General features: G+C 60.0%; 215 protein-coding genes, 1 tRNA gene and 1 riboswitch (2 of these 217 running past the window's edge). Of the genes, 97 read left to right on the forward strand and 119 right to left on the reverse strand.

Annotation, left to right across the window (positions count from 1 at the left end; all coding sequences use genetic code 11):
- The 10 genes from D3791_RS04110 to D3791_RS04155 form a co-directional block, all read right to left on the reverse strand.
- Positions 1–20: the 5' end (the start) of an NHL domain-containing thioredoxin family protein gene (locus D3791_RS04110; RefSeq protein ID WP_425483141.1), read on the reverse strand. It extends 1885 nt beyond the left edge of the window; the window shows 20 of its 1905 coding nt (coding positions 1–20); it begins with the start codon at positions 18–20; its stop codon lies off the left edge, out of view.
- Positions 21–145: 125 nt separating this feature from the next.
- Positions 146–889: a hypothetical protein gene (locus D3791_RS04115; RefSeq protein ID WP_172511352.1), complete on the reverse strand. Its 744-nt coding sequence runs from the start codon at positions 887–889 to the stop codon at positions 146–148.
- Entirely contained in the window at positions 882–2936 is a 2055-nt protein-coding gene (locus tag D3791_RS04120) for a bifunctional copper resistance protein CopD/cytochrome c oxidase assembly protein (protein WP_172511353.1), read from the reverse strand. Before D3791_RS04120 ends, D3791_RS04115 begins: the two co-directional genes overlap by 8 nt.
- Positions 2937–3034: 98 nt before the next feature.
- The gene (locus tag D3791_RS04125) at positions 3035–4240 is read right to left on the reverse strand and encodes a Dyp-type peroxidase (RefSeq protein ID WP_172511354.1); all 1206 of its coding nucleotides are present in this window, start codon (positions 4238–4240) and stop codon (positions 3035–3037) included.
- Positions 4182–4709 carry a copper chaperone PCu(A)C gene (locus D3791_RS04130; protein WP_172511355.1) on the reverse strand — a complete coding sequence of 176 codons (528 nt, stop codon included), beginning with the start codon at positions 4707–4709 and terminating at the stop codon, positions 4182–4184. The genes D3791_RS04125 and D3791_RS04130 overlap by 59 nt, the downstream gene beginning before the upstream one ends.
- Positions 4710–4797: 88 nt before the next feature.
- Positions 4798–5406: a copper resistance CopC family protein gene (locus tag D3791_RS04135; RefSeq protein WP_172511356.1), complete on the reverse strand. Its 609-nt coding sequence runs from the start codon at positions 5404–5406 to the stop codon at positions 4798–4800.
- Between the two features lie 46 nt (positions 5407–5452).
- Positions 5453–6061 (reverse strand): hypothetical protein, encoded by a 609-nt coding sequence (locus D3791_RS04140; RefSeq protein ID WP_152485455.1) that lies wholly within the window; start codon positions 6059–6061, stop codon positions 5453–5455.
- A gap of 153 nt (positions 6062–6214) precedes the next feature.
- A complete protein-coding gene (locus D3791_RS04145; protein ID WP_013349906.1) occupies positions 6215–6499 on the reverse strand; it encodes an HU family DNA-binding protein in 285 nt (94 codons plus the stop codon).
- A gap of 272 nt (positions 6500–6771) precedes the next feature.
- Positions 6772–7056 (reverse strand): HU family DNA-binding protein, encoded by a 285-nt coding sequence (locus tag D3791_RS04150; RefSeq protein WP_061954273.1) that lies wholly within the window; start codon positions 7054–7056, stop codon positions 6772–6774.
- Positions 7057–7230: 174 nt separating this feature from the next.
- Complete coding sequence (locus D3791_RS04155) at positions 7231–8199, reverse strand: SDR family NAD(P)-dependent oxidoreductase (RefSeq protein WP_172511357.1); 969 nt, start codon at positions 8197–8199, stop codon at positions 7231–7233.
- Positions 8200–8353: 154 nt separating this feature from the next.
- Between D3791_RS04155 and D3791_RS04160 the strand changes: the two genes are divergently transcribed.
- Positions 8354–8941, forward strand: a complete 588-nt coding sequence (locus D3791_RS04160; RefSeq protein ID WP_172511358.1) for a DnaJ family domain-containing protein — start codon at positions 8354–8356, stop codon at positions 8939–8941.
- 69 nt (positions 8942–9010) lie between these two features.
- On the opposite strand, the gene rpsN is transcribed toward D3791_RS04160, so the two are convergent.
- The 8 genes from rpsN to D3791_RS04200 all read right to left on the reverse strand — a co-directional run bounded on the left by rpsN (position 9011) and on the right by D3791_RS04200 (position 14791).
- Positions 9011–9316, reverse strand: coding sequence for a 30S ribosomal protein S14 (gene rpsN, locus D3791_RS04165; protein WP_022874358.1), 306 nt, complete (start codon positions 9314–9316; stop codon positions 9011–9013).
- A gap of 3 nt (positions 9317–9319) precedes the next feature.
- The gene (gene rpmG / locus D3791_RS04170) at positions 9320–9490 is read right to left on the reverse strand and encodes a 50S ribosomal protein L33 (RefSeq protein WP_022874359.1); all 171 of its coding nucleotides are present in this window, start codon (positions 9488–9490) and stop codon (positions 9320–9322) included.
- Between the two features lies 1 nt (position 9491).
- Positions 9492–9728: a 50S ribosomal protein L28 gene (gene rpmB / locus D3791_RS04175; RefSeq protein WP_022874360.1), complete on the reverse strand. Its 237-nt coding sequence runs from the start codon at positions 9726–9728 to the stop codon at positions 9492–9494.
- Positions 9729–10056: 328 nt separating this feature from the next.
- The gene (locus D3791_RS04180; RefSeq protein WP_022874361.1) at positions 10057–10557 is read right to left on the reverse strand and encodes a MarR family winged helix-turn-helix transcriptional regulator; all 501 of its coding nucleotides are present in this window, start codon (positions 10555–10557) and stop codon (positions 10057–10059) included.
- A gap of 139 nt (positions 10558–10696) precedes the next feature.
- Complete coding sequence (locus tag D3791_RS04185; protein ID WP_022874362.1) at positions 10697–11491, reverse strand: ABC transporter permease; 795 nt, start codon at positions 11489–11491, stop codon at positions 10697–10699.
- Between the two features lies 1 nt (position 11492).
- Positions 11493–12395, reverse strand: coding sequence for an ABC transporter permease (locus D3791_RS04190; protein ID WP_022874363.1), 903 nt, complete (start codon positions 12393–12395; stop codon positions 11493–11495).
- Entirely contained in the window at positions 12392–13525 is a 1134-nt protein-coding gene (locus tag D3791_RS04195; protein WP_061954261.1) for an ABC transporter ATP-binding protein, read from the reverse strand. The genes D3791_RS04190 and D3791_RS04195 overlap by 4 nt, the downstream gene beginning before the upstream one ends.
- Positions 13526–13564: 39 nt before the next feature.
- Entirely contained in the window at positions 13565–14791 is a 1227-nt protein-coding gene (locus D3791_RS04200; RefSeq protein WP_172511359.1) for an ABC transporter substrate-binding protein, read from the reverse strand.
- A 214-nt stretch (positions 14792–15005) separates the two neighbouring features.
- Here D3791_RS04200 and D3791_RS04205 point away from each other — a divergent pair, with 214 nt between their 5' ends.
- The 3 genes from D3791_RS04205 (at position 15006) to D3791_RS04215 (ending at position 18074) form a co-directional block, all read left to right on the forward strand.
- Positions 15006–15473 (forward strand): Lrp/AsnC family transcriptional regulator, encoded by a 468-nt coding sequence (locus D3791_RS04205; protein ID WP_061954257.1) that lies wholly within the window; start codon positions 15006–15008, stop codon positions 15471–15473.
- On the forward strand, positions 15470–16849 hold the full coding sequence (locus D3791_RS04210) for an aspartate aminotransferase family protein (RefSeq protein WP_172511360.1): 1380 nt from the start codon (positions 15470–15472) through the stop codon (positions 16847–16849). The genes D3791_RS04205 and D3791_RS04210 overlap by 4 nt, the downstream gene beginning before the upstream one ends.
- A 166-nt stretch (positions 16850–17015) precedes the next feature.
- Positions 17016–18074 (forward strand): ImmA/IrrE family metallo-endopeptidase, encoded by a 1059-nt coding sequence (locus D3791_RS04215; protein WP_172511361.1) that lies wholly within the window; start codon positions 17016–17018, stop codon positions 18072–18074.
- Between the two features lie 9 nt (positions 18075–18083).
- Here the strand turns inward: D3791_RS04215 and D3791_RS04220 are convergent, their stop codons facing one another.
- Both D3791_RS04220 and D3791_RS04225 read right to left on the reverse strand, forming a co-directional pair.
- The gene (locus D3791_RS04220) at positions 18084–19763 is read right to left on the reverse strand and encodes an HNH endonuclease signature motif containing protein (RefSeq protein WP_172511362.1); all 1680 of its coding nucleotides are present in this window, start codon (positions 19761–19763) and stop codon (positions 18084–18086) included.
- Positions 19764–19825: 62 nt separating this feature from the next.
- Complete coding sequence (locus D3791_RS04225) at positions 19826–21352, reverse strand: PucR family transcriptional regulator (RefSeq protein ID WP_172511363.1); 1527 nt, start codon at positions 21350–21352, stop codon at positions 19826–19828.
- Between the two features lie 117 nt (positions 21353–21469).
- On the opposite strand from D3791_RS04225, the gene D3791_RS04230 reads away from it, so the two are divergent.
- From D3791_RS04230 to D3791_RS04255, 6 genes are all read left to right on the forward strand, one after another.
- On the forward strand, positions 21470–22972 hold the full coding sequence (locus D3791_RS04230) for a CoA-acylating methylmalonate-semialdehyde dehydrogenase (RefSeq protein WP_172511364.1): 1503 nt from the start codon (positions 21470–21472) through the stop codon (positions 22970–22972).
- Positions 22973–22979: 7 nt separating this feature from the next.
- Positions 22980–24347, forward strand: a complete 1368-nt coding sequence (locus D3791_RS04235; RefSeq protein ID WP_172511365.1) for an aspartate aminotransferase family protein — start codon at positions 22980–22982, stop codon at positions 24345–24347.
- 60 nt (positions 24348–24407) lie between these two features.
- Positions 24408–25769 carry an FAD-binding oxidoreductase gene (locus tag D3791_RS04240; RefSeq protein ID WP_343034524.1) on the forward strand — a complete coding sequence of 454 codons (1362 nt, stop codon included), beginning with the start codon at positions 24408–24410 and terminating at the stop codon, positions 25767–25769.
- A 37-nt stretch (positions 25770–25806) separates the two neighbouring features.
- The gene (locus D3791_RS04245; RefSeq protein WP_172511366.1) at positions 25807–26274 is read left to right on the forward strand and encodes a hypothetical protein; all 468 of its coding nucleotides are present in this window, start codon (positions 25807–25809) and stop codon (positions 26272–26274) included.
- A 64-nt stretch (positions 26275–26338) separates the two neighbouring features.
- Positions 26339–26815 carry an HtaA domain-containing protein gene (locus D3791_RS04250; RefSeq protein WP_022874375.1) on the forward strand — a complete coding sequence of 159 codons (477 nt, stop codon included), beginning with the start codon at positions 26339–26341 and terminating at the stop codon, positions 26813–26815.
- Between the two features lie 65 nt (positions 26816–26880).
- Positions 26881–27045, forward strand: coding sequence for a hypothetical protein (locus tag D3791_RS04255; RefSeq protein ID WP_022874376.1), 165 nt, complete (start codon positions 26881–26883; stop codon positions 27043–27045).
- A 92-nt stretch (positions 27046–27137) separates the two neighbouring features.
- Here the strand turns inward: D3791_RS04255 and D3791_RS04260 are convergent, their stop codons facing one another.
- Positions 27138–27950 (reverse strand): shikimate 5-dehydrogenase, encoded by an 813-nt coding sequence (locus tag D3791_RS04260; RefSeq protein ID WP_172511367.1) that lies wholly within the window; start codon positions 27948–27950, stop codon positions 27138–27140.
- Between the two features lie 140 nt (positions 27951–28090).
- Between D3791_RS04260 and arr the strand changes: the two genes are divergently transcribed.
- Complete coding sequence (gene arr / locus D3791_RS04265; RefSeq protein WP_172511368.1) at positions 28091–28501, forward strand: NAD(+)--rifampin ADP-ribosyltransferase; 411 nt, start codon at positions 28091–28093, stop codon at positions 28499–28501.
- Between the two features lie 69 nt (positions 28502–28570).
- Here arr and D3791_RS04270 read toward each other — a convergent pair whose 3' ends face one another.
- The 4 genes from D3791_RS04270 to D3791_RS04285 form a co-directional block, all read right to left on the reverse strand.
- Positions 28571–29983, reverse strand: coding sequence for an aldehyde dehydrogenase family protein (locus D3791_RS04270; protein ID WP_172511369.1), 1413 nt, complete (start codon positions 29981–29983; stop codon positions 28571–28573).
- Positions 29984–30007: 24 nt separating this feature from the next.
- A complete protein-coding gene (locus tag D3791_RS04275; RefSeq protein WP_172511370.1) occupies positions 30008–31438 on the reverse strand; it encodes an APC family permease in 1431 nt (476 codons plus the stop codon).
- Between the two features lie 114 nt (positions 31439–31552).
- Positions 31553–32476 (reverse strand): AraC-like ligand-binding domain-containing protein, encoded by a 924-nt coding sequence (locus tag D3791_RS04280; RefSeq protein WP_172511371.1) that lies wholly within the window; start codon positions 32474–32476, stop codon positions 31553–31555.
- Positions 32477–32587: 111 nt separating this feature from the next.
- Positions 32588–33175 (reverse strand): TetR/AcrR family transcriptional regulator, encoded by a 588-nt coding sequence (locus tag D3791_RS04285; RefSeq protein WP_061954226.1) that lies wholly within the window; start codon positions 33173–33175, stop codon positions 32588–32590.
- Positions 33176–33298: 123 nt separating this feature from the next.
- On the opposite strand from D3791_RS04285, the gene D3791_RS04290 reads away from it, so the two are divergent.
- From D3791_RS04290 to D3791_RS04310, 5 genes are all read left to right on the forward strand, one after another.
- Positions 33299–35221, forward strand: coding sequence for a primary-amine oxidase (locus D3791_RS04290; protein WP_172511372.1), 1923 nt, complete (start codon positions 33299–33301; stop codon positions 35219–35221).
- Positions 35222–35417: 196 nt separating this feature from the next.
- Positions 35418–35618: a hypothetical protein gene (locus D3791_RS04295; protein WP_157379051.1), complete on the forward strand. Its 201-nt coding sequence runs from the start codon at positions 35418–35420 to the stop codon at positions 35616–35618.
- Positions 35619–35832: 214 nt separating this feature from the next.
- Positions 35833–37278, forward strand: a complete 1446-nt coding sequence (locus D3791_RS04300; RefSeq protein WP_172511373.1) for an NAD(P)/FAD-dependent oxidoreductase — start codon at positions 35833–35835, stop codon at positions 37276–37278.
- A complete protein-coding gene (locus D3791_RS04305; protein ID WP_172511374.1) occupies positions 37278–37646 on the forward strand; it encodes a cupin domain-containing protein in 369 nt (122 codons plus the stop codon). The genes D3791_RS04300 and D3791_RS04305 overlap by 1 nt, the downstream gene beginning before the upstream one ends.
- Before the next feature lie 20 nt (positions 37647–37666).
- Positions 37667–39160: a gamma-aminobutyraldehyde dehydrogenase gene (locus D3791_RS04310; RefSeq protein ID WP_172511375.1), complete on the forward strand. Its 1494-nt coding sequence runs from the start codon at positions 37667–37669 to the stop codon at positions 39158–39160.
- Positions 39161–39165: 5 nt separating this feature from the next.
- Here D3791_RS04310 and D3791_RS04315 read toward each other — a convergent pair whose 3' ends face one another.
- The 3 genes from D3791_RS04315 to D3791_RS04325 all read right to left on the reverse strand — a co-directional run bounded on the left by D3791_RS04315 (position 39166) and on the right by D3791_RS04325 (position 42632).
- Positions 39166–40284 carry a CDP-glycerol glycerophosphotransferase family protein gene (locus D3791_RS04315; protein ID WP_061954216.1) on the reverse strand — a complete coding sequence of 373 codons (1119 nt, stop codon included), beginning with the start codon at positions 40282–40284 and terminating at the stop codon, positions 39166–39168.
- A gap of 20 nt (positions 40285–40304) precedes the next feature.
- The gene (locus tag D3791_RS04320; RefSeq protein ID WP_172511376.1) at positions 40305–41309 is read right to left on the reverse strand and encodes a metal ABC transporter solute-binding protein, Zn/Mn family; all 1005 of its coding nucleotides are present in this window, start codon (positions 41307–41309) and stop codon (positions 40305–40307) included.
- Between the two features lie 69 nt (positions 41310–41378).
- Positions 41379–42632 (reverse strand): YibE/F family protein, encoded by a 1254-nt coding sequence (locus tag D3791_RS04325; RefSeq protein WP_022874391.1) that lies wholly within the window; start codon positions 42630–42632, stop codon positions 41379–41381.
- 135 nt (positions 42633–42767) lie between these two features.
- Between D3791_RS04325 and D3791_RS04330 the strand changes: the two genes are divergently transcribed.
- A complete protein-coding gene (locus D3791_RS04330; RefSeq protein WP_172511377.1) occupies positions 42768–43940 on the forward strand; it encodes a CPBP family intramembrane glutamic endopeptidase in 1173 nt (390 codons plus the stop codon).
- A 77-nt stretch (positions 43941–44017) separates the two neighbouring features.
- Here the strand turns inward: D3791_RS04330 and D3791_RS04335 are convergent, their stop codons facing one another.
- The 10 genes from D3791_RS04335 to D3791_RS04380 form a co-directional block, all read right to left on the reverse strand.
- Entirely contained in the window at positions 44018–45148 is a 1131-nt protein-coding gene (locus tag D3791_RS04335) for a baeRF2 domain-containing protein (protein ID WP_246242316.1), read from the reverse strand.
- A 140-nt stretch (positions 45149–45288) separates the two neighbouring features.
- The gene (locus tag D3791_RS04340; protein WP_172511378.1) at positions 45289–46398 is read right to left on the reverse strand and encodes an NADH:flavin oxidoreductase/NADH oxidase; all 1110 of its coding nucleotides are present in this window, start codon (positions 46396–46398) and stop codon (positions 45289–45291) included.
- A 59-nt stretch (positions 46399–46457) separates the two neighbouring features.
- Positions 46458–47816 carry a magnesium transporter gene (mgtE, locus tag D3791_RS04345; protein WP_172511379.1) on the reverse strand — a complete coding sequence of 453 codons (1359 nt, stop codon included), beginning with the start codon at positions 47814–47816 and terminating at the stop codon, positions 46458–46460.
- Between the two features lie 415 nt (positions 47817–48231).
- A complete protein-coding gene (locus D3791_RS04350) occupies positions 48232–49641 on the reverse strand; it encodes an L-serine ammonia-lyase (RefSeq protein WP_172511380.1) in 1410 nt (469 codons plus the stop codon).
- A 188-nt stretch (positions 49642–49829) separates the two neighbouring features.
- Entirely contained in the window at positions 49830–51152 is a 1323-nt protein-coding gene (gene glyA / locus D3791_RS04355) for a serine hydroxymethyltransferase (RefSeq protein ID WP_172511381.1), read from the reverse strand.
- Positions 51152–51532: a glycine cleavage system protein GcvH gene (gene gcvH, locus D3791_RS04360; protein WP_022876782.1), complete on the reverse strand. Its 381-nt coding sequence runs from the start codon at positions 51530–51532 to the stop codon at positions 51152–51154. Before gcvH ends, glyA begins: the two co-directional genes overlap by 1 nt.
- A 60-nt stretch (positions 51533–51592) precedes the next feature.
- A complete protein-coding gene (gcvT, locus tag D3791_RS04365; protein ID WP_061954202.1) occupies positions 51593–52720 on the reverse strand; it encodes a glycine cleavage system aminomethyltransferase GcvT in 1128 nt (375 codons plus the stop codon).
- Between the two features lie 12 nt (positions 52721–52732).
- Positions 52733–55579 carry an aminomethyl-transferring glycine dehydrogenase gene (gene gcvP, locus D3791_RS04370; RefSeq protein WP_172511382.1) on the reverse strand — a complete coding sequence of 949 codons (2847 nt, stop codon included), beginning with the start codon at positions 55577–55579 and terminating at the stop codon, positions 52733–52735.
- Positions 55580–55744: 165 nt separating this feature from the next.
- Positions 55745–55842: riboswitch (glycine riboswitch) on the reverse strand.
- A gap of 101 nt (positions 55843–55943) precedes the next feature.
- A complete protein-coding gene (locus tag D3791_RS04375; RefSeq protein WP_343034525.1) occupies positions 55944–56732 on the reverse strand; it encodes an SGNH/GDSL hydrolase family protein in 789 nt (262 codons plus the stop codon).
- Between the two features lie 49 nt (positions 56733–56781).
- Positions 56782–57942 (reverse strand): serine hydrolase domain-containing protein, encoded by a 1161-nt coding sequence (locus D3791_RS04380; protein WP_172511383.1) that lies wholly within the window; start codon positions 57940–57942, stop codon positions 56782–56784.
- Between the two features lie 263 nt (positions 57943–58205).
- Here D3791_RS04380 and D3791_RS04385 point away from each other — a divergent pair, with 263 nt between their 5' ends.
- The gene (locus D3791_RS04385; RefSeq protein WP_022876777.1) at positions 58206–59657 is read left to right on the forward strand and encodes an APC family permease; all 1452 of its coding nucleotides are present in this window, start codon (positions 58206–58208) and stop codon (positions 59655–59657) included.
- 79 nt (positions 59658–59736) lie between these two features.
- Here D3791_RS04385 and D3791_RS04390 read toward each other — a convergent pair whose 3' ends face one another.
- Positions 59737–60642, reverse strand: a complete 906-nt coding sequence (locus D3791_RS04390; protein WP_172511384.1) for an RNase H family protein — start codon at positions 60640–60642, stop codon at positions 59737–59739.
- A gap of 81 nt (positions 60643–60723) precedes the next feature.
- On the opposite strand from D3791_RS04390, the gene D3791_RS04395 reads away from it, so the two are divergent.
- A complete protein-coding gene (locus D3791_RS04395) occupies positions 60724–61065 on the forward strand; it encodes a hypothetical protein (protein ID WP_172511385.1) in 342 nt (113 codons plus the stop codon).
- Here D3791_RS04395 and D3791_RS04400 read toward each other — a convergent pair.
- Positions 61062–62171: a glutathione S-transferase C-terminal domain-containing protein gene (locus D3791_RS04400; RefSeq protein ID WP_172511386.1), complete on the reverse strand. Its 1110-nt coding sequence runs from the start codon at positions 62169–62171 to the stop codon at positions 61062–61064. The genes D3791_RS04395 and D3791_RS04400 overlap by 4 nt on opposite strands.
- A gap of 206 nt (positions 62172–62377) precedes the next feature.
- On the opposite strand from D3791_RS04400, the gene D3791_RS04405 reads away from it, so the two are divergent.
- Positions 62378–62863, forward strand: a complete 486-nt coding sequence (locus tag D3791_RS04405; RefSeq protein ID WP_022876773.1) for a MarR family winged helix-turn-helix transcriptional regulator — start codon at positions 62378–62380, stop codon at positions 62861–62863.
- Here D3791_RS04405 and D3791_RS04410 read toward each other — a convergent pair.
- Positions 62860–64704 (reverse strand): ABC transporter ATP-binding protein, encoded by a 1845-nt coding sequence (locus tag D3791_RS04410; protein ID WP_172511387.1) that lies wholly within the window; start codon positions 64702–64704, stop codon positions 62860–62862. The two genes, D3791_RS04405 and D3791_RS04410, sit on opposite strands and share 4 nt — an antisense overlap.
- Before the next feature lie 196 nt (positions 64705–64900).
- Here D3791_RS04410 and D3791_RS04415 point away from each other — a divergent pair, with 196 nt between their 5' ends.
- Entirely contained in the window at positions 64901–65266 is a 366-nt protein-coding gene (locus tag D3791_RS04415) for a MarR family winged helix-turn-helix transcriptional regulator (protein WP_246242329.1), read from the forward strand.
- A 107-nt stretch (positions 65267–65373) separates the two neighbouring features.
- On the opposite strand, the gene D3791_RS04420 is transcribed toward D3791_RS04415, so the two are convergent.
- The 3 genes from D3791_RS04420 to D3791_RS04430 are packed head-to-tail and all read right to left on the reverse strand — an operon-like array spanning position 65374 to position 69416.
- The gene (locus D3791_RS04420) at positions 65374–67278 is read right to left on the reverse strand and encodes an SIP domain-containing protein (protein WP_172511388.1); all 1905 of its coding nucleotides are present in this window, start codon (positions 67276–67278) and stop codon (positions 65374–65376) included.
- A 3-nt stretch (positions 67279–67281) separates the two neighbouring features.
- On the reverse strand, positions 67282–68340 hold the full coding sequence (locus D3791_RS04425; protein WP_246242330.1) for a FecCD family ABC transporter permease: 1059 nt from the start codon (positions 68338–68340) through the stop codon (positions 67282–67284).
- 26 nt (positions 68341–68366) lie between these two features.
- Positions 68367–69416, reverse strand: a complete 1050-nt coding sequence (locus D3791_RS04430) for a FecCD family ABC transporter permease (RefSeq protein ID WP_022876768.1) — start codon at positions 69414–69416, stop codon at positions 68367–68369.
- A 20-nt stretch (positions 69417–69436) separates the two neighbouring features.
- Between D3791_RS04430 and D3791_RS04435 the strand changes: the two genes are divergently transcribed.
- Positions 69437–70231 carry an MBL fold metallo-hydrolase gene (locus D3791_RS04435; protein ID WP_172511390.1) on the forward strand — a complete coding sequence of 265 codons (795 nt, stop codon included), beginning with the start codon at positions 69437–69439 and terminating at the stop codon, positions 70229–70231.
- A gap of 3 nt (positions 70232–70234) precedes the next feature.
- Here D3791_RS04435 and D3791_RS04440 read toward each other — a convergent pair whose 3' ends face one another.
- The 3 genes from D3791_RS04440 to D3791_RS04450 all read right to left on the reverse strand — a co-directional run bounded on the left by D3791_RS04440 (position 70235) and on the right by D3791_RS04450 (position 73548).
- The gene (locus D3791_RS04440) at positions 70235–71293 is read right to left on the reverse strand and encodes an ABC transporter substrate-binding protein (RefSeq protein ID WP_022876766.1); all 1059 of its coding nucleotides are present in this window, start codon (positions 71291–71293) and stop codon (positions 70235–70237) included.
- 192 nt (positions 71294–71485) lie between these two features.
- Positions 71486–72811: an FtsX-like permease family protein gene (locus tag D3791_RS04445; RefSeq protein WP_022876765.1), complete on the reverse strand. Its 1326-nt coding sequence runs from the start codon at positions 72809–72811 to the stop codon at positions 71486–71488.
- The gene (locus D3791_RS04450) at positions 72808–73548 is read right to left on the reverse strand and encodes an ABC transporter ATP-binding protein (protein ID WP_022876764.1); all 741 of its coding nucleotides are present in this window, start codon (positions 73546–73548) and stop codon (positions 72808–72810) included. Before D3791_RS04450 ends, D3791_RS04445 begins: the two co-directional genes overlap by 4 nt.
- A 129-nt stretch (positions 73549–73677) precedes the next feature.
- On the opposite strand from D3791_RS04450, the gene D3791_RS04455 reads away from it, so the two are divergent.
- Positions 73678–73938 (forward strand): glutaredoxin family protein, encoded by a 261-nt coding sequence (locus D3791_RS04455; RefSeq protein WP_022876763.1) that lies wholly within the window; start codon positions 73678–73680, stop codon positions 73936–73938.
- Positions 73939–74002: 64 nt separating this feature from the next.
- A complete protein-coding gene (locus D3791_RS04460) occupies positions 74003–74647 on the forward strand; it encodes a YqaJ viral recombinase family protein (RefSeq protein ID WP_246242333.1) in 645 nt (214 codons plus the stop codon).
- Between the two features lie 89 nt (positions 74648–74736).
- Here D3791_RS04460 and D3791_RS04465 read toward each other — a convergent pair whose 3' ends face one another.
- Positions 74737–75831, reverse strand: a complete 1095-nt coding sequence (locus D3791_RS04465; protein ID WP_172511391.1) for a mechanosensitive ion channel family protein — start codon at positions 75829–75831, stop codon at positions 74737–74739.
- Between the two features lie 228 nt (positions 75832–76059).
- Here D3791_RS04465 and D3791_RS04470 point away from each other — a divergent pair, with 228 nt between their 5' ends.
- Both D3791_RS04470 and D3791_RS04475 read left to right on the forward strand, forming a co-directional pair.
- A complete protein-coding gene (locus D3791_RS04470) occupies positions 76060–77058 on the forward strand; it encodes a PhzF family phenazine biosynthesis protein (protein WP_022876760.1) in 999 nt (332 codons plus the stop codon).
- Positions 77059–77119: 61 nt separating this feature from the next.
- Positions 77120–78565 carry a DHA2 family efflux MFS transporter permease subunit gene (locus D3791_RS04475; RefSeq protein WP_022876759.1) on the forward strand — a complete coding sequence of 482 codons (1446 nt, stop codon included), beginning with the start codon at positions 77120–77122 and terminating at the stop codon, positions 78563–78565.
- Positions 78566–78651: 86 nt separating this feature from the next.
- On the opposite strand, the gene D3791_RS04480 is transcribed toward D3791_RS04475, so the two are convergent.
- Complete coding sequence (locus tag D3791_RS04480) at positions 78652–78834, reverse strand: YtxH domain-containing protein (RefSeq protein WP_022876758.1); 183 nt, start codon at positions 78832–78834, stop codon at positions 78652–78654.
- A 105-nt stretch (positions 78835–78939) separates the two neighbouring features.
- Positions 78940–79371, reverse strand: coding sequence for a membrane protein (locus D3791_RS04485; RefSeq protein ID WP_022876757.1), 432 nt, complete (start codon positions 79369–79371; stop codon positions 78940–78942).
- A gap of 158 nt (positions 79372–79529) precedes the next feature.
- Here D3791_RS04485 and D3791_RS04490 point away from each other — a divergent pair, with 158 nt between their 5' ends.
- Complete coding sequence (locus D3791_RS04490; RefSeq protein WP_022876756.1) at positions 79530–80219, forward strand: TetR family transcriptional regulator; 690 nt, start codon at positions 79530–79532, stop codon at positions 80217–80219.
- A gap of 98 nt (positions 80220–80317) precedes the next feature.
- Positions 80318–81550, forward strand: coding sequence for an acyl-CoA dehydrogenase family protein (locus D3791_RS04495; protein ID WP_172511392.1), 1233 nt, complete (start codon positions 80318–80320; stop codon positions 81548–81550).
- Between the two features lie 65 nt (positions 81551–81615).
- Here D3791_RS04495 and hrpB read toward each other — a convergent pair whose 3' ends face one another.
- A complete protein-coding gene (gene hrpB / locus D3791_RS04500; RefSeq protein WP_172511393.1) occupies positions 81616–84186 on the reverse strand; it encodes an ATP-dependent helicase HrpB in 2571 nt (856 codons plus the stop codon).
- Positions 84183–85082: an alpha/beta fold hydrolase gene (locus tag D3791_RS04505; RefSeq protein WP_246242336.1), complete on the reverse strand. Its 900-nt coding sequence runs from the start codon at positions 85080–85082 to the stop codon at positions 84183–84185. Before D3791_RS04505 ends, hrpB begins: the two co-directional genes overlap by 4 nt.
- 41 nt (positions 85083–85123) lie before the next feature.
- Here D3791_RS04505 and D3791_RS04510 point away from each other — a divergent pair, with 41 nt between their 5' ends.
- The 4 genes from D3791_RS04510 to D3791_RS04525 all read left to right on the forward strand — a co-directional run bounded on the left by D3791_RS04510 (position 85124) and on the right by D3791_RS04525 (position 90245).
- Positions 85124–85264: a hypothetical protein gene (locus D3791_RS04510; RefSeq protein WP_172510946.1), complete on the forward strand. Its 141-nt coding sequence runs from the start codon at positions 85124–85126 to the stop codon at positions 85262–85264.
- A 596-nt stretch (positions 85265–85860) separates the two neighbouring features.
- A complete protein-coding gene (locus D3791_RS04515; RefSeq protein WP_172511394.1) occupies positions 85861–87000 on the forward strand; it encodes an acyltransferase family protein in 1140 nt (379 codons plus the stop codon).
- A 544-nt stretch (positions 87001–87544) separates the two neighbouring features.
- Positions 87545–88591 (forward strand): L-glyceraldehyde 3-phosphate reductase, encoded by a 1047-nt coding sequence (gene mgrA / locus D3791_RS04520; RefSeq protein WP_172512898.1) that lies wholly within the window; start codon positions 87545–87547, stop codon positions 88589–88591.
- A gap of 271 nt (positions 88592–88862) precedes the next feature.
- Positions 88863–90245 carry an NAD-dependent succinate-semialdehyde dehydrogenase gene (locus D3791_RS04525; protein ID WP_172511395.1) on the forward strand — a complete coding sequence of 461 codons (1383 nt, stop codon included), beginning with the start codon at positions 88863–88865 and terminating at the stop codon, positions 90243–90245.
- Positions 90246–90526: 281 nt separating this feature from the next.
- On the opposite strand, the gene D3791_RS04530 is transcribed toward D3791_RS04525, so the two are convergent.
- The 3 genes from D3791_RS04530 to D3791_RS04540 all read right to left on the reverse strand — a co-directional run bounded on the left by D3791_RS04530 (position 90527) and on the right by D3791_RS04540 (position 94248).
- A complete protein-coding gene (locus D3791_RS04530; protein WP_172511396.1) occupies positions 90527–91663 on the reverse strand; it encodes a nucleotidyltransferase family protein in 1137 nt (378 codons plus the stop codon).
- Between the two features lie 84 nt (positions 91664–91747).
- A complete protein-coding gene (locus D3791_RS04535) occupies positions 91748–92998 on the reverse strand; it encodes a hypothetical protein (protein ID WP_172511397.1) in 1251 nt (416 codons plus the stop codon).
- Positions 92995–94248: a polysaccharide pyruvyl transferase family protein gene (locus D3791_RS04540; RefSeq protein WP_172511398.1), complete on the reverse strand. Its 1254-nt coding sequence runs from the start codon at positions 94246–94248 to the stop codon at positions 92995–92997. The genes D3791_RS04535 and D3791_RS04540 overlap by 4 nt, the downstream gene beginning before the upstream one ends.
- A 340-nt stretch (positions 94249–94588) precedes the next feature.
- Here D3791_RS04540 and D3791_RS04545 point away from each other — a divergent pair, with 340 nt between their 5' ends.
- The 4 genes from D3791_RS04545 to D3791_RS04560 are packed head-to-tail and all read left to right on the forward strand — an operon-like array spanning position 94589 to position 99156.
- Complete coding sequence (locus D3791_RS04545) at positions 94589–95620, forward strand: glycosyltransferase (RefSeq protein WP_172511399.1); 1032 nt, start codon at positions 94589–94591, stop codon at positions 95618–95620.
- Between the two features lie 14 nt (positions 95621–95634).
- Positions 95635–96654, forward strand: a complete 1020-nt coding sequence (locus tag D3791_RS04550) for a glycosyltransferase family 4 protein (RefSeq protein ID WP_172512899.1) — start codon at positions 95635–95637, stop codon at positions 96652–96654.
- Complete coding sequence (locus D3791_RS04555) at positions 96651–97715, forward strand: polysaccharide pyruvyl transferase family protein (protein WP_172511400.1); 1065 nt, start codon at positions 96651–96653, stop codon at positions 97713–97715. The genes D3791_RS04550 and D3791_RS04555 overlap by 4 nt, the downstream gene beginning before the upstream one ends.
- Positions 97716–97770: 55 nt before the next feature.
- Complete coding sequence (locus tag D3791_RS04560) at positions 97771–99156, forward strand: O-antigen ligase family protein (RefSeq protein WP_172511401.1); 1386 nt, start codon at positions 97771–97773, stop codon at positions 99154–99156.
- Here D3791_RS04560 and lepB read toward each other — a convergent pair.
- The 9 genes from lepB to D3791_RS04605 all read right to left on the reverse strand — a co-directional run bounded on the left by lepB (position 99153) and on the right by D3791_RS04605 (position 110290).
- Positions 99153–99926, reverse strand: coding sequence for a signal peptidase I (gene lepB / locus D3791_RS04565; protein ID WP_172511402.1), 774 nt, complete (start codon positions 99924–99926; stop codon positions 99153–99155). The two genes, D3791_RS04560 and lepB, sit on opposite strands and share 4 nt — an antisense overlap.
- Positions 99910–101067, reverse strand: coding sequence for a PqqD family peptide modification chaperone (locus D3791_RS04570; RefSeq protein ID WP_172511403.1), 1158 nt, complete (start codon positions 101065–101067; stop codon positions 99910–99912). Before D3791_RS04570 ends, lepB begins: the two co-directional genes overlap by 17 nt.
- The gene (locus D3791_RS04575; RefSeq protein ID WP_172511404.1) at positions 101068–101634 is read right to left on the reverse strand and encodes an arsenate reductase/protein-tyrosine-phosphatase family protein; all 567 of its coding nucleotides are present in this window, start codon (positions 101632–101634) and stop codon (positions 101068–101070) included.
- Positions 101635–101661: 27 nt separating this feature from the next.
- A complete protein-coding gene (locus tag D3791_RS04580; protein WP_172511405.1) occupies positions 101662–103164 on the reverse strand; it encodes a tyrosine-protein kinase domain-containing protein in 1503 nt (500 codons plus the stop codon).
- 546 nt (positions 103165–103710) lie between these two features.
- Positions 103711–104259: a hypothetical protein gene (locus D3791_RS04585; protein ID WP_172511406.1), complete on the reverse strand. Its 549-nt coding sequence runs from the start codon at positions 104257–104259 to the stop codon at positions 103711–103713.
- 471 nt (positions 104260–104730) lie between these two features.
- Complete coding sequence (locus D3791_RS04590) at positions 104731–106200, reverse strand: sugar transferase (protein WP_172511407.1); 1470 nt, start codon at positions 106198–106200, stop codon at positions 104731–104733.
- Between the two features lie 226 nt (positions 106201–106426).
- Positions 106427–107038, reverse strand: a complete 612-nt coding sequence (locus tag D3791_RS04595; RefSeq protein ID WP_022876733.1) for an SH3 domain-containing protein — start codon at positions 107036–107038, stop codon at positions 106427–106429.
- A gap of 200 nt (positions 107039–107238) precedes the next feature.
- Positions 107239–107739, reverse strand: a complete 501-nt coding sequence (locus tag D3791_RS04600) for a ferritin (protein WP_022876732.1) — start codon at positions 107737–107739, stop codon at positions 107239–107241.
- Positions 107740–107884: 145 nt separating this feature from the next.
- On the reverse strand, positions 107885–110290 hold the full coding sequence (locus D3791_RS04605; RefSeq protein ID WP_172511408.1) for a Tex family protein: 2406 nt from the start codon (positions 110288–110290) through the stop codon (positions 107885–107887).
- Positions 110291–110383: 93 nt separating this feature from the next.
- Here D3791_RS04605 and D3791_RS04610 point away from each other — a divergent pair, with 93 nt between their 5' ends.
- The gene (locus tag D3791_RS04610; RefSeq protein ID WP_172511409.1) at positions 110384–110740 is read left to right on the forward strand and encodes a hypothetical protein; all 357 of its coding nucleotides are present in this window, start codon (positions 110384–110386) and stop codon (positions 110738–110740) included.
- Between the two features lie 40 nt (positions 110741–110780).
- Positions 110781–111182: an RNA-binding S4 domain-containing protein gene (locus D3791_RS04615; RefSeq protein WP_172511410.1), complete on the forward strand. Its 402-nt coding sequence runs from the start codon at positions 110781–110783 to the stop codon at positions 111180–111182.
- A 12-nt stretch (positions 111183–111194) separates the two neighbouring features.
- On the opposite strand, the gene D3791_RS04620 is transcribed toward D3791_RS04615, so the two are convergent.
- Entirely contained in the window at positions 111195–113144 is a 1950-nt protein-coding gene (locus tag D3791_RS04620) for a S9 family peptidase (RefSeq protein WP_172511411.1), read from the reverse strand.
- A 71-nt stretch (positions 113145–113215) separates the two neighbouring features.
- Here D3791_RS04620 and D3791_RS04625 point away from each other — a divergent pair, with 71 nt between their 5' ends.
- Positions 113216–113758, forward strand: coding sequence for a DUF1697 domain-containing protein (locus D3791_RS04625; protein ID WP_172511412.1), 543 nt, complete (start codon positions 113216–113218; stop codon positions 113756–113758).
- Positions 113759–113820: 62 nt separating this feature from the next.
- Positions 113821–114477, forward strand: coding sequence for a trimeric intracellular cation channel family protein (locus tag D3791_RS04630; protein WP_022876726.1), 657 nt, complete (start codon positions 113821–113823; stop codon positions 114475–114477).
- Positions 114478–114482: 5 nt separating this feature from the next.
- Here D3791_RS04630 and D3791_RS04635 read toward each other — a convergent pair whose 3' ends face one another.
- Positions 114483–115739 (reverse strand): MFS transporter, encoded by a 1257-nt coding sequence (locus tag D3791_RS04635; protein ID WP_022876725.1) that lies wholly within the window; start codon positions 115737–115739, stop codon positions 114483–114485.
- A 13-nt stretch (positions 115740–115752) separates the two neighbouring features.
- The gene (locus D3791_RS04640; protein ID WP_022876724.1) at positions 115753–116310 is read right to left on the reverse strand and encodes a TetR/AcrR family transcriptional regulator; all 558 of its coding nucleotides are present in this window, start codon (positions 116308–116310) and stop codon (positions 115753–115755) included.
- A gap of 129 nt (positions 116311–116439) precedes the next feature.
- On the opposite strand from D3791_RS04640, the gene D3791_RS04645 reads away from it, so the two are divergent.
- The 3 genes from D3791_RS04645 to D3791_RS04655 all read left to right on the forward strand — a co-directional run bounded on the left by D3791_RS04645 (position 116440) and on the right by D3791_RS04655 (position 119570).
- Positions 116440–117957 (forward strand): MFS transporter, encoded by a 1518-nt coding sequence (locus D3791_RS04645; RefSeq protein ID WP_022876723.1) that lies wholly within the window; start codon positions 116440–116442, stop codon positions 117955–117957.
- Between the two features lie 293 nt (positions 117958–118250).
- The gene (locus D3791_RS04650) at positions 118251–118454 is read left to right on the forward strand and encodes a cold-shock protein (RefSeq protein WP_028268826.1); all 204 of its coding nucleotides are present in this window, start codon (positions 118251–118253) and stop codon (positions 118452–118454) included.
- Positions 118455–118577: 123 nt separating this feature from the next.
- On the forward strand, positions 118578–119570 hold the full coding sequence (locus tag D3791_RS04655) for an LLM class flavin-dependent oxidoreductase (RefSeq protein ID WP_172511413.1): 993 nt from the start codon (positions 118578–118580) through the stop codon (positions 119568–119570).
- A gap of 54 nt (positions 119571–119624) precedes the next feature.
- Here the strand turns inward: D3791_RS04655 and D3791_RS04660 are convergent, their stop codons facing one another.
- Entirely contained in the window at positions 119625–121007 is a 1383-nt protein-coding gene (locus D3791_RS04660; protein ID WP_246242340.1) for an MFS transporter, read from the reverse strand.
- Between the two features lie 100 nt (positions 121008–121107).
- Between D3791_RS04660 and D3791_RS04665 the strand changes: the two genes are divergently transcribed.
- From D3791_RS04665 to D3791_RS04680, 4 genes are all read left to right on the forward strand, one after another.
- On the forward strand, positions 121108–121581 hold the full coding sequence (locus D3791_RS04665; protein ID WP_022876720.1) for an Lrp/AsnC family transcriptional regulator: 474 nt from the start codon (positions 121108–121110) through the stop codon (positions 121579–121581).
- 137 nt (positions 121582–121718) lie between these two features.
- A complete protein-coding gene (locus tag D3791_RS04670) occupies positions 121719–121979 on the forward strand; it encodes a hypothetical protein (RefSeq protein WP_022876719.1) in 261 nt (86 codons plus the stop codon).
- Positions 121980–122025: 46 nt separating this feature from the next.
- Positions 122026–122931: a LysR family transcriptional regulator gene (locus D3791_RS04675; RefSeq protein ID WP_172511414.1), complete on the forward strand. Its 906-nt coding sequence runs from the start codon at positions 122026–122028 to the stop codon at positions 122929–122931.
- 57 nt (positions 122932–122988) lie between these two features.
- The gene (locus D3791_RS04680; protein ID WP_172511415.1) at positions 122989–124053 is read left to right on the forward strand and encodes an enoyl-CoA hydratase/isomerase family protein; all 1065 of its coding nucleotides are present in this window, start codon (positions 122989–122991) and stop codon (positions 124051–124053) included.
- Here D3791_RS04680 and D3791_RS04685 read toward each other — a convergent pair.
- From D3791_RS04685 to D3791_RS04695, 3 genes are read right to left on the reverse strand one after another with little or no spacing between them, the layout of a single operon-like run.
- Positions 124050–125816, reverse strand: a complete 1767-nt coding sequence (locus tag D3791_RS04685; protein WP_172511416.1) for an FMN-binding glutamate synthase family protein — start codon at positions 125814–125816, stop codon at positions 124050–124052. The two genes, D3791_RS04680 and D3791_RS04685, sit on opposite strands and share 4 nt — an antisense overlap.
- Before the next feature lie 40 nt (positions 125817–125856).
- Positions 125857–127617 (reverse strand): amino acid ABC transporter ATP-binding/permease protein, encoded by a 1761-nt coding sequence (locus tag D3791_RS04690; RefSeq protein ID WP_172511417.1) that lies wholly within the window; start codon positions 127615–127617, stop codon positions 125857–125859.
- Positions 127614–129356: an ABC transporter ATP-binding protein/permease gene (locus D3791_RS04695; RefSeq protein ID WP_172511418.1), complete on the reverse strand. Its 1743-nt coding sequence runs from the start codon at positions 129354–129356 to the stop codon at positions 127614–127616. The genes D3791_RS04690 and D3791_RS04695 overlap by 4 nt, the downstream gene beginning before the upstream one ends.
- A gap of 89 nt (positions 129357–129445) precedes the next feature.
- Between D3791_RS04695 and D3791_RS04700 the strand changes: the two genes are divergently transcribed.
- Both D3791_RS04700 and D3791_RS04705 read left to right on the forward strand, forming a co-directional pair.
- Positions 129446–130432 (forward strand): acyl-CoA thioesterase, encoded by a 987-nt coding sequence (locus tag D3791_RS04700; RefSeq protein WP_061954093.1) that lies wholly within the window; start codon positions 129446–129448, stop codon positions 130430–130432.
- Complete coding sequence (locus D3791_RS04705; protein WP_172511419.1) at positions 130429–131040, forward strand: phosphoribosylanthranilate isomerase; 612 nt, start codon at positions 130429–130431, stop codon at positions 131038–131040. The genes D3791_RS04700 and D3791_RS04705 overlap by 4 nt, the downstream gene beginning before the upstream one ends.
- Positions 131041–131043: 3 nt before the next feature.
- On the opposite strand, the gene D3791_RS04710 is transcribed toward D3791_RS04705, so the two are convergent.
- A complete protein-coding gene (locus D3791_RS04710) occupies positions 131044–131595 on the reverse strand; it encodes an acyl-CoA thioesterase (protein ID WP_172511420.1) in 552 nt (183 codons plus the stop codon).
- Between the two features lie 147 nt (positions 131596–131742).
- On the opposite strand from D3791_RS04710, the gene D3791_RS04715 reads away from it, so the two are divergent.
- The 5 genes from D3791_RS04715 to D3791_RS04735 all read left to right on the forward strand — a co-directional run bounded on the left by D3791_RS04715 (position 131743) and on the right by D3791_RS04735 (position 136562).
- Entirely contained in the window at positions 131743–133113 is a 1371-nt protein-coding gene (locus tag D3791_RS04715; protein WP_172511421.1) for a sensor histidine kinase, read from the forward strand.
- Positions 133110–133775, forward strand: coding sequence for a response regulator (locus D3791_RS04720; protein ID WP_172511422.1), 666 nt, complete (start codon positions 133110–133112; stop codon positions 133773–133775). Before D3791_RS04715 ends, D3791_RS04720 begins: the two co-directional genes overlap by 4 nt.
- 79 nt (positions 133776–133854) lie before the next feature.
- On the forward strand, positions 133855–134736 hold the full coding sequence (locus D3791_RS04725; RefSeq protein ID WP_172511423.1) for an ABC transporter ATP-binding protein: 882 nt from the start codon (positions 133855–133857) through the stop codon (positions 134734–134736).
- Positions 134733–135905 carry an ABC transporter permease gene (locus D3791_RS04730; protein ID WP_172511424.1) on the forward strand — a complete coding sequence of 391 codons (1173 nt, stop codon included), beginning with the start codon at positions 134733–134735 and terminating at the stop codon, positions 135903–135905. The genes D3791_RS04725 and D3791_RS04730 overlap by 4 nt, the downstream gene beginning before the upstream one ends.
- A 57-nt stretch (positions 135906–135962) precedes the next feature.
- Positions 135963–136562, forward strand: a complete 600-nt coding sequence (locus tag D3791_RS04735; protein ID WP_172511425.1) for a hypothetical protein — start codon at positions 135963–135965, stop codon at positions 136560–136562.
- A 66-nt stretch (positions 136563–136628) separates the two neighbouring features.
- Here D3791_RS04735 and D3791_RS04740 read toward each other — a convergent pair whose 3' ends face one another.
- A complete protein-coding gene (locus D3791_RS04740) occupies positions 136629–140147 on the reverse strand; it encodes a proline dehydrogenase family protein (protein ID WP_172511426.1) in 3519 nt (1172 codons plus the stop codon).
- Between the two features lie 226 nt (positions 140148–140373).
- Between D3791_RS04740 and D3791_RS04745 the strand changes: the two genes are divergently transcribed.
- From D3791_RS04745 to D3791_RS04765, 5 genes are all read left to right on the forward strand, one after another.
- Positions 140374–141336 carry a LysR substrate-binding domain-containing protein gene (locus D3791_RS04745; RefSeq protein ID WP_172511427.1) on the forward strand — a complete coding sequence of 321 codons (963 nt, stop codon included), beginning with the start codon at positions 140374–140376 and terminating at the stop codon, positions 141334–141336.
- A 134-nt stretch (positions 141337–141470) separates the two neighbouring features.
- Complete coding sequence (putP, locus tag D3791_RS04750) at positions 141471–142976, forward strand: sodium/proline symporter PutP (RefSeq protein WP_172511428.1); 1506 nt, start codon at positions 141471–141473, stop codon at positions 142974–142976.
- A gap of 334 nt (positions 142977–143310) precedes the next feature.
- Positions 143311–144714, forward strand: coding sequence for an NAD-dependent epimerase/dehydratase family protein (locus D3791_RS04755; RefSeq protein ID WP_172512901.1), 1404 nt, complete (start codon positions 143311–143313; stop codon positions 144712–144714).
- Positions 144715–144930: 216 nt separating this feature from the next.
- Complete coding sequence (locus tag D3791_RS04760) at positions 144931–146556, forward strand: biotin carboxylase (RefSeq protein WP_172511429.1); 1626 nt, start codon at positions 144931–144933, stop codon at positions 146554–146556.
- Positions 146546–147775: a serine hydrolase domain-containing protein gene (locus D3791_RS04765; RefSeq protein ID WP_022876700.1), complete on the forward strand. Its 1230-nt coding sequence runs from the start codon at positions 146546–146548 to the stop codon at positions 147773–147775. Before D3791_RS04760 ends, D3791_RS04765 begins: the two co-directional genes overlap by 11 nt.
- Positions 147776–147848: 73 nt before the next feature.
- Here D3791_RS04765 and D3791_RS04770 read toward each other — a convergent pair whose 3' ends face one another.
- On the reverse strand, positions 147849–150575 hold the full coding sequence (locus D3791_RS04770; protein WP_172511430.1) for an aminotransferase class I/II-fold pyridoxal phosphate-dependent enzyme: 2727 nt from the start codon (positions 150573–150575) through the stop codon (positions 147849–147851).
- A 320-nt stretch (positions 150576–150895) separates the two neighbouring features.
- Here D3791_RS04770 and D3791_RS04775 point away from each other — a divergent pair, with 320 nt between their 5' ends.
- Positions 150896–151357, forward strand: a complete 462-nt coding sequence (locus tag D3791_RS04775) for a hypothetical protein (RefSeq protein ID WP_172511431.1) — start codon at positions 150896–150898, stop codon at positions 151355–151357.
- 56 nt (positions 151358–151413) lie between these two features.
- Here the strand turns inward: D3791_RS04775 and D3791_RS04780 are convergent, their stop codons facing one another.
- Positions 151414–152379: an Lrp/AsnC family transcriptional regulator gene (locus tag D3791_RS04780; RefSeq protein ID WP_172511432.1), complete on the reverse strand. Its 966-nt coding sequence runs from the start codon at positions 152377–152379 to the stop codon at positions 151414–151416.
- 242 nt (positions 152380–152621) lie between these two features.
- Between D3791_RS04780 and D3791_RS04785 the strand changes: the two genes are divergently transcribed.
- Genes D3791_RS04785 through D3791_RS04795 form a run of 3 tightly spaced genes read left to right on the forward strand, consistent with a single transcriptional unit; the run spans position 152622 to position 155319 of the window.
- A complete protein-coding gene (locus tag D3791_RS04785) occupies positions 152622–153368 on the forward strand; it encodes a DUF5058 family protein (protein WP_022876029.1) in 747 nt (248 codons plus the stop codon).
- A gap of 9 nt (positions 153369–153377) precedes the next feature.
- Positions 153378–154097: a hypothetical protein gene (locus tag D3791_RS04790; protein ID WP_172511433.1), complete on the forward strand. Its 720-nt coding sequence runs from the start codon at positions 153378–153380 to the stop codon at positions 154095–154097.
- Positions 154098–154110: 13 nt separating this feature from the next.
- Positions 154111–155319 carry an amidohydrolase gene (locus D3791_RS04795; RefSeq protein ID WP_172511434.1) on the forward strand — a complete coding sequence of 403 codons (1209 nt, stop codon included), beginning with the start codon at positions 154111–154113 and terminating at the stop codon, positions 155317–155319.
- Here the strand turns inward: D3791_RS04795 and D3791_RS04800 are convergent.
- The 5 genes from D3791_RS04800 to mmsB form a co-directional block, all read right to left on the reverse strand.
- Positions 155316–156131 carry an HAD family hydrolase gene (locus tag D3791_RS04800; RefSeq protein WP_022876032.1) on the reverse strand — a complete coding sequence of 272 codons (816 nt, stop codon included), beginning with the start codon at positions 156129–156131 and terminating at the stop codon, positions 155316–155318. The two genes, D3791_RS04795 and D3791_RS04800, sit on opposite strands and share 4 nt — an antisense overlap.
- 7 nt (positions 156132–156138) lie before the next feature.
- Positions 156139–156948: a polyphosphate--glucose phosphotransferase gene (ppgK, locus tag D3791_RS04805; protein ID WP_022876033.1), complete on the reverse strand. Its 810-nt coding sequence runs from the start codon at positions 156946–156948 to the stop codon at positions 156139–156141.
- 68 nt (positions 156949–157016) lie between these two features.
- Positions 157017–158081 (reverse strand): ROK family transcriptional regulator, encoded by a 1065-nt coding sequence (locus D3791_RS04810; protein ID WP_172511435.1) that lies wholly within the window; start codon positions 158079–158081, stop codon positions 157017–157019.
- Positions 158082–158097: 16 nt separating this feature from the next.
- Entirely contained in the window at positions 158098–159192 is a 1095-nt protein-coding gene (locus D3791_RS04815) for an alcohol dehydrogenase catalytic domain-containing protein (RefSeq protein ID WP_172511436.1), read from the reverse strand.
- A 1-nt stretch (position 159193) separates the two neighbouring features.
- Complete coding sequence (gene mmsB, locus D3791_RS04820; RefSeq protein WP_022876036.1) at positions 159194–160117, reverse strand: 3-hydroxyisobutyrate dehydrogenase; 924 nt, start codon at positions 160115–160117, stop codon at positions 159194–159196.
- 138 nt (positions 160118–160255) lie between these two features.
- Here mmsB and D3791_RS04825 point away from each other — a divergent pair, with 138 nt between their 5' ends.
- On the forward strand, positions 160256–161179 hold the full coding sequence (locus tag D3791_RS04825) for a LysR family transcriptional regulator (RefSeq protein WP_172511437.1): 924 nt from the start codon (positions 160256–160258) through the stop codon (positions 161177–161179).
- Here D3791_RS04825 and D3791_RS04830 read toward each other — a convergent pair.
- Positions 161145–161693: a P-loop NTPase family protein gene (locus D3791_RS04830; protein ID WP_172511438.1), complete on the reverse strand. Its 549-nt coding sequence runs from the start codon at positions 161691–161693 to the stop codon at positions 161145–161147. The genes D3791_RS04825 and D3791_RS04830 overlap by 35 nt on opposite strands.
- 186 nt (positions 161694–161879) lie before the next feature.
- On the opposite strand from D3791_RS04830, the gene D3791_RS04835 reads away from it, so the two are divergent.
- Entirely contained in the window at positions 161880–162140 is a 261-nt protein-coding gene (locus tag D3791_RS04835) for a hypothetical protein (RefSeq protein ID WP_022876039.1), read from the forward strand.
- Positions 162141–162194: 54 nt separating this feature from the next.
- Here D3791_RS04835 and D3791_RS04840 read toward each other — a convergent pair whose 3' ends face one another.
- A complete protein-coding gene (locus D3791_RS04840) occupies positions 162195–163574 on the reverse strand; it encodes an MFS transporter (protein WP_172511439.1) in 1380 nt (459 codons plus the stop codon).
- A 170-nt stretch (positions 163575–163744) separates the two neighbouring features.
- Between D3791_RS04840 and D3791_RS04845 the strand changes: the two genes are divergently transcribed.
- Positions 163745–164068 (forward strand): CHY zinc finger protein, encoded by a 324-nt coding sequence (locus D3791_RS04845; protein WP_022876041.1) that lies wholly within the window; start codon positions 163745–163747, stop codon positions 164066–164068.
- Here the strand turns inward: D3791_RS04845 and D3791_RS04850 are convergent.
- Both D3791_RS04850 and D3791_RS04855 read right to left on the reverse strand, forming a co-directional pair.
- Positions 164065–164493 (reverse strand): universal stress protein, encoded by a 429-nt coding sequence (locus D3791_RS04850; protein ID WP_172511440.1) that lies wholly within the window; start codon positions 164491–164493, stop codon positions 164065–164067. The genes D3791_RS04845 and D3791_RS04850 overlap by 4 nt on opposite strands.
- 30 nt (positions 164494–164523) lie before the next feature.
- Entirely contained in the window at positions 164524–165735 is a 1212-nt protein-coding gene (locus D3791_RS04855; protein WP_172511441.1) for an NAD(P)/FAD-dependent oxidoreductase, read from the reverse strand.
- Positions 165736–165930: 195 nt separating this feature from the next.
- Here D3791_RS04855 and D3791_RS04860 point away from each other — a divergent pair, with 195 nt between their 5' ends.
- Positions 165931–166926, forward strand: a complete 996-nt coding sequence (locus tag D3791_RS04860; protein ID WP_172511442.1) for an NADP-dependent oxidoreductase — start codon at positions 165931–165933, stop codon at positions 166924–166926.
- Positions 166919–167755 (forward strand): alpha/beta fold hydrolase, encoded by an 837-nt coding sequence (locus D3791_RS04865; RefSeq protein WP_172511443.1) that lies wholly within the window; start codon positions 166919–166921, stop codon positions 167753–167755. Before D3791_RS04860 ends, D3791_RS04865 begins: the two co-directional genes overlap by 8 nt.
- Here the strand turns inward: D3791_RS04865 and D3791_RS04870 are convergent, their stop codons facing one another.
- Complete coding sequence (locus D3791_RS04870; RefSeq protein WP_172511444.1) at positions 167756–168358, reverse strand: TetR/AcrR family transcriptional regulator; 603 nt, start codon at positions 168356–168358, stop codon at positions 167756–167758.
- Between the two features lie 123 nt (positions 168359–168481).
- Between D3791_RS04870 and D3791_RS04875 the strand changes: the two genes are divergently transcribed.
- The 3 genes from D3791_RS04875 (at position 168482) to D3791_RS04885 (ending at position 170725) form a co-directional block, all read left to right on the forward strand.
- Positions 168482–169195: an SDR family oxidoreductase gene (locus D3791_RS04875; protein ID WP_172511445.1), complete on the forward strand. Its 714-nt coding sequence runs from the start codon at positions 168482–168484 to the stop codon at positions 169193–169195.
- Between the two features lie 95 nt (positions 169196–169290).
- Positions 169291–170472, forward strand: a complete 1182-nt coding sequence (locus D3791_RS04880) for a S8 family serine peptidase (protein ID WP_172511446.1) — start codon at positions 169291–169293, stop codon at positions 170470–170472.
- Positions 170432–170725 carry a hypothetical protein gene (locus D3791_RS04885; RefSeq protein WP_172511447.1) on the forward strand — a complete coding sequence of 98 codons (294 nt, stop codon included), beginning with the start codon at positions 170432–170434 and terminating at the stop codon, positions 170723–170725. Before D3791_RS04880 ends, D3791_RS04885 begins: the two co-directional genes overlap by 41 nt.
- Here D3791_RS04885 and D3791_RS04890 read toward each other — a convergent pair.
- The 4 genes from D3791_RS04890 to D3791_RS04905 are packed head-to-tail and all read right to left on the reverse strand — an operon-like array spanning position 170722 to position 175738.
- Positions 170722–171324 carry a sarcosine oxidase subunit gamma gene (locus D3791_RS04890; protein WP_172511448.1) on the reverse strand — a complete coding sequence of 201 codons (603 nt, stop codon included), beginning with the start codon at positions 171322–171324 and terminating at the stop codon, positions 170722–170724. The genes D3791_RS04885 and D3791_RS04890 overlap by 4 nt on opposite strands.
- Entirely contained in the window at positions 171317–174214 is a 2898-nt protein-coding gene (locus D3791_RS04895; protein WP_172511449.1) for a sarcosine oxidase subunit alpha family protein, read from the reverse strand. The genes D3791_RS04890 and D3791_RS04895 overlap by 8 nt, the downstream gene beginning before the upstream one ends.
- Positions 174211–174510, reverse strand: a complete 300-nt coding sequence (locus D3791_RS04900; RefSeq protein ID WP_022876052.1) for a sarcosine oxidase subunit delta — start codon at positions 174508–174510, stop codon at positions 174211–174213. Before D3791_RS04900 ends, D3791_RS04895 begins: the two co-directional genes overlap by 4 nt.
- 10 nt (positions 174511–174520) lie before the next feature.
- Positions 174521–175738: a sarcosine oxidase subunit beta family protein gene (locus tag D3791_RS04905; protein ID WP_172511450.1), complete on the reverse strand. Its 1218-nt coding sequence runs from the start codon at positions 175736–175738 to the stop codon at positions 174521–174523.
- A 206-nt stretch (positions 175739–175944) separates the two neighbouring features.
- Between D3791_RS04905 and D3791_RS04910 the strand changes: the two genes are divergently transcribed.
- The 4 genes from D3791_RS04910 to D3791_RS04920 all read left to right on the forward strand — a co-directional run bounded on the left by D3791_RS04910 (position 175945) and on the right by D3791_RS04920 (position 179106).
- Entirely contained in the window at positions 175945–176523 is a 579-nt protein-coding gene (locus D3791_RS04910; RefSeq protein WP_081638157.1) for a GntR family transcriptional regulator, read from the forward strand.
- Between the two features lie 153 nt (positions 176524–176676).
- The gene (locus D3791_RS04915; RefSeq protein ID WP_172511451.1) at positions 176677–178164 is read left to right on the forward strand and encodes a DUF222 domain-containing protein; all 1488 of its coding nucleotides are present in this window, start codon (positions 176677–176679) and stop codon (positions 178162–178164) included.
- A 343-nt stretch (positions 178165–178507) separates the two neighbouring features.
- Positions 178508–178708, forward strand: coding sequence for a TetR/AcrR family transcriptional regulator (locus D3791_RS16890; RefSeq protein WP_216847361.1), 201 nt, complete (start codon positions 178508–178510; stop codon positions 178706–178708).
- Positions 178669–179106 carry an acyl-CoA-like ligand-binding transcription factor gene (locus D3791_RS04920; protein WP_246242343.1) on the forward strand — a complete coding sequence of 146 codons (438 nt, stop codon included), beginning with the start codon at positions 178669–178671 and terminating at the stop codon, positions 179104–179106. Before D3791_RS16890 ends, D3791_RS04920 begins: the two co-directional genes overlap by 40 nt.
- 132 nt (positions 179107–179238) lie before the next feature.
- Here D3791_RS04920 and D3791_RS04925 read toward each other — a convergent pair.
- Positions 179239–179314 (reverse strand) — tRNA-Ala (locus D3791_RS04925).
- A gap of 191 nt (positions 179315–179505) precedes the next feature.
- Here D3791_RS04925 and D3791_RS04930 point away from each other — a divergent pair.
- Positions 179506–179931 carry a VOC family protein gene (locus tag D3791_RS04930; RefSeq protein WP_172511452.1) on the forward strand — a complete coding sequence of 142 codons (426 nt, stop codon included), beginning with the start codon at positions 179506–179508 and terminating at the stop codon, positions 179929–179931.
- A gap of 3 nt (positions 179932–179934) precedes the next feature.
- Here the strand turns inward: D3791_RS04930 and D3791_RS04935 are convergent, their stop codons facing one another.
- Positions 179935–181161 carry an MFS transporter gene (locus tag D3791_RS04935; protein ID WP_022876057.1) on the reverse strand — a complete coding sequence of 409 codons (1227 nt, stop codon included), beginning with the start codon at positions 181159–181161 and terminating at the stop codon, positions 179935–179937.
- Between the two features lie 143 nt (positions 181162–181304).
- Here D3791_RS04935 and D3791_RS04940 point away from each other — a divergent pair, with 143 nt between their 5' ends.
- Entirely contained in the window at positions 181305–182246 is a 942-nt protein-coding gene (locus D3791_RS04940; protein WP_172511453.1) for an endonuclease/exonuclease/phosphatase family protein, read from the forward strand.
- Between the two features lie 2 nt (positions 182247–182248).
- On the opposite strand, the gene D3791_RS04945 is transcribed toward D3791_RS04940, so the two are convergent.
- Positions 182249–182917 carry an alpha-ketoglutarate-dependent dioxygenase AlkB family protein gene (locus tag D3791_RS04945; RefSeq protein WP_172511454.1) on the reverse strand — a complete coding sequence of 223 codons (669 nt, stop codon included), beginning with the start codon at positions 182915–182917 and terminating at the stop codon, positions 182249–182251.
- 296 nt (positions 182918–183213) lie between these two features.
- Here D3791_RS04945 and cobA point away from each other — a divergent pair, with 296 nt between their 5' ends.
- Genes cobA through D3791_RS04965 form a run of 4 tightly spaced genes read left to right on the forward strand, consistent with a single transcriptional unit; the run spans position 183214 to position 187053 of the window.
- On the forward strand, positions 183214–184224 hold the full coding sequence (gene cobA, locus D3791_RS04950) for a uroporphyrinogen-III C-methyltransferase (RefSeq protein WP_172511455.1): 1011 nt from the start codon (positions 183214–183216) through the stop codon (positions 184222–184224).
- Complete coding sequence (locus tag D3791_RS04955) at positions 184224–185324, forward strand: uroporphyrinogen-III synthase (protein WP_172511456.1); 1101 nt, start codon at positions 184224–184226, stop codon at positions 185322–185324. Before cobA ends, D3791_RS04955 begins: the two co-directional genes overlap by 1 nt.
- A gap of 37 nt (positions 185325–185361) precedes the next feature.
- The gene (locus tag D3791_RS04960) at positions 185362–186270 is read left to right on the forward strand and encodes a carbohydrate kinase family protein (RefSeq protein WP_172511457.1); all 909 of its coding nucleotides are present in this window, start codon (positions 185362–185364) and stop codon (positions 186268–186270) included.
- Positions 186271–186279: 9 nt separating this feature from the next.
- On the forward strand, positions 186280–187053 hold the full coding sequence (locus D3791_RS04965; RefSeq protein ID WP_172511458.1) for an IclR family transcriptional regulator: 774 nt from the start codon (positions 186280–186282) through the stop codon (positions 187051–187053).
- Positions 187054–187078: 25 nt separating this feature from the next.
- On the opposite strand, the gene D3791_RS04970 is transcribed toward D3791_RS04965, so the two are convergent.
- Entirely contained in the window at positions 187079–188107 is a 1029-nt protein-coding gene (locus D3791_RS04970; protein WP_172511459.1) for a S66 family peptidase, read from the reverse strand.
- Between the two features lie 42 nt (positions 188108–188149).
- Positions 188150–188791, reverse strand: coding sequence for a GNAT family N-acetyltransferase (locus tag D3791_RS04975; RefSeq protein ID WP_172511460.1), 642 nt, complete (start codon positions 188789–188791; stop codon positions 188150–188152).
- 289 nt (positions 188792–189080) lie between these two features.
- Between D3791_RS04975 and hutU the strand changes: the two genes are divergently transcribed.
- Positions 189081–190751: a urocanate hydratase gene (hutU, locus tag D3791_RS04980; RefSeq protein ID WP_172511461.1), complete on the forward strand. Its 1671-nt coding sequence runs from the start codon at positions 189081–189083 to the stop codon at positions 190749–190751.
- A 227-nt stretch (positions 190752–190978) separates the two neighbouring features.
- Positions 190979–191215, forward strand: coding sequence for a hypothetical protein (locus tag D3791_RS04985; protein ID WP_172511462.1), 237 nt, complete (start codon positions 190979–190981; stop codon positions 191213–191215).
- A gap of 174 nt (positions 191216–191389) precedes the next feature.
- Here the strand turns inward: D3791_RS04985 and D3791_RS04990 are convergent, their stop codons facing one another.
- Together D3791_RS04990 and D3791_RS04995 are read right to left on the reverse strand one after the other, a co-directional pair.
- Entirely contained in the window at positions 191390–191899 is a 510-nt protein-coding gene (locus D3791_RS04990; RefSeq protein WP_172511463.1) for a Dps family protein, read from the reverse strand.
- 190 nt (positions 191900–192089) lie between these two features.
- Positions 192090–192317: a hypothetical protein gene (locus tag D3791_RS04995; protein WP_172511464.1), complete on the reverse strand. Its 228-nt coding sequence runs from the start codon at positions 192315–192317 to the stop codon at positions 192090–192092.
- Positions 192318–192643: 326 nt separating this feature from the next.
- On the opposite strand from D3791_RS04995, the gene D3791_RS05000 reads away from it, so the two are divergent.
- The 3 genes from D3791_RS05000 (at position 192644) to panD (ending at position 195408) form a co-directional block, all read left to right on the forward strand.
- The gene (locus D3791_RS05000) at positions 192644–193213 is read left to right on the forward strand and encodes a DUF3060 domain-containing protein (RefSeq protein WP_172511465.1); all 570 of its coding nucleotides are present in this window, start codon (positions 192644–192646) and stop codon (positions 193211–193213) included.
- Positions 193214–193338: 125 nt separating this feature from the next.
- Positions 193339–194880 carry a histidine ammonia-lyase gene (gene hutH / locus D3791_RS05005; protein WP_172511466.1) on the forward strand — a complete coding sequence of 514 codons (1542 nt, stop codon included), beginning with the start codon at positions 193339–193341 and terminating at the stop codon, positions 194878–194880.
- A 105-nt stretch (positions 194881–194985) separates the two neighbouring features.
- Entirely contained in the window at positions 194986–195408 is a 423-nt protein-coding gene (panD, locus tag D3791_RS05010) for an aspartate 1-decarboxylase (RefSeq protein ID WP_172511467.1), read from the forward strand.
- 94 nt (positions 195409–195502) lie between these two features.
- Here panD and D3791_RS05015 read toward each other — a convergent pair whose 3' ends face one another.
- Complete coding sequence (locus tag D3791_RS05015) at positions 195503–195901, reverse strand: hypothetical protein (protein WP_172511468.1); 399 nt, start codon at positions 195899–195901, stop codon at positions 195503–195505.
- A 161-nt stretch (positions 195902–196062) separates the two neighbouring features.
- Here D3791_RS05015 and D3791_RS05020 point away from each other — a divergent pair, with 161 nt between their 5' ends.
- A complete protein-coding gene (locus D3791_RS05020; RefSeq protein WP_172511469.1) occupies positions 196063–196542 on the forward strand; it encodes a DUF6328 family protein in 480 nt (159 codons plus the stop codon).
- Positions 196543–196548: 6 nt separating this feature from the next.
- On the opposite strand, the gene D3791_RS05025 is transcribed toward D3791_RS05020, so the two are convergent.
- The 4 genes from D3791_RS05025 to D3791_RS05040 all read right to left on the reverse strand — a co-directional run bounded on the left by D3791_RS05025 (position 196549) and on the right by D3791_RS05040 (position 201601).
- The gene (locus D3791_RS05025; protein ID WP_172511470.1) at positions 196549–197361 is read right to left on the reverse strand and encodes an oxygenase MpaB family protein; all 813 of its coding nucleotides are present in this window, start codon (positions 197359–197361) and stop codon (positions 196549–196551) included.
- A 110-nt stretch (positions 197362–197471) separates the two neighbouring features.
- Entirely contained in the window at positions 197472–200087 is a 2616-nt protein-coding gene (locus D3791_RS16820) for a GH32 C-terminal domain-containing protein (protein ID WP_425483145.1), read from the reverse strand.
- Between the two features lie 189 nt (positions 200088–200276).
- A complete protein-coding gene (locus D3791_RS05035) occupies positions 200277–200573 on the reverse strand; it encodes a putative quinol monooxygenase (RefSeq protein WP_172511471.1) in 297 nt (98 codons plus the stop codon).
- A gap of 29 nt (positions 200574–200602) precedes the next feature.
- Entirely contained in the window at positions 200603–201601 is a 999-nt protein-coding gene (locus D3791_RS05040; protein WP_172512903.1) for a LacI family DNA-binding transcriptional regulator, read from the reverse strand.
- A 156-nt stretch (positions 201602–201757) separates the two neighbouring features.
- Here D3791_RS05040 and D3791_RS05045 point away from each other — a divergent pair, with 156 nt between their 5' ends.
- From D3791_RS05045 to D3791_RS05060, 4 genes are all read left to right on the forward strand, one after another.
- Entirely contained in the window at positions 201758–202864 is a 1107-nt protein-coding gene (locus D3791_RS05045) for a substrate-binding domain-containing protein (RefSeq protein WP_172511472.1), read from the forward strand.
- Positions 202865–202903: 39 nt separating this feature from the next.
- The gene (locus tag D3791_RS05050; RefSeq protein ID WP_061953973.1) at positions 202904–203950 is read left to right on the forward strand and encodes an ABC transporter permease; all 1047 of its coding nucleotides are present in this window, start codon (positions 202904–202906) and stop codon (positions 203948–203950) included.
- Entirely contained in the window at positions 203947–204741 is a 795-nt protein-coding gene (locus D3791_RS05055) for an ATP-binding cassette domain-containing protein (RefSeq protein ID WP_061953971.1), read from the forward strand. Before D3791_RS05050 ends, D3791_RS05055 begins: the two co-directional genes overlap by 4 nt.
- Positions 204742–204845: 104 nt before the next feature.
- Positions 204846–205784 (forward strand): carbohydrate kinase family protein, encoded by a 939-nt coding sequence (locus D3791_RS05060; protein WP_172511473.1) that lies wholly within the window; start codon positions 204846–204848, stop codon positions 205782–205784.
- 10 nt (positions 205785–205794) lie between these two features.
- Here D3791_RS05060 and rbsD read toward each other — a convergent pair whose 3' ends face one another.
- From rbsD to D3791_RS05090, 6 genes are all read right to left on the reverse strand, one after another.
- On the reverse strand, positions 205795–206178 hold the full coding sequence (rbsD, locus tag D3791_RS05065) for a D-ribose pyranase (protein ID WP_172511474.1): 384 nt from the start codon (positions 206176–206178) through the stop codon (positions 205795–205797).
- Positions 206179–206213: 35 nt separating this feature from the next.
- On the reverse strand, positions 206214–207116 hold the full coding sequence (locus tag D3791_RS05070) for a ribokinase (RefSeq protein WP_172511475.1): 903 nt from the start codon (positions 207114–207116) through the stop codon (positions 206214–206216).
- Positions 207117–207191: 75 nt separating this feature from the next.
- Positions 207192–208130: a substrate-binding domain-containing protein gene (locus tag D3791_RS05075; RefSeq protein ID WP_172511476.1), complete on the reverse strand. Its 939-nt coding sequence runs from the start codon at positions 208128–208130 to the stop codon at positions 207192–207194.
- Between the two features lie 40 nt (positions 208131–208170).
- Positions 208171–209139, reverse strand: coding sequence for an ABC transporter permease (locus D3791_RS05080; protein WP_022876078.1), 969 nt, complete (start codon positions 209137–209139; stop codon positions 208171–208173).
- Positions 209140–210654 carry a sugar ABC transporter ATP-binding protein gene (locus D3791_RS05085; RefSeq protein ID WP_172511477.1) on the reverse strand — a complete coding sequence of 505 codons (1515 nt, stop codon included), beginning with the start codon at positions 210652–210654 and terminating at the stop codon, positions 209140–209142.
- A gap of 18 nt (positions 210655–210672) precedes the next feature.
- Positions 210673–211707 (reverse strand): LacI family DNA-binding transcriptional regulator, encoded by a 1035-nt coding sequence (locus D3791_RS05090; RefSeq protein WP_172511478.1) that lies wholly within the window; start codon positions 211705–211707, stop codon positions 210673–210675.
- 264 nt (positions 211708–211971) lie between these two features.
- Between D3791_RS05090 and D3791_RS05095 the strand changes: the two genes are divergently transcribed.
- Entirely contained in the window at positions 211972–212649 is a 678-nt protein-coding gene (locus tag D3791_RS05095) for a metal-dependent transcriptional regulator (RefSeq protein WP_172511479.1), read from the forward strand.
- Positions 212650–212866: 217 nt separating this feature from the next.
- Positions 212867–213817, forward strand: a complete 951-nt coding sequence (locus D3791_RS05100) for an HNH endonuclease family protein (protein WP_172511480.1) — start codon at positions 212867–212869, stop codon at positions 213815–213817.
- A 55-nt stretch (positions 213818–213872) separates the two neighbouring features.
- On the opposite strand, the gene D3791_RS05105 is transcribed toward D3791_RS05100, so the two are convergent.
- The 6 genes from D3791_RS05105 to D3791_RS05130 form a co-directional block, all read right to left on the reverse strand.
- On the reverse strand, positions 213873–214748 hold the full coding sequence (locus D3791_RS05105; protein WP_172511481.1) for a metal ABC transporter permease: 876 nt from the start codon (positions 214746–214748) through the stop codon (positions 213873–213875).
- Positions 214745–215500, reverse strand: coding sequence for a metal ABC transporter ATP-binding protein (locus D3791_RS05110; protein ID WP_061953955.1), 756 nt, complete (start codon positions 215498–215500; stop codon positions 214745–214747). The genes D3791_RS05105 and D3791_RS05110 overlap by 4 nt, the downstream gene beginning before the upstream one ends.
- Complete coding sequence (locus D3791_RS05115) at positions 215497–216450, reverse strand: metal ABC transporter substrate-binding protein (protein ID WP_246242347.1); 954 nt, start codon at positions 216448–216450, stop codon at positions 215497–215499. Before D3791_RS05115 ends, D3791_RS05110 begins: the two co-directional genes overlap by 4 nt.
- 123 nt (positions 216451–216573) lie before the next feature.
- Positions 216574–217530 carry a formimidoylglutamase gene (gene hutG / locus D3791_RS05120; RefSeq protein ID WP_172511482.1) on the reverse strand — a complete coding sequence of 319 codons (957 nt, stop codon included), beginning with the start codon at positions 217528–217530 and terminating at the stop codon, positions 216574–216576.
- 87 nt (positions 217531–217617) lie between these two features.
- On the reverse strand, positions 217618–218271 hold the full coding sequence (locus tag D3791_RS05125; protein ID WP_172511483.1) for a peptidyl-tRNA hydrolase: 654 nt from the start codon (positions 218269–218271) through the stop codon (positions 217618–217620).
- 69 nt (positions 218272–218340) lie between these two features.
- Positions 218341–219159: a hypothetical protein gene (locus D3791_RS05130; RefSeq protein WP_172511484.1), complete on the reverse strand. Its 819-nt coding sequence runs from the start codon at positions 219157–219159 to the stop codon at positions 218341–218343.
- A 572-nt stretch (positions 219160–219731) separates the two neighbouring features.
- Here D3791_RS05130 and D3791_RS05135 point away from each other — a divergent pair.
- Complete coding sequence (locus D3791_RS05135) at positions 219732–220520, forward strand: MerR family transcriptional regulator (protein WP_172511485.1); 789 nt, start codon at positions 219732–219734, stop codon at positions 220518–220520.
- Here D3791_RS05135 and D3791_RS05140 read toward each other — a convergent pair.
- Positions 220517–220723 (reverse strand): helix-turn-helix transcriptional regulator, encoded by a 207-nt coding sequence (locus tag D3791_RS05140; RefSeq protein ID WP_022876090.1) that lies wholly within the window; start codon positions 220721–220723, stop codon positions 220517–220519. The genes D3791_RS05135 and D3791_RS05140 overlap by 4 nt on opposite strands.
- 227 nt (positions 220724–220950) lie before the next feature.
- Here D3791_RS05140 and D3791_RS05145 point away from each other — a divergent pair, with 227 nt between their 5' ends.
- Positions 220951–221439: an Lrp/AsnC family transcriptional regulator gene (locus tag D3791_RS05145; protein ID WP_022876091.1), complete on the forward strand. Its 489-nt coding sequence runs from the start codon at positions 220951–220953 to the stop codon at positions 221437–221439.
- Between the two features lie 14 nt (positions 221440–221453).
- On the opposite strand, the gene D3791_RS05150 is transcribed toward D3791_RS05145, so the two are convergent.
- From D3791_RS05150 to D3791_RS05170, 5 genes are all read right to left on the reverse strand, one after another.
- Positions 221454–222563, reverse strand: coding sequence for an MFS transporter (locus D3791_RS05150; protein WP_172511486.1), 1110 nt, complete (start codon positions 222561–222563; stop codon positions 221454–221456).
- Positions 222564–222655: 92 nt separating this feature from the next.
- Complete coding sequence (locus D3791_RS05155; RefSeq protein WP_061953941.1) at positions 222656–223060, reverse strand: arsenate-mycothiol transferase ArsC; 405 nt, start codon at positions 223058–223060, stop codon at positions 222656–222658.
- A 63-nt stretch (positions 223061–223123) separates the two neighbouring features.
- Complete coding sequence (locus D3791_RS05160) at positions 223124–224647, reverse strand: APC family permease (protein ID WP_172511487.1); 1524 nt, start codon at positions 224645–224647, stop codon at positions 223124–223126.
- A 118-nt stretch (positions 224648–224765) separates the two neighbouring features.
- Positions 224766–225638 carry a universal stress protein gene (locus tag D3791_RS05165; protein WP_172511488.1) on the reverse strand — a complete coding sequence of 291 codons (873 nt, stop codon included), beginning with the start codon at positions 225636–225638 and terminating at the stop codon, positions 224766–224768.
- Between the two features lie 3 nt (positions 225639–225641).
- On the reverse strand, positions 225642–227069 hold the full coding sequence (locus D3791_RS05170) for a flavin monoamine oxidase family protein (RefSeq protein WP_172511489.1): 1428 nt from the start codon (positions 227067–227069) through the stop codon (positions 225642–225644).
- A gap of 105 nt (positions 227070–227174) precedes the next feature.
- Between D3791_RS05170 and D3791_RS05175 the strand changes: the two genes are divergently transcribed.
- Together D3791_RS05175 and D3791_RS05180 are read left to right on the forward strand one after the other, a co-directional pair.
- Entirely contained in the window at positions 227175–227828 is a 654-nt protein-coding gene (locus D3791_RS05175) for a TetR/AcrR family transcriptional regulator (protein WP_022876097.1), read from the forward strand.
- Positions 227825–228032, forward strand: partial view of a LapA family protein gene (locus D3791_RS05180; RefSeq protein WP_028268720.1) — the 5' portion only. It continues 14 nt past the right edge of the window; the window shows 208 of its 222 coding nt (coding positions 1–208); its start codon is at positions 227825–227827; the stop codon falls past the right edge of the window. Before D3791_RS05175 ends, D3791_RS05180 begins: the two co-directional genes overlap by 4 nt.

The raw sequence follows: 228032 nt of genomic DNA on the forward strand, positions 1-228032 counted from the left end.
ACGGATTCGGTTGCGCTCATGGTCATCCTTTCGCAAGTGCCGTGGCACGGCAGGTAGAACTTCATTATCGGCCACGGCCCGGTGCAGTACTAAACGGTGTTAAGGAACATTGAGGTGCAACAGGCCCCAGCCTGCTTCTATTCCGCTAGGGCAGCTGGGCGATGGCGGCGTCCATCACGCTGCCAGCCACCTTGTTGAACTTCGCATCCGACAGCGGGTTGGTGGAGAGGAAGGAGACCATCACCGCATACTCCTTGGTCGTCTTGATCAGCACCAGCGAATTCTGGGCGTACTGCCCATCGCGGCTGTAGTACAGTGCCGAATCCAGCGAGTCGACCTTGGGGTCTGAGAACTTCAGGGTCTCGGTGTAGTCCATCCCGTTGAGCTTGGCGGACTTGCACTGGTCCAGGATGGTGCGCACATTCTTGTTGTGCGATGCCACCGTGGCCGACCCGTCCTTGCCGAGCTTGGCCACTTCCACCGATCCGGTGATGGACTGGTTCTCGTTGGTGAAGTCGGTGCGGGCCGCTTCGGTGCCCAGCTGCACCGGCGACCAGTTCAGGTCGTTGATCGGTGCCGAGCACTGGGCCGGCAGGACCACGATGTCCTTGAGCGTATCGGTGGGCGGGGTGGACAGCGCTTCGAGGTCCTTGCCCTGGATCTTGGCGCTGCTCGGGAAGCCCAGCTGGCTGGCCAGCACCGCGCCGGCGGTGGTGGCCACTTCGGCGGTGGTCAGATCCTGCGGCGATGCGCTGGGGCTCGGGCTGGCGGTGCCCTCGGCGGCGATCTTGTGGGTCTGGTCATCAGGCATTTGGGCCTCGGTGGACGAGCAGGCGCTCAGGGCCAGCGCGGCGCACAGGGCCAGGGAAACGGTGAGTCGTTTAGGCATTCGGGTTCCTCTTATCGGCCTGGTTGTAGCGGGCGAACATCGCGTTGTAGGCTTCCAGCTCGGCGTCGTTGTCGCGATCGGCCTGCCGGTCATAGCGTTTGGTGTCCTTCTTGTCCTGCTTGAGCCAGGAGACGACCACCAGGATGGCAAGCACCAACGTGGGCACCTCGCCGATCGCCCACATCGCCCCGGCTCCGACCACCTGGTCTTCCAGGGCTGTGCCGCCCCAAGTGCGGCCCATATTGCCGAAGTAGTCCGGGGCCAGCAGGGTTTCGGTGCTCATCAGCGCCACGCCGAAGAAGGCGTGGAAGGCGACGGTGGCCAGCAGCACCACCAGTCGCATCGGGTAGGGGTAGCGCTTCGGGATCGGATCGGCATCCACCAGCGAGAGCGCAAAGAGGTAGCCGGTGAGCAGGAAGTGCAGGTTCATCAGCTCGTGGCCCGCGTGGTAGAGCATGGCCGGTTCCAGGATCGGGGTGAAGTAGAAGACCACGATCGACCCGGCGAAGTTCACGGCCGCGAAAATCGGGTGCGTGATGACCTTGGAGTAGCGCGAATGCACCAGGAAGAGGATCCATTCGCGCGGGCCGCGGGTGTCGTCGGTGCGCGCCGGCAGCACCTGCAGCAGCAGGGTGATCGGGGTGCCGAGCACCAGGAAGATCGGCACGATCATGGTCAGCGACATGTGGTCGACCATGTGGGTGGAGAACTGGATCTTGCCGTACACCGCCACGCCGCCGCTGGTCACGTAGAACAGCGCGAACAGGCCGATCAGCCAGCTGACCAGGCGCACCACGCTGGGCTTGTCCCCGCGCCGGGCCAGGGTGATGAAGGCCCAGAGGTAGGCGGCCAGCCCGAACAGGCACACGGCCACCCAGATCCAGTCCATCCGCCAGGTGGTGAACCAGCTGGCGGTATCCGGGGCCGGCGGCAGGTCGTAGCCGGTCAGCAGCCGCGCCGGGGTGGTTTGCGCCGGGGCCTCATCGGAGGTGGGAGGTGCGGTGCGCGCCAGCACGGCGGCCACCGACATCACCGAGGCCATCAGGACTACTTCGCCCAGCACGATCTGCCAGGCCGAACGCAGGGCGCTGTATTGCCCGGCCAACAGCTTCGGGATCACGAAGCGGCGGTGGGCCAGGCCCAGCAGGCCCAGCACCAGGGTGATCGCGAGCTTCACGATCACCAGGGTGCCGTACGGGGTCAGCCACTGCTCCCAGCTGGTGATGCGGATGACCGCCGAGGCCAGGCCGGAGCCGATGATCAGGAATACCACGAACATCGCCAGCGCCGAATAGCGCTGCAGCACCACTCCGGCCAGCACCTGGCCGCGCTGGCGGCCGGGAGCTTGTCCGGTCAGCGTCGGGGCCAGCAGCGCCAGAACGATGATCCCGCCGAACCACAGGACCACGGCCAGCAGGTGCAGGCCGATGGAGTTCACCGCGGCGAAGTGGTCATCTCCCCCGGCGGCGTGGCCGATGAAGGCCAGCGGCAGGATGCCGAACAGGGAGAAGAAGGCGGTGGCGCCCACCCCGGTCTTGGAGCGGACCGCCAGGGCCAGCGAGCTGACCACCGCGGCGATCACCACCATCCAGGCCCACGCCCGGCCGGTGGTGATGGAAAGGATGTAGTCGAGGATGGCCGCAGAGTACTGCGCGTCCAAGTTGATCGGCAGCCCGGCCAGATCCCAGAAGGTCAGCACCATCACGGACGCCGCCGACAGGGTCCACAGCACCGCCGAACCGGCAGCGATATTCATCGCGCGGGTGAAGGCCGGGTGGTCCCCGCCGGAGGCATCGCGGGTGACCTTGATGCTGCGCGGCAGGATCGCGGCGGCGAAGATCAGCGAGGCAATGGCCACTGACATGGACGAATGGTGGATCGCTCGGGCGATCGGCAGGCTCCAGCGCACAAAGGAGCCCGGGTCGGCCAATTCGGCCGGGCGGGCAATGCCGGTGAACATCACCGCGGCCAGGAAAACCACCGCGGAAGCGAGCAGCCCGGGCAGGATGAAGCGGGTGACTGAAACCGTGCGCTGTGCTGTATCCATATCCTTCTCATCATCTCATTTTTGCCCCGCCCCGTCAGGCCGGAAGGGGCCGTCCGCACCCCGCTACGGCGCATCTCACACCGTGGCGGGGCGCGGGCTTAGGGCAAGCCGATCAGCTGCTCGCCTAAATACATGCCCTCCTCGATCCCCGGGAGGATCGCATAGAGAGCCGAACCCACGGCGGTGAGCCAGGTATTGAGCGCATCCGCGGCGGCCAGCCGATGCTGCACCGGAATGAAGCTGGCCTGCGGATCGGCCTGGTAGCTGGCGAATAGCAGGCCGCTGCGTCCCGCATCCACGAAGTTGTAGCCCCGCCGATGGATGCTTTGCGCCGCATGGGCAGGCTTGGCCAGCGCAACGTGCGCATTGGCCGCGATGCTCGGCAGCCCCAGCCCGTTAACAGCAGCCAGATCCACCGGATCGTCCACGCTCTGGCCGGACAGCGGCGAGCCATCTGCTTGCCGCCGGCCCAGGGCGAAGTCCCGGCCGGAAACATCCACCTCGTCCCATCGGTCCAGGTCCATGTCGAAGCGGCGCAGCGCCAGCGTGGTGCCGTTGCCGACCCAGCTGTCGTCGAAGACCGCCTGCTCGCGCGCCTGGTCCTTGGGATTGTTGATCCCGTCCAGTTGCCCGAAAAGATTCCGGAAGGCCTCTTGGCCGGGCTTGGCGCGGATGAATCCGGACTGCACGAAGCGCCGTCTGGTCAGCGTTCGCAGGTTCTTGGATACCGCCCGCACCGCGTGCTGCAGCACCGTCGGATCCTGCGAACAGAACTGGATCAGCAGGTCCGTCTGCCCGTACCGCTCGTCGAGCTGGTCCCCGGCGAAGGCCGGCATCGTGCCGATTTTTCCCTGCCCGATCACCTCGAGCAGGCTTTGGCCCACGCCCACGGTGATCGTCAGTTCGCTGGGGATCTGCGCCATTTCCGCTTCGGTGTCGGCCAGCACTCCGCGCCCGCTCGTCAAGCGCGAGGCGTCGTCGGTGATCATCTGCAGCAGCGAGCGCAGTTGGTCCTTGCGCGAGCCCTCGCGCCAGCTCAGATCCCATCCGGCGAACACCGCATGCTCCTGCTGCGCGTCGATGATTCCGGATTGGTAGCGTCCGTAGAACGGGCGATACCCCGGGGTGCTGACTGCCTGCGGCTCCTGGGCGCCGGCCGCGCGCAGACTGCCGGTGCCGAAGCCGGTGAGCAGCCCGCCTGCTGCTGCGGCAGCGGTGCTGCCCAGCAGCAGGCGGCGCGGAACATTAATGTCCGGCATGCTCATCGTAGTTTTCCTTGGCGCCATCGAAGTTGCGGATCGCAAAATCCACTTCGGTGCTCGACCCATCGGAGAATTCAAGGTCCAGCGTGGTGCTCTGGGCGGCCACCAGCGGCTTTTTCAGATCCATGAACATCAGGTGGTTTCCGCCAGGGGCCAGCACGACATCGGCGCCGGGCGCGATCACCAGATCGCCCTCCAGCTGCTTCATGCTCATGTCCTGCCCGCTGCCGGTCATCTCGTGCAGCTGGATCTCATCCCCGGCCGCGTTGCTGACCTTATGCAGTTCCAAGGGGGTTTCGGAGTTGTTGTGCAGGGTTCCGAATGCCGCGCTCATCCCTGATTCTGCGGCTTTGGCCCAGGTATCGGTGGCGGTCAGCGCCTGGGCCTGCGTTTGATGCTGCGCGCCCTGCGCTGGCTTGGCACTGGGGGTGGCTTCCGGAGCGCCTTGCGCGCATCCGGTCAGCAGCAGTCCCACGCTGAGCACCAGAGCGGTAGTTGTTGAAGTTTTCATTCTCTCAAGCTTTCGTGGTGTGGGCACAAGATGTGCGGGCACGCCAAAGGCCACGGTGGCCCTTGGCGCACCGGAATAAAAGTGGCTGCTACTTGTTGTTGCGCATGAACTTGGCCAGTACGCCAATCACGCCGCCGAGAATGACCACACCGATCACGACCCACATCACCGGGCTCATCGAGCTGCCGGCATCCTGCATCGGGGTATCGCTCGACTGGGCCGACTCGCTAGGCTGGGCCGACTCGCTAGGCTGGGCCGACTCGCTTGGCGCGCTGATCATCGATGGGGTTGGCTTCGCATCGTTCTTGATGGTGAAGCCCAGGTTGTTCTCGACCGGGTGCCCGTCCTCGGAGACCACGCGGAAAGCCAGGTCGTACTCGCCGTTGCCCAGTTCCTCGGCAGGGGTGACGGTCACGGTCGTGCCCTTGGTTTCGGCCTTGGCATCGACCTCTTTGCCGTCCTGCTTGAGCACTACCTTCGTGGATTCCACGCCGGACATGGTCTGCAGCTCGCCGGAGAAGGTCAGGACCAATTCCTTGGGCGCGGTCTTCAGGCTTGCGCCGTCCTGGGGGGTGGAGCTGACCAATTCGTCATGGGCGCTGGCGGCGGTGATCGAGGTGAACAGGGCCAGGATCGACAGCGCGATCACTGCGGCCATGCGGGTGAGGTTCATTGCGGGCAGGGTCAGGTTCTTCATTATTGTCCTTCCAATCCCCCGTTCATGGGGGTGTTTCGTTATTGTCTTAGGCGGCAAGAACGAAGAAAGGCGGGCCTCGGCGCTCTGGCAGTCTTCCCAATTGCGCCAGCTTGAGTTGAAAACGCAACGGGAAATAGGCCGGGAGGACCGGGGCCTCGGGAACCTGGATACGGATCAGCGCGAGGATGCGCCGGGCCGAGGACAGGGTGAGATAGGAGCCCAAGAGGTTCAGCAGTCGTTCGCCCTGGTTCAACACGAGGATGCTGACCACGGCGGCCAGTACGTGCGCATAGAGCATCGACTCGGTGTGCACGTCGGCGTAGTGGGTGCTGATGTTGTGGGCGAGCTCGATGCTGCGCCCGGTGTGCTGCACGTGCTCCATGCCCGATACGCCGGAACCGTCGTGGCTCATCACCGACAGGCTCAGGTGGAACAGGCCTTGGCTGGCGATCACCACCAGGCTGGTGGCCCACACGGAGAACTTCTTCCCAACCAGCAGCAGGGCGATCACCGCGGAAATACAGGTGATCAGGCCCATGGCGACCAGCGACATTTTTGTCGGCGCGCTATGCGCGTGAGCCGCGAAAGCTGTCCAGGTGCACACGCTCGCCGCCAACCAGCCGCGCAGGACGCGGGTTGCGGGATTCTGTGGCACGGGGTTCAGCCTACTCTTCTGGTGGGTCATCAAGCACGCCTGATTCTACGCGAAGTAGAAGATCGGCTCAAACCTGCTGTTAAGCAGCAAGGCCCGACCCTGTCCCCGGAAGATTCCGGAGATGGGTCGGGCCTTGCTCAAGCCTAGAGAAGCTTACTTCTTGGCAACAGCAGCCTTCAGCTTCGAACCAGCAGTCAGCTTGACCGAGTGGCCAGCAGGAATCTGGATTGCTTCACCGGTCTGTGGGTTGCGGCCGGTGCGAGCTGCACGATCGGTGCGCTCTACAGCCAACCAACCTGGGATCGACACCTTCTCACCCTTGGAAATCTGGTCGACGAAAACCTCGAACACAGCATCCAGAACACCGTTAACGGCAACCTGGGAGTTTTCGGTCTTCGCTGCAACAGCAGCAACAAGTTCGCTACGGTTCATAGCCAATGTATGGTCCTCCTGGACTAGTGATCCAAAACCCGATTTCGGGCCTCGAACGCCGCACGGTCGCACGGACTTATCAGTGAGAACATATCAAACCTTGAGCCGCGAAATGCCCGAAAACAGGCGAAATACCGGGATTTTTTCATCTTCTTACAGATTTCTGGGTCTAACGGCATCATTTTTGGGTTCAACACCCAGATCTGATGCGCCCTTGGATGCAACAAGACCCATCTTCCATTCGAGGGAAGATGGGTCTTGTCCAAGCCTAGAGAAGCTTACTTCTTGGCAACAGCTGCCTTCAGCTTCGAACCAGCGGTCAGCTTGACCGAGTGGCCAGCAGGAATCTGGATTGCTTCGCCGGTCTGTGGGTTGCGGCCGGTGCGAGCTGCACGATCGGTGCGCTCTACAGCCAACCAGCCTGGGATGGTGACCTTTTCGCCCTTGGAAATCTGGTCGACGAATACTTCGAATACGGCATCCAGAACACCGTTGACGGCAACCTGGGAGTTTTCGGTCTTCGCTGCAACGGCTGCAACAAGTTCGCTACGGTTCATAGCCAATGTATGGTCCTCCTGGACTAGTGATCCAAAGCCCATGTCCGGGCCTCGAATGCCGCGCGGTCGCACGGACTTATCAGTGATGAACTTACCAGTTATGGGCGACAAAAAGGGCATCGTCCCGCGGATTCCGCCGAATTCCTCTAAAGATTTGAGGTGTGAAAGCTCACCAGGACGCTACAGCGCGAAAGGATCGACCCCCTCATTCGCCTTCACGAACAGCTCCCACACTTTGCTCTGCAGGGCCTTGCCGCGAGTCGCTTTCACCGGTCTGGCCAGTGTAATTGGGCCTTTGCTCAGGTAGCGCGGGCCAAGGTAGCTTCCCCGTGGCGCGCTCTCCAGCTCCGGGGCCAGGGCAGCCTCAACCAAGGCCACCGCTCCTTCGTGTTTGCCTTGCGCGAAACTTGCCTGCAATTGCCCGATCAGCCGCTTGCTGTAGTCCGGTTCGTTGATCTGCGGCACCTGCGGCGTCAGCCCGGAGAGCGCATAGCCGGGGTGGATCGTCAGGGATCGAGCCGGCAATTCCAGCTGCCGCAGCCGGTGGTCCAAGGCCAGGGTGAACGCCTGGACGGCGGCTTTGGACTGCACGTAGGCCCGGTAGGGATGGTAGTCCTCGGCCAGGTCGAGGTTCTCGTGGTCCGTGGCCAGCAACCGCGTGGACAGGGAGCCGAGGCCGATGAAGCGCATTGGACTGGCAAAGCGTTCGGCCAGTTCCCCGACAAGCCGCGCATGGCCAATGAAATTGGTGCTCATGACTTGTTCGCAGCCCAAGAGGCCGGGCTGGCGCGTTTGCGGGGTGCGGATCATTCCGGCGTTGGCGATCAGCGCGTGCAGCGGCTGGCTGCGAAGCTCTGCGGCCAACCCGACGGCCGAGGAGGTGCTCGACGAATCGAATTGCATGAAGGCCAGGTTCGCTTCGGGCACGCGGGCGCTGATCTGTGCCATGGCCTGCTCGGCTCGTGACTGGTTGCGGCAGGCCAGGATGACTTTGGCCCCGGCCTGGGCCAGGGCGAGGCTGGCGAAGAAGCCGAGCCCGGAGTTGGCGCCGGTGACCACCACGGTCTTCCCGTCCCCCGCTCCGGCCCATCGTTCACGATTCGCGTAGATGTCCTTGGCAGGTTCCCGGTACGTGGATGCTGGCTTCATGGCATCCACGCTACTACAGGGCTTGTGGCACCTGGCCCCAGTGACATGGCCTGTCCGGCAAGGGAACAGCTGGGGATTTTCTGGGAGCGCACGAAGTGCCAGCACGTGCGTACGTGTATTGCCCGGCTACCGTGCCCGGTGGGATCATGGGTGCATGAAGGACAAGAAGGATGCCGCGCTGAACGCCGCGCGGTATCAGATGGGGCAGGCCGGCGACGAGCCGCTGCCGGTGGATGAATATGCGCAGGCCACGGGCATGGCTCCGGTGGCCAAGCAGAAGACGCCGCTGCAGCTTCATGCCGAGGACGAAGCGTGGGAAGTGGCCAATTCGGTGCTCGATGAGGCCTTTGCCCGCGGGGACTTCGATCATCTGGCCTTGGCGGGGCAGAAGATCGACCACATCACCGGCAATGACGATCCGGACTGGTGGCTCAAATCGATGATGCGCCGCGAGCAGATCACCGGTCTTGGTCCCCCGGCCCTGACTTTGCGGGTGGAGGACGAGCAGATGGAGCAGACCCTGGATCACCTGCCCACCGAACGGGCTGTGCGCGAGCATGTCGAGGATTTTAATCAGCGGATAATCGAGGCCCGGCGCCAGCTGCTCGGCGGCCCTCCGGTGATCACGGCCCTTCGTGACGCCACCGCTGAGGTGTTGGCCTGGCAGCAGCGCCGCGCCAGCGTGACCGATCCCGGCCCTGCCGTCCCGGCCAAGCGCCGTTGGTGGCAGCGCAAGAACTAGCGTTTAACGGCGAAAGCCGCCTCCCCGGAAGGGAAGGCGGCTTTCGCTAAGCCAAATGACTTGCAGGTCTTACCAGGAAGACTTGGTGATGCCCGGAAGCTCACCACGGTGTGCCATGTCGCGGAAGCGAACACGGGAGATACCGAACTTCTGGAAGGTACCGCGTGGGCGACCGTCGATCGAGTCGCGGTTGCGAACGCGTACTGGCGAAGCGTTGCGTGGCAGCTTCTGCAGGCCTACGCGGGCTGCTTCACGAGCCTCGTCAGTTGCATTTGGGTCAACAAGGGTCTTCTTCAGCTCGAGGCGCTTCTCAGCGTAACGCTCGACAATGACCTTGCGCTGTTCGTTCTTTGCGATCTTGGACTTCTTGGCCATGTCTTAGCGCTCCTCTCGGAATTCAACGTGCTTGCGGACTACTGGATCGTACTTCTTCAGAACCATGCGGTCTGGGTCGTTACGACGGTTCTTACGGGTTACGTAAGTGAAACCGGTGCCAGCAGTGGACTTCAGCTTGATGATCGGACGTACGTCCTTATCCTTCTTTGCCATCTTAGAGCTTCACACCCTTCGCAATCAGGTCTGCAACAACAGCGTCGATTCCACGAGCATCGATGAGCTTGATGCCCTTGACCGAGAGGGTCAGGGTCACCTTGCGGCGCAGCGAAGGCACGTAGTAGGTCTTCTTCTGGATGTTCGGATCGAAACGACGCTTGTTGCGACGGTGCGAGTGGGAGATGCTATGTCCGAAGGCCGGAGTAGTACCGGTTACCTGGCAAACAGCTGCCATGATCACTCCTCAGTTAGTTAGTAGTAAAATTCGGCGGTACTCGCGCACAGTGCCCATACCTAAATATCGACACCGCTTGATGCGTTATGAGTCCCGCCAACCAGTGAAACACCGTTAATACTGCACACTAGGAAGGTAACCAGGCTGGGTGAGAACCAACCGAAGAGCCTTAAAGTATGTAAGTCGGTGAACTTCGCAACCGGTCGAGCAATTTCCCCGTACTCAGTTGGCCACGATATTCGGTATTACGGGCAACGCGTCGTTGTTCCGCCGTTAGACGGCATAACAACACACGCGATTAACGCCTGATTAGCTTATCGAGAAATCCTCAGTGTTCCAAATCGGTCGCGCCCGGCTTTAAGATCCAATGATCTTGATCCAGCGAGGCAGTCACCTTGCGCATAATCGCGCTCAGATTCTTAACGTCCTTGTCATCAAGGGGATCGAACAGAAGTGCCCGAACCGAAGCCACATGATGAGGGGCCATCGCGGCCACTGCATCCCAGCCATCGTCGGTTAATGAGGCGATTTTCACACGGGCATCTTCATCGGATTGCTCGCGCACGATCCACCCGCGGCTTTCCAGCTTCTTCACCACGTGCGACAGGCGCGAAAGCGAAGCACTGGTATGGGAAGCCAAGGAGGTCATCGACAGCTTCCGGTCCTCGGCCTCGGAGAGCATAGCCAGCATGTGGTAGTCGAACAGCGTGATGCCTTCCAGGCCCTGCAGATCGGAATCCAAGGTCGCCGGAAGCAGCGTCATGACGGTTTGCAATCCCAGCCAGGCGTCGCGTTCGGACTGCGTAAGCCACACGGGCTGATCGCTCATGAAGTTTCCAATCGTTCAAGGCCTGCTAAAACAGGACATCAAGGTACCAGTTTCGTTGACACTACATTGTAAAGCTAGGTATTCGCCGAAAGCCCACAAGAGAACGGGCCCGCACAAAAATGTGCGGGCCCGTTGGCGACTACGCGTTTTCCAGTTGTTTCTTCTTGCGGTAGCTGATCACCTGTCCGATGATCACCACCAGCAGGGCCAGGATGAACATGGCCGAGCCGATCACGTTGGCCTGCGGCGGGATGCCGCGGGTGGCCGAAACGTAGATGAACTTCGGGAAGGTCTGGAAGGACCCGGAGTTGAAGTTGGTGATGATGAAGTCGTCAAAGCTCATCGCGAAGGACAGCAGGGCCGCCGCCACGATGCCCGGCAGCAGTAGCGGGAAGGTGATCTTCCAGAAGGCCGCCTGCGGCGAGGCATAGAGATCGGCGGCGGCTTCCTCCAACCGCGAATCCAGCGAGGAGACCCTGGCCCGCACGGTCACGATCACAAAGGACATGCAGAAGACCACATGGGCGATCACGATGGTGGTGTAGCCCAGTTCCCAACCAAGGTTCAGGAACTGTGCCAGCAGGGAGGCGCCGAGCACCACTTCCGGGGTCGCCAACGGCAGGATGATCAGCACATCGGTGAGTTTGCGGAAGCGGAACTTGTAGCGCACCAGCCCGATCGCGATCCCGGTGCCCAGGGCGGTGGCGATGATCGTCGCGACGCTGCCGATCTGCAGGGAATGGACCAGCGATTCGCACACCGCCGGAGCGCCGCAGGGGTTGAGCCAGTTATCAAGGGTGAATCCCTGCCATTGCAGGTTGGCTCGGCCGCCGTCATTAAAGGAGAAGACGAAGATGTAGGCGATCGGCACCAGCAGGTAGATGAAGGCCGCACCGCCGACGACGGGGATCAGCCAGCGTCCAATATTCTTCACGCTACATCAGCTCCTCGGTGCCAAAACGGCGGATATAGATGGTGACCAGGATCAGGATCGAGATCATAAGGATGAAGCTCAACGCCGAAGCGCCGGGGTAATCGATGACCTTGAAGAACCGCGAGTCGATCACCTGCCCGATCATCGTGGTATCCCGGTTGTTGCCCAGCAGCGCCGAGTTCACGTAGTCGCCGGCGGCCGGGATGAAGGTCAGCAGGGTGCCGGCAAAAATGCCCGGGGCGCTCATCGGCAGCGTCACCTTGGCAAAGGAGGTCATCGGGCTGGCGTAGAGGTCCCCCGAGGCTTCCAGCAGCCGGGTGTCCAGCCGCCCCAGGTTCGCGTAGATCGGCAGCACCATGAAGGGCAGGAAGTTATAGGTCAGGCCGGCGACCACCGCGAAAGGCGTGGCAGTCAAGTGCCCGTCGGCCGGCAGGATCGCGATGAACTTCAGCGCCTGGGCGACAAAGCCCTCATCGGCCAGGATCTGCTTCCATGCCTGGGTGCGCAGGATGAAGCTGGAGAAGAACGGTGCGATCAGCAGCACCAGCAAGATGCCCTGCAGCAGCGTGCGCTCACGCAGCCGCACCGCCACCAGGTAGGCCATCGGGAAGCCGATCAGCAGCGCGAGCACGGTGGCGATCAGTGCGAACCAGAAGGAACGCAGCAGCTCGGGCCAGTAGGCAGAAAGCACCGTGGCGTAGTTGCCCAGTTCGAAGCCGGGCACGAATTCGCCGATCTCCGCTCCGGGCGGCTTGACGTACAAGCTCATCGCCAGCAGGATGACCACGGGCAGCGCGAAGAACAGCGCGAGCACCAGCAGGCCCGGTGAAATCAGGTAGATGCCGGTGCGGTTCTTGCGTTTCTCCGCGCGCACCTCGTCCTTGCTGCGCAGATCGACGCTCATGATTCGACTCCCGCGTTCACGCTTTCATCCCCGGCCAGCCCGAAGGAGTGCTCGGCATCCCAGGCCAGGTACACGGTATCCCCCTCCTGCGCAGGCTGCTGCCCGCGGTTCTGCGAGAAGGTGCCGATCAGCCCGATCTGCTCCACCTCAACTAGGTATTCGGTGGTGGTGCCGGTGAAGGACACGTCGATGACCTTGCCCGTCAGCTGGTTCTCCCCGGCCGCGGCGACCCGGTCGATGGTGATCTTCTCGGGGCGGACCCCGACCACCACCTCCCCGGATTTCTGCACCGCGCGCTCGGCCGGAAGCAGGATCGTACGCCCGGAGACATCCACGCTGAGCAGGCCGCCGGATTCGCCGGTGACCGTGCCGCGCATCAGGTTCGATTTGCCCAGGAAGTTGGCCACAAAAGCGGTGCGCGGCAGTTCATACAGTTCGCGCGGCGGGCCCATTTGCTCGATCCGCCCGCCATTCATGACCGCGACCACGTCGGCCATGGTCATCGCCTCTTCCTGGTCGTGGGTGACGTGGATGAAGGTCAGGCCCACCTCGGTCTGGATCTTCTTCAGTTCCAGCTGCATCTGCCGGCGCAGCTTCATGTCCAGTGCGCCCAGCGGCTCATCAAGCAGGAGCACCTGCGGGCGGTTGACCAGCGCGCGGGCCAGGGCCACGCGCTGCTGCTGGCCGCCGGAGAGCTGGGCTGGCTTGCGGTTGGCCAGATGCGCGAGCTCCACCAGTTCCAGCCCGGCCTTGGCCTTGGCCATCGCCTGCTTGTCTTTTTTGCGCTTGAGCCCGAAGGCCACGTTCTCCAGCACCGACATGTGCGGGAACAGCGCGTAGGACTGGAAGACCGTGTTGACCGGGCGGCGGTGGCTCGGCAGCGCGGTCACATCCTGTCCGCCGATCGAAATGCTGCCTTCGCTGGGCGCTTCCAGGCCCGCGATCATGCGCAAGGTGGTGGACTTGCCGCAGCCGGACGGGCCGAGCAGCGCAAAGAATGTTCCGGAGGGAACCAGCAGATCCAGATCCTCGACCGCGGTGAAGCTGGCGAACCGCTTCGAAATGCCCGACAGATAGAGATCAGCACCTGCGGTCACGGTATCCTCAGTTCGTTCTGCCAATGTAGTCATACCCCTATCACTTCCTGAAAATTCGCTCTGGCCTCTGGCCTAGGCGCCGATCGCATCTTGGAACTGCGAGCTGAGCGTGGCTTCCTCATCCGCATCCAGCGAGCGGAAGACGTGCGCGTTGGCCAGATCGTCGTCGGTCGGGAAGATCAGCGGGTTCTCCACCAGCTCCGGGTCGATCTTCTCCATTTCCTCCTTGGCGCCGACCACCGGGCAGATGTAGTTCACGTAGGCGGCGACCTCGGCGGCCACGGCCGGATCGTAGTAGAAATCCATCAGCTTCTCGGCGTTGGTCTTGCGCGGGGAGGCTACCGGAACCATCAGGTTGTCGCTCCACAGGGTGCCGCCGGCCTCGGGGATCACGAATTCCCACTGGTCGTCGTTTTCGAAGTTCATCTGCACCAGGTCGCCTGACCACACGATGCCGGCGATCGCGTCTCCGGAAATGAAGTCCTGCTTGTACGAGTTGCCCTTGACCTGGCGGATCTGGCCGTTGTCAATGTTCTGGCGCAGCACGTCCGCGGCCGCGCCGAATTCCGACTCGCCCCACTTCCCTGCCAGGTCCACGCCGTTTTGCAGCATGAGCAGGCCCATGGTGTCGCGCATTTCGTCGAGCACGGTCACGCGGCCCTTCAACGCCGGATCCCAGAGATCCTCCACGCTCTTCAGGCCCTTCGGGAAGGCCTTCTTGTTCCAGGCGATGCCCGCGTAGCCGGTCTGCCAGGTCAGCGAGTGCTTGCGTCCTGGATCGAAGTCGACATTCTGCAGGCTTGGCAGCAGGTTGGCCGAGTTCGGGATGTTATCCAGGTTCAGCTCCTGGGTGTAGCCCTGGCGGATCAAGCGCCCGGCCATCCAGTCGGTGAGGGTAATGATGTCCTGGCCAATGTCCTGGCCGGACTTCAACTGGCCCTGCACCTTGCCGTAGTAGGAGTCGTTGCCGTCGATGTCTTCTGCGTAGTTGACCTTGATGCCGCTCTGCTTGGTGAATGCATCCAGGGTCGGGTAGGTCTTCTTCTTGTCGTCGTAGTCCAGGTACAGGGTCCAGTTAGCCCAGTTCAGGGTGGGATCGGACTCGGAAACGTCGGTCACCGATACCTCGGACTTGGTGCCGCTGGAGCCGCCGGTGCCGCAGGCTGCCAGCAGTCCGGTCAATCCCAGGGCTCCGGCGGTGGACAGCACAGATCGGCGGGAGAAGCTTCGTTGGCCCATGGCTTGGACCAGGGCGCGAATTTGTGGATCTTGCGGTAGTCGTCGTTGCGAGTGCGACATGGCATCCGTCCTTACATCTGCGAAATGTGAGCTGGCACATACGGAAAGTGATGTCGTTCATCCTGTCAGCTATACAAAAGCCAAACAAGATCTAAACAAAAGATTCCTCAGATATTTAACGAATCGGAAACGAGAAACTTACAAAAATACCCCTTTCACAACTGAATCAGTGGCTGTAGGGTCAGTTCAAAGCCCAAAGACCTAGGAGGTCGATATGACGTTACCCTCGCACTCAGCACAGGCCATCGACGAAATTTCCAAGGAGATCATCGAGCAGCTGCAGGAAGACGGGCGCCGTTCCTATGCCGCCATCGGCAAAGCAGTAGGACTGAGTGAAGCAGCCGTACGCCAACGTGTGCAAAAGCTGGTCGAGAGTCGCGTTATGCAAATCGTCGCAGTCACCAACCCATTGGAGCTGGGGTTCACCCGCCAGGCAATGATCAGCATCGTCGCCAACGAAGACATCAGCGGCACCGCCGATCGCATCGCCGAACTGCCCGAAGTGGATTACTGCCTGGTCACCACCGGTTCAGCCGACATCCTCGCGGAGGTCATCTGCTCAAGCGATGAAGACCTGCTGCGCGTGATCGGGGCGATCCGCGGGATCGACGGAGTGCTCAGCACCAATACCTTCACCTACCTTTCACTGAAAAAACAGGAATACAACTGGGGAACACGATGAACACACCACGTGGTACCGATCGCCAGCAGGCCGCTCGCGATCACCTTTGGATGCACATGGCCCGGCACTCCGGGATCTCTCAAGGCGCGCAGGTTCCGATCATTTCGCGCGGCGAAGGGCACAAGATCTACGACGACGCCGGTCGCGAGTACTTCGACGGGCTGGCCGGCCTGTTTGTGGTCAACGCCGGGCACGGGCGCGCCGAACTGGCCGAGGCCATGGCGAAGCAGGCCGAGAAGCTGGCATTCATGCCACTCTGGTCCTACGCCCACGAACCAGCTATCGACCTGGCCGAGCGCCTGGCCAGCTACGCGCCGGGCGATTTGAACCGGGTCTTCTTCACCACCGGCGGCGGTGAAGCGGTGGAGTCGGCCTTCAAGCTGGCGAAGCAGCACTTCAAGATGAAGGGCAAGCCGGGCAAGACCAAGGTCATCTCCCGCGCGCTGGCCTACCACGGCACCCCGCAGGGCGCCCTGGCCATCACCTCGCTGCCTGATATGAAGACCCCGTTCGAGCCGCTGGTGCCAGGCACCTTCCGCGTGCCGAACACCAACTTCTACCGGGCGCCGGAAATGTTCGCGGAGAACGAGAAGGACTTCGGGCTCTGGGCCGCCGAACGCATCCGCGAGGCCATCGAATTCGAAGGCCCCGATACCGTGGCCGCCGTCTTCCTGGAGCCGGTGCAGAACTCCGGCGGCTGCTTCCCGCCTCCCCCGGGCTACTTCGATCGGGTGCGGGAAATCTGCGACGAATACGACGTGCTGCTGGTCTCTGACGAGACCATCTGCGCCTTCGGCCGCATCGGCTCGATGTTCGCCTGCAACGACTTCGGCTACGTGCCCGATATCATCACCTCCGCCAAGGCGCTGACCAGCGGCTATGTCCCGCTGGGCGTAATGGTCGTCTCCGACAAGCTGTTCGAGCCCTTCACCAAGGGCGATAACACCTTCTACCACGGCTACACTTTCGGCGGCCACCCGGTCGCCGCCGCGGTGGCGATGGCGAACCTCGATATCTTCGAACGCGAGGGCCTGAACGATAACGTGAAAAACAACGCCGATGCCTTCAAGGCGACGCTGGGCAAGCTGAGGGACCTGGACATCGTTGGCGATGTGCGTGGGGCCGGCTACTTCTACGGGATCGAACTGGTCAAGGACAAGGCCACCAAACAGACTTTCAACGACGAAGAATCCGAGCGGCTGCTGCGCGGCTACCTCTCCCCTGCCCTGTGGGAGGCCGGATTGTATTGCCGTGCGGATGATCGCGGAGACCCGGTCATCCAGCTGGCGCCGCCGATCACCATCGGGCAACCCGAGTTCGACCAGATCGAGTCGATCCTGCGAACGGTGCTGAAAGAGGCAGCCAACAAGATCTAGTGCTTATGGCCCGCGGGTGCAACCTGCGGGCCATAAATCTGCAAGTCAGCGTCATATGAAGCACCCTATCTTCACGCTTTGTCGCTCAATTGGTGCTTTGTGTCATAGGCCACTAGTCTGTGGTCTAGGACGATGTAGATCGCCTTTGGAAGATGGCAGGAAGCTCATGACTTTGGAACCGACCAGGATCAGGCTCGCGCGGGAACGCGCGGCTTTGAGCCGGTCTGCCCTGGCCGCGTCACTGGGCATCTGCGAGCGGGAACTGGCCCAGGCGCCGGAGCGGCTGGACAATGATCTGGCCGACGCGCTCGGCTGCACCCCGCGCTTCTTCCACCTGCCTGCCGCCAATGGCATCGATACCGAACGCATCTTCTTCCGCAGTCCCCGGCGAACCAGCACCGCGCAGAAGCGGGCCGCTGCCGCCGTCGGCCGCACCGGCGTGGAGCTCTACCGCCTGATCACCCAGAACTTCGCTTTGCCAGCCACCGGGGTGCCGGATCTGTCCGGCTATTCGCCGGTGGATGCGGCCGTGCAATTACGCCTGGATTGGGGCCTGGGCTGCGGGGCGCTGCCCGATGTGCTGCACCTGCTCGAGTCCCACGGGGTCCGGGTGCTCAGCCTGCCGCCGGAACTCGATGCGGTGAAGACCTTCAGCTTCTGGGAAGACTCCCAGGCCTATATCTTCCTGGCCTCCGGGTCCGCGAAGGCCCGCCGTTTTGCCCTCGCCCACGAACTCGGGCACCTGCTGCTGCATTCGTCGCTGGGCGCAGGCAGCGAACAGGTAGCGGCCGCGGAATTGGAAGCCGATCAATTTGCCGCGCAGCTGCTGCTGCCGGCCTTGTCTTTGCAGATGCGGATTTCCGATTCCCTGCAGATCCCGCAGCTGCTCACGCTCGAAGAGCATTTCGGTGTGCCGGCCGCGGTGATCCTGGCCCATAGCCGGGCCAGCGGGTTGCTGGGCGAAAAGACCTACTGCTGGCTCTCCCAGGAGATCGCGCTCGAAGCCCCGGCTCCGGTGCAGCCGGTGACCTCCCGCGTCTTCTCACTGGTCTTCCCTTCGCTGCAGCTGGAGCATCGGGCCAGCACCTCGGTGATCGCCCGCGAGCTGGGGTTGCGCGAGGAGCACATCCATGAGCTGACGTTCGGGCAGGCCTTTGTCGTACTGGCCGGGCAGAACGAGCAGGAGCCCGGCGAAATCCATCGCGGGCACCTGCGCGCCTTGTAGCCGATGCCCTCAGGGCTCGACGATTTCGACATCAAGCCGCCCCGCACGCCATTGCGCGGTCATCCGCTGCGCCAGATCCTCGGCGGCCAAGGCCTCTTCGGGCGTCATGAAATAGGTGTTGATCCGCAATTGCTGATCCGGGTCCAGATCCGGCGGTAGCAAGACCATGGGTCGGCATCCCGGGATCTTCACCGCATGGAAAAGCCCGCAGTGGCGTTCAACGTGATGGACCGGGCAGCACAGGGACGCCGAATGGATGTCGGTGCATCCGCCCTTCTCCCACGCGTCAAGATGGTCCAGTTCGCAGCGTTCCACGGGCATGGCGCAGCCCGGGTAGGCGCACCCGCGGTAGGCGGCGCGGATCGCCCGGCCCTGCGCCTTGGTGAATAGGCGCTGGGTTCGGCCCAGGTCAAGTGGCAGGGATCGGCCGTTGAGGATGACCGGATAGATTCCGGCGTTGCACATGGCGGCGCGCAGTTCGCCCGGCGAGAAGCCCAGGCCCGAGGAGCTGGCGGCATAGCGCGGCGCGCCGCTGAGCATTTTCTCGTAGTCCAGAATGATGCTCACTTGGGCGGTGGCCAGGCCAGCGCGGTTGGAATCCGCTCCGTTATTCGCGCGGTGGTCTTTGAGCAGCAGTGCCATCAGGCCGATCAGCCGGCGCCGTTCGGGTTTCAGGTCTTCCCATGCTGGTGCTGGTTCGGCGGCAGTACCGGCGGCATCGGGTTCAGTGTCGGGTTCCGTGTCGGGCTCTGCGCCAGGATCAGGCGGGTCGGTGCCGTCCTCGCGGGCCCAGTCGGGCTTGGTGGCTTCATCGTCCCAGCCCTCGCCCGGATCGCCGGTGAATTCAGCCTCGGCTTCCTGCAGCCCCTGGCGATCCCCGGCCTGCGTGGCCGGGTTGCCGGTGCTGGCAAAGTGGGCCTCGATCGCCGCGGCTTGGGAAGGAAGAACGCGCAGGATGTATTCGATCAGCCCGCGGCGCGTGCCCCGGCGGAACAGGCCAACCTCGTCCAGCAGCGCTTTGAGCGGGCGTTTGCCGGCTTTGACTTGGGCGACCATGCTGGCGATGTGCTTGCGCGCGGATTTCGGTTCGCTGTGGATCAGCTTGCGGGCGTCGGATTGCAGTTGCTGCTTTTGTTCGGCACCGCCCGCGCCCTCCGGCAGGTCCTTGCGGGTGGAATGCAGCTTCAGCGCGGTGGCGGCGATAAGGCGCGGATCGAAGGCGGAATCGGCGAAGTCCTGAGCCAGATCTTCGAGCCAGGGCTCGGTAGGGTGGCCGGACTCGTCCACCCCGCCGATCAGGCAGTCGGCCTGGATGAGCCGGTCGTGGGCGGTGTTGCGCGGGATATCCAGCCAGTCCTGCATGAAGGAACGGGCGGAGCGGAAGGCGGTGCGCCCTGCGGTGGTCTGGCCTTCGGCGGCGGCGAGATTGTCCATGGTGGGATCGGCGGCAGCCTGGGCGACAGCGTGCAGGGAGGGCTGGTCGAGCTTGTGGGCGCCGGTGCGGCGCAGGGCATGGGCGGCCTCGATCTGCGCGCGGGAATGCCCGGCACCCAGCGATTCGAGCAGCAGGCCGAAGCAGACGGCGTGGCCGGCGGAGAGCTCCGGGTCGCGGAGCGCAGCAGTAGCCGCGGCGAGAAGTTCGCTCGCGGCGGCCAGATCGGCCAAGGCTTGGGCGGTTGCTGTGCTCATGGACCCAGCGTGCACGGTGGTGCGCAGGGTGGCGGGGCGCCGGGATCGAACTGTGGATAACACTAGCCGTGCATGCGGTACCAGAGCAGCGCAACCTGCAGGCTGGCGCGGGATTCGGCGGAGTCCAGCACCACTCCCAGCTTGGCTTCGAGCTTGGCCAGCCGGGCGTACAGGGTGGGGCGCGAAAGGTAGCCGGCCTTGGCCAGCGCGGACTTGTTGCCGCTGTGTGCGAGGTAGAGTTCGAGCAGGTCAAGGGATGCTTCATCGACGGGGTTGAGCAGCGAGGCGAGCTCCGCGTGGGCGAAGGCGCGCATCCGGGCGTCGCTGCCCATCGCCGAGAGCACCCCGCGCAGGCGCAGGTCGGCAAAGCGGTAATAGGGCCGGGCGCGGGTGGGCAGATTCGGGACGATCTCCGCGACCTGCGCGGCCTGTTCCAGCCCGGTGATCGCGGCACCCAGGGGCCCTTCGGGGCCCACGCCGATGGCAACCGGCGCGGTGAGCTGTTCGGCCAGGCGCCGGGTGAAGCCCTGCAAGGTGGCGTCCACCAGTTCGCGGGCGCGCACCGGCAGCAGCAGCGAGAGGTAGCCGGGTTTGAGCAGGCCGGCGAGGATGCCCAGGTGCAACGAGTCGGCGAGCTGATCGAGCTCCTCCAGAAGCGCGCGGTCGGCCAGCTGGGTTTCGGTGGCGCTGGCGGCGGCGGAGGTGGAGATGACCACCGGGACATAGTAGGGCGCCGGGGCCAGGCCCAGGGCCTGGGTGCGGATGGCGAGCTCTTTTTCGCTGTAGCTGTGCCCGGCGGCCAGTTCGTGCAGGGTGGCGGTGCGGGTCTGGTAGAGCAGTTCGCGTTCGTCGCGCCCGGAGAGCCGGGCGATGGTCAGCGCCTGGCCTGCGCGTTCGAGGATCAGCGCGGCCCGGTCATCGTCCGCCAACTCGGCCGGGACGATCAGCCGGCCCCAACGCCGGCGGGCGGCTCCCACCGGGGTCTGCAGCCAGTTCTCCGCCCCGGTGGCACGTCCGGTGTGCTCCAAATAGCCGACAAATTTGGAGCGGTTGATCCAGTTTTCCAGGTGCGCGTCGGCGTGGGCGAGCACGCGGTGGCGGACATCTTCGAGCACCACCGGGGCGGACAATAATCCGGCGGTCCGCGCGACGATATGGGCTTCGTCGGCTTCGGTCAGCGAGAGCTCGGTGTAGATTTCGTGCACGGTGCGCGAGAATTGCACGGCTTCAAGCTGCTGGGCCACCAGCAGCTGGTGGATGACCTCGGTGATCGCCACAAAGCGGGTGCGCCGGCGCAGCACGATCACCGGCAGGCCCAGGTCTTGGACCTCGGGCACGCTGCCGGTGGTGTCCTCGATGATCACCCCGGAGGCGCCGGCGGTGCGCAGGGCGGTGATGAACCCGGGGACATCGTGCACATTGCGCAGGGTGGTCAGCACCAGTTCCCGGCCCAGCAGCAGCTCGGTGTTCTCGCTGGATTCGGTCACGTGCACCCAGCGCAGTTCGGCCTCAAGCCCTTCGGCGCAGAGCACCTGCGGGTCGCCGGCCTGCACCACGGGCAGCTGGAGCACCTCATTTACCGTCAGCATTTTTACACTCCGTCATCGATCTTGCTTAAATCATGACATAGTGCCGGTGTTCCAGGTCACCGCAATGGCCCATGATGAAGGAAAGCCCGATGAAGGACCGTGAAAGGAACACCCGCGATGAGCACCACGCTGACCGACACCCTGCAGCACTGGATCAACAACGCCGCCTACTCGGCTGATGAGCGCACCGGCAAGATCTACAACCCCGCCACCGGTGAAGTCGCCCGCACCGTGCAGCTGGCCTCCAAGGCCACCACCGAGCTGGCCATCGCCGCCGCCGCCGAAGCCTTCCCGAAGTGGCGCGACACCTCGCTGGCCCGCCGCACCGCCATCATGTTCAACTTCCGCCAGCTGCTGGCCGAACGCAAGGGCGAGTTGGCAGCCATCATCACCGCGGAGCACGGCAAGGTGCTCGACGATGCGCTGGGCGAAGTCGCCCGCGGCCTGGAAGTCGTGGAACTGTGCTGCAACGCCCCCTACCTGCTCAAAGGCGAATACTCGCAGAACGCCTCCACCGGCGTAGACGTGCAGTCGCTGCGCCAGCCGGTCGGCGTCTCCGCGATCATCTCGCCGTTCAACTTCCCAGCCATGGTGCCACTGTGGTTCTTCCCGGTGGCCATCGCCTCCGGCAACGCGGTGGTGCTCAAGCCATCGGAGAAGGACCCGACCGCAGCGATCTGGCTCGCCCAGCTCTTCGCCGAAGCCGGGCTGCCAGAAGGCGTGCTGAATGTGGTGCACGGCGACAAGGAATCGGTGGACACCCTGCTGACCGATCCGCGCGTCAGCTCGGTCTCCTTCGTGGGATCCACCCCGATCGCCCAATACGTGTACTCCACCGGCACCGCCCACGGCAAGCGCGTCCAGGCCTTCGGCGGAGCGAAGAACCACATGCTGGTGCTCCCGGATGCCGACCTGGATCTGGCTGCCGACATGGCCGTGAACGCCGGGTTCGGCGCGGCCGGCGAGCGCTGCATGGCGATCTCCGTGGTGGTCGCGCTGGAATCGATCGCCGATGAGCTGGTGGCCAAGATCGCCGAGCGCGCCAAGACGCTGCGCGTGGGCGATGGCACCCGCGGCTGCGATATGGGCCCGCTGATCACCGGCGAGCACAAGGCCAAGGTCGCCGGCTACATTGATGCCGGCATCGCCGCCGGAGCCGATCTGGTGGTTGATGGCCGCACCGGCACCGTGGACGCCGAGGGCGAAGGCTTCTTCCTGCATCCGACCCTCTTCGACAAGGTCGGCACCGACATGTCCATCTACACCGATGAGATCTTCGGCCCGGTGCTTTCGGTGGTCCGCGTCAAATCCTTCAACGAGGGCATCGAGATGATCAACGCGTCGCCGTACGGCAATGGCACCGCGATCTTCACCAACGACGGCGGCGCTGCCCGCCGCTTCGAGGACGAGATCCAGGTGGGCATGGTCGGCGTCAACGTGCCGATCCCGGTGCCAGTGGGCTACCACTCCTTCGGCGGCTGGAAGGCCTCGCTGTTCGGCGACCAGCACGCCTACGGCCCGGAGGGCTTCAAGTTCTTCACCCGCAACAAGGTGGTCACCAAGCGCTGGCTGGATCCCAGCCACGGTGGCATCAATCTCGGCTTCCCGCAGAACGACTAGGAGCATCATGAGCGAGCAGTTGACCGAAGAAATCACCGGCGAGCAGATCGCCGCCGGCAAGCGCGCCTACGAGCTGGATCGGGAACATGTGTTCCATTCCTGGCAGGCGCAGGGGCCCTTCACCCCGATGACCATCCTGAAGACCGAGGGATCCTATGTGTGGGACGGCGAGGGCAACAAGCTCATTGACCTCTCCAGCCAGCTGGTGAACACCAATATCGGCCACCAGCATCCCAAGGTCATCGCCGCCATCCAGGAGCAGGCCGGCAAGATCGCCACGATCGCCCCGCAGCATGTGAACGAGGCACGCTCCGAGGCGGCGCGGCTGGTCGCCAAGCACACCCCGGGCGAGTTGAACAAGATCTTCTTCACCAATGGCGGCGCGGATGCGGTGGAGCATGCGGTGCGCATGGCCCGGGTGCACACCGGCAAGCACAAGGTGCTATCGGCCTACCGTTCCTACCATGGCGGCACCCACCTGGCGGTGAATATCACCGGTGATCCGCGGCGCTTCGCTTCGGATCATGCCAGCGACGGGGTCGTGCATTTCTTCCCCGCCTACCCGTACCGCTCCTACTTCAACTCCACCACGCCAGAAGAGGAGACCCAGCGGGCGCTGAAGCACCTGGAAGATACGATCCTGCTGGAAGGCCCCGGCACCATCGCCGCGATCATCTTGGAATCCATTCCGGGTACCGCCGGGATCTACCTGCCGCCTCCCGGATACCTCCAGGGTGTTCGCGAGCTGACCAAGAAGCACGGCATCGTATACATCGCCGACGAGGTGATGGCCGGTTTCGGGCGCAGCGGTGAATGGTTCGCGGTGAACCACTTTGATGTGGTGCCGGATCTGATGACCTTTGCCAAGGGCGTGAACTCCGGTTATGTGCCACTGGGCGGCGTGGCCATCAGCCCGGAGATCTTCGAGACCTTCCGCGAGAACGCATACCCTGGCGGGCTGACCTACTCGGGCCATCCGCTGGCCTGTGCCGCTACGGTCGCCACCATCACCGCGATGGAGGATGAGGGCATGGTGGAGAATGCCAAGCGCCTCGGCGAGGAAATCATCGGCCCGCGTCTGGCACAGTTCGCCGCTGACCATCCATCGGTGGGCGAGGTGCGCGGCACCGGGGTGTTCTGGGCGATCGAGCTGGTGAAGAACCGGGAAACCCGTGAGCCGCTGGCCGCCTATGGTGGCAGCAGCCCTCAGATGAACCAGGTGATCGGCGCGGCGAAGAAGGCTGGCCTGCTGCCGTTCGCCAACTTCAACCGGCTGCACGTGGTTCCGGCGATGAATATCGAGGACGAGGTGCTCATCGAAGCGTTGGATCGCCTCGAGCAGGCGCTGATCGTGGCAGATAGCTTCGTCGAATAACAACCATGCTGGCAGGGTGGCGCAAGCCATCCTGCCAGTTTTCTTTTTTGCGGGAGGACAATGATGACTTCACCAACCAGCGAACAGCTGCTGGCCGCCCACCCACGGGCTTCAACAGATCCGGATGATCGGGCCCGGGCCAGCGTGGATCGTTCGGGGTTCATCCCGCAAAGCTTTGCCGACGGCGTGGTTTTCGCGCAGGACATCGATGATGTAGTGCTCACGATGAAGCTGGCTTCCGAACATGGAGTGAAAATCGTCCCGCGCGGGGCCGGTACCGGGCTGGCCGCAGGTTCCTGCGCGCAGGCTGGCGAGGTGGTGCTGGATTTGTCGGCAATGAACCAGATCCTCTCGCTGGACCCGGTGCAAGGCATCGCGGTGGTCCAGCCCGGAGTCATCAATGCGGCCGTCAACCATGCTGCCGGCGAGCACGGGCTGTTCTACGCGCCGGATCCGGCCAGCACCGCCATCTGTTCCATCGGCGGCAATATCGCCACCAATGCCGGTGGCATGTGGTGCGCCAAGTACGGGGTGACCCGCGAATCGGTGCTCAGCCTGCTGGTGGTCCTGCCTGATGGTCAATTGCTGCGCACCGGGCGGCGCACCATCAAGGGCGTGGCCGGATACGACATGAATGCGCTGATGATCGGTTCCGAGGGGACCTTGGGCATCGTCGTCGAGGCCACGCTCAGGTTGCGGCCCAAGCCAAAACACACCGCAACCCTTGTCTCCTATTTTCCGGATGAGGCCGCCGCGGCATCGGCTGCTTCGGCTGTGATCGCGGCCGGGCTGACCCCTTCGGTGCTGGAGCTGATGGATGGCAAAACCCTGAGCGCCGTGGATTCGGCGCTGGGCACCGACCACCACAGCCGAGGCGGGGCACTGCTGCTGGCTCAAACCGATGGCTACGGCGCCCACTTGGAGATGCAGGCTTTACAGGATGCCATAGAACCGCTGGCCGCACACAGCGAACTGGCCCAAGATCCGCAGCATGCCGAGGCCCTGGTCGAAGCACGACGCCAGGCGATCCCGAGCATGGAAAAGCTCGGCACTGTCTCCATCTGCGATATCGGTGTGCCACGCAATCGGCTGGCCGAAGCCATAGCGGGATTGCAACGGATCGAAGCTGAACGCGGTGTTTCGATTTTTATCATCGCGCACGCCGCCGATGGGAACCTGCACCCCATCATCGTCGTGCCCGAGGGGCAGTCCATTACTACCGGCAGCCCCAAGGCCGCCTTGGCCGATATGTTCTATCTGGCCAAGGAGCTTGGCGGAACGTTGACCGGAGAACACGGTATCGGCCTGCTCAAGCAGGATTGGTTGCCGGAGGAAGTTGGCGAAACCTCTTTGCAACTGCAGCGTCGGCTCCGTGCGGTGTTTGACCCACAGGGCATCTTGAACCCCGGAAAAGCGATCTAGCCTATCCATGCAGTACTGGCTTGGGTAGGGTAAGTACATGGATGGGTTTCTGAAAGTGGATTTTGGTACTCCCCTCATGTTGCTGGGCGTCGCAGTCATCTTTTTCCTGCTCTGCATCCCCATGCTCATCCATGGGCTGATCCGCCGGCGGAAGTTTTCGACCCTGAGGGATGGCGAACAAACATATTCCTTGCGCTCGTCCATCCGAACCGAGCTGATCATGTCTGCCCTGGCTGCGGTGTTGCTGGTGGTCTGTCTGGTTGCCGGGTCCGGCGGCTACGGCCGGGCCATGGATAATCTGCAGGCCAATATCGAACGCGAGTTCTCCCCTACCGAGTTGGACATCCACTTCTGGACTGGCTCCTCGGCGGTGGCGAACATTTCGCTGCCCGATGGCTCAAGCTATGAACCGGCCACCATTTCGCTGGAGGATGGCTATCGGCCGGTGATCAATGAAGCGTCGCGTAATGATCAGCTTCCAGTGAACCCGGACACCAGTAGTTAGCTCAGTTATGAAATACTGATCAACAGAGTATTTACTGCCGTTAGCTTGTGGGAGGACAACAATAATGATGGGAAATGGTGCGCCAGTTGGCGATCCGTTCCAGCCGCATCTGGAATGGGGTCTGAAGGCCTCGTTCGTGGGTTATATTTCTTCCCTCGCTGATGGACGCATTGAAGCGAGCAATGGTGTTTGGCAGGCGGGCAACTCGCTGGTCTTCCCGGCATCCCCGGCTGCTGATGTTCCCGATAACGAGGTCTGGTTCAATGGCCAGGTTTCATTCTCCGGGCACGGCGGCATGATGAAGCTCGACCTGATCGAACCGCGCGTGGAAAACCACGATGAGACCATCACGCTGACCATTGGTACCGCCACTGGCCGTGTTGCCATCGCCGAGCTAACCGAAACTGCCGTCTCGCGGGCCTTCGGCTTGGTCAAGACCCGCTTCTCGGCGGTGCTCACCGAATCCGGTTCGCAGTTGTTCAACGGACAGTACCCGGCAGGCCAGCAGCTCGAAGACCTTGAAGTAGTTCTTCGCGGCTAGCCAGCTCCCGCTGTTGCAGCCGGCAGCATGGAAGCTTGCACGTATATGAGAGGAATGATTCGCGCATGAACCCGCTGATACCTAACGCGTTCGAAATCATCGTTTTCTATATCATTCCGGTGCTCTTTGTCGTGGGTCTGACCTTCACGATCATCTTCATTGCCCACGCGCGGAAGTCGACTTCCTTTGAGCTCGAATCAGATGAAGAGCACGAGGCGAACGACGAGTAGCCGTTCGAAACTTAAGTAAGTGATGCCAGCACCAAATTAATGGTGCTGGCATCACTTGTTTGATGACGGAGAAGAATCACGCCGATACGCTGCTATTGGCGCGAGAACTCCGAAGCGCGCGCCACTTGCTCATCGCTCAACGAGTGCCCGGTGTACTTCTCGAACTGGGCTGCGGCCTGCAAAGCGATGACTTCAGCACCGGTGATCACCGGCTTGCCTGCCTTCTGGGCGGCAATGACCAGCGGGGTCTGGCTTGGGAAAGCGACAACGTCGAAAACGGCTTCGGCAGCAGCGATGTGCGCGTCAGAGAATGACTGCACCTCAGCCTGCGCTCCATCCATGCCCAGAGGAGTGACGTTCACCAGGATCTGGTGGCCAGGGGCTGGATCGGAGACAACAAACTCGTAGCCATACTTCTGGGCCAGTTCTTTGCCGGCCTTCTCATTGCGGGCGAGCACGGTCAGGTTTTCAAATCCTGCATCACGGAATGCAGCGACTACGGCCTTGGCCATGCCCCCGGATCCGCGAACCAGGACGCTGTGCTCCACGTTCAATTCGTGGCGCTTGATCAACGTGGCAATGGCTTCGAAATCGGTATTGGAGGCCACGAGGTGCCCATCGGTGTTCACGATAGTGTTGACCGAGTCGATAGCGGCGGCCGAAGGTTCGATCTCATCAACCAGCTTCATCACGTCTTCCTTGAAGGGCATGGAGACCGAGCATCCGCGAATGCCCAAGGCACGAACACCGGCAATTGCTCCGGCCAGGTCCTCGGTGGAGAAGGCCTTGTAGATGAAGTTCAGCCCGAGTTCTTCATATAGGTAGTTGTGGAAGCGGGTCCCGATATTTGATGGGCGCCCCGACAGCGAGATGCACAGGGACATGTCTTTATTCAAGATGGGCACGAGTATTTCTCCAAAGCTTGTTCGCAGTTCACCACCCAATATACGTGTCCGTGTTCTCGAAATTGTTCACATGCTCGCTCGATGACATCGTGACGAGCACCCCTTTTGCTGTCTTGGCCCTTTCGATAAGCTCAGGTTCCATGAGCAAGGATTTGGAAGCAGGACCCTTCTATCACGGCACCAAAGCGGCGTTGGGCCCCGGCGATTTGTTATCCGCAGGATTTTCCTCGAACTATCGCCCCGAAGTCATCATGAACCATATCTATTTCACGGCCTTGCCAGACGGTGCGGGATTAGCCGCTGAAATTGCGGCGCTGGATGGCACGCCTCATGTTTATGAAGTGGAGCCGACGGGCGATTTCGAAGATGATCCCAATGTCACTGACAAGAAGTTCCCGGGCAATCCCACCCGGTCGTACCGCAGCGCCAGTCCGCTCAGGGTTGTCCGTGAAGTACATGATTGGAAGCGGCTTTCGGCCCAGGAGCTGCAAGGCTGGAGAGACCGCATCGCGGCCATCACCGCTAGCCCGAAAGGCGAACTCATCAATTAGGCCAAATGGGAATCGGCGGTGTCCAAGGCCCCGGACAGGGGCCGTGGACACCGCCGATTTCGTGGGCTCTTAGCCCTTGATGATCTGCGGCTGGGCCAAGGACTTCAGCCCGTCAATGCCGAATTCCAGGCCGTAGCCCGATTGCTTGGCACCGCCGAATGGAATGCGCGGATCGATGGTGCCGTGGGAGTTGATCCACACGGTCCCGGACTCGATCTGCGCGGCGACTTCCAAGGCCTTGGCCCGGTCGCTGCTCCAGACCGAAGCACCGAGGCCTACCTCCAGGGAGTTGGCGTGTTCGATGGCTTCCGCGCTGTTCTTGACCTTGATGATCGGCAACGCCGGCCCGAATTGCTCCTCGGTCACCAAACGATTATCCGCAGCGATGTCAGCGATGAGCGTGGTGGGATAGAAGTATCCCTTCGCCTGCTCATCAGGATTCGCACCGAGTAGTACCGTAGCGCCGGAGTCAACAGCGTCTGCGACCAGTTCGGCAACGATGTCGTACTGGGCCTTGTTCTGCAGCGGGCCCAAGACATTGTTTTCGTCCAGGCCGTTGCCCATCGGCATGGCCTTGGCTACCGCGGTGAGTTCGGTGCACACCTCGTCGTAGATCGCCTCGGGGACGTAGAGACGCTTCAACGCAGCGCAGGTCTGGCCGGTGTTGATGAACGCGCCCCAGAACAGGTCCTGGGCAATTGCTTTCGGGTCGGCGTCCTCCAGCACAATGCCTGCGTCGTTGCCACCCAGTTCCATGGTCAGCCGTTTGACCGTATCGGCTGAAGATCGGATGATCGCCTTGCCTGTCCGGGTGGAACCGGTGAACATGATCTTGGCGATGTCCGGATGGCTGGAAAGCTTCTCGCCGACCTCGCGTCCTCCGGCGACAACATGCAGGACATCGGCGGGCAGCACCTCATTGAGGATGTGCACCAAGGCCAGGACCGAAAGCGGAGTGTATTCGCTGGGCTTCATCACAACGCTGTTGCCCATGCGCAGGGATGGGGCCAGCTGCCAGATGGAAATCATCATTGGCCAGTTCCACGGCCCGATCGCGCCGACAACGCCCAGGGCACGATAGTGCTTGGCCGCATAGGTTTCGCCGTCGTCCACGATGACTTCGGGTTCCACTTCGTAGGCGGTGGCAGCCCGCAGCCAGGCGGCTGCACCTCCCACTTCGAATCGGGCGTTGGGCCCGTTCAGCGGTTTGCCCTGTTCACGCGAGAGCAGTTCGGCCAGGGCCTCGGCGTTGGCTTCGATATTGTCGGCTGCGGCGTTGAGCAGGCGCTTGCGTTCTTCGTGGCCGAGTTTGTCCCAGCCTGGTTGTGCTGCCTTGGCCGAAGCCACGGCCGCATCGAGGTCCCCGGCGGTTTGCTCGGCGACGCGGCCCACAAGTTCTCCGGTGGCTGGGTCGTGGATTTCGGTTCCGCCGGTTGCGGGTTGGATGGCGTCTAGCATTTCTTGGGCGTTGGCGAATGCCATGGTGCAACTCCTTTGTGCAGCGATTTATGAAACGGACAATTCTGATGCTGGTTGGGTTCCTCGCCGGCTGAGACGGACCACGACCGCGGCCAAAGATCCGAGCAATCCGGGGACGATCACGATGCCCTGAAGGACGAAGCCCAGAACGCCTGGGTCCTCTACGCCGAGCAAGATATCGAAGTTGATGATGATCTGGGCGAATACGTAGAACAATGCAATGCCCGAGACTAATGGCGCGATCACTCTGGTGATCAGCGAGTCATTCGTTGAATGCCGAGCGAAATATCCAATGACGGCGAAGGATGTCAGGGCCATGAGCAGGACCAGTCCGAAAGCAGCGGAGTTGGTCATCCACGTGAACATGGTGAACACGATGTACATGGGCTCTTGCCCGCGCGATGCCACGGCAAAGGCCACAATCACGACCAGTCCGAGCAGGGACTGGGCCGTTGATCCGGCGATGGGCGCGTGAGTTCTCCGGGAAGTGACGGCCAGGAATTTCGGCAGCGCGCCGCCGCGTCCCATGGAGTAGAAGTACCGGGCGATGACGTTGTGGAATGCCAGCAATGCCGCGAAGAGGCTGGTGATGAACAGGATGTTCGACAGGTCCACGAACCAGGTGGGAGCGTGGGCCGCGAAGAATACGAAGAGCAGATCAGGGCCGTTCTCGGCTGATGCTGCGATGACGTTGTCCGCTCCTTCCCCGACGGCGACGGCGAACGCGGAGAAGGCGTAGAAGCAGGCGATGATGATGATCGCGATCATGGTGGCGCGTCGGGCGGTACGCTGCGGGTCCTTGACCTCTTCGTTGTAGATGGTCCCGGATTCGAAGCCCATGAACGCCGCGATGGTGAATGCCACGACAGCGCCCATGCCCGGAGCCAGGGCATCGGAGAGGTTGAAAGCGGCTTCGGGTTGCGGGGTCTGAGGGGCCAGGGCAAAGGCCATGATGTTATAGACGATGACCACCAGGAATTCGGCGGCAACGATAATCCCGAGAACCTTCACGGAGAAATCCACGCGGTTCATGCCGAGGAATCCGACGGCCGCCCACGCGACCAGGGCCGTGACCCACCAGGGGATTGCCGTATCGAAGGTGGCGTTGATAAAGGATGAAGCAGCGAATCCGAACATCCCATAGATGCCGATTTGCATGAGGTTATAGCTCACCAAAGCCACCATCGCCGCGCCGACTCCCACAATGCGACCGAGCCCTTCGGCCACATATGCGTAGAAGGCTCCGGCGTTGGGAATGTGCCGGCTCATGGCGGTGTAGCCGATGCTGAAGATGAGGAGCACCGCGCCGATGAGCAGGAAGGATAGCGGTACCGAGCTCATGCCGGTCACCGCATAGTTGGTGGTGACGCCGCCGGCAACAGCGGTCAAGGGTGCGCTGGCGGCAATGATCATTACCACCAAAGCTGGCACGGTGAGCGTGCGTTGTTCCAGTGCCATTCGTTCCCCCAGAGAAATAGATGGTGCTCTCTTCAGGATCTACGCTGCGGGCGGATTCGCATTGTCATTGGGTGCAGGCTCGTTGTCCCCCTGCGCACAGCTGTGCGCCAGATCTCACTGCTCGGCGCGGTACTTGCCTGGAGTACAGCCGAATTCCTTGGAAAACATGCGGCTGAAGCCCGCCGCGTCGGAGATGCCGACTCGCGCACCAATGGCCTGGACCGAGAGTGACGAGAGCAACGGGTCGCGCAGCAATCGCGAGGCCTCGGTCAGGCGGCGATGCCGGATCAATGCCGCGACACTATGGGGCTGGTGCTCGAACAGGGCGTGGAGGCTGCGCACAGAAATGAAATGCGCCGCGGCTATTTGCGCTGGCCCCAAGTCGGCATCGCCGAGGTGGGCGTCGATATAGCTGGTGATCTTTTCGCGTTGCCGGGCTTTTGTGTCGCCGGCGCTTTCTGTTCCCAGGACTCCGCCGAGCGCGGTGGCCAGCAGGTCCACGGTGTTGCGCGCCAAGGGGTATCCCCCGTATTCGTCCCATTGCGCGAGATTGGCGCCAAGGTGTTCCATGAGCGGAGCCACGGTGCCGGAGAGCGGATGATTGCCCTTGAGAGCCAAGGCAGTGACTTGACCGACTTGCTGGGTTGAAAGCTTGAATTGTTGATGCGGAATGAGCGCAACGACGACGGTTGCCGGCTTGTCGAAGGCCAATGTGTAGGGGCGCTGGGTGTCGTAGATAGCCAGGTCCCCAGGCGATAGCACAGTTTCGCGTCCGTCCTGTATCAGCAATCCATAGCCGTCGAGCTGGTAGGAGACCTTGTAGAACTCACCGTCTCCGCTGTTGGTCAGGTCCATGGTTCGTTGCACGGCATGGGGTCGTGCGTGGATGCGCATCAGCCCGATGTCGCCCAGCATGTTGACCCCGAGGGACGCGGCGAAGTGGCCGCCGGTGACTTGTTCGCTGCGCAGCTGAACGAAGGCGTCAGAGATGAGTCTTGACCAAGCGGTAAATGAGTCGACGTGCTGGATTTGATACATGCGTTCCCTCCCCCATGATGCTTCTAAAGTGCGAGGCATCACACCTGAGGGTACGCTCGGCTGGGCGGATTGTCACTATTTTTCTGCAAGCCGAGAATAACCTTGGATCTGCTACCGCTTCAGGGCTGCGAGCAAATCCAGCTGGTATTTCAACTGCTGTTCTAGCCTCAGTGCCGTGTTGACCTCTGCATCCAGGACGCTGCTGGCTTGGGCGCCCATGAGGAAGTTGATCATGGAGTCCCGCGCCATTTGAGTGCGGGCATCGCTGCCGTCAAGGATCTGCTGCAACCATCCATCGAGCATGGTGCGCCATTGATCCATCGTCGACGCGTTGACGTCCGCGAGCTTGGAATCGCCCAGTGCGAGGTGCCAGAAGTGAACGGCGATGCGAGCTTCGTTGCGCCGGAGCTCATCAAGCGGGAGGACCTCACGGGCGAAGGCTTCGATCGCTTCCAGGCCTTGGAGGCCATTGGCCTTCTTGTAGATTCGCTGGTTCGTCGCATCGGCAACAAAATTGAATGTCGCGGCCAAGAGCGCATCACGCGTCGGGAAATAGGGCTTCAATGCCCCATTGGCGTAGCCCGCGGCGGCTGCCAAGTCACGCAGATTCAGCTTTTCAATGCCCTCCCTGGCAATGAATCGCCAGGTGACCTCTACGATCTCTCGGCGGCGCTGGTCATGATCAACGATTTTCGGCATGTCTCAAGAGTATCGATTTTTATCTATTTCGCTTCAAAGGGTTGCGCCATGGTGCACCGCTCCGTATTCTCTACACTCATAGAATAATAATTGATGTGGATCACACCATAAGGAGCCTGACTCATGACCAGCACGGCGACCACTGATTTCACCCTGCTCACCGAAGCTGAAATCGCTTTGGCCAAAGAGCTCCTGGTGGAGAATGAACTCTTCGGCGAGAACACCCGCATGGCCTACCTGGGCCTCGAAGACCCGCAACTTTCACGTCCAGGACGCTTTGTTCGCGTCATGCTCTTGGACAAGCTCACCAACTCTCCGCGAGATATCGTGTTGGACCTCAGCAATCGAAGCGTGGTGTCGGCACTGGACATCACCCCATCCAAAGTCGGCCAAATGCCGGTGCTGCTAGAGGAATTCGAGATGGTTGAGTCCATCCTGGCCGCCGATCCCCAGTGGAAAGTAGCCCTGGCCAAGCGCGGCCTCGCCCCGGAGCAGGTCCGTGTGGCCCCGCTGTCCGCTGGCGTCTACGAGGATGAATACCCGGAAGAGTCGGGACGGCGCATATTGCGCGGCTTGGCCTTCCGGCAGGACTTCGCCGAGGACTCCGCCTGGGCCCACCCGGTGGATGGGCTCGTGGTCTATATCGATACCATCGCCCAGAAAGTCGATCGCCTCCTTGATCTGCAGGTCGTTCCAGTTCCCGAAAACCACGGCAACTACACGGACCCGGAGCTCACCGGGCCGGTGCGCACCACGCAGAAGCCGATTGAAATCACCCAGCCTGAAGGAGCCAGCTTCACCGTCGATGCAGGCAACCATGTCCAGTGGGAGAAGTGGTCGCTGGATATCGGCTTTGATATGCGCGAAGGCCTGGTGCTCTACAACATCGCGTTTAATGACAAGGGCGTTGACCGCCGCATCCTGGACCGGGCATCCATCGCCGAAATGGTGGTCCCCTACGGCGACCCGTCACCGGTGCGCAGCTGGCAGAACTACTTCGACACCGGCGAATACCTGATCGGCCGACTCGCGAACTCGCTTGAACTCGGTTGCGACTGCCTGGGCGAAATCCACTACATCTCCCCCGTCGTCACCGACGCGGACGGCAATGCGCAAACCATCACCAACGGCATCTGCATGCACGAGGAAGACGCGTCCATCCTCTCCAAGCACGCCGATGACTGGTCCGGGGTCAAGTACACCCGGCGCAACCGCCGCCTGGTGATCAGCTTCTTCACCACCGTGGGCAACTACGATTACGGCTTCTACTGGTACCTTTACCTCGATGGCACCATCGAATTCGAAGCGAAGGCCACCGGCATCGTCTTCACCTCGGCCATGCTCGACGATCGCTTCGCTTCCGAAATGGCGCCGGGCTTGGGCGCTCCATTCCATCAGCACATCTTCGGGGCGCGGCTGGACTTCGCTCTGGATTCCGGGCCTAGCCGAGTCATCGAGGAAGAGGCCGTGCGCCTGCCGATCAGCAAGGACAACCCGCGCGGCAACGCCTTCACCCGCAGCCACACAGTCCTGGCCACCGAGCAGCAAGCGGTGCGTGATAACAACCTTTCCGCCGGTCGCACTTGGGTGGTCACCAACCCCGAATCCAAGAACTACCTCGGCAAGCCGGTGGGCTACAAGCTCATGTCCCAGGGACTTCCGACCTTGTTGGCCGCGGAAGGCTCCTCGATCCACCGCCGCGCCGAGTTCGCTTCCAAGGCACTCTGGGTCACGCAGCGCGATGCATCGCACCGCTACCCCACCGGCGACTTCGTGAACCAGAATCCTGGCGCCGATGGCATCGGTTCATGGATCGAAGACGACAAGAATATCGACGGCGAGCAGATCAGCCTCTGGCACACCTTTGCGCTGACCCACTTCCCGCGCACCGAAGACTGGCCGATGATGCCGGTGGATACCGTGGGCTTCACCCTTCGCCCCGAAGGATTCTTCGACCGTTCCCCGGTACTCGATGTCCCGGCACCGGCCCGGCATGGCTGCTGCTCAACCAAGGCATCTGATGGTTGCTGCGGCAATAACGCCTAGTGCTTCCCGGCGGCTGATCCCTGCACATCGCGTGCTCGGCTTGGCCGCCCTAGGATTGGCTTTCGTACACGCCCTCAGCTTGGTGGCCACGGCACATCCTTTGGGTTGGACGCTCGTTTTGCTTCTCATGGCCCTCTGGTGCGCCAAATGCGCTTGGGGCGTTTGGCACGGAGCCCCGGCGCAAAAGCTGCTGATCATGAGTGCCGTGATGGGCATGCTCCATGTCGTAATGGCTTTGGGCATGCCTTGGCTGGGCGAACATCACCACACCGCCGGCGGGCATTCAGCAGCGCACGGACTTCCCATGCTGCTCATGGCGTGTGCTGAATTCGCCTTGATGTTCTGGGCGGCGATTCTTTGTCATATTCAAAGCAAGAGATCATCCCTTTTCTCTTAGCTATTGACAGGGGAAAACCCTCAAGATTAGATAAGTAATGAATTACATTCAATTTTCGGGTCTCTTGCTGAGAAGAGGGATAAGCCTTGATCGCCGCCTGGCTCTCAACTGGCATCCTGTGTGCCCAGCTCACCGCAAAACCCCAAGGACCCATGGTTGTTCCGTTGGCTCGATAGCACTCTGACCACTTGGCTATCGACACAGGAAAACATCCATGAGCACCCAGCAGCAAATCACCTTTGACCGCCACGAAGCAGAAGTCCCTTCGGCTCTGATCGCGGAATCATTGAAGAACGCAAAGCACACCAGCTACTGGCTGGACAATGAAGATCGCCCGCAACCCCATGCCTCGCTGCACGGTTCGATCACCGCAGAACTACTGATCGTCGGCGGCGGATATACCGGTTTGTGGACAGCCTTGCAGGCCAAGGAACGCGACCCGCAACGACACGTTGTCCTCATCGAAGGCCAGCGCATCGGCTGGGCCGCGTCCGGTCGCAATGGCGGATTCTGCGAAGCATCCCTCGTCCACGGCGAGGCCAACGGGGATAACCACCTCCCCAAGGAAAATGCCTTGCTCGCCGAACTCGGCGCGCAGAACCTCGATGAATTCGAAGCCGCCGTCCTTAAGTACTCGATGGACGTCGACTTCATCCGCGAAGGCGCCCTGAGCGTCGCGACCGAAGCCCACCAAGTGGCCTGGGCTGCCGAAGAGGCCGAAGCCTCCGGGGTGGATTACCTCGATGATCATCAAGTCAAGACGGTCATCAACTCACCGGATTTCCTCGCCGGGGCCTTGGACAACAAGTCCACCGCATTGGTGCATCCCGCCAAATTGGCGTGGGAGCTTGCGCGGGTTTGCCGGGAGCTGGGCGTGGAATTCTACGAGCACACCCAGGCAGTGGAAATCTCCGATGCTGCCGGCAAGGTCAAGATCCTCACCGCCGACGGGCAGATCCTCGCGGACCGGGTCGCCTTGGCAACCAACGTGTTCCCATCCCTGCTCAAGCGCCACCGAGCGCGCATCGTCCCGGTCTACGACTACGCTCTGATGACCGAGCCCTTGACCGAGGAGCAACGCGCAGCCATCGGCTGGGACCGGATGGTCGGGCTGGCCGATATGAATAATCGCTTCCATTATTCGCGACCCACCATCGACGCCGACGGGAATTTCCGGATCCTCTACGGCGGGTACGATGCCGTGTACCATTTCGGCCGAAAAGTCCGTTCAAGCTACGACAGCAACCAAGCCACCTTCGACAAGCTGGCCGCGCACTTCTTCGGCAGCTTCCCGCAGCTAGCTGACGTGAAGTTTTCGCATGCCTGGGGCGGGGCCATCGATACCTGTTCCCGGTTCTTCTCCTTCTTCGACCTCACCCATGGCGGCAAGGTCGCCTACTGCGCCGGGTTCACCGGGCTGGGTGTCGGGGCCAGCAGATTCGGCGCGAAGGTCATGCTGGACCTGCTCTCTGGAGAGAAGACCGAGCTGACGGAACTGGAATTGGTACGCACCAAGCCCATCCCCTTCCCACCCGAGCCCGCAGCATGGCTGGGCGTCAAGATCATGACAGATCATCTGGTCAAGGCCGATCATAACGAAGGCCAACGCTCAGCCTTCTTGAAACTCATGGACAAGATCGGGATGGGGTTCGATTCCTGATGACCGGCTTCTCCTCCCAGCCCACCAGCGACGAGCTGCTGGAACTTCCGATCACCCATCATCCGATAAACACCGCGCAACGCATCGAAGGCCAGGTTCCGGCAACCACCGGCTTCCAACAGCTCAGCAACCTCGGCGAAGCTGAAATCGGCATTTGGGAAATGTCGCCCGGTGCCATGCAGGACATCGAAGCCGACGAATACTTTGCCGTGCTCCGGGGCCGCGGGCAGCTGCAGATCCTGGCCGAGGACGGCACCGTGGCCCAGGACTTCACGCTGGCTGCTGGCACGTCCCTGCGGCTGACCGCGGGAATGCGCACCCGCTGGACGGTGGCCGAAACCTTGCGCAAGATCTACTTCACCCTCTGAATTCCCGCAGGAGAATCATCATGGACTTCTACAACCCATCGCTCGGGCACCAATTCATCAATGGCCAGCAGGTGCTGGGCCAGGGGCCGAAAATACCAAGGGTCTCCCCTGCCACCGGTGAACCGCTGCTCGATGTCGATACTGCCAGCACGGAACAGGTGGATCAAGCGATGAAGGCCGCAGCCGCCGCCTTCACAAGCTGGTCCGCGTTGACCCCTGGCGAGCGTTCGGACCATCTGTTGGCTTTCGCCCGAGAACTGCAGTTGCACGCCGATGAGCTTGCCGAAGTGGAAACCGCGCAAACCGGCAAGAGCATCCGCATGTCCACGGAATTTGATATTCCCGGAACGATCGACAATGTGAACTTCTTCGCTGGCGCCGCCCGGAACCTGCAGGGACTGGCCGCCGGTGATTATGCAGGGAACACCACCTCCATGATCCGCCGCGAAGCCATCGGCGTGATCGGCTCCATCAGCCCCTGGAATTATCCGCTGCAAATGGCCGCGTGGAAGGTTCTTCCTGCTATCGCCGCGGGCAATACCATCGTGCTCAAGCCCAGCGAGCTCACCCCTGGCACTTCGATGCTCTTTGCCAAGGCGGCCTCTGATGCGGGCCTGCCCGATGGGGTCATCAATGTGGTTTCAGGCGATGGGCCGGTGGTCGGAACCACCTTGGTGCGCCATCCGCTGGTGAAGATGACTTCGTTCACCGGGTCGACCCCGGTAGGCCTAAAGATCATGTCGATGGCCGCCGAGCGTGGCAATCGTGTTCATCTGGAGCTGGGCGGCAAGGCGCCATTTGTCGTCTTCAACGATGCGGACATCGAGGCCGCGGCCCATGGCGCGGTGGCCGGGTCCACGATCAATTCGGGCCAGGACTGCACAGCCGCGACGCGTGCCTACGTGCATTTTTCTGTTTTCGAGAAGTTCACCAACCGTGTGGCGCAGCTGATGGATGCCATGGTTGTCGGTGATCCAGCCGATCCGCAGACCGATATGGGTTCGCTGATCAGCAAGGCGCACCTGGAGAAGGTATCTGCGATGGTGGATCGGGCCCGTCAGGACGGGGCCCGAGTGCTCGCTGGCGGACGCCGCGAGCAGCGGGCCGGCTTCTACTATCGGCCGACGCTGATTGTGGGGGCAGCCCAGGATTCCGAGATCGTGCAGAACGAGGTTTTCGGTCCGGTCTTGGTGGCATTGCCGTTTGAAACGGATGATCAGGCCATTGAGCTGGCCAATGACACGCCTTATGGGCTGGCGGCGAGCGCCTGGACCAAGAACGTCGACCGGGCGATGAGGGCCAGCGCCCAGATCCAGGCCGGTTGCGTGTGGATCAATGAGCACATCCTCATCGTTTCCGATATGCCCCATGGCGGTTACAAGGCCTCAGGCATGGGCAAGGATATGAGCCAGTATTCCTTCGATGAATACACGAACGTGAAGCACGTGATGATCTCCCATGATCCGCAGCCTCATCGACAGTGGCAGGACACTGTTTTCAAACAGCGACCGTAAATCGCCTAGAGGCCTGAAAGCAGCTGGTTCAGCTTCTTCGTAGCCATCCCGGGTTCGGTGGTGGCGAAGAAGTACAGGGCCAGCTGTTTTTGCTGTCCGGCGACGCCGCTGGCTGCCAGCTTCGCGGCGCGCTCTGCCAACCCGTTGGCGTTGCCCAAGTGCTGTTCCTGGGGCAGCCCGTCACGCAGCTTGCTCGGTCGCTCGGCAGCGAGCAGCAGCGGGATATTCAATGCGACAGCGTCGTAGGCCATGGCTGAGGTGTCGCAAATGGCGACGTCTGCCCAGACCAGGGATTGCGAAGCATCCTTGACCGGGTCAATGGTCGATTCGAATCGTGCCTGCAAGGAAGCGACGGCTTTTTTCGCTTCGGCCGAGATGTCGCCGGTCTTGGGATGGGGACGGAAGCGCACCTCGAAACGGTCATCATTAACCAGTTGCGCGAGGATCCGCTCGCCCAGCCTGATGACCGAGGAATAGGCCATGGCTTCGGAGTCGCCTTCCCAGGTCGGGGCGTAGAGGACCCGGATCTTTTCCGATGGTCCTTCCAATTCCAGGGAATCGAGCTGGGGGCGACCGATCTGCACCAGATGGGAGGCATCGAATCGCGAAATGTTTTCCATGATGCGCTCTACCGCTGCCGGCCCGGCGACGCAGGCGTAGTCATAGGCTTTGAGCTGGTTTGAAACCATCGAGGCTTTTTCGCTCTCGCCATGGTTCAGGTGGATGTGCGCTGGGCCGTTGAAGCGCAGCATGGTGAAGTTGCGCTGGGCATTGTTCACGTAGCTGATTGATTTGGTGTTCCACTCGCGGAGCTTGGATTCGATGTGTTCCATGGAACGAGTGAACAATACCGGCAGGGTGCTGGCGCCCAGTGCTTGCCGTGCGCTGAGTGAATCCATCAGCACCAGGCCGATACGCAGGCCCTGCTGGGCCAGACGTTCAAAGGTCCCCAGCCAGACACCTAATTGGTAGAACTGGCCGGGGCCTTCGGCAAAGAAGAGAACATGGTCGGCTTGTTGTATTTCCCGTTGGCTCTGGACGATTTCGGCTCGCACCGATCGCTCTGCGATTAATGAGCGTGCTTTACCTGTCGCCTGAGTCAGTTGGGAAGGAATCAATGCCATATACGTAGTCTACGTACCTCTTAGCCGTTGATCGCGGAAGCCAAGTTCGAAATGTTGGAATTCATCCAATCCAAGTAGCTGGAATCGTCCTGAATGGTTTCCGAGAAGTCGACGACAGGCACCTTGCCGGATTCTGCGTTCTTCTTCAGGGCTTTGGTTTCATTTCCCTCGGTCTGGACGTTGTAGGCCAGGATGTCGCTCTTGCCATTGACCAGTAGGTCCTGGGCCTTCTTCAGCGTCATCGGGGCAATGCCTTCGCCCTCTTCGATAGCCTCGCTCAATCCCTCGGGAGTGGTGTTCTCCATGCCGGCGTCATCAAGCAGATGGAACGGGACAGGCTCGGTCATCACGAACTTCTTGCCCGCCAGCTTGGCATCGCTGAGCTGGGTCTGGAGCTGCTTGATCCCTGCGTTGAATTCATCGGCGTTTTTTGTGTACTGCTGGGCGTTGGCCGCATCAGCCTTGCCGAAGGTATCCGCTAGTTCATCAGCGAGCGCGGACATCGAGTCAAGGTCGTACCAGATGTGCTCGTTGTAGCCGGCATGATCATGGCCTTCATGCGATTCTTCGTCAGCGTGCTCGGCGTGCTCTTCAGCACTTTCGCCTTCATGTGCTTCTTCTTCCTCATGCTCTTTGGCAATCGGCGAAGTATCCACAGCGTGGATCAGCTGGACATTCGAGGCCTGGTCACTGGGCAGGGACTGGACCAGCGAGTCCATGAATTGGTCGTATCCCCCGCCGTTGGCGAGAACTACATTCGCTTCTGACACGGTGAGCTTGTCGCGCGTGGTTGGCTCGTAGGAGTGCGGGTCTTGGGCGGCCGAGGTGATGATCTCGCTGACGCTGACATTGTCGCCGCCAACGGCACGGGCAACTTGGCCGTAGACGTTGGTCGTTGCTACAACTTTGACGGCAGAGGTGTCGCCTTCACTTGCTTCGCTGCCGGTACTCGCACAACCGGCGAGGATCATGCCCGCCGCTGGTACGGCAACGGCCATGGCAAGCAAAGAGCGATACTTCTTCATTCTGGTTCTCCATCCAAACAAGATTGCTATTGAGAACAATTCTACATTACTTTTGAGAACCGTTCGCACCTAGGCGTCTGCGTTGGCGGCAAACAGGGATCGTTTGCCGTGCGCTCCACCGGTACCGGTTGCCTTGACCACCATCACTGCAATAGCCGTGGTCACGGGAATAGCCAGTACCAATCCAATAGAACCAATCAGGATCCGAATAACTTCCTCAGCCATCTCCCCGGAGCTCAACGTCACGCCGAATCCCTGGTTGCTCATGGCCGCAATCGCCAAGATCGGCAAGGCCGCACCGGCGTAGGCGAAGGCAATGGTGTACACCGTGGAGGCGATATGGTCGCGGCCAATGCGCATCCCGCGGAAGAACAATTCCTTGGCCGATGCCTTGGGCGAAGTTTCAGCCAACTCCCACACCGTGGCGGACTGCGTAATGGTCACGTCATTGAGGACGCCCATGCCGCCAACCAGTACACCGCAGATCAGCAGGCCAGGCAGGGAAATCTGCGGAGCCACGGTGGCTAGCGTCATCGACGATTCGTCATTGGCCCCGGTGAGCGCCGCGGCATCTGTCAGCCACAGGGCCAGGGCCGCGGTGACCCCCAGACCGAACAGCGTGCCCAGCAAAGCAGTGGATGTCTTGGCATTGAGCCCATGGGCAAAATACAAGGCCACGAACATGATGGCCGTGGCGCCGGTCAGGCCGACCACCACCGGATTCCCGCCTTCAATGAGCGCGGGAACCATGAAGAAGATCATGAAAGCGATGCCGCCAACCAGACCGATCACCGCGCGGGCGCCACGCCAGCCAGCCACCAGCACCACGACCACGCCATAGGCAATGGCCAGAAGGGTCATCGGCAATGTGCGCACGAAGTCAACAAAAACATAGGGGCTTCCGCTGGTGGTATCAACCTTTGAAAGATCCAGATAGCGCAAGGTATCACCCGGGCGGACATCTCGCGATTGCAGCATTTCTGGCGGGATCTCCATCTGGATTTCTGCTCCGCCTGAGGCCGGCATGACATAGGTGACCGTGCATTCCAGCGTTTTGCCGCCGACGTCCGCCAATCCTTCGGAGGAAGGGCAGGTTTCCACGCCGCTGCGAGTGACCGTGCCGGTGGCCATCGTGGCGCCGCCGGCAGTATCCATCGAGCCGTCGAGGGCGAATTTGTCGTAGGTTCCCTTAGGCCACAAGGCAATGACCATAACCAGAGCCAGCACGCCGATCGGTGCGAGCAGGGCCCACAGTATTATCGAAGCGCGATGCCGGCGCTTGGGATCTTGCAATATCGGTTCGTCATGGTGATGGTGGCCCACTGGGTCTTGCTCCAAATCAATAAAGGCGAATCGTCTGCATCAAGTCTAAGAGCACTTCGGAGGCAACCTTGGGATGATCGATAAATCCTCCGCAAGGTTCATGTCGCTGGGGACGATCAGCGAGAGAATTGAGCTATGAGCTTGCCACACTATTTGCCTCCCCCTGCGCCCAGAGCCGATCAGGAGCAGTCTTTTGCTTTCCATCGGCTCATGCGCCGAAACCACAACTACCGGTGGTGGCGCCCGCTGGCCTTCGCCGGAACCGGGCTGGGATTTTTTGTCGCATCGTTCATCGTCGTCATGCTGATGATCTTTGTCGTGGCCATGCTCAATCCGGCTACGTGGGCGGCCGATGCCAGTGGTTCGCCCGACTCGGTATTGACCGAGGCAGAGCTCGACATGGCCTCGCCTATCGACTTCTCCATAACCATGGCGTCATTGATCATCATGATCCCGGCGGTCTATCTGGCATATCTATTGCTTGGCTCCAAGCCAGTCGGCCAGTTGGTTTCCGTGGCCGGAAGACTGCGTTGGCGCTGGTTCGGATTGGCCATTGGCGCTAGCGCATTGCTCTTCGCCGCGTACTTCGCCCTGAGCTTCGCGCTGTCGGCAGCTGGCATTGGTGAGCCAACGGACGCGGCACCTATCAAACCGCCCGCGGATCCATTGTTCTTCGCGCTGCTGGTTATCCTGCTGACGCCTTTTCAATGCGCAGCCGAGGAACTGGTCTTCCGCGGGGCGTTGATGCAGATCATCGGCAGCTGGCTGAAGCATCCGCTCTTTGCGATCCTTCTGCCGGTGCCGTTATTCACCTTCGGCCACCTTTATGACGTGTACGGGTTGCTGGATGTGACAGCGTTCGCCATTGCCGCCGGCTATCTTGCCTGGCGCACCGGCGGGTTGGAAGCTCCGATGGCGATGCACATCATCAACAACACCTTCCTGTTCCTGCTCGGCGCCATGGGCCAGATTGATTTGAACGCTACCGAGTCCGGACCGATGTCTCTGGTCTTCTCGGTCGTCTTCACGGCGCTTTTGACGTTTGTCTTGGTGAAACTGGCCGACAAGAATAATGTTGCCCGTACCGCCGGTCCGACTCCTGCAGCGGCGCAGCCGCCTCTGTTGCAGCCGTGGCCGATGGCGCATCCGGTCTATCACCAGAACCAGGCTCATTGGGCTCCGCCAATGGATCCGTCCGCGCCACCAGCTTCAGCGCCGTACTCGCAGGATTTCCCGCCAGCCAACGGGCACCCTCCAGCGCCTCCAGTCGACTCAACACCGAACGCCGGAGACAACCACGACCGATAACGGTGACTTGATACAAGACAAGGGGTTCTTGCCACGATCTTTTCGTGGCAAGAACCCCTTGTCTCGTTAATTTCTTTTTAGGATTTCGCCCAGCGCAACAGGGCCGCAATGCCCGCGCCGTCCGGAATCATTGAATCAGGGACATACCGGATCGTCGCATCAGTGAGGGCTGTGGCCCGCAGGAGCACTTCCGGTGCCGGCCATTCGCCGGCCACGAGCTCCGCATGGTCATCGCCTTCTTGGTGAGCGATCCACGGTTCTGCGCTCAAGGCACGCAGCGTGTGCTCGTCCTGGTATTGGCCCACGAGAACCGTTTCGGCCTGCGCCGATTGCAACGCGGTGACCACCTCGTCGAGACCCACCGCCAACAGCGATCGTCCGTTGCCTGACTGCGCTGCGACTTTTGCTTCCAAGTCGGCCAGCGCTTTGGATTTCACATCTTCGACCATCTTGCTGATCTGGGCGTCAATCTGCTTTGAATCTGCACCGCCTGTCCTGGTGTGCGAGTCGATGACTTCCACATAATCACGCAAGGCCACTGGCACCTGGGCGATGACAGCCTCGCGAGCCTTGATATCCCCGGAGATCACGATCAGGCGAACGTAATTCTCAGCGGACATCTTCTTGATCAGCTCGGCGACTTCATCAGCGTTCCTGCGCACCATTTCATCGGCGGCCGCCTGTGCCTTGGGCTGGTCATATTCGCCGGGAACCTTGCGGGCGTGGTGGATTTCCTCTGGCAGTCCAACAATCCCTTGACTGGCGATGCGTTCACGCGACGTCGTGTTGTACAGGTGCACTTCGCCGCCGTCCTTGCCTACCTCGGCGACCAGATAGGAGAAGGAGCCACCGCGTGCTCGGGCCAACGCCGTGAAATTCGGGAAGGGACCAACATCCACCGATGGGCTCTGGACCTTGAGGCCTGGAATGATTTCGTTCAGGACAACTTCGCCATCGTGGACGGCGACAAAGCGTGCAACCGGTGCCCTGAGTCCCTCAGCAGGTTCCAACGCACCAGTCAAAGCTTGGACATCGGCAGCCTGGGCTTGCTGGGATTTAAGCAATTTGGCGACGTCGTCGGGAAGCCGGTCAGCTGCTTCTTGGGCTCCCGTCGTGCCCAGTGAAGCATCCACGAGAGCGGTGCTCCATGAACCATTCCTTCGGTAGAGCGAAGCGTCGATTCCATTAGAATCCGCGCGTAGTGCCATGCTGACTCCCTTCCGCACGCGACCCTTGGCCGCGTTGCGACTAGATCCGTGGGACTAACCTAACATCACTATTCAGCGGCTGGAAGAGTTAACCAGAAACTAACTCGTGATTTGGAAGAAATCAGCATGGCCGCAACAATTTACCAGCGGCCGCGCCAGTACTGCGGAGGGTGTGATTTCTCGGCTCCAAGCAGCTGCGCGGCGTGATTCGGCCACTGCGGATTGCCCAGGGCGGCCCGTCCGATGCTCACGCCATCGGCCTGGCCCGAGACCACGATATGTTCTGCCTGGATGGCATCGGTGATGACTCCCACCGCGGTGACAAACGCGTCTTCAGGCAGTGACTGCTTGACTGCCTGCGCCAGCGACACCTGGTAGCCGGGTCCGGTTGGGCCATGGAATGCGCCGATGCCCGCGCTGGAAAGATCAAAGGCACGGACACCAAGCTCATACAATTCTTGGGCCAGCTTGACCGTATCGGCAATGCCCCAGCCTTCCTCGACCCAGTCCTCGCCGGAGAAGCGGATTCCCAGCGGCTTGTGGGCCGGCCAAACAGCCGAGATAGCCTGGACGATCTCGCGCAGGTACCGCGTGCGGTTCTCGAAGCTTCCACCATATTCGTCGGTGCGCTTATTGGTCAGCGGAGAGAGGAACTGGTGGATCAAGTAGCCGTGGGCCGCATGGATCTGGATCAGATCAAAACCTGCAGCATCGGCACGCTGTGCGGCAGCGGCCCAATCCTGGACCGAAGCAGCAATTTGCGCGGTGCTCATTTCCGTTGCCGGCTTCAAATCGAAAAGATCGCTCGGCGTGGAAGTGAAGGTCTCCCAACCTCCGTCTTCCTCGCTGATGCTGCCGAGCTTGCCGGCCTCTTCCAGCTCCGTGAGCCATCCGTAGGTGGACGCTTTCGCCCCAGCGTGGGCCAGCTGGACACCAGCCGCTGCCCCGTGGGAGCGGATGTATTCTGTGATGGGCTTCCATGCCTCGACTTGCTCGTCGTTCCACAATCCAGCGTCGCGGTCAGAGATGCGGCCTTCGGCAGCTACCGCAGTCGCCTCGGCGATGACCAGCGAGAAACCTCCGTGGGCCATGGACCCCAAATGGGCTAGGTGCCAAGTGGTTGGAACGCCATTGCGATCATTGATGGCGTACTGGCACATGGGCGGCAACACGACCCGATTTCGAAGCTGAAGTCCCTCTCCGCTCTTGGTTGGGATGGTTACTGGGCTGAATAACTTGCTTTGTGGCATACCTAGTACGACGTTGAGGCCGCCAATATTATTCCGCCCGGTAACATCATCCGTTCAGCTCACCGGCCGAGAACGAGCACTGCCACCGACAGGTAGACAATCAATCCCGCGGCATCGACAAAGGTGGAAATGAAGGGATTGGAAAACACTGCCGGATCGGCTTTGAAGAACTTCCCGATGATCGGCATGGCTCCCCCGACGGCGGCGGCGATGCTGCACAGTGCCACGAGCGTCATCCCGATGATCATTCCGACTTCCAGTTCAAAGACCACGCTCGCAATAAGGAAGCCGATTGCTCCGAGGCACAGCCCGAGCATCGCTCCGATACGCACTTCCCTGAACATGACGCGCCCCAGATCGCTCACCCGGACATCGCCCATGGCCAGGGCGCGAGTGACGGTAGTGGCTGCCTGATTGCCGGTATTCCCGCCAATGCCGACAATCAGCGGGATGAACAGGCTCAAAACCACCATAGACTCCAAGGTCTGCTCGAATGTGGCCAGCACCTGCACGGTCAGGGTGGCCCCTACGGCAAGGACCAACAGCCAGACAACACGTGCTCGCACCAGTTTGCGCAGCGGGGTTCCGAGGTAAGGGCGGTACAACGGCTCGGAGCCAGCGCTGCGCGCAGTGCGTAATTCCTCAGCGTCCTCCAGCAGATCTATGGCTTCGCCCAGTGGCAGTACTCCAATCAATCGTCCTTCGTTATCGAGCACTGGCATGAGATCCAGGTGGCGCTCAAGAGCCCGGCGCGCCGCCTCTGTATCTGGTTCCGATGCTTGGGCGGTGGGAATTTCAAAAGCTATGTTCGAGATGAGCAGATCCTGTGGCTGTCCGAGGAGGTCGGCTAGCCGTACTGCCCCGATGAATCGGCGGGTGCGGTCAACCACCATGATGAGGTGGCAGTGTTCGGTTGCGTTCAGCTGCGGGGTGATGCAGTTCAGCACCTGCCCGACGGTCAGTTCGGGATGCGTGCTGATGAACTGGGTGGTCATCCCCCGTCCCGCGCTTGAGTCGCGATAGCCCAGCAGCACCCCGGTTGCCTGGCGCTGCTGCTTATCCAGCCCGGCAAGCAGCCGGGTGGCGACGGTCGCTGGAAGCTCGTCGAGCAGGGACACCCGGTCTGCGGGTTCCAGGGCCGCGAAGGCTTCGACCACGGTTGCCTGCTGGAGCGTCTTGATGAGTTCCGCCTGTACCGGGGCATCGAGGTTCTGGAAGAGCTCCAGAGAGCGGTCCTTATCCAGCATGCGATAGAGGATCGCGGCGTCGGCGATTTTCAGGGCTTCAAACTGCTCGATGAGCTGCCCTAGTTCCAGGCCCCGCAGGGTGGTTGCAAGACGCTGGAAATCCTCGGTTGCGAGGCAGTTGCGGATTTCCTGAGAAGTAGTTGAAAAGTCTACGTATTCGAAGGTGAACATGATTATCGTCCAAACGGTTCGTTGCGCGCAAATTCAAGGGCTCGCAAGCAACTACTCACCGCTCTTCACCCAATCATGTGGGTGATAAATCAGTCAGTATTTGCGTGCATGAAAATGCGCATTCCAATAGCGGGAAGGCTACGAACTCGCCGAACGCCCAGCTGTCCTGGAGCAGGAGAAATCAGCTGGCGCGTGAAAAAAGGATCTGGTGAGCTCGTAGATAGATAGATCGACTAGAACTGCCGTCCATGTAGCTCACCTCCTAGGATTCCGAAACATGGATTCATGCTTCGTACAGTGCCATTTCTATCAGGTACCCGATCCGGATAGCCAACAACAAGGGCGCATCTCACATTAAATAGCTTCGGGAGGCCGGATCATCCGACCTCCCGAAGCCCCAGGCTTTAGCCAGCGGTTAGCATTCGACCACGTTGACGGCCAATCCGCCCATCGCGGTCTCTTTGTACTTATCGCTCATGTCCTTGCCGGTTTCACGCATCGTGATGATCACTTCATCCAAGGTGACGTGATGTTCACCGTCACCCATCAGTGCCATCTTGGCCGCGTTGACAGCCTTGGACGCAGCGATCGCATTGCGCTCGATACAAGGAATCTGTACCAGGCCGCCAATGGGATCACAGGTCAAACCGAGGTTGTGCTCCATGGCGATTTCAGCGGCATTCTCCACCTGAGCCGAGGTTCCGCCCAGGACTTCAGCCAATCCGGCTGCGGCCATCGACGAGGCTGAACCCACCTCTCCCTGGCAGCCGACCTCAGCACCGGAAATCGAAGCCTGCTCCTTGTAGAGCACGCCGACGGCGCCGGCAGTCAGCAGGAAGTTCACGACAGCATCGTTCTTCTCTTCTTCATTCCAGTACTTGGCGCCCGGGGCATAGTGGGTGGCGTAGAACAAGACCGCTGGGATGATGCCGGCGGCGCCGTTGGTCGGCGCGGTCACGACGCGGCCGCCGGAAGCATTTTCCTCGTTCACTGCCAAGGCGACCAGGTTGATCCATTCCTGCCAGTACACAGGATCGCGGTCCTTGTCTTCCTTGCGCAGACGCTCATGCCATTCCGGCGCACGGCGGCGGACCTTGAGGCCACCGGGCAAAACGCCGGTACGTTCCAAAGCGGAGTCCTTGCAGTCTTCCATCACGTGGTAGATGTGGATCAGGCCTGAGCGGATCTCTTCGCGGCTGCGGTAGGCCAGCTCGTTAGCCATCATGATTTCGGCAATTGACTTGCCGGTAGACTTAGCATGTTCCAGCAGCTGGGCTGCGGTGGTAAACGGATAAGGCTGCTGTTGCAGCTTCTCTTCCAGGTTCTTCTCGATGCGCTCTTCGGCACCTTCACGCACGATGAAGCCACCGCCAACGGAGAAGAACGTCTCATTGACCAGTTCATTGCCCTGGGCATCCACGGCAACGAACTTCACGCCGTTGGTGTGGCGCGGCAGCACCGTCAGCGGGTGCTGGATCATGTCGTTCACCGAGTAGTCCAGGTCTTTGCGCTGGCCTAGCTGGGCTGCCAGCTGCAGGACCCCGGTGCTTTCCATCTGTGCCAGTCGCTCGTCGACCTGGGAGGGCAGAACTGTTTCGGGTTCAAATCCCTCTAGCCCCAGCATGATGGCGGTGAAAGTTCCGTGCCCGCGACCGGTCGCGGCCAGTGAGCCGTAGACATCGACCCGGATATTATCCAGGGCATCCATCTTCTCTTCACGGATTACTTGGGCAACGAATGCGTGAGCCGCACGCATTGGCCCCACGGTGTGGCTGGACGAAGGTCCAATGCCAACCGAGAAAAGATCGAATACGCTTACCGCCATGGCGGGTCACATCCTTAGAACGTCGGCAATCCGGGAGCTAACTGCCGGAAAGATGGTGTGGTATGCAAAGGGGTCATCCTCGCATCAGGGCATCCGCACAGCGTGGGGTGGAGTTGCGCGGATGAAAGACTGCGGGCCCGAAAAGCGAATATTTCCGCCGTCCGGGCCCTCATCTTCACAAGATGGTGCTACTCGGAAACCTTGGCCAGGTCCGGGTACAGCGGATGGGCCTCAGCCAGCTTCAGGACCCGGTCCTTCAGCTCTGGCAAGACCGAGGTATTGCCATCAGCGCCAGCGATCAGGGTCTGGGCGATGATCTCGGCAACTTCAGCGAAAGCTGCCTCCGAGAAGCCACGGGTTGCCAGCGCCGGGGTACCGATGCGCAGACCCGAGGTGGTCATTGGCGGGCGTGGATCGAATGGCACCGCGTTGCGGTTAACCGTGATCTCCACCTGTGCCAGCAGATCTTCGGCCTGCTGGCCGTCGAGCTCCGAGTTGCGAAGGTCAACCAGGACCAGGTGCACATCGGTGCCACCGGTCAGCACGCTGATGCCCTTGGCTGCCACGTCGTCCTGGGTCAGGCGCTCGGCAAGGATCTTGGCACCAGCCAAGGTGCGCTGCTGGCGCTCCTTGAACTCCTCCGACGCAGCGATCTTGAAGGCTACAGCCTTGCCGGCGATCACGTGCTCCAGCGGGCCGCCCTGCTGGCCTGGGAAGACTGCGGAGTTCAGCTTCTTGGCGATTTCAGCGTCGTTGGACAGGATGATGCCGCCACGAGGACCGGCGAGGGTCTTGTGGGTGGTCGAGGTGACCACGTGGGCGTAAGGCACAGGAGACGGGTGCAGACCAGCTGCCACCAGGCCAGCAAAGTGAGCCATATCCACGAACAAGTAGGCGCCGACCTTGTCAGCGATTTCGCGGAAGCGCTGGAAGTCCAGCTGGCGCGGGTACGCCGACCAGCCGGCCACGATCATCTTCGGCTGGTGCTCGATGGCAAGGCGCTCCACCTCATCCATGTCCACCACGTTGGTCTCTTCGTTCACACCATAAGGAACGATGTTGAACAGGCGGCCGGAGAAATTGATCTTCATGCCGTGGGTCAGGTGTCCACCGTGAGCCAGGTTCAGGCCCAGTACGGTGTCGCCTGGGCGGACCAGCGCGTGGTACACCGAGGCGTTGGCCTGCGCGCCGGAGTGCGGCTGGACGTTGGCGAAGTTCGCGCCGAACAGTTCCTTGATGCGCTCGATAGCCAGGGTCTCGATGACGTCGACTTCTTCGCAGCCACCGTAGTAGCGGCGGCCCGGGTAGCCTTCGGCGTACTTGTTGGTCAGCACCGAACCCTGGGCCTGCATGACGGCCTGGGCGGTGTGGTTCTCCGAGGCGATCATTTCCAGGCCGCGCTGCTGGCGAGCCAGCTCAGCATCGATGCGCTGCGCCACCTCCGGATCGAGGGCTGCCAGCGACTGGGTCAGGGATGCTGGTGCTAGGGATTCAAAAGTCTGGTTGCTCATTACTGGACGTCTCCACCGTTCGCGCTTGCGTAGTCTGCTGCCGAAAGCAGCGGGCCTTCTTCGGTCACTTCTACGGTGAACAGCCAGCCGGCACCGTAGGGGTCTTCGTTCAGGATTGCCGGGTTGTCAACGGCTTCGTCGTTGATGGCAACCACGGTGCCGGTCACTGGCGAGTACAGGTCGGAAACCGACTTGGTGGATTCCACCTCGCCGCAGGTTTCGCCGGCGCTGACGGAATCGCCAACCTCTGGCAGGTCCACGTAGACCACGTCGCCCAGGGCGTCTGCAGCGATCTGGGTGATGCCGACCTTGGCTGGGGACGATGCGTCGATCCACTCATGTTCTGCCGAGTAGCGTAATGACGAAAGAACTTTACTCACGGTATTTCCTCTCCCAAGGGAATAAGCGGGCGTATGGCTTGGCCCTACTGATGTTTAACGTTACTTGGCTCGCGTGTAGAACGGCAGTTCGACGACGACAAATGGCAAAGTCTTACCGCGCAGATCAACCTCTAGCTCGGTGCCGACTTCACTGTATTCTGCATCCACATACCCCAGTGCTACCGGGTAGCCGAGGGTCGGAGATGGCTGTCCTGAGGTGATTTCACCAACAGTGGCCCCGTCCTTGACGATGGCGTAGCCACCGCGTCCGGCGCGCTTGCCCAGGCCCTTCAGACCAACCAGCTTGCGTGCAGGGGTCTGCTCTCTCAGGGCTTCCAAGGCCTTTCGACCCACGAAGTGTTCTTCCTTCTTGAAGGAGACCACAGGGCCAAATCCCGCATCAAATGGGGTGCGTTCGAGGCTCAGCTCGTTGCCGTACAACGGCATGCCGGCCTCCAGGCGAAGCGAGTCGCGGGCGGCCAGGCCGCACGGAACCAACTCGTGATCCGCACCGATGTTGATGATCTTGCTCCACAGTTCGGCGGCATCTTCGTTATCGATGATCAATTCGAAGCCGTCTTCACCGGTGTATCCTGTGCGCGCCAAAAGTACGTCGATACCGCCGAGCACCAGATTAACCGCCGCATAATATTTCACTTCTGTGACGCTCTGGGCACTCTGCTCATCGGCGGCGAGCTTGCCGACGATGGCTTCGGCGTTCGGTCCTTGGACCGCGATCAGGCTCTGGCGTCCCGAGGCGTTATCCACCTCGACGTCGAATCCGGCGGCCCGCTCTTCCAAGGCGGCGGCCACGACATCGGCGTTGCCGGCGTTGGGGACGACCAGGTACTTTTCTTCTTCCAGGCGGTACACGATCAAGTCATCGATGATCTTGCCTTCATCGTTGAGGATCAGCGAGTACTTGGCCTTGCCCACCTTCATGATGGTGAAGTTGCCAGCCAGCGCGGTGTTCAACGCGGTGCCGGCCTGTGGACCGGAAAGGTACACCTCGCCCATGTGGGACAGGTCGAACAGGCCCGCGGTGGAGCGCACCGCCTTGTGCTCTGCCAGTTCCGAACCGTACTTCAGCGGCATGTCCCAGCCGCCGAAGTCGGTGAAGTTCGCGCCGAGTTCCGCATGCTGGGCATGCAGTGCGGTGTGCTTGAGTTCTTGGGTGGTCTCAGTCATCTCAAGGTCTTCCTAGTCTTCGAAGGCTTCAGGAGCAGGGCAGGAGCAGATCAGGTTGCGGTCGCCACCGGCGCCGTCGATGCGGCCCACGGACGGGAAGTACTTGTCGGACTTCAGGCGGGCTACCGGGAAGGCAGCCTGCTCCACCGAGTACTTGCGATCCCAGTTGCTGTTGACCACGGCCGATACGGTGTGCGGTGCGTTGCGCAGCGGGGACTGCTCGATGCTGTAGATGCCCGAGAGCACTTCTTCCATTTCCTGGCGGATGGTGATCATCGCTTCGATGAAGCGCTCGATCTCGCCCAGGTCTTCGGACTCGGTTGGCTCGATCATCAGGGTGCCGGCTACCGGGAAGGACAGGGTTGGTGCGTGGAAGCCGAAGTCGATCAGGCGCTTGGCCACGTCTTCGGCGGTGACGCCGGTCTTGGCGGTCAGTTCGCGCAAGTCCAGGATGCACTCGTGGGCAACCAGGCCCTTGTTGCCGGTGAACAGTACTGGGAAGTGCTCGTTCAGGCGCTTGGCGATATAGTTCGCGTTCAAGATCGCGTGCTTGGTGGCTTCGGTCAAGCCTTCGCCACCCATCATGGCGATGTAGGCCCAGGAGATCGGCAGGACGCCGGCCGAGCCGAAGGCGGTGGCCACTACCGGCACACCGTCACGCTCGGTGTAGGTGCCCGAGGCATCGCCTGGCAGGAATGGCAGCAGGTGCTCGCCTACGCCGATCGGGCCCACGCCTGGGCCGCCACCGCCGTGGGGGATGCAGAAGGTCTTGTGCAGGTTCAGGTGCGATACGTCGCCGCCGAACTTTCCTGGCTGGGCCAGGCCGACCATGGCGTTCATGTTTGCGCCGTCGATGTACACCTGGCCACCTGCTGCGTGGATCTTGTCGCAGACCTCGCGCACGTCGGCGTCGTAGACGCCGTGGGTGGATGGGTAGGTGATCATGATGGCGGCCAGCACGTCCTTGTTGGCCTCGATCTTGGCATCCAGGTCATTGGCGTCGATGGTGCCGTCGGCTGCGGTCTTCACAACCACGACCTTCATGCCGGCCAGCACTGCCGAGGCGGCGTTGGTGCCGTGGGCGGAGGCCGGGATCAGGCAGACGTTGCGCTGGCCTTCGCCGCGCGATGCATGGTAATCCGAGATGGCCAGCAGGCCTGCGTACTCGCCCTGCGAGCCAGCGTTTGGCTGGATGGACACGCCAGCGTAGCCGGTGATCGCGGTCAGGCGACCTTCCAAGTCGGTGATCAGCTCGCGCCAGCCCTCGGTCTGCGCTGCAGGAGCGTAAGGGTGGATGGAAGCGAATTCCGGCCAGGTGATGGATTCCATCTCGGCGGCGGAGTTCAGTTTCATGGTGCACGAACCCAGCGGGATCATGGTGCGGTCCAGGGCCAGGTCGCGGTCCGAGAGGCGGCGCAGGTAGCGCATCATCTGGGTCTCGGAGGAGATGGTGTTGAAGATCGGGTGGGTCAGGTAGTCGCTGGTGCGCTGCTGCGATGCCGGGATCTCGAAGCCTTCCGGAGCGGAGAGCTCAACGCCGAAAACGGCCAGCAGCGACTTGACGATGTCCGAGGTGGTGGTTTCGTCGGTGGAGACGCCCACCTGGGTGTCGCTGACCTTGCGCAGGTTGATGCCTGCTTCGACGGCCTTGGCGATGATCTCTTCGGCGTTCTTCACGTTCACCACGACGGTGTCGAAGAAGGTGTCCGAGGCCAGTGTGAAGCCGCCGGATACCAGCGAGCTGGCGATCACGCGGGCGTGGTTGTTGGCGCGGGTGGCGATCTGCTTCAGGCCTGCCGGTCCGTGGTAGACCGCGTACATCGAGGCGCAGATGGCCAGCAGGGCCTGCGCGGTGCAGATGTTGGAGGTGGCCTTCTCGCGGCGGATGTGCTGCTCGCGGGTCTGCAGGGCCAGGCGGTAGGCAGGCACGCCGGAGTCATCCACCGAAACGCCGACCAGGCGGCCTGGCATGGAGCGGGTCAGGCCATCGGCTACTGCCATGTAGGCTGCGTGCGGGCCGCCGAAGAACAGCGGAACGCCGAAGCGCTGGGTGTTGCCCACGGCGATGTCGGCACCCTGCTCGCCCGGAGGGGTGATCATGGTCAGTGCCAGCAGGTCAGCGATCACGGTGACCATGGCGCCAGCTTCCTTGGCGGCAGCGATGATGCCCTCATGCTCGGCGATGGAGCCGTTGCTGCCTGGCTGCTGCAGCACGATGCCGGAGATGTCGCCTTCTGGCAGGCCGGCGGAGAGGTCAGCGACCTCGACCTCGAAGCCCAGCGCGTCGGCGCGGCCCTGCACGACCTTGATGGTCTGCGGGAAGATGTTGGAGTCCAGGACGGTCTTGCCCTTGGCCTTCTTCTTGTTGGCGCGGCGCATCATCAGCACGGCCTCGGCGGCGGCGGAGGATTCATCCAGCAGCGAGGCGTTGGCGATCGGCAGGCCGGTGAGGTCCATGACCATGGTCTGGAAGTTCAGCAGGGCTTCGAGGCGGCCCTGGGAGATTTCCGGCTGGTACGGGGTGTAGGCGGTGTACCAGGCTGGGTTTTCCACGATATTGCGGCGGATCACCGCTGGGGTGATGGTGTCGTAGAAGCCCTGGCCGATCATCTGGGTCTTCATGACGTTCTTGGAGGCAAGGTCACGCAGGTGGGCCAGCGCTTGGGTTTCGCTCAGGGCCGCTGGGATATCCAGCATGGAGTCTTGGCGGATGTCTGCCGGAACGGCGGTGTCGATCAGGTCTTCGAGGCTGGCGTAGCCCAGAGTCTGAAGCATGGTGTCTACGTCGGAAGGACGCGGGCCGATATGGCGGGCAACGAATTCGCTATTCGTAGAAGCCGAAGTCTGCGTGATGGTCATGGTGCTGGAGTCTCCACGGGGATCTGTCTTGGCGCATGCCAAAGGAAGGACGCTTTGCCTCCCCATCCCTGTTGCACTACCTGAGAGTTTTACACCTCCGGCCAACTAAGCCGGGCGCTTGCACCTTCGGTGAGCCGGGTCTGGCCGGCTTCTTTCCAGAGTTGCCTCGTGATGGCGGTACGGGGGCCTGAGAGTTTCCTGGGGAGGAATTGCTCCTACGGCGCTCGTCCATGGTGTGAACGGGACTCTCCCGCCATCCGTCTATGGCGTGCGCTGCCGGCCGGAGACCTGCAGCACACCACCATGTTACCTGCCACGCGCTATACGTCAAAGACGTTGCGGCAGAAAAACCGTCACAAAACTTCTAGTTAACGCTGGCTGACAGCTGCACGTACTTCGGATACTTTGCTGACAAGGAATCTCCCGAGGAGGTTCCGGTCAATCGGCGCTTGATCCACGGCACCAGATGCTCGGTGGCCCAGCCCAATTCTTCCTTCAGCTTTTCTCCGCGCGAGTTCACGGCCAAGTCAGGCAGAACCGGCGCCAGGATCTTGTCGGCCCAGTTGCCCTCGGTGACCTGGTGCTCGCCCAGGACGTTGAGCACCTTGGAGGCCATCAGCGCATGGCCCAGCTCGTTCATGTGCAGACGGTCAGCCGCCCAGTAGCGCAGGTCGGAGAATTCGCGCCAGCGCCAGTAGTCGGCGACGATCGCCCCGTGCTTGTCGGCGATCTCGCGCACCTTCTCGTTATAGATCGCGGTGCGCGGACGGGTCTTGGAGAACAACGGGGACTCGACGGTATCAAAACCAGTGAACAGCATGACGGTGCTGCCGGCCTCGGCGAAGCGGCGGACCATGCCTTCATAGCCGCGCATCAGGGCATCGAGGTCCGCGGTGGGGCGCAGGATGTCATTGCCGCCGGCGTAGATGCTTACCAGGTCCGGGGCCAGAAAAAGCCCCTGGTCCAGCTGCTGGTTGATGACCTGGCCGATTTTTTTGCCGCGCACCGCGAGGTTGGCGTACTCCCAGTCCCCTTCGGCGCTGAGCACCTCGGCTACGCGGTCGGCCCAGCCCCGCACCTGGTTGGGGCGGGCTGCGTCGACATCGCCGACGCCCTCGGTGAATGAATCACCCAATGCCAGAAATTTCTTCACTTCAATCCCACTTCGTATTTCTGCTCTTCTTGCGTTGCCCTGGCGGGGGCTAGTTTGATTTCGCCTTGGCGTTCTTCGCCAGGATGAGCTGGCGCGCCAATTGGCTCAGCTGCACCCCGGTGGAGGTGTCCTTGGGCCCTTCATTGCGTGAAGGGATGTAGCCGAAGCCCAGCTGGTAGGCGGGGTCGGCGAAGGCCAGCGAGGAGTTCGCCCCGTCATGCCCGTAGGCGAAGATGGAGCCGTAGTTGTTGCGGGCGGTGGCTTTCATGAACCCCAGGGCGAAGGCCTGCAGCAATCCGCTGGTGCGGTCGTGGCCGTAGACCAGTTCGGTGGAAACCTGCGCCCAGGTGTCCGCATTGAGGAACCCGTTGGCGGCGCCCAGGGAAGGCACCGCGCCGAAGGATGCGGCGTAGATGGCGGCCAAGCCTTGGGCGTTGGCGACCCCGCCCATGGAGGCCGGGCCCAATTCGCGCACCTGCGCGGCATTGGCCAGTTCATGCCAGTTGTAGACCGGGCCGTCGGCCAGCGCGAATCCGGAGGCGGAGTTCACGGCCAGGCCGGCCGGGGAGAACGGGTCGAAGAATTCGCTCGGGGCATCTACTGCGGGCAAGACGTCGCGGTAGCGGGATTCCAGCGAGGGATCCTGTCCGATATAAACGTCGACACCCAGCGGCTTGCGGATGCGTTCTTCGAAGACTTCCTTCAGTTCCTTGCCGGTGACGCGGCGGACCAGTTCCTCCATGAGCACGCCCATGGTGATGGCGTGGTAGCCCACGATGTTCTGCCCCAGCGGCCAGATGCTTGGCATGGAGGCCAGGACCTTGGCGTATTCGGCGGAATCCAGCAGGATCTGGCTGGGCACTCCCCCGGGGACGCCGAGCACGCCGGCCTGGTGGCTGAGCACTTCGCCAACGCTCAGCGCGCTCTTGCCGCTGGCGCCGAATTCGGGCCAGTAGGTGGTCATGGGTGCACTCGGGTCGATGAGCCCGTCTTGGACAAGCAGTGCGACAACCAGGGCGCTCAGGCCCTTGGTGCAGGAGAAGACGCAGGTGAGCGCGTCGCCTGAGAGGTGCTCGCCCACGCTGTGGCTGAGGACCAGTTCCCCGCGGTGATAGATCGCCAGCTGCGCCGAATAGTTTTCCTCTTCGGCAGCCCGGGCTTCGAGCGCCTGGGCCAATGGTGCGAAATCTTCGCTGATCACCGAGTCCATCTACATCCTTAAACTGCTTGTCGCTTTTCAACCAACCCTAGTCGTAATTCACCCGATTCTCGATCGGCGCGCCTCGACATCCCTTCCAGCATATCCGTACGTCAAGTCACAGGTTTAGGGCACTTTGACCGCTTATCCTCTAATTCACGCCGTTCGACTCGTGGTACTGTGAGCCAACCCAGAGGGCGGTTTGCCGACCCAAGGTGCAACAACTAAATTTGTCATGCTTGCCACCAATATTTGAAGGAGATGATCTCGATCGCATGACTGTGGATAGTGACACGCCAGTACCCCAGAGCCAGGATGCAGAACTCAAGCGGGTGATCGGCCCTAAGCTGCTGCTATTCCTCATCATGGGCGATATCATCGGCGCAGGCATTTTTGCTATTACCGGCAAGGTGGCAGGACAGGTCGGCGGCGCAGCATGGCTGCCCTTCCTGGTTGCCTTCGCCATCGCGACCCTCACTGCTTTCAGCTACCTGGAACTGGTGACCAAATACCCTCACGCCGCCGGAGCCGCACTGTATGTGCACAAGGCTTTCGGTATCCATTTTGTCACCTTCATCGTGGCCTTCACCGTGGCGTGCTCTGGCATTACCAGTGCTGCCACGTCGGCGACCCTGGTGGGGCAAAACCTGTTAATCGGCTTCGGCCAGTTCATTGACGGCGTGCCGACCACCCCTCAGGCAGGGATGTGGGCAGCCATTATCATCATCGTGATCCTTGCCCTGATCAACCTGCGTGGCGTGGGCGAGAGCGTGAAGTTCAACCTGGTGCTGACCATCGTTTCGCTGGCCATCATGGCAGTGATCATCGGCATCGGATTCTCAGTCATTGCCTCCGGCCAGGGCGATATCAGCCGCCTGGTGGTCTTCGAAACCCCATCGGATCGCAGCCTGTTCGCCGCGGTGACCATGGGTACGGCCATCGCCTTCTTCGCAATGGTCGGCTTCGAGGATTCGGTGAACCTGGTGGAAGAGACCAAGAACCCGAACAAGATCTTCCCTAAGATCATGCTCATCGGCTTGGGCTTGTGCGCTGTGATCTACATGCTGGTGGCCATCACCGTGATCATGGTGATCCCTACCGGCGACCTGCTGAACCCGAAGAACCCGGATGCCGGCATCCTGCTGGACGTGGTGCGCATCGGCGCTCCGAACATCCCGATCGATACCATCTTCCCGTTCGTGACCGTCTTCGCGGTGGTTAATACCGCGCTGATGAACATGCTCATGGCCAGCCGTCTGCTCTACGGCATGGCTCGCCAGGGCGTGCTGCCGCAGTTCCTGGGCAAGGTCCACTCCACTCGCCGCTCCCCTTGGGTAGCGATCCTGTTCAGCACCGCTTTGGCGATTGCCTTGGTGGCTTACGTGAACCTGGATAGCGAGAACGGCATTGTTGGTTCGCTCGGTGGCACCACCGCGCTGTTGTTGCTCTGCGTCTTCGCGGTAGTCAACGTTTCACTGCTGGTTTTGCGCCGCGACAAGGCGCCAGCCGACGCCTTCCGCGCACCTACCATCATCCCGATTCTGGGTGTGGTCTTCTGCCTGTTCCTGGCCGGTCCGTGGGCACGTTCCCGCGCCGACTGGGTGCAGTATGAGATTGCCGGCCTGCTGCTGGTGATTGGCGTGGTCCTGTGGGCGGTGACCTGGCTGGTCAACCGCATCAATTACAAGAAGGGCAACATCGAAACGCGCCCTGGCTACTACACATAAGCAGTAGTTGATAAAGCTGTGGTCCACCGGGATTTCCCGGTGGACCACAGCTTTTTAAGCGTGATTCGAGCGCTGGCCGCTAGGCCTGCTGTTGGAAGGTTTCCTGGCGGAAGCGCAGCTTCCAGCCGTTGGCACCTAATTGCCACCACGAGGAAACCACGAGCACCTGGGCGTCGGCCGGCTTCATCCGGTAGGCCAGCAGAACCATTTCGTCGCTGATCTGGCGGGTGGCCAAGACCTGCATGTCCCCGGTGCTGGGCAGGGCGGATCCCGCATCCAGAAGGGCTGAAATGCTGGCGACATCAAGCAGGCCGCCGTGCCGGGTCACTTCTTGATAGCTCGGGTGCAAAAAGTCCTTGAGCTCGGTGAAGTTGGTGCGGATCTGCGGGTCGAGGAACCCTAGTTCCAGTTCGTAGACGGTGGCCGCGAAGTCAGCTCCCGCAGCTGGCACTGCTGGTGCGGCCTGCTCTGCTTCGGAGGCCGGGGCCTTGGCGGGGGTGGCAGCAGCTGGGCCGGCACCGCCGGTATAGCCAGGGCCGGCATCCGGGGCGGTTCCCTCCTGATGGGCGATGGCCGCGGCGCGTGCGTGGTCATCGGCTGCTTCGTTCAGTTCGTGGCCCGCATGCCCCTTGACCCATTCAAAGGTGTACTTCCGGCCCTGGATCGCGGCGTCGAGTTCCTTGAGGATGTCCTGGTTAAGCACCTGCTTGCCGTCGGCTTTTTTCCAGCCGCGCTTCTTCCAGCCGGGCATCCATTTGCTGATGCAGTTGATGGCGTACTGCGAATCGCAGAGGATCTTCAGTTCTTCATCCGGCAGGTGCGCGGTGGAACGGAAGAGCTCGAGGACGGCTTGGAGTTCGCCCATGTTGTTGGTTCCGTGGTCCCAGCCGCCTGCGGCCCAGTTCTCTTCATCCACGTACCAGGCCCAACCGGCCGGTCCTGGGTTGCCGAGGGCGGATCCATCTGCAGCAGCAATGATCGTCATGATTTAATCCTGCCATGTTCCAGGCCCGCGACAGGTTCTTGGATCGGGCCATGTCGCCACCGGATCTATGGCATTCTTCGCATGAGTTGCCGAATCACACTGGCTACCATGGGTGGCGTGAAGAAATTCTTGCCATTAGCAGCAGCCCTGGCCCTGGTGCTCACCGCCTGTTCCGGCCCGTCCACCGATGAGCTGCGGGAGAAAGATCCCGAAGGCTACGCCGCGTGCATCCATCTGGGCGGCGGGCTGGACGCTCCGCAAGGGGTGGGCGAGACCAATCTCCAGAAGGCCGCGGCTCATGCCGCGCAATCGGCCACCGCGCAGTTGCGGGCAGCCGTTGACATTCGAAAGCCGGAAACCCCTGGGATCACAGACCTTGATGGATTCAAGGAGGCTTGTGAAGCCCAGGGGTTCGACTACTAGGCCGGGTACATCGGGTTATGCCCGGACTGTACGCGCTCTTCGGGACGCACTTCATCCGGCGCGGTGCCATCAAGCCATGGACCGGTCTCGGCTAGCTGCTCGCGTTCCGGGGCTTCGAGCCAGTTGTCCAGGGCCGGGCCTTGCGGGATGATCTGCGTTGGATTGATATCTTCATGGACCACGTAGTAGTGGGCCTTGATCTGCTCGAAGTCGATAGTGTCGCCGAAGCCTGGCATCTGGAACAGATCCCGTGCGTAGCCCCAGAGGTTGGGCATCTCGATGAGCTTGTTGCGGTTGGCCTTGAAGTGCCCGTGGTACACCGGATCAAAGCGAACCAGGGTGGTGAAGAGGCGCACATCCGCTTCGGTGATGTGATCACCCATGAGGAAGCGGCGGGTGGACAGGCGTTCTTCGAGGAAGTCCAAGGTCTCGAAGAGCCGGTTGTAGGCGTCGTTATAGGCGTTTTGGTCACCGGCGAAGCCAGCGCGATAGACCCCGTTATTGACCTCGGTGAAGATGCGCTTGATCAGCGGTAGCATTTCTTCGAGCTGGTCGCTCGGGGTGAGGTTGGGTGCGCCCTCGCGGTGGAATTGCTTCCACTGGGTTGAAAGATCCCAGGTGATCTGCGGGTAGTCGTTGGTCACCACTGCGCCGGACGGGATATCCACGATGGCCGGGACGGTGATTCCGCGCGGGTAGTCGGCAAAGCGCTTGAAGTAGTTCTCCTGGATGCGCTCGGTGCCAAGCACCGGGTCTTTGCCTTCTGGATCCAGATCGAAGGTCCAGCTGCGAGCATCATGGGTGGGGCCGGGCAGGCCGATGGACAGCGCGTCTTCCAGGCCCAACAGGCGGCGAACGATCAGCGTGCGGTTGGCCCATGGGCAGGCACGCGCAGCGACCAGCCGGTAGCGTCCGGCTTCAACTGGCCAGAGCTGGGCTCCGTCGGAAACTCCGGCATCCGGGTGGCCGATCTTGCTGTTGTTGTTCTCGCTGCTGTAGCTGGCCGGGTTGGTATCCGCCACGATCCGGTCCTGGATGTAGTTGGTATCCCGGGTGAATTCTCCGCCGGTGACATAGGCACCCTTGGTCGAATAATCCTCGCTCATCTTTTCCCTCCATGATCCGTCTTGCTGAATACGCTCACGTGCTCCCCTACCGACCCTATGACAAGTGCCGGCGGTTGAACATGGCCACCAGATCAATGATCTGATTGACACGTCACCATATATTGCAAAATTCAACTCTACACGAGATGATTGATGCGTCAACAAAATTTGTTGATCCGCAGGAATCCAAAAGGTGATAAAAGAACATGAAGAGCGATGAGACCCGCTGGCTGACCGAGAGCGAGCAGGACCTCTGGCGCACGATCCGCGAATTCCTTTGGCTGTTCCCCAGCGCAATGGACCGCCAGCTGGTGCGCGATTCCCAGATGCAATCCGGGGAATACTCTGTTCTGGCAGTGCTTTCCGAAGCATCCGATCCAAGTCTACGGCCTGCCGACGTCGCCCAGGTGCTGCGCTGGGATCGTTCGCGCCTCTCCCACCTGTTGCGCCGCATGGAAGGCAAGGGCCTGATCAGCCGCTGCTCCGATGAAACCGACGGGCGCGGACATCAAATCGCGCTGACCGATCTCGGAAGGGAAACCATCGAAAACGCGGCGCCAAGCCACGTGACCTTCGTGCGCGAAACCCTCTTTGATTCCTTGAATGCCACCGAGCGCCGCGCCTTGGAAACCGCGCTGCCCAAGATCCTTGAATCCATCGAGCAGCAGGGCTTCAAGGACACCAGCTGCTAGCTGGCCTGTGAGGCCAGCTCGCTGTTCTGCACCAACCGGGCGAAGCGCCCGCCCAAGGACACTAGTTCATCGAAGGTGCCGGCCTCGGCGATCTTCCCGTCCTCCAGCACGACAATATGATCTGCTCGCATCACCGTGCTTAAGCGGTGGGCAATGAGCAGGGTCGTGCGGCCAACCGCGAGCTCATCCAAGGCTTGCTGAACCAGCGCCTCGGTCACGGTATCCAGTGCGCTGGTGGCTTCATCCAGCACGAGGACCTTCGGCTCGCGCAGCATCGTTCGCGCAATAGCCAGGCGCTGCTGCTCGCCGCCCGAGAAGCGGTGGCCTCGCTGCCCGACCTCGGTGTCGATCCCCAAAGGCAAGCCGCGAATCAGATCAGCAATTTGCGCCGCTTCCAAAGCTTTCCATAATTGCTCTTCGGTCGCTTCCGGCGCCGCCCACAACAGGTTGGCGCGCACTGTGTCGTGCAGCAGATAGCTTTCCTGGGCCACCACCGAGACCACCGAGGCAATGCCCTGCGGGTCATATTCCTTGAGGTCCACGCCGTCGAGCAGCACTTCTCCGGATGTCGGATCCAGCAATCGCGGCAACAGCGACCCGAGGGTCGACTTGCCCGAACCGGTGGCGCCGACCACCGCGGTCATGGTGCCGGCTTTCAGGGTCAAATCCAGCTGATCCAGAGTAGCCTTTCGGGCCTCCGGGTAGCGGAAGCTGACATCCCGCAGCTGGACTTCTCCAGTGGTGCGGGCTGGATCGATTTGCTTGGGGTCAGCTGCTACCGGAAGTTCCTGGTCCGTATCAAGGTATTCGAAGACCCGGCTGAACAGCGCCATGGCCGAAACCCACTGCACCGAGAGCTGCATCAGCCCCATCACCGGGCGGAAGATTCCGGCCTGCAGGCCGGTGAAGGCCACCAGGGTGCCGATGCTCATGCCATCTCCGGTCACTGGCAGCCCGGCAGCCAGATACAGCGCTGCCGGAATGGCCGCGAAAATGATGCTCATGGTGGCCATGCGCCAGCGGCCTGCCAGCGCGCTTTTCATTTCAAGGTCAATGAGCTTGTGGCTGGAATCCGCGAAGGCTTCGGCATCGGCAGGGCCGGTGCCCATGATCTTGGAGAGGCGAACCCCGGAGATGCTCAGGCGCTCTTCGATCAGGGATGTCAGATTCGACATTTCGCGTTGGCGCTTGCCGGTGACCGCGCGGCGCAGCTTCGCGGTTTGCCTGGCCAGGAGGATCGCTGGCGGGAAGACGATGAGGGAGATCAGGCTGAGCTTCCAGGAGATGGCCACCATGGCCACCGCCGTGGCCACCACGGTGGTCAGATTCGAGGCGATGCTGGTTGCCGAGTTGGTGATCACCGACTGCATCTGGCCTACGTCATTGATCAGCCGCGACTGCACATCCCCCGAGCGCGAGTTCGTGAAGTATCCCAGCGACTGTTTTTGCAGGTGGGTGAAGAGCCCGGTGCGCAATCGATGCATGACCCGCTGCCCCATCAGGGTGGCCCGCCAGGTCTGCAGGACTTCCAGCACGGCGGTAGCCAGCGCGATCAGCACCAGTCCCCCGGCGCCGAAGACCAGTAGGCGGATATCGGATTGCGGGATCGCCACGTCAATGAGTTCCCGGACAATGAAGGGCTGCGCCAGTCCGATGATGGATGAGGCGATGATCAGCAGCACCACGGCGATCACGGAACCCAGGTGCGGGCGGAACAGGGATGCTACGCGTTTGAGGGACACCGGGTGTTCGGCCAGCCATTGCTTATCCTGGACGGCGTTTTTCATTCGCCCCGAACCGGCTCCACCACCTGGATGTCCGGGCATTGAATTTGCACTCATAGACCCTCCTTCGTCATTCTCTTCACCAAAAGAATAACAGAGGTAACCTCACTATGTGGTTCCATCTTGAAATTGTTCCGAAGAACACACTATCCTTAACACCATGCAGAACGATGAGTCCAAGCCTGACTTGGCAGATCTTTTCCTCCGCGCATCGCGCGTCATTCGAGGCCGCTGGAGGGAAAGCCTGATCCCGATGGGGATCACCCCACACCAGTCGAGAGTGCTGAGCCTGCTCGGCCACGCCGAAGCCGAAGGCCTGCGCAATTCCCAGCTCGCCGAGCGCCTGCACATCGCTGCCCGCTCCACCACCGAAGTTGTCGACCAGCTGGAGGCCAAGCAGCTGGTGGTTCGCACCCCGGATCCGGCGGACCGCCGCGCAACGCTGATCGCGCTGAGCCCCAGCGGCCGGGCGCAGCTAGGAAAAATGTCCCAACTGCGCCGCGACAGCATGGCGGGATACTTCGAAAAGCTCTCAGCCCCTGACCGCGACGAACTCGCGCGGCTGCTTGAAATCCTCGACCGGGAGAACCCCCGCTCACCGCGCCACGGGTGCAAGTAGCCAAGGGTCATCGGCGCACGTCCACAAGCAATAGTCGACGGCCGGGCCAACCAATTAGTGATTGACCCGGCCGTCGCCTTCGTTCTGCGCCGAGGCACAATGGGTATTTAGTTCTCGGTCTTTCCGTGGCGCCAGTAGCCCATGAATGCTACCTGCTTGCGGTCGATGCCCGCCTCTCGAACGAGGTAGCGGCGCATTTCCTTGACCGTGCCCGCTTCGCCAGCGACCCAGGCATAGAACGGCGCCTTGTTGGCCTGCCCGGTCTCCCACAGGATCTGCGCGTCAACGTCGATATCTTCCGGCTCGGCATTGGTATGCACCACGCCGGCGGCCGGAATGGCCACTACCTGGCTCAGCGCGTTGCGCAACAGCTCGCCGTGCGGATGGCTGCCACGGGTCAGCCACTGCACCGATACCCCCGAACGGGTCGAGGCGCCGAGGATGTCGGTGGTTTCCGGGACCTCGATCAGCGCGTGCCCGGTGACATGCGAGGGCAGGGATTCGAGAATCGCGCAGATGGCCGGGGCCGCGGTTTCATCCCCGGCCAGCACGATGCGGCTTGCCTCGCCTGGACGGAATTCGATGCCTCCATAGCTGGCATCGTTCAGGAATTTGTTCGGGCCCAGCAGCAACAGCTGGTCTCCGACCTGCGCGCGGTCGCCGAATTCGGTAGCCGGCCCGCCCTGCAGCTTCCCATCCACCACATGGCCATGCATCACGAAGTCGATATCCAGTTCCGCGGTGAGCCCGCTGTTATCGCGGTGCCCGGCCTCGCGGAAGGCGCGCACCGTGTAGGTGCGCATGTAGCCGCGGGTATCCGGATCGATGGACAGCCAGCGCTTGTACCAGCCTTCTTGCTCCGCGGGGCTGGTCATCGCCTGCGGTCGCATCGAGGCGATTTCCTCGGTCAGGGCACTGCCGCCAGCTGGCGGCAGCAACAGCTTGATGCGCATATCCAGCGGATGGCTATTGGTTCCGAAGTAGTCCAAGTCGTTGCCGCTGACGGTCAGGCGGCGGAAGGACGGCGAGAGTTCCTGGCGCTTGACCACGGTGGTATCAAAGGCCAGCGTTGGCACATGCTCGTAGGCCGGGCGGGCAGCTTCGGCTGTATCGGGCGCAGCTTCGATGCCTTCTTCCGATGTGCTTGCGGCGGCCGCGGAAGGCTCCAGTGCCCGCGGCGCGCTGCGGAAGATCCCCTTGGAGGCCAGCACTTCTTCGGTGCGCAGCACACGGTGCCGGCCGATGGGCAGCACCAGCGGGGTGCCGCCGACCGGGTCGGGGATCACTCGGCTTGGCATGCCGAAGACATCCTTGACCGTCTTCTCGGTAACCACTTCATTCGGGTGCCCCGCCGCGTAGATCTTGCCGTGGCGCAGGGCCACCAGGTAGTCGGCGTAGCGGGCTGCGAGGTTCAAATCGTGCAGCACGATCACCACGGTGATGCCTCGGCTGCGGTTCAATTCGCTGACCACGTCCAGCACTTCGAGCTGGTGGGCGACATCCAGGAAGGTGGTGGGCTCATCGAGCAATAACAGGTCGGTTTCCTGGGCCAGTGCCATGGCGATCCAGACGCGCTGGCGCTGTCCGCCGGAGAGCTCATCAACCGCGCGGTCGGCCAGCTCGATGGTGCCGGTCAGTTCCATGGCGCGATTCACCGCGGCCTCATCCTCAGCAGAGAACCGCTTGAACAGGCCCTGGTGCGGGTAGCGGCCGCGGCTGATCAGCTCGCGGGCGGTAATCCCGTCCGGCGCGGTAGGCGACTGCGGCAGCAGGCCCAGGGTCTTGGCGACTTCCTTGGCCGGCTTGGAATGGATGTCGGCGCCGTCGAGCAGCACTTGGCCGCCGGCGGGCTTGAGCAGCCGGGACAAGGCGCGCAGCAGCGTGGATTTGCCGCAGCCGTTGGCACCCACCACGATGCTCACCTGTCCGGTGGGAATATCCAGGGACAGCTCGTCGACGATGGTGACCTTGTCGTAGGCCAAGGTCAGATCGCTAGCCTGCAAAGTGGCCATGGGTTACGCCCCGTTTCCAGTTGAGTTGGCGCGCACCAGAATCCAGATCAGGAAGGGTGCGCCGAATGCGCCGGTGATGACACCTACCGGCAGTGCGGTTTCTGCGAACAAGTTCGCGGCAAAGAAGTTGGCAACGATGACCAAGGTGGCCCCGGTCAGTCCCGCCAGCGGAATGTTGATCGGCCCGCGGCTCAGCGCAGCGCTGATCGGCCCGGCCAGGAACGCCACGAAGGCCAGCGGGCCGGTAATGGCAATGGGCAATGCACCCATGGCGACAGCGACGAATACCAGCAGCACCCGGGCCCAGGGCACGTTGACGCCCAGGGCGGCCGCGGAGTCCTCCCCCAGCTCCAGCATTTTCAGCTGGCGCAAAACGAAGGGCAGCAGCAACGCCCCGAGAGCACCGAGGGTGATCAAAAGAATCAAGGCGCTGTTCCAGTTGCTGGAGGACAGCGAACCGGTCAGCCAGTGCATCACATCGCTGGCGGTATTCACCTCGGCCTGGGTCAAAAGGTACTGGATCAAGGCCTGGAGCATGGCGCCGATGGCCAGGCCGGCCAGGATCAGCCGAGGACCTGTGCGCTTGCCGGAGGCCGAGAGCCAATAGATCAGCGCCGCGACCACCAGGCCGCCGGCCAAGGCGAAGGCGTTGAGCTTCCAGTCGGTGTAGCCCAGGGTGATCATGGCCAGCACCGCGGCAGCCGAAGCGCCATAGCCTACGCCGATCACATCGGGGCTGGCCAGCGGGTTGCCCAGCCAGCGCTGGAAGAGGGCCCCGGAGATGCCCAGCCCCGCCCCTGCCAGGGCGCCCACGGCCACCCGAGGCAGCCTGTCGGACATGATGATGAAGCTGGTGCCGGGGACCTTCTGCCCGCCCAGCACCTGCAGCACTTCGACTGCCGGCAGCCGATCCCGGCCCCAGAACAGGTAGGCGGCAATGGTCAGGACCATGGCCAGGGACATCCAAACCACGGTGCGCGCCACCCGGTTTTTCCGCACGGCGGCTTTGCCCTGTGCAGGCTGTGGCGCCGCTTTCGCTTCGGGTTCGCTTGGCTGGCTCATTGCTGCTCGTGTCATTTCGCTCGTGCTCACAGGCTCACCGACTTCATGCCGCTGCGCATCATCAGGATAAACAGTGGTCCGCCGATCATCGCGCACATCACGCCCACCTGGATTTCGCTCGGCGGCGCGATCACTCGTCCCACGGTATCAGCGACCAGCAGCAGCACGGGCCCGGCCAGCAGGCTGCCGGGCATCAGCCAGCGGTAGTCGGATCCGACCAGCAGGCGCACCGCATGCGGGATCATCAGGCCGACAAAGGCGATGGGTCCTGCCACCGCGGTGGCGGTGCCGGCCAGGATAACCACGCCGATGGATCCAAGCAGCCGGGCACGGCCCAGGTTGAAGCCCAGGGCGGTGGCGGTGTCATCGCCCATGGACACGGCATTGGATACCCGCGCGGTGGACAGCAGGATCAGGGCGCCGAGGGCCACCATCGGGATGGCGCCGAGGAAGGTATCGATCGGGGTGCTGGAGAGCGAGCCGATCTGCCATTTGCGGAAGCGGTCCAAGGTGGAATCCGAAACCATCAGGACCGCGTTGGTGATCGCCCCGACGCCCACCGCCATGGCCGCGCCGCCCAGCGCCAGCTTGATCGGCGTGGCTCCTTCGCGGCCCACGTTGGCCACCAGATAGACCAGGGTCATCACCACGGCCGCGCCGATAAAGGCGGCGGCCATGATCCCGGTCAGCGAGCTGACACCGAAGAAGGCGATCGCCAGCACCACGCTCATGGCCGAGCCGGCGTTCAAGCCCAGGATGCCGGTATCGGCCAGCGGGTTGCGGGTCAGGCCCTGCAGCCCGGCACCGGCCAGGCCAAGGGCTGCGCCGACCACGATGGCGCCCACGGTGCGGGCGAAGCGCGAAGACACCACGCCCTGGTCCCCGTTATCCGCATCAAAATGCCACAGGGCGTCCGCCACGGTGGACAGCGAGACCGAGCGCGCTCCGAAGAGCAGCGACGCGGCCACGGCCAGGACCAAGAGCACCGCGAGGACCAGGAAGGCTCCGAGCTTGCGCGGCAGTCGGGGGCCCGTGCCCGCCGGGGCTTGGCGCGTCGTACTTTCAGTCGCGGTCATTGGTTCCTACACTCATTGCTATGGCACATCTTTCCTGGCCCACCGTCATCGCTCCCGGCATCGCGGTCCTCACCGCCGATAACCCCTCGGAAATGACGCTGGATGGGACTAATTCCTATTTGCTCTTCGACCCGGCATCTTCGACGCTGCAGCCGGGCACCGAAGTGGTGCTCATCGACCCAGGACCCGAGCTTCAGTCGCATCTGCAGGCGCTGTCCCAGTTCGAGATCCAGCTGGTGCTGATCACCCACCGACATGCGGACCACACCGGCGGCATCGACCGCCTGCGCCAGCTGGCCGCCGCCCCGGTGCGGGCCCAGCTCGCCGAGCACTGCCGGGATGCCGATCCTCTGGCCGACGGCGAGATCATCTCGGCCGCCGGGGTACAGATCCAGGTGCATGACACCCCGGGCCACACCTCGGATTCGGTGTGCTTCACCGTGGATGGATCGCATCTGTTCACCGGAGACACCGTGCTGGGCCGCGGCACCACCATTCTGGAACATCCGGACGGGACGCTGGCCGACTACCTCGCCTCGCTGAACCGGCTGCTGGGCCTGCCGGATATGCCCTTGCATCCGGCGCACGGGCAGCAGCATGAAACCTCGCATCAGCTGCTGCGCGCCTATCTGGAGCATCGGAAATCCCGGCTGGATCAAGTGCGTGCCGCCCTGCAGAAACTCGGCAAGGCCGGGGCGGACGCGACCCCAGCCCAATTGCTGGAGTTCGTCTACCCCGACCTGGATCCGCGCCTGGTTAGCGCGGCGAGCCGATCGTTGGAAGCGCAGCTGCACTATCTAGCGTCGAATCGCTAGCGGCTACTTGGCCGCTGCTGCGTTTTCAGCAGCCTTCACGATTTTCGGAACCACGGTGTCCAAGGACCATTCCAGGGACAGCGGCGAAGCTGCCGAGATGGCCAGGGTGGCTTCATCGGTGCCTGGCAGGGCCAGCGCGTCGTTCTTCACGGCAGGGATCTGGCCGTAGAGCGGCTGGGACTTCACGATGTCCTTGGTGGTGTTTCCGGCGACGGCCGAGGAGAAGACGATGTCAGAATCCCACTCGTTGACCTTTTCCGGGGAAACGGTGAAGAAGAAGGTGTCCTTGGCGGCGTTCTTCTGCACGTAGTCGGCCTGCTTCATGCCCAGTGAGGAAAGGAAACGCGGGCGGGTGTCGCCTTCGGAGTAGACATAGGCGGTATCCGGTGCCGAAAGGTCAGCGGCGATGAAGCTGGTGTCCTTGAGCACTGGGTTCTCTTCGCCAACCTTGGCCAAATCGCCCTCGACCTTTTCGATCAGCGCGTCGGCTTCATCTTCCTTGCCCAGCATCTGTCCGGCGGCTTCGGTGACATCCTGCCAGCTGGTCAGGTAGTTCGGCTCGATCGGGCCGACAACCGGGGCGATTTCCTGCAGCTTCTCGTACTGTTCCTTCTTCAGGCCCGAGTATGGGGCGAAGATGACATCCGGCTTGGTCTTGGCAATCGCGGTGTAGTCCGGGTCATCACCGGTGGCGAACTGCACTGGCGCCTTTTCGGAACCGATGGAAGCGTCCAGCTTGGCCAGCGCTTCGTCCTTCCACGCAGTCGAGTTGTTCTCGTTCTGGCCGTAGGCGTCAATGTCCATGCCGACCGGCACGGTATCAAGGGCCAGCAGGGTGTCGGCGTTGACCCACGAGATGGTGGCGACGCGCTCTGGGGCCTTGTCGATGGTGGTTTCACCATAGATGTTCTTGATGGTGACCGGGGTGAAGTCCTCTGCGGACTTGGCCGATGCATCCGCCGAGGAATCTGCGGAGTTGCTGGCTGAACCGCAGGCGGTCAGGCTCAGCGCGAGGATTGCGGTGGACGCGGCGAAGATCCCGGCGCGACGTGAAATTTTCATGGGTCGGTGATTCCAGACTATGCGAGGTTCTGTAAACATGTCGGCGTAGATAGGTTAGGTTTACCTATCCGGGCCGTATGCCACAATACGCGGTGGGCCCATCAATACGCAACACGAAACGTATCTAATCACCGACCCAGAAGTGAAGCTAACCACACATGGGCCGCTTCCAGTCGTTGTTGACCACGGATTTTATTCTCTAGTCGCTAGCAGCCTTCCCGGATTAGCCACCGTAATTGATGCGCGAACCAGCACTAGTCCAAGTAACACGGCGACAATAACGGTGATCACGGTCAACGGGCTGAAGATCACGGCCATGCCCGCCAGTGGCAGGACCAGCACGGTGGAGGCGATGGCAAATGCGATGGATGCCGCCAGCGCAGGAATCATCAACGACTTGATTCGCGCCGTGTTCATGGTCCCCCACTCCATGCCCAGACGATGCAGGCCGGAATAGAGTTCAGCGCGGTCCAAGGTGCCAGCGCTCTGCGTAATCGCCGAGGATGCGGCCACGCAGATGAAGGTGATTGCCAGGGTCACCAGAACGCCGGTCAGGATATCGCCAGGCAGATAGTCGTACCAGTTGTTGCTGGATTCCTGAGCCGGAGCGCCCTTCATCATTGCCGCCCCGCTGCCGCCAACCACAGCCACGAAGGAAGCCATTGCGACACCGGAGACCTGTCGCCAGGATTCTGCAGGATTTTCCAGGATCATCCGGGCGGCCAGCAGCTGTTGCGGAGTCTCGGCTTTTTTGAGCTTGTTCTGCCCCACCTTGGACACCAGGTACGGTCCCACCAGGTTCAGCACCAGCAGGCCGAAGCCGAAGCCGATGATAATCACCGCCAGAATCGTCGCGAGGTCTTGGGCCACCATTCCGAGATTGGAGAAGACCAGGCACAACAGCAGAATGCCGCCCACTGTGATCACCGCGCGCAGCCAGCTAGGCACGGGAACACTGCGGCGCGTAGCCACTGCCAAGGGAGTGATCATGAGCTTGCGCAGGCCGGCTGCCGCGCTGAGCGCAGAGAGCACGACGACTGCGACTACTGCAATCGCCAGGGCCCAGACCGGCAGGTAGATGGCCATTCCAATAGGGGCACCCTGGAATGGGATCAGTGATGCCACCGGAGCGCACGCCAAGTAGAGAACCACGCCGGCGAGCGCGCCAGCCAAGGCCGTCCCGGCCGCCTGCGTGATGGCCACCAGGCTGATCTGTGAACCGGTGGCACCCAGCAGGCGCAGCGAGGACAGCGCCCGGTCATTGGCTCGGGCCGAGAGCCGGGCGGCGGCAGATCCGAGGACCACCAGTGGCACAACCAGCAGCACCACGGCCAATCCGGCAAGGGGCAGATAGGCGGCCTGCGCTTCTGCCTCGAAGCTGGTGAATGAGTAGGCGCCGCCCAAGACAATCAGCAGGATCGCGCTGACCAAGGCGTAAGCGCTGACGGTCAGGATCTGCGGGGCCAGTCGGGATTTGGCTGGCCGCCCGAGCAGCCAGGCTAGATGCAGGATGTTCATCGCACATCCCCGCCCATTGCGCTGGTGCCACGGCGGCTATCGCTGATCAACTGGCCGTCATGCAGCTTCACCACGCGGTCGCACTTGGCTGCCACCGAAGGATCATGGGTCACCATAACCAGGGACTTGCCCTGGCCGACGGTGCAATCCAGCAGGGTATCAAGCACCTCGGTGCCGGTGGCGGAATCCAAGGCGCCGGTGGGCTCATCGGCAAATACCACCATGGCGCCGGTAACCTGCGCGCGGGCGATTGCTACTCGCTGCATCTGCCCGCCGGAGAGCTGGCCGATGCGCCGCTGCTCCATGCCCGCCAGTCCCAGTGCGGCCAGTGCTTGGCCAGCCTGGGTGATGGCAGCTGAGCGCGGGGTGCCGTTGATCATCAGCGCCATGGCCACGTTTTCTTCTGCGGTGAGCTCTGGAATCAGCAGGCCCGATTGGAAGACGAACCCGAAACTCTGGCGTCGCAGCTTGGTCCGCGCCTTGTCGGCGAGCTGCTGGATGTCTACCGGCTGCGTTCCGGGCAGGCTGAGCATCAGGCTTCCCGAGTCTGGGAGCTCGATGCCGGCCAACGCATGGAGCAGGGTTGATTTGCCGGAACCGGACGGGCCCATGATCGCCAGGGATTCGCCGAGGGAGATTTCGAGGTTGACGCCGTTCAAGGCGGTGGTGGAGCCGAAGCTCCGGTAGAGGTTCTGGGCATGGAGGACGGGTGGATGACCAAAGGAATTTTCAAGCATGTTTCAATGTTTTCAATATTGTCCCCCGCGCACATCGGCGCGCAGGGCGAAGTCGTTCCTTGTCAGGGTCATCCCACGGTAGGAGCGCCACCGTCTCGAACCAGTACTCCAGGAGTTCTTGAACAGCCCATGAAATTGGAACTGTATACGCAGCCCTTCTGCGCTCCTTGCATCCGCACCCGGCAAACCGTGGCGCGCGCACAGAAGCTCCTGCCTGATCTGCAGGTGGAGGAAATCAATGTGGTTGAGCAGGTTGAGCGCGGCGAGGAACTGGGCATCACCAGCACCCCGCTGATCAGGCTGCTGCAAGGTGAAACCGAAAAATTCCGGGCCAGCGATACGCCCACACTGCCCCAGCTTTTGACGGCCATTGCCCGCGCCAGCGACTAGTCTCACGTGAATTCAGAACCCAAGATGCACGGCTCTGCCGCGTTTATGGGGAAGAATAGATCAAGTGATAACTGTGCCAGGTGTTGAACATGAGTGTTTCCAGCGTGTCTTAGCTGACTCATCCAATCGCATCGAATGGCTCAGGGCACGAGCGCAGGGCATCACTGCCACCGACGTCGCCAAGCTCTCCACCGAGAAGTCCATCAAGAACGCCGCCTGGGACAAGCTCTACGGCAATGGATTCTCCGGCAATCCCTACACCGACCACGGCCGCAAACGCGAACCGGTCATCGCTGCATGGGTCCAGGAAAACTTCAATATCTTCCCTTCCTCCCAGCTCTTCCACGCGCAGCATTCCAGGCTTCACCTGGCTACCCCGGACGGCCTGGGCTTTGACGCATCAGGGGCACCGGTCTTGGCGGAAATAAAAACCACCAACAAGCCCTTCAAGAAGATTCCCAAGAATTACCTGCGACAGATCCTCTGGCAGCAACATGTCATTGGCGCTGAACGCACGTTGTTCGTTTGGGAAGAACACCAGGATTTTGTACCGGTCCGCGCCGTCCCCGAATACCTGTGGGTAGAGCGGGATGATGATTTGATCCAGGACCTGATCGACAAGGCTGAAGCCTTGATCACCGCCCTGCGCGAGGCGACCGCCAGGCAAGAGCGCTATAACGATTATGGCCCAGCCGCCTTGCGCCTCTAAATGCTTCGATGACGACAAAGATCCTCGGGAACCATCAACGTCAATGATGGTTCCCGAGGATCTTTTGCGTTGCCGGCACCGCCCTCAGGTTAGGCCGGGGTGGTGGGTACGATCCGCGGATCAGGCAGGCATTCGGGATAGCTTTCGAGCAACTCCCCCAACAGCTTTTCGCGGATCATGTTCCGCAAGCTCCACAGGTCCCCGGCGTTGCGGGCCGAGAGGTAGATGGCCACCGTTTGCAGTCCGTTCTGCGCATCGGTAACGAGCAGCTCGTTGTCGCGTCCATCCCACAGGTCTGAGGATTCCAGCAGCTCGGTGGTGCGCTGGCGCAGGTAATCAATCGGGGCGTTGAGCTTAAGCTGCAGGGCCACGTTGCCGGAGATCTCCGTACTGCGCCGTGACCAGTTCTCGAATGGGGTGGTAGTGAAGTAGGTGGAAGGCAGTATCATCCGGCGGCCGTCAAGGAGCAGAACCACCACATAGGACAAGGTGATTTCCTCGACGGTGCCGCGTTCGCCTTCAACTACGACGATGTCATCCACGCGAATGGAATCGGTGAAGGCGACCTGCAGTCCAGCGAAGACATTGGCCAGCGTGGATTGGACGGCCAAACCGACAACCACCGAAGCCAAACCAGCTGAGGCCAGCAGTCCGGCACCCAGTGCCCTGACTTGCTCGATGGTCAGCAGGACGGCTGCCACGGCCAGGATGCACAGCACCGCGATAAGCACCCGGCGCATCAGGCCAACCTGGGTTTGCACCTTGGCCAGTCGTCTTCCGGGGCCGAATTTCGCTTCGAAGCGGGACATCATGCCGGCTTCGATCACGCGTACCAGCTTGATGATGAACCAGGTCAAGAACATCACCAGGATGATGAGGATGACGAATTGCCATGGATTGTACCAGTCGCGATTGTTATAGAAGAACGCGAAAGCGGACTTGGCGACGATGGAGGTGATCATTCCGAAGAACGGAAGTCGGGTAGCCTTCACATCTGCTTCGTCCACGCCGATTCGGCGCAGGGTGCGGCGGGCGATAGCACTGAATACAAAAGCGAAGATCGCGGCGACGATTGCGCCGGCCAGAAGCACGGCCCAGAATTGCAGCGAAGCAGGAAGGAAGCTGGAAACGCTGATGACTTCCTCGACCGTCTCGTCTAGAGGTTCAACGGGGTTTGGTGACATACTTAAAGGATGTCATATGGCACTAGATAAATGCTGTGCAGGACCTTGTCCCAAGCCGGATAACGACGTGGATCCAAGCGGTCTTGATCACAGTGGGATAGCTACGTTGAAAGCAGGAAGGACTGCGTCGATGCCTGCCGCAGGCCGGAAGACCCGCGAATGACGTTTTGTGTGTCCTTGTACGTAACACCCGATCAACCTGATGATTAATGTGCCACCATGCTAAGTATGAGCCGAACATTTGCTTATCAGCAGGTTGATGTTTTTGCGCCCACTGCATTTAACGGCAATGGGCTCGGAGTCGTATTCAACGCTGACAGCCTGTCTGATGATCAGATGCAGCACTTCGCCCAGTGGCTGAATGTGGCTGAGACGGTATTCTTCGTCGAGCCCACCCACGAAGAGGCCGACTACGCCATCCGCATTTTCACCCCCAGCACGGAATTGTCCTTTGCCGGACACCCGACGCTGGGCGCTGCGCACGCGTGGCTGGAATCCGGTGGCGTGCCTGGCCCGGCTGGCCATTTGATCCAGCAGTGCGAAGCCGGACTCATTCCTGTTCGAGTGGAACGCGAAAGCACCGACAGCCATTCGCGGCGGCTAGCCTTCTTGGCTCCCCCGTTGACCCGCACCGGCCCCTTGGAGCCGGACGTCCTCCAGTGGGCGATTAGCGGACTTGGCATTCACGAAGACGACGTCGTTGATCACCAGTGGCTGGTCAACGGCCCGCATCCTGCTGGCCTGGTCCTGCGCGACGCTGACGTGGTGCTGGGAATCGAACCGGACTATGAGGCGCTTCAAGGCCTTGAAGTGGGCGTCATCGGACCCTACACGGCATCGAGCGTAGCCCACGGCGTCTGGCAGCCGCACGGTTCGGTGTTGCCCAGGGTTTCAGGCACGCGCGAGGAACTGCGTCCGCTGGATTCCTCCGATCTGGAACGCTCCGAGGAACGCTTTGGCTCTGTGGTGATGCAGCCGCCTGCCGACTTCGAGGTGCGCGCCTTTGTTGCGGGCGAAGCCGTCTCCGAGGACCCCGCCACCGGTTCGCTGAATGCCGCCTTTGGCATCTGGCTGACCCAATCCGGCTACGCTCCTCAACGCTATACCGTGCGCCAGGGAACCCGTGTCGGCCGAAGCGCCATCTTGCATATCGAAGCCACCGAAAAGGGCGTGTGGGTCAGCGGCGACGTGGAAACCCGCATTTCCGGCGATGTGAGTTTCGACTAATTCGCCGTTCATAGGCTTCCTATCCATTCCACTGGAGCCGAACAGGCACTAACCTTGACCAGTGCCTGAAACTGCAAATCCCACCACTGACTTTGATAAGAAAGCCGCATGGCGTGCCCTTTGGGCGCTGGTCATCGGATTCTTCATGATCCTTCTGGACACCACCATCGTGTCCACCGCGATGCCTTCCATCATGGCGTCGCTTGATGCCGATATCTCCGGCATCTTGTGGGTCAATAGCGCCTACCTGCTCACCTTCGCCGTGCCATTGCTGGTCACCGGTCGACTGGGTGACCGCTTCGGCCCACGCAATATCTACCTCATCGGAATGGTGATCTTCTCCCTGGCCTCGTTATGGTGCGGCCTGTCGGATTCGCTGGGATCCCTGATTGCCGCCCGCGCCGTCCAGGGCCTGGGCGCATCGATGATCTCGCCCCAGGCAATGACCATGATCACCCGCCTCTTCCCCTACCAGCATCGTGGCGCGGCCATGGGCCTGTGGGGCGCGGTCGCTGGTATAGCGTCGCTGATCGGCCCAATTGCCGGCGGCCTGCTGGTGGACTCCGTGGGCTGGGAATGGATCTTCTTCATCAACTTGCCCATCGCCGTGCTCAGCCTCGTGATGGTCTTCAAGTTTGTTCCGCGCTTGGAACCCCAGGCGCACTCCTTCGACTGGATTGGCGTGGCCCTGTCGGCAGTTGCCATGTTCTGCCTCGTCTTCGGCATCCAGGAAGGCGATTCGACGAATTGGGAGCCGTTCATTGGACCTTTCGGTTCCTGGCACCTGATTATCAGCGGCATCCTGTTGCTGGCCGTTTTCGTTTGGTGGCAGAGCAAGACGAAGTCGGAACCGCTCGTTCCGCTGCGTCTGTTCACGGTGCGCAATTTCTCGCTGGCCAATGTGGCCATCACCTTCATGGGATTGACTATCTCCACCATCAGCTTGCCTATGGTGTTCTTCTTGCAGAATGTGCGTGGCCTGACTCCGACTGAGTCAGCCTTGATGATTTCCCCGATGGCAGTCGTCGGTATTTTCATCGCCCCGCGTTTGGGCAAGATGGTCAACAAGCTCAGCCCTCGCGTCTTGGCAGTGCCCGGCTTCATTCTCTTTGGCGGAGCCACCGTTGTCTATGCCTTCATGATGCATGCGGACATCGCCTTGTGGACCTTGCTGATTCCATCGGCCGTTCAGGGCATCGGCTCGGCCATGATCTGGCCTTCGCTGTCTTTGGCAGCCACCCGGGACCTGACTCCACGCGATGCGGGTGCCGGATCCGGCATCTACAACACCACCCGCCAGATCGGTTCCGTGCTCGGTTCAGCGCTCATCGCAGTCATGATGGATTCACGCATCCAGGCGCAAATCGAAAAGGCTGGTTCCAAGGACCCTGCTTCGATGATGGAAGCGACGTCGGTTGGCCTTGGCCAGGCACTGCTTCTGCCTGGCTTCGTTGCTGTTGCCGCGGTGATCGTGGTGGCGTTCTTGAGCCCCGGCAAAAAGGCCTAGCAGCACAATCTCCGGGCGCCAGATACGCCAGAACCCTGGCTGGTCAATTCAGTTGAACTGTCCAGCCAGGGTTCTTTTTTTGCTATTTAGGCCGGGTTGGTGGGGCCATCGTTGTTGTCGTTGTTCTTGAACTCATCGACCTTCTCGCCGATTTTCTCCTGAGCATCAGCGGCGAAATCCTTGATGTTCTCAGTAGCGTCGCCAGCGAACTCCTTGGCGCTCTCCACTGCTTCGCCCAGCTTCTTCTTTGCGTCATCCAAGAAACCCATTTGGTTCTCCTCTTCGCTTATTGCCCGTATTCGACCGCTGAAAATCGCAGTCTTCAAGATGAACTTACTTGCGTCTGTGTGCCGAGCTAGGCCATGGCGCAAAGATTACTTGTCTTTTTTGATCTTCTTTGCTGCCTTGCGGCCAAAAATCAGTGCCACGGCGATGCCGGCCAGCCATGCATCCTTGGCCAATGCAGTTCCATCAGCCGTTGGGCGGACGCCGTCGGACTCGGTCATGCCCGGAGTGCGCAGGTACGAGGAAAGCAGTACGCCCGAGAAGGCGCCCAATCCGATACCTGCCAAGCGTGATGGAACCAAAGGCAGAAGCAGAGCGCTGCCCAAGGAGATTTCCGAGATGGACAGGACCTTGCCGAAGACTGCTGGCTCCAGGTCGCCCAGCTGCGGCACACCATTGGATGCCATCTGCTGCAGGCCAGCCGCGCTGGCCTCATCAATGCGCAGCTTGTTAATTCCGCTGTTGAGAATGAATGCGCCACTGACTAATCGGAGTGCGGCGTTTGCGATCGAGATTCCCATGGGCCCTCACTTCTCTTTCCAATAGTAAAAACGCGTTCTGGAAAAGAACGCTCTGCTGTTCAGCGTAGTCATGGCTGTGGTAGTTCACAATCATTTCGACGGCGCGCTTAGCACTTGCCAAGTTTTCGAAGGTGAGAATCGTGCTAAATTCGTGAATCATGATCGCTTCTTCCGCTGTACCTCCGGCCGCACTTGATCTGCTCATTTCCCAGGGCTTTGATGCCACCAGTGTTGACGAGCTGGCAGCTGCCGCAGGGATCTCGCGTTCCACGTTCTTCCGCCGTTTTGGCTCCAAGGAGAACATGGTTTTTGCCGACCAGGAAATGATCATCACCCACGTGCAGACCACGCTGGCAGCTTCTTCCGTTGACGCGATCTCCACCTTGATTGACGCTGCCCATGTCGTATTTGACCAGTACACGGTCAACCCGGAAGGCGCGCAGCTGCGCCACAAGCTGCTTTCCTCTGTTCCGTCATTGCGTGAACGCGAGCTGGTCTCGACCCACCGGTACGAACGCGCTTTTTATGATTTCCTGGCCCGCCGGAACCTCGCCAACACCGCGTCGGAGAAGTCCTTGTGCCTGGGTGTCAGCGCAGGGCTCGTAGCTATCCACAATGACCACCTGAGAACGTGGATCAAGGACCCCAACAGCACCGATCGCAGCAAGCTGGCACATGATGTCCGCTTGTTCCTTGAGCGCTTTGCCGATCTGCTGGGCGCTGATGGTACTGGCACGGAAGCCACTTCCCCTGCACCCACGGTAGTTGTTTCGGTCTTGAACTCGGGCGCTGATGAGCAAGCAATCTTGCAGGCTGTTTCAGCGGCTTTGAAGGACCGCGGCAAGTAGGCAACCACACGGAATGGAACCTAGTTTCTTGACATGACACTGCGTTCCATTAGGCTAGAGATGAAAGTTTTCACTCTAGCCAATTTGGAGCGCCTGAGATGACCGAGCAGTCTACCGGTTTGGAATTTCCCAACGGTGTTGTTGAACCGGAATACGACCTATGGGCAGAAGACGTCAACATTGACCCCACAGGAATCTTTGCCGATATAGATGCTGCGGATCTTGCCTGGCGCACCAAAGCCCGCAAGTTCGTCGTGGAGGAAGTCAAAAAGGACATCCACGAATACTGGGACAAGGCCGACTACCCGCTTCATTTGATCAAGAAGCTCGGCGACGCCGACCTGCTGCGCGACGGCATGAACCTGGATTCCTACGAAAAAATGACTCCGCTGGCTGCCGGCCTGGTGAATATGGAAATGGCGCGTGGAGACGGATCCGTCGCCACCATCGTTGGCGTGCAGGGCGGCTTGGCTTTGCGCTCGGTCCTCTTCTGCGGCAACGAGGAACAGATCCAGAAGTACGCCATGCCGATGCTCGCTGGAGAACTGCCTGGCGCATTTGCGTTGACCGAGCCAACCCACGGCTCCGACTCGGTGTCATTGGAAACCCGTGCGACGAAAGTCGAGGGCGGGTACCGGATCAGCGGCGAAAAGAAATGGATCGGCAACGGCTCCATCGGCGGCGTCTCGATCGTCTGGGCACGTGATGATGAAGGCAAGGTCCGCGGCTTCGTGGTGCATCAGGATGCCGAAGGCTATAGCGCCACCACCATCCAGAACAAGTTGTCGTTGCGCGCCATCTGGCAGGCACATATCCGCATGGAGAACGTATTCGTTCCTGACGAGGACGTACTGCCTCAGGCCACCAGCTTCAAGGACACCTCCCGAGTCCTGTTCGCCACGCGACTCGGTGTCGCTTGGTCCGCGGTCGGACATGCCACTGCTTGCTACGAGTCGGCAGTGAACTACGCCAAGCAGCGCGTGCAGTTCGGCCGCCCGCTGGCCGCCAGCCAGATTGTCCAAGAACGCCTGGCACGGATGCAGTCCGAGCTGGCCACCATCCAGGTGCTCGTGATGCAGGCTACCAAGCGCGAGACCACCGGAGAACTCACTGGGCCGCAGGCATCGATGGCCAAGTACACCGCTACCCGCACGGCCCGCGCCATTGCTTCCAATGCCCGCGATCTGCTGGGCGGCAACGGCATTCTCACCAGCAACCGCGTAGCCCGCCACTTCGCTGATGTGGAAGCGATCCACACCTACGAAGGAACCGAAACGGTCCAGGCTTTGATCATGGGACGCGACATCACCGGATTCTCCGCCTTCGCCTAAGGAACAACAGGCACAGCATGAAGGACGTGGTCCTGGCTTTTGGCCAGGACCACGTCCTTCATTTATCAAGACTGCTGGTTGAGGCGGTTTTTCGTTTTCGCCGTGGCCACGTGTTCCCACGGATTTTCCGGCCAAGGATGCTTCGGATAGCGCCCACGCATTTCAGAGCGGACCTGGGCATATGGGCCGTTGAAGAAGGACACCAGATCATCGGTCACCGCCAGTGGACGTCCGCCGGGCGACAAGAGGTGGAATTGCACAGGCAGTTTTTCTCGCACCAGACGTGGTGATTGATCCAAGCCGAAACACTCCTGGAGCTTGACGGCTACTACCGCCGGGCCTGCTTCGCCGACCGGCGGATAGGAGATCAGGATCCTGGAACCGGACGGGACCTCCAGACGTTGCGGAACCAGCGAATCGAAATCGTGGGCGTGCTCCCATGGCAACAACGTGCGCAATGCTGAATACAGATCAGTCTTGGCTGCATTCTTGCCCTGGGCGACTTGGCGCAAAACAGGTTGCAGCCACTCTTCCGCCCTTTCTATCAAGGCCTGCTCATCAACTGCACTGAACGGCTCCCCCAACAAGCGATGGGCCACAGCCATGCGACGGCGCAGCGCATCAAAGTTTTCCTGCTCCCCGAAGAATGCCAGCCCCTGCTCCTTCACCGATACCTGGACAGCCTTCATGCCCAGTTCTTCGGTTGCCTTGATGGGTCGGGAGGACAACTCAATTGCGCCGAAGCGTTCAACTTTCCGGGCGCTGATTTTTCCGTCGATGAACTCGGCTGTTTCTTCGCTCTCGTGCAGCTGCGGGAGTAGATCAAGCACGGTGGGCAAGTCGATGCCGATGGCCCGGCGGATTGTCGCCTTGCTACCAGTCCTGGCCACTTCGACAACAGCCAGGTATTCCTCGTGGGCCAGCTGGCTCCCGCGCGGAAGCACCGCTCGTGTTCCCGAAGCCAGGAGATATTCATCGTGTCCGACCTTGCGGGCCACCCATTGCGGATAGGCCAACGCGCTGATGCCGGACAACGCGTCGGTTGGCAAGGCCTTCGGCGACGAGGCCTCCTTCCGGCCTTGCGCCTGGCTGGCGACCATCCGTTCCAGACGCGCTGCCTCCTGTTTCCAGGCACGATTGCCCGGGTGGGATCCCTTGCGTATCCCGGCAAAGAGTTCCTGCATGTCGGCGCTGTTAATGCGCTCGGAGCTGGCCAGCAATGCCACAGCTTCCGCGGCCGGCCGCGCACCAAAGAGCGGCGCGCCTTCCAGCAACGCGCGTGCGGCTCGCGGGTCGGTGGGAATCTTGACCATTTGCTCGCCCAGGGACGTAATACGCCCCGAGCCGTCAACGGCACCCAGGCTTTTGAGCACTAGCTCGTCGCTGGCCATCGTGGATGCTGGCGGAACCTCCCAAAGATCCAGCCCTTCTCCCCGGGGTGTTCCCCACGCCGCCAAAGCGAGTCCTGCCGACACCAGATCGCCGGTGCGGATTTCCGGAGTGGCATAGGCAGGCGTCGCGGCGAAGGCCTTGGGATCCAAGGTGCGCACCACTTGTCCCGGGCCAAGTCGTCCGGCACGGCCGGCTCGCTGGGTTGCCGTGGCACGACTGGCCACTACCGTGACCAACCCGGACATTCCACGCGAGGTGTCGCGGCGGGGTTCGCGCGCGTAGCCGGCATCGATGACCAGGTGGACGCGAGGTACCGTCAACGAGGATTCCGCGATGGATGTCGAGACGATGATTCGAGGCGGACTGCCGGCAGCTGGTTCATTCAGGATCGCATCCTGCTCGGCTGACGAGATCTGGGAATGCAATGCCAGAGAAGTCAGCCCGCTGGCGTTGATCTGTGCGCAGACTCGTTCAACTTCACGCACGCCCGGGACAAACACCAAGGTATCGACGGGACCTTGGCTTATCGCATTGGCCCTTGTCGAATGCTGCACGCTAACGGCGGCGACATGTCGCAGGTAGTCGTCCTTGATCCCGAATTCAGTGACTCTCGTTGATGAGTAGCTCTCAAAAATTTCTTCGACATCGTACTGGGCACTGTGGGCGCTGATGATTCTGACGGGTTTTTCGGATGAGAGAAAATCTGCAAGCTCTTTTGCATGCAACGTCGCGCTCATCAAGACTAGACAGAGATCATCTCGGAGTTCGCTGACTTGTTTGATCATTGCCAGCAATAAATCGGTGTCAATGGAACGTTCATGGACTTCATCAATGATCACCGCACTGATACCGCCCAAATCTGGGTCTGCCAGCAATCGACGCAACATCAGACCGGCAGTAACAAATTCCACTTCAGTTCTCGCGGAAACTGCGCGTTCTCCGCGAACGGAAAAGCCGACTTTCTCACCCAGCGTGGAACCATCCAGCTGGGCAAGTCTTCGGGCTGCTGCGCGCGCTGCCACGCGACGTGGTTGGGTAACAATAATTTTCCCTGTCAGACCAGCTTCTCGCAGTGCATTGGCCACCGTCGGTGGAACGATGGTGGTTTTACCGGATCCTGGCGGGGCTTGAATCACCAGTGGATTGCTGGGGTCCGCCACCAATGATTGGTAAAGGTCATCTCGGCTGGGACCGAAGGCTAGTCCGAAAGAGATCTGTTCCAGATCAAATGTGCCGCTGTTCATGCCTGACGCCCAGCCCAGAATGAGCGTATGGCATTGACGATTGGTTCAATGGGATACAGCGTTCCACCGTGAGTGCGTCCTGGCAGAGCGACCATCCGAGCGTCAGGTAATGTGCGCACCATGATTTTGTTTTGATCAAAGCGTGGCTGATCCCGGGTACCAATAAGCAACAGGGTTGGAATCTTGATTCTGGCTAAGTCAGCAAGATCAATATTCTGCAGGGTCTCGGCAGCTTCGTAATACGCGGCAAGTGCCAGCGGATCATTTGATTTGAAAGCCAACCGGGTTGCTGGATCCAGTTTGCCCCCAGTCTCCTGACCGGTGACGAAGCCTTCAATGTCGCCTCGGCGCAATACTTCCAGATAGCCCGGGAAGAAGAGCTTGCCGATTTCCCCAGGAGTAATTTCGTAAGTGCCGCCGAGCATGATCAACGAAATGACCTGCTCTGGATGAGTCATGGCTAGGTGCAATCCGGTACGGGCTCCAAAAGAGTACCCAACGATGTGCACTCGTTCCAGGCCTAGGTGTTGCAGGACCGCTTGGATGTCACTAACGACTTTATCCATGGTGTACTCGGCGACATCATGGGATTTCGCTGATTTGCCGTGTCCGCGCAAGTCCATGCGGATGGTCCGATGATCCTCGCCCAATGCTTTGGTGTAACCCAGCCCTCGCCAGATGGAACGAGATAAAGCTGAACCGTGCAGGAAAAGAATTGGTTCTCCCTCGGCTCCGTCATCGTCGAAAAAGATGTCGGAACCATCGACAGGATTATTGATCATCGGCATGTATTCGATTAAATCCCTTATCCAAGGGGAAGGCGAAATCAGAGTTCTCCCGAATCTATCGACATTCCCATCTAATAGGTGAAGACTGAAGATACACGACAGGGTCACGGCAATTGCTCGTGGCTTGGATTAGATTCAGAAGGGGGAAGATGATGAACACGCAACCAGCCAATGGGCAGCCTGCAGATCCCGATGAAGAGAAGAAACTACATGACGAGCACGACGAGGAGCTAGTCGAAGAATGGGAAGATGAGTCTTTCCCTGCTTCTGATCCGCCATCAAATTATTAGGCATCACGTTCCAAGGTGAGAACACACGTGACTCTCAGCTTGTTTCAAGACTCCGCTCCTAGTGTGGTTAATACCTTCTCAAGGTGCGAGTGATCTAGAAGAACCGATTCGTACAGGCGTTACCTCCTTGGCCTGACGGATCGGTTCTTCATTTAATTCTCTGGCTCTCGCGAGCCACCCTTGGCCTTTGCACCTCTGGAAATCGGTAACACCACTTCGACTAAATTTCGGATAGGCCGTCGCTACGGCATCGTCACCTGTCGTATCAATCAAACCGGTAGCAAACCCAACCAAAGCCTACGCAGACCGAAGTACAACGTCAGGACGTATGTTTCCGGAAATTATGTGATGCTATAAAACGGTTCCTAGATCGATAGATCTTTGGGTAGCTAAAGCGCTCCATTGCTTCGCGTTCGCCACTTGACCACGGTTCGTTGTCTGCCCAAGCACGGAACCACCAACTTCATCGCTTGTATTGCTTCCGCCTTGTTGGCTCTGTACTCGCATCAATCATTCTTGACGTCACGATAGAAACCAGATGTGTTTCAAAAATCTTGGGCGACCTATACTCATTGCATATGAGCACCGGTATCGACATGAGCAAGCCACCCCGCTACTTACTTGTTGACACGATGCGTGGGTTGGCCATCCTTGGCATGATCTGGGCGCACGTCCACGGACTTTCGCCAACGATGATGCCCGAAGCTGTCACGGGAGCAATCTCCCAAATGAGTGGCGCAGCCACACCACTGTTCATGCTCGTCGCAGGAACGACCATCGCGATCCTGACGCACGGACAAATGGATAGCAAGCGACGCCGTCGTTTCAGGCTCGAATATTTCCTTCGTGGGATCGGACTGGTGCTTATCGGTTTGGCGTTGCTCCCCTGGAGCGGACGGGTAGACATTGTTTTGCCCTATCTAGGCATCACATTCCTCCTGGCAGTTCCCTTCCTTCTTGCCAGCTCCAAAATTCTCAGCATCTGCGCGACAGTGATTTTCATACTCTCACCGATTCTTGCAAAGACCGTCACGCAGGCGCTCATCACCTTACCGCAACTGCTATATCCACAAGCTAGCCACAACCCTCTGGCGTTTTTGGCCCAGTGGATCTTCACCGGTCATGCGTACCACGCCACTTGGCTATTGCCATTCATGTTGCTAGGCATCGTAGCGGGGCGCCTCCTGCTCGCGCAGAGACTCCCCGCAAAAACGATAACTTTGCTGGGATTCGGGCTCACCGTAGGAGTTTTTCTACTCTTCGTGCATCCACAGCAGGACGCCGGCACATACATTCGCGGTGGCTTCACAGAAATGTCGTTCGACATAACCCGTGCTATGACGGTATACGGGCTCATGAGCTGGTTGACATCCGTGAAGAATACAAAGTTCTCCTGCTGGTTCCAAAAGATTGGCATGCCGATCTCATTGGCGGGTCGCATCCCGTTGACTCTGTATGTACTCCATGTTCTGTTGTTATTTACGATCATGAGCGATGGTTGGACGCTCGCCGGATCACAGTGGCTGTGGCCTGCAATAGTCTTCGTTGGTTGTCTGGGTTTTGCAGTGCTATGGGGGCTCACGATTGGGGTGGGTCCAGTAGAGCGGCTTCTTGGGGTATTTTCTTTGCGGCACAACCTGCGCTGGGCATTGACATCACAGCCAGCGAAACCTCAAGAGTTCGGATTCAGACGGATTAAGGCACGCCAGCCCGCGCGGACCTTCAATCGTCGTTAACAACCTTTCTACACTGATCCCAAATCGCTTACAGCTCCGCTTGATTGGAACAACAAGGCAGGATTCCCTTCTAGTGGTCTCCGAAGGAGCGCGGAAATATCTCACAGGCCAGGAGCGAATTCGTTACCGCTGCTGACACCTTTGGCCTTCTCACGGATCGGCCCTGTGAATCGGCATCTATTCCTTTAACATTCGCAGTGGCTTCTTCAAAAAAATCATTAATAAGGTTGTATCGCTTTTTCGTCACGATCTACGATGCCTGCGAATGAGGAATTTGGGTCGCAGGTGATCATCATCAGGCATGCTTCCTATTTCAGCAGAGTCAAGTTTATTCAGTATTGGTACGCGCTCGTTTCAAAACACAAACAAGAACAACGACCTGTCGAGCTAAAGATATAACCCTGCGGCATTACGCATTTAGCAGATTTGGTCGACGGACATGTTGGGCAGTTCACCTTTTGGCATACTCTGAAGTGGAGTCTCATTGACCTCTGCCCAGTCAGCACAGACGCTGCAAGAAAGGTGCCTCGTGGAATACGAACGAATGCCAGCCACCAAAGAACTACACCGCCCTTATACCGCTGCGACCGATCGCTATGAACACTATGGCTACCGCCGCGTCGGAGATTCAGGCCTGCGCCTACCCCCACTGTCGTTGGGACTATGGTGGAACTTCGGAGACAACCGACCTTTCGACAGTCAACGCGAAATTCTTCGACATGCCTTTGACCACGGCATCAACCACTTCGACTTGGCCAATAACTATGGCCCACCGGCTGGTTCTGCCGAAGAGAACTTCGGGCGCATGATGCGCAAGGATTTCAAGCCTTACCGCAACGAGCTGCTCATCTCTTCCAAGGCGGGCTACGACATGTGGCCGGGCCCGTACGGCACCTTCGGTTCCCGAAAGTATCTGTTGGCCTCTTGTGAAGCGTCACTCAAGAAGATGGGCCTGCACTATGTAGATATCTTCTACTCCCACCGTTTTGACCCTAAGACCCCTTTGGAAGAAACCATTGGAGCCTTGGACACCCTGGTGCGCCAGGGCAAGGCCACCTACGTTGGCATCTCTTCCTACTCGGCAGAACGTACCGCGCAGGCCAAGGCGATCGCTGATGACCTGGGCACGCCGCTGGTCATTCACCAGCCTTCGTACAACATCCTCAATCCTTGGGTTGAGCACGGCTTGCTGCAGACCTTGGAGAAAGAGCGCATGGGCACCATTGCGTTCACTCCATTGGCTCAGGGCTTGCTGACCGACAAGTACCTGTCGACCACGAACGTTGAACGCCAAGGCGGCCGGCGTTCGCTGGAGAGCCAGTTGACCGAGGAAAACTTGACCAAGGTACGCCGGCTGAACGAAGTGGCCCAGGAGCGCGGCCAATCGTTGGCCCAGATGGCACTGGCATGGTTGCTTCGTGATGGCGCTGCAACCTCGGTGTTGATCGGTGCCTCATCCACCAAGCAGCTGGATGAAAACTTGGGCGCCCTAGGCAACCTGGAATTCAGCGAAGCCGAACTGTCCGCGATTGCCGAAATCGCCCAGGGTGATGCGGGCATCGACTGGTGGCGTGCCTCGGCAATCAGCTGATGATGCCTTGAATCCAGCTGGCTGAAGCTGTTGCACCTGCCGTGGTCTTCCCGCGTTTCAACGGGAAGACCACGGCATTGCTTTTGCTTGAAACCACAGCTTGTTTTCCGCGGGCGAATATTGCTTCTTCATACTGGCTCAAAGTCGTTTCTGAGGATAAGCTCGGAGAAGACGCACAATGAAGTGAATTACATTCATTTATTGATTCAAGTTCGATAGCGTCAAGATACAGGCTTACGCTGACCAATCTGTACAAACGACAGGAGCATTGATGAGCGCCCCAACCTATAAGGTCTTGAACCCGGCTACCGGCGATGTTGTCGAGGAATTCGACGCTGCAACCGACGAACAAGTTGAGCAGGCTCTGGCAGCCGCTCAGTCCGCCTACGAGTCATGGCAGGACGTCGACATCAACGAACGCGCAAAGATTGTCTCCAAGGTTGGAGCTCTCTTCGCCGAGCGCGCTGATGAACTTGGCAAGATCATGACCACCGAAATGGGTAAGCCACTGTCTGAAGCAGTGGGCGAGGCGCAGTTCTGCCAGGAGATCTTTGAATACTTCGCAACCGAGGGCCCAACCCTCGCTGCGGATCAGGAGATCAAGTCGTTCTCCGGCGGCAAGGCTGTTGTGCAGAAACGCCCAGTTGGCCCATTGCTGGGCATCATGCCTTGGAACTTCCCGCTGTACCAGGTAGCTCGCTTCGCAGCTCCCAACCTGATGCTGGGCAACACCATCATCCTGAAGCATGCGGAATCCTGCCCTCGTTCGGCATTGGCCATTCAGGAAATCATGGATGAAGCTGGCGTGCCAGCAGGCGTTTACAACAACGTGTTCGCCACCCACGACCAGATCTCCACCATCATTGCCGATTCCCGGATCCAGGGTGTCTCCTTGACCGGTTCCGAGCGTGCCGGCGCCATCATCGGCGAGCAGGCTGGCCGCAACTTGAAGAAGGCTGTGCTGGAACTGGGCGGTTCGGATCCGTTCGTTGTCCTGGATTCTGATGACGTCCCAGGCATCGTAGATACCGCATGGGGCTACCGCATCGACAACACCGGCCAGGCCTGCAACTCGAATAAGCGCATGATCGTCATGGAAGACATCTACGACGAGTTCGTTGCAGAACTGACCAAGCGTGCCGAGGGCTTGAAGCCAGGCGATCCAATGGAAGAGGCAGAAGGCACCTTCGCTCCCCTGTCCTCGCGCAAGGCAGCTGAGAGCCTGCACGAGCAGGTTCAGGATGCTGTCTCCAAGGGCGCAACCCTGCACGCCGGTGGCGTACTGCACGACGGCCCATCGGCCTACTACTCCCCTGCGGTTCTTACTGGCATCACCAAGGACATGCGCGCTTACTACGAAGAGCTCTTCGGCCCAGTTGCCGTGGTCTACAAGGTAAGCAGCGACGAGGAAGCAACCGAGCTGGCCAACGACACCATCTACGGTCTGGGTGGCTCCGTCCACTCCACCGACGTGGAGCGCGCTTCCAAGGTCGCCCAGAAGCTGCAGTCCGGCATGACCAACGTCAACGTGGCCAGCGCCGAAGGTGCTGAAATGCCATTTGGCGGCGTCAAGCGCTCAGGCTTCGGCCGCGAGCTTGGCCCGCTGGGCATGGACGAATTCGTCAACAAGCGCCTGTTCTACGTGGGCGAATAATCCAATTAGAAATGGGAGGTAGCTGAGCGATGCTCAGTTACCTCCCATTTTGTTTGCCCGCATCGAGTTACGACTTACCCCGAGCGGAACAGACAGTCTCTAACTATCCGATATTTGTCTCTCGGTTACTGGTCATCAATGCGTGGATTGCGCTTTGCCCGATTTGTTGTGTGAAATCTGCCAGCCGCAGGGACCAAAGATTCCTGCTAAACAATTGTGCGTGCAACGAATAGTTTCCCGATCGCTAAGTATCGTTTTAACATCAGGCCCGCTAACGTTTCTCAGCGTCTTCTATTCAGACACCGGCTGAGCGCAATCTTGGCCTTAGTCCATTGTGGCGAAACCCTATAAATGATTCGCTTGAAGCCACTGACGCCGTTAGCACCGCTAGACCCCACAGGCGCCGGTGCCCTTACAACATCCTTCAGGAATCCAAACCACTCTCTGGGCTTCAACGATTTCAAGATCATGAAATATGCCCGCACCCAGCTGGATTCTGATCTCCATTTCCAGTCTTCGGGCAGCCTATTGGTGCGATCTACGGGCTCGTCAGGAAACGCATCTGTAAGCGCGTCAAAAAGCACATCGGTGCAAGCGAATTCCTTTGAAAACCGGACCGTTTCTGAACCTCCGATGCCAAGGGCTACTGCGGCATCGGAATAGTCCATGGTTTTCTTCTTGTGACGGGATTCGGGCCTGAGACCATGAAGAGCGTAAAGCACTGCCGCCGCAGGCTTGGAAAGTACAAGGGCCTCCGCACCCGCGTAATGGACGGCGTCCCTCCACCCGATTACAGCGTCAAATGCATCTGTTGGGGACTTGGTGCTGCCCGGGAAGTATCTATGAACGTCGATCTGACAGCCCCAGGTTGAAGCATTGAGCGTCACAGAGTGATTGAATTTCGAATGAAGCCATCGCTCAGAATCGGCACTCCAACCCCATGGCTCCATGACGGTCAAGAATTCCTGAATTCTGTTCGGGTCAATCCACACGTCGACATCGGCTGAATGCTTACGATCACGCAGACCATAGTCATATTGAATCGGTCCCTTAACAAAGACGTACTCAATTGAATTCTGGACGCACAACTTAGCTATCAACGCATAAACCAGCTCATGCTCTATCGATGTCATGACCGGCTTGGAAATTCGCAATGCGGTTTCAGTCTGCCCAGCACTGGCAATACCCATGTCCACAAATTCAGAGATCATTTGTGATTCGTCCGCGTTCAAGTCCTCCTCGAACACCGGTGAATCGACACCTTTGCGCCACAACTTTGACGCAGCTTCATTCAACATCAACGGAGGAGCTGGTGAAGCTGGAAGGACCACAAGCGAATCTTGCGCACCGTTGCCGTATTTTGCATCATCAGAAGTTTCGACCACGCCAAAACCGATCGATTTCCAGAGTTTCAACATTGCACCCCCTCTTCATTGAGCGTTGGGATTCGAAATTCGTGGCAATCTGAGCCAGTCGAATGACTCATTGCAGAATGCTCCTTCTCACTTACACCCACGAATGCTTGCCAAGGCGACAGATGACAATATTAGGCACACGCAGAATTCCGCAAGCGAAAAAGCCATGATTACCGAGTGGGACTCAAATGCACGCATGAGTCCCAACGAGAGGGCCAGAAGCAATACCAGTCCAGCCACAGCAACTTTTGCGACCAGGCCCACCTTATTCAGGAAGACCAAGGCGCCGTTTCCAATGACATTACCCGTAAAGAGCGCCGCACAAATAAGTGACAGCGCCGCAAATTCCAGAGTTGAGAAGTGCACCTGATTCGCAGAAACCACGTACGAGACAATCGGAGCGAAAACCAATACAAGCACGAAAATAACAGGGAATGCGACCCATGCAACTTTGACGCCTCTGCCAACTTTCTTAGCGACAGACTGATCGCCCAACGGAATTCCGGTTTGGACAAACTGCATCAGCGGCGTCAGCCCCGTATTCACCCAACGGATGATCTTGTCAGCAAGAGCGACTACAGCGGCTCCTTCAGGCGCGATAATCGGTGCGATCATGACAGGAGCTGACATCCGCAGCGTCAGGAAGAAGCCGACGACAAAACCTGAGGCGTTGTTTGCGATAAGACGTAGCGATTTCTTGAGGTTGAACTTTTCCAGTTCAACCCCAAGCTTGCGCTGACGATTTTTCATATCCTTGTTAGTCCATACGACAGCCATCAGGTTTCCCACAATGAGCATGGCTGGGAAGAACCAACCGATATGTGTGATCGTCACCATTACAGAGCCGACGACTGTACTCACGGCGCGAGGTACCGAATTGTAAATTATCAAGGGCCGAGGCTCTCTTGATCCGATATAAACCCACGCGCCGCTTAGCCCAAATACTGCTCCCGAGACAGCTGACAGTAGCGCTAGGAGTTGGCTCTCCAACGGCCAAACCATGACGAAAACAACTAGTAGGAACAGAACTGGGATCAACAGGAGCAGCCGAGGCGCAAGGGAAGCGAAATAGTATTGAATACGCTCTTGCGGATTCATCTTTGCGATTGCAGTCAGGCCAGTGGAGTTCCAGCTCCAAGCAACTACGGAACGTGCCACATCTCCAACTGCTTGCCCAACAGCGATACTTACCCAAGGCCCGGAGCCAATGCCGGCCAAGACCAACGGCACGGAAATTACCGACGCCAAGGAGACGAGCAACGGTGCAAAACCAAATCCGCCCAGTTTGCCGGCTATAGCGAGCAAACGGCTTTTCGCGCTACCTGGACGTTGGCTCACAGTAGCTCAAAGTTCTTCATAGAACGCTCACGGATAGCAGGTAACCGCAGCTTGATCAACTCGCTCGTCTCGACGCGTTCTTGCCACAAGCCCGACAAGACACGAGCGACGTTCGAACCAAAACCTTCGGACACCGGAACGACCAAACGTTCCAATTCAAAAAGCTTGAACAGCCCCTCCACCTTGCCTGCCGTAGCCAAGGCAATCACGGGCGTGGCAGTGCTCAGGGACAGAATAGAAAAATGCATGCGTCCGGTTACAACAGCAGCTGCTTTTGACGCGATCCATCGTACTTGTAGGGGCGACAGTAACTCGTCAACGAGCAGGTCATCCTCGTTGGCGAATTTCCCATACATCGTTCGGCAGACGGCCAGATCGTCGTCAGTCTCTCGAATTACATGGGGAACGAACAAAACGCGAGCGCCGAGTGTGTGGATCTGTTCAACGATCGCTTTGATTTCAGGGGTCTGATCCATGTAGTTGGAAATGAGGCCACTCACGTTGAGAGCAACTATCGGTTTATCAGACAGCGCTTGATCTTCAATCCAGTTCTTGACTGTTGTTGGCGCAATTGTTTCGCGCTCTAGCGAAAACGCCATGTCCGCTACAGGTATCGCTTTGACTGCACCTGACTTGCGAATTCGTTGCCAAGAAATCTCGTCGCGCAAGTAGGCCGGAACTGTTTTGTTCGCTTTGGACATCGACTTGGCAACGACTTCCGGTACCTGCTCGCGCCAGCTAAATCCGAGCACGCCGCACCGTAATCCAACTCTCGATGCAACCCGGCACAAGCTCCATGCGGCGAGACTGGCAGATACATTGCCTCCGTCAATTGTGTCTGCGCCATGTACGAAAAAGCTCTTAGCCCCGTTGATTTCACGCGCGAAACGAATGGAGCTAGACAAGCGCATTGGAGGCAAAGAACGGTAAAAAGCCCTGCCAGAGACGAAAGTTACCCGCGGGCCATACGTTTCACGAATTTCCGACATTAGCGAGGATTCGAATCCATCTTTAGGAACCTTCATCATTACTTTTACTGGTCCGCTTGACCTGTCTAAGAATGACAAAAGCATGGCGCTATCGCCAATATTGCCGTCTCCGGCTGGGCTCATAACGACGGTGAACCCATCTTCACTAGCCTTGGGCTTCGCGATCGTCGCACCAACCAGATCCGTCAGATGCAACACCTCCGCGTACAGGCCACTTCGCCATATCCTTCGAACGACGTTCTTGGCGAATTCTTTGGCCAACAATTTCTACCTCAACATTCGGCGAGTGTCGGGGCAAGCCACCCCGGTGTTCATGCGACGGTATCAATCTTATATGGATATCGGTAAGGCTCATCATTTCTTTTTGACCTGAAATACCGAATAATCGAGGAATCTCAGCACTTCCACGTTTCAGTCGTGTCAAAAGACGCTTGTAAACGAGTCTCCTTCACGTATTACCGGTACATGACAGGCATGGCCGAAGGATCCAGCGTTTCAGCATTACTATTAAGTGAATGTTGTTAAGCAGGCACCAATTGCTAGTTTTCAAACGCTCCATGCGATGCGGCCACGCTTGGTTACTTTGAATTGAAGGGCTGACTTGAGAATTCTGCACGTTACGGAATGCTATGCCGGGGGCGTTAGTAGGGCAATTAATAGTATTGCTGAGAACTTTGATGCGGACCATCATCTTTTGTATTCAGGTGACGACGCGCCCAGTAACTTATTTTCATCTACTGACACCTTGCCGACGTCAATTGTTTCGCGAATTATTGCTTTCAAGAGAGCCGTTAATTTAATTCGCCCCGACATTGTCCATGCTCATTCAAGCTGGGCAGGCCTCTACACGCGGTTGCTGCCTACTCAAACGCCCGTCATCTATGAACCGCATTGCTTCGTATTCGATGACCCTCGAAGGCCGCGATTACTGAAATCCGTGTATCGGGGCATGGAATCGTTGTTGTCGATCAATACTAAAATCACTGTGGCTCTAACAGCCCATGAAGCCAAACTTGCCAAGTCTCTCAGGCCGAACCAAAAGGTAATGCAACTGTCAAATGTTCCGACCATTAGCGCGTCGGATCTAGCTGCGGTCCTCCCGTCAGTTGAGAAGCCTGGTAGCCAAAAACCGTTCACCATATCCATGGTTGGGCGGGTAGCGCCTCAAAAAGATCCGGACTTTTTTGCCCAGGTTGCGGAGATCGCTTCCGCGGCGGGCCAGGATTGGAACTTCACGTGGATCGGCGGGGCCGACAACGCCGATGATGAAAATGACTTAAAACACCGGGGAATTAATGTGACTGGGTGGCTCGACAAAGCGTCGCTGATTTCTGCGCTCGAAACGAGTGACGTCTATTTCCATTCGGCTTCCTACGAGGGTTTCCCTCTAAGCGTGCTCGATGCAGCAGCGATGGATCTGCCCATCATCGTTCGAGAACTAGCCTGCTTCGAGGGATTCGACCTCCACAAGATCGGAACACCCGAAGCCGCTTATGAGTCGCTTAAGTCAGTTGAACAATCAGCCGACTTCCAATCAAAGCTCCGGAACTTGGCCCGAAACCTGACCGAAGAAATGTCGGTTAAGAACCAACAGCGTGAACTCCAGTCCATCTATGGTGAGGCACTCTCATGAACCTGTCTGTCAAAATGCCAGCAAGAATCCTAGATCGTCACGTAGGTGGCAACACGACGTATGCACGAACACTAGCTGAAGGACTTCAGGCTCAAGGCGTAACTATCAATCGTATACCTCAAGGTGCGCACCCAGCTTTGACTCTGGTCAACGAATCACTGGCGGGACTACGTGGGCGATCTGACGACCGCGAAGTTTTGCACTACGTCGCGGATACAGGCCCTCTTTTCAAGACGCGCACTCCTTCTGTCGTCACAGTTCACGGCGTGGCCAGCAGATGGATCGATTCTGCAAGGAACATGACCCAAGAATTTATTTGGCGAACCCGCGTAGGCCGTGCCATTGCCAGCTGCGACGAGATAATCACGGTCTCTAATTCAAGTGCTACAGATATTCATGAAATTTTCGGAGTGGACAAATCTCGAATCCACGTTATCCATCACGGCATTGATATAGGTGATTTCCGATCGCAACGCGAACTCAGCGCTGAAGTCTCCGCCAAAATCCCTAGCGATTACGTGCTCTATCTGGGCAACGTCGAGCCTAGAAAGAATTTGATGGCGTTGATCGATGCTTTTCAGCATCCTTCGGTTAAGGCGCTGGGCCTCCCTTTGGTCATTGCAGGCAAGCCCGCCTGGAACTTTGAAGATTCCATGAAGAAAATTGAAGCGGCCACCAATGTGATTCACTTGGGCTTCGTTTCTGATGACGACAAGATCGCGCTTATGCAACAGTGCACGGTGTTCGCGTTCCCGAGTCTTTATGAAGGATTTGGTTTTCCAGTGCTCGAAGCAATGGCCGCCGGCGCTGTCACGATCACGACTTCAGAGGGCTCGCTCGCCGAAGTCGCTGGCCCTGCTTTGCGCTTTGAAAGCCCGAACACGGACTCGCTTCGTGAAGGAATCATACGTGCCGTGACGGATGAGTCACTCAGAAACTCAGGAACCCGTGACTATCAGCCTTGGGTTGAACAGTTCACCTGGGATCAGTCTGTAGCGAAGCATCTGGAGATTTATGAAGGACTACTGGCATGAGAATCTTGTTGCTCCATGGTTACAGCGCAGCCAACCTGGGCGACGGCCTGTTGGTCGAAGAGTCCCTGAGATGTATCTATGATGCATTTGGCGAGGACAGCGAAATTTCCGTGTTTGCCTCTCATCCGGAGACGTTTAGCCATCTGGGCGTCACTGTCTTGGATTCTGGACTTAGCCGGCGCGGCTATGACATGAAGTACTTGCGTTCGCTGTTTCAACTGCGAAAGTCCTTCGATGTACTTGTTGCAGTCGGAGGTGGGTATCTGCGATTCGGCACCCCAATCGAAGCCCTCAAGACCATGCTCATACATGGGCCGCAGCTGGTTGCCGCGTCTTTTTCGCGTGTTCCCTCAATTTACATGCCTCAAAGTATTGGGCCACTTCGATTCGGCAGCAGAAGGCCGGTGCAACAACTTCTCAAACGTTGTTCGGTAGTGGCGTTGCGAGATGATCGAAGCGTCCAGGAAGTGGGATCAATTGCCCCGGTGAGGAGAGTCCCCGATCTGGCGCTGATCAGCGGCTCCACAATTGAGCCCAGCCTAGACGAGCCACTGGCTAAAGCCGTCCTATCTGTTCGGGATGTCAAAGGCAAAGTGCCTGACGATGTCATGGAACTTTCCTCTCTCCTTAGCGACTATGACGTCTACGTCCAGAGCCGTACAGGTGGAAATGATGACACACGGGCAACTGAGTCCCTGGGCACCCATCCAGAGATCGATAAGACGACGTTGCTTGAGAACGGGCCAACTAGAGTCATTATCGCTGTCCGGTTACACGCAGCGCTCATGGCTCTACGCGCTGGGCACTTCGTAATCCATCTGGCATACGAACGCAAGGGTTTCGGCGCCTTCGATGATTTAGGGCTGAACGAATTCGTGCACAATGTAAATGACTTCGATGCGTCAGTTGTCTTGAAACAGGCACAAGCGCTGATGAAAGATAAGCAAGCGCGCGAAAGCTACGCTCAGCAAATCGAGAAGTCCGTGTCACATCGTCGGAGTGCCTATTCCACGCTGGTTACCCAAATGAAGCATGCCGGCAGTTCTACGACGAGAATCTAAGCACCGTAAGTAACAAGAGTTGAGCACGCATCTAGAGGAAGAAAGGAGCTCTGGCTTGAGCCGTCAACGAGCTACCTGGAATGACCAGCACGCTTCCACGGGTAAGAAACACCTGCCGAAGAACTCCACTCCTCTCTATTTGCGTCTCGCCCTTGTGGCGATCAGCCTCGTGCCTCTGCAACAGGCGTTCACTATTAATATTGGCAGCCCGCTCAAGCCCTCCGAACTCCTTATGGCTGGGTCAATAGTTCTATGGCTGTTCAGCTCTCGAAAAAAGAAATCCCCCGCCGAGTTCAAGCTGATAATCGCGCTCCTGGCCATCTTGCTGTTATCCGCACTGTTCCATCTGGCGGCACGAACGCCGCTTGGAGATTTTCTTGGCTACAGCCGATCGCCTGACGGTGATCTCATTTTCTACACCATCTATCCAATTTTCGTTTTGTTCATGTGGAGGGTTGCTTCCGAGGTTCCTCATGAAATGTTCCAAAAAGCTATCAAACTGTCGATTTGGGTTTGCTTTGCTGGAGTCGCGTTTCAGCTGGCAATGATGCAGATGGACCGGGTCGACATACTCGAGTTGTTCTCGTACGAAACAAAGATCCGTAGCGAGTCGCTCACCGGTTCAGGCGAAGGGGCCATGAGAAATGGAACTTTCACAGAAGGTCAGCATCTGGGGTTCTTCTCGGCAATTTCAGTGTTGGTTGCTTGGCGATGCCGAGCGTACCTGACCCTTAGCGTTGCGCTGTTTACATTGGCTTATTCGCAGTCAACTACGGGAATTGTGGGCTTGGTGCTCGTAGTTTTCCTTCTGGTTTTGATGAGACCGTCTACGCGTGCTGCAATCAAGATCGGTATGGGGTTAGCTGCTTCCGTCATCACCGTGTTGCTCGTAGACAGTCTGCGAAACCTGATCATTCTCCAGGCTGCGAAGCTCGGTCTTGCGGCTGGATCTCACCAGATTGAGGGTGCGACGGCATCAATTGAGGTACGTAGCCTCAAGACCGAAATTGCTTGGCGCATGATGTGGGATAACCCAATTCTGGGCGTCGGTCCCGGAAGATTCGGTTTCTGGTACTTTAAGGATCCAGCGTCGATCGATTCGCCATTCTGGTATTTTCTCCCAGATCGCAGAACCATTGCTGAAAATGCCTATATGCAGATCGGTTCCGAGCTGGGAGTAATAGCCCTGTTGGTTTTCATAGCGTTCATGTGGAGCCTCTTGAAGCGCGTTCGCAGGAACGACAAGACCCTGCTCGGTGTGTTCTTCTTGATCGCGCTAGGTATAGCTTCGCAGTCGTCGTGGACCTTCATCCCAATTTGGATCTTCTCGGCCTTCATCATTTCCGGGACCTATGAGAGTGATCCGGACGTTGATCCAGCTCTCGTGGGGATCAATCAGGGAATGATCGCTGATCCCAGAAAACCCAATTCTGTCGACTAGTGAATCGGTCCCCATGATGAAAGGGGCCAAATTTTGAAGGAAGCTTTTCCTACGACGTCTTTGCGATCTACCCATCGGTAGCAATCAACCGATTGTTGCTCTTTGTCGCTTCGGCATTCTGTAGCTCCGTCGTCACTAATGGCTCGGTGATCGCCAAGCACAAGCAATTTGCCTTCAGGTACTGTCACCGTCGGCAGGCATCGAGAGGAATATGAGTCGGAGCCACAGTCAAATTTATTGGCAACAGTGGTCGGGTCTTTGAACACATACGGTTCGTCCAGGGGTACACCATCAACAACCATCGCTCCCGAGTCAGAGCTACAGCATCTGACAACTTGGCCTTCCACCGCGATTACTCTTTTGACCAGCAGCTCGTTCGTTGTGGGGCCGATACCTAATAAATCGCCAAGCACGAACTTGATCGCATACTTCACTGTGGATTTATCTTGTACTTCGCCCTTCGAAGATTCCCAGGTCTCAACATCCTTTTTGAAAACTACGATGTCGCTTGGTTGTGGCGTTTTTCCAGCTCCGTATCGATAGGCCGTCTTGTCAACGACGATCCGTTCACCGATCTCTATCGTGGGTTGCATCGACCCAGTAGGAACTACGAAGAGTTTCGCTACAAATCCTTGGAAAAGGGCGACCACTAGGATCGCGGCTAATAGATGAAAAAGGGGTGACTTCAAGAAACCGCGTTTGGCATCATGTTGCCCCTCGTTGGCTCGTTGCACCGGCATTCCCATCAATTCACTAGAATTCTGCGACATCACTAATGATACGAAGTGCTTTTAGCTCTTCGACATATTCAGATACTGCGTTGTGAATGCTCGTATTCAAAGGGGTTCCAAATTCTGATTCAATTTTTTGCCCGATGTTTTCCAGACGCGCTCCCCTAAACAGACCGCGCCATATATCGGAGGCGATGGCTGACAGCGTATGGAGCTTGCCCTCAGATGTCATGACCAAGACACCGTCAATTGTGGACAAGGCATCAACAACTTCAGAACCCACGAAGGAATTTCGCCTATCGGATGGCATGACATGTTCCCACTGCTCCGCATGATATGGCTCCCAAAGTTTAGGCGCCAACGACGCCAGGAAGTCGACTGAACCAGCCGTAAGTCGCTTGAAGCCACCTGTCTCGTTCATGAGCCGTGCGATAAACGCCAAGGGGTGCGTAACGAATGTTAAGTAGCTGCTCTGGGAACTAATTAGATTCAACGCCTCAGCCAGGGAAACTGGCTCTACATCTCCTTTAGACCCGCTTTTCCCGCGCTCTAGAATCACAATGCTGCCAATTCGCAGCTGGTTAGACTCTAATTGCTTCATGCCGAGTTGCGCGCTTGGAATCTGCTGTTTGTGTTTATGCTCCGACACGATAACGCTGAGCGGCTTAGGGTACGGCAGCACGCGCCCTTCCGCATCGATAGCGATTGTTTCGTCCGAGACGTAGGAGTACTCTCTGGCCATTTCCCGGATAGTGGTCGTCTTGCCCCGGCCACTAGGGCCCACGATGACAGCCACGTTTCCATGATCGTCTGCGATTCCACCTGCGTGCAGCAAAAGCTGGTTGGCCTTCTTGAGAACGTGCAGTGATACCCTGGTGACAACGGTACTGAATTCGGAAGCAACCGCTTCTGCGTTCACGTCATTGCACTTGCCCATCGTTATCAGGGGTAGCGATTCGTTCCCCATGACAGACGATTGATCGCCAACCTCGGATGCCGGCGACCAAATGCTTGTCATTTCCCTGAAGATCCGCGCATCAAAATGCTCTGGATGGGCGACAACGCGAACCAACGTGGAAATGCCCATGACAACGGCATGGAGCGAAAAGCCATCTGGGATCGCGCCGTTGTCAAAAAATGCGGTTCGGATTGTTGTATCCGCACCAAATTCAGAAGTCATTTACCTAGCTTCCGAGCTGGCGTGAATGATTTGTTGAGCCAAGCGGTGGATGTGATCAGCCGTCGCTTCGTGAACAGGGTCTGGCTGTCGGAATGGGTCCTGCACGTCCTTAGATGAGTCGACCTTGTGGCTTCCTCTGTGCTTCCTTGCATAGGCTAGCAGCCCTGCCAGGGGAAGCGAACTACCAGACTCATTGACAGCCGCAACCGCTATTTCTGCAAACTCCGCCAGAGTGAAGGTCCTTAGTGCAGCCCTCGGAAAATCACGAGTAATTTGTTGTCTCTGGGCGAGGGACATCGTGAGAATCAGATTGGAACTTCTGGCGTGTTCATCCTCAAACTGCTCAGCAAAAAGGTCGTCTGGATTACCGCCAAGACGTACCAATTGCTTTGCAGCTTGCTCGTCCATCGGAAAACCGACGAGCGCTTCAAGCCCGGCGCTACTGACGTACACGTCAGGGTCCGCTTCGTAGGCATCTTGAAATAAAGCTTCAGCTAAAGGCGACCGACAGATATTTCCTGTACAAACCGTCAATAAATGGAACGAGTTATTAGACTGTTGGTTCATTGGAGCTCCTGAAATTCAACTAGACCGTTATCTGGAACGACGCCTAATGGTGCCCCTCTTCGAAACTCGTCGGGCCGAATCGAATGAGGATACTTTCGATTCATGCTTAGAAAGCTCAACGCTGTCAGTGGCGTGATAGTACGAGTGGTAACCGTAGCCGTACCCATAATTTCGGCTGCCTTCACCCTTGAGGGGCGTTCCATTGAGTATCAGTCCCAGGGGCTCTGCATTGACCCGGGAGAGATTAGCAATGGCTGCGTTCAATGCTTCGTAGTTGGTCTTCCCGACCCGGCTGACAACTAGGGCTCCGTGGGTTCGAGCCGTCAAAATTGCGGCGTCAGTAACCGGCAGTAGTGGCGGGGCATCGATCAAGACAATATGATCTTCTGCGAGTTCCGTGATGATGTTGTGGAAAGCATCAGAGCCAAGCAGTTCAGAGGGGTTCGGTGGCAATTTGCCAGAGCCTAGGACAGCCAAATTGTCATCATGTTCCCACGGCTGGAGGACATCCTCGATTTCAGCTCGACCGAGGAGGACATCAGTTAGACCTACCCCTTCGATCAAATCAAAGGTCTTTGCAACAGTTGGTCGGCGCAAATCGCCATCGATAATCACGACTCGTTGACCGCTGGCAGCAATGGTCACTGCCAGGTTCGCAGTGACGGTTGATTTGCCCTCGCCTGGTAGTGCACTGGTTATGACGAACATGCGGGGCGGGTTATCGATGTTCATGAACTGCAGATTTGTGCGGAGTTCGCGTAATGCTTCAGCCATGGCATGCTCGGCAAGATTGGAGTTTCCGCGATCGTTTCCGCCACCGCTTGTGATCAGACGTCGCTCGGCATTGTCCTTTTCAACGGTCGGCAATGTACCGACAACTGCAAGACCGGTTTCTTGTTCCACCGCAGCCGTAGAGGAAATTCGTCGGTCGAATTTATGACGAATCAGCAAGTATGCAGCGGCAATGATCGTGCCCGCCAAGAGCCCAACCAGAACGGCTAGTTTCATATTTGGAGATGCAGGGTAAGCCGGGCGCTGCGCTGCATCGAGTGACCGGAAATTAACTATGGACTTTTGACCGGCGCTAGCATCAGCGTTTTCGAACGACGATACTTGTCCGCCGATTGCTACAATCCAAGCTTCCGCCAGTTGTTTAGCGGCATCAGGAGATCCCGCTTCTGCGCTGACCTTCAACGTTGAAGTCTCAACGGGATTGGTTACTGAAATTGCTGCGATCAGTTCATCCGGGCTCTGCTCGAGTCCAAGCTTCTCTTTGACGCTTTCCGCGACGAGTCTTGATTTAGCGAGGTCGACGTAAGACTTGATACGCGATTTAGCGTAGTTCTCGCCCGCGAGTGCTGTTCCCAGCTCAGTGCTCACACCAACGGACAAGATACCGCTGGCATTTGCTACATAAGTTTTCGGTTGCAAGGAAGCCCAACCGAAACCTATTGCCGCACCGATCAACGTGATCGCAACAAAACTAATCCAGCGCGCACGCAAGATCTTCCAGTAATCTGCGATCTCCACGCATTTACTCCTTACAATCCAAAAAAGGCGACTTAACAAAGTCTACCCATGCACGAATTTACTCAGAATTTCATGTCGAAAATTAGGCACTCGTGTCGCAAATGGACGATTCATCTGTCGAAGCGTCCGAAGTACTGTCGTCTAAATATCAACTAAGACTAATTGCACGACGTCTCGCAATGAGCTTCGCGTTCTTAGCGCTGGCATCTGCACCGAGAAATCCTGGCAATGGGTCTGTGACTGAATGCGCGTTTTGCCTCCGAATGAAGTAAGACGAAATCGCGTGTTTGGGCAGCGCATTAGAACACGAAAGAGCTCTTGCTTCGGCAACTGAGTAGCTGGCTGCCAAAAGCCCATATGTGCACTCGCGCCCAATCATCAAAAAGGGCGAGTTTCCATCAGGTGCACGGACGCAAGAGATGCAGCCTGAAGTTCGAGCACTGACCTAGCGATGGCGATATCACCGACGGAAAGCGCTAGTCGAAGCAAGAAAAATGGCTTGAGAATCCTCGTTAAGGATTCTCAAGCCATTCTTCCAAAAAAGTCTTACAGAATCGAGATGCCCACAATTTCAGAAACAGTGTTGTTGTCGGTTACGGTATCGCCCGAAACGGTTGATGACATCGTCTGAGACCCGCCGGCAATCAGGTTGTTAAGCAGGTTCAGGTTGAGCAACGAGTTCAGGGTCGTACCAAGGTTGATGGTAAGCGAAGCGCCCGGCTGGATGACAGGCAAAGTAAACACATAGTTGCCCTCAGAGCCAGCAACGGCAACGCCAAGGTTCAGAGTATTAATGGTCAACAGCGATGGGTTGTAGACCAAAGTGGCGGTTTCAGTGCCGGTAGATGCAACTGTGCCCAGATTGGTGATGGTCAAGGTGTTTAACGCGGTGATGCTTGCAACCGGAAGACCGAGCACATTCAAGGAAAGATTGATTGGACCACTCAAAGCTGGAGCCAGATCAACAGTCTCGACGACAGATGCCGAGACGCTCGGAATTGCCACAGCAGCGGCAACAACTGGAGCTGCCCAAGCAGCACCCTTGACGACTGAACGACGAGCTACACCAACATTGTTTCCATTGTCTTTGGACATAGAAAATTACCTTTCAAAGCAAATGACTCTGCCCAAAATGTGGCAAAGGAGCGAATGATCAATTCGAGAATATCACACGAATTTTGCTTCATTCTACGGTCCAATCAAGATTTCTCATTACTACCGAGTAGGTCATTCTGTGTTACACAACTGTTTCATTTTGATCGATCAGAATGTACCCGGGAACGTATTGGCCATGCGTCTATAGCGTCCGAAAATTGTCGTCAAGAAAGCGATTCGGGCTTCCCTTCAGCATCAACTACGGGATAAGGGTTTCTAGCTTCAGCCCAATTGGTTACAACCGTGTGCCTCATCGCTGTAAATATTGTTCCACTCATGCCCACAAACCATGCTGCAATAAAGGGCTGCGCGGCTGTCAAGCGAATAGGATTGCCCATTCTGTGCCCTACGACTATGTCGTCAGGAACGGCGATAAGGCACAAACCAGTAAATTACCGAACCTGCTAATTACTAGTAGGCACCTGAACTCGTGAATACGGCTTTGATCGTGCGGGAGAGAATCGTCAGGTCCTGAATCAATGACCAGTTCTCCACGTAGTACAGATCTAATCGGACACTTTCTTCCCATTCAAGGTCAGACCTACCGCTGACTTGCCACAGACCTGTAATTCCTGGCATGACAAGCAAACGTCGTTCTACGTAGCGCTCGTATTGATCAACCTCTGATTTGAGTGGCGGACGAGGACCCACCATGCTCATTTCTCCCCTAATGACATTCCATAGCTGAGGCAGTTCATCAATACTGTATCTGCGAATGAACCTGCCAACTTTGGTCACACGTGGATCAGTTTTCATCTTGAAGAGCACCCCGTTTCCGGTGGAATCTGGAGTTAGCTCGCCAAGGAGTTCATCCGCGTTGGTAACCATCGAACGGAACTTATACATGTGGAAGACATTGCCTCGAATGCCGACACGTTGTTGACGATAGAAAACCGGCCCAGGAGAATCCAATTTAATCGCGATTGCAGTAATCAGGAAAACAGGCGAAAGAACCAGCAACGCAAACGTTGCTCCAATAACGTCGAAAGCACGTTTCATGGCAGCTTGGATTCCAACAAGCTTCGGAGTCGACACATGTATCAAGGGCAATCCAGCGATAGGTTGCGTATGAATCCTAGGCCCCGCAATGTCTGTAAGCGCCGGCGCGAGAATCATCGAAATACTTCTTGACTGTAGCTCCCACCCAAGCTCGCGAATCTTTCGCGGCTTTATATTCGAACCGGCGGAGATCGCAACCACGTCAACATCGTGGTTATCAATCGAGCGAACGATATCTTCTACTTCGGTCGCTACTGACACCACGGGGATAGGAAGTTCACTTCCTGAAGGCGAGGTCAAGCTGAACCCCGGCAAAATTGCCATTGCTGATCGGTATCCGGCCTCGGGCGTGCTCTCTAACCGTTCGTGCAGATGCTCCACAGCGCTCGGCGAGCCCATGATCAACACGTTTCTTCGGAAACGTCCTTGGGTCCGGTTGCGTCGGACCCACCTACTGAGTATCCATCTCGAAAATACCAAGAACAAGATGCCTGCGGGCAACGCGATTCCCACATAACCACGCGCTGTACTGACCCGCAGTGCATAGGAGACTATAGCCACGCCTCCAAATAAATAAATCGTGCTCAACGTCACCGATTTATATTCCGAGAGTCCCGTTCCCACAACGCGGATATCTCGGCTTCCGGAGCTTCCAACGGAAATCCACCAGGCAATGCCGATAACAATGGAAACGACCCAATAGTTCGGATCAATCGAGGAGCCTACAAGTTCGGCATCCAGTTCCGTACCGAAACGACCCAATTGTGCCGCTAACATTGCCGCGAAAATAGCCACAGCATCAAGGATTCCAACGAGTCTTGGAAGACCCGCAAACCACCTGCGCCGTTCTTCAGTTTGACCGTTAACCTCAACAGCCGCCATTAAAATTCACTTTTCCTGTCATCAGTCCCCCAAAAGCCGTACTAGCGAGTGACAATTAGTTCGTACGGCCCACATGAATTCGATGGTAATTCAATGATTATGGTTTAGTTTATCGCCAAAAAAGTGTTTTTTGAACACGAGGTTGAGGAATGCGAGCGGCCAATACGCCGTTCACAGAAAAGTGAAGAAAATGCTACATCACGACGTCGAAACGTCCTAATTACTTCTAGTAAACCGTCCGCAACTGACTTGCGGGGATCCACATTTCTTCGCCATCACGGTCAATCTGCCGCCACGCGCCCTGGCGCGCCACAATCACCACAGCAGTATCGGCCGGAAGGATTCGCACCAGCGAATAGTGGTCCCCTGGACCGCGACGGGCATTGAGCCGGATGGTGGTCAGCGCGCGCTGGTTGGGCACGGCAATCAAACCACCGCGGGCCGGACGAGCTGGGATTTCCTGAAGGTACATGCTCGGGACCCAGCCCAAGAGCTTGCCAGCCTGGACCTGCGACCATAGGCCCTGCTGGAGCATGGAACGGACCTTGCTGCCCTGGTCGATGACCTTGAGCACCGGGTAGCCGGTTCCGCTGCCCTTGCGCAGGTTGAGCGTAGCCGTCGTAACGTGCGTGGCTTCGATCAGCGAATAGCGCGAGAGCACTGGCTCAGCGTATTCGTCTTCCTCGGCGGCAACGACCGGCTCGTCGAAGACGGCAGGAATCGGTTCCAAGTAGATATTCGGCAGCCATCCATAGGTGCCATGAACGAACACATGCGCCCATGAGCCGTTGACTTCAATGAGGGCAAGTTCGGTACCGTGGGCGAGGTTGCTCTGCACTACATAGTGCCGGCCTGCGCCTTTGCGCAGTTTGAGCGAGGCAGTCGTCCGGTGTGTAAGGGTTACAGACGACGTTAATGCCGATTTTTGTGGTAAGCCCACTTGGTTCACGACCACCTCAATAAAAAACTTAGGGAAGCAACCACCGGTTGCTTCCCTAAGTTTATTCCATTTTTAGAAGATGCGTGCTTCGTTGTCTATTAGTCGTCGGAAGAACGCGAGCCGAGCTCTGCATCCAGGCGCAGCAGGCCGCTTCCGTCGTTGCCAATCAGCTTCACGCGATCCAGGATTTCGGAGACGGTTGCCTCTTCTTCAATCTGCTCATCGATGAACCAGTGCAGCAATGGAAGGGAGTCGATGTCCCCTTCGGTCTGAGCCAGACGGTACAGCTCGCGAATTGCTTCGGAGACTTTCTGCTCGTGAGCAAGCGAAGCGGCAAAAGCGTCAGCGACGTTCTTGACGTTCACTTCTGGCGCCGGCTGCTCGCCAATCTTCGGGTGAGCCGAACGGTCGGTCATGTGGGTGATGAACTTTTCCGCGTGGACGATTTCCTCGCCAGCTTGCGCACGGAACCAGCCAGCGATGCCGGGAAGGCTCATGACCTCCATTTCAACTGCCAGCTGACGGTACACCGTCGCTGCGGTTAGTTCGAGAGTTACCTGGGTGCTGAAAGCTTCTGCCAGTTTTCCTGTAAGTTCCATGTCTTTAGACTAGGACTCTTTTGCCAACTTGTCACCGAAGTTTGGACACACTTAGTCCAACCCGAATTAGGGAATCATCCCACGTTGACTGCAGGTTAACCTAGCCGATGCTAAAGAAGGTTAGGTAAACCGAACCAGCCGCAATCTACCGGCTCAGCCCAGCACGACGTAGCGCCTCAGCCATAGCGGTATTTCCAGGAGCCGCCGGCTTGCGTTCCGCTCCACCTTGCTTGCGGTTCTGCCCAGCACGCGCGCCGGCTCCCCCGCCATTGGAGTTCCGTCGTTCACGCGAGGCACCGCCCTTGGCAGGTTGTTCACCTGCCACCGGCAATTCATCATCCAAACGCAAGGTCAATGAAATGCGCTTGCGCGCAGTGTCTACTTCCAAGACCTTGACCTTGACGATTTGCCCTGAGCTGACCACTTCACGCGGGTCAGAGATGAACTTGGTGCTCATCGCGGAGACGTGAATCAGCCCGTCCTGGTGGACACCCAGATCAACAAATGCGCCAAATGCCGCAACATTGGAGACAGTGCCTTCCAGTATCATGCCCGGCTTGACGTCGCTGATGGTTTCCACGCCTTCCTTCAGCGAGGCGGTGACAAACTCACCGCGTGGATCTCGTGCAGGACGGCGCAATTCAGAAATCACGTCACGGATGGTTGGCTCGCCGAATTGGTCGGTCACAAAGTCCTGGGGCTTCAGTTCCTCCAGCCGGCGACCATGTTCCTCAGCGGTCTGTTGCAGGGTTTTCGCCAGAGCATAGGCTTCCGGGTGAACCGAAGAAGCATCCAGCTTTTCCTTGCCGCCAGTGATCCTCAGGAAGCCAGCACACTGTTCAAAAGCCTTCGCTCCCAAACGTGGCACCTTCAACAGGTCCTTGCGCGTTGCGAAGGGTCCGTTGGCATTGCGGTGGTCAACAATATTTCGGCTCAACAGCGGACCAACACCAGCGACGCGGGCAAGCAATGCGGGAGATGCAGTATTAACATCAACGCCTACGGCGTTCACACAGTCCTCCACCACGGCATCCAGAGCGCGGTCCAGCTTCGAAGCGGTTACGTCGTGCTGGTACTGGCCAACGCCGATGGACTTCGGATCAATCTTGACCAGCTCTGCCAATGGATCTTGAAGTCGGCGGGCAATCGACACCGCACCACGCAGCGACACATCCATGTCCGGAAGTTCTTGGCTGGCCAGCTCGGATGCAGAGTACACGGACGCCCCTGCCTCTGAGACAATGACCTTGCTGATGCCCTGACCGCCAAGGACCTTGATGACTTCGGCAGCCAGACGGTCGGTCTCGCGTCCCGCGGTGCCGTTGCCAACGGCGATGAGCGTTGTTCCATGCTTCTTGGCCAACTGCACCAAGATCGCTACTGACTCATCCCACTTCTTGGCTGGGGCGTGCGGATAAATCGTGGCGGTCTCAACCGACTTTCCAGTCAGATCTACAACCGCTACCTTCACGCCGGTGCGCAGGCCAGGGTCCAGGCCAAGAACTGCCTTGTTGCCCGCCGGCGCGGCCAGCAGGACATCGCGCAGGTTTGCTGCGAAGATCTTCACCGATTCGTCTTCCGCTGCTTCAAAAAGCCGTGAGCGCAGGTCTGATTCGAAACGGGTGAGCAATCGAGCTTTCCATGCCAAACGAACGGTTTGGGAAATCCAGGAAGCTGTTGCCGCTCCGGCAGGAACATTCAGCCCCAAGGATGCGGTAATCGCGTTTTCATAGCCCTGGCGCGCCTGGGCCAAGGCTTCCTCGTCGCGGGGATCTGCTTCAGCCAGCTGCAGGTTCAGCACGCCTTCGCGTTCGCCTCGAAGCAGCGCGAGAACGCGGTGCGATGGCAGGCGGTCCAGGTTGGCCACATAGTCGAGGTAGTCGGAGTACTTGCCTTGGCCCTCGGCGCTGGCAGTGCTGGAAACGCTGGCGCTGATCTTGCCGTTGCTCCACAACCGTTCGCGGAGCTCGCCTGCGAGCACGACATCCTGGGAGACGCGTTCGGTCACGATGGAGCGTGCCCCGGAGAGCACGTCTGATTCGGTGGCGAATCCTGCCTCGGCATTGAGGTAACCGGATGCTGACTGAAGCGGGTCGGTGTCCGGGGTGGAAAGCAGTAGATCGGCCAGTGGTTCCAGTCCTGCTTCGCGGGCAATCTGCGCCTTGGTGCGCCGCTTGGATTTGAAGGGCAGGTAGATGTCTTCAAGTTCGGCCTTGGTTCTGGCTGCCGCGATGGCGGCGGAGAGCTGATCAGTCAGCTTGCCGGCCTCGATAATGGCTTCGAGGATGACAGCCCGGCGCTCTTCCAATTCGCGAAGGTAGCGCAGGCGTTCTTCCAGCAAGCGCAGCTGGCTGTCGCTGAGCATGCCAGTGGCTTCTTTGCGATAACGAGCGATGAACGGAACCGTTGATCCCGAGTCGAGCAGTTCTACTGCTGCCTTGATCTGCCATGTGGCGACCTTGGATTCAGTGGAAAGTTCCTGGGCCAGCTGGGCGATAATCCGCTCTTGGCTGGCACGGTCATTGGCGGTGTTCTTCTGCTCGCTACTCACCGATCCATTGTGCCTCACGGGCTGCGAAGTTCAGATGATCGACTCGGTTGGCGTTCAGCAGAAATTCATCATTAATGGTTAGGATTTAGTTCCATGGGGAAAGTTAAAGTTCGAAAAGCAGCAACGCTGTTTGCAATCACATCGGTGGCGCTACTGAGCGCCGGATGCTCGGTCGTCCAGGATACTGCGTCGAATGCGGCCAACCAGCTCACCGATGCAGCCAGCAAGGAAATCGTCCGCCAGGCCTGCGCTCCAGTGCAGGATGGCACCATTGATTCTAGCGAGCTTCGCGTTCTGTCTTCCATCGTGAAATCCGTTGACGGCGGTGGACTGCCTGACGAGATGGTTCAGGTACTCAATGATCTGGCCGACTCCGGTGACCAGGCTCCCGTCGCTTTGCAGGACCGCCTCAAGGAATCCTGCGACAAAGCTACCGCGGAAGAGAACTAATAGGAGTCTGGCCACCATTGGGGTGTTCTAGACTTTTCACATGGTTGAAATTCCTACCAGCGGCAAGGTCCGGCTTGATGCCTGGTTATGGTCCGTGCGAATTTATAAAACGCGCTCCTCGGCAACGGCTGCCTGCCGCGCCGGACATGTGCGTTTGAATGGTGATCCGGTCAAGGCGTCACAGACCGTTGTTGCCGGTGACCGCATCCGTGTCCGCAAGGACGGTTTTGACCGGGATCTGGAAGTGACCGGGCTTCTTTCCAAACGCGTCTCAGCGCCGGTAGCCACCAAATGCTATTTGGACCATACGCCACCTCGCGAACGAGTCATCATTCCGCAGGTACCGGTGCGCGAACGCGGCGCCGGGCGCCCCACCAAGAAGGACCGCCGCGAAATGGATCGCCTGCGCACCTCCTGGCAGGGTTCGGATACCGATCTGTAGTTCCCCCGCGTCCTAGGACAGCTCGATAGCGGGTACGTCCGTCTCGAAGCCGAAGATCTGCGCATAGAACGCCAGAGAGCTTTCCAGCGCCCGCACGATATTTTCCGACTTCCTGAAGCCATGCTGTTCGCCTTCAAAAAGAATGTACGCATGGGCGATTCCGCGTTCGGCGAGCGCATCAGCGACCACCTGGGATTGGGCCGGTGGCACCACCTTGTCCTCATCTCCCTGCAATAGCAGTACCGGGCAGGAGATCTTTGAAACGTGGTTGATCGGGGCGCGCTTCTCGTAGAGATCAGCTGCCTCGGGGTATGGGCCAACCAGGGAGAACATGTACTGGGATTCGAAGTCGTGGGTGTCCTGGACCAGTCCAACCAGATCCGAGACACCGTAGCGGCTGATGCCGGCGGTGAAGACATCGGAGAAGGTCAACGCGCATAGCACGGTCCAGCCGCCGGCGCTGCCGCCTTCGATGCCAATGCGTGCAGGGTCAGCGATCTTCTGGGCAATCAGGGCGTTGATGACTGCCACGGTATCGGAGACGTCCACGACGCCCCATGCTCCACGCAGGCGGTTGCGGTACTCGCGGCCGTAGCCTGTGGAACCGCCGTAGTTCACATCCACTACTCCAATGCCGCGCGAGGTGTAGTAGGCCACCGTGGCGCTCAGCGTTGCAGAAGCCTGGCTTGTCGGCCCGCCATGGACAAAGGTAACGAACGGCGGCAGTTCATCTTCCAACCCGGCGTAACCGTGCTGGGCTGGACGATAGAGCAGGGCGTGCACTGACTGCCCGGCGAGGTTCTTGCACTCGAATTCCTCGACCGATGGAAGCATGGCAGGGTCCGGCAGGTCGCTAATGGACCGGGTCACTGCGTGGTGTTCGAGGGTCTCGAGATTGATCAGGGTGATCTCTTCGCCGTGGGTCATCGACGAGGTCCCTGCCAACAGCCAGTCGTTGTTGATGGCAAATGGCCGGACCCGGGTGAAAGGCAAGTCGAGATCATCCAGTCCCCCGGTGTCTGAATGGACTCGGGCCAATGAGGTCGTCCCTGTTCCGTAGGAGCACAGCAGGGTGTGGGGGTTTTCCACCAGGTACCAGCTGGTGCCGACCTGCCACAGGGGTCCGGCGAATTCCGCAGGGCGGTCCGCCAGGCGGGTGGTGCGGGATGATTCGTCTTGGTATACGTATGGATTCCACCAGCCACTGGCATCGGAGATGAAGGCCAGCCGGTCATCATCCAGCCATTCTGGCTGCATCACTGATTCTTCTGCGCCGCCGGCAATGAACTTGCTCGCCAGGATCCCGGTGTCGGTGAATTCAGCCAAGTGCAGGAAGGTGGAGTCCCACGGCATATTCGGATGTTCCCAGCTGATCCAGGACAGCTTGTTTCCGCCGGGGTTCAACCGCGGGGCCGCCACGAAGCGTGCCGCTTCACTCAGGATCCGGATATTGGCCGCATCTTGGGCCGCACTGCCATCGAGCGGGATCTGCACAATATGACGTACGGGTTCTCCACGCAGGTCTTCCATGATGGCCAGCACGCTGCCTTCGGGGCCGCGGGTGAAATCCGCGAAGCGCAATTTCGGGTCGCCCTCAACGGTGCTTTCGGGAGTCACCGGGGTTGGCTCGCCTTGGCCGATATTCACCGTGTACACGCGCTGGTCAGCGAAGTTAGCGAAAATGATCTGGCCGGTGACTTCATCGATGAGCTTCCAGCTGGAGCCGCCGTATTCGTGGACGCGCGAGCGCACGTTGTACGGGGCAGGGATCAGTTCCTTGCCCTGCTGGCCATCGGTGCCGTATTCCACGAGCGTGATGCGCCCGCCTTCGGCTGGCCGTCCTTCTTGGACAATGACATGGTCTTGATAGAAGCAGGCACCTCCCAGTGGCTTTGTCCCTGCTGCTACGTCTTGAGCGGTGATTGATGAGGGCCAGGATCCGAAAGGCAAGTGCATAGGCATATTCTTGATCCTAGCGATCTTTGAGTTCGAGAACGACCCTCCCGAAGAATGATTCAGAAGAGTTGGGATAAATGATGAACAAATACGCCGTCTTTCTTCGAGGCGTGAATGTCGGTGGTGTGAAGGTCCTGATGAAGGACCTCACGCAGCTGCTTGAGCAGGGCGGATTCAGCGAGGTCACCACGCTGCTGGCCAGCGGAAATGCAGTCCTCAACTCCACGGTTGATGATCCCTTGGTAGTCCAAGAGCAATGCAATGAGCTGCTGCGTGAGCACTACCAGCGGGATATCCCCACCCTGGTTTTCACCCAGCAGGAGATCGATGAACTGGCGCAGCCCTTTGGTTTGCCATTGCCTGAACCGGTGGAGCAGCACCATGGATATCTCACCCTGTGCGCCAGCGCGCTGGACGCCCGGGAACTCGGGCAGGCAATAGCTGGCCTGGATGAGCCGTACCCGTACCTGGTCACCGGGCGGGCGGTGCAGTGGATCGTTGCCAAAGGGACCAGCACCACCAATGGGGTCGCAAAACTGGTGCAGGCCCAGGCCAAGCGGCGGGTGCTGACCACACGCAACCACAACACCATGCTCAGAATCGCGAAGATTCTTCGCTAGCTGTCACTTCGGGTAATAATTGGGCATTGACCACACTTCGCCGACCTGCTTGAGGCACTGGAATGTACATCCTGATTGAACTCGTCGGTATCTTCTTCTTTGCCGTGGCGGGATCCTTGATGGCGGCCCGCCGAGGATTCGATATCCTGGGGTCCGCCTTCTTGGGAGGCGTGTGCGGCTTGGGCGGCGGCGTGGTCCGCGATTTGATTCTTAATGAATCGCCCGCGACCTTTGAACACCCCATCTACTTTGTCCCGCCGGTTTTGGCAGCCCTGTGCGTTTACGCGTTCACGCCCGCAGTCCAGAAATTGCATCGACTCGTCCAGCTATTTGATGCTGCCGGACTCGGACTGTTTTGTGTCACGGGAACAATGAAAGCCCTGGAACATCAGTTCAATCCAGTGACCGCGGTGCTGCTGGGAGTGATCACCAGTGTTGGCGGAGGTTTGATGCGAGACGTCATTTCCAACGTGACTCCGGATTTGTTCAACCCGCGCGATATCTACGCGCTAGCTGCCATGGTGGGCTCCGGGCTGACGGTTATCGCTTGGCATGCGGGATTCATGAGTGTTGGGCTGGGCGCCGGGATCGCCGGCCTCGCATTCCTCATTCGCGTGCTGTCGCTGCGGTTCGGCTGGTCGGTGCCGCTGGCTGCTGGCCACTGGCATCGCGCCAAGCAGAACCCGCCGGCTCCCGATGGGCCGCAGCGCCACTTCTGAACCGCCTAGTCGATGCGTTCGAGCTTGCCGAGGTCTTCGGTATTGGGCGAATCATCCTCGATGGTGCGCGGCGAGTTGATGATGACCGCGCCGATGAGCATGACCACTACGCAGCCAGCCAACATGGAAAAGGCCGCGCCCCAGGAGTCCGTGGCTTTCTGCACCACGCCGAAGAGCATCGGCACGATGGCAGCACCGGCATAGCCCAGGCCCTGGGCGAAGCCGGAGAGCACGCCGGAGCCGTAGGTAGTGCGTGAACGCAGGTTCATCATCAGCAGCGCGATCGCGAAAGTTCCCTGGCCCAGGCCTGCGGCGCAGACCCACAGGGCGGTGTTGTGGGTTGGCGACAGGAAGATGCCCAGGTGTCCGGTGATCCAGCAGGCGGTGAAAATCAGCACTGCGATGATCGGATTCTTCAGCCGGGGAACCCACAGCGGAACCAGCAGGCTCACGGGCAATCCGAGGATGGCGAACAGGGCGAGCATATTGCCTGCGGCCAGTTCGTCCAGACCGCGGTTTTGCAGGTAGGGCGGCAGCCAGGTGAAGTACACGTAGGTTTGTGCCGAGTTGCCTGCCAGGTAGATGGCCAAGCCCCAGGCGACCTTGGACTTCCAAGGGTTGATCTTGGCAATGGGATGCGCGACCCCGTTGGCGTTCACCGGGTGTTCCGCGCGGGTGACACCGCGATCAGCAAATAGCTGCACCATCCACGGGATCAATACGACGCCGGAGAGCACGGCCCAGGAGCCGATGGAGATCTTCCAGTTGCTCAGGTTGGCCAGGGGCACGGAGAACTGCGGTGCCATCCAGGTGCCGATGGCCAGCATCGTGACGTAGCCGCTGGTGACCAAGCCAATTCTCTCGGGGAAATATTTCTTCACCAATGGCGGCAGCACCACGTTGCCCATGCCGTAGCCGGCGAGGGTGACGATGGACAAGGCCAGGAACGAATACACCTCGGGCATGAAGACCCGGGCCAGCTGGCCCACCACGGCCAGCGCGAGCGAAATGATCAGGGTCTTTTCCAGGCCAAAGGATTTGATCAGGCGCGGGGTGAGCAAGCCGAAGACCGCAAAGGCGATCGGAGCGAGCATGGCCAAGAGGCCTGTGGTGAACTCCGTAAAAGGAATGTCGGCTTCAATGCGGGCCAGCAAGGGCGACACCGAGACCACGGCGGCTCGCAGGGATAGGGCCAACAGCAGGATGCCCAGAAGCGCTCCTATCCGTCCGCGGATGGGGGTAGCAACGCTGTCTTTCGTCATTGAATCTTCCTGCTCAGTGTTCGTTGAGATTCCCCAACTTTTTTAGGTTCGAGACCAACTGTAGTAACCGATCGAGCTCACCATCAAAATTACGCTGGTACCACGTGCCCGGAAGAGAGAGCTCGGCATAGAGCCCCTCGCCGGTGAGCATGACCAGATGTGCCAGGTCCTTGCTTCCTACATCATCAAGAATTCCCCGGTACCAACGCTCATTGGTGTTTTCAATTTTCTCGGTGGCATTCTTAACACCTGCCTGGGCCAGCCGGTGCAGGGCCACCAAGTGGCGGTCCAGCTCCGTATCGGCTTCTGCACTGGTGCGGATGAAGTAGGCGGCGCCGCCTTCGGTCGCGCTGCACATGGCTTCCACGTCCCTGGCGATATGCACTTCGGCGGCTTCGATAACGGCATCGGCCAAGGCATCCTTGGAAGCGAAGTGATAGAGCAGGCCACCCTTCGAGACTCCGGCGCGTGCTGCGGTGGCATCGAGCGTGGCTGCACGCTCCCCTTCTTCACACAATAGCGAGATGTAAGCGTCCAGCACTTTGCCGCGGGCAGCAGGTGGGCGGGCCATGGCTCTCCGTTCCATTAGGTGGTGATCGAATTAACCTTATCGTCAATTGTAACTATACCGTCCAGACGGTACAGTTAATGGAGGTGGCCATCACCACCGTCCAATTACGAAACCCCAAGGGTGAAAGTCATGAGCTCAAACATCTCCGAACGCGCCACGGTTCTCAGCAAGCCGCGCCGTTGGGCGGCGTTGGCTGTTCTCATCTTCCCGGTCCTGCTCATCTCCGTAGACAACACCGTTTTGTCCTTCGCAGTGCCCGCAATTACTTCCGCGCTCTCCCCCAGCGGCAACCAGCTGCTGTGGATCATCGACATCTACCCGCTCGTTCTCGCGGGCCTGCTGGTTCCCATGGGCTCCTTCGGCGACCGCATCGGGCGCCGCCGCCTGCTGCTGATCGGCGCCACGGGATTCGCCCTCGTCTCGGCAGTTGCCGCTTTCGCCACCGACGCCAACCAGCTGGTGGCAGCACGTGCGCTGCTGGGCATCTTCGGCGCCATGCTGATGCCGGCAACCCTGTCGCTGATCCGCACCATCTTCCCCGACGCCACCGAACGCCGCACCGCCATCGCCGTCTGGGCGGCAGCCTTCTCCGGCGGCGCGGTCCTCGGCCCGATTGTCGGCGGACTGCTGCTGGAGCACTTCTGGTGGGGCTCGGTCTTCTTGATGGCCGTGCCTATGCTCTTGCCACTGCTCATCGGCGGGCTGATCCTGGTTCCCGAATCCAAGGACCCGAATCCGGGCCGCGTTGATCCGCTGTCCATCGTGCTGATCATTTTCACCCTCTTGCCTTTCACCTATGCCATCAAGACCTTCGCTACCGCACCGTGGTTTGTCATTCTCGGTGCCGTGGCGGTGGCCGTGATCAGCGGTGTCGCCTTCGTGCAGCGCCAGCTGAAGCAGGAAACCCCGATGCTTGATGTGCGCCTGTTCAAGAACGCAGCATTCTCCGGCGCGCTGATGGTGAACCTGATCGGCGTATTCTCGCTGGTCGGCTTCATCTACTTCGTCTCCCAGCACCTGCAGCTGATTGCCGGGCTGAGCCCGATTGAAGCGGGGCTATGGATGACGCCGGGCTTGGTGCTCACCATGCTTTTCGGATTGATCGCAGTGGGGCTCTCACGCCGCTTCGGATCACCGAACATCATGGCAGTGGGACTGGTCTTCTCCGCCATCGCCTACACCTTGGTCATGGTGGCAGGCGAAGGTTCCAACGCGGTTTTGCTCATGGTGGCTTTCGCGGTGCTGGGCACCGGGATCGGCATGACCGAGACCTTGTCCAATGACATGACGCTGGCAGCCGTTCCCGCGTCGAAGGCCGGTGCCGCATCGGCTATCTCGGAAACGGCCTACGAGATCGGTTCGGTTCTGGGTGTTGCCGTGCTGGGCACCATCTTGAACTCCGTGTATTCCTCGCGACTGCTGGTGCCTGGTTCATTGAGCCAGGATCAGGCCGAGCTCGCTGGCGAAACCCTGGGCGGAGCGCATCAGGTGGCTTCTTCGCTGGGCGGCAGTGATGCCCAGTCGCTCATCGAGTCAGCCGCGCAGGCCTTCGATCACGGCGTATTACTTACTTCGAGCATCGCCGCCGCCCTGTCACTGGTGGCCGCAGTTCTCGTATTTCGCGTCATCAAACCGGCAATTCGGTGAACTGCGCGAAGCACTTACCCAAATTTTTGATTAATTGGGTCAAAGTTATTCAATTGTTGACGGCAAACACGTAGGCTTGGCATTGTAGTTCCAAAGTAATTCGCGAAGTACCCGTTAGAAGTTTGTGAATGTCGAACCACCTCGGTTGACGCGAGCCCCTTCTAGACGTGAAGTGAATGACTTGGCTGCTTCGCAAGTATTGTCATCCGCCATGGATGCCAGCACTTGCGTAGATTACAACCAAGCTCGCCAACACTATCGGCGAGAAACGTCTGAAAGGACCAAAAAGTAATATGGCAACCGGAATCGTAAAGTGGTTCAACGCTGAAAAGGGCTTCGGCTTCATCGCTCCAGACAGCGGAGACCCAGATGTCTTCGCTCACTTCACGGCCATTCAGACCCAGGGCTTCCGCACCCTGGACGAAGGCCAGAAGGTTGAGTTTGAAGTTGTAGAGGGTCCAAAGGGTCTGCAGGCTGCAGACATCCGCGCTCTCTAAAGAAGGTCTTTGGCTAACGCCTGACTTTTCAAAAGATGGTCACCCGCACCGCGGGTGGCCATCTTTTTATGTTCAGGAGGTCACGTCCGGAATACTTCGTTGCACACGCTGGTTACATTAAACGTGAAGCTTTCTATTTTGGATCTTGCCCCGGTCGCTCCCGGGCAGACAATCTCCGACTCATTCAAGTCCTCCGTCCGTCTGGCCCAAGCTGCTGAGCGCCATGGCTACGAGCGTGTCTGGTACGCCGAGCACCACAACATGCCAACCATCGCCTCCAGCGCCACCTCGCTGGTCATCAGCCACGTAGCCCACCACACGGAAACCATCCGCCTGGGCTCCGGCGGCGTCATGCTCCCGAACCATTCCCCGCTGGTGATTGCTGAGCAGTTCGGCACCTTGGCCTCCATCTACGGTGATCGCATTGACCTTGGATTGGGCCGCGCGCCGGGCACCGATATGACCACATTGCGCGCCTTGCGCCGTGAGCCTTCGGCCGCCGATTCCTTCCCTCACGACGTGCTGGAATTGCAGGCCTACCTGGCTGGCGAATCCCGCGTGCCTACGGTCCAGGCGACCCCAGGTGCCGGAACCAACGTTCCGCTGTACATTCTGGGATCCTCGCTCTTCGGCGCGAAGCTCGCAGCCCAGTTCGGCCTGCCTTATTCTTTCGCCTCGCACTTCGCACCGGCCGCGCTGCATGAAGCGATCCGCGTCTACCGCGACGAGTTCACCCCATCGGACCAGCTCTCCGAGCCATACGTGATTGCCGGCGTGGGCGTCGCCGCGGCGGAAACCGCAGAGAAAGCCCACGAGGTTCTCAACGTGGCCAAGCGCCATCGCGTTGCCAGCTTCCTTGGCCGCAACGCCAAGAAGGAATTCACTGAAGCAGAAGTCGATATGCTCATGGATACTCCGCAGGCGGAGCAGATCCTGGACATGATGCGCTACACCGCGGTGGGCACCGGAGAGCAGGTTGCTGATTACCTGCAACACTTCGCCACTGCAGCCCAGGCGGATGAACTGATCACCATTCACTACCCCACCGAAGAACAAGATCGACTCGCTTCGGTCAAGATCACCGCTGAAGCCAGCGCACTGGTCTCAGCCAAGTAAGCCCTTAAAGCAGTTTGGTCCCGGCACATAGTGCCGGGACCACCTGTTTTAACGCTAGTTCTTGGTTCGCTGGGAGACGACAGCCCACAACCCGAGGACGGCAGCCAAAACCGAGCAGCAGATAGCAAAGACCAGGATGCTGATCTCTTGGCCGAAGACTCCAACGGCCCAGCCCAAGGCGATCACGGGAACCGCGCTGCCCAGGTAGGTCACCAGATAGATGGTGGATACGGTCTGAGCGTGCTGTCGGTCGCTGACGGCAGCCACTGCAGTGGCGAAGGCGGTCCGGAAGCTCATGCCCTGGCCCAGTCCAAGAAGCACCATGGCCAGCAAAGCCAGGACCAGCAGCTTCTGTTCGGCGGCTACCGCCAGAAGCACGGTCGATACCGCCATGAGCCCCAGTCCTACCGGCAAGAGCTTCGCGCCGCCACGCACTACCACCTGCGACAGCGCGGAGATTCCCAGCGGCAGGCCGGCAATCAGTCCGATGATCCATGGGGCATCCAGGTCGAAGGCCTGGGCAAAGTATCCCGGGGCCAGGGAGAGCACGAATCCGAAGATGGCGAAGCTCAAGAAGCCCACCAAGGCGGCCAGCCAGAACTGCGAACGAGCAGTGCTCGGGATGCCCAAGCGTCGTGGGGCCAGGGCCTTGCCGCGCTGGCCGCGTTCTGCCATGGCGATCGCCGGCCGGGCCTGAAGGGTAGTCAGCGGAATCATCACCAAGACCAGCAGCACGGCCTGCAGCATGAAGACGGTACTGCGTCCGCCGGGCAGGTTGGCCAGCAGGCCGCCCAATACCGGGCCGAAAGCCACGCCGCCGGAGGAAGCCAGGAGCGTGAATCGCGAGGCCCACTCTGGTTTAGAAGGTAGCAGCTCGCGCAGTGCCGCGGCGCTGGCACCGGTTGCCAGTGCCACACCGGTTCCCTGGAGCCCGCGGCCCAGGCACAGCTCAAGAAGATTGGAGGCAGAACCGAAGACGAAGGTGCCGGCCAAGGAGACGAGCACTGCGATCACGAGGGCGGCTCGGCGGCCGATGTGATCGGACCAGTGGCCCACGGTGCACAAGAAGAACATCAGCGAGCACACGTAGCTGGCGAAGGCGATGGTCGTTCCCATCGCGCCAAGCTTCAGTTCTGCTTGCAAGGCCGGGTACAGCGGGGTGGCGAGGTTGGCGCCAACCAACAGCAGGAAGCTCACCGCTACGGTGATGACCAGTCGTGTGGTCAATCCCGGATTCCAGGAGAGGGCGCGGTGCTGCATGGGCTGCATGCGCAGTTCACTGATGACAGACACGTTCACTCCCGGTTTCAAAGTAGCTGAGGCCTTGGTGTCCAGGATCGCCCTGAAAAGTTTTTTACCGGTGGGGCCACTCGCTGCCCCACCGGTGAGTTGAGCGTTCTGCTTGAGTTTGTCTACTGCAACAGATCGTTCTTTCACTAATATCCCTCCTTCCAAAGCAAGCCGGGTGATTTCTTGTTAGGATTTGAGCAGTTTGGTCAAAATACTGGCCTTCGAGAGCACCTGGAGTGAGCATATAGTGCGATTAGACGACGTAGACCTCAAAGTACTGCTCGCCCTCATCAAGGATCCGCGCATCCAGATCTCTGAGCTGGCTGATGAAGTCGGCATTGCCCGCAACACGGCACAGTCCCGGCTGCGCCGACTGCAGCGGTCGGAGATCCTGCGTGATGGCGGCCGCGATATCGACCTCGGCAAGCTGGGCTACGACGTGCTCGCCTTTGTCACCTTGGAAGTCAATCACCGGGATCTCGATACCGTGATCACCGCGCTGCGGCAGATCCCCAACGTCCTAGAAATCCATGAGACCTCCGGACGCGGAGATGTCTGGGTCCGGCTGATTGCCACCGACACCCACCAGTTGCAGTCCGCACTGCGTCAGATCTTGCGCATCAAGGGCGTCACTCGTTCGGAAACGACCTTCGCGTTGCACACACATTTGGCCTACCGTGCCTCTCCTCTGCTGGAGCACTATTCCGAACACGATCATTAATAAGTCATTCACTTTCTGCCCAATAAAACAAGACTTTCGTTTAGAGTTTTACGGTCCTACGCTGGTGCTACGAGAAGTCACGAGGAGAATCCCCCGACTTCGACGGCGGATCCCTCGTATCAGCGAAGGAGTACGTCATGAGCAGAGATTTTGAACCGACAGAGTTCGCTCCGGAATTCGGCAACGACATTTATGAGCCGGATGACGGCCGTGATTCCCAAGCGTATGAAGGCTCCAGTGACATGCCCGAGACCATGCGCAACAACGACCCGCTAGCCAAGCGCCAGTATCTCTACGATGACGATCTGGAAACCGAAGAAGACCTCGATAATGAATTCCGCAGCGATGATTCAGAAGACGAGGAAGAAGACCTGTACGACCCGGAAGATGAAGACTAATCTCCCGGCTAAGCAAAACTTGGGCTAAAGGCCATAGACTTTAGAAGTGATTAATCCAGTTCATCTGCGCACCCTGCTCGAAGTAGTGGCGCATCGCTCCTTTGCCACGGCCGCAACCCGCCTAGGCTACACGGCCAGTGCTGTATCCCAGCAGATGACAGCACTGGAACGAAGCACCGGGACCACGCTCTTCGTCCGCGGCGCCCGCTCGATCACCCCCACCCCGGGAGCCCTGCGCATGGTGCGCCACGCCAAGCGCGTGCTCACCGACCTCGACGCGCTCATGGCCGACGTCGCCACCATCTCCACCGACGCCACAGACCTCGAAGAAATCAAGCTGGGCATTTTCCCCTCGCTGGCAACCTACGCCTTGCCGCAAATTCTCAAAGCCTCGGATTGGGCATCCTTGGGCATCAACCTCAGGTTATGGATCGGCGAGCCCCAGCAGACCGTCGCCGGTCTCGGCACCGGTGGCGACCTTGATCTGGCACTGATCTTCCAGGTAGGACCCGGCGGACTGTCCTGGCCGGCCTCATTGGAACGCACCTGGCTGGGCGATGACCAATTCCGCGTGGTGATCCCGGCTTCATGGCCGATTGCCGATGATTCCCAGCTCACCGTGGACCAGCTGGCCGAGTGGCCATGGATCTTCCACCACCCCGGAACCTCGGATGCAACACTGATTTCCAGGCTGTTCTCCTCGTACAACATCCACCCCCAAGTGGCTGCCTACTGCGACGACTTCAACGCCTCGCTGAGCTTGGTCTCCTCCGGGCTGGGCGCAGCCCTCGTCCCCGATCTGGCCATGGCCAACGCACCCGAGGGCCTGCGCATTGTCGATGCCCCGGAAATCCGCCTGGCACGTTCCATTTTTGCGTTGAAGCCGGAGAACTCGAAGAAGCCGAAGGTCGCCCTGGTGCTCGACCGACTGGCCCAGATCCTGGCCCAGTAGACCCGAATCCTTTCCGCCAGGCACTAAAAGTGCCTGAACATCATTGAGGAGCCTTTCGTGGAACGCTCAAGCGCGCCCGCCGATCCGGCAACAAATATCGTTTCCCGCGTTTATGGCCCCATCGGCCACATTGAGCTGGACCGGCCATCAAAGCTCAACGCGCTGACCTTGGGGATGCTCACGGAACTGACCCGCGTGCTCAGCGCCTGGGCCGAGGATTCCTCGATTTCGCTGGTCCTGCTGACCGGCCGAGGCGAGCGGGCCTTCTGCGCTGGCGGAGACATCGCCGATTTCCATCGCGCAGTCACCACCGGAAAGCACCAGGAATTCCTCGACCTCCTGTCGCTGGAATTCGACCTGGACTACCTGATCTCCACCTATCCCAAGCCGTTGATCAGCTTGGCCCATGGCATCACCATGGGCGGCGGGGTGGGACTGGCATCCCACGCGCCGGTGCGCCTGGTAACCCAAAGTGCCACCATGGGCATGCCAGAAGCAAAGATCGGCTACACCCCCGATGTGGGCGGAAGCCACCTGCTGGCCAACGCTCCGGGGCATTTCGGCGAATACTTCGCCATGAGCGCCGCCTCGTTCAAGGGAGCTGACGCGGTCTATCTCGGATTCGCGGACGTGGTGGTCACCGATTCCTTCGCACAAAACATCCTCGACGAACTCGATGAATTCGTGGGATTATCCGCAGGTGAAATCATCTCTGCCATTGAAGTGCTGCATGGCGCACAGGAATCCTATGCCCTGGAACTGAGCCAGGGATGGGTGGATCATGCATTCAGTGCCGATACCCCTTCCCAGGTCCTCGAACGCCTCGAGCAGATGGTGCACCCCGCAGCCAGGCAAGCCGCCGAAACACTGTTGGCCAACTCGCCGTCCAGTGTCAGCTCCGCGTTCTACACGGTGCGCAAAGCACGCGCCGAACAGGACCTGCGTTCAGCCTTGGACCGCGAGCTGCGCATGGCAGGCTACCTGATGCACCAACCGGATCTGGCCGAAGGCATCCGCGCCCAGGTGATCGACAAAGACCGCAACCCGCGGTGGTCACCAGCGCTCATGAGCGGTGTAGACCAGTACGCGTTGCGGTCCTTGGCCGAGGGTTCCCAGCTTTAGTTCTCGGCCCCTGGCCTGCCTTCTGGGCGGGTGACATCTGAATGCACCGGACGGACTTTGGCCGAGTCCCTGGGTTCGATGCGCGGTGCGCTGACAGCATCCTGCGGCTCGCGCACCAGGGCTGGCTCAATGCCGACGCCCAATGGTTCTTCAAAGTGCAACGGCGCATGCTCGCCGAAGTGGTCCGCATCGGCTTCGTCCCAGTCCTCTTTCCAGGACCCTGGAGCATCATCCAATAATTCGCCGGGACGCAGCCAGTGGAACAGCGAAGCATAAGACCGGGTGGACTGCAGATTCACCCGGCGGCGGAGCATGCGCGTGTTCAGCTGCGTCGGGCTGGTCAGGCCCATGGATGCCATGATCTGGGCCGATTCGGTGACCGTCAGCCGGTGGTAGTTGTAGACGCGGTGTCCCTTGTCCTCCACGTCCAGGGCCCGCATAAGGCGCTTGTTCTGGGTAGCCACACCGACAGGGCAATGATTGGTATGGCACTGCTGCGCCTGGATGCACCCGGTGGCCATCATCATGGAGCGGGCCGAGAAGGTGAAGTCCGCACCTTGGATCAGCCGCTTGATGATGTCCGAGCCGCTGGCGATCTTGCCGGCAGCGGCCAACCGGATTTCATCGCGCAGCCCGGCCCCGACCAGGGTATTGTGCACCAGCATCAGCCCCTCGGTCAGCGGGGCACCCACATGGTCCTCGTACTCCAGCGGTGCCGCGCCGGTGCCGCCTTCTGCGCCATCCACGGTAATGAAGTCGACAACAATACCGGTCTCCAGCATGCCCTTGCAGATGGCCATGACGTCGGTGCGCGAGCCAACACAGAATTTGATGCCCACGGGCTTGCCGCCACTGAGCTCGCGAAGGCGTGCGACAAAGTGCATCAGCTCGCGCGGGGTGGAGAACTCCGCATGGCTGGCCGGCGAGATGCAGTCTTCCCCCATCGGCACTTCACGGGCCTCGGCGATTTCCGCGGTGACCTTGGCCGCTGGCAGTACGCCGCCCAGCCCAGGCTTGGCACCCTGGGAGAGCTTGATCGTGATGCCCTTGACGTTCTTGTGCTTGGCCTTGGCCGCGAAGGTCTCCGGGTTGAACCGGCCTTCCGGGGTACGGCAGCCGAAGTAGCCTGAACCGATCTCCCAGAACAGGTCCGCCCCGTATTCCAGATGATATTTCGTCAGCCCGCCTTCACCGGTTTCGTGGACGAATTCGCCCATCTCCGCGCCCTTGTTCATCGCCAGGACGGCATTGGCCGAGAGCGCGCCAAAGCTCATGGACGAGACATTCATCAGTGAAATCTCATAGGGCTGGGTGCACTGGCTGGAACCGACCTTCACCCGGAATTGGCTGGTGGGCGGTGCCACCGGGGCCACCGATTGCAAAAGGTATTCGTGGCCGATGGCGTTCACATCGCGCTCGGTGCCAAAGGCCTTGTGGCTGTCGGCGCCCTTGGCCCGTGCGTACACCAGGGAACGGGTGTCCCGGTCAAAGGGCTTGCCGTCGGTGTTCCGCTCGATGAAGTACTGCTGGATTTCCGGGCGGATGAACTCGAAAAGGTAACGGGCATGCCCGACAATCGGGAAGTTGCGCAGGATCGCATGCTTTTTCTGCAGGAGGTCACGGACCCCGAGCAGTACCAGCAGTCCGGTCAATGCCACCAGGATCCACCAGACCCAGCCGCCAGAAGTGCTGGCCAGGATCGCGGTGACGACAAAACCGGTGGCGAGGACGCCGAGGAACAGGAGAACCACTATTCGCATCATGATGCCGAGCCTAGTAGCTCAGCGCCGGCTTGTCAGGCATCTAGCCCGGGAGGATCCGATCCACTTCGCGGATGGCCATCTGCGAGAACAGCGAATCGGGGTTCGCCAGCAGCTCGGAGCTGTGGCCGCGTTCGGCGACCGTGCCTTCATCAAGCACCAGGATCGTGGTGGCCTGTCCGACCGTTGCCAGTCGGTGGCTGATCATCACCACTGCCATTGCCTCTTGGCGGCGGCGTTCAATGGCCTGCAGGACCAGTAGTTCGCTTTGGGCATCCAGTGCGCTGGTGGATTCGTCCAAAACCAGGATGGCCGGCTCGCGGATCAGTGCCCGGGCCAAGGCCAGGCGTTGGGTTTGGCCACCGGAAAGCCTGGCGCCGCGCTCCCCGAGCCGGGTATCAAGTCCCGCTTTTTGCCGGATCAGCCAGCTGCCCAGGCCCAGTTCCTCCAGCACTGCTACCAGCTGGTCATCGCTGATCCCCTTCAGACCCAGCAGCAGGTTATCGCGTATCGTGCCGCGCACGGTGACCGAGTCCTGGGAGACCAGGATGATCTTCTGACGCAGTGCTGCCAAGCTGGTTTCGGTGATGTCGACGCCGCCAAAGCTGATGGTGCCGGTGTACTCGATAGCTCGCACCAGGGCTGCGGCCACCGATGATTTCCCTGATCCGCTCGCGCCGACCAGTGCCACCACGTCTCCTGGATTCACGGCCAGATTCACATCCTGCAGCACGGTGTTTGGTCCGTAGCTGATGCCCAGATCTTCAATGGCCAGCTCTCCGGCGTCGGACAAGGCTTGCGGGTGGGCGGGATCAATGACTGCAGGCTTGAAGGTGGCCGTGGCGTGCAGCCGGCGAGCGCTGGCCAGCGAGTCTTGCAGCCCTAGAATGAACCCGTCCACGGCGCGGACTGCTTCAAAGGAGGGCACCAGGGCGCAAGCCACAACAACCAGCGCGCCGAACTGGCCTTGGGTGCCCAAGAGAATGAAGAGCGCCATCAGGCTGCCCCAGATCACCAGCTGGGTCAGGGTGGCACGAACCGCGGTGATCTTGCCGGTGCTTACTGCGGCGGCCCCGGCAGCGCCGGTGCTCTCACGCAGGCGCTGCAAGGTCTCGTTGCCGCCGTGGAAGCTATGCAGGACTTCCACTCCCGCCATGGCTTCGGTCAGCAACTGGTTTTGCGCGCCACGGGCCGCTGCGGTTTTCGCCGCATTGCGCCGCAGCTTGCGCACGCCCACAGCCGGTATCACCAGTCCGATCAGCACATATGCGCCGAGCACGATCAGTGCTGGCTCTTGGCCGAACTGGATCCAGGTAGCCCACGTGGTCAGAGCGCTGACGACGACCGCTGATACGGCAGGTGGCAGGGTGTGGGCGAAAAACACCTCGACTTTATCGATATCGCTCGTCGCCCGGGCAAGGAGGTTTCCCGAATTCTTGGTGGCCGCGGTGAATGGGGCCTGCCGTTCAAAGGCCGCGTACATGCGCCGGCGCAGTCGTGCCAGGGACAGGAACGCCACCCTGTGCCCGACATACTGTTCCAGATAGCGCAGGACTCCCTTGGCCAGTCCGAGCAGGAAGATCAATCCGATAAGCCATCCCCAGCCCTCTGACTGCAGCAAGCCCATGCCCGGGAATCCCAGCACGCGGACCAGGCCGATGCCGGCCAGGACAAAGATGCCCAAGGAGATCAGTCGAGTCAGGCAGGAGAAGAGGCTTGCCATGGCCAGCGGAGCGAGCAAGTCCTTGGTGGTTCCGATGAGCCAGAAGATGCTCGCCACGGTGTGCTTCTTTTCGCGGCTCATGCTTGCCCCTCCCCGAGTGAAGACAGCCCGCCGGATTGCAGTTGCGAGGTGCGTTGGTTCAACTTCTCGACAGCATCTTTGAGATAGCCAGGCTGGCCCAGGAGTTCTTCGCGCGCTCCGGCTTGGATGACTCGTCCGTGGTCCATCACCACGACGCGGTCATAGTCGGAAAGCAATCCCAGCCGGTGGGTGACGGTGATGATGGTGGTGGATGGGTCGAGGTCGCGCAGGGTTTGGATGATGCCGGCTTCGCTATGTACATCTAGCGCGCTGGTGGGTTCGTCAAGCAGGAGAATTGGCCGGTTGGCCAGCAGGGCACGTGCGAGCGAAAGCCGCTGGGCTTGGCCGCCGGAGAGCCGGGCTCCGCCTTCGCCTAGCAGCTGGTCCAGGCCCTGCGGCTGCGCATGGAACCAGGAATCCATCCCTACTTGGGTGATGGCCTCAAGCAACTGCTCATCGGTAGCGGCCGGTGCAGACAGCTGGAGATTTTCCCGCAGGCTCACTCCGAAGAGCGTGGCGTGCTGTTCAACGACGGCGCTGTTGGCTTTGAGGGTGGCTGGACCCATGGGCTGCCGGCCATCGTGGATCAGCCCGCTGGTGGATTCAAGCTGGCCTTGGAGCACCCGGATCAACGAGCTCTTGCCGCTGCCGGAAGCGCCGATGATGGCCGTGCGGGACCCTACCGGGAACTGCAGATTGATATCCTCCAATGCCTTCTCGGTTCCGTTATAGCTGGCAGACAGATTTTCAATGAATAATCCGTTGGTTCCCAGGTTCACGCGCAACGGGTTGGCCATAGATGCGTGCATGGGGATTTCTTCGATCTCGGCCAGTTTCTTCTCGGATGCTTTGCCCGTCATGCCGATGTAGAAGAAGCTGCCCACGTAGTTCACCGGTGCCAGCATCAGGTAGCTGAGGATGACCAGTGCCACGGCTGAGCCCGGGGTGATGGCACCGCTGCTGGCGCGCCACCAGGCCAGCAGTGAAGCGATGGCCAACAGCAGCACTGCGAAGCTGGAATCGATGACCAGCAGGATCAGCTGGTTTCTGGCCAAGAGCTTCATCACTTGTTGGCGCACGCGCTCGGTGGCTGCGTTGATGGCCTTACCCATCCAGGTGCTGCCGCCGTTGAGCTTGAGCATGTTCAAGGAACGCAACGCGTCGAGGAAGGTGGCCGAGAGGATTCCCTGGGCCCTGCGGTATTCCCCGTTCGCTCCCCCGAAACGACGCTGGAAGCCCACGACGATCACTGGCACGAAGGCGGTGGGGATGAGCAGCAGGATCGCGCTGAGCGGGTCAATGAACAGCGCAATGAAAATCAGGATCAATACGGGGGTGGCTACCGCGGCGCTGGCCGGTCCGATGAAGCTGGAACGGTACTTCACCGAGCGTTCCACCGAATCCATGGCTGCGTGCACCAGTTCGCCTTCGCCTGCACGGCGAACGGCCAACGGCCCAATGGACAGGTAGTGCTTGAGCAATTTGGAGCGGTGGAAGCTGGTCAGGGCCTGGCTGTCGTGGGAGATCACGATGGGAATCAAGAACGTCGCGACGAGCAGTGCCAGTAATTCGCCAACGACTCCGATGTACCACTGGCTATCGAGCGAAGCGCCGGTGTTCAGCCGATCAAATCCTTGGCCCAGCAGCACGACGAGTCCTGCGGTTCCGGCCGCGGCAATCAGGCTGAGCGCCACGACGATTGCTGTTGCTGCCGAAAAAATTCCAAAGACCCTACGCACATCCCTATCCTAGGACAGATCGGTCCTCGACCTGCAGGGCGTTTGTCACAGATTGCCGGTGGCGCGGGAAGTAGGCGAAACTGGAAGGCATGAGCACTTCGGAGCTAAAACAGCGCCCCCATTCCGTCACCCTGCGATTCCTCGCGGCCCCGACCGACGTTGATGTCACCGGGATCGTTCCTGCAGGCACCGTTCTCGAGTGGGTTGACAAGGCCGCTTATGCAGCTGCCGTGGGCTGGTCTTCCAGCTATTGCGTGACCGCTTACGTGGGCAATATCCATTTCGCGGATCCCATTCACTCCGGTGATCTGGTCGAGGTCAAAGCCTCTGTGGTGTACACCGGAAGCAGCTCCATGCACATCCAAACCGAGGTGACCTTCCAGGATCCTCGCGAACTGCGCCCGGTGGCTTCCAGCAATTGCCTGGTCATTTTTGTGGCCGTGGATGATCAGGGCAAGCCGACAGCGGTTCCGAGCTTCACCCCTGGCACGGCCCGGGAAATAGAGCTCCGCGATAATGCGTTGGCCCGCATTGATATCCGTGAACAGATCGTGGCGTCCATGAAGGACCAGCAGTACACGGATGAGGGCACCGCTGAGCGAGTGACCCTGCGCTTCATGGCCTCTCCCACCGACGTGAACTGGGGTGGCAAGGTCCATGGCGGCATGGTGATGAAGTGGATTGACGAAGCCGCTGAGCTGTGTGCAGCGCGGTACTGCCAGCAGGAAACGGTCGCGGTCTTCTCCGGCGGCATTCGCTTCTACCGTCCATTGCTTATCGGGCATCTGGTGGAAGTGGAAGCACGCTTGGTTTATACCGGCAACAAGGGCATGCACATCGCTGTCCATGTGCGTTCCGGCGACCCGAAGACCCGCGAAATGAACCTGACCACCTACTGCCTGACCGTGATGGTGACTCGCGACGAGACCGGCACCGCGGTGCCGGTGAAGCCATGGGTTCCGGTCAGCGCCGAGGATCAGCGTTTGTGGGAGCATGCCCGTGAGTTGGTGGCCATCCGGGCCAATGCGCCTGGCGGATACACCCCGGTTCATCTGGTGGATTCGAGCGCCTCATGAGTGATCGCGTGCCGTTTGTGAAAGTTTGCGGGCTTTCCACCGCTAACGATGTCCAGGTCGCGGTGCAGCATGGAGCGGACGCTATCGGCTTTGTGCTCACAACCAGCGCCCGAGAAGTAAGCCCGCAGCAGGCAGCGCAGCTCGCGGCCTTGGTGCCCGAAGGTGTTGCCACCGTCGCGGTATTCCATACCGAGGATCTGCCGACGGTGCTCGAACGCGCCTCTGCAGCAAAGGTCGGTTGGGTCCAGCTGCACGGTAAGCGTACTGCTGATGATGTGAAGCTAGCTAAAGATGCCGGCTTCAAAGTCATCCGAGCGGTGCGCCGCGATGCAAACCCTGAAGACTTCGCTGATTGGTGCGAAGACTTGTTGCTCATCGATGCTTCAGTTCCCGGCAGCGGCAAAAGCTGGGATTATGCAGCGGTGCGCGAGCTGGCCGCTGGACGACAGTGGCTGGTTGCTGGCGGGCTGACCCCGCAGAATGTCGTCGAGGCGTTGGAACTCTCCGCTGCAACGGGTGCAGATGTCTCCTCCGGGGTGGAGTGTTCACGAGGCGTCAAGGATCCTGCGTTGATTGCCCAGTTTGTCGACGCCGCGAAGGGCGCCTGATATCTAGCTGATCCAGTTGTGCGGAGCAGGCTTGCGCGAGCCGGGCAGGGCTCCCTGCTCACGCCACTGGTGAATCCATTCTGGAACTACGCGGTCTTCGGGAACGTCGAGCCCCACCGCGGCCAGGATCTCTTCGTTGGAGACGGCACCGTTTTTAGAGGTCATGCGGGTGGCGATATATGCACGGGCATAGATTTCGCCGTTGACCACGATGCGCTGTTCAAAGTAGATGCACTTGTCATCCAGTCCCAGCAGGCGGGTTTCTTGCGAGAACTTGGTGCCCAGTCGCACCGATTTGCGGAAGGTGATGGTTTCGGTCTGCACTACCGGGGTCCATTTGTTCTTGCGCATGATGTCCCAGACGCCGGAACGGAACATGAGATCAAACCGGCCGAGGTCGAAGATCGAGAAGTACATTCCGTTGTTGATATGACCGGCGAAGTCGATGTCGGTCAGGGTGGCTCGCATGGTTACCGAGCTGGTGTCGAACATGGAAAGTCTGGTGGCCTTTTTGCTGTTCAAAAAGACCATGAGGATTCGGAAGATCATGTGCATACCATCACATTACCGTCCGGTAACTTTTCTGCCTAGTCCATACTGCGTCCTCTCGACCATTGACGTAGTTCTTGCGGATCATGCCCACGCTGTGACAAAGCGGTATGGTCAAAGTGCCACCCTCCCTAAACTTCGTCGAGGAACTTGATGCGCAGACTTCCCGAGATATTGCAGCGGCGCCTGCCTTCCTTGCCGCCAGCAGACTGGGAACGCCCTACCCCAGCAGCGAAGGGCCTGCGCAGGGACATGCTGCTCGCCCTGGCTTTTCTCCTCCTCGCATTACTGATGCAAGAGCTTGTACTGTCGCTCACCGAAAAGGAAGATGCGGTGCAGCGCCCGATTGCCTTCCTGATCCTGTCTGCATTGATTCTTCCCCTCATGTTCCGGCGGCGTTGGCCCATTCCGATGATGCTGGTCGGTTCCGTCGCATTTATTGCCAGCAGCGGTTCTGAGACCTATACGGTCGGCACGCAGCTCTGCGCCCAACTCGCCTACTTCTTGGGCATTTACACCGCAGTGACGTGGGCAAAGAATCGGCGGGCGTTGTGGATCTCGATGACGGTCGTGCTTCTGGCCATGGCTGTGTGGATTATCGTTTCGCTCTTCACCTCTGATCTCTTCGCGGCAACCGGAATGAGAATGGTCGATGATCCCGCAGGACTATTGCCCGTGGACATCGCCTATTCCCTCTACAGCTTCCTCATGAATCTGATGTACTTCGGTGGCGCAATTTTCCTCGGCTTGATCAGCTGGTCCAATGCCTACTCCAACGAAATCGTCAAGGAACAGGCCCAGCGCATCGCAGACCAGGCACAGCAATTAGCTGATCGAGCAGTCAACGAGGAACGGCTGCGCATCGCCCGCGAACTGCACGATGTCATCGCCCATCACATCGCTTCGGTAGGCGTGCAAGCCTCGGCCGCGCGCCTCGTACACGACCGGGATCCCGGCAAATCCCTGGAGCTCATGCGCGGTATTGAAACCTCTGCACGCAGCGCGGTGCAAGAAACTCGCTCATTGCTCGGGGTGCTGCGTGAAAACGACATAAGTGAGTCCGGTGCAGAATCCGCAGGCGGAATCCGGAGACCGGAACCCTCCATGGCTCGTATTGAAGAGCTGGTGACTGCCAATAAGCTTCATGGATTGACGGTAGTTCTTTCACGCGATGAACATGAAGCACGTTTCATTGATAACCTGCCCGCTGGTCTCTCGCTTGCTCTCTATCGCATTAGCGGTGAAGCGCTGGCTAACGTGCGCCGGCATTCCACGGCGCACACGGCCACGCTGTCTGTGCGTTCAGGATCCGATGAAGAAGGCGCGTGGGTTGAAGTCGAAGTGACAGACGATGGGCGCCCGCGGCCGGATTCGTCCGGCAGCGGATTCGGATTGCGAGGCATCAGGGAACGATCGAACTTGCACCACGGCCTGGTAGAAATCGGACCGCGTATTCCGCGCGGCTGGCGCACCCGGGCCAGGCTTCGAGTTGTCGCACAAACAGATTCAAGGACGATGTCATGAGCAAAATTTCAGTGGTGATTTGCGATGATCAGCCCTTGATCGTCTCGTCCCTCAAACTCATATTGGAAACAGACGATCGCATCGAAGTGGTGGGCACTGCCAATAATGGCGTAGCAGGTGTTGAAATGGTCCAGACGCTGAATCCGACTCTGGCACTGATGGACATTCAGATGCCTCAAATGGACGGCATCGCGGCTACAACCAAGATCATCGGCCATACCGACACCAAGGTCATCGTTCTGACGACCTTCAATCGCGACGATTATCTCTTCGATGCCATGGATGCCGGAGCCAGCGGATTCCTGCTGAAAAACAGTGAACCCGAGATGCTCATCAATGCAGTGCATCAGGTGGCAGCCGGCAACGGGCTGCTCTCCCCCGAGGTCACTTTGAAGCTCATCAAAGGGCGAACCCCCAAAGGCATTAACGGGGCCGAACAATCTTCAAGTCCTGAGTCGGGACGGTTGAGGGAACTTACCGAACGAGAACTCCAGGTTCTCGGCGAACTGGCCAAGGGCAAAAACAACCAGGAAATCGCTACCTCGTTGTCGCTGTCCGAAGCCACTGTCAAGACGCATCTGTCTAATCTTCTAGCCAAGCTCCACCTGCGCGATCGTGTTCAAGGAGTTCTTTTTGCATATCGTGCTGGTCTCATCCAATAGTTTGAACCTTCAGATTGATCACTCAGCCTGGCTCTTTTCCTAAGCTGATGAGTACAAAGATTATTCGGCAGAGGAAATCATGCTTGAGTTGCACAACGTCTCACGATCGTTCTCGGACCACCAGGTACTACAAGATGTCAGCTTCACCGTACCCGGCGGTGCCCTAACCGGATTCGTTGGCGCCAACGGAGCCGGCAAAACCACGACCATGCGCATCATCATGGGCTTGCTGGCGGCCAATACGGGCGCAGTCACCCTCAACGGCGTTGAACTGTCTTCGGATACGCGTCCGAACTTCGGATACATGCCAGAAGAGCGAGGGCTGTATCCCAAACAGCCGGTCATTGATCAACTCGTTTATCTGGGCCAGCTGCACGGATTAGGAAGAACCACCGCCCGTTCGCGCGCGATGGAGCTCTTGTCGCGGTTCGGCCTGGAGAACCGGGCCAAGGCCAAGTTGGAGTCGCTGTCTTTGGGCAATCAACAAAGGGTCCAGGTGGCGGCATCGCTCCTGCATGAACCTGATGTGCTGATTCTGGATGAGCCCTTCAGCGGGCTTGATCCCATTGCCGTGGATGCCATGAGTTCAATCCTGCGAGACTACGCTTCGCGCGGCGTTCCCGTTCTCTTCTCTTCGCATCAGCTGGATTTGCTGGACGTATTAGTGGACCACTTGGTGATCATTCAGAACGGGAAGATTCTGGCTGACTCCTCAGCCGATGACCTACGCTCATCGCAGGCCTCGCGCCACCGCATTTCTTTGGGTTCCGATGCAGGCTGGCTGCGCAACGAACCAGGTGTCGGCGTGCTCGATATTTCCGGGCCGGACGCCTTGGTCAATTTTGATTCCGAAACCACAGCACAACGAATACTCGCACGAGCCATGGAACGCGGTTCAGTAACTGAGTTCTCCATCTATCGACCTTCATTGGCCGACGTCTACAGGGAGATCATCCGATGAATACCACTAGCCCGGCATGGCTGATCGTCACCCTGCGAGAAGTCGAAACGAAACTACGCGACAAAGCTTTCGTCATCACCACCATTGGCACATTGGTGGTCATCATCGGATCGATTGTCGTCTCCAGCATTCTTGGCAGCCGTAGTACAGAATTCTCGGTAACAGCTACCGATGAGTCCAGCTATCAAGTGCTCACCCAAGTCCAGAAAGACAAACCCGACGATGTTTCGCTGCGTATTGCCCAATCCACCGAGCAAGAAGCAAGGCAACAACTTGGCGATGGCGACCTCGATGCGATGCTGTCCAGCAGCAATGATGGGCAAGCCTATTCGCTGACCGGCTTTGACGAAGTTGATGATCAGCTTCGCCAACTGGTTGCCGACGGTGCCGACACGATACTTACTGACCAGTTACTTGCATCCGCAGGGCTGGATGCCGCGAGCCTGCCTTCTGCAGATGCGTTGAAGGTATCCCAGCTTCAAGGCGATGCCGACCGGAATTCAATGGTCAAGGCCATGGGATTCCTCTTTTCCTTCCTTTTCTACATGGCCACATTGCTCTTCGGCATGCCAATCGCCAACTCCGTGATTGAAGAGAAACAGAACCGCGTGGTGGAGATCCTCGCCAGCACCATCCGGCTACGCCAATTGTTGACCGGAAAAATCGTTGGAAATGTCATTCTGGCGATGATCCAGCTCTTGGTCTTCCTCAGCGTCGGGCTGTTGGCAGCGTATCTGTCGCCCTTGGAGATCCCGTTCCTCGGTGTTGTTTCCCAGGTTGCTGGATGGTTTGCGGTCTTCTTCTTTGGCGGCTTCCTGGTCTTGGCCGGCATCTGGGCCGCCCTTGGATCGCTGGCAACGAGAACCGAAGACCTGCAGCAATCCAGCGGCCCAGTGGTCACTGTGCTCATTGCAGTCCTGTTCATCGGCCTGTATGCCAAGGACGGCTTCTTGGTTGCGGCCTCCTACGTTCCCATCGCCTCGTCCGTAGCCATGCCCATCCGGTTGTTATCCGGCGAGGTTGCCCTGTGGGAGCCAATCCTTTCATTGGTCATCCTCTTGGCCGCCTGCTGGGCAGTATTGCTCTTTGCAGAGAAAATCTATCGCCGGGCAGTGATGCACACCGGTGGTTCCCTGACCCTGCGCAAGGCACTGAAGCTGGAGGTCTAGGACAGCCGCGACTATCAAAACAGCGCTTGCACAGCCACCCTTACTAGACTTGGGCCAGTGAGCGAAGAAAAACCACTGTTGCAATTGCCTGCCCGACTTATTGGCGTATGGCTCCTATTAATCGTCTGCATCGCTGGCTCGACCGTGTTGGCCACCGCCCACTACATCACCGGTGGAAGCCTGCTGATCATCATGGCGCTGTGGGCCATCCGCGTGCTTGCCATCGCCAGCTTCTGGTTCCTGCCAGGACGTACCGACACGAAGCTCTTTGCCATGGCCCTGGTCCTGCTCTCGCAGATCCTGGACGTAGTGCTGAAACTGCCGGTGATCGATACCGTCGAATACGGCGACTGGTTCATGGTTTCGGCCCTGGATCTCACCGGGCAGTATGCCGGCTACTTCACGGTGTGGGGCCTGCTGCTGCCACTGCTCGCCTTGGTGGGCTGGTTCGTTTTGCGCTCGCGCTCACTGGCCGGCTGGATCACCGGCATCCTCTCGGCCATCGGCATGGGATTCATCGCCCAGGCGTCCATCGCCTCCGAGCAGGGATCTCTCCCGGCCTTCGTCATAGCAACCATGGGGCGCTATATCGTCCCCGCGCTGCTGTCTTCCGTGGCCGATTTCCTCGTACGCAAATACCAGACCGCCAAGAAGTAAGAAGGCAAAAATACAGCCAGCATTCCTTATATAAGGAATGCTGGCTGCATTTGTTCTACCCGAAGACTAGACCAGGCCGTCGCTCAAGTGGTTCGGGGTGCCGAATCGGTGAGCAGTGATCGATACTGCCTGCTCGTGCAGGAATGGCAGCATCTCAACGCGACCCGAAGCAGTCACCGGCGAAGCGTAGATGGCGACATCCGGCTTGCCGTCCGTGGCCTCTGCAACGTCCTTCACCGATCCGCCAATCAAACGGATGCGGGCAGCCGAATCCGGACCGGTCTTCGCAGCCAGCTTGGCGGCATGGGCTGCGAACTGCTCCGCGTTCTCACGCACCACGGTGACCGAGTGCTCGGCCAGCAGGTTGCGCAGTTCGCGTGGTAGATCAGCATCCAAGGACAGGTGCACCCGCGAACCCGCGGTCACACCGGCAGCCACCACGCGCAAGGCCTCGGCCAGGCCCTGGCCGCTGGTTGCCTGCTCAAAGCGGACGGTGACATCCACCGAGCAGTAGCGGAAGACGTTGCGTTCGGCGATCAATCCCGAGCGGTCCTTGGCCTGGTTGAACTCGGTGTTCCACCAAAACTTGTCGCTGCCCAGGGCCGAAGCCAGCCACTGCGCCTGCGGCTGATCCAGCTCGGCGGCGGCGAGCAGCTGCTCGTCAAAGCGCGAGAGCGCCGCGGTGTCCTTGACCGGGGCATCAACCCAGCTGCCCATGCCGATCAGGTAGTTCGGGCCACCGGCCTTGGTTCCGGCACCAATGGCCGACTTCTTCCAACCGCCAAATGGCTGTCGCTGCACGATCGCACCGGTGATGCCACGGTTCACGTAGACGTTGCCGGCCTGGATGTTATCCAGCCAGTAGGCCATCTCGCCGCGATCCAGCGAATGCAGACCCGAGGTCAGCCCGTAGTCCACCTCGTTGACGATCTGTACGGCTTCTTCCAGGCTCTGCGCGGTCATGACGCCCAGGATCGGACCGAAGTATTCGGTCAAGTGGTATTCGCTGCCACGCTGCACGCCATAGCGCACGCCTGGAGAGTAGAGCTTGCCCGAATCATCAAGCTGCTTCGGCTCGATGGCCCAGCGCTCGCCGTCACCAAGGATGGTCAAACCCCGCTTGAGCTTCTCGCCCGGCTCGCCGATCAATGGGCCCATCTGCGATTCAGGGTTCCATGGGTAGCCAACCTTCAGCGACTTCACCGCGTCGATCAGCTGGTTGTTGAAGCGGCGCGAATCGGCCACGGAGCCGACTAGGACCACTAGGGAGGCAGCCGAGCACTTCTGTCCGGCATGGCCGAAGGCCGACTGCACGACGTCGCGCGCTGCCAGATCCAAGTCGGCGTGCGGGGTGACGATGATGGCGTTCTTGCCCGAAGTCTCTGCCAGCAGCGGCAGGTCCTTGCGGAAGGAGCGGAAGAGCTGCGCGGTTTCGTAGCCGCCGGTGAGGATCAAGCGGTCAACCCGCTCATCGGAAACCAGCTGCTGGCCCAGCGAGCGATCGCCGACGAAGACCAGCTGCAGCACGTCCTTGGGAACACCAGCGTCCCAGAGGCACTGGACCATCATCGAACCCACGCGGGCAGCCTGGGTTGCCGGCTTGATGATCACGGCCGAACCCGCGGCCAGGGCTGAAAGGGTGGAACCGGCAGGGATGGCCATCGGGAAGTTCCATGGCGGGGTCACCACGGTCAGCTTCGACGGAACGTACTTTGCGCCATCCACCTCATCGAGTTCGCGGCCCAGCTGTGAGTAGTAGTGGGCGAAGTCGATGGCTTCGGAGATTTCCACGTCGCCCTGGTCGATGGTCTTGCCGCATTCCGAGCCGAGGACTTCGAGCAGCATGGCGCGGCGCTCTTCGAAGAGCAGGCCTGCACGGTGCAGGATCTCGGCGCGCTTGGCCGAGCCCAGTGCCTGCCAGTCGCCAGAAGCATCCACGCCCATGGCGATGGCTTCATCCAGTTCGCCGGCTGCGTTGATGGTATTGGCCTTCACCAGGTCCTTGCCCAGAGGCGAGGCTTCCATCTTGCCCAGGATCTCGCGTCCCCAGGTGCGGTTCTGCGCCAGGTCCGGGTCGGTGTCCGGGGTGTTGAAGAATTCGGTGGAGCCGTCGGCGAAGCCTTCGATGACCTGTGTCAGCGCTGGGTCCTGGACCTGGCGGTTCTGCACGCGGTGCGGGGCTGGAACCTCATTGCCCAGGGCTGCCAGGGAGGCGAGGAAGCGGTTTTTCTCGCGTTCGAAGAGCTGCTCGTTCTTGGAGAGCTCGAAGACCGCGGACATGAAGTTTTCCTGGCTGGCGCCTTCTTCGAGGCGGCGGATCAGGTAGGCGATGGCCACGTCGAATTCCTGCGGGTGCACTACCGGGGTGTAGAGCAGCAGGGAGCCGACTTCGCGGCGGACCGCTTCGGCCTGGCCGGTAGCCATGCCCAGCAGCATTTCGAATTCGATGCCGTCGGTGACGTTGCGCGCCTTGGCCAGCAGCCAGGCCAGGGCCACGTCGAATAGGTTGTGCCCGGCGACGCCGATGCGCACGTTCTTCACGTGGTCCGGGCGCAGCGCGTATTCCAGGACGGACTTGTAGCTGGTGTCCGAATCCTGCTTACTGTGCCAGGTGGCCAGCGGCCAGCCGTGGATGTCGGCTTCCATGGTTTCCATTGGCAGGTTGGCGCCCTTGACCACGCGCACCTTGATCGGTGCCCCGCCCTCGGCCACGCGGGCTGCGGAGAACTGCTGCAATTCGATCATGGCGGACAGTGCGTCAGGCAGGTAGGCCTGCAGCACGATGCCGGCTGGCAGATCCTTGAATTCTGGCTTGGAGAGGATCTGGGTGAAGACCGCGATGGTCAGCTCCAGGTCCTTGTACTCTTCCATGTCCAGGTTGATGAACTTCTTCTTGGGGCTGCGTGCGGCCAGCTCGTAGAGCGGGCTGAGCTTCTCGACGATGTGCTCCACGGCTTCGTCGAAGGCCCAGTGGTTGTGCGGGGCTACGGTCGAGGAAACCTTGATGGATACGTAGTCCACATCGTCGCGGGCCAGCAGGGCGGTGGTGCCTTCCAAGCGGCGGGCGGCTTCGCCCTGGCCGAGGATGGCTTCGCCCAGGAGGTTGACGTTCAGGTTGACGCCTTCGCGCTTGATCTTCTTGATGGCTCCGCCGAGCTTGGCGTCGGAGGCATCGATGATCAGGTGGCCCACCATCTCGCGCAGGACCTTGCGTGCGATGGGAACAACTACCTGCGGAACTACAGGTGCCATGACTCCGCCGAGGCCCACGGCCTTGCGCATGTACCACGGCAGAAAGCTTGGAACCTTGGGGGCCAGCTTCTTGAGGTTGGCGGCAGCCACGCTCAGGTCTTCGGGGCGGATGACTCCGTCGACGAATCCCACGGTGAAGTCCAGGCCGTTGGGATCCTTGAGCACACCGGCCAGTCGGGCGGCCGCGGCATCAACAGGATAGTCGGATGCCTCGGTGAGCCAGCGGCGCACCAACGCGATGACATCTTCGGCAAGTTCTGCTGGAGAGGTAAGCGGGTTGCCCGCAGCATCTACTGCTGCCGGCACGGTGTGCTGGGTGGAGAGTGAAGACACTTAGTGGTCCCTTCGATGCAAAGTTTTTCAGTCTGGGTTCGGCACCGAACATTAATGTCGTTATGGCTTTTTTGGACGCTGATTTCCGTGCAAAAAAGCTGTGTGCAAATTCGAGTATGAACCTTAGTTGCGTTAAGCAAAAGCGAACAAAACCGAAGATATTTGTTCGGGTTTGCTAATGTATTGAGACAGGTCACAAACATCCCAATCGAACGGCGGAAAACCGGTGCTTGAACTGCGACGACTACGACTTCTCCGGGAGCTCAGCATCCGCGGAACCATCGCCGAAGTGGCCGATTCCCTGAGCTACTCCCCCTCCTCGATTTCCCAGCAGCTGAGCCAGCTGGAAACCGAAGTCGGCGTCCCCCTGCTGCGCCGCACCGGACGCACGCTTAAGCTCACCGCGCAGGCCCAGCTGCTGGTCACCCACACCGAAACCCTGCTCGAAGCCATGGAGCACGCCGAAGCGGATCTGGCCGGCACCATGTCCAAGGTCGCGGGCACCGTGCGGCTGGCCGTTTTCCAAACCGCCATGCTCGCCCTGATGCCGCCGGTGCTGCGCGAACTGCGCGAAAAATACCCGGAACTGCGCGTGGAAATGAGCCAGCAGGAACCTGCCGACGCCCTGCAGGAAACCAGCAGCCGCAGCTTCGATCTAGTGGTGGCCGAGCAATATTCCGGGCATTCGGCCCCGCATTACGCCAGCCTCGACCGGCGCGTGCTGACCCATGACCCCATCCGCCTCGCGCTGCCTGCGCGTGGCGCGAAAGGCAACGAGGACTTCGACCGGGTCACCCAGCTGGAACATGCCGCCACCCTGCCCTGGGTGGTGGAGCCAGACGGCGCCGCCAGCCGGCATTGGGCCCTGCAGGCTTGCCGCCTGGCCGGCTTCGAACCGGATCTGCGCTACGAAACCGCCGACCTGCAGGCCCACGTGGAACTGGTCCAGACCGGAAACGCCGTAGCCATGCTCCCGGATCTGGTCTTGCGCTCAAATCTGGAATCCCTGCGCACCGTGGATTTGCCCGGCGCCCCGGCCCGCACCATCTTCACCGCCATGCGCCACTCTTCGACCAAGTCACCGGGAATTCAGGCGGTGCGTAACATGTTGCACGCGCAGCCCGGAATGAGTGACGCAGATGACTCAGTAATTTTGGCTACACCCAAAGACTTCGATACGGTCGATTAGGAAAACGAACCTTCCAGACAGTTATGGCACTTGCGACAAAGCGCAGAATTCGTGTCATAGTGGTGACTCGCACCACTTGAATCCGCGTTTCGGATCACGTCAACGATTCGGGACAGCAACGGTAATGAGGAACAATGTCCGACCAGACTTTCCAGATGATCGCGATCGCAATTTACATGGCCGCCATGCTTGGCATCGGCTATGTCGCGTATCGCCGAACCAACAATATCGACGACTACATGCTGGCCGACCGCGGCCTGAAACCATGGGTTGCCGCGCTGTCCGCCGGCGCCTCCGACATGTCCGGCTGGCTGCTCATGGGCCTGCCCGGCGCCATCTACCTCGGCGGCCTGCACGCTGCATGGATCGGTATCGGCCTGCTGATCGGTGCATGGCTGAACTGGAAGTATGTCGCTCCGCGGCTACGTTCCTACACCGCCATCTCGGAGAACGCCATCACCATTCCGAGCTTCTTCGAGAAGCGCCTGAAGGACAACCGCCACCTGTTGCGCATCGGATCTTCCCTGATCATCCTGGTGTTCTTCACCTTCTATGTCTCTTCAGGCATGGTTGCCGCAGGTAAGTTCTTCGAAGCATCCTTCGGCTGGCCATACCTTTCTGGCATGTTCTTTGTTGCCGTCATTACCTTGCTGTACACGCTCTTCGGTGGCTTCCTCGGAGCTTCCTTGACCGACATGGTGCAGGGTGTTTTGATGTTCGCTGCGTTGATCGCAGTGCCAATTGTTGCCGTGATTCGCATGGGTGATTTCCAGACTCTCGGTTCACGTATTACTGCGGTGAATCCCGATGCGCTCAACCTGTTCTCGTCCTTCAACGACAGCAGCTGGATCGTGGCAGCCGTAGCAATTTTCTCCACCGCAGCGTGGGGCCTGGGCTACTTCGGCCAGCCACATATCATCGTTCGCTTCATGGCTCTGCGTACCCCAGGTGAGGCTAAAGCAGCCCGCGGCATTGGCATGAGCTGGATGTTCCTGACCACCTTGGGTGCGGTATTCACCGCGCTCATCGGCATTGCGTATTTTGCCGATAACCCGCTGGGTAAGGAACGCAACGAAACCGTCTTCCTGCTGCTCAGCCAGCTCTTCTTCCACCCACTAATCGCCGGACTAGTTTTGGCGGCTGTCCTGGCCGCCATCATGTCCACCATGTCCTCGCAGCTGATCGTTTGCTCCTCGGCACTGGTGGAAGACCTCTACAACATCACCGGCCGAAAGGCCTCGCCGAAGGCACTGGTGAACCTGGGCCGTTCCGGCGTGCTGTTGATCGCCATCATCGCCGCGGTGCTGGCATTGAACCCGAACTCCTCCATCCTGGATCTCGTATCCTTCGCATGGGCAGGCTTCGGCGCGGCCTTCGGCCCGATCGTCTTGCTGGCCTTGTACTGGCGCAAGCTCACTGCCGTTGGCGGTTTCGCCGGCATGGTTTCCGGTGCAGTCGTGGTCTTCATCTGGGGCAACATCAAGCCGCTCTCCTCGGCCATGTACGAAATCGTTCCAGGTTTCATCGTTGCCTTGGTGGTTGCTTGGCTCGTCTCGCGAGCCACCTACCGTCCGAACCCGACCATCGACGCAGAATTCAGCGAGATGGAAAAGGAAGTCGGTTCGAAGGTCACCGCCTAGTACCGCACCCGTCAGCTCCCCTGTCCCCAATCCGGGACAGGGGAGCTTTCCTATGCCATCAGCACGGGCGCGCTGAAGGCCTGAGTCCTGCGGTGCCACGAAGAAGTGCGATAACACAGAGGAAGACCGGGAAAGCCATTGGTTGTTTCCCATAAACGGAAAGCGTCTTCTGCTTATGGAAAACCACCTAGTCCACTACCCACTCCAGCCGAGCCCACCCAACCGTTCACATTCCGCGTTTCGCTCTCAGCGCCGATGTCGTGGGTGCTGAACCGGTGCGAGCACAGTAGCCTTGAGCTATGCCCGATGTCCCGAGCTGGAAGGAACTACCACGATGAGCACCCAGAATAAATTCACCCACTGGCAGCGCACCGAAACCCAGTTCCTGGCCGCAGATCCCAAAGCCGTCTATTCCATCGTCGGCAACCTTTCGCAAACGGGCCTCTGGATGAAAAGCTTTGACGGCTTCGTCGTCCACGATGACCAGCGAGGCGTTGGCACCAAGGTGGATCTGCTTGCCCCGGGCAAGGTTTTCGGCCCGCTGCACCGCAACACCGCACCGTCCGGAACCATCACCCGGCGCAATCATCAAACTCGCATGGTCGAGTTCACCCAGCCACAGCCAGCAGGCGAAATGACCCTGCGCTGGCAGGTCGATGAACACGAGAATGGCTGTTTGGTGCACTTCACCGTCCAGCTTTCCGGGCCCGGCACCACGGCGTTCAAGTTCACCGTCGCCAACGCCTTGTGCAAGGACTTCGCCGTGGCAGCGGCACGGCTCTACAAGATCGTTGCGCCCACCGCGCACCGCAAGCGCGATGCCCAGATCGTGATCTCCGGCGGCCGCGGATTCCTCGGCCGCAACCTCGCCGCCGACCTGGTCTGCCGAGGCATGTCGGTAGCGGTGCTTACCCGCAACGCGGAAGCCGATTTCCCTGCCGAACAGTTCATCTGGGACGGCGTGCACCAAGGACCATGGACCGGCTCGCTGCGCAGCGACCACCCGGTCCACCTGATCAATTTGGCCGGCGAGCGCGTGGACAAGCGCAACACCCCGGCAAACATCGCAGCCCTCACCGACTCGCGAGTGACCTCCACCCAGACTCTGGCTCAGGCCGCGGCCTCGGCACCGAAGCTGGCCACCTGGATCCAGTCGAGCACCACCGCGATCTTCGGCGATGCCGGTGAAGCCGAGCTGACCGAGTCCAGCCCCATCCCCAGCGACCACCGGGCGCTGCCCGAAATGACCGGCGTCGCTTCGGCTTGGGAGCAGGCCTTTAATGAAGCAGAGGTGAACGCCGAACAACGCTACATCCTGCGCACCTCGCTGGTGATGCACCCTGATGCTCCGTTGCTCGGTCCGCTGAACATGCTGGTGAATACCGGCCTGGGCGGAGCAATGGGCAACGGACAACAGTGGTTCAGCTGGATTGGCTTGCAAGATTGGCTGCACCTGATTCGTTGCATGCTCGGACTAGAAGAGCCGCAGATCCCGGCCGGCTTGGTACATGGAACCAGTCCCTGGCCATTGCGGAATACCGAAGTCATGGCCGCTCTGCGATCCATCGCCGGACTGCCAGGCCTGCCCACCGGGTCGGTTCTGCCAAGGATTGGCGCCGCCGTCATGGGCTCCAATGCGCGGGTGGCCCTGACCGGCCGAAAAGTCACCAGCGAAGTCTTGGCCCAGGCAGGTTTTGAATTCCAGGAAACGGATTTTGCGGCCACCATCGCTGGCTAGCCTGTCGAAATAGTCGGTAACGTTGCCTGCCCATTGACCCCGCATCCGGGTCTTTCGCCTAGTCATAGGCCAAAGTCCACGGTGCGGGGTCAATGTTCACCGCGCGTTCATCGCAAAAGTCTCTGTTGCTCACGGACAGCATTGAGCATGAAACTGTCACGCATTCTGTCGTGCCCTCGACCTCCTTCAGACAGTTTCAAAGGACAGCAACACATCATGGCCAATATCCTTGAAGCCCACGCCCCGGCTTCTCGTCCCCGCATGCCCAAGCCAAGCGACCTGGACAAGCTGCGTCACAAGGCACGCACCGCTACAGATCATCTGAGCGCCAACGTGGCTGTTGATGCCGCCTACAACCAGGAAATGCCAGAGGCGATCTCCAACAAGGTCCTGCCCTTTGAACGCAAGCTGAAGAACATGAGCGAAGTCCGCCATTTCTTCCGCACCAACAAGACCCCGATCTTCTTCCTCGGTGCCACCCCGGTCAATCTGCTCGGCCTGGACCGCTGGGTCCGCAAGTTCAGCTACATCACCTACTACGACGGCTGGGATGGCCACCACCCTCGCGTCTTCACTCCAGCCGAGAAGCCCTACATCGAGTTCCAGAGCGCCGAAGAGATCAACAACTGGCTGTTGGAAAACCCGGAAGTTCGCGAATACATCGATTCCCAGTGCACCCCAGGCGGGCCTCGGCCCAAAATTGCCATGGTGTTCTTCGATGAGGACACCGAAGCCATCTGCGAGGAACTGGGCTACGACCTGATCCTGCCCTCCGCCGCCCTGCGCGAGGAACTTGACTCGAAGATTGTCACCACCAAGCTCGGCAACGCCGCCGGTGCCCCATCGGTCCCCAACATCCTGGGCAAGGCATCGACCTACGATGAGCTCATGGCGCTGGCTGATGAAGCAGGGCTGGGTGATGATCTGGTCGTCCAGACCCCGTACGGCGATTCGGGAAAGACCACCTTCTTCATCGACTCGCCGCAGCAGTGGAAGCAGTACTCCAAGAACATCATCGGCGAAGAGCTCAAGGTGATGAAGCGGATCAACAACCAGCCGGTCGCCGTGGAAGCGGTCCTTACCGGATGCGGCACCGTAGTCGGCCCGATCCTGACCGAACTCGCCGGATACAAGGAGCTGACCCCATACAAGGGCGGCTGGTGCGGAAACGAGATGCACCCTGACGTGCTCACCGATTCGCAGCGTTCGCGCACCATCGATCTGGTCCGCAAGGTCGGCAACGGCCTGGAATCCGCCGGCTACCGCGGATTCTTCGAAGTCGACGTCCTAGTGGATACCGACACCGACGAGGTCTACCTCGGGGAGCTGAACCCGCGCATCTCCGGAGCCAGCGCCATCACCAACGTCACCGCCGGTGCCTATGCCGACGTGCCGCTCTTCCTCTTCCACCTGCTTGAATTCCTGGATGTCGAATTCGAGCTGGATGTTGATGAAATCAACGAACGCTGGGAGGAGATGAGCGGGGCCGATGTCTGGAGCCACATGATCATCAAGGAAACCGATGACATCCTCCAGTACATCACCCATGCTCCACGCACCGGAAAATACTTCCTCGACTCGCGAGGCAAGCTCCAGTTCTCCCGTGCTGCCCTGGACTGGCACCAACTGCAATCACACAAAGAAGCATTCTTTCTGCGCATCTACGGCGTAGAAGACTACCGCTGGAAAGGGGCCGACCTTGGGGTCCTGGTCACCAAGGCCAAACTTCAATACGAGGGCAAGAAGAAGACCAAGCTCAGCATCGACGCCAAGCACTTCATCTCCTCTATCCGCTCCCAGTACAAGGGCATTGACGTTCCAACGGCAGAGCATGGCGACTGAGGCCACCGACGCCGCGCCACAGTCGGCACAAGCCTCCGGGGACTCCAGCAAGGCGCTGAACATCGCCAACTGGCAGTACCCGCAGAACATCAAGCGCTCCTTCCAGAACATCGCCCGCATCCACCCCACCGTGAAGGTTTCCCGCGGTGATGGCCCTATTGTGAAACTGCACTTGGCCGAAGAGAAAATGGGCAAGCTGGAAGTAGCGAAAGCCAGCATCACCGACCCCGCGCTGACCGTACGCGGGGTGATGCATGCGACCAACACCGACGCGGTGCTGATCATGCACAACGGCCGAATCCTTTGGGAAAAGTACTACAACACCATGACTTCGCTGACCGACCATCTGCTGATGTCGGTGAGTAAAACTCTGGTCGGTACCCTAGCGGGCGCGCTCATTGATGCGGACTTGCTAGACCCGGAGCAAGAGGTCACCAAGTATGTGCCAGCGCTATGTACCAGTGGTTATGCCGGGGCACGTGTGCGGGACATTTTGGACATGCGTTCTGGGATTAAATTCTCGGAAGAGTATCTAGACCCGGGTGCAGAAGTCCGACTGCTGGAGGAAGCCATTGGCTGGGCTCCATCGCATGGAACTATTGGGCCCATCGGCATGTATGAGTTCCTACGGACCTTGCAGGCCAAGTCGGCCCACGGGGGTGCCTTTGAGTATCGCTCGTGCGAAACCGACGTTCTGGGATGGGTCCTTGAATCTGCTGGTGGAGCCCCGATTCAAGAACTCCTCTCGGACTACATCTGGTCAAAAATTGGTGCGCAGCAAGACCTTGTCATGGGTGTGGATCAGTTCGGAACCGGCATGTTTGATGGTGGCTTTAATGCCACCCTGCGCGACCTTGCCCGCTTTGGACATATGTATGTCAACGGCGGTCGTGCATTGACCGGGAAACAGGTCGTTTCCGAGGCTTGGCTGGCCGAAACCTTCACCGCGGATCCACTGCAGGTGCAGGCCTTTGCCCAGTCCCCCAGCGACAATATGATGCCCGGCGGCCGGTATCGGAATCAGATCTGGTTCCCGAATCCTGTCACCAATGCAGCGGTAGCGTTGGGGATCCACGGCCAAATGATCTACATGGATCCAGCCACCAAATTGGTTGCGGTCAAGCTCTCCAGCTGGCCGTTGCCGCAGGATGCTTCCAAGCTCTTCCCCACCATCAGAGCGTTTGAAGCGGTCTCCAACTACCTGACAAATCATCAGTAACAACTGCATCCAAAAACGGAGAAACACCCACATTAGCGGGTGTTTCTCCGTTTATGCGCCTCTGCCTGCTCTCTTACTTGTTCACTTCCCCCAAAGAATCATGGGTGAAGACTTGGTAGCCGAGGTCTTGGTGATATCCGTGGATTTCACGGGTATCTAGCCGGTCCATGTAGTCCAAGATGTTCACCGTGACTACTTGCCCAGGCACGAGGACAGGGAATCCTGGCGGGTAAGGCGTAACAAAAACTGCAGAGACGATCTGCTGACCGGACTCGATTCTTTCGCGAATCTGGGTCGAGGACAAAAAGTGCGTCGCAGGATCTTGATAGGTCAGATAGTAGGCCTTGCGTAAGTCCCCACTGCCGCCGCCGGTATCAAATTCTGGCGCGAAGAAGCTGAAGTCCGGCAGGCAGACTTGATCCATGTCTAGAGTTTTGCCCATGGCCAGTACTCGACCATCAAGGCGTTTTTTGCGTTCCAGCTCTTCAGCGATCTTCACCAAGACTTCAATCAGGTGAGCCACGGCTGAGCGAGTGGTTCCGATATTAGTCATCAGCAATACGGAGGTTCGGCTGGTCTTATTGACCTGGATTGAATGCCCATCCATCAGGTACTGGTGTTTGAACGTATCTCCGTCCACCCCTGTCCTGCTGATATCTAGGGTCAACCGTGAAGGGTCTACGACGAACTCGTCGTTCTGCCATGCCTCATCCCACGCAGCTAGTCCGTCGCGGACCGGCATCACACTGCTAGAACTCCGATACTCATCGGGGATCAGATCTTTGGAATCAAGGATGCGGAAGTATTTGCCCAAGAGGGTGTTGCGCGCCATGGCACGGCAAATAGACTGCGCCAAATCCACCTGACGCTGCACAAGGGCATAGCCCTCCAGCTCTGCCTGACGCCGTCCAATATCCAGCGAGGCAAGGATCTGATAGTTCGGCGAGGTTGAGGTGTGCGTCATGTACGCCTCACGGAAGGCGTTGAGATTACGCATCGCAAAGTCTTGGTCAAAGACGTGGATCATGGAACCCTGACGCAACGAGGTCAGCGTCTTGTGCGTAGATTGTGTCGAATACACGCGTAAACGCACCTGCTCTGGATCCGGCATCAAACGCGTATTGAGCCATGCTTCATCATTACCTGGATCATTCTTGGTACCGGGTGCAGGTAAGTTCTTGGCTTGTTGCGCATAGCGTTGTTGGTATTCGGCAGTTTCCATATCCTCTTCGAGTACCTTCGCAACGCTCATCGCGGTGCGCTGCCGGTACACCGGATGGAAACTGGCAAACGCAAACCAAGCTTCGTCCCAGAGAAAAACAAGATCTGGCTTGATGGCCAAGCATTCCTCCATGACCCTGCGTGGGTCATAGATAATTCCGTCAAAGGTGCAGTTGGTCAAGGTGATCATCTTGACCTTATGCAATAAGCCTTCTCGGCGCAGTTGCAAGAGCCGGCCTTTGATTTCCCGCAGTGGTACCGCACCATACATGGAATGCTCATTGAGCGGATAAGCTTCAAGATAGCTCACGTGGGCACCTGCCAACACCAGTGAATAGTGGTGGGACTTGTGGCAGTTGCGATCCACCAGCACGATATCCCCCGGGGCCAGAATCGATTGGTGCACGATCTTGTTGGCCGTCGAGGTGCCGTTGGTGACGAAGTATGTTCGGTGACTGCCAAAGGCCCGGGCCGCTAATTCATGAGCGTCCTTGATGGAGCTCTTTGGATCCAGCAAGGAGTCCAGCCCGCCGGAAGTTGCCGAGGTCTCGGCCAGCAAGAGGTTCTTGCCATAAAACTCCACAAGGTCTCGGGCCCAAGGAGAATTCTGCACCGAACCGGCACGGGAAATAGGCATGGCGTGGAATACCCCGCCAGGGCGTTTGGCATACTTCTGCAGAGCATAGAAGAACGGTGTGTGGTACCGCTCGATGACCTCGGCAACGATAGAAAGATGCAGGTCCATGCCATCATTGCGCGAGAAGATGCGACGGAATCGTCCGGTGATTTCGTGAGCAATGGATTCCAGGGCGACACCGGCAATCAAGTACACCGGAAGCTGTGGGTGCAACTTGTCAAGGATCTTTTCTAGATCCAACAATCGCTGGATCTGCCGGGTTGATTCGAAGTATCCGGCAGTGCGATTGGTAATGAATTTTTGCAGGGTGGAGGAGAGCCTGCGTCGGGTGGCCAATTCAAAGCGGGCTGTCAGCACGACGCCTTGAATGCTGGGATTAATCAGGACAGCAGCCAGCGCATCTTCAACGCTGGGCACCACAATAAAGTTGTAATGGAAGGGATCGGTGCGCTGCCGTTGCGCTGCCAGTTCTTCGGTGAATCGTTGAATCTCATCTGCTGGCCCATTGTCCAGCAGTAGGATCTCGACCATCGGCACGTAGGGTTTTGTTCCGTTAGGAGTACCGCTGCCTAGCTCCTCGGGATCAGTCTGGGCACCTTCGTGGCCTTCAAGATCAACGTATTGAGTCGTGGTCCTGAATGACTGGTTGGCTTGGTAGACCAGCTGCATCGCGTCGGCGTAGTGGCCGTTGGACATGAGTCCAGCAACTTCGTTGAAATAGTCCAAGCCGGGGTTTGCCCAATATGGTTCGATTGCGGCTAAGAGCCCCAGTAATCGACCGGCTTCCAATTCGTGTTCCTTGCGACCGGGTTCATCTTGATGTTCTGAGGAAATCTCACTCAGCACATATCCAAGGTGCTCCCACGCGTCTTTGCGTTTTCGCCATGCACTTTCTGGAGTTGCAACAGCCTGTTTCTTCCCGAAGGTCAACCTCTTGCTCACGGTTGCCGGTATTCCTTTCACCCTGCCTGGTTAACTGGTTGTTAACCTTCTGAGTAGTCTTCAGTGCACTCAGTAGAGCGAGAATATGTCACTACCCGGCGGTAGCGGGGCAAAAATTGGCTTATTACGTAGTTTGTTTACCTACACACCAAAGTTTCATCTGGCATTTACCGTGCCCAAGTTCAAAGGAAAATGGCGACCACTAATAGATGAATTGTTTCGTAGCAGACGGTGACTGAGGCCTTCCTGCCGAATGCCTTTCACGACAAATGTACGATAGGGCTTATCACCATTTTGGTTCTTCAGGAGAGAGTCGTTCCATGCCATTTCTGAGTTCCATCCTCAGTGGTATCGCCAAGCGTTTGGCTTCAAAATCGTCCCCGGAGCCTACCGTCTATGTTGTTTGGGGTAAGCAAAGCAGCCCGTATCCGGATCTGGAGCACTTCGAACCGATCATAGGAATCGTTGCTAACGAACATGAATGCTTCGCCCTAGAAGAAAAGTACTCCCACGTAGAAGTCAGTTGGGAAGCGCGTAAGGTATCGGGCGCCAAGAACAATGACGTCACCACAGCACAGCCCCTTTATCTAACACATACCACTTTGGAGCAATACGACGTAGATAGCGAAGGGAATCCGCTGTTCGGGACCATGGATTTTCCGCGGCCTTCGGGGGTGTATTTCACTCGTGAAGCTGCCAAGCACGAGGCACCCGACGAGTATCTACATCTGGTGCACCTCGGTGAGATAGATCTTCATGGCGTCGGAAAGCTTTTAGACTAGGTCTCCCCCACCGGCTCAGGAACAGGTCATCGAGCCCTCGTTGATCAACTGCATGCTTAGTTGTGGGGTAATTCTTCAACCATGCGTCCACCACGTTTGCGCGCTCCGAGCACCATTGATGTGCGTAGCTGGACCATCTCGCCCCAGTTAGTGGCTGCAATGAATTCGTAGAGATCGCGTTGGCTTTCTACTGTGACATCCACCAGTAGCTGTGCGTCTCCAGCCACCGCGGCAACATAGCGGACCTGAGGCAGGGTCTTGAGCATATTGCCCAGCGCGTCCACACTCGCCGGGGAGACTTGAACCCATAACAAGGCTTCAACCCGGTACCCCATCAAGGCCGGATCAACCAAGGTTCGGATGCTGATGTGTTCTCCACGAAGCAAACTATCCAACCTGCGTGAGACCGAGGTTTCACTCATCCGCACTTGCCGCGAGATGCTGTCAATGCTCGCCCGTCCGTTATTGCGGAGCACGTCCACAATCAAACGATCACTGGGTGACATGGCTTCCGTCGGATTCCACGATGTCAACTCACTACCGGCGCTGGGTCTTAGCGCTGCTTCTTGCGCTTCGCTCAGTTCTCCGGCCCGCCAGGCGCGGATGGTTTTGAAGTATTTCAGAATCGGATAGATCTGGATACTACTGAGCCCCGGGGTCGCTGGTAGCTGCAGGGTCAAAATATCTTCTAGACCACCGTCGTAGTGAAGTTCGCTAACAACATCGCTTTCACCCGTGACCATATAGGTGAAGGAGGTGTCGGCACGTTGCGAAATGGCTTCACTGGCAACCGGAATGGTGCCGGGTGCGCATTTGAGCGAAGCGATCACCGCTGCTTTCCGGTGAGCGATGGCAGCGACTTTAATCTTGCCCTCGTCTAAGAGCGCCGAGCCATACCGGGCCACAGTTCTTTCTGGTTCTCCGATCACCTTAGCGATCTTTCGCCACGTTGCCCTGCCATCTGCTTGTAAAGCGATGACGATTCTTTGTTCTACCTCGCTCAGCACTTCATTCTCAGCCATAGCTCCTACTCTCAGGCCAAATTCTTCGTAAGGCAAGGAATATCTCGTCAATGAGCTCTATTATTTCGCGCCCCTGCCCACACTTTTCCCCAAAATTGAGGCAACTAATCGATAGTTTTGGAGATTTTCGACAAAAATCTGGCTAAATCTGCCAGATCTTGTTTGACGCCCGGGAATGGCGGATCGTTGACTTCCATAGAGACGCGCATCACATTAGGCGGTGCCCGAGACAAGGAGCTCACATGACCACGCGAAGAATCTTGGCAGCAGGTGATCCAACTTCAACGGACATCTGGGCATTAGCTAATTCGCCCGTCCTCTGGTTCTGTGCGTTGGGAGTCTTTGCGGTCATTTTCGTCCAATGCATTCTCTACTCACGGGCCGTCAAGAAGGCCGCACCACACGTGGACATGCCACTGGCGGAAGTCAAAGAATCCTTCCGCGCCGGCGCCGTCGCCTCAATCGGTCCCTCCCTCGCCGTGGTGCTCGTGGCCATCGCATTGCTGGCACTGTTCGGCACCCCAGCCGTTCTAGTCCGTATCGGCCTGATCGGTTCGGCCGCCGCAGAGACCGGCTCGGCCAGCATTTCCGCCAGCACTATGGGTGCGGCCCTGGGCGGAGACAGCTATACCCAGCAAGTCTTTGGTGTGGCTTTCATGGCCATGAGCTTGTCAGGTGCCATGTGGATGATCTGCACACTGATCATGACTCCACTACTGAAAAAGGGTGGAAATACACTCTCCAAGCGCAACCCTGCCGTCATGGCACTGGTACCCACCGCAGCCCTACTTGGTGCTTTCAGCGCCCTGACCATTGCTGAACTTCCAAAATCCAATGTGCACCTGATACTCGTTTGCATCTCGGCAGCCATGATGGGGCTATGCCTCTACCTCGCCAAAGTCCTGCACATTAAGTGGCTTGAGGAATGGGCCCTGGGCATTTCCATCGTCGTTTCCATTGTTGCCGCATACTTCCTGCACACCGCTTAAGGATCCATCATGACTACGACATCACAACTTTCCAGCGCAGATGCATCGATCGCGCGCTTCGAAAAGCAGACCAGCCGCTATGGCCGGAACACCATGCTCATTGGCCTGGTGCTCTCGCTGATCGGTCCGATCTACATCGCATTCTTCAGCGGACTGGAAATCACCGGATCCATGATCTGGGTGGCATTCCTCGCCGTAGCCGGCACCTTCGGCGTGCTGTGGTTCGTCGAGCCTCTGACCTACTTCCCGATCCTCGGCTCAGCGGCCATGTACCAGGCGTTCATGATCGGCAATATCTCCAACAAACTCCTGCCGGCAGCCATCGTCGCCCAATCCACCATCGGCGCCAAGCCCGGCACCAAGCGCGGCGACCTTGCCGCCGTGATGGCCATCTGCGGCGCGGCCACCGTGCACCTGACCAGCCTGCTGCTTTTTGTCGGCTTGCTGGGAACTTGGCTGGTTTCCATGATCCCGGCCGATGTCATCGAGGTCGCCCGGCTTTACATCCTGCCCTCGCTGATGGGCGCGGTTTTGGTCCAGAGCATTGTGGCGATGAAGTCATTGCGCCCCACCATCATTGCCATCGTGCTGGCCCTGGTGATGAACTTCGTGCTGGTTCCGATGGCCCCATCGCTGGCCATGTTCGCCACCGCCATCGTGGTCATCAGCTCCATCCTGTTCTCCTGGGTGCTGCGCGACCGCAAGAAGACCTACACTTCAGAAAGCTAAGAGGGATAGAATCGTGCACACCACACTGCAGCCCACCGAGGGCGAGACCACCACCCTGCATCAGGATTACCTGCATTTGCACCAGCGTCCGGAACTGTCGATGCAGGAGCACAATACCGCCAGCTTCATCGAATCACGGCTCACCGAGATGGGCATCGAGCACTTCCGTTGCGGAGGCACCGGAGTGGTGGGCATCCTGCGCAATGGGCAGGGACCGGTCGTGGCGTTCCGCGCCGATAGCGACGGGCTGCCCATTCAAGAGGACACCAAGGTGGATTACGCCTCCACCGCCCGGGGCACCCTGGATGATGGCACTGATGTGCCGGTCATGCATGGCTGCGGCCATGACACCCATGTGGCCGGTGCCTTGGCTGCGGCCAGGATCCTGGTCCGCGGCACCGATAGCTGGCAGGGCACCGTGATCTTCATTTTCCAGCCCGGCGAGGAAACCAGCGCCGGTGCCGCGGCCATGGTGGCCGATGGATTGTGGGAGAAGGTTCCGCACCCGCAGGTGGTTCTCGGCCAGCATGTTTTCCCTTTTGCCACCGGTACCATTTCGGTGACCCCGGAATCGGCGATGGCCATGGCAGATTCCCTCGAAGTGACCCTGTATGGCAAGCAGGCCCACGGATCCCAGCCGCAGGATTCCATCGACCCGATCGTGCTGGGAGCTAATATCATTACCCGGCTGCAGACCATCACTTCGCGTGAGCTGAATCCATTGGATTCGGCCGTGGTGACCTGCGGGTCCTTCCACGCTGGCCTGAAGGAAAATATCATTCCGGACTCCGCGGTATTCACCTTGAACATCCGCACCCTCACCGAAGAAGTGCGCGCCAAGGTGCTGGCGGCTGTCACCCGCATCATCAACGCGGAAGCGGTTGCCTCCGGCGCTCCGCAGCCGAAGATCACCGAATTGTACACCTTCCCTCGCCTGTACAACGACCCGCAGCACACCGAGCAGCTGGTCGGCGCCTTGGGCGAAGAGTTCGGGGAGGAACTGATCCGCCTGGCTCCCCCGGCGATGGGTTCGGAAGATTTCGGCGCATTGGCCGATGCGATTGGCGTGCCGAACGTCTTCTGGATGTTCGGCGGGGCCGACCCGCAGGATCCGTCGCCTGCGGTCAACCATTCGCCGTTTTTCCTGCCGGAATATCGCGGGGCCCTGGATACCGCAGTCCGCGCGGCAGTGGCGGGCTTGATGCACTACGTGGGACGTTAGAGCGCGGTGCGTCCTTCAAGGTAGGCGCGCAGCACCTGCAATACCCCGTGCTCGGTATTGGCCGGGGCGGTGAAGTTTGCCGCCGCGGCCACTTCCGGGTGGGCATTGGCCATGGCGAAGGAATAGGTGGCGGCCTTGATCATTTCCAGATCATTGGGGTAGTCGCCGAACACCACGGTTTCATCATCGCCGACGCCAAGTTCCTTTTGCAGCGCGCCGAGAGCCAGTCCCTTGTGCACTCCGTGGTTCATGGCATCAACCCAGTGGCTTCCGGAGATGACCACCTGCAGCGGCACATCCAGCGCGGCCGCCATTTCCTGGACCTGGCTGGTGCCCACGTTCACGGCCATCTTGATGATTTCGTCCTCAACATCGTTGAGGTCCTCAACCACCTGGACCGCCCGGTAGTACGGGGCGACGGCGTCGGCGAACCTCTGGTCCTGGCGCTCCACGTAGGCGGTACGCCGGCCGCACAGCACCAGCCCGGCATCCAGCGCGCCCTGCTGGCGCACGGCATCTATGACCTTGTCCACCGATGCCGGATCGATGATGTTGGAGTAGATCTCGTTTTCGCCATCCATCACCACGGTGCCGTTTTCGGCGATGATGGCGATTTCCCCGAGCTGGGCAAATTGTTCGCGCAGGGTTGCGAACTGCCGGCCCGATGCAGGCACGAACTTGATGCCACGGGCCTGCAGCTGGTCGATCACGCCCCAGGCTTCATCGGGGATTTGACCGTCACCGTCCAAAAAGGTGCCATCCATGTCGACGGCAACGAGCTTGATCTGGGCGTTCGGGTCAATCGTATGCATGTGGTTCCTAATTGCCCGGATGCATGGCGCGCTGTGCGGCGCCCAACACCCCGGCGGCGTTGTTGAATTCTGCGGGGACGAGTTTTGCTCGCAAGTCCAGCTTAGGCAAGAAGTGCTCGTGGTCCTCGGAGATTGCGCCGCCGATGACAATCAAGTCAGGGCTGCACAGGAATTCCACGTGGGAGAGGTAGCGCTGCAGGCGGGCGATGTATTCGTCCCAGCTCAGATCTTCTTCGCGCATGACGCGGGCCGCGGCCTTGCTTTCTGCGTCGAAGCCGTCGATTTCCAGGTGCCCGAATTCGACATTCGGGAACAGCACGCCATCGCGGAAGAAGGCGGAGCCGATGCCGGTGCCCAAGGTCAGCAGCAGGGTGCTGCCCTTCAGCGGCACGCCGTCCTTTGAGCCGGCACCCGCATAGACCTCCGCAACGCCGGCGGCGTCAGCGTCGTTCAGGACGTGGACTTCGCGGTCCAGCACCTTGCTGAGCATGGCGGTGGCATCCAGGCCGATCCAGGCCTTGTCGATGTTTGCGGCCGAGTGCACGACGCCGTCGATCACGATGCCTGGTACGGTTACGCCGGCCGGGATGCCTGCGAGGTCTTCACCGGTGGCTTCCTGGAGATCACGAATAATTTGTGCCATGACTTCAGCGACGGCGTCGGGATGAGCGCCTTCTGGAGTGGTCGCCTTGTTCAGGGTGCTTTCGACAAGCTGTCCATCGGTTCCGACCAGAGCGTACTTGATCGAAGATCCGCCCATGTCAAGGCCGATGGCAGCGAACTGCGACTTGGATGCCGATGCGGCAGATGTTGCCATCAGGATTCTCCCCAACGTTGCAAAGAAATTTTAAGGACTCTTTACGATATAAAGCTTCCGGCGTTTGGTCAACGTTCTCGGTAGTTTTCCCAAAGATTAAATAAGGCGACCTCGCGGGCCCCGGCAATCGCGCCATGGGCGGCGGACTGCACGCCCAAGGTTGACGGGCGGACAGTCACCGGAACCAGCAAGCGCTCATTGACCTCGTCAGCCAGCGCTTCGCACAATTGAGCGGTCACCGCGGGACCGGTCACCACCAGCTGCTGGGGGTCCACAAAGCCGACCAGATTGGCCAGCACCTGGCTCAGCGGCTTCAAGAATACCGGCCAAGTCCGCTGATCGGCCAGACGCTCCCACAGGATGCGGGTCTGGAACATGCCGACCTCGCCGAGCACGTCGCGCAGGTTCTGATCCCCGAGCAGCTGGGTCTCCAGCTCGCCGGCGGTGCCGTGGCGTCCGCGGTGCAGCTTTCCATCAATCACCAAACCGGCACCCAGGCCGGCGCCGATGTACAGCATCATCAACGAGCCGTCGGTATCGCCGGCTTCGGCCACGGCCATCCAGTTCACGTCGTTGTCCAGCACCACGGGGATATCAGCGGCAAAAAGCCCGGCGAGGTTGGCACCGGAGGCCGGGAAAATCACGGTGGGCACCACGCGTTCGGCATCCTCGCGCAGCACCGGGGCCGCCTGGCTGACCGCGGCCGCCAACAGAGGGGAACCCAGTTGCTTGCGCACCCGGGCGATTTCGGTGGCCGCCATCTTCTCCACCTCGGCGGCGCTGCTTTGCGGGGTCAATGGGTAGAGCCGGTCCACCACAATCGCGCCGGAAAGATCGGTGGCCCGCACCTGAAGGGACTCGGCCTGCAGGCACAGTGCCAGCAGGTGCCCGAACTCGCTGCGCAACGCATAGCGTTCCGGGGTCCGGCCGCGCTTGGTTTCGACCGGACGGTCGATGGCGATGGCCAACCCATTCTCCTGCAGGCGGGAAATCGCCTGGGATGCGGTGGGCTTGGAAATGCCAAGGTCCGCAGAAATCTGGGTGCGAGTGGCCGGGGCGGCGCACAGGTAGTCGAACACCCGGATATCGGTCAGAGTTGCCAGTGCCCGTGGGCCAGCGGTCGAATCAGTCACCCCTCAATCCTACTGGTCACGGCAGCAGGACTTGGCGCACCGAGCGTCCTTCGGCCAGTTCATCCAGCGCCTCATTGATCTGCGCCATCGGCCGGGTGCGCACCAGCTTTTCGACCGGCAGCCTACCGGCCCGCCAGAGCTCCTCGTAGTAGGGAATGTCCTTGGCTGGCAGGGCCGAGCCCATATAGCTGCCGATAATGGTGCGCGCCCCGGCGGTCAGCGCCAGCGGCTCGATGCTGCTCACCGCCCCCGGTGCCGGCAGACCAACGGTTACCAGCGTCCCGCCGACGCCGGTGGCCGCCAACGCGGTTTCGAAGGCGCGCGGGTGCCCTGCCGCTTCAATGACGATCTGCGCGCTGCGGCCTGCCAGGTCCTGGGGCGTGCAGGCCTCGTCGGCGCCCAGCTCCAGCGCTGTGGCGAGTTTGTCCCCATTCGCGTCGATGGCCAGGATCTTGCCGGTGGTGCGCTGCCCGACGGCCACCAGCAGGGCAGCCATGCCGACCCCGCCCAGCCCTACAATGGCCACGTCCTCGGCGCCGCTGGCGCGGGCGGCATTGCGCAGCGCCCCGCCTCCGGTGAGCACAGCGCAGCCGAGCACCGCGGCAACTTCGCCCGGCACATCCTGCCCGACGGGAACCAAGCTGCGCGCATCCATCACCGCATAGTCAGCGAAGGCCGATACCCCCAGATGGTGGTGGACCGGCGAACCATCCATCGCCAGCCGGCGAGCGCCGGTGAGCAGCGTTCCGGCCGTATTGGCTTCGGTGCCTGCGGTGCAGGGCAGCTTGCCGCCGGTGGCGCAGGCGGCGCAGTGCTCGCAGCGTGGCAGGAACACCGAGATGACCTGTTGCCCCACGGCAAGATCCACCCCCTCGCCGGCCTGTTCGACGATGCCGGCCGATTCGTGGCCGAGCACCATCGGCACCGGCCGCGGCCGGTTCCCGTCGATCACCGACAGATCCGAGTGGCACAGCCCGGCAGCGGTGATCCGCACCAGCACCTCGCCGGGCCCGGGGCCATCAAGCTGCACTTCGCGCAGGGCCAATGGCCGGTGCTCGGCGTAGGGTCGCTGGTTCTCGCGCTGTTCGAGCACGGCAGCCTGGATCAGCATGCTAGCTGGCCTGCTCTGGGTCCCAGCCGCGGACCTTTTCATCGGGCAGCAGGTTCTTGACGATCAGCGAGCAGTCCCGGTCCCCCAGCCCCTGGGCGATCAGCTCGTCGAAGTGCTCCTTGGCCAGGGTCGCCGCCGGCAGCCGCACCCCGGTGCTCTGCCCCGCATCCAGCGCCAATCCCACATCCTTGCGCGCCAGGTCCGTGCGGAAGGTGGCTTCGAAGTTCTTGTTGGCCGCGGCGGTGTCGATGATATCCGGGACCGGGTACCAGGTCTGCTGCGCCCAGGAGCGTCCGGAGGAGACCGAGGCGATCTCCCAGAACACCTTGGGATCCAGTCCGAGCTTTTCGGCCAGCTGCGATCCTTCGGCGCTGGCCATCAGGTCGATGAAGAGCATCATGTTGTTGCAGATCTTCGCGGCAATGCCCATGCTGGCGGCTCCTGCGACAATGGTCCGCCCGCTCATCGGGGCGATGTACTCGGTGGCGCGCGCCATGAGCTCTGCCTCTCCGCCGAGCATGAAGGCCAGGGTGCCGGCCGCTGCTCCGGAGATCCCGCCGGATACCGGCGCGTCCACGAAATCCAACCCGCGCTGCGCGGATCCTTCGTGGATGTAGCGCGAGGTTTCGATGTCCACGGTGGAGGAATCGATCAGCAACATCTGCTTGGTGGCATGGGCCCAGATCCCGGCCTCCCCCTCGTAGACCGAGCGCACGTGCTGGCCCTTGGGCAGCATGGTGAATACGGCATCCACCGAGTCCATGGCTTCGGCGATGGAACCTGCGATCTGCACGCCGCCTTCGGCTGCCGCGGCGCAGGCCTGCTCGTTGAGGTCGAATCCCTTGACGGTATGCCCTGCCGCGACCAGGTTCGCGGTCATTGGCCCGCCCATATTGCCCAGGCCGATCCATGCGTAGCTGCTCATCATTTTCTCCTCGCCATTGAGTTTTCACTTCTCAGGCCAGCGTAGGTTCTCGGTTGGCGGCCGCTCAATGCTTCACGGCAAGCCAATTGCGCATGCATGGTGTGCGCTAGCGCACACCATGCATGGCAAACTGGTGACATGGACCGCCAGATCGATTACCGCCACCTCGAATCCCTGATTGCCCTGCTCACCGTCGCCCGCTTGGGCCGGTATACCGCGGCGGCAGCGGTCCTCGGTGTGAACCATTCGACGATCTCCCGGCGCATTGATGCCCTGCAAAAGGCGATGGGCGGCCATCTGCTCACGCACACCCCCAACGGCTGGGAGCTGACCGATCTGGGCCGCCGGGCCATGGCCAGCGCGGAAGCCATCGAACAGGCCGTGGCCGCGATCAGCACCGAAGACGACTCGCCAACGCTGGCCGGGCACGTGCGGCTGGCTGCTCCCGATGCTTTCAGCGCGCACTTGGCGGCACCGACCCTGGCGAAGCTGCAGGCTAAGCACCCGCAACTGGTTTTCGAAATCGTCTCGGAAACCACCCGCGCCCGGCAGACCCGCACCGGCATGGATCTGGAAATCGTCATCGGGCAGCCCAATGTGCGCAAGGCGGCCTCCACCAAGCTCATGGACTACGAGCTGCGCTTATATGCCACGGCCGAATATCTTGAAGCCCACGGCACCCCACAGCAGCTCTCGGATCTGGCCGGGCACAGATTGAACTACTACATCGACACGGCGCTGACCGTGGACAAGCTCGATGAGGCGACCAGCCACCTGCCGCCGATGCACCGAGCGATTTCCTCCACCAGCATTGCGGTGCAGTACGCGGCAACGATGAATCATGCCGGGCTCGGGTTGCTGCCGGTCTTCCTCTCCAAGCACTATCCGAATCTGATTCCGGTCCTGCATGACCAGTTCAGCTATGTTTCCGAATATTGGCTCGTGGGCCGCGAGGAAGCGTTGCGCAGCAAGGCGGTCCAGGCCACGGTGCGGGCGCTGAATGATGCGGCCGCCAATGGCGATTGGTTTATTCTCTCCTTTGCCGATCAGGCTCCCAGCTAAGCACCGCATCACGAAGCTCGTGCACGCCGCGCGAGCTATCGAGCCGCAGCACGGGCAACTGCAGCGTGGCCAGCCAGGCTTCGTGCCGTGCTCGGCTGCGCCCTTGGAACTGCGGGTCATCGTAGTTGCCGGCCCAGGCCATGAATTCGCCGAAGGCTTCGGTACTGATTTCTTCACCGCGCCGGCGGATCCTCTCGCGCTGTTCGATTCGCTGCAAGCGCTCGGTGGCATGGAGGCTGAGGAATACCACCGCGTCGCAGCGTTCCAGGATCTCATCTCCCCAGCCATTGATGCCGCCGGAGAGCACCCAGGCCGAACGCCGCGCAAAAACTTCCAGCATCAACTCAACGCGCCGCGCCGGGTTCCGCTGCTGGGTGTAGGGCGGATCGGTGGGCACCCAGAAGTAGTCATCCGAATCCGCGTGAGGCACCGCCCAGGCATCGGCGACAGCCCGGCCCAGTGTGGTGGTTCCGGTCCCGCTGCCACCCACAATATGTAATTTGCACGGCTGCATTGATGCTCCTGCCCTGGATCTCGACCTCTTGAGGACAAGTCTATGGCGGAACAAAACGTCTACAGATAGCGGCATCTGCATACAACTTGTTCCGGTAGCCCACCCTCATCCAAAAGTAGCATTTAGTACCCACCGGCATTTCGCTAAGCTCTAAATAGAACAACGTAATGACTAAGCAGGAGCATCATGCTGAAATTCTTTGGTCTAGTGAAAAGCGAAGAAAACGCGGAAACAGGGCAGATCCCTGCCTGGCAGGGAGCAACGACAAAGCAACGAATGCTGTCCATCGCTATATCGCTGACTCTAACCGTCATCATGTTCCTCGCGAGCAGGTGGCTGCTCGACGACTCCGAGGGATTCGCCCGTTACGTCCCGGGCCTGCTGGCCTGCCAAACACTGCTACTGTGCGGCGCAATCAGCGAACGTGCATTGCTCCGAACGAACTAATACACCGATGGCCACCCCTGAGAGAGCGGCCATCGGCGCATGTCTTAACGGAATTTACTTCTGCATCTTCAGGTGCTTGGCCGCTTCAGCCTCGCCATTGGTGGACAGGCGGTCGGCCTCGTCAATGGCAGACAGATCCATGCCCTTGGTTTCGCGCATGAAGAAGACTGCAACCAGGGTGACCAGCGCGGCGAAGACGATGTATCCGGCGACTGGAACCCAGGATCCGTAGACCTTCAGCAGCCAGGTGGCGATGATCGGCGCCATGGAACCGGCAACGATCGAGGTCACCTGGTAGCCCAGCGAAACGCCCGAGTAGCGCATCCGCGTTGGGAACATCTCGGCCATAATTGCTGGCTGCCCGGCGTACATCAGGGCATGCACCGCCAAACCCAGCACGATGGTTGCCAGGATGATCGCATCATTGGCGGTGTTGAACATCGGGAAGGCCACCACGCCCCAGACCATCATCAGGATGACACCGGTGCCGTAGACCGGGCGGCGTCCACGGGTATCGGTGAACCGTCCCACCAGCGGCACCAGGATCGCGTGGATGACGTGGGCAATCAACATCAGCCCCAGAATCGTGGAGGTCACCATCTTCAGCTGGGTAGCCATGTAGGTGATGGAGAAGGTCACGACCATGTAGTACATGATGTTCTCGCCGAAGCGCAGGCCCATGGCGGTGAAGACGCCACGTGGGTAGCGCTTGAACACTTCGCCCACACCGTAGCCGGCGGCGGCGTTCTGCTCCAGCTCGGCCTTGGCTTCCTTGAAGATCGGCGCATCGGAGACGCGGGTGCGGATGTAGTAGCCGACGATGACGATCACTACCGACAGCCAGAAGCCCACACGCCAGCCCCAAGCCAGGAAGGCTTCGTCGCTGAGCGTCGAGGAGAGCAGCAGCAGCACGACGGTGGCCAGCAGGTTGCCCACGGGGACTGCAGCTTGCGGCCAGGAGGCCCAGAAGCCGCGTTCCTTGTTCGGCGCATGTTCGGCCACGAGCAGCACCGCGCCGCCCCATTCGCCGCCCACCGCGAATCCCTGCAGGAAGCGCAGGATGACCAGCATGATCGGTGCCGCGTAGCCCACGGCGTCGAAGGTCGGCAGGCACCCCATCAGGAAGGTGGTGGCGCCGACCAGGACGATCGCCACCTGCAACAGGTGCTTGCGTCCGTACTTGTCGCCGAAGTGGCCGAAGACGATGCCGCCGATAGGCCGGGCGATGAAGCCAACCGCGTAGGTCAGGAACGCCTTGATGATGTTATCCAGGTCGTTGCCGTTATCCGGGAAGAAGATCTTGTTGAAGACCAGGGTCGCGGCGGTGGCGTAGAGGAAGAACTCGTACCATTCGACGACGGTGCCGGCCATGGAGGCCGCGACGACCCTGCGCAATCCTTTGCGCTCGGACTTTGATGACGTTTCACTGACCACGGTGGGGTTCCTTCCGCCCTGCCAGTTCCCCCGTTGGAACTAGCCTTCAACAGCGAGTATGACCCGGATCACATCGCCAAAGATAGCCGAAACGGTGCATAGTGGGACACAGATTGTGCACATTCGGCGTGCTTTTTTGCACATGCCCGCAACCGCGAACAGGATTTTTGATGGCAACTGGGGTGAAACTGCTCGGCGTGCAGATGGATGGGCAGACCCGTTGCGCCCACTACCACCAGCTGCGCGACGTGATTGCGCTCAAGCACTTCTGCTGCGACACCTACTACCCCTGCCACCAATGCCATGCCGAGCTGGCCGGCCACCCGGCGAGAGTGTGGCCTGCCAGCCGGTTCGACCAACCCGCGGTTTTGTGCGGGGTCTGCGGCACCGAGCTGAGTGTGGACGAGTACCGAGCCGCCTCCAGCTGCCCGCACTGCCAGGCGCTGTTCAACCCGGGCTGTTCTGCCCACGCGCACCTGTATTTCGAGCTTTAGTGCGCACCGCGCAGCGGCACCACCAGCACCGGCCGCTGCTGCTTCTGCGCCAGAGCCAGGGCAATCGAGCCATCGAGGAGTTCGGCGACCTTCTGGCGCAATCCCGCACGCCGGGTGCCCACGACGATCATCCGCGCGTCCTGCTGTTCAGCCACGGCGGATAGCACCTTGGCCGGATCCCCGGCGATGGCGTAGCTTTCGAAGTTCACCCCGGTGATCGCCAGCGACAGCTCCCAGGCCAGGCCCTCCCCCACCGGTTCCGCCGAATCCAGCAGGTCTCCGTCGGTCAGCTTCTCGGTGACATATCGGCCGCTGAGCGCATGCACGCAGATCAATCGCGCGTTCAGATCGCGCGCAAGCTGCGCCGCGGCAGTGAGCACGCCCGGCTCCATGCCCTGCTCAACACCCAGAACAACGGTACTCATGATCGGCACCTGCCCCTTCCTTGACTTTGCCTACAGGTCAGCGAGTTCAATCTTCGGATCCGCCAGGCGCTCGGCGGAGACTTCCCGCCCGAGAACTGCGCGCAGTTCATCGTTGACATCCCAGATATTCACATTGGCAGCCGCGGTGACCACCTGCGAATTGCGCCAGAAGATCAGGAACTCGCCGCTGTCCATGTCCCCGCGGATCACCGTCTCGTCCCCTGGATCGTTGTGCCCGACATATTCCATGCCCAGGTCGAATTGGTCGGTGAAGAAGTACGGCCACCAATCATAGGATTCGCTGTCGCCGAGCAGGGTGGCCGCGGCCAGCTTGCCTTGCCGGATGGCATTATCCCAATGCTCCACCCGCACCCGCTGGCCCAGCCGGGTGTTCATCGCCTGGGCGATGTCCCCGATAGCCAGGATGTGCGGGTCGCTGGTGCGCAGCGTGGCATCCACCAGCACCCCCTCATCCACCTCGAGCCCCGCCGTCTCGGCCAGCTGCACATTGGGCACGGCTCCCATGGCCAGCAGGACCACGTCGGCCGGCGAGGAACCGCCCTGGGAGAGCACCTGCAAATGCCCGTCGACCTGCTCGATGCCCTGGACCTTGGCGGTGCGCACATCCACCCCATGGCGCTGGTGCAGTTCCAGCAGGTGCCGCCCGAAACGCTGGCCGAATACCGCGGCCAGCGGAACTTCGGAGGATGAATAGACGGTGACCCGCGCTCCTGATTGCCGGGCACTGGCGGCCACTTCCATGCCGATCCAACCCGAGCCGACGATTGAAAGGCGCGCGCCATCGGTGATTTCGGCTTTGAGCGCCTTGGCATCAGATAGCTTGCGCAGGGTGTGCACCCCGGGCAGGTCGTAGCCGGCCAGCGGGTTCCCGCCCCCGAGGTTGGCCCTCGATCCGGTGGCGAGCACCAGCTGGCCGTAATCGACCGCGCTGCCATCGGCGAGCAGTACCTGGCGCCGGGCGGATTCGATGCTGATCGCCGCCACGCCAAGCCGCAGCATGACCTCGTGTTCCTGGTACCACTTCGCATCGTGCACGGTGAACCCCGCCGGCTCTTCACCGCCCTGCAGGTAGCCTTTCGACAGCGGCGGCCGCTCATAGGGCAGGCCTGGTTCTTCGCCGATCAGCGTGATCGTCCCGGTGAATCCCCGCTCGCGCAGTTCGGCGACGGTGGTGGCGCCGGCCAGTCCGGCACCGAGGACAACTATCGATTCTCCAGCCAAGGCAAGCACTCCTCTGCTTCGATCCACGGCCCGTGAACAGTTCGTGTCCTTTGATACTCACACGGACCCGCATGGTTGGCAAGCACCTTGCGCAACCCGCATCTGCAGCCCAGGAATGTGGCGACTGGCACGCTTGACAGAAATATCTGAGCGCACTCATAATTGAGTTAAGTCATCAATATTCAGGAGGTCTCCGTGAAAGCCTTTGTCGTCCAGAAGTACAAAGAACCACTGCAGCTGGCAGAAGTTCCCGAGCCAAGCGTCGGCGATCGTGACGTGCTCATCAAGGTTCAAGCCGCCGGGGTGAACCAGATCGATGAGAAGATCCGCGAAGGCGCATTCAAGGCCTTCCTGCCCTACAAGCCTGCCTTCACCCTGGGCCACGACGTCGCCGGAACCGTCGTTCGCGTCGGCCCCCAGGTCCGCAATTTCAAGGCCGGCGACAGCGTCTACGCCCGTCCGCGCGATCACCGCATCGGCACCTTCGCCGAACGCGTGGCCGTCCACGAGGACGATGTCGCCATCGCTCCGGCCAGCATCAGCGCCATCGAAGCAGCCTCCCTGCCCCTGGTCGCGCTGACCGCATGGCAGGCGCTGGTGGTGCGCGGGCAGGTGAAGGGCGGTCAGAAGGTCCTGATTCATGCCGGAGCTGGCGGGGTGGGCACCATCGCCATCCAGATTGCCAAGCACCTCGGCGCCTATGTGGCCACCACCGCGTCGGCCAAGAACGCCGATTTTCTGCGCGAACTGGGAGCCGACCAGATCATCGACTACCGCAGCCAGGATTTCGAACAGGAGCTCTCCGGATTCGACCTGGTGCTCGATAGCCTCGGCGGCGAGAACCTCGAAAAGTCGCTGCGCACCCTGGCCCCGGGCGGCAAGGCCATCGGCATCACCGGCCCGCCGGATCCTGCTTTCGCCCGCAAGATGGGGCTGAACCCGATCGTCCGCCTGGCCCTCGCCGGGATGAGCGCCAAGGTCCGCAAGCAGGCCAAGAAGCTGGGCGTGGCCTACGAATTCCTCTTCATGGACGCCAGCGGCGAGCAGCTGCGCGAGATCGCCGCGATGATCGACTCCGGCATCCTGCGCCCGGTCGTAGGCAAGACCTTTGCCTTTGATGAAGCACCCCAGGCCCTTGGCGCACTGGCCAAGGGCGGTTTCCGCGGCAAGGTGGTGATCACCGGTGCCTGATAGCTACGCACAGGCGCCCACCAAGTTCATCAGCGCCGCCGGAGCCCGCTTCGCCTATCGCGAGCTCGGCCCGCGAGGCGGGATTCCGGTGGTGTTTTTTGTCCACCTCGCTGCGAACCTGGATAACTGGGATCCGCGGATCGTTGATGAGATCGCCCGGCACCGCCATGTGATCACCTTCGATCAGCGCGGCGTCGGCGCCTCGTCGGGAACGGTCCCCGGCACCATCGAAGCCGCGGCGGATGATGCCCACGCCTTCATCAAGGCGCTGGGCTTCGATACGGTTGACGCTTTTGGCTTGTCCATGGGCGGGTTCATCGTCCAGGACCTGATCGTGAAGCACCCGACCCTGGTGCGCAAGCTGGTGCTGGCCGGCACCGGGCCTCGCGGGGGAAGGAATATCGACAAGGTCGCGCGCGTGACCTACCTGGATATCCTCCGATCGGTGATCGCGCGGGCCGATCCGAAAGAGTTCCTGCTCTTCGAACGCAATAAGGCCGGCAAGCAGGCCGCCAAGGAATTTATCGCCCGCCTGAAGGAGCGCAAGGACGGGCGCGATACCGCGGTAACGCTGTCCACCATGCGCACCCAGCTGAAGGCGATTAAACGCTACGCGCGATCCGCGCCTTGGGACCTGTCCGTATTCACCGGGCCGGCCTTGATCGCCAATGGCGATCGCGACCGCATGGTGCCCTCGATCCTGTCGGTGGATCTGCACCAGCGCATCGCAGGTTCGCAGCTGGTCATCTATCCCGATGCGGGGCACGGCAGCATTTTCCAGTACTGGGAAAAATTCGCGCCGGCGGCCGCCGGGTTCCTCGCCGAGTAATCAGCGCGGCAGGATCACTTCGATCTGCGCCTTCACGCGCTGGGCGATCTCCTTGGCCGTGGCCTGCGAATTGAATGACGCGGCCATGGTCAGGAACATGATCGAGGAGATGACCTGGGCCATGGTGGCGGCGCTGGCCGCATCCAGGTTCTCGCGTTCGGCCAGCAGCTCGGCCATTGCCTTCTCGGTTTGCGCCACGATCTCCAGCGCTTCGGCATGGTGCGGCTCAGTCGGGTCGCCGAAGACCATTTCGCGAAGATAGGTGCGCCCGTTCTCGGTCTGCACCCGGTTGCATTCCACGATCGGCCCCAGCAGTGCCATCAGCCCGGCCAGGGTCTTGTTGGTTTTGGCCGCGGCCGTCACCCCGCGCTCCAAGGCCTTGGCGTAGTGCATATTCTGCACAAGCAGCAGCAGCTCGCCCTTGGTTTTGGCGTAGAGGAACAGCGTGCCGGTGCCGATATCCGCGGCCTGCGCAATCTGCTGCGTGGTGACCTCGTCGACGCCGTACTTGGCAAAGAGCTCGCTGGCGGCTTGGGTGATGCGCGCCAGCTTTTCCTGCTTGTTGCGTTCGCGTCGCCCGACGGGTTGGGGCACCACAGGCATTTCGGTTCCTCCGGGAATAAACTATGACTAAGCTCAGTTTTGATTATAGTCACTATTTGATGGGTTGGGAATTGCTATCCCCACATTCTCCCATGAAGCCCGCACAGCACAGAAAGCGAAACCATGACACAGATCAAGTCGGCAGTAGTCCTCGTTACCGGAGCCAACGGCGGCATCGGCACCCACCTGGTCCGAGAAGCCCTGGCCCGCGGCGCGGCCAAAGTCTACGCCTCGGCCCGCACCCCACGCGAATGGGATGATGAGCGCGTTGTGCCCCTGCAGCTCGACGTCACCGACCCGGCCTCCATCCAAGCCGCCGTTGCGGCCGCGCCCGATGTCACCGTGCTGATCAACAACGCCGGCGCCGGGGTGTCCACCCCTGGGATCTTGGAGCAAAGCGATGAAGAGATCCGCAACAATGTGGAGACCAATTTCCTCGGCCCATTGTCCCTCTCCCGCGCTTTCGCCGGCCAGCTCGCTGCCCGAGGCGGCAACACCGCGATCATCGACATCCACTCGGCCCTGTCCTGGTACGCCGTGATGGGAATCTACTCGGCCACCAAGGCCGCCCTCTGGTCGGCCACCAACTCCCTGCGCCTGGAATTGCAGCCTGCTGGCGTCCAGGTCGTCGGCGTGCACGTGGGCTGGGTGGACACTGCGATGGCAGCGGCAACCACCGATCCAAAGGTCGACCCGGCCGATCTGGTGGCTCAGATCTTCGACGCCACCGAAGCCGGCGAATTCGAAGTGCTCGCCGATGAGACCTCGGCCAATGCCAAGGCGGGGCTTTCGGCTGATCTGGAAGCCGTCTATCCCCAGCTGGCTGCCGGCAAGTAAAACACCCAAGTAAAAACTCGCTGGGTGTTCTCGCCGGGCATGGTTAATTGTCCGAGGCGGCTTGTACAGTGCGAAGTAACTGAAAGGAGCCAGCCATGTTCAGCACCCATACACCGAGCACGTCAGCCACCGAAGTCCCCGACCGTTTTGTCCTCATCTTCGATGCTCCCGATGCCACCGTCCCCGGCATCGCCGCCCAGGCCCGTGAGGAACAGGTCCCGCAGCTATTGCGCGAGCAGGGCTATTCGATCAGCGAGTACTACCCGGCGCTGGGCATCGCCGTGGTCACCAGCAAGGCCGACCAGCTCGAGGACTTCCGCCAACGCTGCGCCGGGTACCAGCTGCCACCGTCGGTCGTCCCGGAACTGGTCTACCGGATCCTGCCCGAAGCCGCCCCGGAGGCGAACTCGTACACGGATACCGACAAGTTCACCTGGGGCCTGCAGGCGGTGGGCGCGGACTTGAGCTCCTACACCGGCAAGGGCATCAACGTCGCGGTGCTGGATACCGGCTTTGATGCCGCCCACCCGGACTTCGCTTCCCGCACCGTCACCACCAAGTCCTTCGTCGAAGGCGAGGATGCCGCCGATGGCCACGGCCACGGAACCCACTGCATCGGCAGCTCCTGCGGACCGCGCACCCCCGCCCAGGGCCCTGGCTACGGGGTGGCCAGCGAGGCCAACATCTTCGCCGGCAAGGTGCTCGGCGCCGACGGCTCAGGCTCCGACTCGACGATCCTGGCCGGCATCAACTGGGCCCTGGAAAACAAGTGCGAGATCATCTCGATGTCGCTGGGCGCCGATGTGCGCACCGTGCACCCGCCCTATGTCACCGCCGGACGCCGATCCCTGGAACTGGGATCGCTGATCATCGCCGCGGCCGGCAACAACGCCCAGCGCTCGGCCGGCAACCCCGGATTTGTGGGCGCCCCGGCCAACAGCCCCTACATCATGGCGGTGGCCGCACTGGACTCGACGCTGGCCGTCGCCGACTTCTCCGCCCAGGCCCTGGACGCGGAAGGCGGAGAGGTGAATATCGCCGGCCCCGGCGTGGACATCTACTCCTCGTGGCCCGGCGCGCAACGCTACAACACCATCAGCGGCACCTCCATGGCCACCCCGCATGTGGCCGGCGTGGCCGCGCTGCTGGCCGAATCCACCGGCCTGCGCGCCCAGGAGCTGTGGGACCAGCTGGTGGCTACCGCGCGCGATGTGTCGCTGCCCGCGCAGGATGCCGGTGCCGGCCTGGCCCAAGCCCCGTCCAGCGCGGAAGGCTAAGGCCATGTCCGGCACCCAGGTGCAGATCTACGTCATCACGGTGGTGGCCACGGTGCAACCCGAATCCATCGTCGACGACCTGCAGGACCACGGCCTGCGGGTTAAACAGGTGCTCGCTGCCCTCGGCCAGATTATCGGCGAGGGCAGCGAGCAAGCTGCCAGTGCGGTGCGCGCCTTGGACGCGGTCGAATCGGTGGATGCCCAGCGCACCTATCGGGCGCTGGGCGATCCGCCGGACGAGGACCAGCCCTAGATCACCGGGTCCGAAGCGAACTCCAGCATCGCATCGATCAGCCAGTGCACGGTGTGCTCGGTGAAGGAAGCGCGCGGCATGATCCGCCAGCTTTCTTCACCGGTACGCCACAGCAGCACCGGGATATTGGCCAGCGAGGTGGTGATCGCCTGGTTCACCGCAAAGCTGCGCGGATGCAGGTCCGCCGGGCAGCTCTTGCGCAGAACCAGCGGAGCCTTGGTTCCGGAGAGTTCCAGCACTGCGCGGTTGGCCGACAGGTCCACCACCTGGCCCGGAGCCTGGCCCAAGGCCTGCTCCAGCTTGGCGAGAAGGGTCGTATCCTCCGGCGCGGTGACCAGGAATTCATCCGGTCCCAGCCACAGCACGCCCACACCACTAGCGTCACCGGCGACCTGGCCGACCTTGCTTGGCAGGCCCACACCGGTAGCTGCAGCCAGCGCTTCGTAGCCGGCGCTGCCCGGGGCGCAGCGCACCGAGATCTGGGTGGTGAAGGCAACCTCGCCCAGGGCCAATCCCCCAGCCACGCTGGCTTCTGCCATGACCTGCTGCAGGTGGGCTGCAGGAGAACGACGGGAATCAATCAGGGTGTCATTAGCCATCACGACGGCTTCCTTCCGGGTCGAAGAGGACGGTTTCACCGATGGTGACCTCAACTAGCTGGCCATTGATCGGGGTGCGAAGGGTTTCGCCGATGCGGTTGCGCCCATTTTTGATCAGCGCCAGGCCGAAGGTCCGGCCCAGTGCTGCCGAGTTGTACGAGCTGGTCACCCAGCCATCCATCGGGGTGATGCCCTCGGCAGCCAGTTCTTCCACCGAAACCAGCGCCGCGCCTTCGGGCAGACGCAGGGTCTTGTCCGTCGGCAGCACCGAGACCAGGTGCTTGCGGTCTTCGCGCTGGTTGTCGGCGCGGGCGTAGGAGCGGTTGCCTACGAAGTCCTTGAGCTTGGAGACCACCCAGTCCATGCCGGCATCCTGCGGGGTCACAGTGCCGTCGGTATCCTGGCCGACGATGATGAAGCCCTTCTCCGCACGCAGCACGTGCATGGTTTCGGTGCCGTAGGGGGTGATGCCGAATTCCTGGCCGGCTTCGAAGACGTCCTGCCAGACCTTCAGCCCGTGCCAGGCCGGGATCGCGATTTCGAAGGCCAGCTCGCCGGAGAAGGAGATGCGCGAAATGCGTGCCTCGATCCCCGAATCCAGCACCACATCGGCGAAGGCCATGAATTTGAAGGCCTCGTTGGACACGTCCACGCTGGAGGCGACCTTGGCGATCACCTCGCGGGATTTAGGTCCAACCACTGCCACGGTGGCCAGCTGTTCGGTCACCGAGGTGCAGACAACGTCCAGCTCGGGCCATTCGGTCTGCAGCCACTCCTCCAGCCAGTCGAGCACGGTGGCCGCATTGCCGGTGGTGGTGTGCATCAGGAAGCGGTCTTCGGCCAGGCGCAGGGTCACGCCGTCGTCGAAGATCATGCCGTCGGCCTTGCACATCACGCCGTAGCGGCCCATGCCGACCTTCAGCTTGGTGTAGCCGTTGGTGTAGATGCGGTTCAGGAACTCGGCTGCATCCTTGCCCCGGATTTCGATCTTGCCCAGGGTGGTGGCATCAAGCATGCCCACCGATTCGCGCACGGCCTTGGTTTCGCGGTAGACCGCCGCTTCCATATCCTCCCCGGCCTGCGGGTAGTACCAAGGGCGCTTCCACTGGCCAACATCCTCGAATTCGGCCCCGTGCTCCAGGTGCCAGGAGTGCATGGCGGTGTGGCGGGCGGGGTCGAGCTGGTCCCCGCGGTTGCGTCCGGCCAGGGCGGCGAAGGCCACCGGGGTGTACGGGGCGCGGAAGGTGGTGGTGCCCACCTGTGCCGGGTTCTCGATGCCCAGCACCGCGGCGATCACGCCGATCGCTGCCACGCCACTGGTCTTGCCCTGGTCGTTGGCGGTGGAGATGGAGGTGTACCGCTTGATGTGCTCCACCGACTGCATGCCGGCGCCGGTGGCGCGCAGCACGTCGGCGACGGTTTGGTCACGCTGCAGGTCGACGAAGTGGAACTTGTAGTTCGCCGCGTCATCGCCGAAGCGCGAAGGCACCAGCCACACCGGGCTGGTTTCCCCGGCCGGAACCGGCAAGACTTCCGGAACCCGCGCTACCGTGTCAAACCCGGCGGCGGTGGCTGCCGCGGCGCCGGTGGCGGCACCGGTGGACAGTGCGCTGGCGGTATCCAGGCGGCCGGTGAGCGCACCGGCCAGGTGCTGGTTGGCCACGGCGTCGGCCGGGACGAATGCGTGGATGGAAGTGTCCCAGTCCAGCTTGCCCTGGCGCTGGGAGTGCAGGTGCACCACCGGGTTGAAGCCGCCGGCCACTGCCAGCACATCGGCCTCGATCCGGGTGGCTTCGCCCAGTTCGCGCTGCTCGTCCAGTTCGGCCACGAAGATCGCGGACAGCTCGCCGGATTCATCGGCTTCGGTATCCACCACGGCGGATCCGGAAATGACCTGTACGCCATCGGCCACAGCCTGGGCGGCGGCCGCGGAGATGTTCTGGCGGGCGTCGATCACCGCGACCACCGAGCCGGAGGCGGCTAGTTCGCTGACCAGTTCGTAGGCGGAGTCGTTGGTGGTGAACACGGCGATCTTCTCGCCCGCGCGCACCCCGTAGCGGTTCAGGTAGCTGCGCACCGCGCCGGCAAGCATGATGCCCGGGCGGTCGTTGTTTTCGAAGACCACCGGACGCTCGTGGGCGCCGGTGGCCAGCACCACCTGGCCGGCACGAATGTGCCAGATGCGTTCGCGCGAGACGCCCGGCGCGGCCGGTGCATCAAGGTGCACGGTGCGGCGCTGGACGGCCACCAGGTAGTTGGCGTCGTAGGAGCCGAACACCGTGGTGCGCTGCAGGTGGGTGGTTTCCTCGGCCTGCGCCAATTCGTCCACCACCGATTCGATCCAGTCAGCGGAATCCACCCTGTCGATCTGTTCGCCGGCGGTATCCAGCAGGGTTCCGCCGGCTTCCGGACGCTCGTCGAGCAGCATCACCCGGGCGCCGGAGCGCGAGGCTTCGCGGGCCGCGGCCAAACCGGCAGGGCCGGCACCGACCACCAGGACGTCGGTGTGCACGTGCACGTGGTCGTAGTAGGCCGGATCGGTGTCCGGATCCAGCACGCCCAGGCCCGAGAGCAGGCTTGCCGAAACACCCTCGGTCACCGAGACCGTGGTGGCCGGCAGCATCGACTCATCAACCTCGCCGGCGTGGCGGGCTGCCACGGTGACAAGCGCGTTGGGCTCTTCCACCCCGGCGGCCAGGATGCCGCGCGGGCGCTTGAGGTACAGCGAAGGGCCGCACTGGCGGATCTGGTTGGCCAGCATGGCGCTGGCGATGGTGTCGCCGCGGAAGGCGGAAAGCTGATGCCCGTCGATGCTCAGGGCCAGTGGCTGCGCGCTGTCGATCCGCGCGCGGGAGCGCAGTTCTGGTGCCAGTCGCTGTGGCTTGCTCATCGGGAGCCTCCCTGAAGGTTGTCGATCTGCGGTTGCGCCTCGCCGGCGCCGTATACGGCCAGGAATTCGTAGCTGACGGTGTCGCGCAGGGCGTTGAACCACTTGCGGCAGCCGCCGGAGTGGACCCAGCGTTCGGCGAACACGCCCTTCTTGTTGCCGCGGTAGAACAGGTAGCGGGACCATTCCTTATCGGTCAGCTCCGCGGGATTCTCCGGGTAGGCCACGTGGGCTTCGCCGCCGTAGCCGAATTCGTTTTCGTTGCGTGGCCCGCAGTGCGGGCAGTCGATTAGCATCATGGTGGTGCTCCTAGTGTGCGACGGCTGCCGCGCCGTGTTCGTCGATCAGGTGGCCGGTTTCGAAGCGTTCGAGGCTGAACGGGGCGTTCAGCGGGTGCGCCTCGTCGTGGGCGATGGTGTGGGCCAGCGTGAAGCCGGCGCCCGGGGTTCCCTTGAACCCGCCGGTGCCCCAGCCGCAGTTCACGTACAGGTTCTGGATCGGCGTCTTGGAGATGATCGGCGACGCGTCCAAGGTGGTGTCCACGATGCCGCCCCAGGTGCGCAGCACATGCGCCCGGGCGAAGATTGGGAAGAGCTCCACGGCCGCGGCCATCTGCTCTTCGATCACGTGGAAGGCACCGCGTTGGCCGTAGCCGTTGTAGCTGTCGATCCCGGCGCCCATCACCAATTCGCCCTTGTGGGCCTGGGAGACGTAGACGTGGATGTGGTTGGACATGACCACGGTCGGGTGCACCGGTTCGAACAGCTCGGAGACCAGAGCCTGCAGCGGGTGGGACTGGATCGGCAGTTCAAAGCCGGCCATTTCGGCCAGCACCGAGGAGTGCCCCGCGCCGGCCAGCGCGACCTTGCCGGCGTTGATGGTGCCGCGCGTGGTCTTCACGCCGGTGACCTTTTCGCCGTCCTTGATGAACCCGGTGACTTCACAGTTCTGGATGATGTCCACGCCCATTTCGTTGGCCTTGCGGGCGAAGGCCCAGGCCACGTGGTCGTGCTTGGCGATGCCGGCACGAGGCTGCCAGGTGGCGCCCATGACCGGGTAGCGGATGTTGTCGCTCACGTTGATGATCGGGCAGGCTTCCTTGACCTGGGAAGGGTCGAGCCATTCGGCGTCCACGCCGTTGAGCTTGTTCGCCTCCACGCGGCGCACCGATTCGCGCACATCGCCCAGGGTGTGGGCCAGGTTCAGCACCCCGCGCTGGGAGAACAGGAAGTCGTATTCCAGGTCCTCGGGCAGCTGCTCCCAGAGCTTCAGCGACTTTTCGTAGATGCCAGCCGATTCATCCCACAGGTAGTTGGAGCGAATAATTGTGGTGTTTCGGGCCATGTTCCCGCCGGCCAGCCATCCCTTTTCCAGGACCGCCACATTGGTGATGCCGTGGTTTTTCGCGAGGAAGTACGCGGTAGCCAGGCCGTGGCCGCCACCGCCGACGATCACAACGTCGTAGGACTTCTTGGGGTCCGGATTCGCCCACAGGAACTCCGGGTGCTCAGGCAGCAGATCAGCCACAGTGAATCTCCAATCTTCGACAGGACCGTATGAATGTATGAATTGCCGACAACTGATATATCAATCTGCGATTCACTGTATGATAGAACAGGAAACCCGGTCAATGGGTTCACGAAAATTACTTGGATGCTACGCACCACAGGAGGACTTCAGTGAGCGAATCCCTTTCCGATCGCGCCTACCAGATACTGCGCGACCGCCTGATCATGCTTGACATCGCCCCGGGCGAGCCGATCAACGAGGCCCAGCTGGTCCTCGAGCTGAACATCGGCCGCACTCCCCTTCGTGAAGCCCTCAAGCGCCTGGAAGTCGACCACCTGGTCCACTCCTACCCGCGCCGCGGCACCTTCGCCACCCGCGTCGACATCACCGAACTCGCCGCCATCACCGAAATGCGCCTCGCCCTGGAGCCACTCGCCGCCGATCGCGCCGCGGCCCTGGGCGGAGGCAGTGTGCGCCACGAGATCGAGCAGACCCTGCACACCATCACCACTTTCACCGGCGACGAGACCCGGCGCAATCTCATGGAGAACGATCTGGCCGTGCACCGCCTGATCTACCAGGCCGCCGCCAACCACCATCTCGAAGAGACCCTGATCCGGCTCGACAATCTCGCCACCCGCATCTGGTGCCTCACCCTGGATCGCCTTCCGAGCATTGACGCCCATATCGCCGAACACCAGGCCCTCCTCGAAGCGGTCCTCAATCAAGACCCGGAAACTGCCAGCACCCTGGCCCGCGACCATATCGCCAGTTTCGAAACTTCGGTGCGCGCCGTACTCTGACCGCCAGTTTCAGTCGCCAATCCCGCACCTGCTTTCAGCCTTGACCACCCGTCAAACCATCGTTTGACCTGTAACTTCATCATGCCCTAAAAGTTATCCACCTGCAATCAAAAACTCGAAGACATATTCGAACAACAGGCGTAAAGTAAGAATATGCCCGAAACAGTAAACTCCTCCGGGGATCAGCCCGACCCATCGCTTCACGGCAAGATCCAGGCCGTGATCGAAGAGCTGGAATCTGTACTGGCATACCGCGAAGAACATGGCACCAAGAGCCAGTGCGCTCAAGCCATCGCCGAGATCGAATCCGCAATTGCCACCTTGAACTATCATCAAGCAGCACTGAGCAATCAGCTCGAAATTGACGTGGTTCAATCCAATTCTGAAAAGAACCCCGGAAGCAAGGCACAGGACCAGCTCAACCGCGGCGCCGCTTCCGCCGTTGCACTTGCCCGCCGCTCCGATCCGCATGGCTTTCAAACGTATTTGGAGAACTGCCGGATTCTCTTCCAAAGCACTCCGCACTTGGCTGCTGCGTTCAGCCGAGGCGAATTCACCGAGGCGCAGATTCGGGCTATTCTCACCCCGCTGCATTCCGTCAAAGAAGAACGCCGAACAGAATTCGACGATTTTTTCGCCAAGAATCCAAAGATGTTTGAGAACCTGGGCAATAGGAAAATCAGTGACGCTGTCTACGACTTCACCCTGACCTACGCTTCGGACCAGCAGTGCAAAGAACAGAAATCAGCTGAGGAAAAGCGCTTCGTCAAATTCACGCCCAGTTCCCGCACCGGCATGATGCGGGTGAACGGCAGTATCCCCATCAGCGCGGGGATGGCGATGAAGAATGACATGAAAGCCACGGCTCGCAGCATCAAGGCAAAGGGCGATTCCCGCACCCGGGCGCAGATAGAGGCAGACTACTTCTCGAGTTTCTGCACCAACTCTGAGGCCAAAATTCCGCTCACCCTAACTCTTGGCTTGGTAATGACAGATAAGACGCTTTTTCTCGGCGATCGGAATCCCGCCCATCTGGAAGGCTACGGCGTCATTGCTCCCCAGTATGCCCGTGAGCTGGTTGCCGGTCAGGAGATCATGAACAACATGACTCTGGCTGACATGGCCGCCACTCGCTCACCGGCTTTCGTTGAAACGCTGGAAGCCACCGTGGAACTCATCCGCCTGTATACCGCACCGGGCGACAAGGAACTGATCGCGATGGATTCCAAAGCGAGGATCTTCCCGGAGAAAATGAAGAAATTCGTCAAAATACGCGACAGGCATTGCCGCACCCCATTCTGCGACGGAACGATTGAAGAAATCGACCATGTCACCCAAGCTTATTTAGGCGGACATACCTGCGTGATCAATTCCGACGGCCGTTGCAAGTTGTGCAACCAAGCCAAGGAAACCCCAGGATGGCAAGAATTCGTCCTCAAAAGCGGACCACATTCAATGCTGATCAACACCGGTATGGGCATCAAGTACCGGTCCACGGCACCTCCAGCGACCGGTTTTGCGCATAAGCCTTACCCACAGCACATGAGTGAAGCCGACTGGGTAAGCACATTTGAAGAATGGTTGAACCGGCCGCCGGACACGGGCAGCAGTCCGCCCGGCATCGAGGATATCCCCGCTTGACGGGATGAAAAAGATATTAGCCAGACCAGTTGCCACTATCGCCCCAGAAATGGGGCGATAGATAAGCTGCTGATTACAACTGGGATATCTTCGTGAAGATTACGCATAAGCACGAAGCCACTCGCTTCGAATGCATACCCCTAAGTAAGACATCCCAGTTGCAACCTCAAATACTTTGGCCAGCGACAGGCAATAACCACGAATCTTGCCGCCGCATAAAGCGGTCATAAGCAAAAATCACTTTCGCCCCAAAACCTGGTTTGCGCGGATTACGCCTCACAAAGTATCGACAAAACACCTTAACGACCGGCCAGCGGCAATACACTTTCCCAAGTTCAGTGTTATGAATCACCCACAGTTGCCCGCTTCAGGCCTGCGCTATGTTGCGCGCGACGCTGTTCGCGAAAAAGTCGCAGACGTCGCGCTCGACCTGTTCGTCGAACATGGGTTTGACGAGGTGACTATTGCGAAAATTGCAGAATCGGCGGGGTCATCCCCCGCAGTGTGCATCGTTATTTTGCGACCAAAGAAGATATGGTCATAGGTCCATTCGAAACGAACGGACCGCGTGTAAGTGATGAGCTGATCAAGCGACCAGCCGACGAACCGATCATGCAGTCATTGCACGGAGCCTACGCGGCGATGATTACCCGCGGCCCGCACCGCTCACGGGACAGGGCGGCCATGCGCCTCTTGGCAAGCACGCCCTCGCTTCGTGCGCGAAACACTGAAAAACACATGGTTTGGGCGGAACTATTAACACCGATCGTTGCCGAGCGGCTAGAAGGCAGCGACTCCCCGTTGCGCGCCAGCGTTCTGGTTCAGACAAGTTTGAGTGCGTTCCAATTGGCCTTGATGGCTTGGGCGGACGACGTGCAAGAACGCACGATCCTGGAATTGATTGACGTTGCCTTTGGCGACTTTGAAGCGGGTCGGAACTAGAGACTGAAGTAGCCACCTTGATCGCACGATCACGGCCACGATAAGAGCTCGATTAAAGCGTCGACGCAACCTCGAACAGCTTGGGATACAAAAAATCTCCTGGTCGCTTGACCAGGAGATTTTTATTGGATTTGGTGGAGGTAAGGGGATTCGAACCCCTGACCTTCTGCATGCCATGCAGACGCGCTACCAACTGCGCCATACCCCCAAAAGAGTTGGTTCCCTCGGTATCACTACCGCTGAACCGAGATAAAACTCTACCGGAGGTCCTGGAAAAACACCAAATCGGCCATCGGAGACGCTGATCACATCCAGCCTATTCAGAATGTCCCCGGCCGATGCAAGAATGATCTCGGAGCCGATCGGCTCCGCCAAGAAGTCAGTGAAAGGCGCGATCCCATGGCCATTGGAATGACCCCGTACCTTCGCTTCGCCGGTGATGCCCGCGAAGCCATGGAATTCTACAACGCAGCACTCGGCGGCGATCTATCGATGATGACCTTCCAAGAGGGCATGAACGATGGCAATCCCGCCACCGCAGATTTGATCATGCACTCGTCCCTCTTCCTGGAACGAGGCATCCACCTGATGGCTTCGGACACTCCTCCGAAGATGAACGTGACCGGCAACGGGGTGATCGCTTTGAGCAGTGATGCCACCGATGAGGCCGACAACGCGGTGCTGACCAAGTGGTGGGAGGCACTGTCTGCCGGCGCAACCATCGAAATGCCATTGGAGAAGGCCCCATGGGGCGACTCCTTCGGCCAGCTTCGCGACAAGTTCGGCGTGGTGTGGATGTTCAACATCTCCGCCGTGCAGGGTTAGAAACTAGTCGACCACGGTGTGTTCGTGGGCTGCGATTGCCTCGCGGCCCACGAGCAAGCCGACCTTCTTGGCCCGCGCCTGGGTAATCATGGCGATCAACAGGCCCAGCACTGCCAGGCCTGCGCCCACCAGTGATGGCGCGCGGTAGCCAAAGCCAGCCGAAATCACGGCGGCACCCAGGGCGGCGCCCAGGGCGTTGGCAACGTTCAGCGCCGAGTGGTTCAGTGAAGCGGCCAAGGACTGGGCGTGCGGCGCCGAGTCCATCAGCAGGGTCTGCAGGCTTGGAATGAGCAGCGAGCCCACGGCGCCCAGAACGAAGACCATGATCATGGTCGGAATCACCCAGCTGGCCACTGCCGCGAAAACCAGCATGGTCGCGGCCATTAAAACGCTTGAGAGCTTGATGGCGCCGAAGACCGACCAGTCCGCCAGGCGTCCGCCGATCAGCGAACCTACCACCATGCCCAGCCCATACAGGGCCAGGGCGATCGGGACGAGCGTGATCTTCAGGCCGGATTCCTCGGTCAGCGTCGGGGAAATGTAGGAATACACGGCGAAGAATCCGCCGAAACCAACGATGCCGGTGGCCATGGCCAGCCACACCTGAGGGCTTTTCAGCGCCGTGAGTTCGCGTCGGACGCTGGCGCCTGGTTCAGCCTTGCGCCATGGGACAAACAGCGTAATCAGTGCCGCGGTGAGCAAGCCGATGAACGCGACGATGTAGAACATGGAACGCCAGCCGGCCTGCTGGCCAAGCATCGTGACCAGCGGGACGCCGCCGACGTTGGCCACCGACAGGCCCAGCATCACCCAGGCGATGGCGCGCCCGCGCATGGTTCCGGGCACCAGGCTTCCTGCCAGCACGCCGGCCAGGCCGAAGTAGGCACCATGGGGCAACCCGGCAAGGAAGCGGGTGATCAGCATGGTGTTGTAGTCAGGCGCGAAAGCCGAGGAGAGGTTGGCCAGGGTGAAAAAGAGGATCAGCAGCTGCACCGCGCGCTTGCGCGGGATCTTGGCAGCCATCGCGGTGAGCACCGGAGCGCCGACCACCACGCCAATGGCGTAGGCGCTGATCATCAGCCCCATCTGCGAGTTGCTGACGTCGAGGTCGAGGGCGCCCTCCTGGAGCAGGCCCATCATCGAAAATTCGGTAACGCCGATGCCGAAGCCGCCCATGGCCAGTGCGAGGATCGCCAATAGTAATTTTCCGCCGGATAGGTAGGCAGTCATTCAGTTCTCAATTCTAGGCTGTTGCTTGATCGCGGCATCCTCGACGCTCTATTTCCATCGTAGTGACTGTGGACAATCGCCGGGGCACTTCTCCAGCTGAAAATTACGAATCCCACAGTATTTTGTGCCACTGTTTAAGTCCTATGTCTCATGCATCGCCCCAACGCCTCTCGGCCTCGCTGATTATCGCGAGGATCTTCTTCGTCCTGCTTTGCCTAGCGCTGGCGGGGCTGATGGTATTCCATCAGCAGATCCCCGACGTACTGGGTCTTGGCCTGGTCGTGGATAATCTCGCGCCTTGGGCGGGGCTGGGGATACCGGCGCTGTTCCTGATCGCGCTGGTGTTGCGCGGGCGCTCCAGCTTCATCGGGCTCCTGGTCCCGGTGGTGGTGTGGGCGGTGCTTTTTGGCAGCAGCTTCATTCCGCACACCCAGCGCGCCCCCGAGACGGCGCTTGAGGTGGCCACGCAGAATGTCCACGAGTCTGCCGGGGTGCAGGCGGCGCGCGAACTGGCTGATTCCGGCGCGCAGGTGATCACCTTGCAGGAGATCGGCGAGGGGCAGGAAGACCAGATCAGCGCGGAGCTGGCCAAGTCTCACCCGTACAAGTACATGGTGAGCACCGTGGGTGTATGGAGCGCGTACCCGTTGAAGAACGCCCAGCCGCTGGATCTGGGCCTGGGCTGGAACCGGGCGCTGCGCGTTGACGTGAGCACCGATCACGGGGATGTGCGGCTCTATGCGGTGCATGCCGCCTCGGCCCGTCCCACCGGGCACGATGAGCGCGATGCGATGCTCGCCTCGCTGGCCAACTATGTGCAGTCCGATGACTCGGCCAAGATCGTGGCCGCCGGGGATTTCAACGCCACCAGCACCGACCGGCATTTCGCCCCTGTCGCCCAAGCGCTGGATGAAGCGCAGTACAGCGAATGGGGTCTGGCGATGACCTGGCCGCGTTCGCCCTTCCCGGTATTGGGGATCGATCACGTGATGCTGCGCGGGGTGGAGTCGGCGAACCTGCAGCGTGCGGAGATTGGCGACTCGGACCACTATGCCCTGCAGGCCACCATCGATCTGGGCAGCTAGGTTCAGCCCAGCCCGGTTTGGCGCAGGGTGATGTTGATCCGCCCGGCGCCCAATTGGCAGCCGGCTGGCGCGGTGCCGGGGTGGATTTTCGTGACCCCGTGGTAGGCGAAGCGGGCCGGCCCGTCGAAGATGAACAGGTCCCCGGAGGCCAGGTACAGGTCCTGCCATGGCCTGTTCCGGTTCTCGGTATTGCCTAGGCGGAAGGTGGCCGAGTCGCCGATCGACAGTGAAACCACCGGGGCGTTGATGCGCTCTTCGGCATCCTGGTGCATGCCCATGGTGGCTTGATGGTCGTAGAAATTCACGATGGCGGCGTCCGGGAGGTAGCTTGCGGCGCGCTGGGCATCACCGGTGGCTTCAGCCACAGCTTGCTGGCCCAGACGCACCAGCCATTGTTCCATCGGTGCTACCGGTGTACCGCCGAGGTCGTCGGCGGTTTTTGAATATCGGTTCGGGCTCCAATGCCAGCCCAAACTCAGTGATTGCACACTCATGGGATAACCATTGATGTGCGTTTGGTGGGGCGGGACGGGTCCGTGTCCCCACTGGAAAAAGCGTGCGACGATCCAATCCTGCGCGGCCGGGGATAGCCAGCCGGGCAGATGCCACGCTCCGGGACGCACTTGTCCCCCGGTGCGGGCCAAGGCGCTGTCATCAAAAAGCGATTCCATGCACCCAGCGTGCCCGTTGCAGGCATCGGTCGGCAAGCTCCTGCGTATTCGCTCACTGAATTTGGCAGGTTGCCGGCCCAGTGCCTTGCAACACTACCTACGTTATGGTCCTCGTGTTTCATCCCGCCGACTCGAAGATTTCAAGAAGGTTAACCTTTGGCCCGAAACCGAGTTATTCCGCTGGAAACATTTGCGATACCTACGGGAAAAGCGGGGGCCCTACTCTTGGAAGAACCCACACATTCCAAGGAGCATCCCATGTCATTCAGGAAAAACCGGCAAGGATCGAGGCAGTCATGATCGGCATCGACCTCGAGCTTTCCCAATGCATGGTGCTGATCGCAGGCAGCCTATCCGCCAGCAGCACCACCGCCGAGCGCTTCCGCGCCGAAGGCTGCACGCTGCTGTTCGCCGAGGATGCGCCCCAGGCACTGGAGCAGCTTGGCCAGGCAGGATTGCTGGTGATCTGCGATCCCGACCCGCAGCGTTTCGAGCAGGTAGTTGCCGCCGCGAAGGTGCCGGTGCTGCGCGCCGCCCCGTCGACTGCCACCGGGTCGATCACCTTGCTCGGCGGCGGACCGGGCGCCCTGGACCTGATGACACTGCGCGGGGTGCGCGCGCTGGCCGAAGCCCAGGTGGTGTTCGCCGATCGGCTTGGCCCCAGCGAGCACCTGTCGGTGCTGGCTCCGCATGCGAAGATCATCGACGCCGGCAAGCTGCCCGGGCACCACAAGCTGACCCAGCGCCAGATCGAGGCGATGATGATCGAAGCCGCCCAGGCCGGCGCCAAGGTGGTGCGCCTGAAGGGTGGGGATCCCTTTGTTTTCGGCCGCGGGTTCGAAGAGGTCGCGGCCGCTACCGCGGCGAAGATCCCGGTGAGCGTCATTCCGGGGCTCAGTTCCTGCATCACCGTGCCGGCCGCCGCCGGGATTCCGGTGACCGCCCGCGGCGTGAACACCATGTTCACCGTGGTCTCGGGGCACGACCCGCTGACCACCGGCCAGCTGGAGCACCTGGCCAAGCTCGGCGGCACGATCGTGATCCTGATGGGCATGGGCACCATCGAGCAGACCGTTTCGGGGCTGCTGCAGGTGGGCATGCCCGCGGATATGCCGTGTGCCATCGTGCAGTCGGGGACCACGCAGGTGCAGAGCACCTCCCATGCCCCGCTGTCCAAGCTGGCTGCAGCGGCTCGCTCCCATTCAAACCCCGCAGTGATCGTCATCGGCGAGGTGGCAGACCTGCCGCAGTCACTGCTGAACGCGGCGCCGCACACGAGCGCCGAACCTATTTTGGAGAACGCCTGATGAATATCGCCAAGCCCTTGGCCGGATTCCGCATCGCCGTGACCAGCGATCGACGCTCAGCAGAACTGATCGAAGCCTTCGAGCGGCGTGGCGCCGAGGTCACCCACACCCCATTGCTGCGCCTGGCCCCGCTGGATGACGAGCAGCAGCTGCTGGCCCAGACCCGCAAGCTGATCGAGGCGCGGCCCCAGGTCGTGGTGATCACCACCGCCTATGGGCTGCGGCGCTGGCTGGATACTGCCGAGGCGGCCGGGATCGGCGACGATCTGATTACCGCTTTCAGCCAGTCAGAGCTCTACGTCCGCGGTTCCAAGGCCCACGGTTCGGTCCGGGCCCAGGGCCTGGAGCCGGCCGGGGTGGCCAAGGATGGGCGCAGCTCCTCGCTGCTGGAAATGCTCAAGGACAAACTGGCCGGGGCGACCGTCGCCCTGCAGCTGCACGCCGATTCGGATCATGGCATGCCGCAGCAGCTGCGCGAGCTCGGAGCCAAGCGCGTGATCAAGGTCGAACCGTACCGCTGGCAGGACACCAGCAGCGACGCCGGGATTTCCGCCCTGGTCGAAGGGCTATGCGCGGCGCACTTCGACGCGGTGACCTTCACCAGCGCCCCGAGCGTCCATGCTCTCTTTGCCGCCGCCACCGCGCGCAACCGGCTTCCGGCCCTGCAGCGTTCCTTGGCCGAGCGCGTGGCTATTGCCACCGTTGGGCCAGTGACCGCTTCCCCGCTGGAAGATGCCGGCATCGCCCCACTGGTCCCGGAACGCCACCGCATGGGTGCGATGATCGGGCAGCTGGTCGAGCACCTCGGTTCGCTGGGGACCTTGCAGGCGCAGACCGTGCACGGGCAGGTGCAATTGCGCGGCCGGACGCTGTCCATCGAAGACCAGAACTGCGAGCTGACCCCGGGCCAGGCCGAATTGGTGCGCGCGCTGATCGAGGCCGGCGGCAGCGTGCTCTCCCGCGACGAGCTGGGTGCCGCCCTGCCCGAAGTCAGCTCCCGGCATGCGCTGGATATGACGCTCAGCCGGCTGCGCCGGGCCCTGCCCCAGCCGGAAATCATCACCACCGTGATCAAGCGGGGCTACCGGCTGAACGTCTAGCGGGCTTTTTCGCCTCCGGTTACGTAGGATCGTGACCATGGTTTCAATTCAGGTTGCCGGCGAGGCATTGGTCGACATCGTCAATTCCGTGGCCCACCCCGGCGGTTCCCCGCTGAACGTCGCGGTTGGCTTGGGCCGGCTCGGCCATGAGGTCACGCTGGCCACCGATCTTGGCACCGACGTGCACGGCGAACTGATCGCGGAGCACCTGCGCGGCTCCAAGGTACGGCTGGCCGAAGGCTCGCAGAGCGATGCGCCGACCTCGACGGCCACAGTGGTGCTTGATAGCTCTTCCAACGCCAGCTATGAGTTCGAGCTGAACTGCGCCTTGCAGCACCTGCGCGCCAGCGATGCAAAGCTGCTGCATACCGGGTCGATCGCGGCCTTCCGCTCGCCCAGCGCCGAGAAGATCCTTGAGGTTTTTTCCGCCTCGCCGCAAGGACAGCTGCGCAGCTATGATCCGAATCTTCGCCCGGCGCTGGTTGAGGACCGGGCGCAGGCATTGGGAACCATCGAGAAGCTGTGTTCCCTGTCCCACGTGGTCAAGCTCAGCGACGAAGATGCGATGTGGTTATACCCGGGCTGGGATACCGACCGGGTCTTGGAACATATCCTCGGCCTTGGGGCATCATTGGCCGTGATGACCTTTGGCGCCCGCGGTGCCGAAGCGCACACCCGCGGCTGCGAGGTGGCAGTCCCTTCGCTCTCGGTGGCGACCGTGGATACCGTCGGTGCGGGCGATGCCTTCATGGCCGGCCTGCTGCATGCGATCTTCGCCTCGGACCTGGCCCAGAGCCTGATTAATGGCAGCAAGATCGACCGCGCCGAATTGGAGGCCGCCTTGCAGATCGCCGCGGCGTGCGCCGGAATGACGGTGGCCCGCACCGGCGCCAATCCCCCGAGCTTGAGCGAGCTTGATGAGTTCATGGCTGCGGCCGGACGTTAGGGAGGATCCATGGGCAGCAAGGTCCCGGCAGCCGATAACACCCTGCGGATCCTGCGCCTTTTGGCCAGCAGGAATTCCCCGACCCCGGCGGCGATGATCGCCACCCTGCTGGACTTGCCTCGTTCCAGCGTCTACCAGCTGCTCACGGTGATGAGCGAACGGGGATTTATCACCCATTATCCAGAGGACAAATCCTACGGTTTGGGGGTTGCGGCTTTCGAGCTTTCCAGCGCCTACACCCGCCAAGAACCCCTGGCCCGCCTAGGCGCGCCGCTGATCGCGCAGCTCGTGGACAAGGTCGGCGAAAGCGCCCATCTGGCGATCCTGCACGGATCGGATGTGCTGTATATCGTGGAGGAACGCGCCAAGGGCCGACCATCCCTGGTCACCGATGTCGGCGTCCGCCTGCCTTCGCACCTGACCGCCTCGGGACGAGCCATTTTGGCGGCCCTGCCCAAGTCCCAGGTCAGGGCGCTGTACCCGAATGCCGCCAGTTTTTCGGATCGGGTGGAGCACTCCTCGATCACCAGCTATTCGCAGTTGCGTCGCGAGCTCGAGCAGTGCTCCCAGCGCGGTTATGCGGTGGAGCGCGGCGATGTCACCGAGGACTTCCACTCTTTGGCCGTGGAAATCCGGGATTCCAACCACTGGCCGGTGGCTGCCGTGGCGGTGACCTTCTTGGCCGATCGGGTGCCCGAAGAGCGGTGGGACGCTTTGCTGGCGCAGATCCGCTCGACCGCAGACCAGATCACCGCGAGGATCCAGGGACGGCGTTCGCAGTAGGCCGCCAGACGAACGCTGGCTTGGCCTAGAGCAAATGCTGCTCCAGGTATTGTTCTGCATCGTTGAAAACAACGCGTCCCAGGGCGCCGTTGACGATCGGCAGCTGGGGCGGAACATGGCCGCATTCGACATTGGCGATGAGTGGAATATCCAACATGCCAAGGGCATCTACGACAGCTTCATGCTGGGTCAGAGTCGGCGAATCCGGTGCACTGGTGCGCCCGATGAGCACGGCCTGCGCTCCGTCGAAAAGTCCCGCCATTCGTAGTCCATGAAGGTGGCGGCAGATTGTCGTGGCCTCGACGCTGGAAGCTTCGACATAAACGATCAGAGCATCATCGTCGTCCTGGCGCAGCGCTTGGGAATCAAAATTGCCGGTGCCGGTGAGATTGGCGAGGGTTTCGATGCATCCGCCGATGAGCCTTCCGGTTGCATGCACCGCGCCCCGCCCGCTATCCAGTCGCTCCCAGCGTCCAGAACCATTCCATTGGTGTTCAGTGGCCTTCGGGTCGACTTCCCAATCGTCCCAGTCGCTGGCTCGGTAGAGACCAGGCGACGATTGCCGGAACGATGATCCTGCGGGCAGTGACGCGATCTCAATCCATGATTTGAGGGCTTCCGGAACCTGATAGGGCGTGTCCATCAAGTTGCTGCCATGAAGAGTCGCCATACCCGTGCGCAAGGTTATCGGGGTGAGCAAGGTCGAGATGTCGGAAAAACCGACAAACCATGTTGGTTCTGCTTCGGCGAGCGCGTCGAAGTCGAGCAGGTCAATGATGTCGATGACGGTCACTCCGCCCCATGGCGGCACGACTGCACGGATCTTCGGGTCCAGCAACATCCGCATCAGTTCGTCGGCACGTTCCTTCGCAGGTGCGCTGATATGCGAAGATCCGTCCATGCACCGGCCAATGACGACGTCGAAACCTTTGGCGCGTAGTTCTTCGACGGCAAAGTCCAGACGGCCGATCAATTCTTCAGGGACACCGCTGGAAGGCGAGGTCACTCCGATTTGATCTCCTGGAAGCAGAGGACGGGGGTATCGAATCTTCATGACCTCATCCTTGCATGCCATCTCGGTCAGTTGGTATCGATTTTAGATACCGAACCATGGGCGTGCCTGATTCAAACCTGAAATAACCGGGGCGGTTTCTGCTTCCGGTATCCAGTTGCTTGAATCAAGGCGGAGCCGGTCTGAGATAACAACATGTCCATCTAGAACATCTCTCGAAATACCGTCGTGAACGTACCCAAGACGACGAGAGGCTCCTTGCGACCCTGCGTTGTCTTGGAATACCTCCGTCAACGCTGAATCTGCACCTAGCTCTTCAAACGCCAGCGTCAGGATGGCTTTGCGAGCTTCAGTTCCGATGCCTTGCCTGTGGAATTCAAGACCCAGCCAAGATTCCGTTTTCACTTCGCGTAAGACGGCAAAGTTTTGTGCTTTTAAGGTCGCGATACCTACCGGTTGGCTACCAAGGAAAACACCGAACTCCAGCGCCCAACTTTCGATTCTCCACGTACTTCTGCGCCCCCAATGTTGTTGCATCACATAGAGCGCACGTTTGTTGGCCGGGAGGTCTGTCCATGGGGTCAAGAATGGTTTCTGGCCGGGCTCGTGAACGCCTTTGGCCGCGATCTCAGCCAGCGCAACGAGTTCTTCCTCATTTGGGACCCGAAGCTCCAGCCGCTCCGTTGTTAGCTTCAGGTCCGCTAGGGGCCAGTATTTGTTTGACACTTTGTCAGTATATGGTTCTTGTCCAAAGCGTTGGTCTTGCGGTAATCGGACAATTGGCTATTGCCGCCGTGTACCCATTACTCGTCTTGCTATGCCAGCTGCAATTCACCGCGACCGAACGAGAAGTTCTCGCACCTTGGAGCCTTTCGCCTCGGTCTAGCGCAACGGACGACGCACAAGATAACCCAATCTGAAATACCGGACAGGACTGCTGATAGCAAGGTATCCAGGCTCCGGCACATGGCCAATGATGTAAATAGTTAGCTAGGTTACATCGTTAGGAAAGATCATGAGCCACGAAGCCCGCGTTGTTCGCGCCCCACGAGGCACCACCTTGAATGCCAAGTCGTGGGCTACCGAAGCCCCCTTGCGCATGCTGATGAATAATCTCGATCCCGAGGTGGCTGAGCGTCCCGAGGACCTCGTGGTTTACGGCGGAACTGGCAAAGCCGCCCGCTCATGGGAAGCTTTTGATGCCATCGTCGAAACGCTCAAGGATCTGGAAGATAACGAAACGCTATTGGTCCAGTCCGGCAAACCGGTGGGCGTGTTCACCACGAACAAATGGGCGCCCCGAGTGCTGATCGCGAACTCCAACCTGGTCGGCGACTGGGCCAACTGGGAGCATTTCCGGAAGCTGGAAGCCGAAGGGCTGATGATGTACGGGCAGATGACAGCTGGCTCGTGGATCTACATTGGCACGCAAGGCATCCTGCAAGGCACCTACGAAACCTTCGCCGCCATCGCAGCCAAGCGGTTCAACGGCTCCCTGGCCGGAACTCTCACCCTCACCGGAGGATGCGGAGGCATGGGAGGTGCCCAGCCGCTAGCCGTCACGCTCAACGGAGGCGCCGTGCTGATTGTTGACGTCGACGAGTCGCGGCTGCGCCGCCGTGCGTCCAAGCGTTACCTGGACGAAGTTGAGTTGGATCTCGATGCGGCACTGCAGAAGGTTCTTGCCGCCAAAGCCGAGAACCGGCCTCTCTCCGTTGGCTACGTTGGCAATGCAGCCGAGATTTTCCCGGCCTTGCTCAAGCGCCATGAGGCCGGAGAATTCTCCATCGATATCGTCACCGATCAAACCAGCGCTCATGATCCGTTGAGCTACCTGCCACCTGAATACTCTGTGGAGCAATGGCAGGCCGAAGCCGCTGCGGATCCGGTGGGCTTCACCAAAAAGGCACAGTCCGCCATGGCCACTCATGTTGAGGCGATGGTCGGCTTCCAGGATGCTGGCGCCGAAGTCTTCGATTACGGAAACTCGATTCGCGATGAAGCACGCAAGGGTGGCTTCACCCGCGCCTTTGAATTCCCCGGATTTGTTCCCGCATATATCCGCCCGCTGTTCTGCGAGGGCCTCGGTCCGTTCCGCTGGGTTGCGCTTTCTGGCGACCCCGAGGACATCAAGGTCACCGACCAAGCGCTCAAGGAGCTCTTCCCGGAGAACGAACACTTGCACCGTTGGCTCGATGCAGCCGAGGAACATGTTGAGTTCGAAGGGCTGCCTGCGCGAATTTGCTGGCTGGGCTACGGCGAGCGCCACAAGGCCGGCTTGCTCTTCAACCAACTGGTCGCCGAAGGCAAGGTATCAGCGCCGATTGTCATCGGACGCGATCACCTGGATTCCGGATCTGTCGCTTCGCCGTACCGGGAGACTGAAGCCATGAAAGACGGCAGTGACGCTGTCGCTGACTGGCCGTTGCTCAACGCGCTGACTGCGGCAAGTTCGGGTGCTTCATGGGTTTCAATCCACCACGGTGGCGGAGTCGGAATGGGCCGCTCTATCCATGCGGGTCAGGTATCTCTGGCGGACGGCAGCGAGCTGGCCGCGGCCAAGCTTGAAGCCCTGCTGACTAACGATCCCGGCATGGGAGTTATCCGGCACGTAGATGCCGGCTACGAACGCGCTGAGGAAGTCGCCGCGGAGCGATCCGTGCGCATTCCGATGAAAGGCAAGTAGCCATCTCTTGTGGTTCGCGTGTAATTCCTGTTCAACAGCCGGCAATGCACGCGAGCCCCCTTGATTTGATGCACGAACGGGCGAAAATGGTCACTGACTTGGGTGTCGTAAACGCAATCTTAACGTGACATGGCGACTACCTCGGAGCTTATGATTAAGCCTTGTAGGTCATTTTCTGCCTGCATAGCGTGGGTCAAGTCAGGAACGACCGACCCACGGAGGACATCATGTCTGAGCAGGATTCAAACGAGCAGTTCGGAAATTTCGAGAACAGCCAGTCGGAAGAAAACAGCGGCTACGGCTCGTCAAATGACCAGCAGAACAATGAAGGCCAGTCTTACGGCGGTGGCAACGAAGAACAGTCGTACGGTGGCGGCAACGAGCAGTCCAGCCAAGACTCCTTCGGCGGCGGCGACAACGAAGAGCAGGGCTTCGGCGGTCAGGGACAGAGCGAAGGCTTCTAGTCTTCAACGCTATGACTGATCAATGCTCGTAGCATCGGTCCAAAATTCAGCAGCTCCATCTGCTGCAGAATGAAGTCCATACAGAGAAATCGCTGTTCCCCTTCTCAGGAAGGGGAACAGCGATTTCTCTGCTTTCCGAGTTAGTCATGCAGGATCAGCGCAATCAATGCCCATTTATGGTCGTCGCGTTTCAGCACTGATGAACCAAGCCTGTTGCTCCAAGTCGGCAATGTACTGGTGCAAGATATCAGCAGTTGTGGGATCTTCTTCGTCGACAGGATCGTGCACGTCGCGGATAACACCGACAGTGCTCTGAATCGCCTTGACTACCAGGTCAACGGCATCCGTCGTCAAAATCTCGGTAGTGACCGGCTGTTCCAGTTTTGTAAACTCGCTGATCGTCGAAGCTAGTCCGTCAGGTGTGGCGTGCAACGCCCGCATGCGCTCGGCAATTTCATCCGATCCCTTACGAGCAATGCCAACGATTTCGTCCAGGTTCTGATGCAGGTCCCGGAAATTTGGGCCAACAACGTTCCAATGGATCTGTTTGCCGACAAGCTGCAGATCCAGCAGCTGGACGAGCACTGATTGCAGAGAGTCCCTAAGAGTCTGCGATGCGATGAACCCGCGCTCTGCATTTTCTTTCGTCGTTTTCTTCGCGGTGGTCTTTTTGATGTCCGTCATGACATCTCCCTTGCATTGAAGTTGACGTGGCTGGCATCTGTTGATTTCCGATGCCACTTCTACGCACGCTACGTCCGTGCTCGTCCCATGGCGAATCAACTTCTTCTACTGGCAGGGAATGTGCAGGCCACGTACATTCGATGCAAAGGTTACGCAACGTTGGCGAGTACATCTGTACTCGCCAGCGTTTTTATGCACCTGCGTCGGTGCCACCATGTGGGTGGTCCAACGAAGACGGGCCGACTATCAATCTGAATACTCCCCAGCACATGGCCAGGCCGCCCCAAATGATACCGAGCCACATTGGAGTCACACCTTGTACATCATTGCCAGGCGTGACAAGAATGAACAGGAGAAACAAGGCGACGATGAGTCCGCCGCCAACAACGAGACCTAGTCCGAGAGATTTCTTTGGCATCTTTCACTCCAGCGATTCTTCAACCATGAATGAACCGGCAAGACTAGCGAGTCGCATTTTCGTCTATCGCTTGCTTGCGAGTCCTCTGACGTTTGGGCCCACATTGCCTCCTCAGTGTGCGCGCTGGCGCACGGTATATCCGTTAGCAACAGGGTAGGCCTGTTTCGGGCGCAACTCCAGAGCAACCTGACTAGACAATATGCGCCTGGAAGCGGCTATCTCGGCCAGTATTTTCAGCCCGCCGTGCATTTGGCTTCGCTCCGCAGGAGAATGGTAGGTAGGCTCACACGAGCCTGAGGATAATTTGCCGACACGACAGGATGAACATGTATTCTCGCCTCGCCAAAAGCTGTGGGCTAGCGCTCTCGACCGGCCTGATGGTCCTCGCTCTTGCAGGGTGTGTGAGCATCGAGTCCTCCAACGATGAGCAGAGCTCTTCTTCCGCGCCTGCCCAAAGCGCTACCCCTATCGAAGGCACTGTCACCCCTAGCGCCAAGAACCCTGACGGCGAAGCCACCGGTACTGCGACCGTCCCGAAGGAAACCGCCGCAAATTCCTACGATCAGACCTTCCGGACCATTGAATCCAAAGCCACTGAGAAAAAGTGCTCCGGCAAAATGACCATCAGCGGCGATGGAGAGATTCTCAAACTCATCGGCAATTGCCAGCAGGTGGAGATTGCCGGAACCGGAAACATGATCATCGGCGGGCGCATCAAAGATCTTTCGATCTCCGGTGCCGGGAATATCGTGGCCGTTAACAACATCGAGAACGTCAGCGTCAGCGGAGTGGGCAACTCAGTGGCTTGGCGCAACGATAACGCCTCGACAGAAGACGCCGGACAGTCGAACCGCCTCGGTTCCGATGCTTTGGACGGCGTGGAGTTGGGCTACTAATTATATGATCTGCAGTGTCCGGTATTTCGGACACTACACTTTGCTATCTGCCGTCAGACCATCCCCGCTGCCGAACAATAGAAGTTAGATACTTCTTAGTTCCGTAGTGATTGGATTTGATTGCCATGGCTTCTGCCCCTCAAGTAACCCTCGGCCTTAGCGGCGCCAGCGCGGACGACGTTATCGCTGTTGCCCGCCATGAAGCCCAGATCAGCATTTCAACGCAAGTACTTGAGGAGCTCGCTTCAGTCCGTGCCCACATTGACGCCCTGGCCTCGGCGGATACTCCGGTTTATGGAATTTCGACTGGCTTTGGTGCCCTGGCCACCCGCCATATCGCTCCTGAAGACCGCGCCAAGCTCCAGCGTTCACTCATCCGATCGCACGCTGCCGGAATGGGCGAACCAGTGGAACGAGAAGTCGTTCGCGCACTGATGTTCTTGCGGGCCAAGACCCTGGCATCAGGCCGCACCGGCGTACGCCCCGTAGTGTTGGAAACCATGGTTGCGCTGTTGAACGCAGGCATCACCCCGGTCGTTCGTGAATACGGGTCGCTGGGATGTTCCGGTGATCTCGCCCCGCTCTCGCACTGCGCGCTGGTGCTGATGGGCGAAGGCGAAGCCACCGACCGCCGGGGTGTCCAGCGCCCAGTACCCGAACTTCTCGCAGAAGCCGGCATCACCCCGGTGGAATTGGCGGAAAAGGAAGGACTGGCACTGGTCAACGGCACCGACGGAATGCTCGGGCAGTTGCTGATGGCATTGGTCGATCTGGAAGAGCTCGCCGATATTGCTGACGCCACCGCAGCCATGAGCGTCGAAGCCCAGATGGGCACCGCCCAGGTATTCCGGCCAGAACTCCACGAGCCTTTGCGCCCACACCCAGGCCAAGGCTGCAGCGCAGCAAATATGTATGCATTCCTGGCTGAATCCCCCATTGTGAATTCCCACCGCGAGGGTGATGGACGAGTACAGGATGCCTACTCACTGCGCTGCTCGCCACAGGTCACAGGCGCCGTGCGCGACACCATCGCCCACGCTCGCCTGGTCGCTACCCGCGAGCTGGCCGCGGCCATCGATAATCCTGTCGTTCTGCCCAGTGGCGAAGTCACCTCGAACGGAAACTTCCACGGCGCCCCCGTGGCCTATGTTTTGGACTTCTTGGCCATTGCCGTCGCCGATTTGGGCTCCATCGCCGAACGACGCACGGACCGGATGCTTGATCCTGCACGCTCGCGCGACCTTCCGGCTTTCCTCGCTGATGATCCCGGAGTGGATTCGGGCATGATGATTGCCCAGTACACCCAGGCCGGGCTGGTTGCGGAGAACAAGCGCCTCGCCGTGCCAGCCAGTGTCGATTCCATTCCGTCTTCGGCGATGCAGGAAGACCACGTCTCCCTTGGCTGGCACGCGGCACGCAAGTTGCGAACTTCGGTGGCCAACCTGCGCCGCATCCTCGCGATTGAAATGCTGATCGCCTCTCGCGCGCTTGATCTCCGTGCTCCGCTTCAGCCTGGTGCAGCCACCGGTGCCGTCCTCGGATTGCTGCGCACCAAGGTGGCAGGTCCTGGCGAAGACCGTTTCTTGTCCGCTGAATTGGAAGCCGCGTACGAATTGCTGGCTAGCGGCCAAGTCCATCGAGTGCTTGAAGAGCACCTCCCTGCATAGCAATGGGCTGCGGTAGTAGTTTCCGTCGAGGAGAAGTTTCCCGGATGCAAGGAGCGTAAACTTGTTTACCGGGAAACTCCCTACCTCTTGTGAAAGACACTTCTTATGCAACGCACCATGTTCAAGTCCAAGATCCATCGGGCAACCGTTACCCAAGCCGATCTGCACTACGTCGGCTCAGTGACCGTCGACTCCGATTTGCTGGCCGCATCGGACATCTTGCCTGGAGAACTGGTGAGCATCGTGGACATCACCAATGGTGCACGTTTGGAGACGTACACCATCGCAGGCGAGCCTGGCAGCGGTGTCATTGGCATCAACGGCGCAGCAGCACACCTGGTTCATCCTGGCGATCTGGTGATCTTGATCAGCTATGCGCAGATGGAAGATGCCGAGGCTCGCAGCTACGTCCCTAGCGTGGTTCATGTGGATGCCGACAACCGCATCATCCACCTCGGAGATGATCCTGCCGAGGCTGTCGCCGCGGATGTGCAGACTCCCCCGTTCGCACAGCTACGCGGCCACTAACCAGCAACGCGGAACAGCTTGATCGCTCAACGGCTTCATGGCAATGGATTTCATTGCCATGAAGCCGTTTTGCATCAATGGGAGAGTCGAGATTCTATAGCTGGCAGTCCGCTTCGGGGCATCCTTGCCAGGTCTTGGAGAAGTAGCCGACTATCTGCAAGGTATGCCGAAGCGGGTAGAACTCGTCGATGCCACCGTGTATAGCTTTGGCGGATTCTTCCACCGCCAGTTCGAAGAAGCGGCAGACTTCTGCGTAGTTCCAAACCGCTGCGGTGAGCTCGATCAGTTCCGGGTGAGTCAGCATGCGAGTAGGCTGCATGCCAATGTCGATCAGAGTATTGAAAACGAAGTCTTCCGTCAGCTCATGGTCCTCTCCGCAATCGCACCATTTGATGCCTCGGCTGGGCATATCCCAGGCATCCACGGAAGTCTGGGAAGAAATCATCCATTCGGGAAGGCTTCCCTCGGAACCGGTATCTTGTGCCATCGTCATGTCCGCCTTTCTCGCCGATCAGATGTCCCCAATGTAGGCTGCGGCTCCGACACTTTGGACGTGCCAACTCTTTGGTTGTTGCCTGTTGCGCCTAGTGTTGACATAGTTCAAGTGATCAGCAGCAAGCCAATGCCCACCGAGTCCTTTTCAGGAGTTTTCCGATGAATACACGGTCCCACCCGGACTCCAGCGATGGTGCCGCGCACCGTCAGTGGAACGAACTGCTCCAAGAAATGCGCGTCATGCAAACCGGTGTGCAGATCCTCGCAGCATTCCTGGTAGTGCTCCCTTTCCAAGCCCGATTCAACATGCTGAACCGGCCCGAAGAGATGATCTACATCGTGCTCTTGGTCGCGGCGACGCTCCTGATCCTCCTGATGATCACCCCGGTCGCAGTCCACCGATTTTTCTTCGGCCAGCGGCTCAAGGAACAGACCGTCAGCCTGGGGCATGCCGTGCTGAAAATCGTGGGCATCGGCGTAGGCCTGCTGGTCTCTGGCTGCGTCTGGTTTGTCCTGCAGGTACTATTCGGCTGGCAACTAGGCGCATCCGTTGGCGGCGGGCTAGTCGTCGTGACCTTGTTCCTGCTGGTGGCACTGCCGCGCATCCTGCGTCCGGAACACGCGAAGGATGCTGACTGACCTGCGCTAGCTGTGGTTCATCCGATCCACATGCCTGAGCATCAGCTTCATCGGAAGGTGCCTGATCGCTCTGGGCAGCCAGCGGGTGGCGAATCGTGCAACAGCAATTGTCCTGTTGTTGCGCCGGAGGACCTTCTCGCCCAGTTCAAACCCGAACGCCTCGCGCACCGCTGCCGGCAGCTGGGCAATGGTGACGTCCCGCATCAGCGGCAGGCCGGCTCGAATCCACCACGGTGCCTCGGGCGCGGTAAAAAGTTCTTCGGCAAGCTGGCGGGTTTGATCGGTGACTCTCACCTTTGCCAGCGTCTTCTCCAAATAGAGGTCGAAGTCGTGCAGCGTTGCGGGCCAATAGTCCACCGGCATCTGCAGGGCATCACCCAGCAGCGAATAGTGCTGATATAGCCCTTCATCGAGAGCGAGGTCGTCGCTCAAGATCTGCTCCGCGATGACACGTGCCGAGTCGAAGAGGGTGGCGGCAACCCAGAGTTGAAGCCGGGGGTCCAGGGCCGAATAGGCCGGAGTCCCAGCGGTTTCGTTGCGGGTTCCACGAACGTCCTGATGCGCCTTGTTGACGTAATCAATCATCGTGCGCTGCTGTTGGGCAGTGCCGTTGCTCAAGGCGTAGATATAGCCGAGCGTATGGATGAGGCGACTGAGCGGGTTGCTGGCGAAGTCGGAGTGCTGGGCGATAGCGGTGCCGATTTGGGGGTGGGCCAGTTGCATCAATATCGCTCGTCCGGCCCCGAGCAGCAATCCGGCTTCTGGGGCAACGCGGGAGAAAGTGGTTGTTCCATCAGTTTTTCCTGCGTTCGGGCCCATGTTCTCGATTCTAGATCTTCAGGCTGTGCTGCCGCTTTAAGCAGCACGGTGGATGCCGCCACGTCCTTTGCGACGTGAGAGCATCCACCGTGTTTGCTGCAGCTGCTGTCCTACTTCGTTGCCGAGGTGAACATCGACGGCTGCAGCTCGGTCACCTTCAGCGACTTCAGCTTCGCGGTGCCACCGTTGGCGAAGACGCCAAGCTGGTCGGCCCCCGCATTAGGGAAGACCTGGTCGGTCAGGGTTCGCTGGCCCTTCTGGGCGAAGACTTCCACCGAGGAACGGTCGAGGTAAACCCGCAGGGTCACTTCCCCGTTGCTGTTCAGCTTGACCGGCATCTCTTCAACCGAGGCAAAGGCAGGATGGAATCCGACATTGCCCGAGTTGCTGCGGTCGACATAGACCTTTTTGCTGTCCGCGTCGTAGCCGATCACCGTGGAGTTGTTGGCATCGCCATGAACGGTGATGCCCGAGGTCTTGGCGGTGCCGGGATCAAGGACCACGTCGACTTGCGCGATGGATCCAGCTGCTTGCTGTGGCAGCGTGCGGGTTCCCTCGGTGATGGTCTTGCTGGTTTCCAGGTACTTCGGCTTGCCGCCGAGCTTGCTGACCTGTTTCACTGGCGCCTGGGTCAGGCGGGGACCTTCAGCGGTTTGAGTCAGGCCCACCTTGCGCGGCAGCGTCATGGCGCTGCGCCATGGCGAGGTTGGAATGTCGTTGGCGTAATCCCAGTTGTTCATCCATCCCAGCATGATGCGCTGGTCCTGCGGCATGTTGCCGAAGGACACGGTCGCATAGTAGTCGCGCCCGTAGTCCAGCCAGTCGTAGTTTTCCAGGGATGACTTGGCCGCGGTATTGGACTGGGTGAATTCGTCGGCCAGGATGTGGCCCCAGCCTTCCTTGTTGTTATCGACAATTTCGATTTGGGCCTGCTTGCCGGCGAATTCCTTCACGTTCCATGAGGCAAAGTCCAGGCTCTCGCTGTCCGTACCCGTGGCCGTACGCACCGTCTTGTCATCCACCACCAGGTTGACGGTGGTTTCATCGGAGCGCGGAACGACTTCTTCATCGGTTTGCACGAGGTGATCCAGGGTCAGGTGGCCCCAGCCGCCGGTGGCCTGGTCCACGACCCGGATCTGGGCTTTCTGCCCTGCATAGCTGGCGGTGTCGAAGGACTTCCAGTTCATCGCACCAGCGTTGTCACCGGCCAGGGACTGGACCACGTCGCCGTTGACCATCAGCTGGACTTCAAGTTTTTGGCTTGGATCGTTGCGCCGGTGTCCGCCGCCGATCAGCATGCCGATCCGCTGCTTGGTGATGGTGAATTCCGGTGACGTTGCGGTGCCCATCAGGTCATCGCCGCCACCGCCGGCTTCCCAGGTGTTGATGACATGGCTACCGATGGCCATGTTGCCGCCGCCGGCGAAGGGCAGGTTCTCTGGAACCAGCGAGCCGGTTCCACTCCAGCCGAATTCTGACAGGTCGGAGCCTTCTGGGACTTCGAATCCGTCGAAGAGCAAGTCGCCTGCCGGGGCCTTGTTATCCCGCTTGTCGCTGACGCGTGCATGCTTGCCGCCACCGACCAGGAAGTTCAGGTAGTCGTGGTCTACGGTGAACGGGTCGGAGAGCATGGTGCCTGTTGGCTGGTCAAAGCCAAGGAAGGAATTCACCAGTCCTGCGCCCTGGTAGCCGGTGACTTCTTGTTGCCCCGGAACGGTTCCGGCCACTGGCTTGGTTCCGAAGGGCCCTGTCTGGTCGCTGTTCGGATCGTTGGTGACGCTCCAGCCGTCGTAGGTGCCGTCGTTGAACCCGGCCAGCAGTTCGCCTTCCGGCATGGTGGGCGCTGGCTTGGTGGTTTCCGAGGTGAAGGTGGTGCCGTCGAAGTCGCCGACGAAGTATTGGCCGGCGGAACCGCCGGAGACGCCGCCCGGGTTCATGTTGATGACCATGACCCATTTGACGTTGTTCGGGTCGCCATCGACTGCCAGTGGGAACAGATCCGGGCATTCCCAGACGCCGCCGGTGGCGTTGGCCGGGCCGAATTCGCTGAGCTTGGTCCAGTCCTTGAGGTTCTTGGACTTGTAGAGCACGGCCTTGTGATCGGTGGCTTCCACCGCCGTCATCACCCAGTAGCCCTGGCCGTCTTTGCCGGTGTACCAGAAGACTTTGGGGTCGCGGAAGTTGGCCGAGTTGCGGTTGAGCACTGGGTTGTTCTTGTATTTGGTCCAGGTCTGCCCGTCATCCAGGCTGTAGGCCAGGGATTGCGCTTGCAGTCCGGCATGTTCGGATCCTGCCTTGTATGCGCTGGTGTAGACGGCAATCAGTGGCGGATTCTTGGCGGTGCCAAGCCCTGAGGTGTTATTGGCGTCTACGACAACGCTGCCCGAGAATACGTCTTCTTCTGCATCGCCCGCAATGGCCAGGGGCTGTTGTTCCCAGTGCACCAGGTCCTTGGAGGTGGCGTGCCCCCAGGACATATTTCCCCAGACATTGCCTTTGGGATTGTGCTGGAAGTACAGGTGGTAGACGCCCTTGTAATAAACCATGCCGTTGGGGTCGTTCATCCAGTTCTTTTCTGGGCTGAAGTGGATCCCGGGACGGTAGGGTTCATCGCCCAGTTCTGCGGCGGCAGCTGGCATAGCGCTGATTAGCCCCGCGCCCAAGCACAGGCTGGCGGCGGTGACAAGCGAGATCGATTGCTTAGTTCGAGCAGTACATTGAGGCATTGCTGGACTCTCTGGTTGAAGGGCGACGTTGTAGACAACGTTGTCGACAGCAAGGACTGTAAGCGAAGTCCAGCAGACAATTCAAGAGTCCCCGAAAAGTATTATTTTACAGGTCAGAGGCTATTTTTGGCATGACAATTAGCCCCACCAGCCACCGCTGGCGAGGCTATGTCCTGGCTCTATGACCTGCTATTCGACCGGGCGCAGCCAGGTCAATTCCGAGGCGTCTCCTTCGATATGCTCGGCGAGTTCGCCATTGAAGACCGCACCGTAGTCGGCCGTAATGTGCTCCTGGAATGCCTGCTCGTCGGCGTAGATCTCGAAGACGAAGTATTCGCGTGGCCGTTCTTCGCGTACGTAGGGAAGGAAGAGGATATTCCCTGGTTCTTCGCGCACCTTCTGCGCAAGTTCATTCATCATTTCTGCCACGCGTGCTTCACTGCCTTCCTTGACAGTGAATTCTGCATAGAGGGTCTTCTGTTCCACGGATTATCCTTCCATAGCGGGTGAGGTGATTAGCTTGCGGGCCGGATTTCCCCGGAACCGCGAATGATCATGGTGGTTTCAACAATGTAGGTTTTGGGCGGCTGGATATCGCCTTCAATCCTGGCCATGAGCCGCTCGGCAGCCAGCGCGCCGATCTTTTCCGGGTGCTGGGCGATCACGGTGACCCCCGGGTCCATCATGTCCGAGAGCGTGAAGTCATCGAATCCGACCAGTGCCACCGTATGGCTTAACCCCAGTTCGCGCAGGGCCCTCATGCACCCGAAGGTCACAAGGTTCTGGCTGGAGAACAAAGCCGTGGGCGGGTCGTCGGAGGTGAGGATTTCAATGGCTGCGAGCCGGGCGCTTTCAACATCATGCAGGTTCTCCCTCACGGGAATACTGGCTGTCGAAACACCGAGTTCACTTAGTGCATCGATGAATCCCCGGCGACGCTCCCGCGCTGTTTGGATATCCGTGCGGTCACCGAGATAAGCAATCTTCCGATGTCCGACGTCGAATAAATGCCGTGCCGCTTTGGCACCACCCACGGCGTTATCCGTAACCACAGCGTCCGCCGTAAGACCTGACGGTTCGCGGTCAATGAAGACCACCGGCAAGTCCCGGGAGTGCTCCGGAATCACATGGGCCTGATTGCTCGCGATGGGCGTGAGCACCATGCCGTCAACACGGCGCCCGAGGAACGCGCGGACCATCGCCTCTTCCCGCTCGGGCTCATCGTCCAAGCTGGCAGCGAAGACTGCTACGCCCTTCAGACTCAGTGCATCTTCCATGGCCCGATGGATTTCGGCACTGAATGGGTTGGAGACACTGGGAAGCAACAGGCCCACCGTTTGGGTGCGCCTGCTTGAGCGGCGCAGGCTTCCTGCGGTGACATCCAATTCATAGTTCAGCTGCTTTGAAGCGAGCAGAACCTTCTCTCTGGTGGACTCAGAGACTCCAGGTTCCTCGTTCATGACGCGTGAAACAGTTTTGATGCCAACGCCGGCCAAAGCTGCCACATGTCGCATAGTTGGGCGGGTTTTACCCCCGCCGCCGACACTGGGTTTTGACATCGTTGTCAAATCTTTTCTTCTTTCTATTGACTACCGGTTGTGATCCAGCTTACATTCTACATGATCACGTTGTCAGGGCATCAGAGAAGCCCACTCGCAAAGGAGCACCTAATGGCAAGTTTCACCACTCGTCGCACCCGCACCACCCGCATGTTGGCAGCAGGAGCAGTCTTGGGGCTCGCCGCCCTGTCGCTGTCCGCCTGCTCGGGTGATTCATCCGCAGACGCATCGGGCGACGGCAATGTCGGTGTCTCGCTGATCGTGAAAACCACCACCAACCCATTCTTCGTTTCCATGCAGGACGGCGCCAAGAAGGCAGCTGAAACCAGCGGCGTGGATCTGAAACTGGCCGCCGGCAAATCCGATGGCGACGAAGCCACCCAGATCCAGGCCATCGAAAACGCCATCTCCGACGGCGACAAGGGAATCTTGATCACCCCGAACGGCCCTTCGGTGGTCGACGCGCTGAAGAAGGCCCGCGATGCCGGCCTCTACGTCATCGCACTGGACACCCCGCCAGATCCTGCCGATGCCGCTGACATCACCTTCGCTACCGACAACTTCGCCGCTGGTGAGCAGATCGGTCAGTGGACCGCCGAGAAGCTGGACGGCAAAAAGGCCGTCATCGGCATGGTCGACCTCTTCGATGACAAGCTCGTCTCCGTGGACTACACCCGTGACCAGGGATTCCTCAAGGGCATGGGCATCGACACTGCTGACGAAAAGGTCAACGGCGACGAAGCCAAGTCCGGCAAGTACACCGGCGGCAAGGGCGGCGATTACGAAATCGCAGGCAACCAGGCATCCCAGGGCGCCGAAGACGGCGGCCGCACCGCCATGGAAACCCTGTTGGCCGCCAATCCGAATATCAATGTCGTTTACACCATCAACGAACCAGCCGCTGCCGGCGCTTACGAGGCGCTGAAGTCCGCGGGCAAGGAGAAGGACACCCTCGTGGTCTCCATCGACGGTGGCTGCTCGGGTGTTTCCAACGTCAAGCAGGGCATTATCGATGCCACTGCGCAGCAGTACCCGGTGAAGATGGCTGAGATGGGTGTCGAAGCGATCACCAAGCTGGCCGAAACCGGCGAGAAGCCAGAGACCTCCGAAGGGCTGGACTTCTTCAACACCGGCAGCAAGCTCGTGACCGAAGAAAAGGTCAGTGGCGTGGAGAGCATCGACGCAGCCGAAGCTTCAAAGATCTGCTGGGGCAAGTAGCCTCCGAGGATTGCACCTACCAAAAGATCAGGATTTATCGTGACACAGCAAAATACCGTCAGTCCCCCCAAAGCCGGGAAAACTGACCTCGCCGAAGAATTCCTTGACCGCCAAACGACGCTGGGCAAGATTCGTCAAACCCTGCACCGCTACCCCGCCTTGAGCCCGGCTCTCGTGCTGATCATCTCGGTGATTGTCTTCGGACTGCTCAACGAGCGCTTCCTGCGCGTGGAGAACCTGTCGTTGATCACCCAGCAGGTTTCGGTGGTGGGCACCATCGCCATCGCGCAGACCTTGGTCATCCTCACCGCCGGCATTGATTTGTCGGTCGGCGCAGGCATGATTTTGGCTTCGATGGTCATGGCTCAGACGGCAGTCAATCAAGGAATTCCAGCGCTTCTTGCTCTGCTGATCGGTCTGCTGGCTGGTCTTGCGACCGGTGCAATCAACGGCTTCTTGGTGACACGCTTCAAGCTGCCGCCCTTCATCGTCACCCTCGGTACGCTGAACGTCTATCTGGCTTTGACGCTCCTGTACTCGCACGGTGCCACTGTACGAGGCAGCGATATGCCTGGCCTGCTGACCTGGACCGGAACCACCTTCCCAATCGGTTCGGTGCGCATCTCCACCGGCGTGATCGTCATGCTGGCCCTGTACCTGGTGATCGCCTACATCCTGGGCAAGACCGCTTGGGGCCGCCACGTCTACGCCGTGGGCGACGACAAGGAAGCAGCCCGCCTGGCAGGCATCCCGGTCAACCGCGTGCTGATGAGCGTGTACCTCGCAGCCGGTTCGGTACTGGCCATCTGCGCCTGGCTGCAGATCGGTCGCACCAACTCGGCCAGCCCTAATGCGGGCTTGGATTTGAACCTCGACTCGATCACCGCTGTGGTGATCGGCGGAACCAGCCTCTTCGGCGGACGCGGTTCGGTCTGGGGCACCCTGCTCGGCGCATTGATTGTCGGCGTGTTCCGCAACGGCCTGTCGCTGGCCGGCCTGGACGTGCTCTACCAGACCCTGGCGGTAGGCATCTTGATCATCGTCGCTGTGTCGGTTGACCAGTGGATTCGAAAGGCGAAGTCATGACCATGACTGATTCAGTTACCCCCAAAGCAGAAACCCGCGAACCAATCCTTCGGGCCCGCAACCTGGTCAAGACCTTCGGCCGCGTGGTTGGCTTGGACGGTGTGAGCCTTGATTTGTACCCCGGCGAGGTGCTGGCGGTCATCGGTGATAACGGTGCCGGCAAGTCCACCTTGATCAAATGCTTGACCGGAGCGGAGGTCCCGGATTCCGGCGAACTCTACGTTTCCGGCGAACAGGTCTCCTTCAAGCGTCCGCAGGATGCGCGGGCCCATGGCATTGAAACTGTGTACCAAAACCTGGCGGTTTCCCCCGCCTTGGACGTGGCATCCAACCTGTTCCTGGGCCGCGAGATCCGCAAGCCGGGTCTGCTGGGCAGCGTCTTGCGGATGCTCGATAGCAAGGGCATGCGCAAGCAGGCCCGCGAAGAGCTGACCCGTCTGGGCATCTCCACCCTGCAGGATGTGACCGTTCCAGTGGAAAACCTCTCCGGTGGCCAGCGCCAGGCAGTGGCTGTAGCTCGTGCCGCTGCCTTCGGCTCCAAGGTCGTGGTCCTCGATGAGCCCACCGCGGCACTGGGCGTGCGCGAATCCAACCAGGTGCTCCAGCTGGTGCGCGACCTGCGTGAGCGTGGCCTGCCGGTAATCCTGATCAGCCACAACATGCCACATGTTTTTGACGTGGCTGACCGGATCCACATCCAGCGCCTGGGCAAGTGCGCCGCCACCATCACCCCGCAGTCGCACAGCATGACCGACGCGGTAGCGATCATGACCGGTGCAGCTACTGCCTAAGGCCAACTGACGCCCAGCACTATTCATGGGCACTGGACACGGAAGAACACACCGTGCCCAGTGCCCATTTTTCCGCCATATTTCGCACAGTAAAGAGATCCCTGATGAATGCCACGAGCCCCAACACTGATTCCCACGAGATCCTGGTCATCGGCGAAGCCCTGATCGATATTGTCGCTACCGAACAAGGCACGGTTGCCCATCCGGGCGGCTCCCCAGCCAATGTGGCCTTTGGGTTGGGACGGCTCGGAGTGGACGCTGGATTGCTCACTGCGCTGGGCGATGACGAGTTCGGCACGATGATCCAGGACCATCTGGGCACCGCCAACGTCAAGTTGCTGCCCGGGTGCTTGAACCTGGAACGCACCGCCTCGGCGACCGCGGTGCTGGCTGCCGATGGTTCAGCCCGCTACGAGTTTGACATCAACTGGGACCTCGCGCCGCACACATTGGATCCCATGCCGAAGATCGTGCATGCCGGCTCCATCGCCACGTTCCTCGAGCCTGGCGCCTCAGCGGTCGTTTCTCTCCTAGCCCAAGCCAAGGGCCACGCATTGGTGACCTATGATCCGAATATCCGTCCGGCCTTGGTGGGCGAACACGGTCAGGCACTGACGACCTTTGAACGAACTGCCGCCTTGTGCGATGTCGTGAAGCTCAGCGATGAAGACACCCAGTGGTTATATCCGCAGCTTGAATTGGAGCAAGTGTCCAAGGAGATTCTGGAGCTTGGCCCAATCTTGGTTGTTCTCACGCTCGGTGCCGGCGGGGCGCTGCTGGCCACCGGCAGCGACCAGGTGAGGATTACGGCGGTGCGCAGTGAAGTGGCCGATACCATCGGAGCCGGCGACTCGTTCATGTCATCGCTGCTCTACGGCTTGCTGGCCCACGGGAGCGCCGAACTGTCGACTGCCGAGCTGGAGCATCTGGGCCGACGGGCGGTGGCCGGTGGGGCGCTGGCGGTCCGCCGTTCTGGTGCAATGCCGCCAACCCTTGAAGAGTTGACGGCATTGTTGGAGGAACAGCGTTTGGCTGCAAGCTAGCTCGGCCAGCCTAGAAGGCGACTCCGCAGTGCAAGATTACGTTGGCATAGGGGGTCGATTCGCCGGTACGAACGATGATCTTGGCTGCCGGCAATTCTGCTTTGAGCTCTTCATGGGAGATGAACCCGAGTTCCAACCCCTTGCTCTCGCAAAGTTCCTGGACAGAGCCGCCCTTCGCCTCGGTTGCCAAGGTGCTGTGTTCGATCACCATGTTGCGGGTCAGTACATCGAGTACCTGCTCGAAGCTGAGCAGCCCCTGAACCAGTGCCAAGTCGAAAACCGCTGGCCCTTCTGGAATCGGCAGGCCGCAGTCGGCGATGACCACAGTATCCGTGTGGCCACAGGTGGCTAACGCACCTAATAAGGGCGCGTTGAGAATTTCGGATTTCAGCACGAAGGCTTCCTTCAAATCTTGCTTAGTGAATTGTCTTAGAGGTTCTCAAGCGAACGAGGGTAGGAAGCCTGTGCACCGTGGGCTTGCACGGTGAGCGCGGCGAACCTGCCGGCGAACACTGCGGCCTCAGCCAGGTCCTCCCCCTGTGCCAGGCGGGCTGCAACGGCACCGGTGAACGCGTCGCCAGCACCGGTGGTGTCCACGGCTTTGACCTTTACTGCCGGCAGCTGCTGGATCTCCGAGCCCTGCTCGGCGACCAGGCAGCCGTTGGCGCCGAGGGTGATGACCAGGGAAGCCAGCCCGTGGTCCATCAGCTTTTGGGCGATCACCGGTTCAGCCTCGGTAGAAATGCTCTCGCTGCCATCAAGCTGCGCCAAGATCAGCGCTGCCTCATGTTCGTTGACCACTAGCGGGTTGGCCTTGAGCAGGTAGTCGCGCTCCAATTCGATGACCGGCGCCAGATTCAGCACGATGCGATCGGTGGCAGCATCCATGGCCGCTTTGATGCCCGAGGCGGGGATTTCGCCCTGCAGCACGAGGATTCCTTCGATGGCACCGGCGGCCTTGACGGCTTCGCCGGTGACCGTTGAGTTGGCGCCGGACACCACGGCGATGGAGTTCTCCGCGCCGGAATCGACCTGGATGATGGCCACGCCGGTAGGTTCGATGGTGCGAGCCACGCGGTCGAGCTTCACGCCCTCTTCATCGAGCTGGCCGAGCGCAACCTCGGAATGCGAGTCCTGGCCTACAGCCCCGATGAACTCGGTAGCCGCGCCGGCCAACTGCGCGGCCAAGGCCTGGTTGGCACCCTTGCCGCCGGGCGAGAGCTGGTAGGAATCTGCCAGCACGGTTTCTCCGGGTCCGGGCAGACGTGCCATCAACGCGGTGATATCCACGTTGCTTGAGCCCACGATGGTGACCTGGATGTCCTGCTGCATAGTTAGTCCTTCTAGTTCTCTTCTCCCGGCGGCCAGTGGGTGCCGGTACCTTGAATTGATACTGCTAAATGAAGATTACTCGCCTGCGTACTCGGCGACGTTCTTCTCATCCACGGTGTCCACGGCAACCTGCACGTTGGCCTCGACCTCTTCGCCCTTGATGGACTTGGACAGGATCTGCAGCGACTGCTTGCCCAGTTCAGCTGGGTTCTGCGCGATGGTGGCCACCATGGTGCCGGCCTCCACTGCCTTGAATCCGTCATCGGTGCCGTCGAAGCCGACAACCTTGACGTCCTTGCCGGCCTTGTCGCCCAGCGCCTGGATGGCGCCCAAGGCCATCTCGTCGTTCATGGCCAGTACGCCCACGGCATCCGGGTTGGACTGCATCAGGTTGGTCACGACGTCCAGGGCTTCAGCACGGTCGAAGTTCGCGGTCTGCTTGGAGACCACCTCGATGTCCTTGAATTCCTTCAGGCCCTTAGTGAAGCCTTCGCCGCGTTCATTGGTTGCCGAAGCGCCCGGCACGCCTTCGAGCACGATGATCTTGCCCTTGCCATCGATGGATTCGGCCAGCGCCTTGGCAGCCTGCTCGCCGCCGGCCACGTTATCCGAGGCAACGAAGGAAGCGATCTTGGTATTGCCCACGGCGCGGTCCACTGCGACGATCGGCAGTTCTGCCTTGACCACTGGGGCCAGGCCGGCTTCCGCGGTTTCGGTGTCGACGGCGTTGATGATCACACCGGCCGATCCGTTGGTCGCGGCGGTAGCCAGCTGGTTGGCCTGGGTGGCGGAGTCATTCTGCGCGTCAACGACCGACAGGTCGATGCCCTGGGCATCGGCTTCCTTCTGGGCGCCGTCACGCAGGTCGACGAAGAACGGGTTGTTCAGGGTGGATACGGCTAGGGTCACCGAGGCGCCGTCGGCGGCGTTCTCGCCGCGGTTGCATGCGGCCAGCGACGCGGCAAGGCCGAGGGACAGGGTGATGGCTGCGGTGGTGCGAATCAGTTTTTTCATGGGGTGTTCTCCTTTGAACTAGGGTGGTTGGTGGAAGTATCTAGTGCTTGACGTTCTTGCGGCGCAGCACGTCAAAGCCGACGGCGATTGCGATGACTGCGCCGATGACGACCTGCTGCCAGAAGGCGGAGACCGAAAGCAGGTTCAGGCCGTTGCGGATCACGGCCAGCACGAGCGCGCCGATCAAGGTGCCGGAGATGCGTCCGACACCGCCGGAGAGCGAGGCGCCGCCAATGACGACAGCGGCGATGGCATCCAGTTCGTACCCGGAGGCCAGGGTTGGCTGGGCCGAATCCAGGCGGCCGGCCAGGATCATGCCCGAGAGCGCCGCGAAGAGCCCGGAGATCACGAATACGGTGACCAGCACGCGCTTGACCGGGATGCCGGAGAGGCGTGCGGCTTCGGTGTTGCCACCCACGGCGAAGGCGTTCTTGCCGATCACGGTGCGATTGAGCACGAAGGCGGCGAGCAGGCCGGAGACCAGCAGGATGATGATCGGCATCGGGATCGGCCCCAGATCATCGCCCAGCCAGGACACCGAGGAGCTGGTGGAAATCGGGCGGCCATCGGAGATGACCAGGGTCAGGCCGCGCACCACGGTAAGCATCGCCAGCGAAGCGATGAAGGTCGGCAGCTTGCCGTAGGCACTCATCGCACCGGTGACCCAGCCCGACAGTGCGCCAATGGCCAGGCCCACCGGAATGGACAGGCCATCGGGCAGCCCGGCGGTGGTAACCGCGTAGGAGGAACCCATGGCGGAAAGGGCTGCCACCGAACCTACCGAGAGGTCGATGCCGGCGGCCACGATCACGAAGGTCATGCCGAAGGCCATTACCGCGATGGTAGAGACCTGGATGCCGATATTCAGCAGGTTCGGCCCGGTCAAAAAGCGCGGCGTGGCGATAAATAGCGCCAAGCAGAGGATGACCAGGCCGACCAGCGCGCCGTTATTGGCCAGAAATGCCTTGAAGTCGAAGCCCTTCTTCGGGGCAGTAGCTACGCTGCTCATTTACTTGATTCCCATTTCTTCTTCACGATGCACATTGCTGATGGCCAGGGCCATGATGGCGTCCTGGGTTGCTTGATTGGTGGCCAGTTCCCCGGCGATGCGTCCCTGGCTCATCACCAGGACGCGGTCGGACATGCCCAATACTTCGGGCAGTTCGCTGGAGGCCATCAACACGCAGCCTCCGGAGGCGGTGATCTCGTTGATCAATTCGTAGATTTCGACCTTGGCGCCGACGTCCACGCCTCTCGTCGGTTCGTCCAGCAGCAGCACCTTGGCTCCTGCGGTGAACCATCGGCCGAACACTGCCTTCTGCTGGTTGCCTCCGGACAGCGACCGGATCGGCGCGTCGATGCTGCTCATCCGGATCCGCAGGCGTTCTGCGACCTGCTGCGCCCGGGCCTTCTGGCCCTTGCGGTCCACCAGCCCGTTCTTCGAAGTGGCCACCAAGGTGGCGTAGCCGATGTTCTCGGCCACCGAGGCATCCAGCACCAGGCCCTGGGTCTTGCGGTCTTCGGGCACATGGCCGATGCCCGCGCGGGTGGCCGCTGCGACGTCGAAGCTGGCCAGCTTCTTGCCAGCGACCTTCACGGTGCCAGAACTGTACTTGTCCGCCCCGGCGATGGCGCGGATCAGCTCGGTGCGTCCAGCTCCCATGAGCCCGGCCAGCGCGACGACCTCGCCCGGGCGGACCTGAAGGGAAATGTTCTTCAGCCGGTCATCGCTGAGGTTCTCGACGCTCAGCAACGGCTCGTTGCCCGGTTCGCTGGCCACGCGCGGGAATTGGGCGTCGATGTCGCGGCCCACCATGAGGCGGACCAGCTCGTTTTCATCGGTGTCAGCCGGGACGGTGGCGATGAATTTTCCATCGCGCAGCACGTTCACGAAGTCGCCGATGGCAGCGATCTCATCGAGGTGGTGGCTGATGAAGACCATGCCAACGCCCTGGCTCTTCAGCTGGTTCACCACCTTGAACAGGTGCTCGATCTCGGTGGTGGTCAATGCCGCGGTGGGCTCGTCCAGGATCAGGACGCGGGCTTCAAGGCTCAAGGCCTTGGCGATCTCCACCAGCTGCTGCTGGGCCAGGCCGAGTTCCCCAACCGGGGTGTTCACGTCGAGATCCAGTTCCAGCTTGGCCAAGGCTTCGCGGGCGATCTTGCGCATGGCACGGCGGTTGATGACGCCGAATTTGCGTGGCACGCGGCCCAAGGTGATGTTCTCGGCAATGGTCATCGACGGGACCAGGTTCAATTCCTGGTGGATCGTGGCAATGCCCAGGGCTTCGGAAGTCTTGGTGTCCCGGATCCGCACAGGCTGTCCCTTGAACAGGATCTGTCCGGCGTCGGGTTCGTGGACACCGGCGATCATCTTGATCAGGGTGGACTTTCCTGCACCGTTTTCGCCGAGCAGCACCGAGACTTTTCCTGCATGCACTTCAACGGTGACATTGTCGATGACCTGTACCGGGCCGAAGGACTTGCAGACCTTGTCGAGGACCAGCAGAGCGTCGTTACTCATTCTTGTTCCTTCCATCACCTAGGCGCCGGGGGTTTCCGGGGCTTGGGCAAGGGATGCCCGAGCGGTGAATTGGCTGATGAATTCTTGGGGTTCTGGCTCGTTGCCAGCCATCACTGATTGAAGTGCGGTGACCGCAGCGCGGCCCATGGCGCGCAGGTCGTGGCTGATCGTCGCGATCGGCGGGTGATGCATGAGCATCGCATCCACTTCGTCAAAGGCAATGACCGATAGCTCGGAGCCCACCTTGACTCCCGCCTCTCGCCAGATGGTCAGCGCGCCGATAGCCATTGGCGCGTCGGCGATGATCACCGCGGTGGGCCGCCGATCATGTTCCAGCAGCCATCGAGCGCCTTGGGCACCGGAGGCGGCTTGGAAGTCGCCGGCAAAGTGCAATTTCTCGTCGGTCTCCAAGCCGTTGGCCGCCAGTGCCGCGTCGAAGGCGCGGTGGCGTTCGCGCGCGGTCGATGCGTGGGCAGGTCCGCCGAGGAATGCGATGTGCCGGTGGCCCAGCGCCTTCAGCTGTCCGATGGCCTCATCGAGGGCTTGGGCGCTTGCCGCTGATATGGATGGAATATCCAGCTGGGGCAGAGTGCGGTCCACAAAAACCATGGGGGTTTTCGAAGAGATGATGCGCTGGAGCATTTCGCTGGGATGGTCAGCGTCCTCGTCCAGTCCTTGGGGGACCACGATGAGGCCATCCACGCGGCGCGAGAGCATTGCGGCCAGGAACTGGTCTTGCTGCTGGGTGTCTTCATTGGCGTTGCCGATGAAGGTCATCATCCCGGCTTCATGGGCTTGCTGTTCTACCGAGTGGGCGAGGTCCGAGAAGTAGGGGTTGCGGACATCGGAAATCAGCAAGGCGATGGTGTCGGTTTTTGTGGAGCGAAGTGAGCGGGCCTGGGCGTTGGGAACAAAGCCAAGGCTCTTTGCGGCCGCTTCTACTTTTTCGCGGGAATCAGCCGAGGTGGCGGGGTGTCCGGAAAGAACGCGTGAGGCAGTGGCCGAAGATACTCCGGCGGCCAGTGCCACGTCTTTGATGGTGACGGCATTCATCCCGATAAGCCCCTTTGCTTACGTGTAATCGATTCCATGGAATCGATTACACAGTTTCCACGAGTGCGAAAAAATTGTCAACACCGCGAAGCCCCGCACCGTTGCAGAGCACATCAGCGCAAACATCACTCCCTGCTTTGACTTGGATCTTTCTGTGAAACGTCAGCCAGAACACGAAATAATTCAGATTTAAAGACAGCCCGTTTCCAAGGACTCTTCTGCGGTTTCCGTACCGCTTGGCTTCCGATCGCTAAGATAGAAAATGTGTCGGTTAATCAGCTCTCAGATAGTGCGCAAAACTATCTCAAGATCATCTATGGACTCAACGAGTGGTCCAGCGAGCCGGTGACCGCCAGCGTCATTGCAACCAAGGCCGGAATGAAGCTCTCCACCGTTTCCGGTGCACTGAGCAAGCTGCGTCACCAGGGGTTGCTTGATCACGCTCCTTACGGCGCCGTAACCCTCACGGATCTTGGCCGCGACTACGCGATAACCATGGTCAGGCGCCATCGCCTCATTGAAACCTTTTTGGTGCAGATGCTCGGCTACCGCTGGGACCAGGTTCACGACGAGGCCGAGAATCTAGAACATGCAGTTTCAGACTTCATGATCCAGCGCATCGACAGCCTCCTCGAACACCCCACACGAGATCCCCACGGCGACCCGATTCCAACCGCAGAAGGACGCATCAGTGTTCCCGACGCAATCAATCTGAGCGATGCCGCCGATGGAAGCAACGTTGTCGTTGAGCGCATCGCCGACGACGATTCGCAACTACTCCAGTATTTCTCGGACCAAGGCATACATGTTGGCGTTGAGCTCGGCGTGACATCCGCCGAGGATTTTTCCGAGACCATCAACGTGCGCGTGGCAGGGAAAAAGTCGACCCTTCGCCTTGGCTCGCGGGCGAGCAATGCAGTCTGGGTCTCCCCTAGAGACTGACCATTCGCCTGGGCAAGCATCCTCGTTTCCTGCTGCGCGAGCAGCAAGGGGCAAGGGCAGTAGCACCACCTTTAACGATCCGGGAGCTTATTTGTCGGATTGTGGATTAGAGTGAGTATCAGCCACACATACTGGAATGTTCAAGTTTCTATATTTGATGCCTCACCAGCGTGTTTTGGCGATCACTCGCATCATCTCCCGCACGAAAGTTCTCATCTTGTCTAGGAAAATCTTTGCTCTGCTTTGCGCAGCGGTCTTGGTTCTGACCGGTTGCAGCGTCGCACCGGAATCGCCTGCCCCGGCTACGGCAGTTTCAGAATCAGTCCTGGAGCCATCGCTGACCAGCCCAGATCTGGTCATTGAACTGGCTTCGACCAAATCACGGAAAGTGAACCCGGGACCGAAACTCGATGGCCCCAAGGCTCTGAGCATGCTCAAATCGCTTCCGGTCAAGGGCAAGGCCCCCGCTACGGGCTACAACCGAAACAAGAAATTCGGCAATGGCTGGAAAGACTTTGATCGCGACAAGTGCGATGAGCGCCAGGACACCCTGTCCCGAGACATGTCCAAGGTGAGGTTCAAGGATCGCAAGAAGTGCACCGTTGCATCGGGGACCTTGCACGACAAGTACACCGGCAAGAAGATCAACTGGAAGGTCAAGTCCGGTAGCGTCGACATCGACCACGTGGTTGCCCTGAAAAACTCCTGGATCTCCGGCGCTCAGAAGCTCTCGTCGTCACAGCGCCAAGCGCTGGCCAATGATCCGCTGAATCTGATCGCTGCTGATGCGTCTGCCAACCGCAAAAAGGGTGACAAGAATGCTGCCGAGTGGCTGCCCAAGAACAAGGGCTTCCGTTGCCAGTACGTCGCCACCCAAATCAGCGTCAAGAAGAAGTATGCGCTTTCTGTCACCAAGGCTGAAAAGAACGCGATGACCAAGGTCCTGAACACCTGCCGCAATCAGAAGGGCGCGAAAGTTACTGCGATCAAGCCCGCAGGCAACCAGAAGAAGGCCGCATCGAAGAAGTCGCCGTCGACCGTCAAGGGCACCGTGCACCCCGGCTCTTACTGCAAGAAGGCTGATAAGGGAAAGCATGGCAAAGCCAAGTCCGGCAAGGTTTACACTTGCAAATACGATGCCAACGGCAAGCTTCGCTGGCGCGCATAAAGCCGCGGATCTAATGGGTGGAAGTCTTCGACTTCCACCCATTTTGTCTCTGGTCCTACCGGACGCCCGCCAATGATTTGCGCCTCTCGCTAGCTGCGATCCGCGTCGCCACCAGCCCTTGACGAGGGCTGAAGAGGTAGACCAGCGTGAAGATCAGACCTTGCGCGAGCACGACCATGCCGCCCGTGGACGTATCGAGGAAATAGCTGGTGTACACCCCGAGAATGCCGGCGCCGGCAGCGAGCGCCGGGGCGATGACAAGCATTTTCGTGAACTTGTCGGTCAGCAAGAAGGCTGTGGCCCCGGGGATGATCAGCATCGCGACCACTAGAATCACGCCCACGGCCTGCAGCGCCACCACGGAGGTCATGGCGAGCAGCCCCAGAAGCAACGCACCGATGATTCGCGGGTTCATGCCCAAGGCATGGGCATGAGTCTGGTCAAAGGCGTAGAGGGTGAAATCCTTGCGCTTGAGAATCAGAATTGCAAAGGTCACTGCGCCGAGAATCAACACCTGCCACAAGTCGGCCGAAGAAACCCCAAGCAGATTGCCGAAGATGATGTGGTTCAAATCGATGTGGCTGGGCGTCACCGAGATGAGCACCAAGCCGAAGGAGAACAGCGTGGTGAAGACAATGCCGATGGCGGCGTCTTCCTTCAGCTTGGTGGTGTCCCGAACTCCCCCGATCAACGCCACCGCCAGGAACCCGAAAATGAGAGCACCCAAGGCAAAGGGCGCTCCGACAATATAGGCCAGGACCACGCCGGGCAGCACCGCATGGGAGACGGCATCGCCCATAAGCGACCAGCCGATCAGCACAAGCCAGCAAGAGAGCAATGCACACAGCACCGAAGCGATGATCGTGACTGACAGGGCGCGGATCATGAAGGTGTAGCTCAGCGGTTCGGCGAGCAATTCAATCACGTTCATGATGCTTCTCGTTTCATCGGGTCCAGCCCGAAGGCCAGCGCTAGGTTTTCTGCTCGCAGCACGAGTTCTGGCGGGCCATGCATCAGCACCTTGCGCATCAGCAGTACCGCTTCGTCGGCCAAGTCCGGCAGGGCCTGCAGGTCATGCGTGGAAATCAGCACGCTGCCACCGGCATCGGCGATCTCGCGCAGAAGCTTGGTAATGGTCGCTTCGCTGCGCTTGTCCACGCCGGCGAAGGGTTCATCGAGCAGCATGATGCTGGCTCCCTGGGCGATGCAGCGAGCTACAAAAGCGCGCTTCTTCTGTCCCCCGGAGAGCTGCCCGATTTGCCGATCGGCGAAGTCGGTGAGCTCGACGCGCTCCAAGGCTTCGTTCACGGCTTCGTGGTCGATTTTCCTGGCTCGCCGGGTCCATCCCATCTGCCCATAGCGGCCGGTCATCACGACGTCTCGGACCGAGATGGGGAAATTCCAATCCACGGCTTCGCTTTGCGGAACATACGCAAGCTTGCCGCTTTTGCGCGCCTGCAACGGATCGGTGCCACTGATCTTGACCCGTCCTGTGTCGGGTTTGATTTGTCCCATGATGGTTTTGAATAGAGTCGATTTCCCTGAGCCGTTCATGCCCACCAACCCGCACACAGTGCCCTGCGCCAATTGCAGGGAAGCGTGGTCGAGGGCTAGCACCTGTCCGTAATGCACGGTGGCGCCGGTGACGTCGATGGCCAGGTCGAGGTTCTGCTTCACGTTCATGATGCTTGTCCTTTCAACGCCCGGGCAATTTGTTCCGTGTCGTGCGTGATGAGTTCCAAATAGCTGGGCACCGGGCCATCTGCTTCTGAAAGGGAGTCCACATACAGCGTTCCGCCGAAGCTCGCATCGGTCGATTCGACGACTCGTTGCATGGCAGCGTCCGAGACGGTCGACTCGCAGAAGACTGCCGGCACGTCATGATCGCGGACATAATCGATAGCCGAAGCCACCTTGCGCGGGGTGGCTTGTGACTCCGCGTTCACTGCCCAAAGGTATTTCTCTTTCAAGCCAGCGTCTCTGGCAAGGTAGCTGAACGCTCCTTCGCAAGTCACCAGCACGCGTTGTTGCTGCGGGATATCTTCGAGTGCCGAGTCCAGGTCGTCTTGCACTTTTTGAAGTTTGCCTTGGTATTCCTTGGCGTTGCGCCGGTAGTCAGCTGCGTGTTCTGGGTCCAGGTCAGCGAAGGCCTGGGCAATGGTGTCGACGTAGCGCTGCACATTCAGCGGGCTCATCCAGGCGTGCGGATTGGGCTTTCCTGCGCCTTCGTCCTGCACGATTCCGATGGGTTCGACATCTTCGCTGACCGTGATGTGCGGTGCGGAATTCTCTTGGACGAACTGCGCGAACCACGCTTCGAGGTTCAGTCCGTTATCCAGGATGAGATCCGCATGAGAGGCTCGGCGCAGATCATCCGGAGTCGGTTCATAGCCATGGATCTCAGCGCCGCGCCGGGTGATGGATTCCACCCGAAGATGTTCGCCAGCGACGTTTTGCGCGATGTCCTGCAGTACCGTGAACGTCGTGAGCACCACCGGGCGAGGGTCATTCGACTGGGCATCTGCTGGCCTTGAATTATTGACTGGCGTGCATGCTGTGACAAGCAGGAGCCACGGCACAACGAGTAATGCCAGCCAGGCGGCTGGCTTGCGTCGACCAGTCGTCGTTTTCACTCATGCCTCGAATCCTGAACTGCGCGTCACTGCCTCTACCTCATTGCAGGACAGCGGGAGCGATGATCTTCGCTCTCTCATAGGATAATGTTCGAGGGGTCAAACAATCAATCTTCGTTGCGTCTATCCCACGGAAATTTCATAAATCAGGCGGGCAGCGCTGCGCGCCGTACGGGAGTCGATATCAAAGCGCGGATTCAGCTCGACGACGTCAGCAACAACGAGTTTCCCGCTGGCCACCACCTGCCGGCACACCGCGAGAATCCGTTCGAAGGGGACGCCGTAGCCCGCCGGGGCGCTCACTCCAGGCGCTACGCTCGCGGGCAATACATCCAGGTCGATAGTCAGATACAGAACGTCAATGCGCTCAAGGAACGCATGGACAAACTGCCAGATCATCTCGGGCTGGCAGTCCTCGTCAAGCAGGTAGGGCACGCCAAGTTCTTCAGCTTTCTCAAACAGCACGGCGGTATTGCCGGGGCGCGATATCCCCAGCACCGCGTAGTGGAATTCTCGATCGTGCCTCTGCATTTCTTGGTACAGGTCGAGAAATGGGGTGCCGCTGGTCCGCCGACTTTCATCACGCAGATCAAAGTGCGCATCCAAATTGAGGATTCCAAGCCTCGTGGCCCGATCATCGGCCAAATGCCGGATCAACCCCAGGCCGGTTCCATAGGCAGTCTCATGCCCGCCGCCGAGAATAACGGGAAGGGCGCCGGAGGACAGCGCTTGCACCACGGCACCAGCCAGTCGTTCCTGGCCGGGTTCCAACTGGTCACCGCCGACAACAATGTCCCCGAGATCCACCAGTGTTCGATGCTTATGGATGGCCATGGGGCTCAGCGCGGAACGCAATGCTGCCGGCCCCTCGGAAGCACCAATGCGCCCTTGATTGCGCAGCACCCCGGCATCAGAACGGAATCCGATCAGCGCCACCGCGTCGCTCAGATTTTCAGATTCCTGCTCTGCGATCAGCTGATGCCACCGCAAATGCTGTGCGCCTGAGCCATCCACCCGGCCTGACCATTGCTGCGCATTCTGATCGGTCGGAACCTTTGCCGCTTTTCCTTCGTCACCCATGAGTCCAGCACAGCAGATCCGGCCTGCCCGGTCTACAAGAGAAGAGCAGGTGCTGTCCGGCATTCCGGACAGCACCTGCTTGACTGGCTAGTTTTGCTGAATGAAGACAAACGCCGTGGTTGATCCCGGTTCGATTTCCGTACGCCCAGCATCCTGGATGACCGGGCCGCTCGCTCGTTGCGAGAGGGCGTCAAAGTCCTTGCGGGATAAGTGACGAATGCCCACTGGCGCATGGACTTTCAACCACGCTTCAATGCCTTCGCCATCGGATTCCGTCAGCCAAGCAAAGAGCGCATGGGCACACTGCGCAGCGGCCTTGCCCGTGGACATCTTCAGTGAATCATTCACTGCGATATTCACCGTCGCATTCAATACTTCGTCGCTCTTCGGAAGTTCTGTTCCAGAGACTTGCAGCTTGGCAATGAGTTTTGGGAGATTCGCCGCGGGAAGCGGTGGCAGGCCAACTGCCTGGGCTTTGCCCACCTCGCTGACCATCTGGTCCGGGAACATCTCCAGGACCTTGGCAAACATCTTGGGGTTGGCTCGACGCACGGATTTGGCGAAGGCTTGAGAGGCCCACTGCTGCCAGTCCGGGTTATGTGGATCTTGCAGGTAGGCGATGACCGTGGCGCGCGAGACTGCCGACAGCCCCTCATCTTCGGTCGAGGGGTCTTCCTTATCGATGCGCAGAATAATGGGCTGGACTAGTTCTTCGGGATCGCGTTCGCGCAGTTCATCCATGAGTTCATTCTAGCTGTGGCATGCCCGCGGGTTCACCACAAGAGTGGGCCTGCGCTTCACCGTTCCGAATCAGCGTCGACGCACCTTGCGCACGATCACGATGATGACGCTGGTCAGCATCGCGGTTGCCAGGCTGACAAGCAGTGGCGTCTGCCAAGCGACTTCCGCGATCGCGGTGCCGAATCCGTTCCCGAAGGCCCTGAGTCCCTGGGCAAATCCGACATTCGACTGGATCACTCGCGCAGCGCTTTCGACCACCGCTGGCATGACCCATTGAATCGCCAATGCGAGGACCCAGAAGATCAGATTCGAAGCCCGCAGGAATCCGACGAATCCAAGAATCAGGCCCAAGACCAAGGGGCCCGCGTACCAGAGGTAGATGTAGTAGGACTGCGCACCGGCAACCAGCGATGCGATGATCTGCAACCAATAGCTGACGCTGACGGTCATCGTTGCATAAAAAAGCGTTGCTACAGGCAGACGCAATTTCGCACTGAGAAAATACCAAGCTTGGCTCAGCACCAATAAGGCGCCAAAGACCCACAGCTGAGTGACCGATGCCTGCGTGAGTTTCCCGCTGAAGGCCGCCGGATTGGTGGCATAAATGCCCTGGGCCCCCAGACCGAGCATGCCAAGAAACAAACCCACTGCACTCACGACAGTAAAACCAGCTCTGCCTCGTCCAACGCGGCGAACAAACCAGCTGCCCAGCAGCGAGGTCAGGGTGAAAACAATGATCAAGCCGAGGGCATCATTGCTGGCTAATGGCAGGATAGAACGGTCTTCTTCTCCGATCCAGAGCCAGGGCAGCACCGCGATAATCGCGATCAGTATGCCGCCAGCAATTTGCATCCACCAGTTTTGCCAGACGCGCCTCATTGAACCCACTTTGCTCCTTCTTCTGCCTACGCGCTCATTGTTCCAGAGTCGGCCCGAGGCTGCCCGAAGGGCACGAGGTATGTCTGTGAAATTGGATCCAGAATGCGCTGCGAACCGAAGGCTAAGTGCCCAGATGTGTGTACGAATCGACCCTAAATCAGCATTCCACTAGCAGAAACGTCTTCGGCACATGCATTGCGGCAAAGGCTGGGCCAAGAGCAATGGCTCGTGAGCACTCCGCCGGGGACCTGCTCACGAGCCATCAAGATTTGCGCTTTCACCATGGCTTGGCGTGGGTGGCCAAAGCTTGTCCAGCGATACAGGTTCGGGTGGCCTGCATACGCTCTAGGTCGTAGCTGGTCCGGCGGTAGCCATTCCAACGTCGTCTGAATTCATTGAACAACACATGATTCATCCTGCGCAACAGGTGTTGCATTCACTAGTCAGTATGATCAACTCGCTGAAAAACAATCTCTGAATATTCGACATTTTGCCATGGGACCTGAATCACATATCTGGCCTCGGATTGAAAATTTTAACTTATTGACATTGACGTTGCGTCAACCTGTAGCTTGAGAGTCATGAACAACTCAACACAGGATCCGGGGATAGCGGAATACTCGATTTCCTACGTATCAAGGGTGGCCGGGGTCAGCAGCCGCACCTTGCGCCACTACGACCACATCGGGCTATTAACCCCGGGGCACGTTGCCCAAAACGGTTATCGCTTCTACACCCAAGATCAGCTGGTGCGGTTGCAACGAATCCTGTTGTTCCGGGATATGGGTCTGAAGCTGGAGAGCATCGCCGAAATTCTCGAAGAACAACGCGACGAGCGCCAAGCCCTGACCGAGCATATCCAGCAACTGCAAACACAGCGCAAGACGATCGATCGACAGATCGCCGCGCTCGAACGCACCATTTCGGCCATAGAGAACGGAGAAAGAATGAAACCCGAAACAAGCTTTGACGGCTTCAACGAACAATACAAGGAAGAAGTCACGGAACGATGGGGTGCCAAGGCCTACCAGACCTCGAACAAGTGGTGGCGCAACAAGAGCCCCGAAGAACAAGCCGGCTTCTTCCAGCAGGTCCGCGAATTGAACGAAGCCTGGATCAGCGCCGGCAAAGCGAAAGCTCAACCTGAGAGCGAGGTTGCCCAATCGCTAGCCGCCCGGCATGTGCAGTGGCTGCGATCCATTCCCGGGACCCCGCTAGAGTCCGGTATTCCGGAACAGGGCAGCGCCTATGTCATGTCCCTGGCTGACATGTATGTCGCGGATGAACGATTCGCCAAGAACTACGGTGGCCACGCGCAGTTCGTCAGCGATTCGCTCAAGGTCTATGTGCAGAAGGGAATGGACCTTTAGGATTGCGAGTCGTTAGCGATCTCTTCACGTGCTTGGGCGTAGCGCTGCTGGATGTAGTTTTCCAGTTCCACTCGCTCCACACGCCACATGCCCCGCCCTCCAATTTGGATGGCCGGCAGCTCCCCGCTTTTGACCAGAGCGCGAACTTGAGGAAGCTTCACGTTCAGCTCCTCAGCCACATCTTCCAACCGCAAAAACCTCATAGGAACAGGGTACTGTGATTGGCTCTCGAATGATTGCCAGAGCACGGTTTTGTGGATAAGAGGCGAAGAATCGCGTACTGACAGGCGGCGGAGCTGCCGTTTCCGGCTTGTTTGCAACAATATCGGTCAGTCCGCGCAACACATTTGGGCTCAACTGGTCATATTGACTAAAATCTGTAGAAGGTACTTACGCACGCGCACCACAACCTGTCACAGGAGACCAGCACATGAATTCGGATACGTATCAGCTCGATGAAACCGACCGACGTATCCTCTTGGCCCTGGATGCTGATCCGCGCGTGCCGATCATGATGCTCGCGCAGCAGCTGGGCTTGGCCCGCGGCACCGTGCAAACCCGATTGGAGCGCTTGGCGCATTCGGGTGCGCTACGCCCGAACACTGCCCGCATCCTGCCTTCATCCATGGGCCGCGGCGTCAGCGCGTTCGTGAGTGCAGAGCTCAACCAGGCAGCCTTGAACGATGCCATTGCCGCCTTGCGCCAGATTCCCGAGGTGCTCGAATGCGTGGCTCCAGCTGGCGACACCGACCTATTGATCCGCGTCTCGGCCACCGATCCGGATGATCTCTACCGCGTCAGTGAAGAGATCCGCCTCTGCCCGGGCATCACGAGGACCTCCACGTCAATGATCTTGCGTGACGTGATTCCATACCGCACGACCGAACTGCTCAAGAAATTGAGCAAGGACAAGCACTAGCTTCAGCTCTTGGCTCAGCCGTTGACCGCTTCGAGCCCGGTACCGCCCAGCTCCGTCCGGCCACGGTAAACCAGCACCATCGATCCCAGGCACAAGAGCGCCAGGATGCCGATGAATAGCACTGGGTGCGCAATCAAACGCCACAAGGCGAAGAGCGTCGGGAACGTGAACCCGATGAAACACACCATGTAAAAACGTCCGGTCAGTTTGCCGACATCCGCTGAGCCGGCCAGATCCAGCACCTGGCTCAACCCCGCCACCAGCAAAATGCCGTTGGCGGCGCCCGAAAGAATAAAGGCAAAAACTCCCACCAGCTCGGAACCGGTCAAGGAGACAGCCATCATCAACAGCAAGGCCGCCAGCGCTGTCGCCAATCCCGCCATCAGCAACGAGATCTTTCGAACGTTGTTAAACCTCCGGACAAACGGCTGGATGATAGTTCCCATGCCCATGGTTACCGCCACGGCAACGGTGGAGTAGAGCAGATTGGATCCTCCGGCGCCGTCGCTCAGCGCGGGAACCACTGCAAATCCGGTAGCCGCCATGCCAAAGACCCACGGCGCTGACGGCAGGACAATTCGAATGAAGCGCCGTCGATTCTCGGGCGTCGTCTGGCTGCCAATCCCGGCAGGACCGGCAAATGGAACTCGCGGTTCCCCGGTGGCCACAGCAATCAAGACCAGCCAGGCAATGGTGGCCAAAGCATGTGCCGCGTAGGCGATTTCTGGATGCGCGCTGGCACCGACGATGGCCCCGGAAATAATTGGCCCGACCGCGAACCCCAACGATGTGCATAAGGCCGCCCGCGTCGCGCCCGCGGCGCCGGGGCTCAGCAGTTTCACCCAGCTGGTGATAGCCACCATCGCCAGGCCCATTCCAAACCCGGTGAAGACACGGCCTGCATAAAGTCCGGCAACGTTCAGCGCCCCGGCAGCCATGACCAGTGATCCAAGGATGGAACTGGCCAGGGCGATCAAGGAGAAGGGCTTGCGACCGAAGCGGTCGGCCAAAGGTCCGCCGAAGGCCAGCGCCGGGATCATCCCCACCAAGTAGCTGCCCATGACCAGCATGGCTTCGAATTCGCTCAGGTCGCGGAACTGCTGATACCAGTTGATCAGGGACACGTATTGGTTAGCGCACCAGCCGGTGAGCACCAGGCAGATGCCCGGCAGCCACCACGGTGTGGCGCCGGTGGACAGGTGTCGTCGTGAAATGGCTACTGCTCCAACTCGTGGAAAAGCCCACGCACTTTCTCGGCGATCTCATCCCTGATGATATTCATGCGTTCGGCACCGGTGATGCCGTCTTCGCTTGGTTCGTAGGTGACCCAGCGTTCGACGTTGACCGACGGGTCAAGCTGCGGATGGGCATCGGTCCCGAGGATGATGACCCGGTCGACTTCTTCGACGACCTTCGGATCGATGCCTTTGGGCGTCCCGCCAGACATATCCGCCCCGGTCTGCGCCAGCGAGGCCACCGATTCCTGGTTGATCCCCGTGCCCGGATTGGTCCCCGCAGAGTAGCTGGTGATCTTTCCGCCAGAAATGTAGTCCATCAATGCGGCAGCCATCTGCGATTTGCCGGCATTGCGAGAGCAAATGAAAAGTACCGAGTTAGCCATGAACCTATTGAACCACCCGTGATGGGCTCACGGGTGGTTCACGACTGGGGAATCATCGCTTGATTACTTCAGCACCTTATAGGTCTTGATGGTTTCCCCCCTGAAGAAGGCAGGCTGGGTGATGCGCATGTAGATCATCACCACGACACCGAGCAAGAGCACACCGACGCCCAGGATGAAGACCATGCCCACTCCCCCGATATTCGATCCTGATCCGTAGTCGGGATTCATGGATTCAATAGCGGTAGCGAAGAACATCACCAGCAGCACCACACCGCCGATCAGCGGGGCCAAGAACTTGAAAATGATGTTCCGCGCGCTGGAGAACAGCTCGCCGCGGAAATACCACACGCAGGCCAAGGCGGTCAGACCGTAGTAGAAGCAGATCATCAGGCCCAGCGCGGTAATGGTGTCCCACAGGGCATTTTCCGAAACCAGCCGGGTAACGACGTAGAAGGCTGCGGCGGCTGCGGCTGCGGCGAAGGTCGACACCGAAGGCGACATGAAGCGCGGCGAGATCTTCGAGAAGCTCTGCGGCAGCGCCTTGTAGTAGCCCATCGCCAGCAGGGTTCGCGCCGGCGAGACCATGGTGGACTGCAAGGATGCGGCCGAGGAAGAGAGGATGGCCAGCGACATCAACAGCGCCAAGGGACCCATGACTGGTCCGGAGAGCACCGCGAAGATCGATTCCTGGTTCTCCGGGTTGCCTGCGCCCAGACCGGTGGTCCCGACGCCAGCCCAGTAGAGCACGCCCAGGGAGACGGCCACATACAGGGCCATGATCAGCAGCACCGTCCAGGTCGCGCCCCGGCCCGGCACCTTCTTCGGGTCGGTGGTTTCCTCGTTCATGGTCAGGGTGACATCCCAGCCCCAGAACACGAAGATCGACAGGGAAATGCCGGCGGCAAAGGCCGAGAAGCTCTCCACTCCGGCAGGATTGAACATCTCCAAGGTGATGGGAGTCTGGTCAAAAGGCTTGTTCGAGGTGAAGGCCATGATGGCGAACAGCAGCAGCACGCCGACCTGGAATCCGACCAAACCGTACTGGAACGCCTTGGTGGCATTCAGCCCGCGGTAGGAAATGTAGGAGGCGGCGGCGATGAAGATCAGCGTGGTGGGAATGTTGATCCACAGGTTGGTGGTCAGATCCGCGATTTCCGGGTGGCCGGTGATCTGTGCCAGCAGGATGTAGAAGAAGTCCACTGCGACCGCGGCCAGGTTGGAGAGCACGATCACCGTTGCGGCAACCAGCCCCCAGCCGCCCATCCAGCCGATCATCGGGCCGAAGGCGCGGGTGGCCCAGGTAAAGGAGGTGCCCGAGTCGGGCATCGCATTGTTCAGCTCGCGGTAGCCCAGGGCCACCAGGAGCATGGGCAGGAATCCGGCCAGCAGGATGGCCGGCAGGCTGGTGCCTACCTCGGCCACGGTGGCCCCGAGCCCTGCGGTGAGGGTGTAGGCCGGGGCAATGCTGGAAATTCCGATGACCACCAGGCCAAGAACACCGACGGTGCCCTTGGAGAGGCCTTTATCGTGCAACCCGCTCTCGGCGGCTGCAGGATGGGTATCCTGCCTCAGGTCTTGCGACATGTTGGTTTACCTTTAGCTTTAGTGAGGCGATAGTGCGTCGGCCAGAAGTACCGAGCCACCTTTCATCAGTGCGTCTGATAAGTGAAGGGTGCTGCCGGCGGAAAGGCGCCGGGGACCGTTAGCTGTGCGAGCCCGGATTAGGGATGACCCCCATGGGGACGAACAGCTTGCCGAGGATGCGTTGTGCTTTGGGCCCGATGAACAGCCTGCGGGCCGCCGCCAGACGGGCCGATCCGAGCAGGGCCAGGTCCCCGCCCTGCCAGGAAAGCTGCCCGACCGCTTCATCCAGGTTGCGCCCCACCACGACTTCGATGCGCGCGTCGAGCTGCAGGGATTCGGTCAGTTCGGCCAGGTAGGCGCGGGTGCTTTCCACATGGGATTCCAGGTCCCGTTCCGGGTCCTGGACATCGAAAGGCAAGACCAGGGTCACCACGCGCAGTGGCACGGAACTGGCCGCCGCCAGCCGGGCCGATTGCTCGATGACGTCCTTGGCCCCTGGCCGGTCCCCTACGAAAGCGGTGAGCCGGGTCAGCTTGCCGTCCGCTGACCTCAGGGTCTCCAACGCTGCGGGCGAGGACATGTAAACCGAGACCGGCGAGGAGTGCAGCAGTGCGTTGGCGATCGCGCCGGGCAGGAAGAATCCGGCACGGTGGCGCTTGCGTCCACCGAGCACGATGCCATCAGCCGCGTAGTCCTGGGCCAGCGTGATCAGCCCCTCGGCTACGGATGCGACCGATTGGGCCACCACGCTGGCGTTGATCCCTTCGGGCACCAGCTCCAGGGCCTGTTCGGCCCACTGGTCCACCTGGGCGGAGAGGATGCTGGAGTATCCGTGGTCCCCGCCCGGGTAGACCGCGTTGAACGGTGCGGCGGCCGGCAGCACGATGGCGATCTGCAAGGATGCCTCGGGGGTGCCGGCCACCAGTGCGCTGGCCAGTTCGATGGCTTCGGCTCCGCGTTCATCCGCGGTGTAGCCTACGAGCAATTTCATGATCTAGGCGCTGACCTTGTCATCGATAGCGGTCAGGGTCTGCACGCCGTCGTAGCTTTCGTCGTAGCTGGTGCCATCGAGCTCTGCGATGATGCGCGCCGCGGAGCGGCGGCCCATGCGCACTGCGCCATCCACGTGCTGGAAGCCTTCGCCGGCCAGGTCTGAGGAGGAGAAGTAGATCGGGCCAATGTTCTCGTTCTGGGCTGGGCCGAAGCGGTAGAGGCCGCCCAGGTCGTAGCTGGTGGCGTAGGCTCCGCGTGTCCATTCTTCGGCTGCGAAGTCCGAGAGGTAGAAGACCTTCGGGTCCAATGCCTTCTCGCCGAGGTAGGCGGCGATGCCCTTGAGGATGGCGGCCCGGCGGGCTTCCTCGTCCAGCTCCCACATGGCGTCGGCCTTCAGGTCCGAGATGAAGCCGACCAGGGTTCCGGTGCTTTCACCGGTGTAGGTGTTGTCGTACAGCTCCTGGACCAGCGCGTTGGGTCCGAAGCAGGTTCCCGAGAGTCCCTCTTCACGCCAGAAGGGGGTCTCGTAGACTGCATGCACCTTGATGACCAGGCCCATGGACTGGTGCTGGTGTGTGACATGCTGCTTGCGCGGCAATGCGGGAACGTAGCTGATCCGGGAGTACAGGTTTGGCGGGATGGCCACGATGACCTTCTTGGCGGAAACGGTGACCGACTGGCCGTGGGCCACCACGCCGCCGTCGAACCATTCCAGCTTGAGCACGGGGTTGTTCAGGAAGACGATCTCATCGCCCAATCGCTCGGCGACGGCCTTGGAGACTCCCTGCATGGTGCCGACGATGCGGCGGTCGAGGATGAAGTCTTCATCAACGAGGTTATCGAAGGATCCTGCCGAGGAGGCCATGAGCACGGCCTGCAGTGCCGAGAAGGTGTGCGCTGGCTTGGTCAGCATGCCGCCGGCGATGAACAGCCCCACGTTGTTGCAGGCCAGTTCGTCGTCGGAGTGCTGGCGCAGGAAGTGGTGGAAGGAGATCTGGTCCAGCTCTTCTGCCTGCGGGTGTTCCCAGGGGGTGTCCGGATTCATCTGGGCAGCCAATTCGTTCATGAGGCTGATCAGCTTGTTCATTTCGGCCACGGTGCTTTCGGCAACGGGGAAGTCGTCGCCGTCGTAGGCGATGGCTTCGCCTTGCTCGTTGAGATAGACGCTCTTGCCGGCCTTGTAGCGTTCGAAGGTTTCGATGCCCAGCTCGTTGATCAGCGAGTAGAGTCCGGTCTGGTCCGGGCTGATCCACTGGCCACCGATTTCGATGGTGGCTCCGTCCATGACATCGGTCCAGGTGCGTCCGCCAACGCGGTCGCGGGCTTCGAGCACGGCTACGGACTTGCCTGCTTTGTTCAGTTCGTAGGCCGCGGTCAGACCCGATGGGCCGGCACCGATGACTACTACGTCGCGTTCCAGATGTTCCATGAACAGCTCCTCAAACAATAAAATGAATTCGGTTCATTTACTTGTCATATAGCATAGGGGAAGAACATCGACTTGTGAAGCAACCCACGTCAGGAAGTGAAACGCATGACCGAATCGGGCACCAGGCGCGCTGGCAGGCCACGCAAAGCGGTACTCACTCGCGAACGCATCACCGCGAACGCGCTGGAGCTGGTTTCCGACGGCGGGTACGAATCGTTGACCATGCAACGTCTGGCCAAGTCACTTGGTGTTTCCCCGTCGGCTTTGTATAACCACGTGGATTCGAAACATGACTTGATGCAGTGGATTCAAGAATTGGTCATGACCGACATCGACACCACGATTTTCGACACCGAGCCACTGACGGAAGCCCTGATGCAGTGGGCGACAAGCTACCGTAATGTTTTTGCTCGCCATATCCCATTGATCCCGATTATTGCCGTCCTCCCGGTCTCGGATTCTCCACGGACCTTGAGCATGTATGAGCGGGTCGCCGAAGCCTTGAAGGATTACGGGCTAGCTGAAAACGAGATCATCCCGACCATTGTCGCGTTGGAATCATTCATCTTCGGTTCGGCGATGGACACCGCGGCGCCACACGATATTTTTGATACGACCAACCACCAGGATCTGACGCCGCACTTCACCCAGGCGGTGGCAGCGCAGCGCAAAACCCAGTTGAACACCAGCGACGATTCCTTCCAACGCGGACTCTCGGCAATGATCACCGGGCTGCTGGCAAAAGGGAACGCCTCATGAATGAAGACGAGCAAAAGCCACGACGCTTTGCTTTGAACTCGAAGCAATGGGCGGCCATCGCACTGGTGATCGTGGCGCTGGTTTTCATCCTGCAAAACCTCACCTACGTGCGCGTGGAGTTCTTCCTCATCCATACCGCAGCGCCACTCTGGCTGGTTCTGCTGGTGACGCTGGCTGCAGGCTACGCTATTGGATGGTTCTCGA

Origin of the sequence: Glutamicibacter mishrai (assembly GCF_012221945.1) — a bacterium.
Taxonomy (GTDB): domain Bacteria; phylum Actinomycetota; class Actinomycetes; order Actinomycetales; family Micrococcaceae; genus Glutamicibacter; species Glutamicibacter mishrai.

What these genes read in the sequence shown, in the direction of transcription:
- D3791_RS04115 (WP_172511352.1), bottom strand. Translation starts at nt 889, where the DNA reads ATGCCTAAACGACTCACCGTTTCCCTGGCCCTGTGCGCCGCGCTGGCC.
- D3791_RS04120 (WP_172511353.1), bottom strand. Translation starts at nt 2,936, where the DNA reads ATGGATACAGCACAGCGCACGGTTTCAGTCACCCGCTTCATCCTGCCC.
- D3791_RS04130 (WP_172511355.1), bottom strand. Translation starts at nt 4,709, where the DNA reads ATGAAAACTTCAACAACTACCGCTCTGGTGCTCAGCGTGGGACTGCTG.
- D3791_RS04135 (WP_172511356.1), bottom strand. Translation starts at nt 5,406, where the DNA reads ATGAAGAACCTGACCCTGCCCGCAATGAACCTCACCCGCATGGCCGCA.
- D3791_RS04155 (WP_172511357.1), bottom strand. Translation starts at nt 8,199, where the DNA reads ATGAAGCCAGCATCCACGTACCGGGAACCTGCCAAGGACATCTACGCG.
- D3791_RS04160 (WP_172511358.1), top strand. Translation starts at nt 8,354, where the DNA reads ATGAAGGACAAGAAGGATGCCGCGCTGAACGCCGCGCGGTATCAGATG.
- rpsN (WP_022874358.1), bottom strand. Translation starts at nt 9,316, where the DNA reads ATGGCCAAGAAGTCCAAGATCGCAAAGAACGAACAGCGCAAGGTCATT.
- rpmG (WP_022874359.1), bottom strand. Translation starts at nt 9,490, where the DNA reads ATGGCAAAGAAGGATAAGGACGTACGTCCGATCATCAAGCTGAAGTCC.
- rpmB (WP_022874360.1), bottom strand. Translation starts at nt 9,728, where the DNA reads ATGGCAGCTGTTTGCCAGGTAACCGGTACTACTCCGGCCTTCGGACAT.
- D3791_RS04180 (WP_022874361.1), bottom strand. Translation starts at nt 10,557, where the DNA reads ATGAGCGATCAGCCCGTGTGGCTTACGCAGTCCGAACGCGACGCCTGG.
- D3791_RS04190 (WP_022874363.1), bottom strand. Translation starts at nt 12,395, where the DNA reads ATGAGCGTCGATCTGCGCAGCAAGGACGAGGTGCGCGCGGAGAAACGC.
- D3791_RS04195 (WP_061954261.1), bottom strand. Translation starts at nt 13,525, where the DNA reads ATGACTACATTGGCAGAACGAACTGAGGATACCGTGACCGCAGGTGCT.
- D3791_RS04200 (WP_172511359.1), bottom strand. Translation starts at nt 14,791, where the DNA reads ATGTCGCACTCGCAACGACGACTACCGCAAGATCCACAAATTCGCGCC.
- D3791_RS04205 (WP_061954257.1), top strand. Translation starts at nt 15,006, where the DNA reads ATGACGTTACCCTCGCACTCAGCACAGGCCATCGACGAAATTTCCAAG.
- D3791_RS04210 (WP_172511360.1), top strand. Translation starts at nt 15,470, where the DNA reads ATGAACACACCACGTGGTACCGATCGCCAGCAGGCCGCTCGCGATCAC.
- D3791_RS04215 (WP_172511361.1), top strand. Translation starts at nt 17,016, where the DNA reads ATGACTTTGGAACCGACCAGGATCAGGCTCGCGCGGGAACGCGCGGCT.
- D3791_RS04220 (WP_172511362.1), bottom strand. Translation starts at nt 19,763, where the DNA reads ATGAGCACAGCAACCGCCCAAGCCTTGGCCGATCTGGCCGCCGCGAGC.
- D3791_RS04225 (WP_172511363.1), bottom strand. Translation starts at nt 21,352, where the DNA reads ATGCTGACGGTAAATGAGGTGCTCCAGCTGCCCGTGGTGCAGGCCGGC.
- D3791_RS04230 (WP_172511364.1), top strand. Translation starts at nt 21,470, where the DNA reads ATGAGCACCACGCTGACCGACACCCTGCAGCACTGGATCAACAACGCC.
- D3791_RS04235 (WP_172511365.1), top strand. Translation starts at nt 22,980, where the DNA reads ATGAGCGAGCAGTTGACCGAAGAAATCACCGGCGAGCAGATCGCCGCC.
- D3791_RS04240 (WP_343034524.1), top strand. Translation starts at nt 24,408, where the DNA reads ATGATGACTTCACCAACCAGCGAACAGCTGCTGGCCGCCCACCCACGG.
- D3791_RS04245 (WP_172511366.1), top strand. Translation starts at nt 25,807, where the DNA reads ATGGATGGGTTTCTGAAAGTGGATTTTGGTACTCCCCTCATGTTGCTG.
- D3791_RS04250 (WP_022874375.1), top strand. Translation starts at nt 26,339, where the DNA reads ATGATGGGAAATGGTGCGCCAGTTGGCGATCCGTTCCAGCCGCATCTG.
- D3791_RS04255 (WP_022874376.1), top strand. Translation starts at nt 26,881, where the DNA reads ATGAACCCGCTGATACCTAACGCGTTCGAAATCATCGTTTTCTATATC.
- arr (WP_172511368.1), top strand. Translation starts at nt 28,091, where the DNA reads ATGAGCAAGGATTTGGAAGCAGGACCCTTCTATCACGGCACCAAAGCG.
- D3791_RS04270 (WP_172511369.1), bottom strand. Translation starts at nt 29,983, where the DNA reads ATGGCATTCGCCAACGCCCAAGAAATGCTAGACGCCATCCAACCCGCA.
- D3791_RS04275 (WP_172511370.1), bottom strand. Translation starts at nt 31,438, where the DNA reads ATGGCACTGGAACAACGCACGCTCACCGTGCCAGCTTTGGTGGTAATG.
- D3791_RS04280 (WP_172511371.1), bottom strand. Translation starts at nt 32,476, where the DNA reads ATGTATCAAATCCAGCACGTCGACTCATTTACCGCTTGGTCAAGACTC.
- D3791_RS04285 (WP_061954226.1), bottom strand. Translation starts at nt 33,175, where the DNA reads ATGCCGAAAATCGTTGATCATGACCAGCGCCGCCGAGAGATCGTAGAG.
- D3791_RS04290 (WP_172511372.1), top strand. Translation starts at nt 33,299, where the DNA reads ATGACCAGCACGGCGACCACTGATTTCACCCTGCTCACCGAAGCTGAA.
- D3791_RS04295 (WP_157379051.1), top strand. Translation starts at nt 35,418, where the DNA reads ATGAGTGCCGTGATGGGCATGCTCCATGTCGTAATGGCTTTGGGCATG.
- D3791_RS04300 (WP_172511373.1), top strand. Translation starts at nt 35,833, where the DNA reads ATGAGCACCCAGCAGCAAATCACCTTTGACCGCCACGAAGCAGAAGTC.
- D3791_RS04305 (WP_172511374.1), top strand. Translation starts at nt 37,278, where the DNA reads ATGACCGGCTTCTCCTCCCAGCCCACCAGCGACGAGCTGCTGGAACTT.
- D3791_RS04310 (WP_172511375.1), top strand. Translation starts at nt 37,667, where the DNA reads ATGGACTTCTACAACCCATCGCTCGGGCACCAATTCATCAATGGCCAG.
- D3791_RS04315 (WP_061954216.1), bottom strand. Translation starts at nt 40,284, where the DNA reads ATGGCATTGATTCCTTCCCAACTGACTCAGGCGACAGGTAAAGCACGC.
- D3791_RS04320 (WP_172511376.1), bottom strand. Translation starts at nt 41,309, where the DNA reads ATGAAGAAGTATCGCTCTTTGCTTGCCATGGCCGTTGCCGTACCAGCG.
- D3791_RS04330 (WP_172511377.1), top strand. Translation starts at nt 42,768, where the DNA reads ATGAGCTTGCCACACTATTTGCCTCCCCCTGCGCCCAGAGCCGATCAG.
- D3791_RS04335 (WP_246242316.1), bottom strand. Translation starts at nt 45,148, where the DNA reads ATGGCACTACGCGCGGATTCTAATGGAATCGACGCTTCGCTCTACCGA.
- D3791_RS04340 (WP_172511378.1), bottom strand. Translation starts at nt 46,398, where the DNA reads ATGCCACAAAGCAAGTTATTCAGCCCAGTAACCATCCCAACCAAGAGC.
- mgtE (WP_172511379.1), bottom strand. Translation starts at nt 47,816, where the DNA reads ATGTTCACCTTCGAATACGTAGACTTTTCAACTACTTCTCAGGAAATC.
- D3791_RS04350 (WP_172511380.1), bottom strand. Translation starts at nt 49,641, where the DNA reads ATGGCGGTAAGCGTATTCGATCTTTTCTCGGTTGGCATTGGACCTTCG.
- glyA (WP_172511381.1), bottom strand. Translation starts at nt 51,152, where the DNA reads ATGAGCAACCAGACTTTTGAATCCCTAGCACCAGCATCCCTGACCCAG.
- gcvT (WP_061954202.1), bottom strand. Translation starts at nt 52,720, where the DNA reads ATGACTGAGACCACCCAAGAACTCAAGCACACCGCACTGCATGCCCAG.
- gcvP (WP_172511382.1), bottom strand. Translation starts at nt 55,579, where the DNA reads ATGACCATCACGCAGACTTCGGCTTCTACGAATAGCGAATTCGTTGCC.
- D3791_RS04380 (WP_172511383.1), bottom strand. Translation starts at nt 57,942, where the DNA reads ATGGACTCGGTGATCAGCGAAGATTTCGCACCATTGGCCCAGGCGCTC.
- D3791_RS04385 (WP_022876777.1), top strand. Translation starts at nt 58,206, where the DNA reads ATGACTGTGGATAGTGACACGCCAGTACCCCAGAGCCAGGATGCAGAA.
- D3791_RS04390 (WP_172511384.1), bottom strand. Translation starts at nt 60,642, where the DNA reads ATGACGATCATTGCTGCTGCAGATGGATCCGCCCTCGGCAACCCAGGA.
- D3791_RS04395 (WP_172511385.1), top strand. Translation starts at nt 60,724, where the DNA reads ATGAGTTGCCGAATCACACTGGCTACCATGGGTGGCGTGAAGAAATTC.
- D3791_RS04400 (WP_172511386.1), bottom strand. Translation starts at nt 62,171, where the DNA reads ATGAGCGAGGATTATTCGACCAAGGGTGCCTATGTCACCGGCGGAGAA.
- D3791_RS04405 (WP_022876773.1), top strand. Translation starts at nt 62,378, where the DNA reads ATGAAGAGCGATGAGACCCGCTGGCTGACCGAGAGCGAGCAGGACCTC.
- D3791_RS04410 (WP_172511387.1), bottom strand. Translation starts at nt 64,704, where the DNA reads ATGAGTGCAAATTCAATGCCCGGACATCCAGGTGGTGGAGCCGGTTCG.
- D3791_RS04415 (WP_246242329.1), top strand. Translation starts at nt 64,901, where the DNA reads ATGGGGATCACCCCACACCAGTCGAGAGTGCTGAGCCTGCTCGGCCAC.
- D3791_RS04420 (WP_172511388.1), bottom strand. Translation starts at nt 67,278, where the DNA reads ATGGCCACTTTGCAGGCTAGCGATCTGACCTTGGCCTACGACAAGGTC.
- D3791_RS04425 (WP_246242330.1), bottom strand. Translation starts at nt 68,340, where the DNA reads ATGAGCCAGCCAAGCGAACCCGAAGCGAAAGCGGCGCCACAGCCTGCA.
- D3791_RS04430 (WP_022876768.1), bottom strand. Translation starts at nt 69,416, where the DNA reads ATGACCGCGACTGAAAGTACGACGCGCCAAGCCCCGGCGGGCACGGGC.
- D3791_RS04435 (WP_172511390.1), top strand. Translation starts at nt 69,437, where the DNA reads ATGGCACATCTTTCCTGGCCCACCGTCATCGCTCCCGGCATCGCGGTC.
- D3791_RS04440 (WP_022876766.1), bottom strand. Translation starts at nt 71,293, where the DNA reads ATGAAAATTTCACGTCGCGCCGGGATCTTCGCCGCGTCCACCGCAATC.
- D3791_RS04445 (WP_022876765.1), bottom strand. Translation starts at nt 72,811, where the DNA reads ATGAACATCCTGCATCTAGCCTGGCTGCTCGGGCGGCCAGCCAAATCC.
- D3791_RS04450 (WP_022876764.1), bottom strand. Translation starts at nt 73,548, where the DNA reads ATGCTTGAAAATTCCTTTGGTCATCCACCCGTCCTCCATGCCCAGAAC.
- D3791_RS04455 (WP_022876763.1), top strand. Translation starts at nt 73,678, where the DNA reads ATGAAATTGGAACTGTATACGCAGCCCTTCTGCGCTCCTTGCATCCGC.
- D3791_RS04465 (WP_172511391.1), bottom strand. Translation starts at nt 75,831, where the DNA reads ATGTCACCAAACCCCGTTGAACCTCTAGACGAGACGGTCGAGGAAGTC.
- D3791_RS04470 (WP_022876760.1), top strand. Translation starts at nt 76,060, where the DNA reads ATGAGCCGAACATTTGCTTATCAGCAGGTTGATGTTTTTGCGCCCACT.
- D3791_RS04480 (WP_022876758.1), bottom strand. Translation starts at nt 78,834, where the DNA reads ATGGGTTTCTTGGATGACGCAAAGAAGAAGCTGGGCGAAGCAGTGGAG.
- D3791_RS04485 (WP_022876757.1), bottom strand. Translation starts at nt 79,371, where the DNA reads ATGGGAATCTCGATCGCAAACGCCGCACTCCGATTAGTCAGTGGCGCA.
- D3791_RS04490 (WP_022876756.1), top strand. Translation starts at nt 79,530, where the DNA reads ATGATCGCTTCTTCCGCTGTACCTCCGGCCGCACTTGATCTGCTCATT.
- D3791_RS04495 (WP_172511392.1), top strand. Translation starts at nt 80,318, where the DNA reads ATGACCGAGCAGTCTACCGGTTTGGAATTTCCCAACGGTGTTGTTGAA.
- hrpB (WP_172511393.1), bottom strand. Translation starts at nt 84,186, where the DNA reads ATGAACAGCGGCACATTTGATCTGGAACAGATCTCTTTCGGACTAGCC.
- D3791_RS04510 (WP_172510946.1), top strand. Translation starts at nt 85,124, where the DNA reads ATGATGAACACGCAACCAGCCAATGGGCAGCCTGCAGATCCCGATGAA.
- D3791_RS04515 (WP_172511394.1), top strand. Translation starts at nt 85,861, where the DNA reads ATGAGCAAGCCACCCCGCTACTTACTTGTTGACACGATGCGTGGGTTG.
- mgrA (WP_172512898.1), top strand. Translation starts at nt 87,545, where the DNA reads ATGCCAGCCACCAAAGAACTACACCGCCCTTATACCGCTGCGACCGAT.
- D3791_RS04525 (WP_172511395.1), top strand. Translation starts at nt 88,863, where the DNA reads ATGAGCGCCCCAACCTATAAGGTCTTGAACCCGGCTACCGGCGATGTT.
- D3791_RS04530 (WP_172511396.1), bottom strand. Translation starts at nt 91,663, where the DNA reads ATGTTGAAACTCTGGAAATCGATCGGTTTTGGCGTGGTCGAAACTTCT.
- D3791_RS04550 (WP_172512899.1), top strand. Translation starts at nt 95,635, where the DNA reads ATGCCAGCAAGAATCCTAGATCGTCACGTAGGTGGCAACACGACGTAT.
- D3791_RS04555 (WP_172511400.1), top strand. Translation starts at nt 96,651, where the DNA reads ATGAGAATCTTGTTGCTCCATGGTTACAGCGCAGCCAACCTGGGCGAC.
- lepB (WP_172511402.1), bottom strand. Translation starts at nt 99,926, where the DNA reads ATGTCGCAGAATTCTAGTGAATTGATGGGAATGCCGGTGCAACGAGCC.
- D3791_RS04570 (WP_172511403.1), bottom strand. Translation starts at nt 101,067, where the DNA reads ATGACTTCTGAATTTGGTGCGGATACAACAATCCGAACCGCATTTTTT.
- D3791_RS04575 (WP_172511404.1), bottom strand. Translation starts at nt 101,634, where the DNA reads ATGAACCAACAGTCTAATAACTCGTTCCATTTATTGACGGTTTGTACA.
- D3791_RS04585 (WP_172511406.1), bottom strand. Translation starts at nt 104,259, where the DNA reads ATGTCCAAAGACAATGGAAACAATGTTGGTGTAGCTCGTCGTTCAGTC.
- D3791_RS04590 (WP_172511407.1), bottom strand. Translation starts at nt 106,200, where the DNA reads ATGGCGGCTGTTGAGGTTAACGGTCAAACTGAAGAACGGCGCAGGTGG.
- D3791_RS04600 (WP_022876732.1), bottom strand. Translation starts at nt 107,739, where the DNA reads ATGGAACTTACAGGAAAACTGGCAGAAGCTTTCAGCACCCAGGTAACT.
- D3791_RS04610 (WP_172511409.1), top strand. Translation starts at nt 110,384, where the DNA reads ATGGGGAAAGTTAAAGTTCGAAAAGCAGCAACGCTGTTTGCAATCACA.
- D3791_RS04615 (WP_172511410.1), top strand. Translation starts at nt 110,781, where the DNA reads ATGGTTGAAATTCCTACCAGCGGCAAGGTCCGGCTTGATGCCTGGTTA.
- D3791_RS04620 (WP_172511411.1), bottom strand. Translation starts at nt 113,144, where the DNA reads ATGCCTATGCACTTGCCTTTCGGATCCTGGCCCTCATCAATCACCGCT.
- D3791_RS04625 (WP_172511412.1), top strand. Translation starts at nt 113,216, where the DNA reads ATGATGAACAAATACGCCGTCTTTCTTCGAGGCGTGAATGTCGGTGGT.
- D3791_RS04630 (WP_022876726.1), top strand. Translation starts at nt 113,821, where the DNA reads ATGTACATCCTGATTGAACTCGTCGGTATCTTCTTCTTTGCCGTGGCG.
- D3791_RS04635 (WP_022876725.1), bottom strand. Translation starts at nt 115,739, where the DNA reads ATGACGAAAGACAGCGTTGCTACCCCCATCCGCGGACGGATAGGAGCG.
- D3791_RS04640 (WP_022876724.1), bottom strand. Translation starts at nt 116,310, where the DNA reads ATGGCCCGCCCACCTGCTGCCCGCGGCAAAGTGCTGGACGCTTACATC.
- D3791_RS04645 (WP_022876723.1), top strand. Translation starts at nt 116,440, where the DNA reads ATGAGCTCAAACATCTCCGAACGCGCCACGGTTCTCAGCAAGCCGCGC.
- D3791_RS04650 (WP_028268826.1), top strand. Translation starts at nt 118,251, where the DNA reads ATGGCAACCGGAATCGTAAAGTGGTTCAACGCTGAAAAGGGCTTCGGC.
- D3791_RS04670 (WP_022876719.1), top strand. Translation starts at nt 121,719, where the DNA reads ATGAGCAGAGATTTTGAACCGACAGAGTTCGCTCCGGAATTCGGCAAC.
- D3791_RS04685 (WP_172511416.1), bottom strand. Translation starts at nt 125,816, where the DNA reads ATGATGCGAATAGTGGTTCTCCTGTTCCTCGGCGTCCTCGCCACCGGT.
- D3791_RS04690 (WP_172511417.1), bottom strand. Translation starts at nt 127,617, where the DNA reads ATGAGCCGCGAAAAGAAGCACACCGTGGCGAGCATCTTCTGGCTCATC.
- D3791_RS04700 (WP_061954093.1), top strand. Translation starts at nt 129,446, where the DNA reads ATGAGCACTTCGGAGCTAAAACAGCGCCCCCATTCCGTCACCCTGCGA.
- D3791_RS04705 (WP_172511419.1), top strand. Translation starts at nt 130,429, where the DNA reads ATGAGTGATCGCGTGCCGTTTGTGAAAGTTTGCGGGCTTTCCACCGCT.
- D3791_RS04710 (WP_172511420.1), bottom strand. Translation starts at nt 131,595, where the DNA reads ATGCACATGATCTTCCGAATCCTCATGGTCTTTTTGAACAGCAAAAAG.
- D3791_RS04715 (WP_172511421.1), top strand. Translation starts at nt 131,743, where the DNA reads ATGCGCAGACTTCCCGAGATATTGCAGCGGCGCCTGCCTTCCTTGCCG.
- D3791_RS04720 (WP_172511422.1), top strand. Translation starts at nt 133,110, where the DNA reads ATGAGCAAAATTTCAGTGGTGATTTGCGATGATCAGCCCTTGATCGTC.
- D3791_RS04725 (WP_172511423.1), top strand. Translation starts at nt 133,855, where the DNA reads ATGCTTGAGTTGCACAACGTCTCACGATCGTTCTCGGACCACCAGGTA.
- D3791_RS04730 (WP_172511424.1), top strand. Translation starts at nt 134,733, where the DNA reads ATGAATACCACTAGCCCGGCATGGCTGATCGTCACCCTGCGAGAAGTC.
- putP (WP_172511428.1), top strand. Translation starts at nt 141,471, where the DNA reads ATGTCCGACCAGACTTTCCAGATGATCGCGATCGCAATTTACATGGCC.
- D3791_RS04755 (WP_172512901.1), top strand. Translation starts at nt 143,311, where the DNA reads ATGAGCACCCAGAATAAATTCACCCACTGGCAGCGCACCGAAACCCAG.
- D3791_RS04760 (WP_172511429.1), top strand. Translation starts at nt 144,931, where the DNA reads ATGGCCAATATCCTTGAAGCCCACGCCCCGGCTTCTCGTCCCCGCATG.
- D3791_RS04765 (WP_022876700.1), top strand. Translation starts at nt 146,546, where the DNA reads ATGGCGACTGAGGCCACCGACGCCGCGCCACAGTCGGCACAAGCCTCC.
- D3791_RS04775 (WP_172511431.1), top strand. Translation starts at nt 150,896, where the DNA reads ATGCCATTTCTGAGTTCCATCCTCAGTGGTATCGCCAAGCGTTTGGCT.
- D3791_RS04780 (WP_172511432.1), bottom strand. Translation starts at nt 152,379, where the DNA reads ATGGCTGAGAATGAAGTGCTGAGCGAGGTAGAACAAAGAATCGTCATC.
- D3791_RS04785 (WP_022876029.1), top strand. Translation starts at nt 152,622, where the DNA reads ATGACCACGCGAAGAATCTTGGCAGCAGGTGATCCAACTTCAACGGAC.
- D3791_RS04790 (WP_172511433.1), top strand. Translation starts at nt 153,378, where the DNA reads ATGACTACGACATCACAACTTTCCAGCGCAGATGCATCGATCGCGCGC.
- D3791_RS04800 (WP_022876032.1), bottom strand. Translation starts at nt 156,131, where the DNA reads ATGCATACGATTGACCCGAACGCCCAGATCAAGCTCGTTGCCGTCGAC.
- ppgK (WP_022876033.1), bottom strand. Translation starts at nt 156,948, where the DNA reads ATGGCAACATCTGCCGCATCGGCATCCAAGTCGCAGTTCGCTGCCATC.
- D3791_RS04815 (WP_172511436.1), bottom strand. Translation starts at nt 159,192, where the DNA reads ATGCTGATCCAGGCTGCCGTGCTCGAACAGCGCGAGAACCAGCGACCC.
- mmsB (WP_022876036.1), bottom strand. Translation starts at nt 160,117, where the DNA reads ATGAGCAGCTACGCATGGATCGGCCTGGGCAATATGGGCGGGCCAATG.
- D3791_RS04825 (WP_172511437.1), top strand. Translation starts at nt 160,256, where the DNA reads ATGGACCGCCAGATCGATTACCGCCACCTCGAATCCCTGATTGCCCTG.
- D3791_RS04830 (WP_172511438.1), bottom strand. Translation starts at nt 161,693, where the DNA reads ATGCAGCCGTGCAAATTACATATTGTGGGTGGCAGCGGGACCGGAACC.
- D3791_RS04835 (WP_022876039.1), top strand. Translation starts at nt 161,880, where the DNA reads ATGCTGAAATTCTTTGGTCTAGTGAAAAGCGAAGAAAACGCGGAAACA.
- D3791_RS04845 (WP_022876041.1), top strand. Translation starts at nt 163,745, where the DNA reads ATGGCAACTGGGGTGAAACTGCTCGGCGTGCAGATGGATGGGCAGACC.
- D3791_RS04850 (WP_172511440.1), bottom strand. Translation starts at nt 164,493, where the DNA reads ATGAGTACCGTTGTTCTGGGTGTTGAGCAGGGCATGGAGCCGGGCGTG.
- D3791_RS04870 (WP_172511444.1), bottom strand. Translation starts at nt 168,358, where the DNA reads ATGCCTGTGGTGCCCCAACCCGTCGGGCGACGCGAACGCAACAAGCAG.
- D3791_RS04875 (WP_172511445.1), top strand. Translation starts at nt 168,482, where the DNA reads ATGACACAGATCAAGTCGGCAGTAGTCCTCGTTACCGGAGCCAACGGC.
- D3791_RS04880 (WP_172511446.1), top strand. Translation starts at nt 169,291, where the DNA reads ATGTTCAGCACCCATACACCGAGCACGTCAGCCACCGAAGTCCCCGAC.
- D3791_RS04890 (WP_172511448.1), bottom strand. Translation starts at nt 171,324, where the DNA reads ATGGCTAATGACACCCTGATTGATTCCCGTCGTTCTCCTGCAGCCCAC.
- D3791_RS04895 (WP_172511449.1), bottom strand. Translation starts at nt 174,214, where the DNA reads ATGAGCAAGCCACAGCGACTGGCACCAGAACTGCGCTCCCGCGCGCGG.
- D3791_RS04900 (WP_022876052.1), bottom strand. Translation starts at nt 174,510, where the DNA reads ATGATGCTAATCGACTGCCCGCACTGCGGGCCACGCAACGAAAACGAA.
- D3791_RS04910 (WP_081638157.1), top strand. Translation starts at nt 175,945, where the DNA reads ATGCTTGACATCGCCCCGGGCGAGCCGATCAACGAGGCCCAGCTGGTC.
- D3791_RS04915 (WP_172511451.1), top strand. Translation starts at nt 176,677, where the DNA reads ATGCCCGAAACAGTAAACTCCTCCGGGGATCAGCCCGACCCATCGCTT.
- D3791_RS16890 (WP_216847361.1), top strand. Translation starts at nt 178,508, where the DNA reads ATGAATCACCCACAGTTGCCCGCTTCAGGCCTGCGCTATGTTGCGCGC.
- D3791_RS04930 (WP_172511452.1), top strand. Translation starts at nt 179,506, where the DNA reads ATGGCCATTGGAATGACCCCGTACCTTCGCTTCGCCGGTGATGCCCGC.
- D3791_RS04935 (WP_022876057.1), bottom strand. Translation starts at nt 181,161, where the DNA reads ATGACTGCCTACCTATCCGGCGGAAAATTACTATTGGCGATCCTCGCA.
- D3791_RS04940 (WP_172511453.1), top strand. Translation starts at nt 181,305, where the DNA reads ATGTCTCATGCATCGCCCCAACGCCTCTCGGCCTCGCTGATTATCGCG.
- D3791_RS04945 (WP_172511454.1), bottom strand. Translation starts at nt 182,917, where the DNA reads ATGGAATCGCTTTTTGATGACAGCGCCTTGGCCCGCACCGGGGGACAA.
- cobA (WP_172511455.1), top strand. Translation starts at nt 183,214, where the DNA reads ATGATCGGCATCGACCTCGAGCTTTCCCAATGCATGGTGCTGATCGCA.
- D3791_RS04955 (WP_172511456.1), top strand. Translation starts at nt 184,224, where the DNA reads ATGAATATCGCCAAGCCCTTGGCCGGATTCCGCATCGCCGTGACCAGC.
- D3791_RS04960 (WP_172511457.1), top strand. Translation starts at nt 185,362, where the DNA reads ATGGTTTCAATTCAGGTTGCCGGCGAGGCATTGGTCGACATCGTCAAT.
- D3791_RS04965 (WP_172511458.1), top strand. Translation starts at nt 186,280, where the DNA reads ATGGGCAGCAAGGTCCCGGCAGCCGATAACACCCTGCGGATCCTGCGC.
- D3791_RS04970 (WP_172511459.1), bottom strand. Translation starts at nt 188,107, where the DNA reads ATGAAGATTCGATACCCCCGTCCTCTGCTTCCAGGAGATCAAATCGGA.
- hutU (WP_172511461.1), top strand. Translation starts at nt 189,081, where the DNA reads ATGAGCCACGAAGCCCGCGTTGTTCGCGCCCCACGAGGCACCACCTTG.
- D3791_RS04985 (WP_172511462.1), top strand. Translation starts at nt 190,979, where the DNA reads ATGTCTGAGCAGGATTCAAACGAGCAGTTCGGAAATTTCGAGAACAGC.
- D3791_RS04990 (WP_172511463.1), bottom strand. Translation starts at nt 191,899, where the DNA reads ATGACGGACATCAAAAAGACCACCGCGAAGAAAACGACGAAAGAAAAT.
- D3791_RS04995 (WP_172511464.1), bottom strand. Translation starts at nt 192,317, where the DNA reads ATGCCAAAGAAATCTCTCGGACTAGGTCTCGTTGTTGGCGGCGGACTC.
- D3791_RS05000 (WP_172511465.1), top strand. Translation starts at nt 192,644, where the DNA reads ATGTATTCTCGCCTCGCCAAAAGCTGTGGGCTAGCGCTCTCGACCGGC.
- hutH (WP_172511466.1), top strand. Translation starts at nt 193,339, where the DNA reads ATGGCTTCTGCCCCTCAAGTAACCCTCGGCCTTAGCGGCGCCAGCGCG.
- panD (WP_172511467.1), top strand. Translation starts at nt 194,986, where the DNA reads ATGCAACGCACCATGTTCAAGTCCAAGATCCATCGGGCAACCGTTACC.
- D3791_RS05015 (WP_172511468.1), bottom strand. Translation starts at nt 195,901, where the DNA reads ATGACGATGGCACAAGATACCGGTTCCGAGGGAAGCCTTCCCGAATGG.
- D3791_RS05020 (WP_172511469.1), top strand. Translation starts at nt 196,063, where the DNA reads ATGAATACACGGTCCCACCCGGACTCCAGCGATGGTGCCGCGCACCGT.
- D3791_RS05025 (WP_172511470.1), bottom strand. Translation starts at nt 197,361, where the DNA reads ATGGGCCCGAACGCAGGAAAAACTGATGGAACAACCACTTTCTCCCGC.
- D3791_RS16820 (WP_425483145.1), bottom strand. Translation starts at nt 200,087, where the DNA reads ATGCCTCAATGTACTGCTCGAACTAAGCAATCGATCTCGCTTGTCACC.
- D3791_RS05040 (WP_172512903.1), bottom strand. Translation starts at nt 201,601, where the DNA reads ATGCGACATGTGGCAGCTTTGGCCGGCGTTGGCATCAAAACTGTTTCA.
- D3791_RS05045 (WP_172511472.1), top strand. Translation starts at nt 201,758, where the DNA reads ATGGCAAGTTTCACCACTCGTCGCACCCGCACCACCCGCATGTTGGCA.
- D3791_RS05055 (WP_061953971.1), top strand. Translation starts at nt 203,947, where the DNA reads ATGACCATGACTGATTCAGTTACCCCCAAAGCAGAAACCCGCGAACCA.
- D3791_RS05060 (WP_172511473.1), top strand. Translation starts at nt 204,846, where the DNA reads ATGAATGCCACGAGCCCCAACACTGATTCCCACGAGATCCTGGTCATC.
- D3791_RS05070 (WP_172511475.1), bottom strand. Translation starts at nt 207,116, where the DNA reads ATGCAGCAGGACATCCAGGTCACCATCGTGGGCTCAAGCAACGTGGAT.
- D3791_RS05075 (WP_172511476.1), bottom strand. Translation starts at nt 208,130, where the DNA reads ATGAAAAAACTGATTCGCACCACCGCAGCCATCACCCTGTCCCTCGGC.
- D3791_RS05080 (WP_022876078.1), bottom strand. Translation starts at nt 209,139, where the DNA reads ATGAGCAGCGTAGCTACTGCCCCGAAGAAGGGCTTCGACTTCAAGGCA.
- D3791_RS05085 (WP_172511477.1), bottom strand. Translation starts at nt 210,654, where the DNA reads ATGAGTAACGACGCTCTGCTGGTCCTCGACAAGGTCTGCAAGTCCTTC.
- D3791_RS05090 (WP_172511478.1), bottom strand. Translation starts at nt 211,707, where the DNA reads ATGAATGCCGTCACCATCAAAGACGTGGCACTGGCCGCCGGAGTATCT.
- D3791_RS05105 (WP_172511481.1), bottom strand. Translation starts at nt 214,748, where the DNA reads ATGAACGTGATTGAATTGCTCGCCGAACCGCTGAGCTACACCTTCATG.
- D3791_RS05110 (WP_061953955.1), bottom strand. Translation starts at nt 215,500, where the DNA reads ATGAACGTGAAGCAGAACCTCGACCTGGCCATCGACGTCACCGGCGCC.
- hutG (WP_172511482.1), bottom strand. Translation starts at nt 217,530, where the DNA reads ATGGGTGACGAAGGAAAAGCGGCAAAGGTTCCGACCGATCAGAATGCG.
- D3791_RS05125 (WP_172511483.1), bottom strand. Translation starts at nt 218,271, where the DNA reads ATGGATGAACTGCGCGAACGCGATCCCGAAGAACTAGTCCAGCCCATT.
- D3791_RS05135 (WP_172511485.1), top strand. Translation starts at nt 219,732, where the DNA reads ATGAACAACTCAACACAGGATCCGGGGATAGCGGAATACTCGATTTCC.
- D3791_RS05140 (WP_022876090.1), bottom strand. Translation starts at nt 220,723, where the DNA reads ATGAGGTTTTTGCGGTTGGAAGATGTGGCTGAGGAGCTGAACGTGAAG.
- D3791_RS05145 (WP_022876091.1), top strand. Translation starts at nt 220,951, where the DNA reads ATGAATTCGGATACGTATCAGCTCGATGAAACCGACCGACGTATCCTC.
- D3791_RS05155 (WP_061953941.1), bottom strand. Translation starts at nt 223,060, where the DNA reads ATGGCTAACTCGGTACTTTTCATTTGCTCTCGCAATGCCGGCAAATCG.
- D3791_RS05160 (WP_172511487.1), bottom strand. Translation starts at nt 224,647, where the DNA reads ATGTCGCAAGACCTGAGGCAGGATACCCATCCTGCAGCCGCCGAGAGC.
- D3791_RS05165 (WP_172511488.1), bottom strand. Translation starts at nt 225,638, where the DNA reads ATGAAATTGCTCGTAGGCTACACCGCGGATGAACGCGGAGCCGAAGCC.
- D3791_RS05170 (WP_172511489.1), bottom strand. Translation starts at nt 227,069, where the DNA reads ATGGAACATCTGGAACGCGACGTAGTAGTCATCGGTGCCGGCCCATCG.
- D3791_RS05175 (WP_022876097.1), top strand. Translation starts at nt 227,175, where the DNA reads ATGACCGAATCGGGCACCAGGCGCGCTGGCAGGCCACGCAAAGCGGTA.